Source organism: Streptomyces sp. NPDC056161, from assembly GCF_042268025.1.
Lineage (GTDB): Bacteria > Actinomycetota > Actinomycetes > Streptomycetales > Streptomycetaceae > Streptomyces.
In genome coordinates, this window is record NZ_JBHJUV010000010.1 from 1 (window position 1) to 215443 (window position 215443).

185 protein-coding genes, 1 tRNA gene, 1 other RNA gene, 5 pseudogenes and 2 riboswitches are annotated in these 215443 nt (G+C 72.3%); of the genes and pseudogenes, 86 read left to right on the forward strand and 106 right to left on the reverse strand.

Going from position 1 to position 215443, the window contains the following annotated elements:
* The first annotated feature begins 188 nt into the window (after window positions 1-188).
* From ACFC09_RS11420 to ACFC09_RS11440, 5 genes are all read left to right on the forward strand, one after another.
* Window positions 189-647, forward strand: a complete 459-nt coding sequence (locus ACFC09_RS11420) for a peroxiredoxin (RefSeq protein WP_376525978.1) — start codon at window positions 189-191, stop codon at window positions 645-647.
* A gap of 143 nt (window positions 648-790) precedes the next feature.
* Window positions 791-1366, forward strand: coding sequence for a TerD family protein (locus ACFC09_RS11425; RefSeq protein ID WP_376525980.1), 576 nt, complete (start codon window positions 791-793; stop codon window positions 1364-1366).
* 94 nt (window positions 1367-1460) lie between these two features.
* Window positions 1461-2036 (forward strand): TerD family protein, encoded by a 576-nt coding sequence (locus ACFC09_RS11430; RefSeq protein ID WP_376525982.1) that lies wholly within the window; start codon window positions 1461-1463, stop codon window positions 2034-2036.
* 77 nt (window positions 2037-2113) lie between these two features.
* Window positions 2114-3259 (forward strand): DUF475 domain-containing protein, encoded by a 1146-nt coding sequence (locus ACFC09_RS11435; RefSeq protein ID WP_376525983.1) that lies wholly within the window; start codon window positions 2114-2116, stop codon window positions 3257-3259.
* Window positions 3260-3347: 88 nt separating this feature from the next.
* The gene (locus tag ACFC09_RS11440; protein WP_376525985.1) at window positions 3348-4085 is read left to right on the forward strand and encodes a Tellurium resistance; all 738 of its coding nucleotides are present in this window, start codon (window positions 3348-3350) and stop codon (window positions 4083-4085) included.
* A 323-nt stretch (window positions 4086-4408) separates the two neighbouring features.
* Here ACFC09_RS11440 and ACFC09_RS11445 read toward each other — a convergent pair whose 3' ends face one another.
* Window positions 4409-5290 (reverse strand): TerD family protein, encoded by an 882-nt coding sequence (locus ACFC09_RS11445; protein WP_376525987.1) that lies wholly within the window; start codon window positions 5288-5290, stop codon window positions 4409-4411.
* A gap of 198 nt (window positions 5291-5488) precedes the next feature.
* Here ACFC09_RS11445 and ACFC09_RS11450 point away from each other — a divergent pair, with 198 nt between their 5' ends.
* Genes ACFC09_RS11450 through ACFC09_RS11460 form a run of 3 tightly spaced genes read left to right on the forward strand, consistent with a single transcriptional unit; the run spans window position 5489 to window position 10479 of the window.
* Window positions 5489-6655: an HpcH/HpaI aldolase/citrate lyase family protein gene (locus ACFC09_RS11450; protein WP_376525989.1), complete on the forward strand. Its 1167-nt coding sequence runs from the start codon at window positions 5489-5491 to the stop codon at window positions 6653-6655.
* A gap of 21 nt (window positions 6656-6676) precedes the next feature.
* Window positions 6677-9667, forward strand: a complete 2991-nt coding sequence (locus ACFC09_RS11455) for a phosphoribosyltransferase domain-containing protein (RefSeq protein ID WP_376525991.1) — start codon at window positions 6677-6679, stop codon at window positions 9665-9667.
* Window positions 9667-10479 carry an HAD family hydrolase gene (locus ACFC09_RS11460; protein WP_376525992.1) on the forward strand — a complete coding sequence of 271 codons (813 nt, stop codon included), beginning with the start codon at window positions 9667-9669 and terminating at the stop codon, window positions 10477-10479. The genes ACFC09_RS11455 and ACFC09_RS11460 overlap by 1 nt, the downstream gene beginning before the upstream one ends.
* Window positions 10480-10502: 23 nt before the next feature.
* On the opposite strand, the gene ACFC09_RS11465 is transcribed toward ACFC09_RS11460, so the two are convergent.
* The 4 genes from ACFC09_RS11465 to ACFC09_RS11480 all read right to left on the reverse strand — a co-directional run bounded on the left by ACFC09_RS11465 (window position 10503) and on the right by ACFC09_RS11480 (window position 13796).
* On the reverse strand, window positions 10503-10727 hold the full coding sequence (locus ACFC09_RS11465) for a zinc ribbon domain-containing protein (RefSeq protein WP_376525994.1): 225 nt from the start codon (window positions 10725-10727) through the stop codon (window positions 10503-10505).
* A gap of 133 nt (window positions 10728-10860) precedes the next feature.
* A complete protein-coding gene (locus tag ACFC09_RS11470) occupies window positions 10861-11478 on the reverse strand; it encodes a DUF4383 domain-containing protein (protein WP_376525996.1) in 618 nt (205 codons plus the stop codon).
* Between the two features lie 81 nt (window positions 11479-11559).
* Window positions 11560-12951, reverse strand: a complete 1392-nt coding sequence (locus ACFC09_RS11475) for a hypothetical protein (protein WP_376525998.1) — start codon at window positions 12949-12951, stop codon at window positions 11560-11562.
* Window positions 12952-13025: 74 nt separating this feature from the next.
* A complete protein-coding gene (locus ACFC09_RS11480; RefSeq protein WP_376526000.1) occupies window positions 13026-13796 on the reverse strand; it encodes a DUF4097 family beta strand repeat-containing protein in 771 nt (256 codons plus the stop codon).
* Between the two features lie 186 nt (window positions 13797-13982).
* On the opposite strand from ACFC09_RS11480, the gene ACFC09_RS11485 reads away from it, so the two are divergent.
* Window positions 13983-14054, forward strand: a tRNA-Val gene (locus ACFC09_RS11485).
* Window positions 14055-14171: 117 nt separating this feature from the next.
* Window positions 14172-14387, forward strand: a complete 216-nt coding sequence (locus ACFC09_RS11490) for a hypothetical protein (protein WP_376526002.1) — start codon at window positions 14172-14174, stop codon at window positions 14385-14387.
* A 195-nt stretch (window positions 14388-14582) separates the two neighbouring features.
* On the opposite strand, the gene ACFC09_RS11495 is transcribed toward ACFC09_RS11490, so the two are convergent.
* Window positions 14583-15212, reverse strand: a complete 630-nt coding sequence (locus ACFC09_RS11495; RefSeq protein ID WP_376526004.1) for a TetR/AcrR family transcriptional regulator — start codon at window positions 15210-15212, stop codon at window positions 14583-14585.
* A 70-nt stretch (window positions 15213-15282) separates the two neighbouring features.
* Between ACFC09_RS11495 and ACFC09_RS11500 the strand changes: the two genes are divergently transcribed.
* The gene (locus ACFC09_RS11500; protein WP_376526005.1) at window positions 15283-16155 is read left to right on the forward strand and encodes a ketopantoate reductase family protein; all 873 of its coding nucleotides are present in this window, start codon (window positions 15283-15285) and stop codon (window positions 16153-16155) included.
* Between the two features lie 76 nt (window positions 16156-16231).
* Here the strand turns inward: ACFC09_RS11500 and ACFC09_RS11505 are convergent, their stop codons facing one another.
* Both ACFC09_RS11505 and ACFC09_RS11510 read right to left on the reverse strand, forming a co-directional pair.
* Window positions 16232-16888 carry an HAD-IA family hydrolase gene (locus ACFC09_RS11505; protein ID WP_376526007.1) on the reverse strand — a complete coding sequence of 219 codons (657 nt, stop codon included), beginning with the start codon at window positions 16886-16888 and terminating at the stop codon, window positions 16232-16234.
* A gap of 353 nt (window positions 16889-17241) precedes the next feature.
* Window positions 17242-17820, reverse strand: coding sequence for a TMEM165/GDT1 family protein (locus ACFC09_RS11510; RefSeq protein WP_376526009.1), 579 nt, complete (start codon window positions 17818-17820; stop codon window positions 17242-17244).
* Window positions 17821-18202: 382 nt separating this feature from the next.
* On the opposite strand from ACFC09_RS11510, the gene ACFC09_RS11515 reads away from it, so the two are divergent.
* Both ACFC09_RS11515 and ACFC09_RS11520 read left to right on the forward strand, forming a co-directional pair.
* Entirely contained in the window at window positions 18203-18847 is a 645-nt protein-coding gene (locus tag ACFC09_RS11515) for an HNH endonuclease family protein (protein WP_376526010.1), read from the forward strand.
* Window positions 18848-18936: 89 nt separating this feature from the next.
* Window positions 18937-20565 carry an alkaline phosphatase D family protein gene (locus ACFC09_RS11520; RefSeq protein WP_376526012.1) on the forward strand — a complete coding sequence of 543 codons (1629 nt, stop codon included), beginning with the start codon at window positions 18937-18939 and terminating at the stop codon, window positions 20563-20565.
* On the opposite strand, the gene ACFC09_RS11525 is transcribed toward ACFC09_RS11520, so the two are convergent.
* Genes ACFC09_RS11525 through ACFC09_RS11540 form a run of 4 tightly spaced genes read right to left on the reverse strand, consistent with a single transcriptional unit; the run spans window position 20560 to window position 22197 of the window.
* Window positions 20560-20739, reverse strand: a complete 180-nt coding sequence (locus ACFC09_RS11525) for a hypothetical protein (RefSeq protein WP_376526014.1) — start codon at window positions 20737-20739, stop codon at window positions 20560-20562. The two genes, ACFC09_RS11520 and ACFC09_RS11525, sit on opposite strands and share 6 nt — an antisense overlap.
* On the reverse strand, window positions 20736-21170 hold the full coding sequence (locus ACFC09_RS11530) for a hypothetical protein (protein WP_376526016.1): 435 nt from the start codon (window positions 21168-21170) through the stop codon (window positions 20736-20738). The genes ACFC09_RS11525 and ACFC09_RS11530 overlap by 4 nt, the downstream gene beginning before the upstream one ends.
* On the reverse strand, window positions 21167-21946 hold the full coding sequence (locus tag ACFC09_RS11535; protein ID WP_376526018.1) for a hypothetical protein: 780 nt from the start codon (window positions 21944-21946) through the stop codon (window positions 21167-21169). The genes ACFC09_RS11530 and ACFC09_RS11535 overlap by 4 nt, the downstream gene beginning before the upstream one ends.
* Window positions 21943-22197 (reverse strand): hypothetical protein, encoded by a 255-nt coding sequence (locus tag ACFC09_RS11540; protein ID WP_376526020.1) that lies wholly within the window; start codon window positions 22195-22197, stop codon window positions 21943-21945. Before ACFC09_RS11540 ends, ACFC09_RS11535 begins: the two co-directional genes overlap by 4 nt.
* Window positions 22198-22302: 105 nt before the next feature.
* Here ACFC09_RS11540 and ACFC09_RS11545 point away from each other — a divergent pair, with 105 nt between their 5' ends.
* The 3 genes from ACFC09_RS11545 to ACFC09_RS11555 all read left to right on the forward strand — a co-directional run bounded on the left by ACFC09_RS11545 (window position 22303) and on the right by ACFC09_RS11555 (window position 27413).
* Complete coding sequence (locus ACFC09_RS11545) at window positions 22303-23130, forward strand: helix-turn-helix domain-containing protein (RefSeq protein ID WP_376526022.1); 828 nt, start codon at window positions 22303-22305, stop codon at window positions 23128-23130.
* Window positions 23127-23336 (forward strand): DUF397 domain-containing protein, encoded by a 210-nt coding sequence (locus tag ACFC09_RS11550; RefSeq protein WP_376526024.1) that lies wholly within the window; start codon window positions 23127-23129, stop codon window positions 23334-23336. Before ACFC09_RS11545 ends, ACFC09_RS11550 begins: the two co-directional genes overlap by 4 nt.
* 3174 nt (window positions 23337-26510) lie before the next feature.
* Entirely contained in the window at window positions 26511-27413 is a 903-nt protein-coding gene (locus tag ACFC09_RS11555; RefSeq protein ID WP_376526026.1) for a hypothetical protein, read from the forward strand.
* A 236-nt stretch (window positions 27414-27649) separates the two neighbouring features.
* Here ACFC09_RS11555 and ACFC09_RS11560 read toward each other — a convergent pair whose 3' ends face one another.
* A complete protein-coding gene (locus tag ACFC09_RS11560) occupies window positions 27650-28381 on the reverse strand; it encodes a DUF4232 domain-containing protein (RefSeq protein ID WP_376526028.1) in 732 nt (243 codons plus the stop codon).
* Window positions 28382-28590: 209 nt separating this feature from the next.
* Here ACFC09_RS11560 and ACFC09_RS11565 point away from each other — a divergent pair, with 209 nt between their 5' ends.
* The 3 genes from ACFC09_RS11565 (at window position 28591) to ACFC09_RS11575 (ending at window position 32607) form a co-directional block, all read left to right on the forward strand.
* Window positions 28591-29658, forward strand: coding sequence for a hypothetical protein (locus tag ACFC09_RS11565; RefSeq protein ID WP_376526029.1), 1068 nt, complete (start codon window positions 28591-28593; stop codon window positions 29656-29658).
* Between the two features lie 240 nt (window positions 29659-29898).
* Window positions 29899-31809, forward strand: coding sequence for an FAD/NAD(P)-binding protein (locus tag ACFC09_RS11570; RefSeq protein ID WP_376526030.1), 1911 nt, complete (start codon window positions 29899-29901; stop codon window positions 31807-31809).
* Between the two features lie 192 nt (window positions 31810-32001).
* Window positions 32002-32607, forward strand: coding sequence for a DedA family protein (locus ACFC09_RS11575; protein ID WP_376526032.1), 606 nt, complete (start codon window positions 32002-32004; stop codon window positions 32605-32607).
* A 146-nt stretch (window positions 32608-32753) separates the two neighbouring features.
* Here the strand turns inward: ACFC09_RS11575 and ACFC09_RS11580 are convergent, their stop codons facing one another.
* Window positions 32754-34148: an MFS transporter gene (locus ACFC09_RS11580; RefSeq protein ID WP_376526033.1), complete on the reverse strand. Its 1395-nt coding sequence runs from the start codon at window positions 34146-34148 to the stop codon at window positions 32754-32756.
* A gap of 127 nt (window positions 34149-34275) precedes the next feature.
* Window positions 34276-34506, reverse strand: coding sequence for a DUF2277 domain-containing protein (locus tag ACFC09_RS11585; RefSeq protein WP_376526034.1), 231 nt, complete (start codon window positions 34504-34506; stop codon window positions 34276-34278).
* Between the two features lie 249 nt (window positions 34507-34755).
* Between ACFC09_RS11585 and ACFC09_RS11590 the strand changes: the two genes are divergently transcribed.
* On the forward strand, window positions 34756-35106 hold the full coding sequence (locus tag ACFC09_RS11590; RefSeq protein ID WP_376526036.1) for a hypothetical protein: 351 nt from the start codon (window positions 34756-34758) through the stop codon (window positions 35104-35106).
* A gap of 123 nt (window positions 35107-35229) precedes the next feature.
* Here the strand turns inward: ACFC09_RS11590 and ACFC09_RS11595 are convergent, their stop codons facing one another.
* Window positions 35230-36540 (reverse strand): peptidoglycan-binding domain-containing protein, encoded by a 1311-nt coding sequence (locus ACFC09_RS11595; protein ID WP_376526038.1) that lies wholly within the window; start codon window positions 36538-36540, stop codon window positions 35230-35232.
* 338 nt (window positions 36541-36878) lie between these two features.
* Here ACFC09_RS11595 and ACFC09_RS11600 point away from each other — a divergent pair, with 338 nt between their 5' ends.
* Window positions 36879-38918, forward strand: a complete 2040-nt coding sequence (locus tag ACFC09_RS11600; protein ID WP_376526040.1) for a DHA2 family efflux MFS transporter permease subunit — start codon at window positions 36879-36881, stop codon at window positions 38916-38918.
* Between the two features lie 117 nt (window positions 38919-39035).
* Here ACFC09_RS11600 and ACFC09_RS11605 read toward each other — a convergent pair whose 3' ends face one another.
* Window positions 39036-39449, reverse strand: a complete 414-nt coding sequence (locus ACFC09_RS11605; RefSeq protein ID WP_376526042.1) for a DUF1992 domain-containing protein — start codon at window positions 39447-39449, stop codon at window positions 39036-39038.
* 108 nt (window positions 39450-39557) lie between these two features.
* Here ACFC09_RS11605 and ACFC09_RS11610 point away from each other — a divergent pair, with 108 nt between their 5' ends.
* Window positions 39558-39950, forward strand: a complete 393-nt coding sequence (locus ACFC09_RS11610; RefSeq protein ID WP_376526319.1) for a hypothetical protein — start codon at window positions 39558-39560, stop codon at window positions 39948-39950.
* 28 nt (window positions 39951-39978) lie between these two features.
* On the opposite strand, the gene ACFC09_RS11615 is transcribed toward ACFC09_RS11610, so the two are convergent.
* The 3 genes from ACFC09_RS11615 to ACFC09_RS11625 form a co-directional block, all read right to left on the reverse strand.
* Window positions 39979-40650 carry an O-methyltransferase gene (locus ACFC09_RS11615; protein ID WP_376526044.1) on the reverse strand — a complete coding sequence of 224 codons (672 nt, stop codon included), beginning with the start codon at window positions 40648-40650 and terminating at the stop codon, window positions 39979-39981.
* A gap of 300 nt (window positions 40651-40950) precedes the next feature.
* The gene (locus ACFC09_RS11620; protein ID WP_376526045.1) at window positions 40951-42303 is read right to left on the reverse strand and encodes a YcaO-like family protein; all 1353 of its coding nucleotides are present in this window, start codon (window positions 42301-42303) and stop codon (window positions 40951-40953) included.
* A gap of 255 nt (window positions 42304-42558) precedes the next feature.
* Window positions 42559-42711: a hypothetical protein gene (locus ACFC09_RS11625; RefSeq protein WP_376526047.1), complete on the reverse strand. Its 153-nt coding sequence runs from the start codon at window positions 42709-42711 to the stop codon at window positions 42559-42561.
* 766 nt (window positions 42712-43477) lie between these two features.
* On the opposite strand from ACFC09_RS11625, the gene ACFC09_RS11630 reads away from it, so the two are divergent.
* From ACFC09_RS11630 to ACFC09_RS11640, 3 genes are all read left to right on the forward strand, one after another.
* A complete protein-coding gene (locus ACFC09_RS11630; RefSeq protein ID WP_376526048.1) occupies window positions 43478-45529 on the forward strand; it encodes a bifunctional glycosyltransferase 87/phosphatase PAP2 family protein in 2052 nt (683 codons plus the stop codon).
* A 112-nt stretch (window positions 45530-45641) separates the two neighbouring features.
* On the forward strand, window positions 45642-46052 hold the full coding sequence (locus ACFC09_RS11635; protein WP_376526050.1) for a peptidase inhibitor family I36 protein: 411 nt from the start codon (window positions 45642-45644) through the stop codon (window positions 46050-46052).
* Window positions 46053-46183: 131 nt separating this feature from the next.
* Window positions 46184-47047, forward strand: a complete 864-nt coding sequence (locus ACFC09_RS11640) for a hypothetical protein (RefSeq protein ID WP_376526052.1) — start codon at window positions 46184-46186, stop codon at window positions 47045-47047.
* Between the two features lie 43 nt (window positions 47048-47090).
* On the opposite strand, the gene ACFC09_RS11645 is transcribed toward ACFC09_RS11640, so the two are convergent.
* The gene (locus ACFC09_RS11645; RefSeq protein ID WP_376526053.1) at window positions 47091-48740 is read right to left on the reverse strand and encodes a hypothetical protein; all 1650 of its coding nucleotides are present in this window, start codon (window positions 48738-48740) and stop codon (window positions 47091-47093) included.
* A 413-nt stretch (window positions 48741-49153) separates the two neighbouring features.
* Here ACFC09_RS11645 and ACFC09_RS11650 point away from each other — a divergent pair, with 413 nt between their 5' ends.
* The 3 genes from ACFC09_RS11650 (at window position 49154) to ACFC09_RS11660 (ending at window position 53609) form a co-directional block, all read left to right on the forward strand.
* The gene (locus ACFC09_RS11650; RefSeq protein WP_376526055.1) at window positions 49154-50527 is read left to right on the forward strand and encodes a glycosyltransferase family 39 protein; all 1374 of its coding nucleotides are present in this window, start codon (window positions 49154-49156) and stop codon (window positions 50525-50527) included.
* A 124-nt stretch (window positions 50528-50651) separates the two neighbouring features.
* On the forward strand, window positions 50652-52262 hold the full coding sequence (locus ACFC09_RS11655; protein WP_376526057.1) for a hypothetical protein: 1611 nt from the start codon (window positions 50652-50654) through the stop codon (window positions 52260-52262).
* Window positions 52263-52547: 285 nt separating this feature from the next.
* The gene (locus tag ACFC09_RS11660; protein WP_376526059.1) at window positions 52548-53609 is read left to right on the forward strand and encodes a winged helix-turn-helix domain-containing protein; all 1062 of its coding nucleotides are present in this window, start codon (window positions 52548-52550) and stop codon (window positions 53607-53609) included.
* A 1-nt stretch (window position 53610) separates the two neighbouring features.
* Here the strand turns inward: ACFC09_RS11660 and ACFC09_RS11665 are convergent, their stop codons facing one another.
* On the reverse strand, window positions 53611-53988 hold the full coding sequence (locus ACFC09_RS11665; protein WP_376526061.1) for an ATP-binding protein: 378 nt from the start codon (window positions 53986-53988) through the stop codon (window positions 53611-53613).
* 119 nt (window positions 53989-54107) lie between these two features.
* On the opposite strand from ACFC09_RS11665, the gene ACFC09_RS11670 reads away from it, so the two are divergent.
* Both ACFC09_RS11670 and ACFC09_RS11675 read left to right on the forward strand, forming a co-directional pair.
* Window positions 54108-54935, forward strand: a complete 828-nt coding sequence (locus tag ACFC09_RS11670; RefSeq protein WP_376526063.1) for a helix-turn-helix domain-containing protein — start codon at window positions 54108-54110, stop codon at window positions 54933-54935.
* On the forward strand, window positions 54916-55167 hold the full coding sequence (locus tag ACFC09_RS11675; RefSeq protein ID WP_376526065.1) for a DUF397 domain-containing protein: 252 nt from the start codon (window positions 54916-54918) through the stop codon (window positions 55165-55167). The genes ACFC09_RS11670 and ACFC09_RS11675 overlap by 20 nt, the downstream gene beginning before the upstream one ends.
* Here the strand turns inward: ACFC09_RS11675 and ACFC09_RS11680 are convergent.
* The gene (locus ACFC09_RS11680; protein ID WP_376526066.1) at window positions 55151-56320 is read right to left on the reverse strand and encodes a steroid 3-ketoacyl-CoA thiolase; all 1170 of its coding nucleotides are present in this window, start codon (window positions 56318-56320) and stop codon (window positions 55151-55153) included. The two genes, ACFC09_RS11675 and ACFC09_RS11680, sit on opposite strands and share 17 nt — an antisense overlap.
* A 243-nt stretch (window positions 56321-56563) precedes the next feature.
* On the opposite strand from ACFC09_RS11680, the gene ACFC09_RS11685 reads away from it, so the two are divergent.
* Both ACFC09_RS11685 and ACFC09_RS11690 read left to right on the forward strand, forming a co-directional pair.
* Window positions 56564-57799, forward strand: a complete 1236-nt coding sequence (locus ACFC09_RS11685; RefSeq protein ID WP_376526068.1) for a cytochrome P450 — start codon at window positions 56564-56566, stop codon at window positions 57797-57799.
* Between the two features lie 390 nt (window positions 57800-58189).
* Entirely contained in the window at window positions 58190-58978 is a 789-nt protein-coding gene (locus ACFC09_RS11690) for a hypothetical protein (RefSeq protein ID WP_376526069.1), read from the forward strand.
* Between the two features lie 161 nt (window positions 58979-59139).
* On the opposite strand, the gene ACFC09_RS11695 is transcribed toward ACFC09_RS11690, so the two are convergent.
* The 9 genes from ACFC09_RS11695 to ACFC09_RS11735 form a co-directional block, all read right to left on the reverse strand.
* The gene (locus ACFC09_RS11695; protein ID WP_376526071.1) at window positions 59140-59355 is read right to left on the reverse strand and encodes a hypothetical protein; all 216 of its coding nucleotides are present in this window, start codon (window positions 59353-59355) and stop codon (window positions 59140-59142) included.
* Between the two features lie 285 nt (window positions 59356-59640).
* Window positions 59641-62904 carry a GH92 family glycosyl hydrolase gene (locus ACFC09_RS11700; RefSeq protein WP_376526322.1) on the reverse strand — a complete coding sequence of 1088 codons (3264 nt, stop codon included), beginning with the start codon at window positions 62902-62904 and terminating at the stop codon, window positions 59641-59643.
* 449 nt (window positions 62905-63353) lie between these two features.
* On the reverse strand, window positions 63354-63767 hold the full coding sequence (locus ACFC09_RS11705; protein ID WP_376526073.1) for a transglycosylase SLT domain-containing protein: 414 nt from the start codon (window positions 63765-63767) through the stop codon (window positions 63354-63356).
* A 372-nt stretch (window positions 63768-64139) separates the two neighbouring features.
* Window positions 64140-65093: an ECF transporter S component gene (locus ACFC09_RS11710; protein WP_376526074.1), complete on the reverse strand. Its 954-nt coding sequence runs from the start codon at window positions 65091-65093 to the stop codon at window positions 64140-64142.
* On the reverse strand, window positions 65090-67009 hold the full coding sequence (locus tag ACFC09_RS11715) for an ABC transporter ATP-binding protein (protein ID WP_376526076.1): 1920 nt from the start codon (window positions 67007-67009) through the stop codon (window positions 65090-65092). Before ACFC09_RS11715 ends, ACFC09_RS11710 begins: the two co-directional genes overlap by 4 nt.
* Before the next feature lie 37 nt (window positions 67010-67046).
* A complete protein-coding gene (locus ACFC09_RS11720) occupies window positions 67047-68117 on the reverse strand; it encodes a CbiQ family ECF transporter T component (RefSeq protein ID WP_376526325.1) in 1071 nt (356 codons plus the stop codon).
* A 440-nt stretch (window positions 68118-68557) separates the two neighbouring features.
* The gene (locus ACFC09_RS11725) at window positions 68558-69214 is read right to left on the reverse strand and encodes an SCO2322 family protein (RefSeq protein ID WP_376526078.1); all 657 of its coding nucleotides are present in this window, start codon (window positions 69212-69214) and stop codon (window positions 68558-68560) included.
* Window positions 69211-70461 (reverse strand): prenyltransferase/squalene oxidase repeat-containing protein, encoded by a 1251-nt coding sequence (locus ACFC09_RS11730; RefSeq protein ID WP_376526079.1) that lies wholly within the window; start codon window positions 70459-70461, stop codon window positions 69211-69213. The genes ACFC09_RS11725 and ACFC09_RS11730 overlap by 4 nt, the downstream gene beginning before the upstream one ends.
* A 126-nt stretch (window positions 70462-70587) precedes the next feature.
* Window positions 70588-70719, reverse strand: a riboswitch (cobalamin riboswitch).
* A 239-nt stretch (window positions 70720-70958) separates the two neighbouring features.
* Window positions 70959-72020 (reverse strand): MBL fold metallo-hydrolase, encoded by a 1062-nt coding sequence (locus tag ACFC09_RS11735; RefSeq protein ID WP_376526081.1) that lies wholly within the window; start codon window positions 72018-72020, stop codon window positions 70959-70961.
* 237 nt (window positions 72021-72257) lie between these two features.
* On the opposite strand from ACFC09_RS11735, the gene ACFC09_RS11740 reads away from it, so the two are divergent.
* Together ACFC09_RS11740 and ACFC09_RS11745 are read left to right on the forward strand one after the other, a co-directional pair.
* Window positions 72258-73715 (forward strand): aldehyde dehydrogenase, encoded by a 1458-nt coding sequence (locus ACFC09_RS11740; RefSeq protein ID WP_376526082.1) that lies wholly within the window; start codon window positions 72258-72260, stop codon window positions 73713-73715.
* Window positions 73716-73718: 3 nt separating this feature from the next.
* Window positions 73719-73952 carry a ferredoxin gene (locus tag ACFC09_RS11745; RefSeq protein WP_376526083.1) on the forward strand — a complete coding sequence of 78 codons (234 nt, stop codon included), beginning with the start codon at window positions 73719-73721 and terminating at the stop codon, window positions 73950-73952.
* 59 nt (window positions 73953-74011) lie between these two features.
* Window positions 74012-74187, forward strand: a riboswitch (TPP riboswitch).
* Window positions 74188-74217: 30 nt separating this feature from the next.
* On the opposite strand, the gene ACFC09_RS11750 is transcribed toward ACFC09_RS11745, so the two are convergent.
* Window positions 74218-74880, reverse strand: a complete 663-nt coding sequence (locus ACFC09_RS11750; RefSeq protein WP_376526084.1) for a TetR family transcriptional regulator — start codon at window positions 74878-74880, stop codon at window positions 74218-74220.
* A gap of 208 nt (window positions 74881-75088) precedes the next feature.
* Between ACFC09_RS11750 and ACFC09_RS11755 the strand changes: the two genes are divergently transcribed.
* From ACFC09_RS11755 to ACFC09_RS11770, 4 genes are all read left to right on the forward strand, one after another.
* Window positions 75089-76693: a glycosyltransferase family 4 protein gene (locus tag ACFC09_RS11755; protein ID WP_376526086.1), complete on the forward strand. Its 1605-nt coding sequence runs from the start codon at window positions 75089-75091 to the stop codon at window positions 76691-76693.
* The gene (locus ACFC09_RS11760; RefSeq protein ID WP_376526088.1) at window positions 76687-77457 is read left to right on the forward strand and encodes a class I SAM-dependent methyltransferase; all 771 of its coding nucleotides are present in this window, start codon (window positions 76687-76689) and stop codon (window positions 77455-77457) included. Before ACFC09_RS11755 ends, ACFC09_RS11760 begins: the two co-directional genes overlap by 7 nt.
* Window positions 77454-78524 carry a prenyltransferase gene (locus ACFC09_RS11765; RefSeq protein WP_376526089.1) on the forward strand — a complete coding sequence of 357 codons (1071 nt, stop codon included), beginning with the start codon at window positions 77454-77456 and terminating at the stop codon, window positions 78522-78524. Before ACFC09_RS11760 ends, ACFC09_RS11765 begins: the two co-directional genes overlap by 4 nt.
* A 511-nt stretch (window positions 78525-79035) precedes the next feature.
* Window positions 79036-79620, forward strand: a complete 585-nt coding sequence (locus ACFC09_RS11770; protein ID WP_376526091.1) for a hypothetical protein — start codon at window positions 79036-79038, stop codon at window positions 79618-79620.
* Here ACFC09_RS11770 and ACFC09_RS11775 read toward each other — a convergent pair.
* The 5 genes from ACFC09_RS11775 to ACFC09_RS11795 form a co-directional block, all read right to left on the reverse strand.
* Window positions 79610-80620, reverse strand: a complete 1011-nt coding sequence (locus ACFC09_RS11775) for an LLM class F420-dependent oxidoreductase (protein ID WP_376526093.1) — start codon at window positions 80618-80620, stop codon at window positions 79610-79612. The genes ACFC09_RS11770 and ACFC09_RS11775 overlap by 11 nt on opposite strands.
* Window positions 80621-80733: 113 nt before the next feature.
* Complete coding sequence (locus ACFC09_RS11780) at window positions 80734-81582, reverse strand: hypothetical protein (protein ID WP_376526094.1); 849 nt, start codon at window positions 81580-81582, stop codon at window positions 80734-80736.
* Between the two features lie 157 nt (window positions 81583-81739).
* Window positions 81740-82741 (reverse strand): N-acetylmuramoyl-L-alanine amidase, encoded by a 1002-nt coding sequence (locus ACFC09_RS11785; protein ID WP_376526096.1) that lies wholly within the window; start codon window positions 82739-82741, stop codon window positions 81740-81742.
* 10 nt (window positions 82742-82751) lie between these two features.
* The gene (locus ACFC09_RS11790; RefSeq protein WP_376526097.1) at window positions 82752-83414 is read right to left on the reverse strand and encodes a class I SAM-dependent methyltransferase; all 663 of its coding nucleotides are present in this window, start codon (window positions 83412-83414) and stop codon (window positions 82752-82754) included.
* A 155-nt stretch (window positions 83415-83569) separates the two neighbouring features.
* Complete coding sequence (locus tag ACFC09_RS11795; protein ID WP_376526100.1) at window positions 83570-85300, reverse strand: MFS transporter; 1731 nt, start codon at window positions 85298-85300, stop codon at window positions 83570-83572.
* Between the two features lie 193 nt (window positions 85301-85493).
* Here ACFC09_RS11795 and ACFC09_RS11800 point away from each other — a divergent pair, with 193 nt between their 5' ends.
* From ACFC09_RS11800 to ACFC09_RS11810, 3 genes are all read left to right on the forward strand, one after another.
* Window positions 85494-86681, forward strand: a complete 1188-nt coding sequence (locus ACFC09_RS11800; protein WP_376526101.1) for a lipid-transfer protein — start codon at window positions 85494-85496, stop codon at window positions 86679-86681.
* A gap of 114 nt (window positions 86682-86795) precedes the next feature.
* Window positions 86796-88238 carry an MFS transporter gene (locus ACFC09_RS11805; protein WP_376526103.1) on the forward strand — a complete coding sequence of 481 codons (1443 nt, stop codon included), beginning with the start codon at window positions 86796-86798 and terminating at the stop codon, window positions 88236-88238.
* A 181-nt stretch (window positions 88239-88419) separates the two neighbouring features.
* Window positions 88420-88887 (forward strand): DUF1348 family protein, encoded by a 468-nt coding sequence (locus ACFC09_RS11810; RefSeq protein ID WP_376526105.1) that lies wholly within the window; start codon window positions 88420-88422, stop codon window positions 88885-88887.
* 9 nt (window positions 88888-88896) lie between these two features.
* Here ACFC09_RS11810 and ACFC09_RS11815 read toward each other — a convergent pair whose 3' ends face one another.
* The 4 genes and pseudogenes from ACFC09_RS11815 to ACFC09_RS11830 all read right to left on the reverse strand — a co-directional run.
* Window positions 88897-89538 carry a response regulator gene (locus tag ACFC09_RS11815; protein ID WP_376526107.1) on the reverse strand — a complete coding sequence of 214 codons (642 nt, stop codon included), beginning with the start codon at window positions 89536-89538 and terminating at the stop codon, window positions 88897-88899.
* Window positions 89539-89663: 125 nt separating this feature from the next.
* A complete protein-coding gene (locus ACFC09_RS11820) occupies window positions 89664-91220 on the reverse strand; it encodes a sensor histidine kinase (RefSeq protein WP_376526108.1) in 1557 nt (518 codons plus the stop codon).
* A gap of 45 nt (window positions 91221-91265) precedes the next feature.
* Window positions 91266-91985 carry an ABC transporter permease gene (locus tag ACFC09_RS11825; RefSeq protein WP_376526110.1) on the reverse strand — a complete coding sequence of 240 codons (720 nt, stop codon included), beginning with the start codon at window positions 91983-91985 and terminating at the stop codon, window positions 91266-91268.
* A 212-nt stretch (window positions 91986-92197) separates the two neighbouring features.
* Window positions 92198-93088: pseudogene (locus tag ACFC09_RS11830) on the reverse strand (ABC transporter ATP-binding protein); the annotation flags it as partial.
* A gap of 456 nt (window positions 93089-93544) precedes the next feature.
* Here ACFC09_RS11830 and ACFC09_RS11835 point away from each other — a divergent pair.
* The 3 genes from ACFC09_RS11835 to ACFC09_RS11845 are packed head-to-tail and all read left to right on the forward strand — an operon-like array spanning window position 93545 to window position 96469.
* Complete coding sequence (locus tag ACFC09_RS11835) at window positions 93545-94405, forward strand: MaoC/PaaZ C-terminal domain-containing protein (protein ID WP_376526112.1); 861 nt, start codon at window positions 93545-93547, stop codon at window positions 94403-94405.
* 29 nt (window positions 94406-94434) lie between these two features.
* Window positions 94435-95511, forward strand: coding sequence for a Zn-dependent alcohol dehydrogenase (locus ACFC09_RS11840; protein WP_376526114.1), 1077 nt, complete (start codon window positions 94435-94437; stop codon window positions 95509-95511).
* A 19-nt stretch (window positions 95512-95530) separates the two neighbouring features.
* A complete protein-coding gene (locus ACFC09_RS11845; RefSeq protein ID WP_376526116.1) occupies window positions 95531-96469 on the forward strand; it encodes a 3-oxoacyl-ACP reductase in 939 nt (312 codons plus the stop codon).
* Between the two features lie 87 nt (window positions 96470-96556).
* Here ACFC09_RS11845 and ACFC09_RS11850 read toward each other — a convergent pair whose 3' ends face one another.
* A complete protein-coding gene (locus ACFC09_RS11850) occupies window positions 96557-96709 on the reverse strand; it encodes a hypothetical protein (RefSeq protein WP_376526118.1) in 153 nt (50 codons plus the stop codon).
* A 95-nt stretch (window positions 96710-96804) separates the two neighbouring features.
* Window positions 96805-98133: a hypothetical protein gene (locus ACFC09_RS11855; RefSeq protein WP_376526120.1), complete on the reverse strand. Its 1329-nt coding sequence runs from the start codon at window positions 98131-98133 to the stop codon at window positions 96805-96807.
* A 186-nt stretch (window positions 98134-98319) separates the two neighbouring features.
* Here ACFC09_RS11855 and ACFC09_RS11860 point away from each other — a divergent pair, with 186 nt between their 5' ends.
* Genes ACFC09_RS11860 through ACFC09_RS11870 form a run of 3 tightly spaced genes read left to right on the forward strand, consistent with a single transcriptional unit; the run spans window position 98320 to window position 101224 of the window.
* Window positions 98320-99219, forward strand: a complete 900-nt coding sequence (locus ACFC09_RS11860; RefSeq protein ID WP_376526121.1) for a Nif3-like dinuclear metal center hexameric protein — start codon at window positions 98320-98322, stop codon at window positions 99217-99219.
* Window positions 99216-99959, forward strand: coding sequence for a zinc ribbon domain-containing protein (locus ACFC09_RS11865; RefSeq protein ID WP_376526327.1), 744 nt, complete (start codon window positions 99216-99218; stop codon window positions 99957-99959). The genes ACFC09_RS11860 and ACFC09_RS11865 overlap by 4 nt, the downstream gene beginning before the upstream one ends.
* An 11-nt stretch (window positions 99960-99970) precedes the next feature.
* Window positions 99971-101224 (forward strand): bifunctional RNase H/acid phosphatase, encoded by a 1254-nt coding sequence (locus ACFC09_RS11870; protein WP_376526123.1) that lies wholly within the window; start codon window positions 99971-99973, stop codon window positions 101222-101224.
* A gap of 88 nt (window positions 101225-101312) precedes the next feature.
* Here the strand turns inward: ACFC09_RS11870 and eda are convergent, their stop codons facing one another.
* Both eda and yaaA read right to left on the reverse strand, forming a co-directional pair.
* Window positions 101313-101939, reverse strand: coding sequence for a bifunctional 4-hydroxy-2-oxoglutarate aldolase/2-dehydro-3-deoxy-phosphogluconate aldolase (eda, locus tag ACFC09_RS11875; protein ID WP_376526125.1), 627 nt, complete (start codon window positions 101937-101939; stop codon window positions 101313-101315).
* A gap of 130 nt (window positions 101940-102069) precedes the next feature.
* Window positions 102070-102852, reverse strand: a complete 783-nt coding sequence (gene yaaA, locus ACFC09_RS11880) for a peroxide stress protein YaaA (protein WP_376526126.1) — start codon at window positions 102850-102852, stop codon at window positions 102070-102072.
* A 261-nt stretch (window positions 102853-103113) separates the two neighbouring features.
* Here yaaA and rnpB point away from each other — a divergent pair.
* Window positions 103114-103517, forward strand: an RNA gene (gene rnpB, locus ACFC09_RS11885) — RNase P RNA component class A.
* 31 nt (window positions 103518-103548) lie between these two features.
* Here the strand turns inward: rnpB and ACFC09_RS11890 are convergent.
* Entirely contained in the window at window positions 103549-104352 is an 804-nt protein-coding gene (locus tag ACFC09_RS11890; protein ID WP_376526128.1) for an SDR family NAD(P)-dependent oxidoreductase, read from the reverse strand.
* Window positions 104353-104439: 87 nt separating this feature from the next.
* Here ACFC09_RS11890 and ACFC09_RS11895 point away from each other — a divergent pair, with 87 nt between their 5' ends.
* Window positions 104440-105291 (forward strand): helix-turn-helix transcriptional regulator, encoded by an 852-nt coding sequence (locus ACFC09_RS11895; RefSeq protein WP_376526130.1) that lies wholly within the window; start codon window positions 104440-104442, stop codon window positions 105289-105291.
* Here ACFC09_RS11895 and ACFC09_RS11900 read toward each other — a convergent pair.
* Window positions 105281-105691 (reverse strand): MarR family winged helix-turn-helix transcriptional regulator, encoded by a 411-nt coding sequence (locus ACFC09_RS11900; RefSeq protein WP_376526132.1) that lies wholly within the window; start codon window positions 105689-105691, stop codon window positions 105281-105283. The genes ACFC09_RS11895 and ACFC09_RS11900 overlap by 11 nt on opposite strands.
* A gap of 162 nt (window positions 105692-105853) precedes the next feature.
* On the opposite strand from ACFC09_RS11900, the gene ACFC09_RS11905 reads away from it, so the two are divergent.
* Window positions 105854-106849 (forward strand): LLM class flavin-dependent oxidoreductase, encoded by a 996-nt coding sequence (locus tag ACFC09_RS11905; protein ID WP_376526133.1) that lies wholly within the window; start codon window positions 105854-105856, stop codon window positions 106847-106849.
* Here ACFC09_RS11905 and polX read toward each other — a convergent pair.
* The 5 genes from polX to ctaD form a co-directional block, all read right to left on the reverse strand.
* Entirely contained in the window at window positions 106842-108575 is a 1734-nt protein-coding gene (gene polX, locus ACFC09_RS11910; RefSeq protein WP_376526135.1) for a DNA polymerase/3'-5' exonuclease PolX, read from the reverse strand. The genes ACFC09_RS11905 and polX overlap by 8 nt on opposite strands.
* 437 nt (window positions 108576-109012) lie before the next feature.
* Complete coding sequence (locus tag ACFC09_RS11915) at window positions 109013-110959, reverse strand: glycoside hydrolase family 5 protein (RefSeq protein ID WP_376526136.1); 1947 nt, start codon at window positions 110957-110959, stop codon at window positions 109013-109015.
* A 309-nt stretch (window positions 110960-111268) separates the two neighbouring features.
* Window positions 111269-112741: an MFS transporter gene (locus ACFC09_RS11920; protein ID WP_376526137.1), complete on the reverse strand. Its 1473-nt coding sequence runs from the start codon at window positions 112739-112741 to the stop codon at window positions 111269-111271.
* Window positions 112742-112959: 218 nt separating this feature from the next.
* Complete coding sequence (locus ACFC09_RS11925; protein ID WP_376526139.1) at window positions 112960-113304, reverse strand: cytochrome C oxidase subunit I; 345 nt, start codon at window positions 113302-113304, stop codon at window positions 112960-112962.
* 15 nt (window positions 113305-113319) lie between these two features.
* Window positions 113320-115008 (reverse strand): cytochrome c oxidase subunit I, encoded by a 1689-nt coding sequence (ctaD, locus tag ACFC09_RS11930; RefSeq protein ID WP_376526141.1) that lies wholly within the window; start codon window positions 115006-115008, stop codon window positions 113320-113322.
* Between the two features lie 480 nt (window positions 115009-115488).
* Here ctaD and ACFC09_RS11935 point away from each other — a divergent pair, with 480 nt between their 5' ends.
* From ACFC09_RS11935 to ACFC09_RS11945, 3 genes are all read left to right on the forward strand, one after another.
* A complete protein-coding gene (locus ACFC09_RS11935) occupies window positions 115489-116463 on the forward strand; it encodes an RNA polymerase sigma factor (protein ID WP_376526143.1) in 975 nt (324 codons plus the stop codon).
* A gap of 84 nt (window positions 116464-116547) precedes the next feature.
* Window positions 116548-117492 carry an alpha/beta fold hydrolase gene (locus ACFC09_RS11940; RefSeq protein WP_376526145.1) on the forward strand — a complete coding sequence of 315 codons (945 nt, stop codon included), beginning with the start codon at window positions 116548-116550 and terminating at the stop codon, window positions 117490-117492.
* Between the two features lie 177 nt (window positions 117493-117669).
* Entirely contained in the window at window positions 117670-118371 is a 702-nt protein-coding gene (locus ACFC09_RS11945) for an alpha/beta hydrolase (protein ID WP_376526146.1), read from the forward strand.
* A 356-nt stretch (window positions 118372-118727) separates the two neighbouring features.
* Here ACFC09_RS11945 and ACFC09_RS11950 read toward each other — a convergent pair whose 3' ends face one another.
* The gene (locus ACFC09_RS11950; RefSeq protein WP_376526147.1) at window positions 118728-119141 is read right to left on the reverse strand and encodes a MazG-like family protein; all 414 of its coding nucleotides are present in this window, start codon (window positions 119139-119141) and stop codon (window positions 118728-118730) included.
* Window positions 119142-119167: 26 nt separating this feature from the next.
* Entirely contained in the window at window positions 119168-119722 is a 555-nt protein-coding gene (locus tag ACFC09_RS11955) for a DoxX family protein (protein ID WP_376526148.1), read from the reverse strand.
* Between the two features lie 143 nt (window positions 119723-119865).
* On the opposite strand from ACFC09_RS11955, the gene ACFC09_RS11960 reads away from it, so the two are divergent.
* The 3 genes from ACFC09_RS11960 to ACFC09_RS11970 all read left to right on the forward strand — a co-directional run bounded on the left by ACFC09_RS11960 (window position 119866) and on the right by ACFC09_RS11970 (window position 122983).
* On the forward strand, window positions 119866-120189 hold the full coding sequence (locus tag ACFC09_RS11960) for a nuclear transport factor 2 family protein (protein ID WP_376526150.1): 324 nt from the start codon (window positions 119866-119868) through the stop codon (window positions 120187-120189).
* Between the two features lie 57 nt (window positions 120190-120246).
* Complete coding sequence (locus tag ACFC09_RS11965; protein WP_376526152.1) at window positions 120247-121320, forward strand: aldo/keto reductase; 1074 nt, start codon at window positions 120247-120249, stop codon at window positions 121318-121320.
* Between the two features lie 403 nt (window positions 121321-121723).
* Complete coding sequence (locus ACFC09_RS11970; protein WP_376526154.1) at window positions 121724-122983, forward strand: D-alanyl-D-alanine carboxypeptidase family protein; 1260 nt, start codon at window positions 121724-121726, stop codon at window positions 122981-122983.
* Between the two features lie 306 nt (window positions 122984-123289).
* On the opposite strand, the gene ACFC09_RS11975 is transcribed toward ACFC09_RS11970, so the two are convergent.
* On the reverse strand, window positions 123290-124048 hold the full coding sequence (locus ACFC09_RS11975; RefSeq protein WP_376526156.1) for an SDR family oxidoreductase: 759 nt from the start codon (window positions 124046-124048) through the stop codon (window positions 123290-123292).
* Between the two features lie 139 nt (window positions 124049-124187).
* The gene (locus ACFC09_RS11980; protein ID WP_376526157.1) at window positions 124188-125195 is read right to left on the reverse strand and encodes a Gfo/Idh/MocA family protein; all 1008 of its coding nucleotides are present in this window, start codon (window positions 125193-125195) and stop codon (window positions 124188-124190) included.
* A 430-nt stretch (window positions 125196-125625) separates the two neighbouring features.
* On the opposite strand from ACFC09_RS11980, the gene ACFC09_RS11985 reads away from it, so the two are divergent.
* The 4 genes from ACFC09_RS11985 (at window position 125626) to ACFC09_RS12000 (ending at window position 129415) form a co-directional block, all read left to right on the forward strand.
* Window positions 125626-126639, forward strand: a complete 1014-nt coding sequence (locus ACFC09_RS11985) for a serine hydrolase domain-containing protein (RefSeq protein ID WP_376526158.1) — start codon at window positions 125626-125628, stop codon at window positions 126637-126639.
* A gap of 297 nt (window positions 126640-126936) precedes the next feature.
* The gene (locus ACFC09_RS11990; protein ID WP_376526159.1) at window positions 126937-127944 is read left to right on the forward strand and encodes a small ribosomal subunit Rsm22 family protein; all 1008 of its coding nucleotides are present in this window, start codon (window positions 126937-126939) and stop codon (window positions 127942-127944) included.
* Window positions 127945-127966: 22 nt separating this feature from the next.
* Entirely contained in the window at window positions 127967-128581 is a 615-nt protein-coding gene (locus ACFC09_RS11995; protein ID WP_376526161.1) for a TetR/AcrR family transcriptional regulator, read from the forward strand.
* 96 nt (window positions 128582-128677) lie between these two features.
* The gene (locus ACFC09_RS12000; RefSeq protein WP_376526163.1) at window positions 128678-129415 is read left to right on the forward strand and encodes a bifunctional DNA primase/polymerase; all 738 of its coding nucleotides are present in this window, start codon (window positions 128678-128680) and stop codon (window positions 129413-129415) included.
* Between the two features lie 93 nt (window positions 129416-129508).
* Here ACFC09_RS12000 and ACFC09_RS12005 read toward each other — a convergent pair whose 3' ends face one another.
* The 4 genes from ACFC09_RS12005 to efeO all read right to left on the reverse strand — a co-directional run bounded on the left by ACFC09_RS12005 (window position 129509) and on the right by efeO (window position 134297).
* Window positions 129509-130510 carry a hypothetical protein gene (locus tag ACFC09_RS12005; protein ID WP_376526164.1) on the reverse strand — a complete coding sequence of 334 codons (1002 nt, stop codon included), beginning with the start codon at window positions 130508-130510 and terminating at the stop codon, window positions 129509-129511.
* A 462-nt stretch (window positions 130511-130972) separates the two neighbouring features.
* The gene (gene efeU / locus ACFC09_RS12010) at window positions 130973-131830 is read right to left on the reverse strand and encodes an iron uptake transporter permease EfeU (RefSeq protein ID WP_376526166.1); all 858 of its coding nucleotides are present in this window, start codon (window positions 131828-131830) and stop codon (window positions 130973-130975) included.
* 3 nt (window positions 131831-131833) lie between these two features.
* Window positions 131834-133150, reverse strand: coding sequence for an iron uptake transporter deferrochelatase/peroxidase subunit (gene efeB, locus ACFC09_RS12015; protein ID WP_376526168.1), 1317 nt, complete (start codon window positions 133148-133150; stop codon window positions 131834-131836).
* 10 nt (window positions 133151-133160) lie between these two features.
* Window positions 133161-134297 carry an iron uptake system protein EfeO gene (efeO, locus tag ACFC09_RS12020; protein WP_376526170.1) on the reverse strand — a complete coding sequence of 379 codons (1137 nt, stop codon included), beginning with the start codon at window positions 134295-134297 and terminating at the stop codon, window positions 133161-133163.
* A gap of 304 nt (window positions 134298-134601) precedes the next feature.
* Here efeO and ACFC09_RS12025 point away from each other — a divergent pair, with 304 nt between their 5' ends.
* On the forward strand, window positions 134602-135336 hold the full coding sequence (locus ACFC09_RS12025) for a PhzF family phenazine biosynthesis protein (protein WP_376526172.1): 735 nt from the start codon (window positions 134602-134604) through the stop codon (window positions 135334-135336).
* 26 nt (window positions 135337-135362) lie between these two features.
* On the opposite strand, the gene ACFC09_RS12030 is transcribed toward ACFC09_RS12025, so the two are convergent.
* Both ACFC09_RS12030 and map read right to left on the reverse strand, forming a co-directional pair.
* Window positions 135363-136010 (reverse strand): heme oxygenase (biliverdin-producing), encoded by a 648-nt coding sequence (locus ACFC09_RS12030; RefSeq protein WP_376526330.1) that lies wholly within the window; start codon window positions 136008-136010, stop codon window positions 135363-135365.
* A 136-nt stretch (window positions 136011-136146) separates the two neighbouring features.
* Entirely contained in the window at window positions 136147-137004 is an 858-nt protein-coding gene (map, locus tag ACFC09_RS12035) for a type I methionyl aminopeptidase (protein WP_376526173.1), read from the reverse strand.
* A gap of 58 nt (window positions 137005-137062) precedes the next feature.
* Here map and ACFC09_RS12040 point away from each other — a divergent pair, with 58 nt between their 5' ends.
* On the forward strand, window positions 137063-137293 hold the full coding sequence (locus ACFC09_RS12040) for a hypothetical protein (RefSeq protein ID WP_376526175.1): 231 nt from the start codon (window positions 137063-137065) through the stop codon (window positions 137291-137293).
* Window positions 137294-137341: 48 nt separating this feature from the next.
* On the opposite strand, the pseudogene ACFC09_RS12045 reads toward ACFC09_RS12040, so the two are convergent.
* Both ACFC09_RS12045 and ACFC09_RS12050 read right to left on the reverse strand, forming a co-directional pair.
* Window positions 137342-138669: pseudogene (locus tag ACFC09_RS12045) on the reverse strand (MFS transporter).
* A 130-nt stretch (window positions 138670-138799) separates the two neighbouring features.
* On the reverse strand, window positions 138800-139399 hold the full coding sequence (locus tag ACFC09_RS12050; protein WP_376526177.1) for a hypothetical protein: 600 nt from the start codon (window positions 139397-139399) through the stop codon (window positions 138800-138802).
* Between the two features lie 105 nt (window positions 139400-139504).
* Between ACFC09_RS12050 and ACFC09_RS12055 the strand changes: the two are divergent.
* The 3 genes and pseudogenes from ACFC09_RS12055 to ACFC09_RS12065 form a co-directional block, all read left to right on the forward strand.
* A pseudogene (locus ACFC09_RS12055) lies at window positions 139505-139903 on the forward strand (exo-alpha-sialidase); the annotation flags it as partial.
* Window positions 139904-139993: 90 nt separating this feature from the next.
* Window positions 139994-140719 (forward strand): NADPH-dependent F420 reductase, encoded by a 726-nt coding sequence (npdG, locus tag ACFC09_RS12060; RefSeq protein ID WP_376526179.1) that lies wholly within the window; start codon window positions 139994-139996, stop codon window positions 140717-140719.
* Window positions 140720-140807: 88 nt separating this feature from the next.
* On the forward strand, window positions 140808-141020 hold the full coding sequence (locus ACFC09_RS12065; protein WP_376526180.1) for a hypothetical protein: 213 nt from the start codon (window positions 140808-140810) through the stop codon (window positions 141018-141020).
* Here ACFC09_RS12065 and ACFC09_RS12070 read toward each other — a convergent pair.
* Complete coding sequence (locus tag ACFC09_RS12070; protein WP_376526182.1) at window positions 141010-141810, reverse strand: site-2 protease family protein; 801 nt, start codon at window positions 141808-141810, stop codon at window positions 141010-141012. The two genes, ACFC09_RS12065 and ACFC09_RS12070, sit on opposite strands and share 11 nt — an antisense overlap.
* A 262-nt stretch (window positions 141811-142072) precedes the next feature.
* Between ACFC09_RS12070 and ACFC09_RS12075 the strand changes: the two genes are divergently transcribed.
* The gene (locus tag ACFC09_RS12075) at window positions 142073-145531 is read left to right on the forward strand and encodes a BTAD domain-containing putative transcriptional regulator (RefSeq protein WP_376526184.1); all 3459 of its coding nucleotides are present in this window, start codon (window positions 142073-142075) and stop codon (window positions 145529-145531) included.
* A 40-nt stretch (window positions 145532-145571) separates the two neighbouring features.
* Here ACFC09_RS12075 and ACFC09_RS12080 read toward each other — a convergent pair whose 3' ends face one another.
* The 3 genes from ACFC09_RS12080 to panB all read right to left on the reverse strand — a co-directional run bounded on the left by ACFC09_RS12080 (window position 145572) and on the right by panB (window position 148598).
* Window positions 145572-146393, reverse strand: a complete 822-nt coding sequence (locus ACFC09_RS12080) for an ABC transporter permease (protein WP_376526185.1) — start codon at window positions 146391-146393, stop codon at window positions 145572-145574.
* Window positions 146390-147415 (reverse strand): ATP-binding cassette domain-containing protein, encoded by a 1026-nt coding sequence (locus ACFC09_RS12085; protein WP_376526187.1) that lies wholly within the window; start codon window positions 147413-147415, stop codon window positions 146390-146392. Before ACFC09_RS12085 ends, ACFC09_RS12080 begins: the two co-directional genes overlap by 4 nt.
* 316 nt (window positions 147416-147731) lie before the next feature.
* Window positions 147732-148598 (reverse strand): 3-methyl-2-oxobutanoate hydroxymethyltransferase, encoded by an 867-nt coding sequence (gene panB, locus ACFC09_RS12090; protein WP_376526188.1) that lies wholly within the window; start codon window positions 148596-148598, stop codon window positions 147732-147734.
* A gap of 407 nt (window positions 148599-149005) precedes the next feature.
* On the opposite strand from panB, the gene ACFC09_RS12095 reads away from it, so the two are divergent.
* From ACFC09_RS12095 to ACFC09_RS12105, 3 genes are all read left to right on the forward strand, one after another.
* Window positions 149006-150595: an MFS transporter gene (locus ACFC09_RS12095; protein ID WP_376526189.1), complete on the forward strand. Its 1590-nt coding sequence runs from the start codon at window positions 149006-149008 to the stop codon at window positions 150593-150595.
* Window positions 150596-150679: 84 nt separating this feature from the next.
* A complete protein-coding gene (locus ACFC09_RS12100; RefSeq protein ID WP_376526190.1) occupies window positions 150680-151312 on the forward strand; it encodes a TetR/AcrR family transcriptional regulator in 633 nt (210 codons plus the stop codon).
* Between the two features lie 183 nt (window positions 151313-151495).
* Window positions 151496-152545: an endonuclease/exonuclease/phosphatase family protein gene (locus ACFC09_RS12105; protein WP_376526192.1), complete on the forward strand. Its 1050-nt coding sequence runs from the start codon at window positions 151496-151498 to the stop codon at window positions 152543-152545.
* 319 nt (window positions 152546-152864) lie between these two features.
* Here the strand turns inward: ACFC09_RS12105 and ACFC09_RS12110 are convergent, their stop codons facing one another.
* From ACFC09_RS12110 to ACFC09_RS12125, 4 genes are all read right to left on the reverse strand, one after another.
* Entirely contained in the window at window positions 152865-154619 is a 1755-nt protein-coding gene (locus ACFC09_RS12110) for an NAD+ synthase (RefSeq protein WP_376526194.1), read from the reverse strand.
* An 84-nt stretch (window positions 154620-154703) separates the two neighbouring features.
* Window positions 154704-156644 carry a protease pro-enzyme activation domain-containing protein gene (locus ACFC09_RS12115; RefSeq protein WP_376526196.1) on the reverse strand — a complete coding sequence of 647 codons (1941 nt, stop codon included), beginning with the start codon at window positions 156642-156644 and terminating at the stop codon, window positions 154704-154706.
* Window positions 156645-156854: 210 nt separating this feature from the next.
* Window positions 156855-157481 (reverse strand): DUF305 domain-containing protein, encoded by a 627-nt coding sequence (locus ACFC09_RS12120; protein ID WP_376526197.1) that lies wholly within the window; start codon window positions 157479-157481, stop codon window positions 156855-156857.
* 10 nt (window positions 157482-157491) lie between these two features.
* Window positions 157492-158166 (reverse strand): DUF3105 domain-containing protein, encoded by a 675-nt coding sequence (locus ACFC09_RS12125; RefSeq protein ID WP_376526198.1) that lies wholly within the window; start codon window positions 158164-158166, stop codon window positions 157492-157494.
* 401 nt (window positions 158167-158567) lie between these two features.
* On the opposite strand from ACFC09_RS12125, the gene ACFC09_RS12130 reads away from it, so the two are divergent.
* Complete coding sequence (locus ACFC09_RS12130; RefSeq protein WP_376526200.1) at window positions 158568-159929, forward strand: glutamine synthetase family protein; 1362 nt, start codon at window positions 158568-158570, stop codon at window positions 159927-159929.
* 74 nt (window positions 159930-160003) lie between these two features.
* Here ACFC09_RS12130 and ACFC09_RS12135 read toward each other — a convergent pair.
* Window positions 160004-160292, reverse strand: a pseudogene (locus ACFC09_RS12135) (integrase); the annotation flags it as partial.
* A 1022-nt stretch (window positions 160293-161314) separates the two neighbouring features.
* Between ACFC09_RS12135 and ACFC09_RS12140 the strand changes: the two are divergent.
* Window positions 161315-161404, forward strand: a pseudogene (locus ACFC09_RS12140) (glutamine synthetase); the annotation flags it as partial.
* A 109-nt stretch (window positions 161405-161513) separates the two neighbouring features.
* Here the strand turns inward: ACFC09_RS12140 and ACFC09_RS12145 are convergent.
* The 5 genes from ACFC09_RS12145 to ACFC09_RS12165 form a co-directional block, all read right to left on the reverse strand.
* Window positions 161514-162173, reverse strand: a complete 660-nt coding sequence (locus ACFC09_RS12145) for an NADPH-dependent FMN reductase (RefSeq protein WP_376526202.1) — start codon at window positions 162171-162173, stop codon at window positions 161514-161516.
* A gap of 125 nt (window positions 162174-162298) precedes the next feature.
* Window positions 162299-163318: a TolB family protein gene (locus ACFC09_RS12150; protein ID WP_376526204.1), complete on the reverse strand. Its 1020-nt coding sequence runs from the start codon at window positions 163316-163318 to the stop codon at window positions 162299-162301.
* A complete protein-coding gene (locus tag ACFC09_RS12155; RefSeq protein ID WP_376526207.1) occupies window positions 163315-164709 on the reverse strand; it encodes an MFS transporter in 1395 nt (464 codons plus the stop codon). The genes ACFC09_RS12150 and ACFC09_RS12155 overlap by 4 nt, the downstream gene beginning before the upstream one ends.
* A gap of 1 nt (window position 164710) precedes the next feature.
* Window positions 164711-165598, reverse strand: a complete 888-nt coding sequence (locus tag ACFC09_RS12160; protein ID WP_376526209.1) for an alkaline phosphatase family protein — start codon at window positions 165596-165598, stop codon at window positions 164711-164713.
* A gap of 460 nt (window positions 165599-166058) precedes the next feature.
* The gene (locus ACFC09_RS12165) at window positions 166059-166574 is read right to left on the reverse strand and encodes a pyridoxamine 5'-phosphate oxidase family protein (protein WP_376526212.1); all 516 of its coding nucleotides are present in this window, start codon (window positions 166572-166574) and stop codon (window positions 166059-166061) included.
* Window positions 166575-166769: 195 nt separating this feature from the next.
* On the opposite strand from ACFC09_RS12165, the gene ACFC09_RS12170 reads away from it, so the two are divergent.
* On the forward strand, window positions 166770-169763 hold the full coding sequence (locus ACFC09_RS12170) for a bifunctional [glutamine synthetase] adenylyltransferase/[glutamine synthetase]-adenylyl-L-tyrosine phosphorylase (RefSeq protein WP_376526215.1): 2994 nt from the start codon (window positions 166770-166772) through the stop codon (window positions 169761-169763).
* An 87-nt stretch (window positions 169764-169850) separates the two neighbouring features.
* Here the strand turns inward: ACFC09_RS12170 and ACFC09_RS12175 are convergent, their stop codons facing one another.
* On the reverse strand, window positions 169851-170720 hold the full coding sequence (locus tag ACFC09_RS12175) for a phosphatase PAP2 family protein (protein ID WP_376526217.1): 870 nt from the start codon (window positions 170718-170720) through the stop codon (window positions 169851-169853).
* Window positions 170721-170874: 154 nt separating this feature from the next.
* Window positions 170875-171909, reverse strand: coding sequence for a LacI family DNA-binding transcriptional regulator (locus ACFC09_RS12180; protein WP_376526219.1), 1035 nt, complete (start codon window positions 171907-171909; stop codon window positions 170875-170877).
* A 478-nt stretch (window positions 171910-172387) separates the two neighbouring features.
* Between ACFC09_RS12180 and ACFC09_RS12185 the strand changes: the two genes are divergently transcribed.
* The 4 genes from ACFC09_RS12185 (at window position 172388) to ACFC09_RS12200 (ending at window position 177516) form a co-directional block, all read left to right on the forward strand.
* Entirely contained in the window at window positions 172388-173662 is a 1275-nt protein-coding gene (locus ACFC09_RS12185; RefSeq protein ID WP_376526222.1) for an extracellular solute-binding protein, read from the forward strand.
* A gap of 56 nt (window positions 173663-173718) precedes the next feature.
* Window positions 173719-174723, forward strand: coding sequence for a carbohydrate ABC transporter permease (locus ACFC09_RS12190; protein ID WP_376526226.1), 1005 nt, complete (start codon window positions 173719-173721; stop codon window positions 174721-174723).
* Between the two features lie 13 nt (window positions 174724-174736).
* Window positions 174737-175657, forward strand: coding sequence for a sugar ABC transporter permease (locus ACFC09_RS12195; protein WP_376526234.1), 921 nt, complete (start codon window positions 174737-174739; stop codon window positions 175655-175657).
* A gap of 113 nt (window positions 175658-175770) precedes the next feature.
* Window positions 175771-177516, forward strand: a complete 1746-nt coding sequence (locus ACFC09_RS12200) for a glycoside hydrolase family 13 protein (RefSeq protein WP_376526237.1) — start codon at window positions 175771-175773, stop codon at window positions 177514-177516.
* A gap of 607 nt (window positions 177517-178123) precedes the next feature.
* On the opposite strand, the gene ACFC09_RS12205 is transcribed toward ACFC09_RS12200, so the two are convergent.
* On the reverse strand, window positions 178124-178801 hold the full coding sequence (locus ACFC09_RS12205; RefSeq protein WP_376526239.1) for a DUF6313 family protein: 678 nt from the start codon (window positions 178799-178801) through the stop codon (window positions 178124-178126).
* 179 nt (window positions 178802-178980) lie between these two features.
* On the reverse strand, window positions 178981-179814 hold the full coding sequence (locus ACFC09_RS12210; protein WP_376526242.1) for a hypothetical protein: 834 nt from the start codon (window positions 179812-179814) through the stop codon (window positions 178981-178983).
* A gap of 717 nt (window positions 179815-180531) precedes the next feature.
* Here ACFC09_RS12210 and ACFC09_RS12215 point away from each other — a divergent pair.
* Both ACFC09_RS12215 and ACFC09_RS12220 read left to right on the forward strand, forming a co-directional pair.
* Complete coding sequence (locus ACFC09_RS12215; protein ID WP_376526244.1) at window positions 180532-181905, forward strand: alpha-amylase family protein; 1374 nt, start codon at window positions 180532-180534, stop codon at window positions 181903-181905.
* Between the two features lie 88 nt (window positions 181906-181993).
* The gene (locus ACFC09_RS12220) at window positions 181994-182365 is read left to right on the forward strand and encodes a 5-carboxymethyl-2-hydroxymuconate Delta-isomerase (protein WP_376526246.1); all 372 of its coding nucleotides are present in this window, start codon (window positions 181994-181996) and stop codon (window positions 182363-182365) included.
* A gap of 12 nt (window positions 182366-182377) precedes the next feature.
* Here the strand turns inward: ACFC09_RS12220 and ACFC09_RS12225 are convergent, their stop codons facing one another.
* From ACFC09_RS12225 to glnII, 10 genes are all read right to left on the reverse strand, one after another.
* Entirely contained in the window at window positions 182378-183043 is a 666-nt protein-coding gene (locus ACFC09_RS12225; protein ID WP_376526333.1) for a TetR/AcrR family transcriptional regulator, read from the reverse strand.
* A gap of 92 nt (window positions 183044-183135) precedes the next feature.
* A complete protein-coding gene (locus ACFC09_RS12230; protein WP_376526337.1) occupies window positions 183136-184200 on the reverse strand; it encodes a PDR/VanB family oxidoreductase in 1065 nt (354 codons plus the stop codon).
* A 269-nt stretch (window positions 184201-184469) separates the two neighbouring features.
* Entirely contained in the window at window positions 184470-185366 is an 897-nt protein-coding gene (locus ACFC09_RS12235; protein WP_376526249.1) for a metal-dependent hydrolase, read from the reverse strand.
* 103 nt (window positions 185367-185469) lie between these two features.
* A complete protein-coding gene (locus ACFC09_RS12240; protein ID WP_376526252.1) occupies window positions 185470-187404 on the reverse strand; it encodes a hypothetical protein in 1935 nt (644 codons plus the stop codon).
* Between the two features lie 274 nt (window positions 187405-187678).
* Window positions 187679-188206 (reverse strand): tetratricopeptide repeat protein, encoded by a 528-nt coding sequence (locus ACFC09_RS12245; RefSeq protein ID WP_376526339.1) that lies wholly within the window; start codon window positions 188204-188206, stop codon window positions 187679-187681.
* Window positions 188207-188471: 265 nt separating this feature from the next.
* Window positions 188472-189119 (reverse strand): LuxR C-terminal-related transcriptional regulator, encoded by a 648-nt coding sequence (locus ACFC09_RS12250; RefSeq protein ID WP_376526255.1) that lies wholly within the window; start codon window positions 189117-189119, stop codon window positions 188472-188474.
* Window positions 189104-190393 carry a sensor histidine kinase gene (locus tag ACFC09_RS12255; RefSeq protein ID WP_376526258.1) on the reverse strand — a complete coding sequence of 430 codons (1290 nt, stop codon included), beginning with the start codon at window positions 190391-190393 and terminating at the stop codon, window positions 189104-189106. Before ACFC09_RS12255 ends, ACFC09_RS12250 begins: the two co-directional genes overlap by 16 nt.
* Window positions 190394-190445: 52 nt before the next feature.
* Window positions 190446-191501 (reverse strand): NAD-dependent epimerase/dehydratase family protein, encoded by a 1056-nt coding sequence (locus ACFC09_RS12260; RefSeq protein ID WP_376526260.1) that lies wholly within the window; start codon window positions 191499-191501, stop codon window positions 190446-190448.
* 75 nt (window positions 191502-191576) lie between these two features.
* Window positions 191577-192203: a winged helix-turn-helix domain-containing protein gene (locus ACFC09_RS12265; RefSeq protein WP_376526263.1), complete on the reverse strand. Its 627-nt coding sequence runs from the start codon at window positions 192201-192203 to the stop codon at window positions 191577-191579.
* A gap of 554 nt (window positions 192204-192757) precedes the next feature.
* Window positions 192758-193795, reverse strand: coding sequence for a glutamine synthetase (gene glnII, locus ACFC09_RS12270; RefSeq protein WP_376526266.1), 1038 nt, complete (start codon window positions 193793-193795; stop codon window positions 192758-192760).
* 472 nt (window positions 193796-194267) lie between these two features.
* On the opposite strand from glnII, the gene ACFC09_RS12275 reads away from it, so the two are divergent.
* The 3 genes from ACFC09_RS12275 (at window position 194268) to ACFC09_RS12285 (ending at window position 198181) form a co-directional block, all read left to right on the forward strand.
* Window positions 194268-196085: a right-handed parallel beta-helix repeat-containing protein gene (locus tag ACFC09_RS12275; RefSeq protein ID WP_376526269.1), complete on the forward strand. Its 1818-nt coding sequence runs from the start codon at window positions 194268-194270 to the stop codon at window positions 196083-196085.
* 264 nt (window positions 196086-196349) lie between these two features.
* The gene (locus ACFC09_RS12280; RefSeq protein WP_376526271.1) at window positions 196350-196664 is read left to right on the forward strand and encodes a hypothetical protein; all 315 of its coding nucleotides are present in this window, start codon (window positions 196350-196352) and stop codon (window positions 196662-196664) included.
* 176 nt (window positions 196665-196840) lie between these two features.
* Window positions 196841-198181, forward strand: a complete 1341-nt coding sequence (locus tag ACFC09_RS12285; RefSeq protein WP_376526274.1) for a DUF2252 domain-containing protein — start codon at window positions 196841-196843, stop codon at window positions 198179-198181.
* A 171-nt stretch (window positions 198182-198352) separates the two neighbouring features.
* Here ACFC09_RS12285 and ACFC09_RS12290 read toward each other — a convergent pair whose 3' ends face one another.
* The 4 genes from ACFC09_RS12290 to glnA form a co-directional block, all read right to left on the reverse strand.
* Window positions 198353-198985: a hypothetical protein gene (locus tag ACFC09_RS12290; RefSeq protein WP_376526276.1), complete on the reverse strand. Its 633-nt coding sequence runs from the start codon at window positions 198983-198985 to the stop codon at window positions 198353-198355.
* A gap of 2 nt (window positions 198986-198987) precedes the next feature.
* Window positions 198988-199905: a zinc metalloprotease HtpX gene (gene htpX / locus ACFC09_RS12295; RefSeq protein WP_376526279.1), complete on the reverse strand. Its 918-nt coding sequence runs from the start codon at window positions 199903-199905 to the stop codon at window positions 198988-198990.
* A 135-nt stretch (window positions 199906-200040) separates the two neighbouring features.
* Entirely contained in the window at window positions 200041-200298 is a 258-nt protein-coding gene (locus ACFC09_RS12300; RefSeq protein ID WP_376526282.1) for a hypothetical protein, read from the reverse strand.
* A 118-nt stretch (window positions 200299-200416) separates the two neighbouring features.
* A complete protein-coding gene (gene glnA / locus ACFC09_RS12305) occupies window positions 200417-201826 on the reverse strand; it encodes a type I glutamate--ammonia ligase (protein WP_376526284.1) in 1410 nt (469 codons plus the stop codon).
* Window positions 201827-202037: 211 nt separating this feature from the next.
* On the opposite strand from glnA, the gene ACFC09_RS12310 reads away from it, so the two are divergent.
* The gene (locus ACFC09_RS12310) at window positions 202038-202505 is read left to right on the forward strand and encodes an RDD family protein (protein ID WP_376526286.1); all 468 of its coding nucleotides are present in this window, start codon (window positions 202038-202040) and stop codon (window positions 202503-202505) included.
* 156 nt (window positions 202506-202661) lie between these two features.
* On the opposite strand, the gene ACFC09_RS12315 is transcribed toward ACFC09_RS12310, so the two are convergent.
* The 4 genes from ACFC09_RS12315 to lipB form a co-directional block, all read right to left on the reverse strand.
* Window positions 202662-203363 (reverse strand): DUF4191 domain-containing protein, encoded by a 702-nt coding sequence (locus ACFC09_RS12315; protein ID WP_376526288.1) that lies wholly within the window; start codon window positions 203361-203363, stop codon window positions 202662-202664.
* 129 nt (window positions 203364-203492) lie between these two features.
* The gene (locus ACFC09_RS12320) at window positions 203493-203690 is read right to left on the reverse strand and encodes a hypothetical protein (RefSeq protein WP_376526290.1); all 198 of its coding nucleotides are present in this window, start codon (window positions 203688-203690) and stop codon (window positions 203493-203495) included.
* A gap of 274 nt (window positions 203691-203964) precedes the next feature.
* Window positions 203965-204930, reverse strand: coding sequence for a lipoyl synthase (gene lipA, locus ACFC09_RS12325; RefSeq protein ID WP_376526293.1), 966 nt, complete (start codon window positions 204928-204930; stop codon window positions 203965-203967).
* Between the two features lie 166 nt (window positions 204931-205096).
* Window positions 205097-205909, reverse strand: a complete 813-nt coding sequence (gene lipB / locus ACFC09_RS12330) for a lipoyl(octanoyl) transferase LipB (protein ID WP_376526295.1) — start codon at window positions 205907-205909, stop codon at window positions 205097-205099.
* A 237-nt stretch (window positions 205910-206146) separates the two neighbouring features.
* On the opposite strand from lipB, the gene ACFC09_RS12335 reads away from it, so the two are divergent.
* Window positions 206147-207607, forward strand: coding sequence for a regulator (locus ACFC09_RS12335; protein WP_376526297.1), 1461 nt, complete (start codon window positions 206147-206149; stop codon window positions 207605-207607).
* 272 nt (window positions 207608-207879) lie between these two features.
* Here the strand turns inward: ACFC09_RS12335 and ACFC09_RS12340 are convergent, their stop codons facing one another.
* On the reverse strand, window positions 207880-209322 hold the full coding sequence (locus tag ACFC09_RS12340; protein ID WP_376526299.1) for an NAD(P)/FAD-dependent oxidoreductase: 1443 nt from the start codon (window positions 209320-209322) through the stop codon (window positions 207880-207882).
* A 161-nt stretch (window positions 209323-209483) separates the two neighbouring features.
* Window positions 209484-210377: a TIGR01777 family oxidoreductase gene (locus tag ACFC09_RS12345; RefSeq protein ID WP_376526301.1), complete on the reverse strand. Its 894-nt coding sequence runs from the start codon at window positions 210375-210377 to the stop codon at window positions 209484-209486.
* Between the two features lie 118 nt (window positions 210378-210495).
* On the opposite strand from ACFC09_RS12345, the gene ACFC09_RS12350 reads away from it, so the two are divergent.
* Window positions 210496-210984, forward strand: coding sequence for a GNAT family N-acetyltransferase (locus tag ACFC09_RS12350; protein WP_376526304.1), 489 nt, complete (start codon window positions 210496-210498; stop codon window positions 210982-210984).
* Between the two features lie 3 nt (window positions 210985-210987).
* Here the strand turns inward: ACFC09_RS12350 and ACFC09_RS12355 are convergent, their stop codons facing one another.
* Window positions 210988-212172, reverse strand: coding sequence for a MarP family serine protease (locus tag ACFC09_RS12355; protein ID WP_376526307.1), 1185 nt, complete (start codon window positions 212170-212172; stop codon window positions 210988-210990).
* Between the two features lie 191 nt (window positions 212173-212363).
* Here ACFC09_RS12355 and ACFC09_RS12360 point away from each other — a divergent pair, with 191 nt between their 5' ends.
* Complete coding sequence (locus ACFC09_RS12360) at window positions 212364-213185, forward strand: peptidoglycan recognition protein (protein WP_376526310.1); 822 nt, start codon at window positions 212364-212366, stop codon at window positions 213183-213185.
* A gap of 161 nt (window positions 213186-213346) precedes the next feature.
* Window positions 213347-213586 (forward strand): hypothetical protein, encoded by a 240-nt coding sequence (locus tag ACFC09_RS12365; protein ID WP_376526313.1) that lies wholly within the window; start codon window positions 213347-213349, stop codon window positions 213584-213586.
* Between the two features lie 48 nt (window positions 213587-213634).
* Here the strand turns inward: ACFC09_RS12365 and ACFC09_RS12370 are convergent, their stop codons facing one another.
* Complete coding sequence (locus ACFC09_RS12370; protein WP_376526341.1) at window positions 213635-214153, reverse strand: DUF4240 domain-containing protein; 519 nt, start codon at window positions 214151-214153, stop codon at window positions 213635-213637.
* Window positions 214154-214206: 53 nt separating this feature from the next.
* Window positions 214207-215190, reverse strand: a complete 984-nt coding sequence (locus ACFC09_RS12375; protein ID WP_376526316.1) for a helix-turn-helix transcriptional regulator — start codon at window positions 215188-215190, stop codon at window positions 214207-214209.
* Window positions 215191-215443: the final 253 nt, after the last annotated feature.

The window sequence follows — 215443 nt, forward strand, 5'->3', positions numbered from 1 at the left end:
GCAGCCCCCCGGGGGGGTCGACCCCCCTCCCCCCCGGTCCCGCGGGCACGGCGACGGGGCGACGCGCGCGGGCCCGGACGACCCCGGGCGCGGGGCTTGGGGCCCAGCCCGGCGGCCCGCATCGGCTCCGGTGATCGCTGCGTAGGGTGGTCTCACCCGAACAGCCCCCACCGAAGGGATGCAGGACGATGGCGATCCAGGTCGGCGACAAGGCCCCCGACTTCGAACTCAAGGACAACCACGGCCGCGCCGTGAAGCTCTCGGACTTCCGCGGCCAGAAGAACGTGGTGCTCCTCTTCTACCCCTTCGCCTTCACCGGTGTCTGCACCGGTGAGCTGTGCGAACTGCGCGACAACCTGCCCACGTTCGTCAACGACGACACGCAGCTGCTCGCCGTCTCCAACGACTCCATCCACACCCTGCGCGTCTTCGCCGAGCAGGAGGGCCTTGAGTACCCGCTGCTGAGCGACTTCTGGCCGCACGGCGAGACCTCGCGCGCGTACGGCGTCTTCGCCGAGGACAAGGGCTGCGCCGTGCGCGGCACCTTCATCATTGACAAGGAAGGCGTCGTGCGGTGGACCGTCGTCAACGACCTGCCGGACGCGCGTGACCTCGACGGCTACGTACAGGCGCTCGGCAGCCTGTGACGCGGTGCCCTGCGACCGACACGCGTTCGTTTCTTCGGTCCCAGGGCCTGCGGGGGGCGGGAACCCATTACTAGGATCGAGTCGTTGATCCGATATCCGACGACTCACGGGGCTCCCCGCCCCCGGACACACATGGAGGACTCGTGGGAGTCAGCCTCAGCAAGGGCGGCAACGTATCACTGACCAAGGAGGCCCCGGGCCTGACCGCGGTCCTCGTCGGTCTGGGCTGGGACGTCCGCACCACCACCGGCACCGATTTCGACCTCGACGCGAGCGCGCTGCTGCTGAACACGGCGGGCAAGGTCGGCAGCGACCAGAACTTCGTGTTCTTCAACAACCTCAAGAGCCCCGACGGCTCCGTCGAGCACACCGGCGACAACCTCACGGGTGAGGGCGAGGGCGACGACGAGGTCATCAAGGTCGACCTCGCGACGGTCCCGGCCGACGTCGACAAGATCGTCTTCCCGGTCTCGATCTACGACGCCGAGACCCGCCAGCAGTCCTTCGGCCAGGTGCGCAACGCCTTCATCCGCGTCGTCAACCAGGCCAACCAGCAGGAGATCGCCCGTTACGACCTCAGCGAGGACGCCTCCACGGAGACCGCCATGGTCTTCGGCGAGCTGTACCGCAATGGCGCGGAGTGGAAGTTCCGCGCCATCGGCCAGGGCTACGCCTCGGGCCTGCGCGGCATCGCACAGGACTTCGGCGTCAACGTCTGAGACGTGACCGCTGTGTCCGGTGCCGCTCCGTCCGGGGTCGGCGCCGGACCCGCAGGACAACCGGAGAAGCTCCACCCAGGGGAGGACCAGCAACATGGGCGTCACGCTCGCCAAGGGAGGCAATGTCTCCCTCTCCAAGGCCGCACCGAACCTCACCAACGTCATGATCGGGCTCGGCTGGGACGCGCGTTCCACCACCGGAGCCGATTTCGACCTGGACGCCAGCGCGCTGCTGTGCCAGGGCGGCCGGGTCCTCGGCGACGAGTGGTTCGTCTTCTACAACAACCTCAAGAGCCCGGACGCCTCGGTGGAGCACACCGGTGACAACCTCACCGGTGAGGGCGAGGGCGACGACGAGAGCATCCTGGTGGACCTGCCGAAGGTCCCGGCCGGCTGCGACAAGATCGTCTTCCCGGTCTCGATCCACATGGCGGACGAGCGCGGCCAGACCTTCGGGCAGGTCTCCAACGCCTTCATCCGGGTCGTCAACCAGGCGGACGGGCAGGAACTCGCCCGTTACGACCTCAGCGAGGACGCCTCCACCGAGACCGCGATGATCTTCGGTGAGTTGTATCGCTACCAGGGGGAATGGAAGTTCCGCGCGGTAGGACAGGGGTACGCGTCGGGGCTCCGGGGTATCGCTCTAGACTTCGGAGTCAACGTTTCGTAAAGCCGAGTACGGCGCGGGGGAAAATCCCCCTCAGACTGCGTCTGGGTGGGGACCCCCAACACACGATGGGGTAGCCAGTGCTTCTCAAAACCTTCGGCTGGTCGTTCGCGGTCACCGCGCTCGGCCTGGTCGCCGCGGTCCTGTACGGGGGGTGGACCGCATTCGGCATCGTGGCGATCCTGTCCATCCTCGAAATCTCGCTGTCGTTCGACAACGCGGTGGTCAACGCCGGGGTCCTGAAGAAGATGAATGCCTTCTGGCAGAAGATCTTCCTCACGGTCGGCGTGCTCATCGCGGTGTTCGGCATGCGGCTGGTCTTCCCGGTCGTGATCGTCGCGATCACCGCGAAGATGGGCCCCATCGAGGCCGTCGACCTCGCGCTCAACAACAAGGACCACTACCAGCAACTGGTGACCGACGCCCACCCGGCGATCGCCGCCTTCGGTGGCATGTTCCTGTTGATGATCTTCCTTGACTTCATCTTCGAGGAGCGGGACATCCAGTGGCTGCGCTGGATCGAGCGGCCGCTGGCCAAGCTCGGCAAGGTCGACATGCTGTCGGTCTGCATCGCGCTCGCCGTCCTGCTCATCACCGCCTTCACCTTCGCCGCCCACGCCCACCAGCACGGCGGCGCACACGCCGACAAGGCGCAGACCGTCCTGATCTCCGGCATCGCCGGTCTGATCACGTACATGGTCGTCGGCGGCCTGTCCGGCTTCTTCGAGGACCGGCTGGAGGACGAGGAGGAACGGGAGCAGGAGGAGGAAGAGGAGGCCGCCCGCACCGGCAAGAAGCGTTCGGCGGTCGTCCTGGCCGGCAAGGCCGCGTTCTTCATGTTCCTCTACCTGGAGGTCCTGGACGCGTCCTTCTCCTTCGACGGTGTGATCGGCGCGTTCGCCATCACGAACGACATCGTCCTGATGGCGCTGGGCCTGGGCATCGGCGCGATGTACGTCCGGTCGCTGACCGTCTACCTGGTGCGCCAGGGCACCCTGGACGACTACGTCTATCTGGAACACGGCGCCCACTACGCGATCGGCGCCCTGGCCGTGCTCCTCCTGGTCACCATCCAGTTCCAGATCAACGAGGTCATCACCGGCCTGGTCGGTGTCATCCTGATCGCTGCCTCCTTCTGGTCCTCCGTCCGCCGCAACCGCGCACTGGCCGCGGCCGAGGGCACCACGGACTCGGACGAGAAGGCCGAGGTCGCGTCCGGGGTGTGACACCCCGGGCGGTGAGGAACGCTCTGTGCGGGGCCGTCGACGCGTTCGGCCGCCCCGCACACGTCGGGCATGAGTACTGGGGGCGGGAATGGGCTTCTTCGACGGACTGCTGGGCGGGCGGGCGGCCGAGTTCGACTCGGGCAGCGCCGCCACCAACTCCATCCAGCTCACCAAACGGCACCAGCAGGTGTCCCTGAGCAAGCAGGACGCGGCCACGGGGCATCTGCGCGTCAACCTGACCTGGCGGATGCGCGAGGCCGACATGGGCGACGCGCTGCGCACCAGCCTGTTCCGGCACCCCTTCAAGGCGCTCAAGCCCCCGGAGGTCCTCGGACACGGGCAGAGCATGGTCAACGTCGACCTCGACCTGGGCTGCCTGTACGAACTGAGCGACGGCACGAAGGGCGTCGTACAGCCGCTCGGCGGCTACCTGGGGGACGTCAACGCACCGCCGTACGTCAAGCTGAGCGGCGACGACCGGTTCGGTTCGGCGTCCGGCGAGACGATGTACATCAACCTGGACCACCGGGACAACATCAAACGGCTCCTGGTCTTCGTGTACATCTACGACCAGACGCCGGCCTTCGACCGCACCCACGCGATCGTCACGCTCTACCCGAGCAACGGCCCCCGCATCGAGATAGGCCTGGACGAACGCCACCCACAGGCACGCTCCTGCGCCGTGGTGCTGATAGAGAACGTCAAGGGGGAACTACTGGTCCGCCGCGAGGTGCAGTTCGTGTACGGCTTCCAGGGCGAACTGGACCGCCTCTACGGCTGGGGCCTCCAATGGGGCAGAGGCTACAAAACCCAAACAGGCCGCTGACCCCCCCGGAACACCCCGCGCCCCAACAGGGGCACGAGGAACTAGGCAACCAGCCACAACGCACCCGCACCGACTGGATGACGGCCCCTTGGCCAGGGGCGCGGGGAACTGCGCAACGACCCCCGACGCACCCGCACTGACCTGACGGCCGGTCCCCTCATGGGGGCGCGGGGAACTGCGCGACCAGCCACGACGCACCCGCACCGACCCGACGACGGATCCCCTTATAGGGGCGCGGGGAACTGCGCGACCAGCCACAACGCACCCGCACCCACCCGACCACGCCCGCCCCCGGCCCTCGCCCCCGCCGGGCCCACCGCACCCTACCGGCTGATGAACTGCGGCCCCTGCGGCGGCAGCCGCACATCCGGCCCCGGCCCCGCCGCCACCACCGGCGGCGGATACCCGTACGCCGGCTGCGACGACTCCGCCTGCGGATACCCGTACGCAGACTGCGCAGACGTCGACTGCGGATACCCGTACACGGCCTGGGCCGGCACCGCACCAGCCGGCTGGGCCGGAACCGCGGCCGTGGCCGGAGCCGGAACCCCAGCCCCAGTCGCAGCCGCAGGCGGAACCGCCGCAGCCGGCACCGTCGGCTGCTCCGGAGGCAACGGCCGGGAGATCTCCGGCGCCCGTGAACCGGAATCCTGGCCCGCCTCCGACTCGTCCACCGAGATGCCGAAGTCCACGGCCAGGCCCTTGAGACCGTTCGAGTAGCCCTCGCCCAGGGCACGGAACTTCCAGCCCTCGCCGCGCCGGTACAACTCGCCGCAGATCAGGGCCGTCTCCGCACCGGTCTCCGGCTTGACGTCGAAGTGCGCCAGTGCCTCACCGTCGCCGGCCGTCGCGTCGTACAGCAGAATGCGCAGCGACTGTACGCGGTCGAAGGTGGCGCCGTCCGCCGAAGCGACCAGGAGAATCCGGCTCACAGCGGGGTCGACACCCGACAGATCTGTCTGGATCGTGTCGGTGAGGCCCTCGGCGACCCGTTTCTTGCCGAGCCGCCACACCTTCCCGGAGGGGTGCCGGGGCTGGTTGTAGAAGACGAAGTCCTCGTCGGAACGCACACGACCGTCGGGGCCGAGGAGCAGCGCCGAGGCGTCGACGTCGGGGATTCCCTGCCCGGACGACCAGCGCAGCACGGCGCGTACCGTCGTGGCCCCCAGCGGGACGTTCGACCCTTTCAGCATCGCGTGCGTCATGCGGTCATCCTGCCCTCTCGGACCTGGTCACGACAATGCGGGGGTCGGTCACGAGAATGCGGGAGGTGGCGGTGGCCGACACGGTCGGGTTACCTGAAATTCATGCCCGACGGGAACCTCAGGCATGAGTCCCTACGTACTATTACCGGCCACCCTTACAAGCAATCGACAGGATCACCTTGCGCCACGGGGGAGTTTATGCGTCATTTCGGGCACATCGCCCCTGAGGTGCGGCAGCGCCTCTTTCATCAGGAGCCGTGCGAGTTCACCGCCGACTCCTCGGCCCGGCTGCTCTCCGCGGCCCTGGGCGCCACGCTGTACAGCCCGGCCACCAGGCCGCGGCTCGCCGACGACATCGTCAAGCAGGCCGGACTCGGCGTGGTCTCGATGGTGCTGTGCCTGGAGGACTCGATCGACGACGCGGACGTCGTGGCCGGCGAGGAGAACCTCGTCCGGCAGTTCGCCGACCTGGCTTCCCGGCCGGAGGCGCAACTGCCGTTGCTGTTCATCCGGGTCCGCGTCCCCGACCAGATCCCCGACCTCGCGCGGCGGCTCGGCGCGAGCATCCGCCTGCTGTCCGGCTTCGTCCTGCCGAAGTTCACCGGGGAGCGCGGGCTCCTCTTCCTGGAGGCGCTGGCGAGCGCCGAGACGGCCAGCGGCAGACGGCTGTTCGCGATGCCGGTCCTGGAGTCGCCGGAGCTGCTGTACCGGGAGTCCCGGGTGCAGGCCCTGGAGGGGATCTTCCGCGCGATCGACAAGTACCGCGACCGGGTGCTCGCCCTGCGCCTCGGCGTGACCGACTTCTGCTCCTCGTACGGGCTGCGCCGGGCGCCCGACATGACGGCGTACGACGTCCAGATCGTGGCCTCCGTGATCGCCGACGTGGTCAACATGCTCGGGCGCGCGGACGGCACCGGCTTCACGGTCACCGGCCCGGTGTGGGAGTACTTCCGGGTCCCGGAGCGCATGTTCAAGCCGATGCTGCGCAGCAGTCCGTTCCTGGAGGGGCAGGCCGTCGAACTGCGTGAGAGGCTCATCGAGCACGCGATGGACGGGCTGCTGCGGGAGATCTCCCTGGACCAGGCCAACGGTCTGCTCGGCAAGACCTGCATCCACCCCTCCCATGTGCTTCCCGTGCACGCGCTGTCCGTGGTCAGTCACGAGGAGTTCAGCGACGCGCAGGACATCCTGCGGCCGGAACGCGGCGGCGGAGGTGTACTCCGGTCGGCCTACACGAACAAGATGAACGAGGTGAAGCCGCACCGCGCCTGGGCCGAGCGCACCCTGCTGCGTGCCGAGGTGTTCGGCGTCGCCAACGAGGACGTCGGCTTCGTGGAGCTGCTCGCCGCCGGCATACCCGGCTGAGCGCCCGCCACAAGGAACCCCATGGACCCCATGAACCCCACCACCCCAACGCCCACGGCCCCCCCTGGCCCCACGGGCCCCACCGGCCCCCCTGGACCTCCGGGGCCCCCGCACTCCCAACATCCCCCGCACTCCCAGCACCCCGAGCGCTCCGCGGCGAGCGCCGGGGCGTGGTCCGGCAGCTGGGTCACCGAGCGGCTCGGTGTCGAGCTGACGGGTGACGGCGCGCTGCACGGCCTGCTCGGGCTCGCCCTGCGCCGCAATCCCAAGCGGGCGCACCTGCTCGTCTCCAACGTCCTGGGCAAGCACGTGCCGCAGTCGCCGGCCGTGGTGTACGGCCACGGGGTCGCCCTCGGCCGCCGGGTGCGGGAACTGCTGGGCGAGGAGGAGGCCGCCGCCGCGGTCGTCGTCGGCTACGCGGAGACCGCCACCGGGCTCGGCCACTCGGTCGCCGACGGCCTGGGGCTCGCCCCCTACCTGCACTCCACCCGCCGCCCGGTGCCGGGGGTGGCGCGGGCCGGCGGTTTCGAGGAGACCCACTCGCACGCCACCACGCACCTGCTGCTGCCGGAGGATCCGGGGCTGCTGGTCGGTGACGGCCCGCTGGTGCTCGTCGACGACGAGTTCTCCACCGGTAACACGGTCCTGAACACCCTTCGTGACCTGCACGAACGCTATCCGCGCCGACGTTATGTGGTGGTCGCCCTGGTCGACATGCGCGGCCCGGCCGACCGCGCGCGGCTGGCGGACTTCGCCCGGGAGGCGGACACCCGCGTGGACCTGGTCGCCACCGCCTCGGGCGCGCTGCGCCTCCCGGCCGGGGTCCTGGAAAAGGGCCGCGAACTGGTCGCCCGCCACGACCCGCCCGCAGCGACCCGCTCCGCGCCGGACGGAACTCCTTCGGATGCGGATGCGGATGTCGACGCCGGTGCCGGTGCCGGTGCCGTCACCGATCAAGGCGCCACCACTGCCGACGCCGCTCGCACCCCCGTCCCCGATGCCACTCCCGCTGCCACCCCCGGCCCCGTAACCCCCTCCGTCACCCCCGGCCCCGTAACCGCCGGCCCCGCCCCCGGCGTTACCAGCCCCGTAACCGCCCCCGTCACCGCCGCCCCCGGCGTTACCAGCCCCGTAACCGCCCCCGTCACCGCCGGCCCCGTCGTCGCCAGCCCAGTAGCCGCCCCCGCCGCCCCCGCCGCTTTCGTGCCCGCCGGGCTCACGGTCCCCTTCAGCGTCGCCGCCGTGTCCGAGTGGGTGGGGCGGGGTCAGGCGGGGCGGGTCGAGTTGCGTTGGCCGCACGGGCTGCCCGACGGCGGACGGCACGGATTCACGCCCGCGCACCGCGCCCGCCTGGAGCGGGCCCTGCCCGCCATGGCCGCCCGGGTCGCCGAGGCCCTGCCCACGGGCGCCCGGCGCGTCCTGGTCCTCGGCTTCGAGGAGCTGATGTACGCGCCGCTGCGGCTCGCCCGCGAACTGGAGCAGGTCGTCGCCGCCGAGGTGCGCTACTCCACCACCACCCGCTCGCCCGTCCTCGCGGTCGACGACCCCGGCTACGCGATACGCAGCCGCCTCGTCTTCCCCGCCCACGACGGCCCGGCCGACGGCCCCGGCGAGCGCTACGCCTACAACGTGGCGGGCGGCGGCTTCGACACCGTGGTGGCCGTCGTCGACTCGGTGGCCGACACCCCCGAACTGCACGCCCCGGACGGCCTGTTGGCCCGGCTGGGCGCGCACGCCCCGCACGTCCTGCTCGCCGTCGTCCCCTCGTACGTTCCCGAGCCCCTGTACGTCCCCGCCTCCTGCGAGGAGAGATCCGCCATGCTGTCCGAGCCGCTGCGCGGCCCCGCCTTCTCCTCGTACGCACCCGACGAGGTCGGCTGGCTGCTCCAGGACCTCTCGGACGTGACGCTGGAGGCGCCGACCGAGGAGCGCGAGGAGGCCATCCAGAGCGGCGGCGCGCACTACGCCGAGTCGCTGCCGGTCGAGTACCAGCCGAGCGAGCAGTACCAGGAGCTGTTCCAGGCGGCCCTCGACGCCACCGCCGGCCGGCTGGCGCGTGCCGTCGGCGTGGTCACCGAGACGGTCCTCGCCGAACTCCCCCACTCCCGGCCTCGCTCGAACGGGGGGACCCCCGTCCCCCGCCCGGTCCTGGTCTCCCTGGCCCGCGCGGGCACCCCGGTCGGCGTGCTGATGCGCCGCTGGGCGCGCTTCCGGCACGGGGTCGACCTGCCGCACTACGCCGTGTCGATCGTGCGCGGCCGGGGCATCGACGCCAACGCGCTGCGCTGGCTCGCCGCCCACCACGACCCGCGGGACGTCGTCTTCGTCGACGGCTGGACCGGCAAGGGCGCCATCACCCGTGAACTGGCCGCGGCGGTCCGGGAGTTCGAGGAGTCCGACGGCATCACCGGCTTCGACCCGGAGATCGCGGTACTGGCCGACCCGGGCTCCTGCGTACGGACCTACGGCACCCGCGAGGACTTCCTCATCCCGTCCGCCTGCCTCAACTCCACGGTGTCCGGGCTGATCTCGCGTACGGTCCTGCGCGCCGACCTGGTCGGGCCGCACGACTTCCACGGTGCGAAGTTCTACCGTGAACTCGCCGGCTCGGACGTCTCGGTGGCCTTCCTGGACGCGGTCTCCGGATGCTTCCCCGAGGTCACGGACGCGGTGGCGGCGGCGGTGAAGGAACTGGCCGCCACCGACCGCACCCCGAGCTGGGCGGGCTGGGCCGCGGTCGAGCGGATCAGCGAGGAGTACGGCATCCACGACGTGAACCTGGTCAAGCCGGGCGTGGGCGAGACCACCCGGGTGCTGCTGCGCCGGGTGCCGTGGAAGATCCTCGCCCGGTCCGGCGCGGGCGCCGACCTGGACCATGTGCGGCTGCTGGCCGAGCAGCGCGGCGTACCGGTCGAGGAGGTCGACGGACTCCCGTACACCTGCGTGGGGTTGATCCACCCCAAGTTCACGCGGGGCGCCACCGGTGCCGACGGCAAGGCGGTGACGGTCTGATGCCGGTGCTCGTGGCCAGCGACCTCGATCGCACCCTGATCTACTCCGCGGCGGCCCTCGCGCTGACCATGCCGGACGCCCGCGCGCCCCGGCTGCTGTGCGTGGAGGTGCACGAGAGCAAGCCGTTGTCCTATCTGACGGAGACCGCGGCCCGGCTGCTCGCCGAGTTGGGGGACGCGGCCGTGTTCGTGCCGACCACCACCCGCACGCGCAAGCAGTATCTGCGCATCAACCTGCCGGGCCCGGCGCCGACGTACGCGATCTGCGCCAACGGCGGGCACCTGCTGGTGGACGGCGTGTCCGACCCCGACTGGCACGCACGGGTGACGGCGCGGCTCGCCGACGAGTGCGCCCCGCTGGACGAGGTACGGGCGTACCTCGCGAAGACCGCGGACCCGGCGTGGGCGCGCAAGCACCGGGTCGCCGACGACCTGTTCGCCTATCTGGTCGTCGAGCGCGAGCTGCTGCCCGAGGACTGGGTGAAGGAACTCGCCGTGTGGGCCGAGAGCCGGGGCTGGACGGTCTCCCTCCAGGGGCGCAAGATCTACGCCGTGCCGAAGCCGCTGACCAAGAGCGCGGCCGTGCGCGAGATCGCCCGCCGTACCGGTGCCGAGCTGACGCTGGCCGCCGGTGACTCGCTGCTCGACGCCGATCTGCTGCTCGCGGCGGACCGCGGCTGGCGGCCCGGACACGGGGAACTGGCCGATTCCGGCTGGACGGCGCCCGCGGTCAGCGCCCTGCCGGACCGCGGGGTACTGGCCGGGGAGCGCATCCTGCGCGAGTTCCTGCGGGCGGCTCGGCAGGGCTCGTAGCCCTGCCGGCCCGTTCGGGGGCGTCAGCCGCAGCAACCCCCGCCGCAGCAGCCACCGCCGCCCCCGGCACCGGCCCGGGGCGCGGCGGACGGCGCGGACGCCGAGCCGCCCACGGCCACGGTCGACAGCAGCTTCACCGTGTCGTCGTGGCCCGCGGGGCAGACGGCGGGGGCGGCCGACTGGGCCATCGGACGGTTCAGTTCGAAGGTGTCGCCGCAGCTCCGGCAGCGGTACTCGTAGCGAGGCATGCGCCCAGGCTAACCGGCGCGGCCACCGGCGGCCGAGACCTCCGCCGGTTCTTTGCGCCGCCGGGCCGAACGCGCCGCCGCCTGCGGTCGCGTCCGTCTCCTTCGACGGCGCCCGCCGTCTTCTTCGGCCGGGTCACATCCGGCGTGTCGTGCCGGGCCCTGCCGGGCCCGGACCCGGTCCGCTCCGCTGTTCCAGTTCCGGCGCGTCGTCCGCTCCGTGCGTCGGGCCGGCCCTGCGGGCCTCCAGCTCGGCCTCCTCGGGGTGGCGGGCCCGCCAGTACGGGCTGTCGTGCGGCAGCGTCGAGCCGACCCTGCCGTACATCCCGAACACCATCAGCAGGATGCCGACCACGAAGCTGAACAGAACGTTCTGGATCTTGAAGGCGAGGTAGTTGTAGTCCGTCTCCAGCAGCGCGAGGTGCACGAAGCCGCTGAGCAGGAACAGGATTCCGAACGCCATGTTCAGCGTGGACGCGAAGTTCCCGCCGATCACCATGCCGACGAACAGCAGCACCCCGACGCAGATCGACAGGACGCTGAGCGAGCCGTTGGTGTTCAGGCCCAGCGTGGTGCCGCCGCCGGTGTCGAAGAAGCCGATGTGGTTGGCGAGGCCGAGGATGCCGAAGGCCACCAGGAACAGACCCATCAGGCCCGCGCCGATCCGGTAGACCTGGTTCAGCCGGTGGTCGAGTGGCAACTGTTCGTCGAAGTGGATCCGGCGCCGCTCCGGGGGCGGTGAATGTGTGGCCATGTCCGCCTCCCTGGGCGTGTGCGACGGGCCTACATATCACCCAATATCCGCCCAGCCGGCCCCACCGGCAAACGCCTCGTCTCAGTGGCCGGGCGTGCCGCGTTCCTCGCGGATGCGGGAGACCACGCGCGCCACCGTCTGCCGCACCGCCTCGGTCTCGGTCAGGAAGTGCCAGTAGTCGGGGTGGCGCCCCTCCAGGGCGCCGATCGCCCGCTCCAGCCGCGCCACCGAGTCGTCCAGCGGCCGGGCGTCCCGCGGATCCGGGGTCGACCGGCCCGTCATGGCCAGCCGCTGCGCGTCCCGGATCGCGAACCGGGTCCGCTCGATCTCCTGCTGCGGGTCCTTCTGCACGGCGTTCAGCCGGGTCAGCCGGTCACCGGCCGCCGACACCGCCTCGTCCGTGCTGTTCAGCAGCGCCCGTACGGTCGACAGCAGCGACCCGGCGTCCGACCAGCGCTGCGCGTCCCGGGCGGCCCGCGCCTCCCGCAGCTTCTGCTCGGCCTGCCGTACGTTCTCGACGGCCTGCGCGGGCACCTGCTGGAGGTCCTGCCAGCAGGCCGCCACGAAACGGCGGCGCAGCTCGCTCAGGATCGGGTCGACCTGTCCGGCCCGGGTGGTCAGGGCCTGTGCGCGGGTCCGCAGACTCACCAGCCGGTGGTCGATCTCGGCGGCCTTCTCCGGCAGCCGCTCCGCCTCGGCCCGGATCGCCTCGGCCTCCCGCGCCACCCGCTCGGCCCGCTCCAGCGTCGGCTGCACCCCGTGCTGCCCGGCGCCCTGGTTCAGCTTGGTCAGCTCGGGGGAGAGGGCGGCGAGCCGGGCGGCGAGGTCGTCCGCCGTCAGCCCGGTCCCGCGGACGGCGTCCAGCGCGTTCGAGGCGGCGAGCAGCGCCTGCCGGGCCCGCTCCACGGCGGGTGCGATCCGGGCCAGTTGGGTCTCGGCCTTGCCGAGCAGTGGCCCGAGGCCCTCGCCGAACCGGTCCAGCTCCTGCTTGACGCGGACCAGTTCCTCCTTGGCGGCGGTCAGCTCGCCGCGCGCCCGGGAGGCCGCGGACGCCTCCAGATCGTCCCGGTCGAGGTCGTGGGCGTCGACGGCCTCGATGTAGCGGTGGCTCGCCTCGTCGATGCGCCGGCTGATCGCCTCGAAGTCGGTGACGGCGCGCCGGGCCGCGGGGGAGTTGTCCACGGCCGTGATCGTCTCGATGGAGATCCTGAGGTCACGCTGGGCCGTGTCGAGTTCGTAGAACGCGGCCGCCGCGGCGTCCTTCGCGGCCTGCGCCTGGGCCCGCTGGCCGTCCGCCCGCCCGCCGAACCAGCGCCGGGTGCCGCCGCCGGCGTACGCCGCGGGCACCGCGAGGACGGCGAACAGCGGCAGACCCACCAGGGTGAGGACGTCCCGGAGGGCCGAGGGGCCGCGCCGGGGCCCGGCGAACGGCGGGTACGGCTGCGATGGTGTCGTCGCCGGTGTCGCCGTCACATCCCTCTCCCGTGCTGCGCCGCGTCCTCGGTGGTGTCATTCTCCCACCCGTGAAGGACGAACACACGGGCCGGTCAGTTCGCGGTTCGCACCGTGATCTTTCCGTCGTGGGTGCGGGCGGTGACCGAGTGGGCGCTGGAGTCGTCGCGCGGCACGGACACGTCGACCGAGCCGTCGTCAGCGCCGGTCGTCACCCGGTACGCGGCGTGCGGCAGCCCAATGGTGACGGAGCCGTCGTCGGTGCGGGTGTCCACCAGGTCGGGCACGGCGCCCAGCCGGAGGTCGACCGAGCCGTCGTGGGAGGTCGCCCGCACCCGGGGCGAGGACACCTCCGCGTGCACCGAGCCGTCGTCCGTACGCAGCTCCAGCGGGCCGGTGGTGTCGGTGACGTGCACGGAGCCGTCGTGCGTACGGATGTCCAGCGCGTCCTTGAAGCCCTGCGCCCGCACGCTGCCGTCGCCGTCCGTCACCTTGACGGCGATCCCGGGCGGCACCTCGACGCGGTGCTTGGCCGAGCAGTCGGCGACGATGCCGGAGCACTTCATCCGCAGCACCAGCCGGTCGTCCTTCATCGACCAGGTCACCCGCGGGTCGCTGCCGATCAGGACCGACCCGTGGAACCAGCGCGTGACCTTCACCGTGCCGGCCTCGGCCGGGTCCGCGGCGACGATCTCCAGCGACGAGTCGTCGGAGTCGACGGTGAGGGTGCGTCCGTGCAGCGCGAAGGAGCGGTGCTCGGGATTCTTGTCGTCCGCGGCGGAGCCGCCGCAGGCGGTGGCGGTGGCGACGAGCACCACGACGCCGCCGACGGCGGCGGCCACACGGGCGGGAACGGTACGGGTCATGACTGGGACTCCCCCTGAGCCGGACGCTGTGGATGCCACGACCGTACGCACCCCCGCGCACCATCACGATCCAGCCCACTACCGCATCGGAGGTGGGGCCAGCCCCCGTCCGGCGCGCGCGCACGACCTCGCCGGATACGGGTTTGCGGCGCAGCCCCTCGGGCAATGTAGGCTGTCGACCCGTCCGGGTGCGTAGCTCAGGGGTAGAGCGCCTGCCTTACAAGCAGGATGTCGGCGGTTCGAAACCGTCCGCGCCCACCGGTAGAGAAGGCCCTGGTCAGCCAGGGTTTCGCGGCCCCTCGGAGTGATCTTCGGGGGGCCGTTTCCATGACGCCTGCTGTGCGTCGCTCCGGGCGGCGGGAGAAGGTGGTGGGTATGGCCGGGACGAGACCTGTGGTGATCTATCCGCCCGACGAGGACGGCGGGCGGCGGGTGCGGGTGGACGGGGAGATCCTGGGACGGGCGTTCAGCGTGCAGGACATCGCCCGGTTCATGCAGCAGGCCGGACTCCAGGGCTGGGACGAGATGGATGTGGTCCGGTCCGAGCTGATCGAGTGGCGGGGCGGCGGCCCCGACACGTGGACGCGCTGACACGGGCGGCGCTGCGGTCCGCCCTCAGCGACGAGATCCTGGACGGGATCGACGCCATCGTGCCCCCGGGTACCGACGTTGCGCGGCTCGACATGGCCTACGCCCGCCCGCCGTCCGGCAGGCCGCGCTCCGCCGCCGCCCGCCCGCGGAACGCACCGCCGCCCGACCCGCGCCGTCGGCGTCCGCCTCGGGTCGTCAGGTCCGGGTCGGTGGCGCACTCATCGCTGCCGTCAGGAACGTGATCGCCCATCGCCGGGCCGCCTCGCCCGCTACCGGGGACGCGCAGCCGGGGGAGGGCTGCTGGTGGGCCTCAAGGCGGTCCACGACCGTCACGGCAAGGATCCCGCGCATCCGGAACCACAGCTCCTCCGGGGACAGGCCGGGCAGTACGCGCGCGAAGGCTTCGAGGTAGCGCTCGCGGAGCGAGTTCTCGGCCGGGCCGGTCCAGCTGCGTGCCTCCTCGGCCGGGTCGCTGAGGATCGTCACGATCAGCCGGGACCTCCGGGCGCCGCCCGCGTCGTCGGCCGGCATCTCGTCGAACAGCGGCCCCGCGAATGCCTCCACCAGTTCGCCGACCGATGGGTCGGGGGTCCGGGCGAGCAGTTCGTCGAGCCCGGCGCACTGGGCGGCGTTGACGGGCTCGCTCACGCGGCGGGCGACTGCGGCCATCAGCTCCGCCTTCGAGCCGAAGTGGTAGCCGACGGCGGCCAGGTTCGCTCCGGCGAGTGTGGTGATCGCGCGGACCGAGGTGCCGCGGTATCCGTGCTCGGCGAAGAGGTGCTCGGCCGCGTCGAGGATCTGGGTGCGGGTGTCTGGGGTCGCCACACAAGGGACTCTACATATGTTTGAATGAAACGAACGTATGAGTCAAACGAACGTGTGAAAGAGGGCTGTCATGAAACTGCTCGTGTACGGCGCCGGGGTCTGCGGCAGCCTGTTCGCCGCCCGCATGCACGAGGCCGGCCACGACGTCTCGCTCCTCGCCCGGGGCGAGCGCCTGACCGCCCTGCGCCGGCACGGGGTGCAGCTCGCCGAGGAAGGCGGCCCGGCTGTCAGGCGGGTGCCGGTACCGGTGATCGGGCACCCGGTCGGCGCGTACGACCTGATCACCGTCTTCGTCCGCACCCACCAGGTGGACGCGGTGCTGGAATCACTCGCCGGTGTCCGAGGTGACGTACTGTTCCTGCTCAACTGGGCAGCCGGCCCGGAGACGCTGGGTGCGGTGATCGGCCACGAGCGGGTGCTGCTCGGCTTCCCCGCGGCCGGCGGCACGATGGACGGCGACGTGGTCCGCTACCGCAAGACCAATGTCATCACCCGCCGGGTCGCGATGCCGATCGGCGAGCCCGACGGCCGTACCACCCCGCGACTGGAGCGGATCGTGGAGACGTTCCGTACCGCCGGGATCAACGCCAAGGCCGAGCCGCAGATGGATGCCTGGCTCAGGACGCACGCCGCGTTCGAGGTCCCGCTCGGTCAGGCGGTACACGCGGCGGGCGGCCCGGTGGCGCTGGCCGACGCTCCGGACGCGGTCCGCGGCATGCTCCACCTCATACGGCAGAACCTCGCCGCGCTGGAGGCGCCGCCGGTACCGCGCGCGTTCGCCGCGTTGCGGGCTCTGCCGCGAGGGCTCCTCGTGGCCGTGCTCCGGCGCTTCCTCAAGAGCCCGACGGCCGTGCACAGCGGACTCAGCGACCTCTCGCCCGCCACGGCGGCCGAACTTGAGCGGCTGGCCGAACAGCTCCGTGCCCCTGCGGGAGCCCGCTGAGCGTCCCGGCTCCGTACCTTGCGGGAGCCCGCTGAGCGTCCAGGGGCGCGGCGAAAACCTGCGGCCCCCGCCCGGGTCAGCCGATGTGCACCCGGATCGTGCCGTCCGCCGCCCGCTCCGGGCGGACCCCGGTCAGGTCGTTCACGACGACGTCCGGCCCGTGCGCCTCGGCGCGCGGTCCCACGCCCACGACCCGCATGCCCGCGGCGCGGCCCGCGGCGATGCCGGCGCCGGAGTCCTCGAAGACCAGGCAGTCGGCGGGCGCGACACCGAGTTCCGCGGCACCCTTCAGGAAGCCCTCCGGGTCGGGCTTGCTCGCGCCGACCGATTCGGCGGTGATCCTGAGCTCCGGCAGGTCCAGCCCCGCCGCGGCCATCCGCACCGTGGACAGGGCGACGTCGGCCGAGGTCACGAGGGCGTGCGGCAGCCCGCGCAGGGCCCGCAGGAAGGCGCCCGCGCCGGGGACCTCGATGACACCCGCCACGTCGGCGGTCTCCTCCGCCAGCATGCGGGCGTTGTCGGTGAGGTTCTGCTCGACGGACCGGTCGGGCAGCAGCAGGGCCATCGAGGCGTGCCCCTGCCGCCCGTGCGCGACCTTCATCACCTCGTCGCCGTCCAGGCCGTTCCGCTCGGCCCAGCGGCGCCAGATGCGTTCGACGACGGCGTTGGAGTTGACCAGCGTGCCGTCCATGTCGAGCAGCAGGGCGCGGGCGGTGAGGACGGTGGACGGCATCGACGGCTCCAAGCGGGACGGAAGGTCGGGACGGAAGGTCGGGACGGAAGATCGAGGGGGACGGGCCCCGGAACGGACGAGGTTCCGTGAGGTCGCCCCGGAGGTTCCGGAGGACACCCCGGACGACCCCGGACGACCCCGGACGATCGGACCCCCGGTGGCACAAGGCGGCCCCGCCCGCCGGTCAGGGGAAGCGGACGGGAGCCACTTTGTTTGTCTACGGTACAAAACCGATCCGGTGTCTCGCCAGCACCCCCCGCGAGCGTTCACCGGACGTTCAGTTCGTCCGACGTCATCGCGCCCGCGTCGGCGGCCCGGCGGCAGCGGGCCCGCCGCCCCGGGATCCGCCGTCGTCAGGCCACCGCCTCCCACAGGCTCCACACGCCCAGCGCCAGCATCAGCACGGCCGCGATCCGTGTGATCAGCGTCAGCGGCACCCGCTTCATCAGCGCCTTTCCGCCGACGATGCCGAGCCCGGCCACGGCCCACAGCGCCAGCACCGCGCCCAGGCCGACGGAGAGCGGGTTGTCGTAACGGGCCGCGAGGTTCGCGGTCATGATCTGGGTGAGGTCGCCGAACTCGGCGACCAGGATGAGCATGAAGCCCGTCCCGGCGACCTTCCAGAAGGACTGGTTCTCCGGCTGCCGGATGTCCTCCTCGCCGTCGTCCTTCTTCAGCAGCAGTACCGCCGCGCCGCCGAGGAAGAGGACACCGGTCAGCGCCTGGACGATCTGGTGCGGCAGCAGGGTGAGCACGCTGCCCGCCGCGACGGCCAGCACGACGTGCAGGGTGAAGGCGGCGGCGACGCCCGCGAAGACGTACGAGGCACGGTAGCGGGTGCCGAGGACGAGGCCGGCCAGCGCGGTCTTGTCCGGTAGCTCGGCGAGGAAGATGACGCCGAAGACGAGCGCCGTCACGGTGATGCTGATCAAGGTTCCTCAATCGGTCGGGGGCCGCCCCGCCGAGAGTGTTCCTGCTTCGCGATCACGACACCCCGGCACGGCAGTCCACGTGGTACCCGTGCCGTCGGGCACGGGCGTGCACTGCTTGCCGAAGGTCTCGCTGGCCGGCCCCGTCTCCGAGGTCCGCCTCCGGGCGCCGGCTCGGACGAGCTGAGCAGTGTGTCGACGACCCCGGCGTAGAGCTACTCCCCTTCGCGCCAGTCATCGTACGCGAGGAAAAGTTCGACCGTAAACCTTGTCGTGTCATGTACGCGTCACTAACTTCTTACCGGGCGCACACCCGAGCGCAACGCCGGGCCGCGAGCATTCCTTCGCTCGCGCTCCAACATCCCCACCCCTCAAGGGAGTTCGCATGCCCAGGTTCTACGCGCGTCGACAGATCAGCATACTCGGCGCACTCACCGCTCTCATAGCCTCCGTCGCGCTTTTCAACTCCCCGGCCGCCTCCGCCGCGCTCCCCACCCCGGTCAGCGGCGCCACCGCCCGCAGCTACCTCGCCCAGCTCACCGTGGCCACCGAGAACCGCACCGGCTACGACCGCGACCTCTTCCCCCACTGGATCACCATCAGCGGCGCCTGCAACACCCGCGAGACGGTCCTCAAGCGCGACGGCTCGAACGTCGTCACCGACTCCTCCTGCGCCGCCACCAGCGGCAGCTGGTACTCCCAGTACGACGGCGCCACCTGGACCGCCGCCTCCGACCTCGACATCGACCACCTCGTCCCGCTCGCCGAGGCATGGGACTCCGGCGCGAGCAAGTGGACCACCGCCCAGCGCCAGGCGTTCGCCAACGACCTGACCCGTCCGCAGCTCATCGCCGTCACCGACAACGTGAACCAGGCGAAGGGCGACCAGGACCCGGCCACCTGGGTGCCGTCCCGTACCGCCTACCGCTGCACGTACGTCCGTGCCTGGGTCCAGGTGAAGTACTACTACAACCTCTCCGTGGACTCCGCCGAGAAGAGCGCGCTCACCAACTACCTCAGCGGCTGCTGATCTCCGCCCCGGCGGCTGCCGATCACCGGAACCGCTCCGCACCGGCCTCCGTCGTTCCGTACCGTACGGGACGACGGAGGAGGGTGATCGTGACCGAACTGCGCCTGGGACCACTGCTGAGGTACGCCGACGGCTCGTCGGCGACCGTCTGGGTGGAGGCGAGCCGCCCGTGCACGGCCGAGGTGCGCTGCCCCGACGGCGCGGGCGGCACGGCCCGCACCTTCCAGGTCGCGGGCCACCACTACGCCTTGGTCCCGGTGACCGGCCTGACCCCGGGCACGGCACCGGAGTACGAGGTGTTCCTGGACGACACCCGCGTGTGGCCGCTGCCCGACTCGCCCTTCCCGCCCTCGGTCATCCGCACGCCCGCCGCCGACGACACCGTGCGCATGGCGTTCGGTTCCTGCCGCTGGGCCGCGCCCCCCGCCGACGGGCACGACCGGGTCGGCCCCGACGCCCTGAACTCGCTCGCCCTCCGACTGGCCGCCGCCCCCGACGCCGAGCGGCCCGACGTCCTGCTGCTGCTCGGCGACCAGGTGTACGCCGACGAGACCTCCGGCGCGATCCGCCGCCGCATCGCCGCCCGCCGCGGCCTGGACGATCCCCCGGGCAGCGAGGTCGCCGACTACGAGGAGTACACCTGGCTCTACTACGAGTCCTGGCTCGACCCCGAGGTGCGCTGGCTGCTGTCCACCGTGCCCAGTTGCATGATCTTCGACGACCACGACGTGATCGACGACTGGAACACCTCGGCCGCCTGGCTCGCCGACATGCGGGCCACCGACTGGTGGCGCGAGCGGCTGCTGAGCGGCCTGATGTCGTACTGGGTGCACCAGCACCTCGGCAACCTGTCCCCGGCCGAACTCGCCGCCGACCCGCTGTACGCCGCCGTGCGCGAGACCCCCGACGGCACCGACCTGCTGCGCGCCTTCGCCGCCGAGGCGGACGCCGATCCCGCGTCGGTGCGCTGGAGTTACCGCCGTGACTTCGGCCGGGTCCGGCTGCTGATGGTGGACACCCGGGCCGCCCGGGTGCTCGACGAGAACGGCCGCGCGATGCTGGACCCCGGCGAGGCGGCCTGGCTGCGCGACCAGGCGCTGGCCGACCGGGGCTCCTGCGACCACCTGTTGATCGGCAGCTCGCTGCCCTGGCTGCTGCCGCACCTGGTGCACGACGCCGAGACCTGGGACGCGGCGCTGTGCCGGGGCGAACGCGGGCCGCGCTGGGCGCGGTTCGGCGAGGACCTGCGCCGCCGGGCCGACCTGGAGCACTGGGCGGCCTTCCCGGACTCCTTCGCCGCCCTGGCCGCGCTGCTCGCCGAGGCCGGTTCCGGACCCGGGGCACCGGCGACGGCCCTCGTCCTGTCCGGGGACGTCCACCACGCGTACGTCGCCGAGCCGTCCTGGCCCGCCGGCCCGCCCGACGCCCGGGTCCTCCAGCTCACCTGCTCCCCGGTGCACAACTCCATCCCGCTCTCGATCCGGCTCGGTTTCCGTTTCGGCTGGAGCGCGGCGGCGCGTGTCCTGGGCCGCCGGTTCGCCCGGCACGGCCGCTGTCCCAGGCCGCCGGTGGACTGGCGCAGGACGGGCGGCCCGTGGTTCGGCAACCAGCTCATGACGCTGACGCTGACCGGGCGTTCGGCCCGGCTGCGGCTGGAGCGGGCCCGCCGGGACGGGAAGCTGACGACCGTGCAGGAGTCCGCCCTCACGGGGTCATGAGGGGTGGCCGGGGGCATAGCCCTTCACATGGGCCGGACAGGTCCATACCTCGACACCGGGTCCGCTTCCGGTGTCGATCCACTCGACGAGTACGGCTTCGGTGGTCTCGCGCAGGCAGCGTGCGCAGACCCGGACCCGGGCCGGGGTCCTGTTCTCGGGTGCCTGGTGGGTCATGCGGTCGCCTCCGCGGCGGTGCGGGTGGGGGTGAACGCGGAGAGGGGGAAAGGGGCGCCTTCGTAGGTGTAGGGGTAGTCGACGCCGAGCGCGGCGAGGGCTGCGGCGCGTCGTCGTTCCCGGGTGACGGCCGAGTGGCGGGGCGTCGTTTCGGTGCGGACGTAGGGGCGTACGAGGCGTGTTTCCTCACCGCGCAGGGGGGCGCGGCGGGCGCGGACGTGGTCGGGGACGGGTGTGGACCAGGCGTACGCCCTGGGACTCTGGTCGGGGGGTTGCGGAGGGGCGGGGGGCGGTACGGCGGTGAGGAGGTAGCGGGCGCTGTGGCGGCCGGGCCGACGGCGGCGGGGGCGGCGGGGGGTGAGGACGGAGAGCGTCCGGGAGAAGGCGCGGGCGACGGTGTCGCGGATGGTCGTGGCGGTGCTGTGGGTCATCGGCGGGGTACGCCCCAGTCGGCCAGGCGTTCCGCGACCCAGGTGTGGTTGACCTGGAAGGAGCGGGCGAGGGAGGTGATGGACTCGCCGTCCTGGTAGCGGGTGGTCACGTCGGTGCGGTGGTCGGTGAACTCGGCTTGTGCGGCCTGTACTTCGGTTGTCGTGCGGCGGGGCGTGCGACCGCGGAAGAGGCGGTGGGCGGGGCGGCGGTGCAGGTGGGCCTCGTAGCGCTGGCGGCGCGGGACGCCCCATTCGTCGAGGCGGAGGGCGAGCCAGTGGGGGGTGACGCCGTACGCTTCGGCGATCCGGGCCAGCGGCTCACGGGCCCGGTAGCGTTCGACGATGGTGTCCTTGTCGTCCCGGGCGGCCTGGCGTGCGGCGGCTCTCCTGGCGGGGGCCGGGGTGTCGGCGGGCCGGACGGAGAGGGTGAAGGTGCAGCCCGCGTCGGGGATCCGGACGGCCAGCGCGCGCCCGGCCCTGATCTGCTCGTGTGCGGCGCGCTGCTCGGTGGGGTCGGTGGCCCAGGCGCGGAGTTCGGCGGGGCAGTCGGGCACGGGTACGGGCGCCGTGCGCATCGCCGGCCGCACCCACGCCGAGTGCTGCGGATCGGGATCGAGCCGGTCCGCGATCCGCAGGGCTTCGCCGCGCAGCCAGCGCAGCGCGAGTTCCGGGGAGGCGGTCAGGGAGGTGCCGAGGCTGTACTGCGTGGTCCCGGCAGCACCGAACACCGGGCCCGTGGCCCGCACCTCCGCCTGGTAACGGGCCGCAGCGGTCACAGCACCTCACCCCGGCTGCGGGCGTTGGCGCGGGCGGTCTCGGCGCGCAGCCGCTGCGCGGGGCTGGCCGGGTGCGCATCGGCCGGGGCAACGGTCCACTCCCGCCCGCCTGTTACGGCGCGCAGATACCAGAGCCCACCCAACTCACCTCGAAATTCGCCGACTTGTTCGTCCGCGTCCACCATGAGAGTGCCAGTGGGGGGTGCGTGTGGGGGGATTTGTGGCTGGTTGGGGTCGTTCTTGACGGACACGACAACTCCTCTCCGTAGCGAATCCACTACCAAGGGAAATCAGCGTGACCTACAGTGTGGACGTCTTCAACTTGCGTCATCTGCACGGAGGGTGGGCCGCAGTCGTTGAACAGGAAAGAATTGGACCCCGAAAGGTCGCCCAAGGCTGCTTTCGGTCAGCTCTTACGCGCGTTACGAGACGAGCGCGGCTGGACCCAGGACGAACTGGGGGAACACTCGGGCTACTCCGGGACGCATATTTCTGCCGTCGAAACCGGTCGCCGCTCTCCAACTCCCCACTTCGCGCGTAGCGCGGACAAGGCACTGGGTACGGGTACTCGGCTGGAACGACAGTGCGGCGCGGTCCGGCAGACTGCACTGCTGGAGGGCTTCCCGCAGTTCGTCGAGTACGAGGGGCGTGCGGCGGAGATCCGGGTGTACGAGGTCGGTGTCGTCCCCGGTCTGCTCCAGACTCCGGAGTACGCGGCCGTGCTCGCCCAGGGCGATGTAAAGCGGGGGACCATCACCAGTGAGCAGGCGGAGAAGCGGTTGGCGCTCGTCGCGTCGCGGCAAGCCTCGCTCGTCCGGACGCGTCCACCTCTGATCTTCGTGGTGCTGGACGAAAGCTGCATCCGTCGCACTGTCGGCGAACCGGCCGTCATGAAGGCTCAGTTCGAGCGCCTGCTTGAGTTCGCCGATCAGCCGAACACGGTGCTCCAGGTTGCCCCGTTCAGCATGGGCGCACGCCGTCCGGTCAGCCTGCCGCTCTACATCCTGACGCTGCCAGACCGCTCGCTCGTGTCGTACGCCGAGTCCGCCCATCGGGGTCATCTCGAACGGGATAGCACGTTCGTACTACCGATACTGACGACATACCATCAACTACAGGCCGAAGCCCGCTCGCAGGCTGAATCTGTGGCCATGATCAGTCAGTCAGGAAGGGACACCTCGTGACGACCGAAAACCCGCGTTGGTTCACGTCCTCGTACAGTGAAAACGGCGGCGCCTGCATAGAGGTCGCCGCCAACCTCGTCGCCGCTCGCGGCCTGGTCCCCGTCCGCGACTCCAAGAACCAGGACGGTCCGGTGCTGAGCCTCCCCGCTGCCGCGTTCGCCTCCTTCGTGGTGGGTGTCAAGGCCGGAGACTTCGGCACCGTCTGACCCAGCCGCCACCACGGAAGCCCCGCCGCGCCCGAAGTCGGGCGTCGGTGGGGCTTTTCGGGTTGCTGCGGTTCCCTGGTCCCGCTGTCTCCTCGGCGCGGTCGCGTGCCAAGTCGGCTGCGTTCCGGGCCGAGTTGAACCAGCCCCCTCGCCAGGGCGTTGTCCCCTGTACAAGATTCACGCGGAGTCGGCGGACCCGAGTTGCGGGTGGCATACGCGGCACTTCCCCGGTGTCCGTCGGCGTCAACAAAAAGGAGAGCCAGCAGAAATGGGCTCTGGCGGCCGAAGCTTCCATGATTCCAACGACTCCGGGAGAATATATTACACCCCGGACCAGTTGACTGGGCTAGCCAAACTCGACGAGCTGTGGGGATATAATAAAGGGCATCAATACTGGCCTTACCTTCGCGATAATATGTCTCCCCACATCGCAAGCATGCGCGAAGATTCAAGGCGGGCGATGGAGAATTTCAGGTCGACCGAACAGGAAATCAAGGAAGCCTTCAAGGCATGGAATAAGGATAAGCGGTCGCGGAATTTGGAGCGGGGTTACCAAGCAGTAGTGAGTCGGCATAAGAGAAATACTGACGCGTGGGTGAGTCTCGGGACGCGGTACCAGCAAGCAGTGAAGGGCACTCTGAATTATTGGGATCGGCAGGAAGCTGCACGCGCTGCGGCCGAATACAATCAGTGGCAACCCGCCCAGCTTGCCGCCTACCAGAATTACATGGAGTCCAACACGCAACGGATAGAGCAGTGGCAGTGGGGAGTGGCGCGAAGTCTGGCGGCTCAAGATTCCGTTGCCAGCGGATCGCGATCTCCGTCGCACCAGTCGCATGGCGCCCACGATCGGCCTTATCACCGCCGCCATGGATCGCAGCAGAACAGGCCGAGCGGCCCGAGCATGTGAAAGAGCCTTCCTGGACAGGGGCTTCGGCACCTGCTTGAGCCGGTACCGCGACCGCGAAAGCCCCACCGAGCGCGGAGCGGGGCATCGGTGGGGCTTTCGCGGTGCTGCGGCTCCCTGGCCCCGCCCACTCCATGACACGGTCGCACGCCGGGACGGCTGCCCCGCCGGGCCGGTTGAACCAGCCCCCTCGCCGAGACGTTGTCCCCAGAGCAAGGTCCATACGGAGTTGGCAGGCCCGAGCTGCGGAGCGGCACGCGCGACACATCCCCGGTTTCGCCATCATCCCGAATTCGGATAATTGATGAACCAGAGAATCGGAAGGAGAGCGATGACCATGCCTCACAGGGTTGAATCTGACGGGATGATGGATGGATTTCCGGCCGGGAACAGCAGGCAAGCGAATGCGAGTGGGCAAGTAAATGCGCATGGTCTGCCCGGACTCAGTGAGGCCCTAGAGCTTTACTTGGAAAATCAAAGTAACTACGTCGAAATTCGCGGAGACCGCGATAGATTTCCTCGGCGTACCTACTATGCAGTGCCCGCACATCATACGGAGACGCTGGACAACGGTGAAGAGTACCCTCTGGGCATAAGAATCTCTCACTTCCAGTCTTGGGGCGTGCGAGATGTTCCGCAGGAGATCAGGAACCGACTGCACGTAAATGGCCTGGCGTTGGACGTAGACAGCAACCTTCCCTTTGGGCGAACGTTTCCACCACGTCCCGTAACTGGCCGTCAGCAACGTACGGGGGCGCAAAACGGCATGCTGGCCGTGAACGCCGCCGTGGCCAGGAACGCCGGTCAGGGCCGACCCGCGGCTGACCGGTTGCCCCGGCAGAATGGCGCCCCCGGCCGGCCCTACAGTCCCCCCGGCAACGGTGGATTCGCGCGGAACGCACCGAACGGATATTCCGCAAACAGGTGAAGACAGTCATGGGCCCGGCGGGGTAGCGGCCTTGGCGTCGACCGCGCGCCAACGCCGTCGGCGTCATGAATAAGGAGAGCCAGGGAAAATGGATTACGACGACAGTTCCACTGATTTCATCAGTTCCGGGCAGTCAGAAACTGGTAGTCCGCGGCGGATGAGAACTCTCCAGCGGCACTACGAGGGTCACCTCCGCGACAATTGGTCTCGCGAATTGGAGCGACTGTGCGAAGCCGCAAAAGAGGCGGAAAGAACTTACAAGTCGACCGAACGGCAACTCCGTGGTGCCGAGGTGGCATGGCGTGATGATCCGGAGTGGCACGGGGAATACGAAAACGCTGTGCATCGGCATAAGGAAGCCCGCGACAAGTGGGTGTCTCATGCGACAGCGTTCCACGAAGCGATGCAAAAGACTCTGGATCTTCGGGACGCGGCCCAGCCGGCGGCAGGAGTACAAGCCGCGGCCGCACGACCCCGGCAGCGTCCCGCGCAGCAAGCACCGAATGCGGAGCAAGCAGCGCAGACTTGGCTCCTAATGGGGGAGGCGCTGGACAGGTACCTGAATAATGAAGGGAACTATGATTCTTCGGGGCGTCTCTATGGACCGCTTGAGAATCATTTCGTTTCGCTTGACGGTAACACGGCATACAATCTGGGTCAAGTAATCCATAACTTGGCGGAAAACGGCATGCGAGGGGTTCCGCGGGCGATCAGGGACCGGTTGCACCGAACTGGTCTGGTACGGGACCCAGGCAGTAATTTCCCCCACCTGGCTTCAGTACCCAGACCTATATTTATACCAACCACGTTCGGTGCGAACGTCGATGTGGCCAGGCATGCACGTCAGGATCCGCAATCCGGCCCACGTGGTGGGGATGGGCAACCGTCCCCGGGTGAGTTGGGTGCGGGTCAAGGTAATGCGCGGCGTGCAGGACCTCAAGGACCGGGATCTCCGAGGTACTCGCCGAATGGCGCCCAGAGTAGATCCTCGCGGAACGGACCGAGCAGGTGAAGATGAAGTGGTGCGGGGTCCGCGTTTTCTTCTCTTCACGGGCGTCCGCCCGACCGTCTGACGGATCCATGCCATCGACTCGGCAGCGCACGGACCCGCCCGTGAAACGGTCGCGCATCAAGACGGCTGCCCCGCCGGCCGGTTGAACCGGTCCCCTCGCCGAGACGTTGTCCCCTGTGCGAGGTTCACACGGGGTCGGCGGGCCCGAGCTGCGGGTGGTAGGCGCGGCACTTCTCTGGTCTCCGCCGACGGCAATACATAGGAGACCCAGCGAAAATGGTTTCTGACTGGAGATCCGATGCACCAGATCTCTTCGATGATTGGAGGATGGCAGCTGAGAATAATTTCACAAGGCTGTTTGAAAGTCGCGAGCAGCGTGCCCGGGATTACAATTCCGGAAATGTGTCTCGTGATGTGATGGGACTTGGTGAAGAAGCGCGGCGGGCGTATGAGAATTACCTGACTTCCCTGCATGCCTTCTATTCCGCTACGGGTTCTGTGAGAATAGATCCGCAGAAGGGCGGCAGGCTTGAGGCTTTCAATGAGACGTTTTCTGCGGCTCACCATGCTTTCGGTGAGTGGATGGAGGTTGATAAACGGTTCTATCAAGAGTACGACGCGGCTGCACGGGGCGCAGTCGAGCGATCGGCAGTAGCGCAGACCGCGACCCCACAGTCCGGGATGCCGGCGAAAACGGTGCCCGACGGGAGACTCGATGCATCAGACCTCTGTGCTGATTGGGGGGAGGCGGCTGAGAAGAACTTCAAAAGGCTGCTGGCAAGTAACGGGCATAGTGGCCAGGATCGGCAGACGTATGAGAATTACCTCAGTGCCCTGCCTGTCTTCAAATTCACCGCGGATCGTGTGCTCGCGCACCCGCAGGACAAAAGCAGGCTTGAGGATTTCAATGGGGCGTTTTCTGCGGTTCGCATTGCTCTCGGCGAGTGGACGAAGGTTGAGAGACGGTTTGCCGGCGCGGCTGCACGAGGCGCAGTCGAACAGTCGGCAGTAGCGCAGACCGCTGCCCCGCAGTCCGAGAGGCAGTCCACATCGCAAGTAAGGAATCCCCGGCCCACCGGCCAGAATTCAAACTCAAGAGTGGCGCGAGCGCTGGCGTCTCTGAATATCGGGTCTCGCGGATCGCAATCTCGGCCGTCCCAGTCGAATGTCGTCCCCGGCCAATCCCATCGCCACGGCATTGGACCCTCGCGGGGCGGCCTGAGCAAGTGAAGGTGCACGGGGCCCGTGTTGTCTTTCCCGCACGGGCGTCCGTCTGGCGTGTCCATGCGATCTACCCGCGTCACGCAGGCGAAAGCCCCGCCCGCATCCGCCGATGAAGGAAGTGCGGCGGGGCTCTCGGCTGTGGCCGGGTCGGCAGTGGCGGGCGTCCGACCGCCCGCGCCGTCTGCAACGGGTGCGCGGCGGTACGAATCCCGGAGTGCGGAGTGTCCGCGTGCAAAACTGCCTCAGTTCGTGAAGATGGCGTACGACTCGGCGGCGGACGTGTGCCAGCTGCTGACGACCGGCTTGTCCGCGACGAAGGAGCCGACGTTCAGGGACTCCGGGTTCGGGTCGTCCTGCGCGACGCTGACGATGAGGTCCTGGTACTCCACGCCGTTGTTGTTGTGGGTGGTCTTCGGGTTCACGGCGGCGTAGGCGGCGGCCCCTGCCTTCAGCGTGATCGGCCGGCCCGCGGACTGCTCGGCGGGTTCGGCCCGCGTACCGTCCGAGCCGAAGGCCACGACCGGCAACCGGGCGGGGATGACGCAGGTGATACCGGGCTTGGCCATGGCCTTGATCAGGAAGTAGCCACCGGCCTGGGTCTCGGTGGTCGCGCTCCAGGAGATGTCGTTCGTACCGCACTCCTGCCCGTAGCCGGTCTTGTCCCCGGCGGTGTCGACGCCGTCCGTACCGGAACTGTCCGTACCGGAACTGTCCGTACCGGAACTGTCCGACGAGCCGCTTCCCGCGGTCTTGCCGCCGGAGGACGCCGAACCGCCGGAACCGCTGTTTCCGGCGCTGCCGGGCGCCGAGGTGCCGGCCTGGCCCGAGGTCGCGGAGGATCCCGAGGCGGCGGCCACGCCGGACGACGAACCGGTCGGCGCCGACGATGTGTTACCGCCCTCACACGCGGTCATCAGCAGGCTCGCGCCGAGCGCGACGGTCGCGGCGAGGGCGGTGCGCTGACGATGGTTCATCACGGCGGTTTCCTTCCGGGGCGACGGACGCGGGCAGCCCGGTGCTCGGTGCCGCGTTCTTGCAGTCCTCTTGATGACCGCTCCGGCCCGCGAGTTCGTGCCGTCTCGCGTCCATGACGCCGCTGTCACACGCCTATGACACGACGAGAGCCGGGCGGACCGGTGAACCGGACGGTGGTGCCGGCGAGTTGTAGTGGTGTTGGGAACACATGGAGATCGAAGGGATGCGGACCCATATGCCATCGGACGACGACCGACCTCGAACCAGACGCGAGAGATGGAATCAAAAGCGGCGCGACCTGCGGGCGAAGGATCCGGAGCACCGCGAACGGGAGCAGGAGGAGGCGCGGGCGCGGTATGCGGAGAATCCGGGGTACCGCGAACAGCAGAAGGCGCGGGTGAAGCAGCGACGGGAGACGGATCCGGGGTACCGCGAACGGCAGAGGGCGGGGGTGCGGAACCGGCGGGAGGATCGGGACAACCGCGAACGGGAGCAGCAACGGCAGCGGGAGTCGCGGGCAACTCCGCATTACCGCAAGCAGGAGAACGAGAGGCGTGCTGAGGAGAGGACGCGTCGGCTGGATGTGGCGAAGCGTGTGTATGAGGATTATCGGCGGTGGTTCACGTGGCCCGAGGTGCCGCCGCGGGGGTTGAAGGTGGCGGTGAGTCTCGGTCAGGGTCGGAAGCCGGTCGTGGTGCGGCTGAAGGAGCCGCAGCCGGAGAGTGGCCCGTCGGGTGTGTCTGTGCCGTCGTTCATCGCCGAACTTGCGCTTGACCTGACGAATCGCGAGGTGAGGGACAAAGTGTTGCGTGAGGGGGTGAGCGAGGAAGCCTGCAAGGCGGCGGAGAAGGTGCAGGACGATCTGAAGTCCTTGCTCAGTCTTGAGGAGTTCGGGGAGCACGCCGTGCCCCGGTCGCCGCATGCGGACGCGGTGATGCAGAGCGGGCTCGACGGCTCCTTCTACGGTGTCGGTGCCGGTGTGGCGTTCGCGGCGCCCGACTCCTGGTCCGGGCCGGTGTCCGGGCCGGTGAACGCGGTCGCGCCCTACGCGGGCGGATACGGCGGATACGTGTATCCCGAGGAGGGGTGGCAGGCCCCGCCTCCTGGGGTGGACGCGTTGTCGCAGGGGATGCAGGGGATGACGATCGCAGCGCCCGCTTCTGCTCAGCCGGGATACCAGGTGGCGTACTCGTCCTGGAACAGCCCTTACGGTCCGTCGGCCGGAGCGCCGGGGCAGCCAGGGGCGACGAGCCTGGGGCCCGGCAGACGCCGGTGAACGGCACGCGGCAGTCCCGGGTCCGGTAGCGGCCCGGACTCCTTCGATGCCGTGTTGCTTCACTGCCGTACCGCAACCTCGTCATGCGGAGAACTCCGCCCTCACCGGTACACGAGGGACAACAGTGACCTCTGGGGTCCGCGTTGGCTTCCGTGACGGGCGGCGGCATGATGAGGCGGACCGTCCGCTCGCCGCGGGCGTCCCGCCGCCTTGCGCCCCACCTGTCCGGGAGTCCCACCCTTGTCTGCACCGACCTCCGCACCGGCCGAGGAAACTTCCGCGGTCTCCGTCGCCCTGGTCGGCGCCGGCCCCCGCGGCACCAGTGTCCTGGAACGCCTCTGCGCCTCCGCGTCCGAGCTGCTGCCCGCGGGCGTCCGCCTGACGGTCCATGTGATCGACCCGGCGCCGCCCGGACCGGGCCGCGTCTGGCGCACCGCCCAGCCGTCGGAACTGCTGATGAACACCGTCGCCTGCCAGGTGACGCTGTTCACCGACGAGAGCGTCGACTGCTCGGGACCGATCCGGACCGGCCCCAGCCTGTTCGAGTGGGCGGACGGCGAGCTGGGCCCGGACGAGTACCCGACCCGCGCCCACTACGGCCGCTATCTGGAGTGGGTGTTCGCCCGGGTCGTGCGCCACGCACCGGACGGCGTCCACGTGCGGACGCACCAGGCGCGCGCCGTACGGCTCGACGACGCCCCCGACGGCCGCCAGACCCTGACCCTGGACGACGGCCGGACCCTGGCAGGACTGTCGGCGGTGGTCCTCGCGCAGGGCCACCTCCCGGAGGCCGAGGACGGGACGCGACGACAACTCGCGGCCCACGCCGAACGCCACGGCCTGCGCCACATACCGCCCGCCAACCCCGCCGACGTCGACCTCGCCCCGCTCGCCCCCGGCGAACCGGTGCTGCTGCGCGGCCTCGGCCTCAACTTCTTCGACCACCTGGCCCTGCTGACCACCGGCCGCGGCGGCCGTTTCACCCGCACCGCCGACGGCACCCTGCGCTACACCCCCTCCGGCGACGAACCACGCCTGTACGCCGGCTCCCGGCGCGGCATCCCCTACCAGGCGCGCGGCGACAACGCGAAGGGCCCGTACGGCAGACACACCCCGCGCGTGCTGACCCCGGAGGCGATCGCGGGCTTCCGCAAACGCGCGGACTCCGGGGAGGCGCCGGACTTCCTGGCGGAGATATGGCCGCTGGTCGCCAAGGAGGTGGAGGCGGTCTACTACGGCGCGCTGACCCGCCGCCCCGACCTCGCCGAGCGGTTCCTCGCCGTGCCGCACGGCGACCCGGCGGAGGCCCTGCTGCTCGACGAGTTCGGGGTGCCGGCCGCCGACCGCTGGTCCTGGGAGCGGATCGCCCGGCCGCACACGGGGCGGGAGTTCGCCGACCGGGAGGAGTGGCGGACCTGGCTGCGGGCGTATCTGCGCGAGGACGCCGCGCAGGCCGCCCTCGGCAATGTCGCCGGACCGCTGAAGGCGGCCCTGGACGTGCTCCGCGACCTGCGCAACGAGATACGGCTCGTGGTCGACCACGGCGGCCTCGCCGGTGCCTCCCGCCGGGACCACCTGGACCGCTGGTACACCCCGCTCAACGCCTTCCTCTCCATCGGCCCGCCCCGCCGGCGCATCGAGGAACTGGCCGCACTGCTCGACGCGGGGGTGGTGGACGTGCTCGGGCCGCGGCTGGAGGTGCACGGTACGGACGGGGCGTGGACCGCGCACTCACCGGACGTGCCGGGCTCGACGGTGCGGGTGACGACGCTCATAGAGGCCCGCCTTCCGGAACCCGATCTGCGCCGCACCGCCGACGAGTTGCTGGCCCGGCTGCTGCGGACCGGCGACTGCCGCCCGCACACCGTCGACGGCTACCAGACCGGAGGTCTGGATGTGACGGGCCGCCCGTACCGCCTGAGGGACCGTCGCGGCACGCCGCACCCGCGGCGGTTCGCCTTCGGGGTGCCCACCGAAGGGGTGCACTGGGTCACCGCGGCGGGCGCCCGGCCCGGGGTGGACTCGGTCACCCTGTCCGACGCGGACGCGGTGGCACGAGCGGTGCTGCGCACGGCGGCGGACTCGGAAGGGAAACCGTGGCCGAGCGTGGAGCCAGGTCCGTCTCCGGTGGGCCCGGCGCGGTGGGCCTGACCGTCTTGTCCGGTTCCCTGCCCTCCGGTTCGGGGACGTCCGGTTCCCTGCCCTTCTGTTCGGGGACGTCCGGTTCGCGCGGGGAGGGGCGCCGTCGCGTGCCCATGACCTCTTCGGTACCCCGTGTCCCTGCTGTCACATCCGCCGCGTACGCTGTGTGGCTGTCGTCCGGGGGAGCATCGGGGAGTCGTCGTGCAGGAGAGTCTGGGGTCACTGACCGCCGGTCCATGGATCTATGCCATGGTGGCCCTCTCGGTGCTGCTCGACGTCTTCCTGCCGGTGCTGCCCAGCGGCGTGCTGGTGATCACGGCGGCCACCACGACGGCGGCCGGCGCGGCGACCGGGCACTTCCTGCACGTCATGCCCGACATGCTCGCCCTGATCCTCTCCGCGGCCACCGCGTCCGTCCTCGGTGACCTGGTGGCGTACCGCCTGGCCTGGCGCGGCGGAGAACGCCTGGACCGTGCCATCGCCCGCTCCCGCCGGCTGACCGCGGCGCAGGAACGTCTCGGCGCGGCCCTCTCCCGTGGCGGCGGCGCCCTGGTGATACTGGCCCGCTTCGCCCCGGCCGGCCGCTCGGTCGTCTCCTTCTGCGCGGGCGCCGCCCACCGCCGCGCCCGCGACTTCCTGCCCTGGTCGGCCCTGGCGGGCCTGTCCTGGGCCGCGTACAGCGTCGCGCTCGGCTACTTCGGCGCCCAGTGGCTGGGCGCCACCTGGCTGGCCACGGGCGTCTCGCTCGCCGCGCTGTTCGGGGCCGGTGCGGGCGCGGCGTATCTGATGCGCCGGCGGCCCGCGTAGACCTGGGGCCCGCGTGGAGGTGCGGCCCCTGTGGGCCTGGGGCCCGCGTGGACCTGGGGCCCGCGTGGAGCTGCGGCCCGCGTAGGCAGGCGGCCCGTGCAGGACGGCCGGCGGCGGGGGCCGGTTCCCGTGCCGCTTCGGGTGGATCAGTGCTGCCGCTGCGGGACCAGCGCGGTCTTCGCCCACCAGCCCTTGCCGTCCGCCTGGCGGTGGCCGGACTGCGTCAGTTGCACGTTGTTCGTCTCCGGCGCCCACATCAGGGACGTGACGCCGCCGATCAGCGACACGACGCCCATGAACACCATCGACCAGCTCAGACCCAGGTGGTCGAGCGAGATCGGCAGCAGGAACGTGCCGAGCGCGGCACCGATCCGGCTGGCCGCGGACGACAGGCCCACGCCCGAGGTACGGATGGACGTCGGGAAGAGTTCGTCGGGGTAGATGCCCGGCAGGATGCTCATGATCCCGTACGAGAGCAGGTAGCCGAAGAAGCACACCGTGGCGAGCCACACCGGCAGGAACGAGTCGAGGGCCACCAGGAACAGCGCGAGCGCGCAGCCGAACATGGGCCAGATCAGGATGGCCCGCCGGCCGACCCGGTCGACCAGGAACCAGCCGGTCGCGGCACCGATCAGCGCGACGACGGTCCCGATCAGCGCGCCCACGAGCGCGTTGCCGCCGAGGCCGATCGCCCTGAGGACGGTCGGCTGGAAGAACGTCAGCGCGAAGTACGGGAGGACGATGCAGATCCAGAAGACGCAGGTGAACACCGTGCGCCGGAGGTAGTCGGGGGAGAACAGCTCCCGGTAGCGGGTCTCCTCGGCCCGCTCGGCGCGCCAGTCCTCGGTCTCCATCGACACCCCGAGGTCCTGCTCGACGATGGCGGCGGCCTCCTTGTGGCGGCCCTTGGAGATCAGCCAGCGGGGCGATTCGGGCAGGCCGTGCCTGATCAGCAGGCAGATGACGGCCGGGACGGCGCTGGCGGCCAGCGTGTAGTGCCAGGCGCCCGGCCAGTTGGTGTTGACCAGGTAGCCGATGAGGTAGGCGACGACGTACCCGACGTTCCACAGGATTTCGAGGAGGCCGAGGTAGTTGCCGCGTTTCTTGGTGGGCGCGAACTCGGCGAGCAGTGGTGACCCGATGGAGTAGTCGGCACCGACCGCGAGTCCCATGACCAGGCCGAGGACGAACACCTGCCAGGCCGACGTCACGAAGAACATCAGCACGGAAGCGCCGAGGAAGACCGACAGGTCGATGGTGAACATGGGCCGGCGGCCGAGCCGGTCGGTGACGTACCCGAGGCACAGCCCGCCGAAGAACGTGCCGATGAGCGTCGACGACGAGATCAGCGAATTCCACGTGGAGGTGACACCGATGTCACGGGCCATCGCCGTGCCGGCCAGGGCCGAGGCCACCGAGGCGAAGACGAACCCGTCGATGAACATGCCGCCGCCGGTGGCGACGGTGAGGCGCCGCAGGAAGCGGCGTGTTCCGGGGTTCGGCACCGCTGTGTCACGTGGATCGTCTGTAGTCGTCGTCACAAGAGCGCCTTCCCGTAGGTGACTGTGCGCCTGTCCCGCATCCGGAAAACGATTCCTGTGACGCTCGTAACAAAGGGTGAACGGGCCTCCCGGCAGCGGTGTGCCTCTCGGTCCGGTGGGGGCGCGCTCAGCCCGCTCGACGGGCGGCTGCGCCGCGGACCTCCAGGCCGGCGAGGAGTTCGGCGGTCGCCCGCGCGATCGTGTCGACCGCCTGGTCGAACGCCTCCTGGTTGTGCGCGGCGGGCGCGCGGAACCCGGAGACCTTCCGCACGTACTGCAACGCCGCGGCGCGGATCTCCTCCTCCGTGGCTTCCTCGGGCAGTACGGGCGGACGCAGGGTCTTGATACTCCGGCACATGCGCCCAGTCTCCCGCACCCGCCCGCGTCCGCCCGCGTCCGCGCCGTCCTGGGCGGGGCCGCCGGCCCGGCCCGCGGCCCGTGATCACCGGCACCTCGCCCGCGAATCACCGGCACTTCGCCCGCGAATCACCCGTACCTCGCCCGCGGCCACTGGCACCTTTCCTGCGGATCACTGGCGTTTCGCCGGACGGCCCGAAGTGGCTGAAGCGGCTCGCATCCCAAAATCGAACAGGCGTAGCATTGCCGCGTGGCTACGACCTATGACTTTCCGAGTGACCTGCTCGCCGGTCAGGAGGAGCTGCATCAGGTCCGGGCCGAGCTGTCGGCCCTGCTGAAGCGGCTGCCCTGGTCGGTCGAGCCGCTGGACGGTTTCCGTGACGAGCAGAGCTGGCGCAGGGTCGAGCGGCCCGCCTCCCCGGGCTGGACGGACGACGAGCAGGCCGAGGTGGAGAAGCTGCGGCAGCGGGAGCACGAGCTGGCGGTCTTCGTCAGCACGCACCGCTTCTGGGCGGAGATCGCGGCGGCCGAGCGAGTGGACGCGCGGATGGGGCTCAAGCACGCGCACGAGCAGCCGCCGGTGTCCCCGGGGACCGGGTGAGACCGGGTGAGACCCGATGAGACCCGATGAGACCGTGTGAGAACGGGTGAGAACGGGTGAGACCTGCCGTGCGGAGTGGGTGAGCGCGGCTCCGGGGGCGGGACCGGGCCGGTGGCGCGGGGCTCAGGGCTGTGAGGTCTCCGATTCCAGGCTCGCCCGGGTGGCCGGGCCGTAGACCCCGGACTCGTCCGAGCGGACGCCACGGGCCCACTGGTAATTGCGTACGGAGTCTTCCACCCGCTTGTCGAAGTGGCCGTTCGTGTCGCCCCAGTAGAGGTTCAACTGCTTGAGGCGGAGCTGGAGTTCGGTGACCCCGGGTCCCTGGTCGCCGCGCCGCAGGACCGGGCCCGGGGCGGGCGGCGTGGCCACCGCGGTGGGCGTGGCCGTCGTCGTGCCGGTCGCCTCGGGCGAGCGGGACGGAGCGGCCGAGGGGGCCGGGTTCGACTGTGTCGCCGAGGCGCTGGAGGAGGCGGTCGGCGAGGTGGTGGGGGACGGCGCGGAGGGGGTGGTGCCGGGCGGGGGCGCGGTGGTGGGGGCCGTGGCCGCCTTCGTGGTGGCCGGGTCGGTCGTCGGCTCCGGCACGCCCGCCCGTACGTCCTCGGGCGCCGCCCCGTCCCGTGTCGGTGTGTCGTAGGAGAACAGCCCGCTCGCGAAGCCGGCCACCGCGACGGTGGCGACCGCCGCCGAGGCGACCGAGAGGAGGACGGTGCGGCGGTAGCGGAGGCGCGGTGCCGTTCCCTCAGCCGTCGAGGTGTCGTCGTATCCCTCGGCCGTCGAGGTGTCGTCGTACGGCGCGTGCTGCCCCGGTGCGAACAGGTGCAGGTCGGCCGCGCTCGGCTCGGTGGCCGAGGTGGCAAGCGGGGTGGGCAGCGGGGTGGCCGGCGGGGTGGGCGGCGTCGTGTTCGGGGCGGCCTCGGCCCGGCGCAGTTCCATGGTGGCGTCGGCACCCCGGGGTGCGGTGGCATCCCCGGCGCCGCCGGCCTGCCGCAACTCCGCGGTGGCCGCACCCGCACCCTCACCATCCGCGCCAGGACCCGTACCGGTACCCGTACGCGTACCGGTACCCGCCTCCGCCCCCGCGCCCGCCTCCGCCCCCGCGCCCGCCTGCGTCCCCGCGCCCGCCTCCGCGCTCGCGCCGGTGCCCGCGCCGGTGCCCGCGCCCGCGTCGGCACTCGGACCCGCTCCGGCATCCGGCCCCTCGGTCGGCGCCGCCCCCGTGGCCGTACCCGCCCCCGTGGCGGCGTTGGCGGTGCCCTCCAGGTCGACGTACGGCCGTATCCGCAAGGGATTGAAGTCCTCCGCCGCCGCGGCTTCGGCGGTGCGGGTGGCGAGCAGGGCGTCGGCGGCCCGGGGGCCACAGGGGCACGCGGGCGTGTTGTCGGCCTTCCGCGGCGTCCCGCACTCCGGGCACGGGCTGCCCTCCGGATCCGTCATGTGCGCGTCCCCTCCCTTCGCTTCCCCGTGCGATCTCCAGAGATTATGCAGACCTCCCACACAACTGCCGCACGGAAGCCCCCTCGCAGCCCCCCTCGCAGGCCCCTCGCAGGCCCCCCGCGGGCGCCCCGTGGGTCCCGCCGGCAGTCCCCAGGCTCCAGTGCGCGCCGCGTAGGCACCTCGTGGACCCCGAAGGACCCGGCCGTCCCCTCGTGGCCCGAGAATCCCAGGATCCTCGCGGAGCGTCACATTCAGTAGCCGTTCGTCAGGATCCACAACAGGCCATACCGGGTGAAAACGTTCACGATGGAAGGTGTCACGAGAGCCCGGGAGGTCCCATGGCGCTGGACACACATGGCTCCACGCAGGACGCCAGGGACGCGGCGGGCACCGTCGGCAACGTCCTCGTCCCGATCGGCGCCCTGCTCCTCGGACTGATGCTCGCCTCGCTCGACCAGACCATCGTGTCGACCGCGCTGCCCACCATCGTCAGCGACCTCGGCGGCCTCGAACACCTGTCCTGGGTGGTCACCGCCTACCTCCTGGCCTCGACCGCCGCGACCCCGCTGTGGGGCAAGCTCGGCGACCAGTACGGCCGCAAGAGACTCTTCCAGCTCGCGATAGTGATCTTCCTGGCCGGCTCCGCGCTGTGCGGCGTGGCCCAGAACATGCCGCAGCTGATCATCTTCCGGGCCGTCCAGGGCCTCGGCGGCGGCGGTCTGATCGTGCTGTCGATGGCGATCGTCGGGGACCTCGTCCCGCCCCGCGACCGCGGCCGTTACCAGGGGTTGTTCGGCGCGGTCTTCGGCACCACCAGCGTGCTCGGACCGCTGCTCGGCGGCCTGTTCACCCAGCACCTGAGCTGGCGCTGGGTCTTCTACGTCAACCTGCCCCTCGGCATCGTCGCCCTCGCCGTGATCGCCACCTCCCTGCACATCCCGCGCCTGAGGGCCCATCACGTCATCGACTACCTCGGCACCTTCCTGATCGCCGCGGTCGCCACCTGCCTGGTGCTGGTCGCCTCGCTCGGCGGCACCACCTGGGCCTGGAACTCGCCCCAGATCATCGCCCTCGCCGTGCTCGGCGTCGCCCTGACCGGGGTGTTCGTCCAGGTGGAACGCAGAGCCGCCGAACCCGTCCTGCCGCTGAAACTCTTCCGCATCCGCACCTTCACGCTCGCCGCCCTCATCAGCTTCATCGTCGGCTTCGCGATGTTCGGCGCGATGACCTACCTGCCCACGTTCCTCCAGGTCGTGCACGGCATCTCGCCGACCCTGTCGGGTGTGCACATGCTGCCGATGGTGGCGGGCCTGCTGCTGTCCTCGACCGTCTCCGGCCAGATCGTCAGCCGTACGGGCCGTTGGAAGGTGTTCCCGATCGCGGGCACCGGGGTCACCACGATCGCGCTGCTCCTGCTGCACCGCCTCGACGAGCACAGCTCCACGGCCGTGATGAGCACGTACTTCTTCGTCCTCGGCCTGGGCCTCGGCCTGGTCATGCAGGTTCTCGTGCTCATCGTGCAGAACGCGGTCTCCTACGAGGACCTCGGCGTCGCCACCTCCGGCGCGACCTTCTTCCGTTCCATCGGCGCCTCGTTCGGCGTCGCCGTCTTCGGCACGGTCTTCGCGAGCCGCCTCGCCGTCGAACTGGGCGCCGCCTTCCGGGGCGTGCACCTCCCGCCCGGCATCACGGTGAACTCGCTCCAGGCCGACCCGCGTGACATCGGCGGCCTGCCGCCGCCGCTGCGCCCGGCGGCCCTGCACGCGTTCTCGACCTCCATCACGGACGTCTTCCTGTACGCGGCGCCGGTCGCGCTCCTCGGCTTCGCGCTGGCGTGGTTCCTCAAGGAGGACCGGCTGCGCGCCTCGGTGACGGCGCCGGAAGGGACGCAGACGCTCGCCTCCAACCCGGTCCAGCGGTCGTCGTACGACGAGGTGTGCCGCGCGCTGTCGTTGCTCGGCACCCGCGAGGGGCGGCGGGAGACGTATCGGAAGATCACCGAGCGGGCCGGGTACGACCTGCTGCCCGGGGCGAGCTGGCTGCTGCTGCGGATACGGAAGCACGGGTCGGTGGAGCCCGGCGTGCTCGCCGAGAGCGGGCTCGTGACGCTGCGCGTGGTCATGGACGCAGCCCGCCAGATCGAGGAGCGGCGCCTCGCGGTGCGTGACGGACTCGGCCTGTACCTGACCGACCGGGGCCGCCAGGTCGCCGAACGGCTGGCCCGAGCCCGTGAGGACTCGCTGGCCGAGCTGTTGGGCGACTGGTGGGGACCGGACCGGCCCACCGACCTGGACCGGCTGGTGAAGGTGCTCACCGACGAGATGTGCGGGTCGCGGCGGGAGCAGCCGTCGAGCGGGCCCGCGCCGAAGTTCACCTGACGCCGCGGCCGATGCCGAGGCCCGCATGATCGGTTGCGTCGGTTGCGTCGGTTGCGTCGGTTGCGTCGGTTGCGCCGGTCGCGCTGGGTCCGGCCTGCGCCCCGCGCCGTTTCCGGCCTACGTCTGCGGCGTCGTCCTGCGCCGGTGCCACTCCCGTACGACCTCCTCGACGTCGTACGGCTTCTTGCCGAGCGGCGGACCCGGCGGCGGCTTGAACATCATGTCGCGGATCTTGACGTTGACCTCGGTGATGATCTTCCGCGCGATCCGCTCCGAGGGGGCGGCGAGGGCCGCCGCGAGCGCGTCCTCCGCCTCCTTGCGCAGGGCCAGGGCCGGTGGCAGCAGCGCCAGGCCCTCGCGCACCATCTTGCGCTTGACCCACCACAGCTCGTCGTAGGTGGCGTAGACGTCCTGCGGCAACGGCTTGCCGGCACCCGTGAGCCCGTCGAACTCGCCGCGCCCCTGCGCGTCGTGAATCTGTTTGTCGACCCAGGACTCGAACGGGACGCCCGGTGGCTTTCGTTCGGTCATGCGTCCATTGTGCCGGACGGCGCACGCGGCACGGCCGGGGGATTTATCATTCGGCCGCTGCCACCGGCGCACTTCGGAACGAAGATGATCACCTCAGGGGGAACGCACGTGCTCGAACTCACCATGGCCACCGTCTCCGGGACCGAAGCGGGCGCCACGGCCGGGATGGCCCTGGCCGACGCGCCGAGCGAGCCGGGCGCGGTGCTGCGGGTGGGGCGCGACCGGGCCGTGTGCCGGCTCGCCACGCCCGACGACTGGCTGTTCGTCTCCCGGGTGCACCTGGAGTTCCTGTGCGGGCCGGACGGCGGCTGGCAGGTGACCTGGCTGCGCGGCTCGCAGCCCGATCCGTCCTCCGTGGTGCGGCTGACCATCGGGGAGTACGCCCAGACCATCGCGTACGGCGCGAGCGTGGCGCTGCCGCGGGGCGGCGCCGGCGAGGTCGTCATCCAGGACCGCACCGGCCCGCGCACGGTCAATGTGGGCTTCTACCACGAGGCGTGATGTCCGGGCGGTCGGCTCCGCCCGGCGGTCACGGCAGTACGCGGGCGAGCGCGAAGCCGTCGTAGCCCTTGCTGCCCACGGTCTGGAGCGCCGTGCCGGTGAGCCTCGGGTGGGTGGCGATGAGTTCGATGGCGGCGCGGGTGCCCAGGACGTCCGGCTCGTGGCTCTCCGCGTCGAGCACGCGCCCACCGCGGACGACGTTGTCGAGGACGATCAGGCTGCCGGCCCGGGTGAGGCGCAGCGCCCACTCCACGTAGTGCGGGTTGTTGACCTTGTCGGCGTCGATGAAGACCAGGTCGAAGGGGGCCGGGTTCTCGTCGGCGAGCTTGGGCAGCGACTCAAGCGCCGGTCCCACCCGCACCTCGACGACCCGGTCCAGACCGGCGCGGGCGATGTTGCGGGTGGCGACCTCGGCGTGCTTGGCGCTGTACTCCAGGGAGATCAGCCGGCCGTCGGCGGGCAGGGCGCGGCCGAGCCAGATGGTGCTGTAGCCGCCGAGCGTGCCGATCTCCAGGATGTTCCGGGCGTCCTGGATCTGCGCGAGGAGTTGCAGGAACTTGCCCTGGCTCGCGGTGACGCCGATGTGCGGGAGGGCGGCGGCGTCGCTCTCGCGCAGGGCCGCCTGCAACGCCTCGTCGTCGGGTGAGAGATGGCTGGAGAAGTAGAAGTCGACGTCGTCCCAGAGCTGCGACCCGCTCATGCGTGGCATGCCTTTCCGTGTCCGGTACGGCGGTACGGGTGAGTACCCCGCCTCCGGCCTCAGCGGAAGCCGGATGCGGTCAGTCTGCCTCGCGGCACGGGTGATGTGGCGGTGTTTCCCCGCGGGTCAGCCGCGGGTCAGCCGCCCGCGCGGCGGAGCCGCATTTCGGGGAGCGGTATAGCCGTATGGCATATGACATATGGCGGCACGGCGGCACGGCGGTATGACGGTACCGCGGTACGGCGCTATGGAGGGGATCCGTATATCGGGGGTGGCCCGCGTCCTGGGCGCGGGCGGTCCTCAGGTGCGGGCCGCCAGGCCGCGGGGGCCGGGCAGGACGAGGTGGCCGTCGGTGACGGCCATGAAGCGCTCCATGCCGGGGACGAAGACGTTGGTCACGGCCAGGTGGTCGCCGGTGTACCGGTCCCACGCGTAGGCGGAGAACCCGCGGGCCGAGAGCCGGGCCAGGAGGGCGTCAAGGTGGTCCGCCGGGGTCCGCAGGGTGCTGGCGTCCACGGCGTCCACGGCGTCCACGGCGTCCGCGGCGCTCGCGGCGGGCACGCAGGGCACTGCATCGTCACCGCCGTCGGCGCCGTCGGCGGTGAAGGGTACGTGGTGCGCGTCCTTGAGCCGGGCCGAGAAGTCGGCCGTGTAGCAGCGGCGCAGGGCCGGGTGGCGGCTCCCGAAGTGGGGCGCCGCCGGCTGTGGCTCGGCGCCGGACCCGGTCACGCCCGTGTGGATCTGGACCAGTTCGTGCAGCGCCCGCTCGACGGCGTACGTCCGCGACAGGGACGCGCCGCAGCCGCGCACCCGGGCCGCGACGCCCGGTGCGGCCGGCAGGTACGCCCAGTAGGCCGGCACGCCCAGGTCGGTCGTCATCTCCAGCAGCCACACCCGCGCCCCGACGCGGTCCTCGGCGGCCCGGTGCAGCGCGGCCAGCGGTCCGGGCAGGGCGGCCGGGTCCAGCACCCGCAGCGGCGGCGGGGTGCGGGAGAGGAACTGCCGGACCAGCAGCAGCGACATCGCGTCCCGCTCGATGATCTCGTTGAGGGCGTGCACCACGGCCTCGGTCCGGGTGACACCGGCCGCCCAGCCGTTGTTGAGCGCGTAGCGGCCCAGTACGCGGTAGTCGTAGCCGTCGCCCCCGGCGGTGCGTGCCGCGGCCGGCTGGTCGACGTAGCCGGGCATGGAGAGGAAGACGGGTACGTCGGCGCCGCCCGGACCGGTCAGGGACCGGTAGGGCAGACAGGCCAGCGGCCGGTCGGGGCCCTCGGACAGCCGGGCCAGTACGGCCTCCTGCCGTCCGAGGGCGGCGGCCACCTGGTGGGCGCCGCGCAGGACCGCCCGTCCCGGCGGCGGCAGTTCGCCGAGGTGGTGTTCGAGGGCTTCGAAGACGGCGCCGACGCGTGCGGTCGGCCCAGGGCCCTTGCCGAAGCCGACGCCGCCGGGGACCGGAACGCCGCCGCGGAACAGATCGCAGCGCCAGGCGCCGGGCTCGGTCCCGTCGACGGGCAGCGGGGTCAGCGACGCGGTCAGGCCCAGGTCGGCCACGGCCCGGCGGGCGTGCCGCGCGGCCTGTTCGACGGGCGTCGCCCGCTCGCCGTGTTGCGGGGCTTCGGCGGCGGTGGGGGCGGAGGCGGCTGACGCGGTCACGGGTGCGGTGCTCTCCCTTTTTGTCGCGGGTACGGGCTTCTCGTGGGCGTGGGCGTGGGCATGGGCCCACGCGTGGCGTGGGTGTGGACGTGGATGAGAGCGCGGGCGCGGGCTCGTCGCGCGGGTGCGGGGATCGGGTCGAGGCCACTTCTCACGGGTGCGGCGACCGGACAGGGCCGAGGTCGCGTCTCTCGCGGCCCCGGCCCGGCCCGGCTCGTCCCCGCCCGGCGCGTCCCGGCCCGGTCCCGGACCCCGCTACGCGCCGCCGGTCGCCCCGGCCGTCCCGGCCGCGTCGGCCGCCTCGTTCTCCGACTCCAAGACCTCCAGCACGTGTAACTCGCTGTCGGACAGTTCGGGGTTCGTCTGGTGCTTGATGCCCTGCATGTCGAACTGGACGCCGATGCCCATGGCCATCTCCTTCTTGGGGTGTGCTTTGCTGTGTCTTGGTAATTACTTTGCCTTTTGCAGTCTGCGGTGGGTCACAGGCGCCACAACAGTTCTGACCCGGCCATAAAGCGGGCCGCGAAAGCCCCGACCAGGCCATAAAGATGGCTCAGAAGTGACTTGTGAAGGGCGGGTGTCGGCCGGGTCGGCGGCGTGATCGTGGTACGTCGGGCCGGTCGCGAAGGGTGGTGACCCTGATGGTCGGCGGAACCGTGCGCGTCCGCCCCTGCGGCGGGGGCGGGGTGCGGTCCGCCCTTCAGGCCGAAAAGTGATAAGGCGGAATTCGCCCCTTACGTTACATACGAGCCTCGATGTACAGCGCAGCGAAATAGCGCGGCGAAGTAGCGCGGCGAAGTAGCGCGGCCAAGTAGCGCGGCCAAATAGCCCGGGGGCGGCCCGAGTCCGCCGAGTCGCCCCGGGATCCCCGGCCCACACCCCCTCGTCGCCACCGATCTCCCGCCCCGTGGACGCAGCCGATCCCGCCCCCGTGGACGTAGCCGATTCCGCCCTCCGTGGTCGCGGTCGCTCCCGCTCCACGGACGCAGCCGATCCCGCCCCCGCGGACGCAGCCGTGCCCCTCTCGGACTATCGTCTTCCGGACAAAAGGCGGGCGGACGTCAGGTGAAGCAGGGGTTTCCCGCGTCCCCCCAGGGGGCGATGCCGCCTCACGGGGGGCTCAGGGAACCCGCGCGGGGCGTGCGGGACGGATGCGGCGGGAGGCCGACGAGGCGTGGCGAACGTGGAGCACGGCGGGCGAGGGGGGGAAGCCTTCGCGCAGGCGCCGGACCAGGCGCGGCTGAAGGCGGCCAGGCTGGGCTTGTGGGCGGTGGTCGCGATCCTCGCGGTACGGCAGTTGGCCACCGTCCTCGGCACACCCCGGGGGAAGCGGCTGACGGACCTGGAGACCTGGGTCGGCCCGGGTGGCGTCCTGCACGTCAACGGGTCCCTGTACGACTCGACCCAGTTCACCGGCACCCCCTTCGGCGGGCTGGTCCTCAAACCGCTCACCCGCGCCGCCCAGCAGGCGCTCGGCTGGGGCTGGACCTTCGGAACCCTGCTGCTGGTCGTCGCCCTCGGCCTGGTCGCCGCCCGTGCCCTGCCCCAGCCCGTCAGCCGCCGCACCTCCCTGCTGGCCACGCCGGTCGCCATCAGCCTGCTCATGCTGTCGCTGCCGGTCCGCAACACCCTCTGGCTCGGCCAGACCAGCATCATTCCGGTGCTGCTCGTCCTCCTCGGCTGCTTCGCCGTGCGCGGGCAGCGCGCCGGCGGCCTGTGCATAGGCATCGGGGCCGCCCTCCAGCCGACCGTGCTGCTGTTCGCGCCCCTGCTGTGGTTCACCGGCCGCAGGCGAGCCGCGGCCTGGGCCACCGGTACGTTCACCGCGGCCACCGCGCTCGCCTGGGCCGCGATGCCGCACGACTCGTACACCTACTGGGTCCACCACATGGCCGGCGTCGGTCTCGGCGGCAAGGCCGACGCCCTCGCGAACCAGTCCCTGCACGGCGCCCTGCTCCGCCTCGACCTGACCGGTCCGCTGGAGATCGCGCTGTTCCTGCTGCTCGGCGCGGTCGTCGCGACCCTCGCCCTGCGCCGCGCCGTGCGCTACGCCCACGACGGCCAACTGCTGCTCGCCGTCGCGATCACCGGCTGCGCGGCCATAGCCGTCTCGCCGACCACCTGGCAGCACCAACTGCTGTGGGTGCTGCTCGCGGTCGTCGGCCGGGTCGGCAGCCGCGCCTCCGACCGCTACGTCTGGCCGGTGGCCGTGGTCCTGGTGACCACGCTGCCCGCCAAGATGATGCTGCCGAACACGCCCGCGGTGTACCCGCTGCGGGACAACATCGTGCTGCTCGCCGCACTGGCCGCCGCCACCGCCGTACCCTTCCTGCCCCGCACCTCGCCGTACTACCGCTCACCGGTCCCGACGCGATACGCCCCCGCCCCGGCCCGCTTCCGCCGCGTGCCCTTCCTGCCCTTCTTCCGCCGGGTCCTGACCCGCCCCAACCTGCTCCTCGAACTGCTCCTCATACGCGTCACCTACGCCGCCTACCAGCAGGTCCGGCTCGCGGCGACCGGCGGCAGCAACGCGGCGGGCCGGGCCACCGCCGAGCACCACGGCCGTCTCATCCTCGACGCCGAACGGTTCCTGCACATCGACATCGAGCACGCCGTCAACCACGCCGTCGTGAAGATCGGCTGGCTGCGGGACTTCTTCGACTTCTACTACGAGTCCTTCCACTTCGTGGTCCCGCTGAGCGTGCTCGCCGTCCTGTACTGGCGCCGCCCGGTCGACTACCGCTGGGCCCGTACCTCCCTCGGCTTCGCCACCCTGCTCGCCCTGGTCGGCTTCTGGCTGTTCCCGCTGGCCCCGCCCCGCCTGATGCCGAACCTCGGCATCATCGACACCGTGCACGGCGTCCAGGACTTCTCCAAGCCGGACTACGGCACCCTCACCGCCCTCACCAACCAGTACGCGGCGATGCCGTCCCTGCACTTCGGCTGGTCGCTGTGGTGCGGGGTGGTCATCGCGGTCCTCGCCCCGAAGTGGTGGATGAAGGCGCTCGGTCTGCTGCACCCGCTGTTCACGGTGTCGGCGATCGTGGCCACCGGCAACCACTGGGTGCTGGACGCGGTGGGCGGCGCGGCGGTGGTGGCCGCCGGGTTCGGGCTGGCCTACGCCCTGACCGGGCCGCGCCCGGCCGCCGCGGGCGCGGACGGCAGCCCGCCCGACCGGACGCCGGACGGACGCGACCGGGAGCACCTGCACGCGAACGGCGTCTGACGGGGCATGCACCTTCCGCCTCAGCGGCAACATTCGAAGGTTTTCTAAACATCTGTACCTGTGGCCCCGGTTCGCGTGGACTGTCGGTGGCGGACGGAGATCCGCCACCACCATGACCACCCGAACGGGAGGACAGCAGATGAAGCACAAGCTGGGCGTGGCTCTCGGTGCTCTGGCCCTGTGCGCCGTCGGCGCGATCGCGACGGCGCCCACGGCGTCCGCGGCCGAGGCGGGCACGCAGGCCACCTACTTCGTGCTCTACCAGCACGACAACTACGGCGGGAACTACGCCAACTTCTCCGGCTCCGACGTCGAGCTGAACAACAAGTACTGGGGCGGCACCACCCAGGTCATGAACAACGGTGCCAGCTCGATGCGGAACTTCACCAGTTCCTACGTCGGCCTGTGGGACAAGGGCACCGCGTGCAGCGGTGCCTCTTACACCGCCAAGCCGAACAGCGTGGACAGCGACTTCAGCAACAACAGCTTCGACAACAAGGCGAGCTGCGTCGTCTTCCTGTGACCCACCCCGGGGCGGCGCCGGCTCGACCGGCGCCGCTCCGGTCCGTTCCTGTTCGTTCCTGTTCGTTCCAGTTCGTTCCGATCAGTTCCGATCAGTTCCGATCGGTTCCGAAGCAGTGGGGTGGTGGCCGAATGACCAGGCACCGTGTGGTGGGGACCGTGGCCCTCGTCCTGCTCGCCGTGGGCTGCGGCAGCACCTCCGGACGGCAGGAGGTCCCGGCGACCGTGCTCGCCGCGGCCCCCGAGCCGACCGCGGAGGTACGCGACCTCGTCCTCCCGCTGGACGGCTACCAGCTGTCCGTGAACGAGATCTACCTGATCGAGACCGCCAAGGACGTCCTGACCCGCGACTGCATGAAGCGGCAGGGACACGACTGGGAGGTCATCGACGACCGCGGGCAGTACCCCGATCTGCGCAACCGCCGCCGCTACGGCCTCATTGAGACGGCGGTCGCCAAGGAGATGGGCTACCGGACCAACCCCCGGCTGATGGGCTCCACCGACGTCACCGCCCGCAAGGCGGACCGGGAGAACCGCCTCGGCGCGGCGGAGCGGGCCGCCGCGCTGGCTCCCGGCGACGGCTGCTACCCGCAGGCGGGCGACCGACTCGCGCGCGGAAACCAGCCGGACGAGAACCTCGTGGGCCGGCTGAACTCCGGCAGCCTCGACGAGGCGCTGAAGAGTCCGGAGGGCGTACGCGTCACGCGTGCCTGGGCGCGCTGCATGGCGGAGCAGGGACACACGTACAAGGACTTCTACGCCGCCGCCGAGGACCCGCGCTGGGCCCGCTCGAAGACCCCGTCCGCCGCGGAGAAGCAGACCGCGCAGGCCGACGTGGCCTGCAAGCAGCGGGTCGGGCTGGTGAAGGCGCTGAGCGAGGAGGAGCGCGGCATCCAGGAGCGGGACATCCGCGCGCACCAGGCGTACTTCACGGCACTGAAGTCGGCCAAGGACCGCCAGCTCGCCGCCGCCCGTGCCGTACTCGACCGGCGCTGACCGGTCCGTCGTCCACGTGGTCTGCTTCTGCGCGACGGCACGGTCACGGGTGGTCGCGGTTGAGGAACCACACCGTCCACAGTACGACCGCGCACAGCGCCGCCAGCCGGAACACCAGCCACCAGCGGCTGCGCACGAAACGCCGGAGCCGGACCAGCGCCGGCTGGACGAACCGCCCGGTGCGCACGCTCACCGTCAGGAACTCCCGCTCCAGCGGGGTCAGATCGGGCGCCGGCCCGTCCGCGGTCAGGAACGCGTCCCGCGCGGCCAGCAGCCGGGCACCCCGGTACAGGGCACCGGGATCCCGTCCCAGCTCCTCCCATTCCTCGGCGGACCGGGTCAACCGCCGCTGGAGTCGCAGCCGTTCGCGGTCGCTCTCCACCCAGTCGCGCAGCCGTGGCCAGGCGGTGATCAGCGCTTCGTGCGTGAGGTCCACGCCGGTGCCGTCGACGGTCAGCAGCCGGGCCCGGACGAGGGCTTCGAGCACCTGCTCCGCCTCCTCGGACCCGGCCAGCTCGGCCCGCGCGGCCGGCCGCCGGGTGTCCGGGGTGCCCTCGCCCGGAGTGATCAGCCGCAGCAGCAACCCCCGTGCGAGTGCGGTCCGTCGGGCCGTGAAACCCGCGAACACCTCCTCGGCGGTGTGGGCCACGGCGCCCTGGACGCCGCCGATCGCCTCGTACGCCTCCAGGGTCAGGGTGCGGGACCGCCGCCGTCGCCAGAGTTCCAGCAGGGCGTGCGACATGAGCGGCAACGCCCCCGGCTCCTGGGCCACGTCGGCGACGATCCGGGCGGTCAGCGCCCGTTCCACGACCAGCCGTCCGGCCGCGGCCGGCTTCACCACCGCCTCCCGGACCTGCTCGGGGGAGAGCGGACCGACCAGCAGGGTCGCCGCGTTGAGCGCGTCGACGAGACCGTGGTGGTCGGTGCACCGGCCGTAGAAGTCGGCGCGGACGGCGATGACCACGCGCAGCCCGGGCCCGGCGGCGGCCCGCGCGTCGGCGGGCGCCCGCGCGGGCAGCAGCCGGCCGATGAACTCCGCGCGTTCCGCCGCGTCCCGGCAGAGCGTGAAGACCTCCTCGAACTGGTCGACCACCAGCACGGTGTCCGCGTCGCCGGGCACCGGCTCCAGCAGCGCGGCATGGGTCCGCAGGGGCGTCGGGCCGGGCGTGCAGATCCGGAGGGCGGCCGGCCGCCCGTCCCGCTCGCCGAGGCCGCGCAGTTCCCGGACGAGCCCCGCGCGCAGCAGCGAGGACTTGCCGCTGCCCGAGGCACCGACGACCGCGACGAAGCGGTGCTCGCGGACCAGCGCGACGAGGTCCGCCACCAGTTGGTCGCGCCCGAAGAACAGGGCGCCGTCCTCCGTGCCGTACCGGGCGAGCCCCCGGTAGGGCGCCGGTTCGTCCTCGGCCGCCGCGACCGGCCGGGCGGAGAGTTCGTCGGCGAGGGCGTGCCAGCGCCGTTCCCACTCCTCGCGCGGGCCGCCGCAGACCTCGACGTAGGCCAGCGTCACCGGCAGCGACGGCAGCCGCTCGCCGGTGGCGGCGCCGGACAGGGTGGGGGCGGAGTACCCGGCGCGGGCGGCCATGTCCCGGTAGGTGGGGCTCCCGGCGATCCGGCGCAACTCGCGCAGCCCATGGGCGAACCGGGGCAGCGGACCGGCATCCGGATCCAGCGGCTTCTCCGCACGGCCCACGGTGACTCCCCCTGCGTTCCCCGTTCCTGCGATCAGCGGTTCACGGTACGCGACGCGGGATTGATAGGCGGGCCCCATGGCGGCTGACCATCAATTCCCCGGCCCGTTGACTGCTGTTGAACCGCCCGCCGACGGCTCACCGCACCGCACCTGTCCGCCGCACCGCACCCGCCCGCCGGGGGCTCGCCTCGCCCCAGCGCACCCGCCCGTCGGGGGCTCGCCCCACCGCACCCGCCCGCCGGTGGTCCACCGCACCGCACCCGTCCGCCGACGGCTCACCCCACCGCACCCGAGAGGAGCCGGCCATCGCCACCGCAACCCGCCCACTGCCCGTCCGCCCGGCCGCGCCGTCCTCGCCGCGATCCGGCCGGCCCCGCCGCGCGGACCGTCTCGCCGTCCTGGCCCCCGGCGCGTTGAGCCTCGCCCTGGGACTGTGGGGCATCCGCCGGCAGGGCACGCTGTGGCAGGACGAGGCCGTCACCTACGACATGGCCCACCGCGGCCTGCCCGACCTGTGGGCGACGCTCGGCGGGACCGACGCGGTGCACGGCCTGTACTACCTGCTGATGCACGCGGTGTTCGGGTTCTGGGACGGCGGCCTCGTCGCGCTGCGGCTGCCGTCGGTGCTGGCCATGGCGGGCGCCGCGGTGGGGGTCGCCGCGGTGGGCCGACGGCTGGCCGGGCCCCGGGCCGGACCGGCCGCGGGCGTGGTGTTCGCGCTGCTGCCCGTCGTCCAGCGCTACGCGCAGGAGGGCCGTTCCTACGCCCTGGTCACCGCCCTCGTCGTGGCCGCGACCCGGGTGCTGCTGAACGCGGCGGACGGCGGGCGCCGCCGCGGCTGGTGGGCCGGGTACGCGGCGCTGGCCGCCCTGGCCGGTCTGCTGCACGAGTTCGCGCTGCCGGTGCTCGCCGCGCACGGCGTCGCCCTGCTCGCGGCGCGGGCGCCGCGACCGGTCCTGTCGGCGTGGGCGGTGGCAGCCGCCGGAGCGTCGGCGGTGGTCTCGCCCCTGGTGCTGCTGAGCCTGCGCCAGTCGGGCCAGGTCGCCTGGATCGAGGTGTCCGTGGGCACGGACGTGCTGGGCTTCCTGCTGACCGCGGCCATCGGGACGGCCTGCGCGGCGGTGCTCCGGCACGCCCGCGCCCCCCGGGCGCTCGGCACGCTGGCCCTCCCGCTGCTCCTGCTGCCCCCGGCGTCACTGCTGCTGGCCTCGGCGGTCGAACCCCTCTACGTCGACCGGTACGTGCTCTACGCCCAGGCCGGTCTCGCCCTCCTGGTGGGCGCCGCCCTGGACGCGCTGTGGCGGTCCGTCCGCCCGCGCGCGGTCCTGGCCTGCGCGGCGGCCGTCGCCGTACTGGTCGCCGTGGGGCCCGTGGGGACACACCTGCGCGGCCCGGCCAGCCGGACCGACGACGTGGCGGCCATCGCCCGCGCGGTGCGGGAGACGGTGGCCCCCGGCGACGGCGTGCTGTTCCTGCCGGGCAGCCGCCGGGTGTGGACGCTCGGCCGGGAGCCCGCCGCGTACGGTGCGGACGACCTAGCGCTGGCCGCCGCGCCGCACCCGTCGCACACGCTCTACGGCACCGAACTTCCGCCCGCAGGCATCCGGAAGCGGATCCTGGGCGTCTCACGGATCGTCGTGGTGCGGGAACCCGCACGTGAGCGTCAGGAGGCGAACGGGCGGGAGGAGGCGAAGGAGACGGCACTGCGCGACCACTTCACCCGGTGCGCGGGCAGCACCGTCAGTACCGCACGGATCGAGGTGTACGAACGCGGCGACCACTGCTGACCCGGAAAACACCGTCCCACCGACCACCACCCGACCGACCGTCACTCGACCGACCGTCACTCGACGGACCGTCACTCGACCGATCACCACTCGACCGACCGCCACCCGACCGACCACCACGACAGTGAGCACCACCCGACCGCACAAGGAGAAGACCATCATTCGGCAAGACGACGCCGGGCTCGTCGCCCCGGTCGACGCCCCACCGGCCGACGCCCCGCAGGCCGCGACGCGGCGGACCGCCGGGCGCGACCGGGCGGTGACGGTGTCCGTCCCGGCCACGACCGCGCTGGCCCTCGGCCTGTGGGGGATCGACCGGCAGGACAGCATGTGGCGCGACGAGTCGGTCACGTACCAGGTGGCCCATCGCTCGCTCGGCGACCTGTGGGGCCTGCTGGGCCACATCGACGCCGTGCACGGCCTGTACTACCTCGTCATGCACGCCGTGTTCGCCGCGTGGGACGGCGGTCTCGTCGTCCTGCGGCTGCCCTCGGTGGCGGCGACCGCGCTGGCGGCGGCCGGGGTCGCGGCGATCGGCGGGCGGCTGTCCGGCCGGTTCGCGGGCCTGCTCGCCGGGCTCGTCTTCGCGCTGCTGCCGGTGACACAGCAGTACGCGCAGGAGGGCCGCTCCTACGCCCTGGTCACCGCGGGTGTCACCTGGGCGACGTACTTCTTTCTGCGCGGCATCGAGGGCGGCACGGAAGGCACGGTCGACCGCGGCCCCGAAGACGGGCCAAGAGTCTCCCGGGCCCGCTGGTGGGTGGCGTACGCGCTCACGCTCGGCCTCGCGAGCTGGCTGCACGAGTTCGCCGTCCTGGCGCTCGTGGCCCATGCGCTGACGCTGTGGCGGCTGCGCGTGCCCCGGCGGACCTGGCGCCGCTGGGCCCTCGCGGCGGCCTGCGTGGTGCTGAGCCTGCTCCCGCTGGCGGCGGTGAGCGCGGGGCAGGCGGACCAGCAACTGGGCTGGCTGGGACGGCCGAGCCTGAACGCGTGGCTCCAGTTCGCCGCGTTCGCCGTCGTGGGCCTGCTGCTGTGCCGGTTCCTCGGGCGCGGTTCCGGCGCCGTCGGCTCCGGCGCCCTGCCCGCCCTCGCCCTCCCGTTGCTGATCGCCCCGGCCGGACTGCTCATGGCGGTCTCCCTCGTCAAGCCGTGGTACGTCGACCGGTACGTCCTGTACTGCATGGCCGGTCTCGCGCTGCCCGCCGGTGCCGCCCTGGCCCGCGCCGTCCGGCGCCGCCACCGGCTGGCCCCGGTGGCACGCGCGCTGACCGCCGGTGCGGTGGCCGCCCTCGCCGTCGCGGTGCTGCTGCCGTGGTCGCTGCTGGTCCGTTCCCCGGAGAGCCGCAAGGACGACGTGGTCGCCGTCGCCCATGCCGTCGAGCGGACCGCGCACGACGGCGACGGCGTCCTGTTCATGCCCGCCCGGCGCCGCGAGTGGCTGCTGTCGTACCCGTCCGTCCGCAACCGCCTGGACGACCTGGCGCTCGCCGGGTCCCCGGCCGCCTCGCGCACCCTGCAAGGCACCGAACTGCCCGCCGCGACCATCCGGCAGCGCATCCTGTCGGCGGACCGCGTCATCGCGCTGGCCGATCCCGCCGGGCAGCCGCTCGACCCCTTCCCGCAGGAGGAGGTCAAACGGCAGACCCTGCGGTCGTCTTTCGAGGTGTGCGAGCGGATTCGCGTGCGCGGCGCGCAGGTTCTGGTCTACGCCCGCCCCGGGCACTGCGTTCGCTGATGCGCACGAGTCTTTTGAACAGGCTCGAATGTCCCGTATCTGGCGATTCTTTTTGACGGGTGAAAAGCGCTTCCGTCCCGTTTTCTCCTCACTCGACATGTGCGGGTGTCCGAAACGATATGGAGGAAATCCCGCCGTCGTGTGAGGATCCGAACGGACGGTGACGGGGGCCTTCCGAGACCGCCGCACGCGTCCCTTCCGCTGGTCGCCGACCCGACCGGCGGTGTGTGGCAGTCAACAATGGGGGATTGTGTGATTTCCGCTTATCTGACCTCTGACGCTCTGATGTCCACCACGTTCGTGGTCTCCCCGCTGGAGCAGCTCGGCTCCCTGCTCGGTTTCGGCCTCACCGCCGTCGGCGGGCTCAAGCTGGAACGAGCCGTACGGGAGACCTCCCTGCGCCACGACGGGGGTCTGCTCATGGCGTTGCGGCGGGCGAAACAGAGCTATGTGCCGGGTTTCCTGTTCGCGGGCGCGGCGGACCACGGCTCACTCGACGAGGAACTGCACGCGGTGGCCACGGCGCCGAGCCGGGTCGTCGCACGCCAGATGGGGAGGTTCCTGGAGTCCGTACGGGCCGTCCGGGGGCCGGAACCGGCCGAACTGCGGAAGATCACCACCGCCCTGGAGGCCGGGGAGCGGGCGTTCGCCCAGCGGATCGCCCGGGAACTGGGCCGGTTCTGGTCGGCGAGCGTGTCGGCCCGCTGGAACTCCGTGCGCCAGGCGGCCGAGGGCGACATCCGGCACCGTGCCGCCGCCATCGCCGAACACGGGCTGGCCGCCACCCTCAACTCCCTGCACCCGGCCCTCACCTACGACTCCGGCACCCTCCGCATCCAGGACCCGCGCACGCTCCAGGTCCGCGAGACCAGCCGGATCACCCTGTGTCCCGCGCCACTGGCGACGACATGGCTCCTGCGCACCGACCCGTGGGGCGAGGACGGAACACACCTCACCTACCCGGTGAGTTCCGGCCGGAGCGGCATCCGGCCGGCGGCGGATCCCGCGGTGTCGGACTCGCTGGGCCAGGTCATCGGGCAGGCCCGCTTCCTCCTCCTGTCGGACCTGGACAGACCCCGGATCACCATCGAACTCGCCGAGCGGCACCACATGACCGCCTCGACCGTCTCGTACCACCTGACCCGGCTGCACCGGGTCGGCCTGCTGAACCGGATACGCGAGGGCAACCGCGTGTACTACCAGCGCACGTCCGAGGGGGACCGGCTCGTCGTCCGCCAGGGCCGCGCCCGCGCCGCGCAGCGCCCGGACCGCGGGCTGCGGCCTGTTACGGGCGCCAAGTGGGCCGCGGGCACGATCGAGATCGCCCCGCACGTGTCCATGTGCTGAATCACGGGGCCGACGGGCCCGTACCGCACTCGAACCACACGGTCTTCCCGCCACCGGGCCGCGGCTCGACGCCCCACTTGTCGGCCACCGCGTCCACCAGGACGAGCCCGCGCCCGCCCTCCCGGTCCAGCGCCGGCCCGAACGAGACGAGCGGCAACTCGGGCGACCTGTCGGTCACCTCCACCCGTACGACCGCCCGCCGCCGCTGCACCAGCAGGACGCAGCGGCGGTCGGGCACATGCCGGACGACGTTGGTGACCAACTCGGTCACGCCCAGCTCCACGGCGTCCGTCAGCTCGGCCCGCCCCCAGTCGTGCAGCAGCGAACGGACGATGTTGCGGATGTGCCGTACGGAGTGCTCTCCGACCGTGAGGCTCATGCGGTAATGGGGAATATTGAAGTTCACGCAACGAGGCTGACCTGCCGCGACTACGCTCGGCTATGGAACAGACACAACGGGTCCCGCTGTGGACCGAGTTGCGCGAGAGGGGATCACACGTGACCCACATCAACGTCCTCGACCCGGGCGCCTCGCCGCTCGACTACTTCGGCTTCGAACTGCGCCGCCACCGAGAGGCCGCGGGACTGACACAGCGGCAGCTCGGCGACATCCTCAACTACACGGGGTCGCTGGTCGGCCAGATCGAAACCGCGCGGAAGTTGCCGACGCAGGAGTTCAGCGAACGGGCGGACGCGGCCCTGGAGACGGGCGGCCTGCTGTCACGACTGGTCGAGCTGGTGATGCGGTCGCAACTTCCGGCTTGGTTTCGGCAGGTGGCGGAGCTGGAAGTACGGGCGACCGAGATCAACTCCTTCCAGACGCACATGATCCTCGGCCTGCTCCAGACTCCGGCGTACGCTCGCGCGGTTCTGGGAGCGGTGAACCGCAGTGACCTTGAAGACCGCACCGCCGTTCGGCTGGCTCGTCAGAAACTCTTCGAGAAGGAGGAACATCCGGTCTTCTGGGCGATTCTCAGCGAGGCTGCGTTGATTTTGGAGATCGGTGACCGGGAGATCATGCACGGCCAGTTGGCTCACCTACTGACCTTTCGGGACAACCCACGGATCAACATCCAGGTGCTGCCGTTCTCCGCTGGGTCGCACGCGGGCCTCACCGGCTCGTTCGACCTCTATCGCTTTGCTGGTGACCCAACCATCCTCTATACCGAAAGCTACGGAAGTGGGCATCCGACCGCCAATCCGGACACGGTCAAAGACTGCTCGCTCCGTTACGATCATCTTCAAGCCGCCGCTCTATCCCTCAAGGACTCGGCGGATTTGATCCGGCGCGTGATGGAGGACCGCTATGGAGAGCAACTGGCATAAGTCCAGCTACAGCGGAGATCAGGGGGGCTCCTGCGTCGAGTGCGCCACCCTCGGCAATCTGGCCTGGCGGAAGTCGACGTACAGCAGCGATCAGGGTGGCCAGTGCCTGGAAGTCGCCGAACTTCCTGCCACCGTAGCCGTCCGCGACTCCAAGAACCCCGCGGGCCCGCACCTGGCGTTCGAGCCCGCGGTGTTCACGGAGTTCCTGGGGTGGGCTACAGCCGCTGAATGATCGTCCCGGTGGCCAGTCCACCGCCCGCGCACATCGTGATCAGCGCGAACTCCTTGTCGGCGCGCTCCAGTTCATGGAGCGCCGTGGTGATGAGGCGGGCCCCGGTCGCTCCGACCGGGTGCCCGAGCGCGATCGCACCGCCGTTCACGTTGACCTTCGCCAGGTCCTGGTCGAAGACCCGGGCCCAGCTCAGCACCACCGACGCGAACGCCTCGTTGATCTCGACCAGGTCGATGTCCTTCAGGGACATCCCGGCCTTGCCGAGCACGGCGTTGGTCGCGTCGATCGGGCCGTCCAGGTGGTAGTGCGGGTCCGCGCCCACCAGCGCCTGCGCGACGATCCGGGCCCGCGGGCGCAGCTTCAGCGCCCGCGCCATCCGCTTGGACGCCCACATGAGGGCCGCCGCGCCGTCCGAGATCTGTGACGCGTTGCCCGCCGTGTGGATGGCCTTCGGCATGACCGGTTTCAGCCCGGCCAGCGCCTCCATGGACGTGTCGCGCAGCCCCTCGTCCTTGTCGACGAGCCGCCACATGCCCTGCCCGGCGTGCTGCTCCTCCTCGGTGGTGGGCACCTGCACGGCGAACGTCTCCCGCTTGAAGCGCTCCTCGGCCCAGGCGTTCGCGGCCCGCTCCTGCGAGCGCAGCCCCAGCCGGTCGACGTCCTCGCGGGTCAGACCGCGGTTGCGGGCGATGCGTTCGGCCGCCTCGAACTGATTGGGCAGGTCCACGTTCCACTCGTCGGGAAACGGCTTGCCCGGACCGTGCTTCGAGCCGGAGCCGAGCGGCACCCGCGACATGGCCTCGACGCCGCAGCTGATCCCGACGTCGATGACGCCGCCCGCGACCATGTTCGCCACCAGGTGCGCGGCCTGCTGCGAGGAACCGCACTGGCAGTCCACGGTGGTCGCCGCCGTCTCGTACGGCAGGCCCGCGGTCAGCCAGGCCGTACGCGCGGGGTTCATGGACTGCTCGCCGGCGTGGGTCACCGTGCCGCCGACGATCTGCTCCACGCAGTCGGCGGGGATGCCGGTGCGGCCCAGGAGTTCTCGGTAGGTCTCGCCCAGGAGGTAGGCGGGATGGAGGTTGGCGAGCGCGCCGCCGCGCCTGCCGATGGGGGTCCGTACGGCCTCGACGATCACGGGTTCCGCGGCCATGGGGGAAACGTCCTCTCCTCGGTCACCCGCGCGGCGCGGAGGCGTCCCGGCCCGGCCCCGCCACGCATAACTAGAACGCGTATCAGTTCTGTGGTGCAGTTTGCTGACAGACCGTCCGTAACCGCAAGGGGGCTGCGGGCAATTGGGGTCCTCGTGGGCCTTGCTAGTTCTAGAACCCGTTACTACCGTCGCGGCGACCGGGTTTTCCTGATGGTTCGTCAGAATGGTGGGAGTGAGCCGCTCATGCCCTGTCCCGCACTGCCCGACGGGTTCGACCTCACCGACCCCGATCTGCTGCACAGCCGCGTGCCCCTGCCGGAGTTCGCCGAGCTGCGCCGGGCCGAGCCGGTGCGCTGGATCCCGCAACCGCACGGCCTGGCCGGATTCGCCGACGACGGCTACTGGGCGGTGACCCGCCACGAGGACGTCAAGTACGTCTCCACCCACCCGGAGATCTTCTCCTCCACCCTCAACACCGCGATCATCCGCTTCGGCGAGCACATCGAACGGGACGCCATCGACGTCCAGCGGCTGATCCTGCTCAACATGGACCCACCCGAGCACACCAGGGTCCGGCAGATCGTGCAGCGCGGTTTCACGCCACGTGCCATCCGCGCGCTGGAGGACCGGCTGCGGGCCAGGGCGCAGGCGATAGTCCAGGGTGCGCTGGCGCGCTCCGGGCCCTTCGACTTCGTCACCGAGGTCGCCTGCGAACTGCCCCTCCAGGCCATCGCGGAACTGATCGGCGTACCCCAGGAGGACCGCACCAAGATCTTCGACTGGTCCAACAAGATGATCGCGTACGACGACCCGGAGTACGCGATCACCGAGGAGATCGGCGCGGAGTCGGCCACCGAGATCATCGCGTACGCGATGAACATGGCCGCCGACCGCAAGCAGTGCCCGGCCAAGGACATCGTCACCACGCTGGTCGCCGCGGAGGGCGAGGGCAACCTCAGCATGGACGAGTTCGGCTTCTTCGTCCTCATGCTGGCGGTCGCGGGCAACGAGACCACCCGCAACGCCATCACCCACGGCATGCACGCCTTCCTCACCCACCCCGACCAGTGGGACCTCTACAAGCGCGAGCGGCCCGCCACCACGGCGGAGGAGATCGTCCGCTGGGCCACCCCCGTCAACTCCTTCCAGCGGACCGCCACCCAGGACACCGAACTGGGCGGGCGGCGGATCAGGAAGGGCGACCGGGTCGGCCTGTTCTACGCCTCCGCCAACCACGACCCCGACGTCTTCGCCGACCCGGACTCCTTCGACATCACCCGCGACCCGAACCCGCACCTCGGGTTCGGCGGCGGCGGGCCGCACTTCTGCCTCGGCAAGTCCCTGGCGGTGCTGGAGATCGACCTGATCTTCCAGGCGATCGCGGACGCCATGCCCGACCTGCGCCTCGTCGGTGACCCGCGCCGGCTGCGCTCGGCCTGGATCAACGGGGTCAAGGAGCTTCAGGTCAGCGCGGGTTGACCGGCTCTGGCACGGTCACCCACGCCGCGTCGGCAGACCGCCGCACCGGCGCGTACGGCCGACGTGGCCGCTTCCCGCGTCAAGAAACGACGCTCGCGCTGAATGCCACGTCCTCACGTCAGGTGCAGCAGAGACCGGTAGACACCGTGGTGAACCGGATGCTGGTGCGGCGCGTTGCAGGGGCGTCGGAAACACCTGGAGAACGAAGGGGCGCGGAGCGCAATGCCACGGAGCGATTTGCCGCAAGCCGAAGAAGACAGCAGGAGCCGAATCGCGAAGCTACGGAACTGGGAGCAGCAGAAGCGGGCTCAGGCGGCGGAGGAGGCGGGCGCCACAAGGAAGGCATGGAACCGAGTCGCCGCGCAGCTCGTCCGGGCACGGAGAAGCGTTATGAAGGACGAGAATCTGCTGCAGAGTGTGGCAAAGGACGTGTACAAGAATTATCAGCTGTCGTTGGGGTGGCCCGAGAAGCCGCCGGCGGGGTTGCGGGTGGCGTTGGCTTGGCCGAGTCTCGGTTTGTCGGGTTGGAAGCCGGTCGTGGTGGATGTGCTGCAGCCGGAGAGTGGCCCGTCGGATGCGTCGGTGCCGTCGCTCATCGCCGATCCTTCGCTTGACCTGCGCGACTTCAAAGTGTCGAGTAAATTGCTGAATGTGGAGGGGGTGGACGAGCAGGTCTGCAGGACGGCGTCGCGCGTGCAAAATCATCTGAAGTCCCGGCTCGGTGACGAGGCGTTCGGGGAGGACGCGCAGCCCGGCTACTCGGCGCCGATGTTCGACGGTTTGAACGTGGACGACATCTGGGCCGGCTTGACAGCAGGCGGGCTCGGCGGCGTGCACCACGGCGCTGGCGCGGCGTCTCTGGCGCCCGGTTATTGGTCTGGGCCGGACGGTGCGGTCGCGGCCGACGTGAGTGGATACGGCGGGTACGCGCCTGCCGAGGGGGCGGCCCAGCCTTCCTGGGGGGATCCGGTGGCGTACTCGCCTTGGGGCAACCCGTACGGCGAGGGTGCCAGCCGGAGTGCGGCGTACCCGCCGGATAACGCCTCACTGATTCCGCAGGGCATGGCGTACCTGCGGTCTGCGCCGCCCGCCGACTGGAGCGTCGGGACACAGGGGAACGCCGAGCCGGTGGCACCGTGGCCGCCGGCGCACCGCTCAGGGCGCAGCCAGGGACGGTAAGAAGCCGCTTTGAACCGGGTGGTGGCCCGGCAAGGTGCACGCGGACGCCCGGGGGGCAGCCATGGACTGTAAGAGGCCGCAAAACTTTTGATCCTGAGCCGTGGTGCTCGCTCGAACGCGGGTTCCCGGTCGGGTCGCTCACTCCGACCCCACGGGTACGGTCACGTGCCGCCCTTCGGCAGGGCCGCGGCGCTGGACGGCGAGCCGATGCGTGAGGACACGGCGCCCTTGACGACGGCGAGGCCGGCCGGGATCGCGGCGACCGCGGCGGCCTTGGCGGCGGACAGGTCGATGACGCTGGACGCCAGGAGCAGACCGAGGAACGCCTCCAGGTAGGTGGCGATGGTGCGTTCGGCGAGATCCGTGAGGAGCTTCATGGTTTTCCTCCGGGGAGGCAGGTGGGTGCCTGGGGGCCGGGAGCCTTGCCCTGGGTGGTGGGACCGGGGGCCGTTGACGGCGACGAGCCGCTTGATCAGTGCGGTGAGGACTGGGGACGGATGCCCTGCCGAGCGCGAACTTCCGGTTCTACTTGAAGGATGCCTCGCCGGGGGACTGCTCGAACGTCGGGTTCGGGCCCAAACGACGAGGGCCCGCCCAACCCCGTACGGGGCCGAGCGGGCCTCGGCGTGACCGGGACCGGCGTCAACCGGTCGCGCCGGTCGTCAGGCGGTCGCCGCCGCGAAGACGTGCAGGATGCCGCCGTTCGTCGTGGCCGGCAGGGTCACGCTCGCGAGCGTCTTGCCCGCCTGGAGCGCGATGGGCGCGGTGGCGAAGACCTCCGTACCCACCGGGTCCTTGCCGCCGCCCTGCACATCACGGTAAGCGGTGTGCACCGCGATCGTGTTGCCGTACGACGGCGACTGCGAACCGCCGCCGAGCGTCCAGTCACTGAAGCCGAGTTGGGCCTGCTGCGTCGTGCCGTCGGTGTACGTGAGCGTCACCGTGCCGCTCGCCGCGCCCTCCGCCGCGCTGCCCAGGAAGCTCAGCTTCGTGGCACCGGCGGCCGACGGCACCGCGAGCACCTGGTTGCCCCCGACGACCTCGATGTTGTCGGGATCGCCGGCGGCGGCGCTCGGCCAGGTGAAGTCGAACCCGCCGGAGGAGACGGTGCCGCCCAGGGTCGCACCGGCCGCGGCCAGCGCGGCGGCCGAGTAGCTCCAGCCCTCACCGTCGAAGTTGGCCTGCGGGTTGGCGTCGTCCTCGGAGATGCCGTTGCTGTTGACGTTCCACAGCATGCTGTTCTTCGCGGCGACGGTCACCGACGCGGACGTCTTCGGCAGCGCCGCACCGGACGACGACGCGAGCGTCACCGGGATGGTGTAGAAGCCCTCCTTGGTCCCGGCGGACGCCGAGACGGAGACCTTCGCGCTGACCGAACCACCCGCGGGCACCATGAAGTCGCCCTCGGACGGCGTCACCGTGAGACCGGCCGGCGGGTTCGCCGTCCAGTGGACCTTGGTGTCCTGGTCCTGGAGCGTCTGCACCTTGACGCTGGTGCCGACGGCGTCACCACCGGGCTCCGCCTTGAGCTGCGCCGGGGTCACCCCGGTGAAGAACTTCACTCCGCCGCCCGGGAACGACGGCGGGGCGTCGGCCTTGGCGCTGCCCCACGAGGTGTCGGACTTGGCGCCGAGGGTGTAGTCCAGGGTGCCGCCACGGGTGACGAACGAGGCGGGGACCCACGGCTTGTCGGACTTCTTGCCGTCGGTCCTCAGACCCTGGACGTAGATGTTGTCCGCAGACGCCGCGGGGGCGTTGACCGTGATCGTCTTGTGGTTCCCGGTGTGGATCACGGCGTGCGGGAACAGCGGCGCCGAGAGCACCATGTCGGCGCGGCCCGGAACCTGCGGGTACATGCCGAGCGCCGAGAAGACGTACCAGGACGACATGGTCCCGGCGTCGTCGTTGCCGGGGATACCGCCCGGGGTGTTGGTCCACAGCTGGTCCATCTCCGCGCGGACCGTCTCCTGGGTCTTGTACGGCGTGCCCAGGTAGTCGTACAGGTACGGCGCGTTGATGTCGGGCTCGTTGGTCGGGTCGTAGCGCGTGTCGTCCTTCGCGGAGAAGTCGAAGGCGCCGTCCGGGGTGCGGAAGAACGAGTCGAGCCGGGACACGGCCGCGTCGTTGCCGCCCATCGCGCTCGCCAGGCCCGCCACGTCGGAGTAGACCATCCAGGTGTAGCGGGCGCTGGTGCCCTCGACGAACCCGGCGCCGGTGCCCGGCGTGAACGTACCCGCCCAGGTGCCGTCGGACTTCCGGTCCCGGATGTAGCCGCCCTGCGGCGTGGCATTGGGGTCGAAGACGTTGGTCCAGTTGCCGGACCGGTCGAGGAACGTCTTCTCGTTCGCGCGGTCGCCGACCTGGCCGGACAGCGCGGACAGCGCGTAGTCGGCCGCCGCGTCCTCCAGCGTCTCGGCGGCACCGCCCCAGCAGTGGCAGCCGTCGGCCGGTACGTAGCCGAGCTTCAGGTACTTGTCCAGGGCCGGGCGCTGGCCCACGCACTCGACGTTGCAGCCCGCGCTGTCGGAGTCGTTCGCCGTCGGCACGGTCGCCGCGGTGACCAGCGACTTCAGGGCGCCCTTGACGTCGAAGTCATGGCCGCCGAAGGCGTAGACGGAGGCGACCGCCGGGGCCGACGGGTCGCCGGACATCACGCTCGTCTTGCCGTTCTCCAGCAGCCAGCGGTCCCACTCGCCGTCCCGCTGGTTCGCGTAGTTGAACAGGGACTGCGCGTAGTCGCTGCCCGCCTTCGGGTTCAGCAGCGTCATCAACTGCACCTGGGCGCGGTACTGGTCCCAGCCGGAGAAGGTGCCGTACTGCGCCTGCTGCCCCTTGGCCAGCTTGTGCGGCTTGCGGTCGGCGCCCAGGTAGCGGCCGTCGACGTCGCTGGTGAGGGTCGGCTCCAGCATCGAGTGGTAGAGCGCGGTGTAGAAGGTGGAGCGCTGGTCGTCGCTGCCGCCGCTCACCTCGATCTTGCCCAGCTCCCGCTGCCAGGCCGCCGCCGCCTGCGACTTGACGGAGTCGAAGGACTTGGCCGGCGGGTTCTCCGCGCGGAGGTTGGCCTCCGCGTTCTGCGCGCTGACGTAGGAGATGGCCACCTTCGCCCCGACGCCGGTGGTGCCCGCCGGGAAGGTGACGTACGCGCCCGAGCCCTTGCCGGCCACCGGGTTGCCGGACGAGCTGAAGCCCGTACCGCCCTTCGCGGAGGTGGAGTCCGGCTGGAGGGTTCCGTCCGTCCAGGTGCCCACCTTGGCGAACGGCTTGTCGAAGTGCGCCGTGAAGTACAGCGTGTAGAGGTCCTTGCGGTTGTTCGCGCTCTGCGGACCGCAGAAGTTGCCCGCGCTGACCGAACCGGTCACGGTCCGCTCGGCGGCGTTCACCTGGACGTCGGCGGCGGTGCTGCCGCTCTCCGAGTTGGACGTGCGGAACAGCATGCTGGCGGACTTGTCCGCGGGGAAGCCGAACTGACCCGTGCCGGTACGCGGGGTGGCCGTCAGCTCGGCGGAGGCGCCGCTGTCCAGCTTCACCTTGTAGTAGCCCGCCGACGCCGTCTCGTTCGCGTGCGAGAAGGTGCTGGCGTACTTGGCGTCGGTGGTGTCGGCCGTGGGGGAGGAGTCGACGTCGCCCACGTACGGCATGATCGGGATGTCGCCGTTGGCCCCGGAGCAGCCGACGCCGTTGAGGTGCGTCAGGCTGAAGCCGCGGATCTTCGTCGCGTCGTACTGGTAACCGCCCGGCGCGGGCGTCGAGACCTGGTTGCCGCGGGAGTTCTGTGGGCTCCAGGCCAGCATGCCGAACGGCTGGACGGCGCCCGGGTAGGTGTTGCCCGCGTTGGCCGAGCCGATCAACGGGTTGACGTAGGGGACCGGATCCTTGACCGCGCCCCGGCCCGCCGCGGCCGAGGCGGGTGTGGCGGTCGCGGCCATCGCCAGGGCCGCGACGGCGGCCGCAGCTACGGAGGCGAGGGCTCGCCGTCTGGGACGAGCCCGGCCCTCCACTTGAGTCTGACGCACCAGTGAGCCTGACACCGCTCCTGCCCTTCGTGTCTGATGGAAGCTCAGGGCACGCCGATGACGGGCGTGCTCGCTCTCCCACGCGGAAGTGTGCTGACATCGTTGTCAGTTATCGGTTCTGCTACAGACAACGTTGTCAAGGAACGCGAGGATGCTCCCCCTGTATGCGGGCGGTGTCAAGAGTCGGGGAATGTCGGGGAATTCGGCGCCGCCGGTGGTGGGGTGACGGGAGGGTCGCCAAGTGGGGTTCCGCGCGGGTGGTGTGAAGGGGTGTCGGTTGGGCCGGTGGGGGCGCGGGGGCGGCAGCGCGACACCCCCGCCCGGGACGGGCGGGGGTGCGATGGCGAAGGGGGTGGTGCTGCTCAGTACCAGCCGTGGGACTGCCAGAACTTCCAGGCTCCGACCGGGCTGCCGTAGCGGGAGTTCATGTAGTTCAGGCCCCACTTGATCTGAGTGGCCGCGTTGGTCTTCCAGTCGGAGCCCGCGGACGACATCTTGGAACCCGGCAGCGCCTGGACCAGGCCGTAGGCGCCGGACGACCGGTTGGTGGCGGAGATGTTCCAGCCGCTCTCACGCGAGACGATCTTGTTGAACGCGTCCCACTGCGCGGCGTCCGGGATCATCTTCTTCGCGATCGCCTGAGCGGGAAGGCCCGACGTGGTGGCGGCCTGCGCGGGCGTCGAGGCCAGCGCCATGCTGGTGGTGGCGGCGGCCACGGCGGCGACCATGATGGCCTTCTTGGGGGTGGCGATGCGGCGGATGAGGGAGACGGACACGTGGAACCTCTTGCGTCGGGGACAGGGGTCGCTCCGTACGGCGCGGGCCCGGCCGTTTCCGGCGGTGGGGCGTACGTCGGCGCCGCGACCCGGGAGGGTGCGTCGGCGCCTGGCGACGGACCCAGAGAAGCAGGCCCGGATTGGGTAGGCAATGACCCCTTTTACTAGTTGTGGCCGAATTGGCGGGAATGGCGGGATGTGTGAGCTGGCTCGCACCGTGCAGGTCAGCGGGGGTGCGCTGGTGAACAAATCGGACGGATGGGGCTACTATTCGGCTTCGTAGGTGATCCACGTCATGTGGGGTGCCTCACGCGCCGCCCATGCCTCGCCCGCCCGTCGCGCACGAACCGTGTACCGGCGGTCACCCGGAGGTCATCGATCCGGGGCGTCGAAGGTGACCGGGGTCTCGAAGGCGGCCCGCCGGGTGGCCCGGCGCAGCGCGCGCAGCAGCGCCGGGCCGAGGGCGAGGGTCAGCACCACCGTGCAGACGGCCCGGCCCAGGTCCCAGCCCAGCGAGGTCGCCAGGCAGTAGGCGACGAACCGGGCCAGGTTGGCGGGGACCGCGGCCAGCGGGTCGAAGGCGATGTTCGAGGCGAGGGCGCCCATGAAGGGCCAGCCCGCGAGGTTCATGACCGTCCCGTAGGCGAACGCGGCGAGGAAGCCGTAACCGGCGAGCATGACGAGTTCACCGCGCCCGCGCAGCCGGTCCGGGCCCGGCAGCAGGCCCGCGCCCATGGCGAACCAGCCCATCGCCAGCATCTGGAACGGCATCCACGGCCCCACCCCGCCGGTGAGCAGCGCGGACGCGAACATCGTGAGCGAGCCCAGGACGAAGCCGAAGCCGGGGCCGAGGACGCGTCCGCTGAGCACCATCAGGAAGAACATGGGCTCGATCCCGGCCGTGCCCGCGCCGATCGGCCGCAGCGCCGCCCCGCTCGCGGCCAGCACGCCCAGCATGGCCACCGCCTTCGGCCCGAGACCCGACTCGGAGATCGCCGCGGCGACCACCGCGAGCAGCAGCACCAGCAGCCCCGCGAACAGCCACGGCGCGTCCTGCGCGTGCGCGCTGATCCGGGAGGCGGGCGGCGCGAGGAAGGGCCAGCCGAAGGCGACCACGCCGACCGCGCCGACCAGGACGAGCGCGGCGGCGGAACGGGGTCCGAGCCGGACGGCACGGGCCTGGGGGGTCGCCGGAGCCGACGGTGACGGTGACGGTGACGGCGATGGCGTTGATGACGGCGTTGATGACGGCGATGGCGACGGTGACGGTGGCCGGGGCGTGGCGGCGTTCGGCCGCGGTGGCCGGTCCGTGGGGTGGTCGGTCATGTCAGGGCCTCCCGTATCTGGGCGACCGTGAGCCATTCCTGCGGCGCGAGGATCTTGGTGACCTGCGGGGCGAAGGACGGCGAGGAGACCACGATGCCGGCGGTCGGGCCGTCGGCGATCACCTCCCCGTCGGCGAGCAGTACCACCCGGTGCGCCAGCTCGGCGGCCAGCTCCACGTCGTGCGTGGCCAGGACGACGGCGTGCCCCTCGGCGGCGAGTCCGCGCACCAGCACGACCAGGCGGGCCTTGGCCGCGTAGTCGAGGCCGCGGGTCGGCTCGTCCAGCAGGAGCAGCGGCGGGCGGGCGGCCAGCACCACGGCCAGCGCGAGCGCCAGCCGCTGGCCCTCGGAGAGGTCGCGCGGATGGGTGTCGTCGGTGATGCCCGGCAGCAGTTCGGACACCAGCGCACGGCAGGTTCCGGGTGCGGCGCCCGCGTCCTGGTCGGCGGCCGCGCACTCGGCGCCGACCGTGTCCGCGTACAGCAGGTCGCGTGGTTCCTGCGGGACCAGGCCGACCCGGCGGACCAGCTCCCGGGGCGGGGTGCGGTGCGGGACGGCACCGCCGACCCGGACGCTGCCCGCGGTCGGCGCGACCAGTCCGACCAGCGAGCCGAGCAGCGTGGACTTCCCGGCGCCGTTGCGGCCCATCAGGGCGACGATCTCCCCGGGCCGGACGTCGAGGTCGACCTGCCGCAACGCGTCGATCCGCCCGCGCCGCACCGCCAGCGCCCGTACCTCGGCGACGGGTACCGGGGCGGTGCCGTCGGCGTTCTGAAGGGGTGCGGGGAACCGTCCGGCCGACCAGGAGGGCGCCGCGGCCGGGCGACGGCGCAAAAAGGCCCTGCCGACCGAGCGCCGCACCCGACCCGGCGTCCGCGTACGCCCGCCGGTACGCGCGCCGGACCCGGGAGCGGGCGGACCCGCCGGGGTGGCGTCGGCGTCAGGGGCAGGTACGGGGGCGGCAAGGGCAGGGACCTGGGCGTCAGGGGCAGGGACCTGGGCGTCAGGGGCAGGCGTCGGTGTCGGGCCTGGGGGCGAGTCCCGGCCCGGGTCCGGACCGGGGTCCGGGGCCGGGGACGGGTGGGAATGGGAAGGGGCGTGACCGGCTAGGCGGGTGCGCAGGGGAGCCGCCCTGCGGCGGGCGTCCCGCACCGTCAGGGGGAGCGGGCTCCAGTCGGCCAGCCGGCCCAGGTCCACCACCGGCGGGTACACCGGCGAGACGGCCATCACCTCGGCCGGGGCGCCGAGCACGGGCGCGGCGCCCGGCGCGGGCAGCAGCAGCACCTGGTCGGCGTACTGGATCACCCGCTCCAGCCGGTGCTCGGCCAGCAGGACCGTTGTGCCCAGATCGTGGACCAGCCGCTGGAGCACCGCGAGGACCTCCTCCGCGGCGGCCGGGTCCAGCGCCGACGTCGGCTCGTCGAGGACCAGTATCCGGGGGTGCGGGGTGAGCACCGAGCCGATCGCGACCCGCTGGCGCTGGCCACCGGAGAGGGTGGCGATGGGCCTCTCCCGCAGATCGGCCAGCCCGAGCAGGTCCAGGGTCTCCTCCACCCGCCGCCGCATCACGGCCGGGGCGAGCCCCAACGACTCCATCCCGTAGGCGAGTTCGTCCTCCACCGTGTCCGTCACGAAGTGCGCGAGCGGATCCTGGCCCACCGTGCCGACGACGTCGGCGAGTTCGCGCGGCTTGTGGGTACGGGTGTCCCGGCCCGCGACCGTGACCCGGCCGCGCAGGGTGCCGCCGGTGAAGTGCGGGACGAGGCCGCCCACCGCGCCCAGCACCGTCGACTTGCCGACGCCGGACGGGCCGACGAGCAGCACCAGCTCACCCTCCGGCACCTCGAAGTCCACGCCTCGGACGGCCGGTTCGACGGCACCGGCGTACGTCACGCTGACGTCCTCGAAGCGGATCACGAGGGCTCCTTGGGGATCACGGCGGCTCCTGCGGGGATCACGACGGCTCCTTGGGGACCACCAGGGCGGGCAGCAGGGCGAGGAGTACGGCCGCCGCCGGCCACAGGGGCAGCGCGGGCGCGGTGAGCGGGACGACCCCCGGATCGAGGGCGGCCGGGTCGCGGGCCGCGGCGAGGGCGAGCAGCGCGGCGACGGCGGCACCGGACCCGGTGACCAGCCAGGCACGGGCGTTCCACGGGTCGGGCCGGTACCGGGTGCGCGGCGAGCGTCGGCCGCCCAGCCGCAGCCCCGCGAGGGCGGCGACGACCCCGGCGAGCAGCACCGGCAGCCCGTAGCCGCCGCCCGCGGCGGTCAGCAGCCCGTACGTTCCCGCGCACACGCCGAGCAGACCGCCCAGGGTCAGCCCGGCGGTGGTACGGCGGACGGCGACGGGCACGTCGGCGGTACGGCCGTAACCACGCGCGTCCATCGCGGCGGCCAGCGCGACGGAACGCTCCAGGGCGCCCTCCAGGACCGGCAGACCCACCTGGAGCAGCCCCCGTACACCGCGGTCCGGGCGGCCCCGCAGCCGGCGGGCGGCCCGCAGCCGCTGTACGTCGCTGATCAGGTTCGGCGCGAAGGTCAGCGCGACGACCACGGCCACGCCGATCTCGTACAGGGCGCCCGGCAGGGACTTGAGCAGCCGGGCCGGGTTGGCGAGGGCGTTGGCCGCGCCCACGCAGATCAGCAGCGTGGCCAGTTTCAGGCCGTCGTAGAACGCGTAGACCAGCGACTCGGCGGTGACCCGGCCGCCCAGCCGGATGCCCTGCGCCCAGTGCGGGAGCGGGACTTCGGGGAGGGTGAGGAGGACGTGCGTGCCGGGGATCGGGGAGCCGAGGACCACCGCGAAGACCAGGCGGACGACCAGCACGGCGAGCGCGAGCTTGGCGAACGCCGTGTAGGAGCGGGCCCAGGGGGCGGTGCTGCGATGGGTGGCCACCACATAGCCCGCCGCCGCGACGAGCAGCCCGAGCAGCAGCGGATTGCCGGTCCGGCTGGCCCCGACCCCGAGCCCGATCGCCCAGCCCCACCAGGCCCCGGGGTGCACGACCGTACGGGGCCGCCGCACCGTGCCGCCCGCGCGGGCCGCGGCCACCCGGCCGCCGCGGGCCGGCCCCTCGGCGGCCGAGGGGCGCCCGTTGCCGTCGCCGTGCGGGGTGCCGCGTGTGTTGCGGTGTCTGTGGGTGCTCGCGTGGTCGGCGCGGGGTGCGGGCCGGCGGGGGGTGTCGTTTCCGGTGTCGTCCGGGCCGTCGGCACCGTCCGGGTGGTCGTCGGCGGGCGGGCCACTGGTGTCGGCCGCGCGGGGTGCGGGCCCGCGACCGGTGGCGTCGGGCGCGTCCGTGCCGCCGGTGCCGTCCGTCCCGTTCCCGGAGCCCGTCCCGTTCCCGGAGCCCGTCCCGTCGGCGGCGTTCGTCCCGTTCATCCCGTTCGGACCGTTCGGATCGTTCGGACCGGCTGGGGCTGCGGGCGGCGACGGCTCGTGGTCGTGGCCCTCACGCATGGCGGTGCCTACGCATCCCGGCGCCGTCGGGCCTGCCAGAGTGCCGCCGCGCCCAGCAGGACGACCGCCGCCCCGCCCGCCCACGGGCCGAGCGACGGCCCGTTGCCGCCGTCCTCGCCCGCCGTCGGCCGCTTCGCGGCGCTCGTCGGCTTGTCGTCCGTGGCCGCCACCTGCTCGCCGCAGCCCTTCTCCGGGTAGCCGGCGATGGCGCACAGCAGGGCGTTGGAGTCGTAGCGCAGCGGTCCGGCGACCGCCGCCAGGCCCTCGGCCGTCGTCGCGTCGGGTGCCAGTACCGCGCAGGCGGTCCGCGCCTTCGGCGGTGTCTCGGCGCCGGGCGCGTCCGCCGCCGTACCGAAGTCGATGACCAGTGCCACCCGCTTGTGGCCCGCCCGAGCGGGCGTGTGCGCGCAGATCTCGGCGAAGCGGGCCGTGCCGCGCGGATACGTCGCGTCGGCGGAGTCCTCGCTCACCGCGAACCGGAAGCCCTGGACGGCGCCGTCGGCGGGGCGGGCCAGCGACGGACCCTCGGTGGCGTACGTCCACCGGTCGCCCGCGCGGTCCCAGAAGGACCAGTAGCGGTAGCCGACGGCCTGCGCCTGGCCCGCGCCGCCCCAGAACAGGAGCGCGGCCAGCAGCAGGAGCACACCGCGGCGCGGCCCGGTCACAGGTGCTGCCGCTTCCTGCGGCCGCTGAGCAGGAAGCCGATGCCGACGCCCGCGACCAGGCCGGTGCCGATGATCCACCAGACGCCGGTGCCCGAGCCGCCGTCGTCCTTCCGGTCCGCCGCCTCCGGGCCGTCGCCCGATTGCGCCTGCCCGGCCGCCTGCGGTGCCGGGCCGGTCGCGCCCAGCGCCCGCACCAGGTCCGTACCGCCGAAGTCGCGCGGGTCGGTGCCGGTCGCGTGCGCCGCGAAGATCAGCTGAGCGTACGCGGCCGGTCCGTTCTGCTTCGCCCAGGCCGCCGCGTTCTTCTCCAGCCACGCCAGCGGCTTCGCGGCCCGGTCCGCCCCGCCCTGCGCGGCGAGCGCGACCACCGCGTCGGCGGTGTTGCCGTAGTCGGGCTGTTCGGGGGCGCCCGCGAGGGCGGAGGTGAGGTGGCCGTCCTTGGCGACCGCACGGGCGAGGTAGGCAGCGCCGTCGGCCGCGGCCTGCTCGGGGGTGGGCTTTCCGGTGGCGGCGCAGCCCGTGCCGGGCGCCCCGCTCGAAGCGTCGCCCGCTCCGGCCGCCTTCGCGGCGAGGCCCGCGCCCAGCACGCCCACCACGGCCGCCGCGGTGGCGTCCGCGTTGGCCGTCAACGCGCCCTTTTTGTCCGGCTGGTAGGCGAAGGCGCCTCCGTCGTCGCCGGAGCAGGGCAGGGCCAGTCCCAGCAGCGCGTCGTACGGCGAGCGGCCGTCCTTGACCACTGCCGCGGGCCGTTCGCCGGCCGCCACGAGCGCGCCGACGACGACGCCCGTGGAGTTCGCGTCGCTCGCGCCGCCCGGCGTGTACCCCCAGCCGCCGTCCTTGTTCTGCACCGACTTCAGCCAGGTCACGGCCTTGCCGACGGCGCTGTCGTGGCCGCCGGTCGCGGTGAGGGCCTGGACGGCGGCGGCCGTGCTGTTGGTGTCGACCGGCACCTTGGCGTCACAGGCCCGCCCCGGATCGGCGCGGAACGCGGCGAACGCCCCGTCCGCGCACTGCTGTCCGGCCAGCCAGTCCACGGCCTTGGCGGCGGGCGTCACGGACACGGTGCGCTGGGCGAGCAGCGCCAGCGACTGGCGCCAGACGCCGTCGAACTTCGGGTCGGTGGCGCCGTACAGGCCGGACGGGAGCACCGTCGACGGGGACGGCGAAGGGCTCGCGGCCAGGGCGGGTGACGCGGCGGCGAGCACGCCGACGGCGGCCAGGACCGCTGCGCTGCGGCGGACGTTCATGCTCGGCGGGTGCCTCTCTTCGCGGGTCGGTTCGCGAGGAAGCCGGGCAGCACGGGACACCCCGGGCGGCTCGGCCCCGTAAACCTCGACGGTGCCGTGCGCGGGCGGATGCCGACGCACCTGAGCCGGTCACGTTCCGTCCGGGGCAGTCCGGCTCACCGGGCCTCGACGGCCGGTTCACGGTTGCGGGTCAGCGCCGGAATTGCACCGGCTTCCCCCCGTACGGGTGTGATGACGACCCAGTCACTCTACCGGCCCACCTCCGGACCCCCGAGGGGTGGCCGCGACAGAGGGCCGGGCGATGGGGCGAAGGGGGGTGCGGGGTGCGGGAACACGGTCCGGGGAAGCGGCTCGGTCGCGTCGTCCGGAAGCGGTCGGGGAATGCGGTCAGGTCACGCGGTCCGGGGTAGCGGTCCGGGGTAGCGGTCCCGGCACGCGGTCCGGGGAAGGCGCTCCCGTCACATGGCCCGGTCACGCCGTCCGGTCGTACCGTCCGCTCACGCCGTCCGGACGTACCTCAGCGGGTCGGTGCCCGGCACCGGTTCGGCTCGGCCCTGCTTCACCAGGCGGCGCAGATGGGCCTCTGCCTCCGCGGCGGCGATGTTCCGGGAGGGGTGCGGGATCTGGGGCCAGGGCCGGTTCCACTCCATCCGCTCGGCCAACTGCCAGGGCGTGAGCGGTTCGACGAGTTGGGTCAGCAGGCCGGCCAGCCGCTCCTCGTGGTGCGCGAGCAGTTCCCGTACCCGGGCGGGCCCGTCGGTGAAGGCGTACTGATGGGCCGGTAGCACCTCGGCGGGGGCCAGCCGGCCGACGCGTTCCAGGGAGTCGAGGTAGTCGCCGAGCGGATCGATGGCCTCCGCCAGGTTCTCGGCTCCGTGCGGCCCGGCCCCGCCCCCTTGGGCGGAGGGGTCCTCGTACAGGCCGATGTGCGGCGTGATCTTCGGGAGCAGGTGGTCGCCGGAGAACAGCCGGCCGTGTCCCGGCAGCCCGGCGGGGTGCGCCTCCTCCAGGTGCAGACAGACGTGACCGGGTGTGTGCCCCGGCGTCCAGACGGCGCGCAGTCGGCGGCCGGGCAGGTCCAGGAGGTCGCCGGGGACGATCTCGCGGTCCGGGAGGGCGGGCGGCCGCCGTTGCAGGGCGCCCGGTGTGCGCAGGGCGGCCAGGTGTTCCTCCGGGGCGCCGGTCGCGGTGAGTTTGGCGCGCATGTAGTCGAGCCAGCGCTCGGGGCGGGCCTTGCGGTTGCGCCGTACCACCGCGGTGTCGGCCGCGTGCATCGCCACCCACGCGCCGGACGCCTCGCGCACCTGGCCGGACAGCCCGTGGTGGTCGGGGTGGTGGTGGGTGATGACGACCCCGTGGATCTCCGCCACCGAGGTGCCGCAGGCCGACAGGCCGGACGCCAGCGTGTCCCACGACGCCGGGTCGTCCCAGCCGGTGTCGACCAGTACCGGGCCCCGGTCGGTGTCCACGACGTACACCAGTGTGCGGCCGAGCGGGTTGTCCGGTATGGGCACCGCCACGGACCGCACACCGCCACCGTGATCGAACGTCTCCGCCATCATGGCCTCCCCGGCCCACTATAACTAGAACCGGTTTCATCGGTTGCCCCGGGCGCCCGCCGATTCCGGAAGCCGGTGGCCGCGCGCCGGGCGCGGTGTGGACGGGGGCCGGTCGAGCCGGTGGTGCGGGCGGGGTTCCGGCCGGGCCGGTGGTGTCCTGCCGTGGACTAGTTCGAGGAGACCTGGTATCCGTTTCTGATACAGCGTCAGAAATCGTGCCGCAGGAGGCAGTCGGCCATGACCGAGCTCGTGGAACACGGACAGCTGTTCATCGGCGGGGAGTTGACCGATCCCCTGGGCGGGGACGTCATCGAGGTGATCTCCCCGCACACCGAAGAGGTCATCGGCCGCGTCCCGCACGCCTCGCCGGCCGATGTGGACCGGGCCGTCGCCGTCGCCCGGACCGCGTTCGACCAGGGCCCCTGGCCGCGGACGAGCCTCGACGAGCGGATCGCGGTCGTCACCCGCATCAAGGACGGCATCGCCGTCCGGCACGAGGAGATCGCCCGGGTGATCTCCTCCGAGAACGGGTCGCCGTACTCGTGGAGCGTCCTCGCGCAGGCGCTCGGCGCGATGATGGTCTGGGACTCGGCGATCACCGTCGCCCGCGGCCACACGTACGAGGAGACGCGCGACGGGGCGCTGGGGAAGATCATGGTGCGGCGCGAGCCGGTCGGGGTGGTCGCCGCCGTGGTCCCCTGGAACGTGCCGCAGTTCGTCGCCGCCGCCAAGCTCGCGCCCGCCCTGCTCGCCGGCTGCACGGTGATCCTCAAGCCGTCCCCCGAGTCGCCGCTGGACGCCTACCTCCTCGGCGAGATCGCCCGCGAGGCCGGGCTGCCCGACGGCGTGCTGTCGATCCTGCCCGCCGACCGCGAGGTCAGCGAGTACCTGGTCGGCCACCCCGGCGTCGACAAGGTCTCCTTCACCGGCTCGGTGGCGGCGGGCAAGCGGGTCATGGAGGTGGCCGCGCGCCACCTCACCCGGGTCACCCTGGAACTGGGCGGCAAGTCGGCGGCGGTCGTGCTGCCGGACGCGGACGTCGAGACCGCGGTCGCGGGCATCGTCCCGGCGGCCTGGATGAACAACGGCCAGGCGTGCGTGGCCCAGACCCGCATCCTGCTGCCCCGGTCCCGCTACGACGAGTTCGCGGACGCCTTCGCGCAGGCGGCGAGCGCGCTCACGGTCGGCGACCCGCTGGACGCGGCCACCCAGGTCGGCCCGCTGGTCGCCCGGCGCCAGCAGCAGCGCAACCTCGACTACATCCGCATCGGCCAGGAGGAGGGCGCCAAGATCCTCACCGGTGGCGGCCGGCCGGCGGGCCTGGAGCGCGGCTGGTACGTCGAGCCCACCCTCTTCGGCGACGTCGACAACTCGATGCGGATCGCCCGGGAGGAGATCTTCGGACCGGTGATCTGCCTGCTGCCGTACGGCGACGAGTCCGAGGCGCTGAAGATCGCCAACGACTCCGACTACGGGCTGTCCGGCAGCGTGTGGACGGCCGACGCCGGGCACGGCGTCGAGATCGCCCGGCAGGTGCGCACCGGCACGTACTCGGTGAACACCTTCAGCCTGGACATGCTCGGCCCGTTCGGCGGCTACAAGAACTCCGGTCTGGGGCGGGAGTTCGGGCCCGAGGGCTACGACGCGTACCTGGAGCACAAGATGATCCACCTGCCGGCGGGCTGGGAGGCGTAGGCGATGGGCGACCGCTGGCACATCGAGGTCGACCGCTCCGTCTGCATCGGCTCGGCCCAGTGCGTCCACCACGCCCCCGACGGCTTCCGCCTCGACCCCGGGCGCCAGTCCCGGCCCGTCGAGGCGGACACCGACACCAATGAGCAGGTGCTGGCGGCGGCGGAGAGCTGCCCCGTGGAGGCCATCGTGATCACGCTGGCGGCGGGCGGGGAGCAGGTATTCCCACCAGAAGAGTAAAATCTCCGCTTCTGGGGTTTTATGTCCCGCTTCAGGAGTCTTATCCTGGTGGTGGCCTACGAGGCGAGTGAGGGAGTTCGACCGGAGTAGCCGACTCGGGCGAGACGCGCAAGCATCCGCCGGGGCCGACGTCGACGGTAGGGCTGAGAGGCCGGAAGGCAGTGGTTGGGCCGGAAGGCGACCTCCAATACCTGATCCGGGCAATACCGGCGAAGGGAACCCGTCTCGTAGGTTTTCGTCTGCTCCGGCCGTCTCCGGCCCGGTGTCACTTCCGCCCCCGGGGGGCCTGCTGCTGGGCCTCCGGGGCCGTCAGGTCGATCAGCCGGCACACCGTCTCGATGTCGATCTTGACCTGGGCGATGGAGGCGCGGCCCGAGAGCCAGGTGATCAGGGCCGAGTGCCAGGTGTGCTCGATGACACGGACCGCGGACAGCTGCTCCAAGGTCGGGTTCTCCAGGCCCATCGCGTCCAGCACGAGCGCCGTGGTCTGCCGGGAGACCTGGTCGACCTCCGGGCTCACGCTGCGGTCCGCGAAGGTCAGGGCGCGCACCATGGCGTCGGCCAGGTGCGGCTCGCGCTGGAGGGCGCGGAAGGCCCGCATCAGCGTCTCGGCGACCCGCTCGGCCGCCGTCTCGCCCAGCGGGGGCTTGCGGCCCAGCGTGCCGTGCAGGTGCTCCAGCTGGTCCTGCATGGTGGCGACCAGCAGGTGCACCTTGGACGGGAAGTACCGGTACAGCGTGCCGAGCGCCACCTGGGAGGACTCGGCCACCTCCCGCATCTGCACCGCGTCGAAGCCGCCCCGGCTGGCCAGCTGCGCGCTCGCGTGCAGGATCCGGCGGCGGCGGGCCTCCTGCCGCTCCGTGAGGGGCGACGAGGCCGGCTGCCTCGATGGGGCGGCGCTGGCGTCCGCCTTGGCTTGCGCTGGCATGGGTCCCGCTCCGTGACGGTCGGTGAAGGCTGGTGATCGCACAGCATGGTAGGGGCGGGTCGTGGCGTGAATCACCCGATCCAGCGCTCACGGCACCCCTACTTGCCGGTAGATTCAGAGCCTCTTGAACGATCAAGTCTGGAACTTGTTCTAGATTAGCGTCCCGGCGTAATCTCGCGGGACAGCGCAGGGAGAGGGGGGGCCCGGAGTGACCGCTGAGGCCAGGGGTGAGGGGGCGGAAGACGGTCCCGCAGCCGGTGCGGAGCCCGCCCCGACCGAGCGGGGCCGAGGAGCCGGGGGCGGGGCGGAGGGGCCGTTGCGCATCGCGCTGCTCACCTACAAAGGGAACCCGTTCTGCGGCGGACAGGGCGTCTACGTCCGCCACCTCTCCCGCGAACTGGCCCGCCTCGGCCACCGGGTCGAGGTCATCGGCTCCCAGCCCTACCCCGTCCTCGACGAGGGCCACCCCGGACTCACCCTGACCGAGCTGCCCAGCCTTGACCTCTACCGCCAGCCGGACCCCTTCCGCACCCCCCGGCGGGACGAGTACCGGGACTGGATCGACGCCCTCGAAGTCGGCACGATGTGGACCGGCGGCTTCCCCGAACCGCTCACCTTCTCGCTCCGCGCCCGCCGCCACCTGCGCGCCCGCCGGGGCGAGTTCGACGTCGTGCACGACAACCAGACGCTCGGCTACGGACTGCTGGGCGATCTCGGCGCCCCCCTGGTCACCACCGTCCACCACCCCATCACCGTGGACCGGCGGTTGGAGCTGGACGCCGCCGACGGATGGCGCCGCCGCGCCTCGGTGCGCCGCTGGTACGGCTTCACCCGCATGCAGAAGCGGGTCGCCCGCCGCCTGCCGTCGATCCTCACCGTCTCCGGCACCTCCCGGCAGGAGATCGTCGACCACCTCGGGGTGCGCGACGACCGCCTCCACGTCGTCCACATCGGCGCCGACACCGACCTGTTCGCGCCGGATCCGGCCGTGCCCGTTCTGCCGGGCCGGATCGTGACCACGTCCAGCGCCGACGTGCCGCTCAAGGGCCTCGTCTTCCTCGTCGAGGCGCTGGCGAAGGTACGGACCGAGCACCCCGGCGCGCACCTCGTCGTCGTCGGCAGACGGGCCGAGGCCGGACCGGTCGCCCAGGCCGTCGAGCGGTACGGCCTTGAGGGCGCCGTCGAGTTCGTGAAGGGCGTCACGGACGCCGAACTCGTCGACCTGATCCGCTCCGCCGAGGTGGCCTGCGTGCCGTCGCTGTACGAGGGCTTCTCGCTGCCCGCCGCCGAGGCCATGGCCACCGGCACCCCGCTGCTCGCCACGACCGGCGGTGCGATCCCCGAGGTGGCCGGCCGGGACGGGGAGACCTGCCTGGCCGTGCCGCCCGGCGACGCGGGGGCGCTGGCCGCCGGACTGAACAGGCTCCTCGGCGACCCGGAGCTGCGCACCCGCCTCGGCCGCGCGGGCCGCGAACGGGTCCTGCGCCACTTCACCTGGGCCCGAGCCGCTGAAGGAACGGTTGCCCACTACCGCGAGTCCATCGCCCGCGCCGGCGGCACACCGGCCACCCGTGCGGGCTCGCGGCGCGGTCGCCCGGAGCTAACACCGGCCGCCGAGGCCCCGCCCGGCGCCGAACCGGCGGACGGGGCCGCCGCGGGTGTCACGGACGGGCCCGTCCGCCTGGCGGCCGGTCGGGCCGGGGCCGAGCCGGGGGCGGCCGGCCGGGTCGTGGTGTCCGGCGCCGCCGTCGTATCCGGTACCACCGCAGGCACCGACGCCGACCCCAACCGTGAAAGCAGGGCCACGTGCTGACCGTCGACTTCACCCGGTTCCCGCTCGCCCCGGGCGACCGCGTCCTGGACCTCGGCTGCGGAGCCGGCCGGCATGCCTTCGAGTGCTACCGGCGGGGCGCGCGGGTCGTGGCGCTGGACCGCGACGGCGAGGAGATCCGCGAGGTCGCCAAGTGGTTCGCGGCCATGCGGGAGGCGGGCGAGGCGCCCGCGGGCGCCACCGCCACGGCGATGGAGGGCGACGCCCTCGCGCTGCCCTTCCCCGACGAGTCCTTCGACGTCGTCATCATCTCCGAGGTGATGGAGCACATCCCCGACGACAAGGGCGTACTCGCCGAGATGACGCGGGTGCTCAAGCCCGGCGGCCGCATCGCGGTCACCGTGCCGCGCCACGGGCCCGAGAAGGTCTGCTGGGCACTGTCCGACGCCTACCACGAGGTCGAGGGCGGCCACATCCGCATCTACCGCGCCGACGAACTGCTCGCGAAGATCCGCGGCGCGGGCCTCACCCCGTACGGCACCCACCACGCCCACGCCCTGCACTCCCCGTACTGGTGGCTGAAGTGCGCCTTCGGCGTCGACAACGACAAGGCGCTGCCGGTGCGGGCGTACCACAAGCTGCTGGTCTGGGACATCATGAAGAAGCCGCTCGCCACCCGGGTCGCGGAACGGGCGCTGAACCCGGTGCTCGGCAAGAGCTTCGTGGCGTACGCGACCAAGCCCCACCTCCCCGGCGTGCCCGAGGCGCCCGAGGACGCCGAGGTCACCGAGGCGGCCACCCGGTGACCACGCCCCGGACAGAACACCTCGTCCTGCCCGGGGTCCTCACCGCCGAGCAGGCCGCCGCGACCGTAGGCGGGCTGCTCGCCGTGCAACGGGAGGACGGCGCGATCCCCTGGTTCCGCGGCCACCACCTCGACCCGTGGGACCACACCGAGACCGCCATGGCGCTCGACGCGGCGGGCGAGCACGCGGCGGCGGAGCGCGCGTACGCCTGGCTGGCACGCCACCAGAACGACGACGGTTCCTGGTACGCGGCCTACTCGGACGGCGCGCACGACGACGTCACGGACCGCGGGCGCGAGTCCAACTTCGTGGCCTACATAGCCGTCGGCGTCTGGCACCACTACCTCGCCACCGGCGACGACACCTTCCTCGACCGCATGTGGCCGTCCGTGTACGCGGCGGTGGAGTGGGTGCTGCGGCTGCAACGGCCCGGCGGGCAGATCGGCTGGCGGCGCGCGGACGACGGCACCGCCACCACCGACGCGCTGCTCACCGGCAGTTCCTCCGTCCACCACGCGCTGCGCTGCGCGCTCGCCATCGCCGAGCAGCGCGAGGAGTCCCAACCCGACTGGGAGTTGGCCCTCGGCGCGCTGCGCCACGCGATACGCCGCCACCCGGAGCGGTTCCTCGACAAGAGCCGCTACTCGATGGACTGGTACTACCCGGTCCTCGGCGGCGCGCTGCCGACGGCGGAGGCCGAGTCCCGCATGGCGGAGGGCTGGGACCGCTTCGTCGTGCCCGGCCTCGGTGTCCGCTGTGTGGTGCCCAACCCCTGGGTCACCGGCGGCGAGTCCGCCGAACTCGCGCTGACCCTGTGGGCGATGGGCGAGTCCGACCGAGCCCTGGAGATCCTCCGCTCCATCCAGCACCTGCGCGACACGGCCTCCGGCCTGTACTGGACCGGCTACGTCTTCGACGACGACACCGTCTGGCCCCGCGAACTCACCACCTGGACGGCGGGCTCCCTGCTGCTCGCCGTGGCCGCGCTCGGCGGCCACGAGGCCACCTGCGCGGTGTTCGGCGGCGCCCGCCTGCCGCACGGCCTCGACCCCGACTGCTGCGCGTAGCCCCGCGCGGCCCGGACCGCGCGGGGCACTCGTCCGGCGCCCGCCGCTTCCGGCCGTGCGGCACCGGCACCGTGACCGGCGCCGCCGTGCCGTACCCGTACGCCGTGCCGTACCCGTGCGCCGTGCCGTACCCGTGCGCCGTGACCGCGCGGGCCGACCGCCGCGCTCCTGAGGACCCTTGAGCCGCGGCACGGGCGCACCGCAGCGCGGAGCCGGCGTTCGTGGCGAGCGGGCGCGCGAACTTCGTCACCGCCGGTTGCGGTGGAGGCGGGCCGCGGATATGGCGTGGCTCGTCGCCCGGTTCCCCGGGGCCCGGCGGGGCGCGGCGTGTGGCCGGCGGAAGGTGAAAATTGAACGGCCATCCCCCGAGTGGCGTAGTCGGCGCCGTGGCGAGACGCTGCCGGAAGAGGTCTTTTCCGGCCGGGGCGGGAGCCGGGGGGAAGGCCGGGGAGGGAGAAGGGGGACGGGGAGGACTCTGTCTGCTCGGGGAAAAGATCCCGGAGGGAATCCCGTGACTGTACCGATGCGGCGCCTCGTCGTCGCGCTCGTCGTGTGCTGCGCCCTGCTGGCCGGCGCCACCGCCTGCGGGAGCAGCAGCACCACCAGCCGGGAGGAGACACCGGCGGCAGCGGTGCACCTCGCTGCCACGCCCAGTCCCAGCACGTCCGCACAGCGGCAGAAGTTCGCCAAGACCCGGTTCGTGCTGAACGCCGGCCTCGCGGCCGGGGCGACGTACAAGTGGATCGTCAAGCCCGCCAGGGAAGGCAAGTTCAAGAGGGGCGCGAAGCACCGCAGGACCGCTCTGGTCAAGGCCGCGCTCGCGGGTGCCTTCTCGTACAACCGGCTGAAGGCCGCGGTGCGCAACGCCCAGGGCGATCCGGCGCTGGCCAGGGCACTCGCCCCGTTGGAGCGGGGCATCGAGGGGCTCAAGAACCTGCCGGCCAGTCTGCGCAGGGGCGGCAACTCCGGCAACCAGGCGGCCGACTCCTTCAACAACGTCATCAACCAGGTGAAGGACGCCGGACGGAGTCAGGGCGCGGTCGTGCACAACCAGGTGCCGACGACCTCGCAACTGACCAGCGGCGCTAGGAGTTGAGTTCCGCCAGCACGCGGAGCGTGTGCGGGTCCGGCGCGAGGGCCAGCAGGTCCGTCACCGGGCCCGCGCGCCACGCCGTGAGCCGTTCGGCGATCCGCTCCCGCGGGCCGACCAGCGAGATCTCGTCGGCGAACGCGTCCGGCACGGCCCGCACGGCCTCCTCCCGGCGCCCGGACAGGAACAACTCCTGGATCTTCCGCGCCTCGTCGGCGTATCCCATGCGGGCCATCAGATCGGCGTGGAAGTTGCGGGCCGCGTGCCCCATGCCGCCGATGTAGAAGCCGAGCATGGCCTTGACCGGGAGCAGCCCCTCGGCGACGTCGGCGCAGACCCTGACCTGGGCCATGGGGGCGACGAGGAAGCCCTCGGGCAGGTCGCGGAGGGCGGGGCCGTACACCTCGGGCCGGTTCGGGGACCAGTACAGCGGCAGCCAGCCGTCCGCGATCCGGGTGGTCTGGGCGACGTTCCTCGGGCCCTCGGCGCCGAGCAGGACCGGGAGGCCGGCCCGTAGCGGGTGGGTGATCGACTTGAGCGGCTTGCCCAGGCCGGTGGCGTCCGGGCCGCGGTAGGGCAGCGGGTGGAAGGCGCCGTCCACCGTCACCGGCGCGGCCCGGCGCAGCACCTGCCGTACGACGTCGACGTACTCCCGGGTCGCGGTCAGCGGCGACTTCGGGAACGGGCGGCCGTACCAGCCCTCCACCACCTGCGGCCCGGACAGCCCGAGGCCCAGCAGCATCCGTCCGCCCGAGAGGTGGTCCAGGGTGAGGGCGTGCATCGCGGTGGTGGTGGGGGAGCGGGCCGCCATCTGGGCGACCGCCGTCCCCAGCAGGATCCTTGAGGTGCGCGCCGCGATCCAGGTCAGCGGGGTGAACGCGTCCGAACCCCAGGACTCCGCCGTCCACACCGAGTGGTAGCCGAGCCGCTCGGCCTCCCGGGCCAGCGGCACGTGGTCCGCGGCCGGGCCGCGCCCCCAGTAGCCGAGTGCGAGACCGAGCCGCATCACTGCCTCCTGACGATCCGTCAGACAATGCGGTGACTGTACGGCACCGGCCCCCCGCCCGGAAGGGCGAGGGGCCGGTGGCCGTCGGTCGTCGGTCGCGGACCGGTGGCGGCTCAGCCGCGCTGGATGCCGGAGGTGTCCTGGAGCACACCGCGGCGGCCGTCCTGGGTCTGCGCGACGAGCTGCGTCCCGCGCTGCTCGACCGCCAGGTACCAGGTGCCCGGTGCCAGTTCGGCGATCGGGGCCGGCGAGCCGTCCTCGGCGAACAGCGGGCGCGGCACCGGCACGGCGAACCAGAACGGCGAGAACTCCGCCGCGGCCGGGGCCGGCGGCTGGGGCTGCTGCGGAGCCGACTGCGGCTGGCCGAACGGCTGGGCCTGCTGCTGGCCCGGCTGGGGCTGACCCGGCTGGGGCTGGCCGCCGTACGGCTGCTGCGCGGCACCGGGGTAGCCGTAGCCGCTCTGGGGCTGGGCGCCGTACGGCTGTGGGGCGGCGGGCCTGGGCGCCGGGACCAGCTTGGCCTGGAGGGCGGGCAGCAGCGGGGTGGCGATGGCCGCCGCCGCCATGACCAGGGTGGCGACGAGGGCGAGGACCAGACCGGTGCCGGCGCCGGGGCCCTCGGCGGAGCCGCCCAGGTTGTTCGCGGAGCCGGCCGGGTCGATGACGTTGCCGAGCGCGCTCCACGCGGCGAAGACGGAGAAGGCCACGCCGAACGGGCCGAGGTCGAGACCGGCCACCTTGCGGGGCTGCGGCTGCAACCGGGAGACGACGACGAGCGCGGCGCCGATGATCCCGGCGAGGACGACGCCGAACATGACCGGAGCGCTGGACCACAGGCTCGGCAGGTCGATGTTGCTCGGAACCCCGTTGTACGAGTAGTTGTCGAGGAACGACGCGATCAACAGCAACACCGCTGCTCCGATCACCACGCCGTCGCCCCTAGTGAGGGAGCGGATGTTCACTTCAGGTCCTTCGTAGGTCTTCTCGTCGTCGGTGGAGGCGTCGCTTGCGCCGTGTCGCCCTCGGGGCCCGGTGTGCAGCAGCGGGGGGCGGCCCCTCGTGGTAGGGACCATATCGTCCGTGCGATCACGCTGTCCGCCCGGTGTGGCGCGCGGAACCCTACCTGCGCAGGAAACTCATGATTCCCTCAGAGATGCCCTCCGCCGCCTTCTGCCGCCAGGCGCCGCTGGTCAACTCCGCCGCGTCCTTGCTGTCGCGCATGTTGCCGCACTCGATGAAGACCTTCGGAACCGTTGACAGATTGAGACCGCCCAGGTCCTCGCGGGTGACGAGGCCCGTGCCGCCGCCGACGTAGTTGGCGGGCGCGCTGCCCGTCGCGCGGACGAAGTTGCCCGCGATCCGCTCGCCGAGGTCGCGGGAGGGGCCGACGATCGGGCGGGTGTCGGCACCGCCCGCGTGCACGGCGCCGGGCAGGATGACGTGGAATCCGCGGTTGCCGGTGGCCGAGCCGTCCGCGTGGATCGAGATCGCCGCGTCCGCGTGCGCGGTGTTGCCGATCCGGGCGCGCTCGTCCACGCACGGCCCCCACGGCGGGTCGTCGTGGTCATGGGTCAGCTTCACCGTGGCGCCCTGCTGCTCCAGCAGCGTGCGCAGCCGGTGCGAGACGTCCAGGGTGAACTGCGCCTCCGGGTAGCCGTCGTTGGTGGACGTGCCCGTGGTGTCGCATTCCTTGGCGTTATTGCCGATATTTACCTTGCGGTTGATTTCGGCCGTGTGTTGGAAGTTGCCCGGATTGTGCCCCGGGTCGATGACGACCACCTTCCCCGCGAGCGGCTCGGAGCCGGTGGCGGCCGGTGCCGCGGGCGTCGGTTTGGCGTCGTCGCGCGGGGAGCCCGAGGAGCCCGAGGAGCCCGAGGAGTCCGGCGCGCCGGATGACGCCGACGAGCGCCCGGAGGCGGCGGACGCCGCGGAGGAGGCCGAGGACGCCGGTGGCGTGGCCGCGCCGCCCGCGGCGGCGGAGCCGTGCGAGCCGCCCACCGCCTCGTACACGAGCCAGCCGGCCAGCGCGCCCGGTACCAGGGCGGCCAGCGCGACCGTGAGCGGTGCGCGCCGTGAGCGGCGCGGTTGCTGGGGTTCGAAGTCGGGGCCTAGGTAGGACACGGGTGCGACTCTAACGTGGGGCTCGGATCCCCGCCCCCGTTCGCCGCAGCACGCGCAGCGAGCCGTGGCCCGCGCTCTCGGTGAACGCGCCGGATTCCAGCGCCCGGAGGTAGACCCGGTAGGGGGCCTGGCCGGTGAACTCGTCCGCCGGGTCGGGGAAGACGTCGTGGATGACGAGCAGTCCGCCCTGGGCCAGCCGGGGGGCCCAGCCCTCGTAGTCGGCGCCGGCGTGCTCGTCGGTGTGCCCGCCGTCGATGAAGACGAGGCCGAGCGGGGAGGTCCACAGGGCGGCGATCCGCGGCGAGCGGCCGACCAGGGCGACCACGTGCTCCTCAAGACCCGCCCGGTGCAGGGTCCGGCGGAACGCGGGCAGCGTGTCCATCAGACCGACCTCGAAGTCGACCGTCTCCGGGTCGTGGTACTCCCAGCCCGGCTGCTGCTCCTCGCTGCCGCGGTGGTGGTCCACGGTGAGCGCCTGCACACCGTGGAGCCGGGCGGCGTCCGCGAGCAGGATCGTCGAACGCCCGCAGTAGGTGCCGACCTCCAGCAGCGGCAGCCCCAGCCGTCCCGCCTCCACGGCCGCCGCGTACAGCGCGAGCCCCTCGTCCCGGGGCATGAACCCCTTCGCCGCCTCGAACGCGGCCAGGATCTCGGGCTTCGGCACGGCGGGCATGGCGGTCCTCTCGGTCGGTCGGCCACCCGGTCCGGGTGCGCAGGTGCGGGCCGGTGTGCGGGTCCGTACGGGCGCTCATGCTGCCGCACCCCCCGGCGCGGGGCGACGGGGGGTGCGGCGGTGCCGGCTTCGGGCGGTGCCGCCCGGCGGCGGACTCAGGCGGGGACGGTCTCGCCGGGGAGGGCGAGGTCCAGGTCGACCGGGCGGTCCTCGCCCGTGTGGGTCGCGGAGGAGGCGTGCGGGCCGTGGCCCGCGGCCCGCGCCGCCAGGACGTAGGGGCCCTCGGCGGGCACGGCGAGCGCGTAGCTGCCGTCCTCCGCGGAGACGGTGGCGCCCGCCTGCCGGCCCCGGCGGTCTATCAGGGTGACCTTGGCGCGGGCCACCGGGGCGCCGTCGGCGCCCACGACCCGGCCGCGGAAGCCGCGCAGCACCTGCTCGGCGTGCTTGAGGTTGGCCTCCTCCTCGCTGCTGGCGCGCAGTTGCGAGGTGCGGTGGGGCTTCGGCAGGAACACCGCCAGGACGAGCCCCACCGCCACCGCGGCCGTCGCGATCAGGAAGGAGACACGGAAGCCGTGCAGGGTCGGGACCGCGACGCCGCCCACGTTGTTCGCCGTGTTGGCCAGCACCATGCCGATGACGGCGCTCGACACGGACGTACCGATGGACCGCATCAGGGTGTTGAGCCCGTTGGCCGCGCCGGTCTCCGCGGCCGGGACCGCGCCGACGATCAGCGCGGGCAGCGAGGAGTAGGCGAGGCCGATGCCCGCGCCGATGATCACCGAGATGACGGCGCTCTGCCAGGCGGCGCTCATCAGGCCGAGGCCGGCGCCGTAGCCGACCCCGATGATCAGCATGCCGAGGATCAGGGTGGTCTTGGGGCCGTACTTCGCGGAGAGCCGGGCGTAGACGGGTGCCGTGAACATCATCGTCAGGCCGAGCGGCGCCACCAGCAGGCCCGCGACGACCATCGACTGGCCGAGGCCGTACCCGGTGGACTTCGGCAGCTGGAGCAGCTGGGGCAGGACCAGCGAGATGACGAAGAAGGAGACCCCGACCATGATCGAGGCGAGGTTGGTGAGCAGGACCTCGCGGCGGGCGGTGGTGCGCAGGTCGACGAGGGGTGCCTTGACGCGCAGTTCCATCAGGCCCCACAGCAGCAGCACCACGACGGCCGCGCCGAACAGGCCGAGCGTTTTGCCGGACGACCAGCCCCAGTCGCTGCCCTTGGTGACCGGCAGGAGCAGCAGGACCATGCCCGCGGACAGGCCGAGCGCGCCCGGCAGGTCGAAGGTGCCGGACGCCCGCATCGGGGACTCGGGCACGGCGAGGAGGGTGAGCAGGATGGCGAGGACGCCGAGGCCGGCGGCACCGTAGAACAGGGCGTGCCAGTCGGTGTGCTGGGCGACCAGGGCCGCGGCGGGCAGCGCGAGGCCGCCGCCGACGCCGATGGACGAACTCATCAGGGCCATCGCCGAGCCGAGCCGTTCGCGCGGCAGCATGTCGCGCATCAGGCCGATGCCGAGCGGGATCGCACCCATCGCGAAGCCCTGGAGCGTACGGCCCACGATCACCGTGATCAGCTGGCTGGTGACCGCGCTGATCAGCGCGCCGATCACCATCACCGCGAGGCTGGATATCAGCATCCGCCGCTTGCCGTACAGGTCGCCGAGGCGGCCCATGATCGGCGTGGCCACGGCGCCGGACAGAAGGGTCGAGGTCAGTACCCAGGTGGCGTTGCTCGGCGAGGTGCTCAGCAGCTGCGGCAGGTCCTTGACGACCGGGACGAGCAGGGTCTGCATCACCGCGACCACGATGCCGGCGAAGGCGAGGACGGGGACCACGGCCCCGCTCGCTCTCCGGGGGTGCTGGTCGTTCGTGTGCGTCATGAAGTATGGCCTCCGGGCCGGAAGAGAGAAGTCGGTCGATGAACCGCGCGGGATGGGTGCTCGGTGAACCTCGTATGCGCGGGCAACTATTCCGTCGCTTCGAGCCCTGACGGATCCTTGACCTTCCCATGGGGATCTGATTCTTCGTCAGGGGGATGGTCTCCGAGTGGAACACGTTCTAGTCTGACGCGTCATGAAGGTCTATGTGGCCGGGGTCGGGATGACCAGGTTCGAGAAACCCGAGACCCGTGACTGGCAGTACTGGGACATGGCGCGGGAAGCGGGCGGCGCCGCGCTCGCCGACGCCGGAATCTCCTACTCCGAAGTAGAACAGGTTGCTGTCGGCTACTGCTTCCAGCCCTCGACGGCCGGTCAGCGCGCCGCCTACGAACTCGGACTGACCGGCGTACCCGTCTACAACCTGAACAACAACTGCGCCACCGGCTCCACCGCGCTGATGCTGGCCCGCCAACTCGTCGAGGGCGGCGTCTGCGACTGCGTCCTCGCGCTCGGCTTCGAGAAGATGAAACGCGGCGCGCTCGGCTCAGGCGCCGACGGCGGGGACTTCGCCACCTCACCGGTCGCCCGTCACTACGGCGTGATGGCCGCCCGGCACGGCTTCGAACAGACCCCGCCGACCGCCCAGATCTTCGGCGACGCGGCCCGCGAACACATGGAGCGGTACGGCACCACCGAGGCACAGCTCGCCGCCGTGGCCGCCAAGAACCACCGGCACTCCGCGCACAACCCGAACGCCCAGTTCCAGGACGTGTACGAGGTCGCCGACGTGCTCGCCGCCCGCACCGTGCACCGGCCGCTGACCAAGCTCCAGTGCTCGCCGACCTCGGACGGCGCGGCGGCGGCCGTGGTGGTCTCCGAACGGTTCGCCGAGCGGCACGGGCCGGCCGGACTCGTCGAGATCGCCGGGCAGGCCATGACCACGGACACCGAGGAGTCCTTCGCGTCCGGCTCCTGCATCGACGTGGTCGGCCTGCCGATGTCCCGCACGGCGGCCCGGCAGGCGTACGAGAGGGCCGGACTCGGCATCGACGACGTGGACGTGGTGGAACTCCACGACTGCTTTTCCGTCAACGAACTGCTGACGTACGAGGCACTGGGCATGTGCGCGACCGGGGAGTCCGGCGGACTCGTCGAGTCCGGCGCCACCACCTACGGCGGCCGATGGGTGGTGAACCCGTCGGGCGGCCTGATCTCCAAGGGGCACCCGCTCGGCGCCACCGGCCTCGCCCAGGTCGCCGAACTGGCCTGGCAGTTGCGCGGCGAGGCGGGGGAACGGCAGGTGCCCGGGGCGCGGGTCGGCCTGGCGCACAACATCGGACTGGGCGGCGCCGCGGTGGTGACCCTGGTGCGGGCGGTGTGAGCGGTGCGACCCGGTGCGAGCGGGGCCGAGGACGTAGGCCGCACGGCCTAGGTCCGGCCCCGGACACACGTGGTCCGAAATTCCGATGGAAAGGACCGTAACCGGCTTGAGAACATGACACCCATGCTCGAAGCCGCTGACCCCACCCGAATACGCACCCGGACCGCACCCGCCACCTGGCTGGTCGTGGCACTCGCCTGCGCCGGACAGTTCCTCGTCGTGCTGGACGTGTCCGTGGTCAACGTGGCGCTGCCGTCGATGCGCACCGACCTGGGGCTGAGCGGTCCGGGACTCCAGTGGGTCGTGAACGCGTACGCCATCGCCTTCGCCGGGTTCATGCTGCTCGGCGGACGCGCCGGCGACCTGTACGGACGCAAGCGGATGTTCCTCGTGGGGCTCGGGCTGTTCACCCTGGCCTCGCTGGGCGGCGGGATCGCCCAGGACGGCTGGCAGTTGCTGCTCGCGCGCGCCGCGCAAGGACTGGGCGCCGCCGTGCTCGCGCCCGCGACGCTGACCCTGCTGACCGCGGCGGTGCCTCAGGGCCCGGCCCGCGCGCGGGCCGTGGCCACCTGGACCGCGGTGGGCGCGGGCGGCGGGGCCGCCGGCGGACTGGTCGGCGGGGTGCTGGTGGACGTGCTGTCCTGGCGGTGGGTGCTGCTCATCAACGTGCCCGTCGGCGCGCTGGTGCTGGCCGGCTCCCTGGTCTGGCTGGTGGAGAGCCGGGCGGGGGACCGGCACCGGCTGGACCTGCCGGGCGCGCTGCTGGTCACGGCGGGCCTCGCGACGCTCGCGTACGGCATCGTGCAGACCGAGTCCGAGGGCTGGACGGCCGCGGCCACCCTGGTGCCGCTGCTCGCCGGGCTGCTGCTGCTCGGGCTGTTCCTGCTGGCCGAGGCGCGGGCGAGCGTGCCGCTCATGCCGCTGCGGCTGCTGCGGCAGCGGCCGGTGGCCTCCGCGAACGCGGCGATGCTCGTATCCGGTTCGGCCATGTTCTCCATGTGGTACTTCATGACCCTGTACGCGCAGAACGTGCTCGGCTATTCGCCGCTGGAGGCCGGGTTCGCGCTGGTGCCCAGCTCGCTGGCCGTGGTGATCGGCTCGAAGCTGGCGCCGCGCCTCATGCCCGTGCTCGGATCGCGGAACGTGGCGGTGCTCGGGACCGTGGTGGCCATGGCCGGGTTCGGCTGGCAGTCGGCGATGAGCCCGCACGGGGCGTACGCCACGGAGATCATGCTGCCCGGCGTGCTCATGATGCTCGGGGCGGGCCTCGCCGCCACCCCGCTCGCCTCGCTGGCCACCTCGGGGGCGGCGCCCGGCGACGCCGGTCTGGTCTCCGGCCTGATCAACACCTCGCGCACGATGGGCGGTTCGCTGGGACTCGCCGTCCTGTCGACCGTCGCCGCCGGCCGCTCCGCGGGCGCCTCGACCCCGCAGGCGCTGACCGACGGCTACGCCCTCGCCTTCCGTACGAGCGCGGTCATGCTGCTGGGCGCGGCGGTGCTGATCCTGCTGTGGCTGCCGCGCAGGACGCCGGCGCCGGCGCCGTCCCTGGGCTGAAGGGGCGGACCCGGCCACCGGTTCTGGCGCGGGCCGTTGCCACGGCCGGCCGGCCGGTATGGAATGAACCGCCGAACACACCCGGCCGGTGCCGGGTGCCGCACCCGAGCCAACCGAGCCACCCGAGCCACCCGAGCCACCCGAGCCACCCGAGCCACCCGAGCCACCCGAGGAGACGACCATGGTCGCGAGGCCCCCTGTGCCCCCGTTCACCCGGGAGACCGCCGCCGAGAAGGTCCGCCTGGCCGAGGACGCGTGGAACACCCGGGACCCCGAGCGGGTGGCCCTCGCCTACACGGTCGACAGCCGCTGGCGCAACCGCGGCGAGTTCCTCGACGGCCGTGCGGAGATCGTCGCCTTCCTCACCCGGAAGTGGACCAGGGAGCAGGACTACCGGCTCATCAAGGAGCTGTGGGCGTTCGACGGGAACCGCATCGCCGTGCGCTTCGCCTACGAGTGCCACGACGACACGGGCAACTGGTTCCGCTCCTACGGGAACGAGAACTGGGAGTTCGACGAGGAGGGCCTGATGCGGGTCCGCCTGGCGAGCATCAACGACCTCCCGATCAGCGAAACGGAACGCAAGTACCACTGGCCCCTCGGCCGACGGCCCGACGACCACCCGGGCCTGAGCGACCTGGGCCTGTGACGCCGCCGGTCACAGCCAGCCCTGCTGACGGGCCTCCCGTACCGCCTCCATGCGGTTGCGGGTGCCCGTCTTGCCGATGGCCGCGGAAAGGTAGTTGCGGACCGTCGACTCCGACAGGTGGAGCTTCGCCGCGATGTCCGCGACGGTCGCGCCGTCCACCGACGCCTTCAGCACCTCGCACTCCCGGCCGGTCAGCGGACTCGGCCCCGCGCTCAGCGCGGCGGCGGCCAGCGCCGGGTCGACCACCGTCTCCCCGGCGAGCACCCGCCGGATCGCCACCGCCAGGTCCTCCACCGGCCCGTCCTTGACCAGGAACCCGGCCGCCCCGGCCTCCATGGCCCGGCGCAGATAGCCGGGTCGGCCGAACGTCGTCAGGATCAGCACCCGGCAGTCGGGCACCTGCTCGCGCAGCTCGGCCGCCGCGTCCAGCCCGCTCATGCCCGGCAGTTCGATGTCGAGGAGGGCGACGTCGGGCCGGTGGCCGAGCGCGGCGTCCACGATCGCGTCGCCCGCGGAGACCTGGGCCACCACCTCCAGATCGCCCTCCATGCCGAGCAGCAGGGCCAGCGCGCCGCGCATCATGCCCTGGTCCTCGGCGAGGAGAACTCTGGTACGCCTGGCCGGGCGGCGCTCCTGCGGCATCTCGTTCATGAAGGACAGGCTAGGCGGGGCGGTCGCCGGCACGCGCCGGGCGGGGCGGGGGCGCGCAGCTCGGCACGCGGCACGCGGTACTCGTCCGGTGTGCGCGGCACGCCGTCCGGCGCCCGGCCCGGCGGTCAGCGCGCGCCGGGCACCGCGACCGTTCCTACGCTCGACAACTCGGCCGGTTCCACCGGGAGTTCGGCGGTGACCGCGAAGCCGCCGCGCGGCGCGGGGCCGGCCCGCAACGAACCGCCCGCCGTGGCGAGCCGCTCGGTCAGCCCCGTCAGCCCGGTACCGCCGATGCCCGGCCGACCGACGCCCTGCCGGACCCGGTCACCGCCACCGGCCCCTTTGCGCGCCACCCCGGCCCCCTGCCACGCCACACCGGCCGACCCACCCGCGTCCCTGCCGTCGCCCGCGTCCGTCCTCGTGCCGCGGCCCGTGCCCGCGTCCGTATCGTCGCCCGCGTCCGCCCTCGTGCCGCGGCCCGTGCCCGCGTCCGCATCGTCGTCCGCGTCCGCGTCCGCGCCCGTGCCGTTGTCCGTGACCGTGCCGTAGTCCGCGCCCGTGCCGTTGTCCGTGACCGTGCCGTAGTCCGCGCCCGTGCCGTTGTCCGTGACCGTGAGCCGGACCCGCTCCGCGGCGGAGTCGACCGCGATCTCGCAGCGGCTCGCGTCGCTGTGCCGTACGACGTTGGTGACCGCCTCGCGGACCACCCAGCCCAGCAGCGCCTCCGCCTGCGGGGCGAGCGGGGTGCCGGACTGCCGGACCACCGGCTCCACGCCCGCCGCGGACAGCGCCGAGCGGGCCCGGTCCAGCTCGGTGGCGAGGCTGCCCTCCCGGTAGCCGGTCACCGCCTCGCGGATCTCGGTCAGCGCCTGCCTGCCGACCGACTCGATGTCGCCGATCTGGGTCAGCGCGGCGTCCATGTCGCGCGGCGCCAGCCTGCGGGCCGCCTCCGACTTCACCACGATCACCGACAGGGTGTGCCCGAGGAGATCGTGCAGGTCACGGGAGAAACGCAGCCGCTCCTTCTCCACGGCGCGGCGGGCCAGCTCCTCACGGGCGGCGCGCAGCTCCCGCACGGCCTCGGCGAGGGAGAGTATCGCCGCCGTCACCATCGTCGACAGGAACGTGCCGTAGGCGATGGTCACCCCGTCCGAGCCGTCCCGCAGCCAGGACACCACGCCCGCGTACCCGGCCAGCAGCAGCCCCGCCCGGCCCAGCCACGGACCGCGCAGGGTCGCCCCCGTCGCCAGGCCGAGCAGCGGGAAGAACATCAGCCAGCTGCCGCCGTACCCGATGGCCAGGACGCTGGTCACCAGGGCCATCAGCCCCAGCGCGACCCGGGTGGCCGGCTCCGCGCGCCGCGCCTTGTCGAAGGAGCGGAAGGTCACGTAGATGTAGAGGGAATTGAAGGCGAGCAGGCCCAGCGCGCCCACCCACGGGTCGGAGGTCTGCCCCTGGAGGAGGTTGGAGAGGGCACCCATCCCCATCAGCAGCCAGGGCAGCAGGGCGAACCCGGTGGGCGGCGGGCCCGGATGCTCGGGCACCCGCCCGGTCCCGCGGGCCGCCCTCCGCTCGGCCTTGAAGCGCGCCATCTCCGCCTTCCACCTGGCCCGTTCCACCCGCCAGTCGCCGACCTGGCAGGCCACGCCGCGCCACCACTTCATACCCCTGCCCCAGCTCATGGTCCTGCCCCCGTTCCTGGTCCTGCCCCGTGTTGGAAGGTCCGCTCAGAAGGTCCGCGCCCCACGGCGGTACGAGAACACGGCGTACGCGCCGAACGCCATGACCCAGGCCACCAGCACGAGAAGGGCATCGAGGGCCGGGGCGTGTCCGTCCGCGACCGAGACGCCGAGCCCGGCGAAGCGGTTCGAGGGTGTCCAGGCGGACACGGACCGCAGCCAGCCGGGGAAGAGGGTGACGGGGAACCACAGGCCGCCCAGCACCGCCAGACCCAGGTTGCACACCATGTTCGCCACGCCCGTGGCCGGTCCGGTCAGCCGGTAGCCGTTGCCGAGGCCGAGCAGCGTGAAGGGGATCGAGCCGAGCCACAGCAGAAGCGCGATCGCCGCCCACTGCCACGGCCGCAGCCGTACCCCGTTGACCAGGCCGCCCGCCGCGAGCACCGCGACGATCGCGGGCAGCACGGTCACCGCACCGGTCAGCGCCCGCCCGGTCACCACCTCGCGCGGGGTCATCGGGGTCACCCGCAACTGGCGCAGCCAGCCGACCGCCCGGTCCTCGGCGACCGCGCCGCCGGTGTTCAGCGCCGAGCCGACCGCGCCGTACGCGGCCATGCCGACCATGCCGGTGGTCCGCCAGCCGGTGTCGTCGCCCCCGCCGAGGTTGGTGAACAGCAGGTACATCATCACCGGCATGACGATCCCGCCGATCACGAACCCGGTGTCGCGCAGCGTCCGGCGCACCTCAAGACGCAGGTAGTGGCCCATCACACGGCCTCCGTCGCGGGGCCGGCCGCTGCTGCCGCTGCCGCCGCCGACGACGACACGGATTCCCCCGTCGGCAGGGGCGCCGCCGTCCAGCCGGTCTCCGCTGTCGGCACGGGTTCTGTTATCGCCCCGGTTTCCGTCGCCGCCCCGGTTTCCGTCGGCGGCCCGGTTTCCGCCGTCCCCGTCCGCACGGCCGCCGCGTCGCCGGGCGCCGACCGCGCGGTGAGGGCCAGGAACGCGTCGTCCAGTGAGGCCGGGGCCACCTCAAGGCCGCGGATCGCGCCGAGCCCGGCCAGGGCGATCACAGTCGCGTCGGAGTCGTCCGTGCGCAGCCGCGCCCGGCTCCCGCGCACCTCCACCGACCGCACCCCGGGCAGCAGGGCCAACTCGTCCGGCGAGAGCCCGGCCGAATCGATGCCGACCAGGCTGCCGCCCGCCGCCCGGCGCAGTTCGTCGCCGGTGCCGTCCGCGACGATCCGGCCGCGGTCCACGACCACGATCCGGTCGGCGTGCGCGTCCGCCTCCTGAAGGTAGTGGGTGGAGAACAGCACGGTGTGGCCCTGGCGCGCGTACGCCCGCATCGACTCCCAGAAGGACTGCCGCGCCGCCACGTCCAGGGCGGCGGTCGGCTCGTCCAGGACCAGCAGCGCGGGATCGCCGCACACCGCGACCGCGAACCGCACCCGCTGCGCCTGCCCGCCGGACAGCCGGTCCACCCGCCGCCCGGCCAGCGCACCGATCCCGGCCAGCTCCAGCGCCCGCGCCACCGGCATCGGGGCCGGATAGCGGGAGGCGACGAAGGAGACCAGTTCCCCGACGGTCACCCGGGGCACCGCCCGGCCCTCCTGGAGCATGGCGCCCACCCGGCCCGTGCGTACGGAGCGCTCCGGTGCCGCCCCGAAAAGCCGGACGGTACCCGCGTCCGGCTCGTGCAGGCCGAGCAGCAGCCCGATCGCGGTGGACTTCCCGGCGCCGTTGCGGCCCAGCAGCGCCACGCTCTCGCCGCGTCGGATCTCCAGATCGACACCGTCGACGGCGCGGACCTCGCCGTACTTCTTGACCGCCCCCGTGAAGGACACGGCGGTGTGTTCCGTCTGTGTCATGCCTACGACGGTACGGATCCGCGCGCGGGCCCGGCAGAGGCGCTTGTACGGACCGGGGCAGGACAAATGTCATGGCCCGACCGGCGCGGGACGGTCCGGCCCGCCCGAGGAGGACGGCGGTCCGCCCGCGGAGGACGGCGAGGTCCGCCCGCGGAGGACGGTGCGGTCCACCCGACGCGAACGGCCCCGGCGTACCGGTGTGAATACCGCGGCCCGCGGCTCCGACAGATCTGACGATGCGTCAGCCTTCACAAGTGTCGTGTGCTGGGCTATACAGGGGGCGCCGAGCTGGAACGCGTTCTGGACCGGCCCGTGACGACCTCGGTGCGGTCGACGGTGCGGACGGCCGCGCCGGGGTCTTGCAACCGCGGCCGACCGCGGTCCACCACCGTCCCGGCCATTCGGGCCGGCCACCCGGCCCGGCCACCCGTGCCGGCCGCCAGTGTCAGGAGCCGTATGCCCATCGACGCAGCCAAGGCCCTCGCCGCCGAACCACGCTCCGGGCAGATCACCTGGGACCACAAGGACATCCAGCTCTACCACCTCGGCATCGGGGCAGGACGCCCCGCCACCGACCCCGACGAGCTGCGGTACACCCTGGAGTCCCGGCTGCACGTCCTGCCCAGCTTCGCCACCGTCGCGGGCAGCGGCGCACCCGGCGTGATCAGCGGCCTGTCCATGCCCGGCATCGAGGTCGACCTCGCCCGTGTGCTGCACGGCGGCCAGGTGCTCACCGTGCACCGGCCCATCCCGGTCGAGGGCACCGCCACCGCCACGAACCGGATCGCCGCCGTCTACGACAAGGTCAAGGCCGCCATCCTCGTCCTGCGGACCGAGGTCGCCGACGCCGACGGACCGCTGTGGACCAACGACGCGCAGATCTTCCTGCGCGGCGAGGGCGGCTGGGGCGGCGACCGCGGCCCCTCCACCCGGCTCGAACCACCCGTCGGCGAGCCCGACCGCACCGTCGAGCGCGCCGTCCGCGAGGACCAGGCGCTGCTCTACCGGCTCTCCGGCGACTGGAACCCGCTGCACGCCGACCCCGAGTTCGCCAAGCTCGCCGGGTTCGACCGGCCCATCCTGCACGGGCTGTGCACCTACGGCATGACGCTCAAGGCGGTCGTCGACACCCTGCTCGACGGCGACGTGACCCGGGTCCGCAGCTATGTCACGCGCTTCGCCGGAGTGGTGTACCCCGGCGAGACACTGCGCATCCGCATGTGGCGCCTGCCGGGCGCGATCCGGGTCGCCGTGAGCGCCGTCAGGGGGACGGACGACGCCCCCGTCCTCGCCGACACCGTCGTCGAACACCGCTGAGCCAGACCGTAGGAGAGGGGAGCCGCACCATGCGCGCAGCCGTACTGCACGAGATCGGCCAGGAGAAGCTGGAGGTCCTCGACGACGTCGAGGCGGTGGGCTTCGGCCCCGGCAAGGTGAGGGTGCGGGTGCGCGCCACGGGGCTGTGCCACTCCGACCTGTCCGCCATGAGCGGGGTGCTGCCGCAGCCGGGACCGTTCGTACCCGGGCACGAGGGCTCGGGCGAGATCCTCGAAGTCGGCGAGAACGTCACCACCCTGAAGCCCGGCGACCGGGTGGTGATCTGCTGGCTGCCCGCCTGCGGAGCCTGCCCCGCCTGCCGACGCGGCCAGACCCAGCTGTGCCTGGCCGGGTTCATGAACGCGGGCACCCCCAACTTCAAGCGTTCCGGCGCCGACGTCTTCGGCTTCGCGGGCACCGGCACCTTCGCCGAGGAGGTCGTGGTCGACGCGGGCTGCGCGGTACCGATCCCGGACGACGTGCCCTTCGACATCGCCGCGCTCATCGGCTGCGGGGTGACCACCGGCCTCGGCGCCGCGCTCAACACCGCGGACGTGGCGGCCGGTTCGTCGGTCGCCGTGATCGGCTGCGGCGGCGTCGGCATCTCGGCGATCCAGGGGGCCCGGCTGAAGGGCGCCGCGGAGATCGTCGCCGTCGACCCGGTCGACGCGCGCCGCGAATCGGCGCTGCGCTTCGGCGCCACCCGGGCCGTACCGCCCGAGGGGCTGACCGACGCCAAGCAGGACGTCACCGGCGGCGAGGGGTTCGACTACGTCTTCGAGGTCGTCGGCCGCTCGGCCACCGCCCGCACCGCGTACGAGAACACCCGGCGCGGCGGCACGCTCGTCGTGGTCGGCGCGGGCGCCATGGACGACTTCCTCCAGCTCAACATGTTCGAGCTGTTCTTCGACGAGAAGCGCATCCTGCCCTCCATGTACGGCGGCGGCGACGTGCTGCGCTCCTACACCCGCGCCATAGCGCTGTGGCGGGCGGGCCGGATCGACCTGGAGGGCCTGATCACCCACCGGGTGCCGCTGGCCGGGATCAACGAGGCCCTGGACCAGATGCGCACGGGGACGGCCCTGCGCACCTGCATCGAAATCTGACCTGGGGAGCCGTAGCCGTATGTCACTGCCACTCGAAGGCCGGTCCGCCGTCGTCACCGGCGCCGGACGCGGCCTTGGCCGGGCCGAGGCGCTGGAACTCGCCCGGCTCGGCGCCGCCGTCGTCGTCAACGACTACGGGCAGCCGGGCCGCGAAGGACTCGGCGCCGCCTCCGCCGCGCCCGCCGAGCAGGTCGCCGCCGAGATCCGCGCGGCGGGTGGCCGGGCGGTCGCCCACACCGGCGACGTCGCCGACTTCGCGCAGGCCCAGGAGCTGACCGGGCTGGCGATCGACACGTTCGGGACCCTGGACATCCTGGTCAACAACGCGGGGATCCTACGGGACCGCATGGTCTTCTCCATGTCCGAGGACGAGTGGGACTCGGTGATCCGGGTCCACCTCAAGGGCCACTTCAACACCACCCATTTCGCGGCCGCGCACTGGCGGGAACGGTCCAAGGCGGCCGGCGGGCCGGTCTACGGGCGGATCGTGAACACCTCGTCGGAGGCGTTCCTGGCCGGTTCGGCGGGCCAGCCCAACTACGCCGCGGCCAAGGGCGGGATCGTCGGCCTGACCACCTCCACGGCGCTGGCCCTCGCCAAGTACGGCGTGACGGCCAACGTGATCTGCCCGCGGGCCCGGACCCGGATGACCGAGGACGTCTTCGCCGGCTTCGCCGTGCCCGAGGCGGGCCTGGACCCGCTGGCGCCCGAGCACGTCGCCCCGCTCGTCGGCTATCTGGCCTCGCCCGCGGCCGGCCGGGTCAACGGACAACTGCTCGTGGTGCACGGCGGCATGGTCGCGGTGGTCGAACGGCCGCGGGTCCAGGCGAAGTTCGACAGCAAGCAGGACACCTTCAGCTACGACGAACTCGACGCGCTGCTCACACCGCACTACGCGGACCGGCCGGCCGGGGAGACGTTCGCGGCGGCGGAGGTGCTGGGGCTCAAACGCGGGTGACGACACGTGTGACCCGGCAGCGCGGGCGACACACAGGAAAGGGGGCCTGCCGTCGTCCGACAGCAGGCCCCCTCCTCGCGTACCCCGTCAGGCCGCCGATTCGGCCGGCTCCGGCTTGCGGTGACGGCCGCTCGGGGCCGACTCGCCGTCCTTCGACGCGCCCGGACCCCGGTGCTTGCCGTGTCCGTCGGTCTCCTGAGAGTCAGCCGACAGCGGCTGCGTGGTGCTGGTGTCGCTCATCGGAAGAATTCACCCCGTCAACATCATTTTCGTACAACCGGGCGAGTTTAACCGGCACACCTCGGGGCGGATCCAGGCGGGCACACCAACCGGCACTACTTCGTTACAAGACGCGCCAACGGAGCCTGCTGAAGGGGGATGGGGCGGGGCGCAACCGGTTGTTGAGGCTCCGGTTCCGCCGTAGGCGGGGCCGAGGCAGGGCCCTGGGACGCCACCGAGTCCATGGAGCCCGCATAGTCCATGGAGCCCGCATAGTCCATGGAGTCCGTCGAGTCCGTGGAGCCCGCCGAGTCCCTGGAGCCTGTCGGGTCCGCCGTCGTCAGGGCGCCCGCAGAACGCGCGCGGCCCGCGGAACCCGGGGAGCCGAGGGAACCCGAAGAGGTGAGCGGGTCCTTCACTCCTGCGGGCACGGTCAGCCGCGCCAGCCCGCACGGCACCTCCGCCGTCGCGTACGGCAGCAGCAGCACCCCGTCCTCGGTCCACCGCCCGGCGCCCGCCAACCAGCCGGCGGGCGCCGGGAGATGGCACACCTGGCGCAGCGCGGGCCGCCACACCCCGACCCACCTGCCCAGCGGGCCGTCGACGCGCAGCGCCACCGCGCAGCGCTCCGGCGTCAGCACCTGCCCCGGCTGGATCGCGAACGGCGTCACCACGCAGTCCGGCATCCGCAGGCTCTCCGGGAAGCGCACCGGCAGCGTGCTGCCCAACACGCCCCAGCCCAGCCGTTCCCGGCCCGGTGAGGGCGCGTCCGACGCGATGATCAGCAGCCCGCTGTCCGGATCGGCGAGCAGCAGCCGGTCGTCGCTGTCGGCTGCGATCTGTAGCAGCGGCGACACCTCGCCGCCGCGCTCCAGGTCCACCACGACCGCCTTGGTGGACCCGCCCGCCTCCCGGTCCAGTGCCAGCAGCCGCCCCGCGCCGTCCAGCCAGACCCCGCCCGAACAGCGCCCCGGCACCTCGGCCAGACGCTCGGGCCCGAAGGCGCCGCCCGCCACCAGCCACACCGCCGTGGACCGCGGGCCGACCGCGAGGGCGTAGGCGCGCGTGCCGCCCGGGGCCGGCGGCAGCAGCCGCAGCCGGGTGCCCGCCACCGGGCACTCCACGGCGCCGAGCGGCAGTTCGCCGGTGTCCGGCCCGGTCGGGTACAGCAGCGAGAACAGATGCCGCCCGGCCGCCGTCCGGTGGATGAGGACCCGCCCGTCACCCATCGGCTGCACCTCGGTGCCGGGCTCCTCCGGCTGATGGCCGGGCAGCGGCACGGCGTACGGCTCGGGGCCGTCCAGCGTCCAGCGCTCCGGGAACCAGGAGCCGTCGTCCAGCGCGAGCCGGGCGGCGTAGGCGCCGTCCGCCGTGATGGTGCAGCCCGCCGCCGGCTCGCCGTCGTACGCGTCGGCTGCCGAGGGTTCGATCGCACACGCCGTCATCGTTCGGTCACCTCCGGCGACGAACGTAGTTTTCGCACGCACAGGCGTGGCACCGACGAGCGGCCTCTTCACACATAAGGGTGGCCGCGCAGCGGTTCGCCTGAGGAAACGAAGACGCCTGTGCTGCCGGGCCCGCGCCGCCGGAGCCGATAGGTCCCCGCAGAACAGGCAGGTAGCCTTTCCCCCGTGCCCCGTCTGTCTGAAGTCATCGCCGCGCTGGAGAACCTGTGGCCGGCCGAGCGTGCCGAGTCCTGGGACGCGGTCGGCACCGTCGTGGGCGATCCCGACCAGGAGGTCGGCCGGGTCCTGTTCGCCGTGGACCCGGTGCGGGACGTCGTGGCCGAGGCGGTGCGGCTCGGCGCCGACCTGCTCGTCACCCACCACCCGCTCTATCTGCGCGGTACGACGACGGTCGCGGCCGGCACCGTCAAGGGCCGGGTCGTGCACACGCTGATCAAGAACGACATCGCGCTGCACGTCGCCCACACCAACGCCGACACCGCCGACCCGGGCGTCTCCGACGCGCTGGCCGGGGCACTGGACCTGCGGGTCGTACGCCCCCTCGTGCCGGACCCCACCGACCCGGCGGGCCGCCGGGGCCTCGGCCGGATCTGCGAACTCGACCACCCCGTCACCGTGCGCGAACTGGCCGCCCGCGCCGCCGAGCGGCTGCCCGCCACCGCGCAGGGCATCCGGGTGGCCGGCGACCCCGAGGCCCTCGTCCGCACGGTCGCGGTCAGCGGCGGCTCCGGCGACAGCCTCTTCGACCAGGTGCGGGCGGCCGGCGTCGACGCCTTCCTCACCGCCGACCTGCGTCACCACCCGGCCTCCGAGGCCGTCGCCGAGACTCCGCTCGCGCTGCTCGACGCGGCGCACTGGGCCACCGAGTGGCCCTGGTGCGAGCTGGCCGCGGCCCAGCTCGACGAGATTTCCGACCAGCACGGATGGGACCTGCGCGTGCACGTCTCGAAGACGGTCACCGACCCCTGGACCGCTCACGCGGCGTCCCACCCGTCGCCCACCACCGCCCGTCCACCGAGCGCCCCGCGCGCCTCCTCCTCTCACTCACCGGGAGCCCCCAACTGAACGCAGCGCCCGCCGATCAGATCCGACTCCTCGACGTCCAGGGCCTCGACGTCCGCCTCCAGCAGCTGGCACACCGGCGGAAGTCGCTGCCCGAGCACGCCGAGATCGAGTCGCTGACCAAGGACCTCACCCAGCTTCGCGACCTGCTCGTAGCCGCGCAGACCGAGGAGAGCGACTGCGCCCGCGAGCAGACCAAGGCCGAGCAGGACGTCGACCAGGTGCGCCAGCGCGCCGCCCGCGACCAGCAGCGCCTCGACTCCGGCGCGGTCACCTCCCCGAAGGACCTGGAGAACCTCCAGAAGGAGATCGTCTCCCTCGCCAAGCGCCAGGGCGACCTGGAGGACGTCGTCCTGGAGGTGATGGAACGGCGCGAGGGCGCGCAGGAGCGCGTGCAGGAGCTGACCGGACGGGTGACCTCCGCACAGGCGAGGATCGACGACGCGAACGGCCGCCGGGGCGCCGCGTTCGAGGAGATCGACGGCGAGGTGGCGACGGTGACCAAGGAACGCGAGGTCATCGCCGGCTCCGTCCCCGCCGACCTGCTGAAGCTGTACGACAGGCTGCGCGAGCAGCAGGGCGGCATCGGCGCGGCCAAGCTGTACCAGCGCACCTGCCAGGGCTGCCGCCAGGAGCTGGCCATCACCGAGCTGAGCGAGATCCGTTCCGCCGCGCCGGACACGGTGGTGCGCTGCGAGAACTGCCGCCGCATCCTGGTGCGTACGGGCGAGTCGGGTCTGTAGGGGCCCCGGGCATGCGGGAGTTCATCGTCGAGGCGGACGGCGGGTCGCGCGGCAATCCGGGACCCGCGGGCTACGGCGCCGTGGTGCTCGACGCGGCGACCGGCGAGGCGCTGGTGGAGGCCGCCGAGTACATCGGCGTCGCCACCAACAACGTCGCCGAGTACCGGGGACTGCTGGCCGGTCTGCGGGCCGCGCGCGACCTCGACCCCGGCGCCGCCGTCCACGTCCGGATGGACTCCAAGCTCGTCGTCGAGCAGATGTCGGGCCGCTGGAAGATCAAGCACCCCGACCTGAAGCCGCTGGCCGTGCAGGCGGCCGGAGTCCTGCCGGCCGACCGGGTCGACTACGAGTGGATCCCCCGGGAGCGCAACAAGCACGCCGACCGGCTGGCCAACGAGGCGATGGACGCGGGCCGTCGCGGCGAACAGTGGTCGCCGTCGCGGTCGACGGCCGCACTGGACGCGGGTCCGGCCCCGGGCGCGGGATCGACTCCGGGCGCGGGATCGACTCCGGGCGCGGGGCCGACTCCGGACGCCGGAACCGTCGTACGCGGACCCGGCGTCGCCGCCGCGGCGGGAGCCGATCTGCGGGCCGCGCGGGCCGTGGCCACGCCGAGCACCGGGTGGGCGCCCGCCGACCTCGGCGCGCCGTCCACCTTCGTTCTGCTGCGGCACGGTGAGACCCCGTTGACCCCGCAGAAGCGGTTCTCCGGGAGCGGCGGCAGCGATCCGTCGCTGTCCGAGACCGGCCGGGAGCAGGCACGGCGGGCCGCCGCGGCCCTGGCCCGGCGCGGCACCGTCGAGGCGGTCGTGTCGTCACCGCTGGCCCGGACCCGGGAGACCGCCGGGATCGTCGCCGCCCGGCTGGGCCTGGAGGTGGCGGTCGAGGACGGGCTGCGCGAGACGGACTTCGGCGCCTGGGAGGGGCTGACCTTCGGCGAGGTGCGCGAGCGCCACCCGGACGACCTGAACGCCTGGCTGACCGACCCCGCGGCGCGGCCGACCGGCGGCGGCGAGAGCTTCACGGCGACCGCCGAGCGCATCGCCGCCACCCGCGACGGACTGGTCGCCGCGTACCCCCGGCGCACCGTCCTGCTCGTCACCCACGTGACCCCGATCAAGACCCTCGTACGCCTGGCCCTGGGCGCCCCGCCCGAGTCCCTGTTCCGGATGGAGCTGTCGGCGGCGTCGCTGTCGGCGGTGGCGTACTACGCGGACGGGAACGCGAGCGTACGGCTGTTCAACGACACGTCCCACCTGAGCTGAGCACCCCGCGCCCGGCCGGAGCCCGGCCGGGCGGCACACGGTGGGCCGGAGCCCGGCCGAGGGGCAAGCGCGGGGCCGGTCTCCCGCCTCACCCGGCCGTCCGCAGCCCCGCCGCCTCCCGGGCCAGTGCCTCGATCCGCCGCCAGTCCCGGGCCGCCACCGCGTCCTCCGGCACCATCCAAGTGCCGCCCACACAGCCGACGTTGGGCAGGGCCAGGTACTCCGGGGCGTTGGCCGGGCCGATCCCGCCGGTGGGGCAGAAGCGGGCCTGCGGCAGCGGACCGGCCAGCGCCTTCAGATACGCCGTGCCGCCCGCCGCCTGCGCCGGGAAGAACTTCATCTCCCGCACCCCGCGCTCCAGCAGCGCCACCACCTCCGACGTGGTCGACACCCCCGGCAGGAACGGCACCCCGGAACCGGCCATCGCGTCCAGGAGCGCCTCCGTCCAGCCGGGGCTGACGAGGAACCCCGCCCCCGCCGCGCACGCCTGTGCCGCCTGGGTGCGGGAGAGGACCGTTCCGGCGCCGACCACCGCCTCGGGAACCTCGGCGGTGACGGCCCGGATCGCGTCGAGCGCGGCGGGCGTCCGCAGCGTCACCTCGATCGCGGGCAGCCCGCCCGCGACCAGCGCCCGCGCGAGCGGTACGGCGTCGGCGGCGTCCGGCAGCACGACCACGGGCAGGACGGGCGCGAGATCCAGCGGTGATGAGGGCATGCCGCTCATCCTGCCCGTGGCACGCATCATGCACAATGGCCGTTGCGCATGATGCAACGCATCCGCGCACCGGGCGCCCGCAGCGCGCTCCGATCACGGTCCGCGCGCCGACAGCGCGCCCAGCGCGCCCTCAATGCACCTCGGTGACCAGCACGTCCAGCGCCCAGGCCCGGTCCGCCCGCGCGGGTGGCCGCGCCTCCACCACGTACCCGAGATCCCGCAGCGCCTCCACCAGCTCACCCGGACCCTTGGGCGCCGCCCCGGACGACAGCAGACTGCGGACGATCCGCCCCTTCGTCGCCTTGTTGAAGTGGCTGACGACCTTCCGGGTCGGCGCGTGCAGCACCCGTACGGTCGCGGTCCGGCCCGCGACCTCGCCCTGCGGCTTCCAGGCGGCGGCGTACGCGGTGGACCGCAGATCCAGCACCAGCCCGGCCCCGGCCGCCGCGGGCAGCGCGTCGGCCAGCGGACCGCGCCAGTGCGCGCCCAGCGCACCGAGGCCCGGCAGCCGCACACCCATCGAGCAGCGGTAGGACGGGATCCGGTCCGTCACCCGCAGCGCACCCCACAGTCCGGAGAAGACCAGCAGCGAACGCGCCGCGCGCCGTTTCGCGGCGGCGTCCAGGGAGGCGAGGCCGAGGGCGTCGTACAGCACACCCGTGTAGATCTCCCCGGCGGGCCGCGCGCCCGCGGTGCGCAGCCCGGCGTTCTTCGCGACCTCGCCGCGCAGCCCCTCGCTCAGCCCGAGCACCTCGCACGCCTTGGCCTCGTCACCCGCGCACAGCTCGACCAACTCGTCGAGGACGGCGGCCCGTGCGGCGGACAGCCCCGGCAGGGACAGCGACTCCGGCTTCAGCGGGGCGCCACGGCCGGACGCGGCCTTGCCTTCGGACGGCGGCAGCAGGACAAGCAACGCGTACTCCTTCTCTCGCTCTCCGCGCCAGCGTACGGGCACGGCGCGGGCAGACCCACGCCCACCGCGCCCCACTTCCACCGCGCCCCGCGCACCGACGGGCGCCGCGCACCGACCGGCGTCGTGCGCCGCGCCGGTTCGGGCGGCACCCCGGGTGGTCCGGGTGGCACCCCGGGGTGGTCCGGGCGGCATCCCGGGATCCCGGGGTACGGGCCGGTCCGTGCCGCTCCGCACGGCCGGTACCATGGTCGACACGGCAGACGAGCCGGGCGGACGGCCGCGTGGAGCCCCTGACGGGGCTTCCCGAGGAACGTCCGGACTCCACAGGGCAGGGTGGTGGCTAACGGCCACCCGGGGCGACCCGCGGGACAGTGCCACAGAGAACAGACCGCCCAGTGCTCAGGCGCTGGGTAAGGGTGAAACGGTGGTGTAAGAGACCACCAGTGCCCAGGGTGACCTGGGCAGCTAGGTAAACCCCACCTGGAGCAAGGTCAAAAGGAGTGCCGTGAAAAGCGCTCTGCGCGGACGTTCGAGGGCTGCCCGCCCGAGTCCGCGGGTGGACCGCACGAGGCCGGCGGCAACGTCGGCCCTAGATGGATGGCCGTCTCCCGGCCGGCCGCGAGGCCGGCCGGTGACAAAATCCGGCGTACAGCCCGACTCGTCTGCCTGCTGCTCCTTCCGCCCCGTCGGTGTCGCTCAGGCCCCGCTGCCGCCGTCGACCGACAGGATCGTGCCGGTCACGTAGGAGGCCCGGTCGCTGAGCAGCCAGGCGGCGGCCTCGGCGATCTCGGCGGGGTCGGCCGCGCGGCGCAGCGGGGTCCGTGCCGTGAGCCGCTCGACCAGGCCCGGCGATTCCGCCTCCCAGGCACGGATCATCTCGGTGAGCGTGCCGCCGGGGGCGATGGCGTTGACGCGGATGCCTTCCGGGCCGTACGTGACGGCGGCCGACTCGGTGAGGCTGTTGACCGCCCGCTTCATCGCGCCGTAGACGGGCAGTTCGGGGTTGCCGCGCAGGCTGCCGACGGACGAGTTGTTCACGATGGCGCCGGTCCTGGCGGTGGCCCGGATGGCGGCCACCTCGGCGGCCATGGCCAGCCAGACGCCCTTGAGGTTCACGCGGTAGACGTGGTCGAAGTCGGCCTCCGGGAGCTGGTCGAGCGGGCCGGGCTGCTGGATCGTCGCGCCGTTGTTGAAGGCGATGTCGAGCCTGCCGTACAGGTCCACGGCGCGGTCCACGGCGGCCCGTACGGAGGCCGGGTCGGCCAGGTCGCACACCACGTGGTCCGCGGTGCCACCGGCCGCACGGATCTCCTCCGTCACCGCCTTGAGCTGGGACTCCGTGCGGGCCGCCAGGAGCACGCGGGCTCCCTCGCGGGCGAACAGCCGGGCCGCGGCGGCGCCGATGCCGCGGCCCGCGCCGGTGATGAAGGCGACCTTGCCGGCGAGCAGGCCCTCCGCGGTGAGGGCGGTGGAAGTGCTGGTGAGAGCTGTGTTGTCCATGGCAGCGAGCCTGTGCCCGGCCGCGGAGCCGGTCCAGGCACAGGCGGTACCTGGATCCGCCGGACGCCGTGTGTCCACACTGGGGGCGTGGACCGACGAGAACTGGCGACCTTTCTGCGCAGCAGGCGCGAGCGGATCAGCCCCGCCGACGTGGGGCTGCCCGCGGGGCCGCGGCGCCGCACCCCGGGGCTGCGACGCGAGGAGGTGGCGCAGCTGGCGTACATCTCGACCGAGTACTACGCGCGGCTGGAGCAGGCCCGTGCCCCGCGCCCGTCGCGCGAGGTGCTGGCCGGGCTGGCGCGGGCGCTGCGGCTGTCGGACGTCGAGCGCGCCCACCTCCACCACCTCGCCGGTGTGCCGCCGCTCCCGCCGACCGGTCCCTCGCGCGAGGTACGGCGCAGCATCCTCGACCTGCTGCACCGGCTGCCGCAGGCCGCGGCGACCGTGATGTCGGCCTCCTTGGAGGTGCTGGCCTGGAACGATCTGGCGGCAGCCCTCATGGAGGACTTCTCCGCGCTGCCGCGACGCGACCGCAACCTCGTGCGCCGGGTCTTCCTCGGCCCGCACCCGCCGGGGCACCGGCTGTACGGGGTGTCGGACGCGGACGGGTTCGCCCGCATGTCGGCACGGCACCTGCGCGCGGCGGCCGGCCGGTACCCGGACGATCCGGAGGTGGCCGAGCTGGTGGGTGAACTCCTCGCGGGCAGCGCGGAGTTCACCCGGCTGTGGGAGTCCCACGACGTGTCCGAGGCGCCCGCCCTGATCAAGACCTTCCAGCACCCGCTGGTCGGCCCGGTCACCGTCAACTGCGACGTCCTCGACATCGCCGACCGCGACCAGCAGGTCGTGATCTACACCGCGACCCCCGGCTCGCGCTCCGAGGAGGCGCTGCGGCTGCTGTCGGTCATCGGCACCCAGCGCATGGACGTCACTCGGTGACCAGGCGCCGGAGCAGGTCGGACAGGGCCGCGCGCTCGGCGTCCGACAGCGGGGCGAACCAGGCGGCGAGCACTTCGTCGGCGGCCTCGTCGCCCGCGGCCAGCACCTGTTCGCCCAGGGGCGTCAGCCGGTGCTCGTTGCGCCGGCCGTGGCCCGGCCGCCGTTCGACCAGGCCCTGGGCCAGCAGACGGCCCACGAGCGTGCCGAACGCCTGCTCGCTCTGGAAGCAGGCCGTGGCCAGCGTGCGGGCCGAAGCCCCGGGGGCACGGCTGATCGCGCGCAGCGCCTCCCACTGGGCGAGCGTCGTGCCCACCGCAGCCAGCTTGGTGTCGAGCGCCCGCTGCTGACGGTACTGGGCCTGTTTGACCGCCCTGCCGAGGGCCTGCGGATCACCGTGCATGGGCGCGATTCTACGACATTGACTAAACTGTCTTATATAAAGATGCTGAGTTTATGTTCCGCCCACAGTCCGACTCGGTGTCCGACGCGGACCCCGGCATGCGGTTCGGGGCGGCTCGGGGCGCGACTCGATTTCACAGGCTCGACCGAACGAGGACGGCTCATGAGGATTTCCTGCCAGTTCGCGACCTCTCTGGACTCGCCCGAGCACATCGCCGTCGGCGAGCGACTGGGCTACGACCGTGCGTGGCTGTTCGACACGCCGCAGCAGGGTCCGGACGTGTGGATGGCGCTGGCGCTGGCCGCGGAGCGCACCGAGCGCATCGGCCTGGGCCCGGGTGTACTGGTGCCCGGACTGCGCCATCCGATGGTGAACGCCTCGGGTGCCGCCGCGCTGTCCGCGCTGGCACCGGGGCGGGTCGCCGTCGCCTTCGGCACCGGATTCACCGGCGCTCGGGCCATGGGCGCCAAGTCCACGACCTGGGCCGATCTCGCCGAGTACGTCCGTGTCTTCCGGGCTCTGCTGCGCGGCGAGACCACCGACTGGAAGGGCGCCCGGCTGCGCATGCTGCACCCGGCGGGCGCCGCCCCGGCGCGCCCGATCGAGGTGCCCGTGCTGATCTCGGCGGTCGGCCCCAAGGGCATCGCCGTCGCGAAGGAGCTGGCCGACGGGCTGTTCAGCATCGACGAGGAGACCAAGCACGCCAAGGAGTTCGACTGGGCGGCGCTCGGTCTGCACGGCACCGTGCTGGCGGAGGGCGAGGCCCTGGACTCGCCCCGGGTCCGTGACGCCGTCGGCCCCGGCAACGCGCTCGCCTACCACCTCGCCTACGAGTTCGGCGGCGACGTGACCGCCCTGCCCGGCGGACGGCAATGGCTGGACGTGATCAGCCAGGTGCCCGAGCGGGAGAGGCACCTCGCGGTCCACGACCACCACCTGGTCGCCCTCAACACCGCCGACCGGGCCGCCTGGGCGGCCGGCAGCTGGGCCGCCATCCCGACCACCACGGTCACCGGCTCGGCCGCACAGGTGGCGGACCGCCTGGCCGCGTACGGCGAGCAGGGCATCACCGAGATCCTCTACCAGCCCATGGGCCCGGACATCCCCCGCGAACTGGAGGCGTTCATCACCGCGGCCCGCACGGGCACCGTCAGCTGAGCCCCTTGCGCAGGAAACGCCGCAGACGGGTCAGCGGCCAGGTGTTGATCACATCGTCCTTGGTGAGCCAGCCGCGCTGCGCGGTGCCGATGCCGTAGCGCATGTTGGCCAGGTCGGGGACGGAATGCGCGTCGCTGTCCACGGCGAACCTCACTCCGTGGCGGTGGGCCCGCACGATGTCCTCGTCGCGCAGGTCCAGCCGGGCGGGGTGGGCGTTGATCTCCAGGGCCGTGCCCGTGCGCGCGCACGCGGCGAAGATCTCGTCGAGGTCGACGTCGACGGGTGGCCGCCTGCCGAGGACGCGGGTGGTGGGGTGGCCGATGACATGGACGTACGGGTTCTCGCAGGCACGCACGAGCCGCCGGGTCAGTGCCCGGCGCGGCTGGTTGAAGTGCGAGTGCACCGAGGCCACGCACACGTCGAAGGCGGCCAGGAACTCCCCGGGCCAGTCGACGTCGCCGTCCGGACCGATGTTCAGCTCCACGCCGTGCAGCAGCCGCATGCCGCGCCCCTTGCCATGGGCGCCGTCCAGCTCCCGCACCCGCTCGCGCTGGGCGAGGATCCGCTCCTCGGTCATCCGCTGCATGGACAGGTCCGGCCCGTGGTCGGTGATCGCGTAATAGGCGTAGCCGCGGGCGGCGGCGGCCCGCACCATCTCCTCCAGGGGCGCGAGCCCGTCGGTGAGGTCGGTGTGCGTGTGCAGGTCTCCCCGGAGGTCCGGCTCCACCACCAGCTCCGGCAGCTCGCCGCGCAGGCCCGCCTCGATCTCCCCCCGGTCCTCGCGCAGGGTCGGCGGGATCCAGGGCAGCCCGAGCCGGGCGTAGACCTCCTCCTCGGTCTCGGAGACGACCCTCTCCCCGCTCTCGACGTCGAAGAGGCCGTACTCGGACAGCTTCAGCCCCTGGTGCACGGCCAGCTCCCGGGTGCGTATGTTGTGCGCCTTGGAGCCGGTGAAGTACTGCAACGCCGCGCCCCAGGAGTCCGGCGGCACCACCCGCAGGTCGACGGCCGGCCCCCTGGCGGTGCGTACCGAGGTCTTGGCCCGGCCGTGCGCGATGACCTCGGTGACGTACGGCAGCTCGGTGAACGCCTGCATCAGCGGGCCCGACTCCGCGGCCGCGACGAGGACGTCGATGTCGCCGATGGTCTCCCGCATCCGGCGCAGGGACCCCGCGTAGGTGCAGCGGTCGCAGCCGGTCACCCGGGACAGCGCCCCGGTGATGTCGTCGGCGAGGCCCATGGCCACGTCGAGCAGGACGCGGTCGCCGGAGGACCTGAGGAGGTCGACGCCGTGGAGGATGTTCTCCTCCGTCCTGGGGCCGAAGCCCTTCAGACCGCGCAGTTTCTCGGCGCGGATCGCCTCGACCAGCTCGTCGACCGAGGCGATGCCCTGCTCTTCGTAGAGGGCCAGGGCCTTCTTCGGGCCGAGCGTGGGGATGGCGGTGAGCTGCCGGACGCCGGCCGGGATCCTCGCGCGCAGTTCGTCCACCGCGGCCACCCCGCCGGTGCGGAAGTACTCGGTGACCTTCTCCGCGATCGACTTGCCGACCCCAGGGATCTGCTGGAGCCCCTTGGCGTCGAGTGTGGACACATCGGCGTGGTACCCGCCGATCGCACGCGCGGCCTTCTCGTAGACGCGCGCCTTGAAGGCGTCTTTGCCGGTGATCGAGATGAGGTCCGCGTACTCCTGGAACAGCGCCGCGACCTCGTCGTTGGATCGAGCCATGTCTTCGGAGTAGGCAGAAACGGCCGGTTCATTCCTGCGACTGCCCCGGACCGGGGCACGGGCCGCCGTGGGCTGCGCGGGAGGGGCTGCGCGGGCAGGCGGCCACGCTCCGGCAGACCGCCGGGTGGGCGGGCGGTGCCGGGCGTGCCGAGCGGGCCGCCGCGGCCCGCGCCGACGGTGGCGCCGTGTGGGGGCGGGTCCCGTACGGAGGCGGGTACGTGCGGAGGCGGGTGCCTACGGAAGCGGGTGCCTACGGAAGCGGGTGCCGGTGCCGGCGCACAGCAGTCGCACGCCGGCCGACCCGCACGCGCCGACGGCGACGCCGTACACCGACCTGCCGCCTGCCGCCTGCCGCCTGCCGCCTGCCGCCTGCCGCCCGGCGCCGGTCGACGGCCGACCGGCGCGGCTCCCGCGCGCCGGCGCGGTGCGGGTGCGGTTCAGGTGAGCTTCCGGCACAGCAGGGCGTCGGGGCCCTGGCCGGCGCCCAGCCGGGTGGTGTAGGCGATGCCGGCGGCGTACTCGTCGGCGGCGCACTGGCCCTTGTAGTCGCCGTGGGCGAAGTCGCCGCCCGCCGGGTTCGCGGGACGGTTGTCGGACCGGTCGAACCACACGGTGCGTCCGGTGGTGCCGAGCGGGACGCGGGCGGGCACGCACAGGGCGGCCGACGTCCGGCCGCCACGGTGGCTGTACCCGATGAGGAAGTTCCCGTCCGGGCACTGGAGTTTGGTGTAGCCCGAGGCCCAGTCGCCGCCCGCCGGGACGTGCCGCTCGTCGGTGACGGTGGTCTGCGCGGTGCCCGCGGCGCGCAGGTCGCCCACGCCGACGTCCGTGCACAGCCCACGACCACTGCTGTGGCCGATGCCGATCAGCCGCTGGCCGTCGGGGCAGACGGCCTTGGAGGCGCCCACGTCCCAGTCGCCGCCCGCGCGCACCCGCAGCGACTGCACCTGGTCGCCGTGGTCGGTGCTGAGCATGTTCCAGCCCGCTACCGGGGCGACGGATCCGGTGCGGCTCGGGGCGGTCATCAGCCGGTTCCAACCGGCGTTGCGCCAGTCGGACCCGTCGAGGATGCCGTGCCGGCCGCCCGCGGTGTCGTAGCGCAGCAGGGCCCAGTCGTCGTGGCCCTCCCACCCGACGAGCGGCCAGTACGCGAAGTCGGCGTCGTGGTCGGCGAAGTAGTCGGTGATGTTGCCGAACCAGGTACGGGCGGCGGCACCCGTCTCGTTCGCTCCCGCGCCGAACTCGCTGACCCACACGGGCGCGGTGAAGTGCTGGTCCGCCTCCTCGGAGACGAAGAACGCCTCGTCGTACAGGGCCTGGGCGAGCTGGTCGCGGGTGAGGTCCTGGTAGCGCGGGTCGTGGGTCTCGCCGATGCCGGTGGCGCCGCTGTGGTGGGGGCCGGTGTACCCGTAGAAGTGGGCGGAGTACACCAGTTTGTGGCTGGTGACGAGGGTGTGCGAGAGGGTGCGGGCCGGGGTGAGCATGGGCCGGCCGTGCGGCAGTCCGTCGACGGGCAGGCCGGTCCAGTTGATCCCCTCGATGACGATGAGGAGCCGGGGGTTGGCCTCGGTGAGGATGCGGTCGGCCGCCAGCTGAGCGGCGGCGTACCAGTCGTGGGCGTCGCCCAGGCCCCAGTTGGGGTCGTCCAGGACGTCCCGGCGTACTTCGTTGTACAGGTCGGCGCCCACCACCCTGGGGTCGTCGGCGTAACGGCGGGCCATGAGGACCCAGTCGTCGGCCCACTGCTGGATGGACTGGCTGCTGTTCCAGCGCTCGTTGCCGTCGAGTCCGCAGCACCAGCGGGACGTGTTGGTGTGGTTGTTGAGGATGACCGCGAACCCGTCCTCGGTGAGGGCCGCCACGACGGCGTCGAAGACCTGGAGCGGTGTCCTGCCGCGCAGCTGCGGGTTGGCCGCGACGGCGGCGTCCGGCACGGGCGTCGTCGCGTGGATCATCTCGTTGGAGAAGGGCAGCCGGACGCTGTTGATGCCGAGCTGGTGGAAGTCGGCGAGCAGCCGGGGGAGCGGGGTGCGGTCCAGGCCGAGGGGGATGTTGTGGGAATTCTGGCCGGCGTGGTGGTCGGCGGGGTCGTCGGCGTTTCCGCTGCCGGTCCAGGAGCCTTGTGCGCCGTCCCAGTTGGCGGACTTCAGCCGGAAGCGGTTGCCCTCGGCGTCGACCACGTACCGGCCGCGGGTGGACAGGGGCGGCTGCCAGGTCGCGGCCGCGGGGGCGGGGGCCGAGGCGGTCGGGCCGCCGGGGGGCCGTGCGGGGGCGGCGGTCGCCCCTGGTGCCGTGGTCAGCAGCAGGAGGAACGCCGCCACTGACGACAGTGATGTCAATAATGTTGGTAATGTCAGGTACGGGTCAAATCGACGGGTCGGCATGGGGCCTCTGTGGAGGGGAGAGGGGCAGGGGAGAGGCGGTGCGGGTGCCCGCCGGGGCGAAGGCGCGGTCCCGGCCGGCGGTGTGGCGCGGTGCGGTCTGGACGCGAGCGTAGCGGGAGGGCGGGGCCCGCGGGGATGGTCCGGGCGGGACCTGATGCGCGTCCGCCCGTCCGCCCGTCCGTCCGCCCGTCCGTCTGCCGGTCTGTCCGTCGGCCCGCTCGTCCGTCCGTCTGCCGGTCTGTCCGTCCGCCGCCCGGCGAGGGCGGCGCACCCCCGCGCCGGGCGGCGGACGGCCGGGCGACCGGGCCGTCAGGGCGGGGTGACGCGGGGCGTGATGGCCGTCACCTCGGCGCCGGAGAGTTCGTTCAGGGGACGGCCGCGGGTCTCGACGCGGAAGGCGAGGGTGACGACGAAGCCGAGCGCGCAGGCGACGGCCACCCCGTACAACAGGGCGCTCTCCCCGACGGAGGACAGCAGCACGGGGAAGAGGAAGGTCCCCAGGGCGGCGCCCAGCTTTCCGCAGCCGGCCGCGAAACCATGGCCCGCGGTGCGCATCTCGGACGGGAACACCTCGGCGGGCAGTGCGAAGGTGGTGGCGTTGGGCCCGAGGTTCATGAAGGTGTTGAAGACTCCGAAGCCGGCGAAGACCAGGAGGAGATGGGCCTCGGCACCGCCGGTGAGCCGGCCCGCGAAGGCCAGGGCGCACAGCGCCAGCGCCATCACCACGAATCCCGTGAGCTGGAGCGGGATCCGGCCGACCCGGTCCACCAGCACGATCGCCAGACCGAACCCGACGGCCAGGAAGACGTCCAGCACGGCCGTGCCGGTGGTGGAGACGATGTCCTCGTCGATGAACGTGGCGTGCGGCCCGGCCACGGAGAACGAGGCCAGCAGGGTGGGCGTGAAGATGCCCACGCCGTAGGTGGCGATGTCCATCAGGAACCAGGGGACCGAGGCGAAGATCGTGCGCCTGCGCCAGCGGGCGGAGAACAGCCGCGGCTGGATGAACGCCCGCAGTCCCTCGGGCGGTGCCTCCTGCCGCAGCCGGTCGGCGTCGGTCACTCGCACCGGGACACCCGCCAGCCGCCTGCCGACCTCGCGCGCCTCCCGCTCCCGCCCGTTCTGCGCCAGCCAGCGCGGGCTTTCCGGCGCCTTGCGGCGCAGCCAGATGATGAACAGGGCAGGCAGCGCCCCGAACCCCAGCAGGATCCGCCAGGAGTCGGGTTCCGGCCGCAGCTGGAGGATCACCACGCCCGCCACCGCCCCCAGCAGGATGCCCGCGGCTTGCAGGCTGAACGCGGCCACCAGCCACTTGCCGCGGTTCTTCGAGGGCAGGATCTCCGCCAGGTAGCTCGCCGCGATCGGGTAGTCCAGGCCGACCGCCAGACCGAGCGCGAAGCGGAACGCCGTCAGCGACCAGACGTCCCACGCCACCGCACACAGCAGCGAGAAGACGACGAACATCCACAGGTCGACGCGGAAGATACGGCTCCGCCCGATCCGGTCGCCCAGCGGTCCCAGCAGCGCGGCACCGAAGATCGAGCCCACGATGGCGGCCGCCGAGATCAGCCCCTTCTGCGCGGCGCTCACCTGGAAGTCGTGCGAGATCAGCGGGTTGGCGACCCCGATCACGAAGAAGTCGAACCCGTCGAGCATGATGCCGAGACCGGCCAGCAGCCAGAACAGGACGTGCAGGCGAGTGGTGGCCGCGTCGTCGAGCGCTTCGCCCAGCGGCAGGGCCCGGTCGGAGGAGTCGGTCGTCGGCGTGGTCTCGGTGGTCATGGTCCTCACCAGGCCAAGGAGCGCGTCGGGGCGGACGGGAGTCCGGGGCAGAGGGATGTCGTCGTGGTGCGGTGTGCGGGCCGCCGCCTGCGGGCGGCGGGCGGGACGACGGGCCGGGCGTACGCCGACGGATCGGTGGGCGGTGCCGGACGCCCGCCGACGGAGCTACGGACGGACTTACGGACGGACCTACGAGGGACGGGGCGAGGGGCGCGGTGTCAGAGGGCCGACAGCAGGGCGGCCAGCGTGGCGAGCGCGGCGCACACGGTCAGGGTCAGGCCCAGGCAGCGCCGCCGCAGCCGCCGGTACCGGCTCTCGTACTCGGCGCGCAGGGACGCGCACCGGGCCGCTACGCGTTCCAGGTCCTGCCGGGCCCGTTGCAGGCTGTCCGAGACGTGGCGCTGCTCGATCTGCGCGCGCTGCGCGGTCGTCAGCCAGTCCAGCGGGCGGGCGAACTCCTGCGCCCGCCGCTCCGCCTCCGCGATCCTGGCCTGCCACAGCAGGTAACCCTCCACCTGGTTCGCGAGTTCGCCGTCCGTGCCCTGCGGTGCCAGTTCGCCCACTTGGTCCTCAATCGGTCACAGCACGCCGTGCATCCGCGCCTCGTCCGTCGCGATCTCGGGGTGGTGCAGGTCGAACGCCGGGGACTCGCTGCGGATCCGCGGCAGGGTGAGGAAGTTGTGCCGCGGCGGCGGGCAGGAGGTGGCCCACTCCAGCGAACGGCCGTAGCCCCACGGGTCGTCCGTGCCGACCTGCCTGCCGTACCTGGACGTGTGCCACACGTTGTAGAGGAACGGCAGCATCGACAGACCGAGCAGGAACGAACCGATCGTCGAGACGGTGTTCAGTGCGGTGAAGCCGTCGGTCGCCAGATAGTCGGCGTACCGGCGCGGCATGCCCCCGGCGCCCAGCCAGTGCTGGACCAGGAAGGTCCCGTGGAAGCCGACGAACAGCGTCCAGAAGGTGATCTTGCCGAGGCGTTCGTCCAGCATCTTGCCGGTGAACTTCGGCCACCAGAAGTGGAATCCGGCGAACATCGCGAAGACCACGGTGCCGAAGACCACGTAGTGGAAGTGGGCCACCACGAAGTACGAGTCGGAGACGTGGAAGTCCATCGGCGGCGACGCGAGGATGACCCCGGTCAGACCGCCGAACAGGAAGGTCACGAGAAAGCCCGCCGACCAGAGCATGGGCGTCTCGAAGGAGAGCGAGCCCTTCCACATGGTGCCGATCCAGTTGAAGAACTTCACCCCGGTCGGCACCGAGATCAGGAAGCTCATGAAGGAGAAGAACGGCAGCAGCACGGCGCCGGTGACGTACATGTGGTGCGCCCACACGGTCAGCGACAGCCCGGCGATCGCGATGGTCGCGCCGATCAGACCCATGTACCCGAACATCGGCTTGCGGGCGAAGACCGGGATGATCTCGGAGATGACGCCGAAGAACGGCAGCGCGATGATGTACACCTCGGGGTGGCCGAAGAACCAGAAGAGGTGCTGCCACAGCAGTGGCCCGCCGTTGGCCGCCTCGAAGACGTGGGCGCCGAACTTGCGGTCGGCCTCCAGCACCAGCAGCGCGCCCGCCAGGACCGGGAAGGCGAGCAGCACCAGGAAGGCGGTCAGCAGCACGTTCCAGCAGAAGATCGGCATGCGGAACATGGTCATGCCGGGGGCGCGCATGCAGACGATGGTGGTGATGAAGTTGACCGAGCCGAGGATGGTGCCGAAACCGGACAGCGCCAGACCCATGATCCACAGGTCGGCGCCGACGCTCGGTGAGCGGATCACGTCCGAGAGCGGGGAGTACGCGAACCAACCGAAGTCCGCCGCGCCCTGCGGGGTGAGGAAGCCGGCGACCGCGATCAGCCCGCCGAACAGGTAGAGCCAGTAGGCGAACGCGTTCAGCCGGGGGAAGGCCACGTCCGGCGCGCCGATCTGCAACGGCATGATCCAGTTCGCGAAACCGGCGAACAGCGGCGTCGCGAACAGCAGCAGCATGATCGTGCCGTGCATGGTGAACGCCTGGTTGAACTGCTCCTTGGAGACGATCTGTAGTCCCGGCCTTGCCAGTTCGGCGCGCATCACCAGCGCCATCACACCGGCGGACAGGAAGAACGCGAACGACGTCAGCAGATACAGCGTGCCGATCGTCTTGTGGTCGGTGGTCGTCAGCCACTTCACCACGACGCTGCCGGGGCTGCTGCGCCGGACCGGCAGTTCACTGCCGTAGACGCTGACCGGTCCGCTCGGTTGGTTCAGAATGCTCAAGGCTCTGTGCTCCTGGCACGGGATCCGCGCCCGCTCCGCGACGTCGTCTGTCACCGGGCATCCTGGTGGAACGGAGACAGGGCTGATACGCCGAGCGGCCGACATACGGCCGTTCGCGTGACACTCGTACGCGAATGGAGCAGTCCCGGCGTCCGGCCGACCCCGCGCCGCGGACGCCTGTCGCCCGCCGATGCCCGCTCGACACGGCCGGGCCGTGCGCCGGTCGGGGGCAGCCGGGCGCGGGCCGGGGGCAGCGGGCCGCCCGTCGGGGTCAACGGGTCGCGGCCGGGCGGCCCCCGGGCACCGACGTCCTGGGTCGGACCGGCCGGGTCCGGGACGGCGGTCGCCTCCGTCGTCGCCCGCCCGTCCGGGCCGGTTGTCCGTCCGACCGGTCGTCCGTCCGGGGCGGCCGTGGCGTCCGCGGGCCGCGCACAGTACGGTCACCGGGCACGACGCGAGACGCTGGGAGGGGCACATCCCATGAGCCGGAATCCGGACGAGGCCGCACGCATCGAGGACGCGGCGCTCACCCGCGCCGCACAGGCGGGTGACGTCACGGCCCTGGGACTGCTGCTGGAGCGGCACAGGGCGGGCATGCGCGCGGTGGCGCTGAGCATCCTGGGACCGGGACCCGACGTCGACGACGTGGTCCAGGACGCGGCCGTGACCGCGCTGCGGCGCGTGGGCGACGTCCGGGAGCCCGGCGCGGTCGGCGCCTGGCTGCGGATGATCGTGCGCAACGCCGCCCGCTCCCTGCTGCGCGGCTCCGCCTCCCTCGCCGTCCGGCCGCTCGACGCGCTGGACCTGCCCGCCACGGACGCCGGTCCGGAGCGGCTGCTGGAGCGGCACACGATGCGCGACTGGATCTGGGAGGCCATCGAGGAACTGACCCCCGCCCTGCGCCTGCCACTGGTGCTGCGCCACTTCAGCACCATCGTCACGTCCTACGAGCAGATAGCCGAGGTCTGCGGGGTACCGGTCGGCACCGTCCGCAGCCGGCTCAGCCAGGGGCGGGCCAAGCTCGCCACGGCCCTCGCCGCCACGGCGGACGCCCCGCACGGCGACACCGCGAAGCGCACCCGGGCCACCCGGGCCGAGGCGCACGAGACGCTGGCCGCCGCCGAACGCGGAACCTTCGGCACCCTGCTCGCCGAGCGCTGGTCCCCCGAGGTCGCCCTGGTACGGGGGAACGACCCGGTGGGCGGCCACGGCCTGCTGGTGCGATCCATGGACAGCGACGTCGAGGCCGGGGTGCGCCAGCGGCTCGTGCACGCCGTCGCCGGCCGGTCGCTGGTGGTCTGGGAGATGGACATCAGCAACCCCGCCGACCGGCCCGAGCACTGTCCGCCCGCGGTGGCCTGGCTGATGACCCTGGACCCCGCCGGCCGCGTGCACCGGTTGCGCCTGTTCCACCCCAAGCCCTACCGGGCCACCAGCCCACTCCTTCCGGTGTGACCGCCCTCACACGATCCGCGTCGAACTTCGTCGTGACGCCCGCGTCCTGTCGGTGTTTCGCACACCTGTGGATACGGAGATCCCATGGTCATCTCGCCGACCCCGCCCGCCCCCGCACCGGGCGCCTCCCCCTCGCCGGCCCGTCCACCGGCCGTCGGTACGCACACCGTCGAGATCGACGGAGTCGAACAGCGGTATCACGTGCACGGCACCGGACCGGTGTGCGTCGCGCACCCCGGCGGACCGGGCATCTTCTGGGAGTACCTGCGGATGCCCGCACTGGAGCGGCACCTGACCATGGTCTACCCGGAGCCGATCGGCAGCGGTGACTCCGGCCGGCTCGCCTCCCACCCGCACGGCTACACCCGGGCCCGCTACAGCCGGTACCTCGGTGCGCTGATCGAGCACCTGGGCGTCGCGAAGGTGCATCTGATGGGTCACTCGCACGGCGGCTTCGTCGCCCAATACCACGCACTGCACCGCCCCGAGCAGTTGGCCGGGATGGTCCTCTACGACAGCGCGCCGGTCACCGGTGCCGAACACGACGCCGAGACCGTGCGCCAACTGGAGTCGTTCGCCGCGCGACACGGGAGCAATCCCGAACTCCCCGAGATCCTGGCGACTTTCCAAGCCCTTCCCGGCATCTCCGACGACGCGCGGATGACGGCCGTCCTCAAGGCGCTGTTCCCCGTGTACTTCGCCGACTACTGGGAGCGGCAGGAAGAGTTCGGCCCGCTGCGGGCCGGCCTCCGGGGCACGTACGTCTCCGGGCTGGACGAGAACCTTTCCCCGAAGGCCGTCGACGACCGTGCGGACCTGGGCGCACTCACCCTGCCGACCCTCGTCGTCGTCGGCCGGTACGACTTCATCTGCGGGGTGCGCTGGGGGGAGGAACTGCACCGGCTGATCCCCGGATCCGACCTGCTGATCCTGGAGAACAGCGGGCACTTCGCCCACATCGAGGAACCGGAAGCCTTCGCGCGGGCGGTCGTCCCCTTCGTGACGGGCACGGCCGGCGGCACGGCGTGACCACCCGGCCTCGCCCGTGCCGCCCGCGGCCCGGACCCCGAACACCCCCCCCGCCTGCACCACAGCGCCTGAACACCCCTGACAACCAGGCCATTTGAATGAAGCCCGGGGGAACGGCGCGAACTAGCCCGGTCCCCGGAAGATTTCCGGCAAACCCGACAAACAAGGAGCAATCACATGAGTACCGTGAAGAACGTCGTTCTCGTGCACGGCGGGTTCGTCGACGGTTCCGGCTGGCAGGGGGTGTACCGGCTGCTCACCCGCGACGGCTTCAAGGTCAGCGTCGTACAGAACCCGACCCACTCCCTCGAAGGCGACGTGGAGGTCACCCACCGGGTCCTCGACGCCCAGGACGGGCCGGCCGTGCTGGTCGGCCACTCCTACGGGGGAGCCGTGATCACCGAGGCCGGTCGGCACCGGGCGGTGGCCGGGCTCGTCTACGTCACGGCCTTCGCGCCGGACAAGGGCGAGTCCGTGGCCAGTCTGATAGCCCACCCGGCCCCGGGCGCGCCGGTCCCGCCGATCCTGCCGCCCCAGGACGGTTTCCTGTTCCTGGACCGGGAGAAGTTCCCGGCGTCCTTCGCGGCCGACGTGCCGCCCGAGGACGCACGGTTCATGGCCGACTCGCAGGTCCCCTGGGGTGTGGCGGCACTCGAAGGGGCGGTCACGGAGCCCGCCTGGCGGGCCAGGCCGAGCTGGTACCTCGTCGCGACCGACGACCGGATGATCCCGCCGCCGGCCCAGCGCACGATGGCCGGGCGGGCCGGAGCGAAGGTGCGTGAGACCGCCGGCAGCCACGCCGTCTACGTCTCCCGGCCGGAAACCGTGGTGGAGCTGATCAAGCTGGCCGCCGCCCACGGGCCGGCCCACCAGGCGTAGCCCGGACGCCGCGACAGCCCGCCCCGCTGGACGGGCTGTCCGCTTCGCCCTCCGCGAACCGACGCGCACCCGCCGACGGCGCCCCCGGCCCCCCGGGACCACCACCCCGGGACACTCCCGGGACCATCACTCCCAGGACCGACGCCCCGGTCCACGCTGTGCGACATCGACCGGGTCTTTCGCGCCGGCGCACAGCATTTTCGCCCGGACGCGCCACTCGCGCGCCGCGATCGTTCCGGCTGCCGGTCGCCGTGCCTGAACGGGTGGCCGGCACGATCGTACGACCGTGCCCGGGGGCGGCTCGCACGAGACGTACCAACGGGCGGCGGCCCCCCGTCGCCCGCGGCGGCCCGGGACTACGCGTCCGGCCGCCGCGGGGCGGGGGCGGCCCGGGTGTCGGCGGGGGCCGCCTGCGCCGGGCCGAGCGAACGTTCGGTGACCCGGGCGAGGTGGCGGGTGAACTCCTCGCGGGCGTCCGGGGTCAGGGTGCGCAGGGCGACCAGGGCGGTGATGACGACATCGCAGAGTTCGGCCTGTACGTCCTCCCAGGTGTGGGTGACGCCCTTGCGCGGGTTCTGCCCGGTCGCGCCGATCACCGCCTGGGCGACCTCGCCGACCTCCTCCGACAGTTTCAGCAGGCGCAGCAGGAGGGTCTGCGAGCCGTCGTGCGGGCCGTCGTGCGGGCCGTGCGCGTCCAGCCAGGCCCACAGCCCGTCGATGGCGGTCCAGAGGTCCGCGGACGCGGGTGCGGAGGTGTCCCGATCGGTCATGCACCGCAGCCTGCCACGGCCGGCGGCTACTGCTCGAACAGGGCCTCCTGTTCTCCCGCCGCCTCCTCCGCCGTCCGCCGCACCCGGCAGTTCCGGGCACCCACCACCGCCGCCGTGACCGCCGCGGTCACCCCGAGCGCCACCGGGACCATCCAGCCGCGGTTGAAGACGTCACCGAAGGCGCGGTCGAGGGAGAGCCGGCCGGGGCCCGCGACGGCGAGGCCGGCCGAGGCCAGGCCCAGGCTCGCCGCGAACTCGTAGCCGCCCTCCTGGGCGAAGAAGCCGTTGGGCGCGTGGACCGCCGACGCCCCCGCCATCGCGCCGGCCGCCGCCGCGCCCGCGGCCGGCGTGGCCAGGCCGAGCGCCAGCAGCGCACCGCCGCCCGCCTCCGCGAGGCCCGCCGCCGTCGCGCTCGCCCGGCCCGGTGCGTAGCCCATGGACTCCATGGCCTGGCCGGTGCCCGCGATGCCCGGCCCGCCGAACCAGCCGAACAGCTTCTGCGTCCCGTGCGCGGCCAGCACGCCGCCGGTACCCAGTCGGAGCAGCAGCAGGCCCAGATCACGTCGGTCGAAACAGGTCACGGTGACTCCCCGGTGCGGACAGGTCGACGGCCGGGACAGGGCTCCTGCCCCGGTGTCCACCGTCGCATTCGCGGGCGTCGGACAGCCCGTCCGGGCGGCCGTTCGGGTGGCGGGGCCCGGGGAGCGATGTGAATGTGGCTCGCATGGCGATCCAGACATCGAAACTCAGCGATCCGGCGGTCCGCGCCTTCGTCACCGCCGTCAACGCCCATGACCGCCGGGCCTTCATGGACATCCTCGCCCCGGACGCCACCATGTCCGACGACGGCGCCGACCGGGACCTCGACGAGTGGACCGACCGGGAGATCTTCTCCTCCAACGGCCACATGGAGATCGACAAGGAGTGCCGGGGCGGCCGCTCCCTCGTCACCCGGTACCGCAACGACGCGTGGGGCGAGATGCGGACCAGGTGGTCCTTCACCGTCGAGAACGGCAGGATCTCCCGCTTCGAGACGGGACAGGCATGACGTAGGCGGCGCGAGGGCTTGTGCTCGGGTGCGCTCCAACTCCTAGCGTCGTCCGGCATGGAGACCACGGGAACCACGAGGACGTCGGGGACCACAACGGCGTCGGGCACCACGAGGGCGTCGGGAACGTCGGGCACCACGAGGGCACCGGGGACCCTCACCAGGACACTGGGGCGCAGCGGCATCGAGGTGAGCGCCCTCGGCTTCGGCTGCTGGGCGATCGGCGGCGAGTGGACCGACGCCGCGGGGCAGCCGCTCGGCTGGGGCAAGGTCGACGACGACGAGTCCGTTCGGGCGATCCGGCGCGCCCTCGATCTCGGCGTCACCTTCTTCGACACCGCCGATGTCTACGGGGCCGGGCACAGCGAGCGGACACTCGGCCGTGCGCTCGGCAACCGCAGGGACGACGTCGTCATCGCCACCAAGTGGGGGAATGTCTTCGACGAACGCACCCGCACCCTCACCGGCAGCGACGACTCCCCGGCGCACGCCCGCCGCGCGCTCACCGCCTCACTGCGCCGCCTCGGCACCGACCACGTCGACCTCTACCAACTGCACCTGTCCGACGCCGACCCGGGCCGGGCGGCCGAACTGCGGGACCTGTGCGAGGAGTTCGTGGCCCAGGGACTCGTCCGCGCCTACGCCTGGAGCACCGACGACCCGGCCCGCGCCGCCCTCTTCGCCCAGGGCCCGCACTGCACGGCCGTCCAGCACACGCTCAATGTCTTCCACGACGCACCCGCACTCCTGACGCTGTGCGCGGAGTCGGACCTGGCGAGCGTCAACCGCAGCCCGCTGGCCATGGGGCTGCTGACCGGGAAGCGGCACGGACCGCCGGCCGCCGGGGACATCCGCAGCAGGCCGCCCGCCTGGCTGCCGGGCTTCGGCGACGGCTCAGGCGCCGACCCGCGGTGGCTCGCCCGCGTGGACGCGCTGCGCTCCGTCCTCACCAGCGACGGCCGTACGCCCGCCCAGGGTGCCCTCGCCTGGCTGTGGGCGCGCAGCCCGCGCACCGTGCCGATCCCCGGTTTCCGGACGGTCGCCCAGGCGGAGGAGAACGCCGGCGCCATCGTGAAGGGGCCGCTCACCGCCGGGCAACTGGCCGAGGTCGACCGGATCCTCGGCAGGTGAGCGTCCCGGCCGGGTCACCGCGTCCCGGCCGGGCCGTGACGGAGCGCCGCCGCGCCTGCGGCCACCCCGTGTCCGTGGCCGACCGCCGACTGTCGCCCGCCGACCGGCTGCCGTGTCCGTGCCCGCCCGCCGACCGCCGACCGGCTGTCGTGTCCGTGGCCGCCCGCCGAGCCGCCGCCGCGCCTGCGGCCGACCCCCCTGTGCCGCTGCCCGTGCCTGCGACCGGCCCCGTGCCGCCGCCGTGCCCGCGGCCGAACCCAGGGAGGAGCCTCCCTGGGCGGAGGATGTGTGAGGGCTGAGAAAGCACGGTGCCGGACTGGGATTTTCATAAAACAGCAAATTCCTGGCTCGATGCGGCTCCTCGGCCGCGGACGCCCCGTGGACTGCGTGTACGGTCCCTGGGATGCGCGAAAGTTCCCGGCTCACGCGGCGTGCCGCCCTCGGCCTCACGGCCGCCGCCCTTCCCCTGTCCGCCGCCGCCCCCGCGACCGCCGCGAGTCCGGCCGTGATCGGCGGTGAGCTGCTGGCCCGCTCCGGGGTGCAGGTCCGCGGGGCCTCTGGACTGCCCGCGAAGCTCACGGCACGTTCATGGCTGATCGCCGACCGTGAGAGCGGGGAGGTGCTCGCCGCGCACGACGCACACCGGCGGCTGGCGCCGGCGTCCACGCTGAAGATGCTGTTCGCGGACACCGTGCTGGGCAAGTTCGACCGCACCGACAGGCACAAGGTGACCGACGAGGACCTGGCCGGGATCCCGTCCGGTTCCAGCCTCGTCGGGATCAAGCCAGGGATCACCTACACCGTCGAGGAACTGTGGCAGGGCGTGTTCCTGCGCTCGGGCAACGACGCGGTGCACGTGCTGGCCCACATGAACGGCGGGGTGGCCAAGACGGTCGCCGAGATGCAGGCCAAGGCGCGGGACCTGCAAGCCCTGGACACCCGGGTGGTCAGCCCCGACGGCTTCGACCACGAGGGGCAGCTGTCGTCGGCGTACGATCTGACGGTCTTCGCCCGGCACGGGCTGAAGGACGCCGACTTCCGCGGCTACTGCGCCACCCGGACCGCCGACTTCCCGGCGGGCGGCAAGGAGACGTTCCAGATCCAGAACACCGACCGACTGCTCACGGGCGCGTGGGGTCTGGACCGGTACGAGGGTCTGATCGGGGTGAAGAACGGCTACACCAGCAACGCCGGCAACACCTTCACGGGCGCCGCGACCCGGGACGGGCGCACCCTGCTGGTCACCGTGATGCACCCGGCGGCCGGCAGCAACGCCGTGTACGAGGAGACGGCGGCACTCCTCGACTGGGGTTTCGGGAAGGGCGCCGCGGCGCAGCCGGTGGGCGTGCTGGTCGACCCGCTCAGCGAGGGCGGCGCGAAGGCGAGCCCGCAGCCGGCGCCGGGCGCCGCGGGCGCCGCGGGCGCGTCGGCGGCCGCGGCGACGTCGAAGGGCACCTCGTCCTGGCGTCTGCTGGAGGGCGCGGCCGGCACGGTCGCGCTGCTCGGCGCGGGCGTCTGGGCGCTGCGCCGCCGCAGGTCGGCGGCGTCCGCGCCCGCGGTTCAGGCGGCGGGGGCGGCGGGGGCCGAAGCGAACTCCGAGCCCGGGACCGGAACCGGAGCCGACCGGCGTCGTCCCCGGGCTCGGGCCCGGCACCGCAACTGAGCCGACCGGCGTCGTCCCCGGGCCAGGGCCCGGCACCGCAACCGAGTCGAGCGGTGCCGGGCGGCCGACGTCCGCGGCAGCCGTTCCACCCCCGGTGCGCACCTCGCGCCTGCGCGAGGTCCACCCCCACCCGGGCCCGGTGGAACGGCTGCCGCCCCTCCCCCCTCGATGTGGTCCGCGGAACTGCGTTGCCCCAAGTGTGAAGCTTCGATGGAGGAAAGTTGAGCACAGGTCCACTACCGGCCGCAATGGGCCGGAGAATCAAACTCCGTTCGCCCGCGCAGAGTTGACGGGGCGCGGGGCCGCTCAGCCCCGGCCCACGTACGGCATCGCCGTCGCCAGCACCGTCGCGAACTGCACGTTCGCCTCCAGCGGAAGCTCGGCCATGTGCCGCACGGTGCGGGCCACGTCGGCGGCGTCCATCACGGGTTCCGGGGCCACTTCCCCGTTCGCCTGCAACGCGCCCGTCTCCATCCGGAGCGTCATGTCGGTGGCCGCGTTGCCGATGTCGATCTGCCCGACCGCGATGCCGTGGGCCCGGCCGTCCAGGGACAGCGACTTGGTCAGGCCGGTCAGCGCGTGCTTGGTCGCGGTGTACGCGGCCGACTGCGGCCGGGGCGTGTGCGCCGAGATCGAGCCGTTGTTGATGATCCGGCCGCCACGGGGGTCCTGCCCCTTCATCTGCCGGTACGCCGCCTGCGCGCACAGGAACGCCCCGTTGAGGTTGGTGTCCACCACGTGCCGCCAGGCGTCGTAGGGCAGGTCCTCGACCGGGACGCCGCCGGGGCCGAAGGTGCCCGCGTTGTTGAACAGCAGGTCGACCCGCCCGAAGCGGTCCACCGTGGTCGCGAACAGCGCGGCCACGTCGTCCGGCCGGGACACGTCCGTGCGCACGGTGAGCGAGTCCTGCCCCGGCACCAGCGCCGCCGTCCCGGCGAGCCGCTCGGCCCGCCGCCCGGCGAGCACCACCGACCAGCCCGCGCGCAGCAGTTCCACGGCGACCGCCCGCCCGATGCCGGACCCGGCGCCGGTCACCACCGCGATCTTCGGATCCCTGTCAGTCATGGCTGAGCAGCGTAGGCGGCGGATCCGCTCCGCGGAATCCGGTGTCCGCCGGACGGCGGTCCCGGCCACGGGTTGCCCGACGGCCATGCGCTCGGACGGCCATGCGCTCGGACGGCCGCGGTCCCGGACGGCCGCGGGCTCAGACGGCGACGGCCTCCCCCGGATACCGCACGCCGACCCGCTCCCGGATCGTGTCCAGCGTGCGCATCACGGCGAGCGTGCCGGAGAGCGGGACCAGCGGGGACTCCCGCTCACCCGCCCGCAGCGCCCGCATCACCTCCGCCGCCTCGTGCCGCAACGTGTTCCGGGGGCCGTCGGCCGCGTCGAGGACGAACTCCTCGGGGTCGCGCCCGGCCCGGTGCAGCACGAACCGCTCCGGGTTGAAGAAGCCGTCCGGGATGTCGATCCGGCCCTGCGACCCGGTCACCGACGCCGCCACCGCCGTACCGCCGACGATCGAGCAGTGCACCGAGGCCAGCGCCCCGCCGTCCCAGGACAGCAGCGCGCCCGTCTGGAGGTCGACGCCCTCGGGGGACAGGACCGCGCGGGCGTCGAGCCCGGTCGGCTCGCCGAGCAGCAGGTGGGCGAACGAGACCGGGTAGACCCCGAGGTCCAGCAGCGCGCCGCCGCCCTGCGCCGGGTCACGCAGCCGGTGCGCGGGCGGGAAGGGACCCGAGAGGCCGAAGTCGGCCTGCACGGTGCGCACGTCGCCGATCGCCCCGTCGTCGACCAGCGCCTTGAGCCGCCGGACCAGCGGATTGCAGTACATCCACATCGCCTCCATCAGGAAGCGCCCGTGCTCGCGCGCCAGCGCGAGAAGTTCCCCGGCCTCGTGCGCGTTCAGGGTGAACGCCTTCTCGCACAGCACGTTCCGCCCGGCCGCCAGGCACAGGCCGGCCGCCGCCCGGTGCGCCGCGTGCGGGGTGGCGACATACACGACATCGATGTCCTCGTCCCGGGCCAGCGACTCCCAGTCGCCGTACGCCCGCGGGATCCCGAACCGCTCCGCGAACGCCCGCGCCGACTCCTCGGTCCGCGAGGCCACCGCCACGATCTCGGCGTCCGGCAGATCCACCAGGGCGGCCGCGAACGAGGCCGCGATACCGCCCGTGGCCAGGATGCCCCACCGTACGCTCCGCTCCGCCATTCGAGCCCGCCTCGCTCATGAGTACCTCGACAGTGTGTACGACCTGAGAGCATAGGTGCCGCTCGGCCGCGCGGACCGCGTGCACCGGCCGGCGGGGGAGAGCGTTGCCCGGACCGGGGACCGCTCGCCGATGCCGCAGGACAGCGCACCGGCACCCCGACCGCCGTCGTCCAACCGGCGGAAACGCGCTGGTGCCAGGGCCTGTTTCATGGGAACGTGCCCTCCCTGGAACGCACGCGCGAGTGCGGAGCACGGGGGCCGTCGTCCGCTCCGGCACGGCCGCGATCATGGGGGAGGACGACTGAACACGCCGAGACTGCGTGTCGGCACACCGGAACGGGCCGGGCTCGACCGCGCGGAACTCCAGCGTCTCGTCCAGGAGGCGCACGATCTCACCCGAGGGGCGCGGCCCTGGGCGGCGGGTGTCGTCGTGGTCGCCGGACGCGGGCCGGTGATCGCCGTACAGGAGGCGGCGGGCTGGGCGGTCCGCTACAGCGGGTACGACTCCGGGACGGACAGCGGTGTCGAACTGCCGCCCGGGGCCCGGGTGCCGATGACCGTCGACACCCCCTTCGACCTGGCCTCCCTCACCAAGCTGTTCACGTCCGTCGCGGTCGTGCAGCAGATCGAGCGGGGCACCCTCGACCTCGACGCACCGGTCTGCGTCCAACTGCCGGAGTTCCGGGCCGTGGCCCGGCACGGCGTCACGGTACGCCAACTGCTCACCCACACCTCCGGGCTGCGCCCCGAACTCCCGCTGTACGACTGCCCGGACGACCCGGCCCGGCTGGCGATGCTGCGCGCGGAGGCACCGACGGGACCGGCCGGGCAGTACCGCTACTCCGACCTGAACATGCTGCTGCTCCAGCTCCTGCTGGAGCGGATCACCGGGCGCCCCCTGGACGTTCTGGTCCACGAGGGCATCACCCGGCCGCTGGGGATGCGGGCCACTCGCTTCGGACCCTGCCCGGGCGCCGCGGCCACCGAGGACCAGCGCCGGCCCTGGGCCAAGGCGGACCGGGGGATGCTGCGGGGCGTGGTGCACGACGAGAACGCGTGGGCGCTGGGCGGGGTCGCGGGCCACGCGGGACTGTTCTCCACGGGCCGGGACCTGGCGGTCTTCTGCCGGGCGCTGCTGGCGGGCGGACAGTACGGTCCCGCGCGCATCCTCGGCCCGGACCTCACGCAACTGCTGCTGACCCCGCCGGGCCTGGGCTTCGCCGTCGACCAGCGGTGGTTCATGGGGGAGCTGGCGGGGCGCGGCGCGGCCGGGCACACCGGCTTCACGGGGACCTCACTGGTCCTGGACCCGGCCACCGACACCTTCCTGGTGCTGCTGGCGAACACCGTGCACCCGCGCCGGCGTGAACCGGACAGCACCCCACGGGCCCGCGCCGCGACCCATCTGGGCCGGGCGATACGCCGTATCCCCGCCGCGGACTGAGCCCCGCGGGGCGGGGGGCCGCCTGTCCCGCGGGGCGGGCGCGGTCCGGCCGGGGACCGCCTGCCCCGCGGGACCGGGGAAGGCGCGGTCCGGCCGGGCGGCCGAGTGGTCCGTGCGGCCCGGCCCACGTCCAGGTCACGGGGACGACGGAGGCCCCACCGCGTGGCGCGAGACGACGCGCGTACGACAGCGGCTCCCGGTCCGCCGTGCCGGAGCGGCCCCCCGGGCCTCCGGCCCCCCGGCCCCTTTCGGGCTCACGCGGCTCGGACCCCGGGACCGGGTTCGTACAATCGGCGGGTGACACAGCCCGCGCAGCCCGTGCAACCCGTACGTCCCGCCGAACGGCTCCGGGCCGCGCTCGCCGGTCTGCTCGACGGACTGCCGCCGTCGCAGGCCGGACCGGCCGTGGAGCGGCTGATCGCCCACTATCGCGGGGCCACCCCGACCCACGCGCCGATCCTGCGGGACCGCGCCGACGTCGCCGCGTACGCCGCGTACCGGATGCCCGCGACCTTCGCGGCGGCGCGGGCCGCGCTCGGCGCGTTCGCGGACGCCGTGCCCGGCTGGGCGCCGGACGGCCACACCGACCTCGGCGGCGGCACCGGCGCCGCGACCTGGGCGGTCGGCGCCACCTGGGCGGGCACCCGGCCGGTGACCGTGCTGGACTGGGCCCAGCCCGCGCTCGACCTCGGCCGGGAGATCGCCGCGGCCGACCCGGCGCTGCACGGCGCCCGGTGGCTGCGGGCCCGGATCGGCGCGGCCCTCACCCTCGACCCCGTCGACCTCGTCACCGTCTCCTACGTCCTCAACGAACTGTCCGTGCCCGACCGCGCCGCCCTCGTCGACGCCGCCGCGGCCGCCGCGCAGAACGTCGTGATCATCGAGGCCGGCACCCCCGACGGCTACGCCCGCGTCATCGAGGCCCGGGACCGGCTCATCGGCGCCGGGTTCCGTGTCGCCGCGCCCTGCCCGCACAGCGCCGCCTGCCCCATCGTGCCCGGCACGGACTGGTGCCACTTCTCGGCCCGGGTCAGCCGTTCCTCCCTGCACCGGCAGGTCAAGGGCGGCTCGCTGCCGTACGAGGACGAGAAGTTCAGCTACGTCGCCGCCACCCGCCGCCCGGCCGGACCGGCGCCCGCCCGCGTGGTCCGGCGTCCGCAGATCCGCAAGGGACAGGTCCTGCTCGACCTGTGCGAGAGCGGTGAGCGGCTGGTCCGTACGACGGTCACCAAACGCCACGGCGAGCTGTACAAGGCGGCCAGGGACGCCGACTGGGGAGACCCCTGGCCGCCGTCCGGGCCGTGAGGCCATGGGCTAGCTTCACCCCATGCCCAACAAGCCCGTCCCCGACACCACCCGCCGCAGCGAGCGGTCGCGCCGCGCGATCTACGCCGCCGCCCTCGCGCTCGTCGCCGAGGTCGGGTACCCGAAGACCACCGTCGAGGCGATCGCCGCCCGTGCCGGGGTCGGCAAGCAGACCATCTACCGGTGGTGGCCGGCCAAGGCGGACGTACTCCTTGAGGCATTCCTCGACCTGGCCGAGCAGTCCGCCCGGGAGCTGGGCCAGGCGCCGTACACCATCCCGGACAGCGGAGACCTCGCCGCCGACCTCAGGGCGGTGCTGCGGGCCACCGTCGACGAACTGCTCGACCCCCGGTTCGAGGCCCCCTCCCGCGCCCTCGCCGCCGAGGGCGTGGTCAACGAGCAACTGGGCCGCGAATTCGTCGCCAAACTGCTCGAACCACAGCTCCAGCTGTACGTCGACCGGCTGCGCTCCGCCCAGGACGCGGGGGCGGTACGGGCCGACGTGGACCCGCGCGTCGCCCTGGAACTGTTCGTGTCGCCGCTGGCCCAGCGCTGGCTTCAGCACACCGGACCGATCTCCCACGCGTACACCGACACCCTGGTCGACTACGCCCTGAACGGGCTCGCCCCGCGCTGACCGGGACCGCCCGGACGGGGGCCGCGGTCCCCCGCGGCGCGGGATGGTGGGACGATGAGGGGAGTTGTCCGCACACCAGCGAGGGCGAGGCGATAGATGAGCGGGACGTTCGGCGGCCGGACCGGCCGGCAGGGCAAACTCTCCCAGTGGCTGCGGGGCCGCCGCCCGCCACAGACCGCCGGCGAAGGCGGCCGTGAGGAACTGCTGCTGGCCGCCGCCCAAGCCGGACTGCCCCTCGCGCCCGCCGCGCACCCCGCCCCCGGCTACCGCTGTTCCTGCGACCGGGTCGGCTGTCCCACCCCCGCCCGGCACCCGGTGTCGTTCGCCTGGCAGACGCAGTCCACCACCGACCGCGCCCAGATCGAGCGCTGGGTGCGCAACCAGCCGCAGGCCAACTTCATCACCGCGACCGGCATGGTGCACGACGTCCTCGACGTGCCGCTGGCGGCCGGGCGGTACGCGCTGCGGCGGCTGCTCGACTCCGGCGTCGAGACCGGCCCGGTCGCCGAGAGCGACGACGGCCGCATGCTGTTCTTCACCCTCACCCGCGGCACCCCCGAGGACGAGGACGAGTGGTGGCCGTGCGAGCTGGACTGCCACCCCGAGACCATGGACGAGCACCCCGGCCTGCGCTGGCACTGCCGCGGCTCGTACGTGCTGGTGCCGCCCGCCCGGCTGCCCGGCGACGACGACCAGCGGGTGCGCTGGGTACGCGGCCCGGAGCATCCGCTGCCCGACCCGCTCAGCCTCCTGGAAGCCCTCACCGACGCCTGCGCCCGCCACGCGGGCGAGGAGAACGACCACGCGGCGACGGCCTGGCCGCTGCGCCGCTGAGCCGCCACGCCGCCCGACCCGTCGTGACCGGCGGCCGTCGTGACCGGCGGCCGACGTGGTCCGGTGGCGCCGGGGTCCGGTGGCGCCGTGGGCCTACTCCCCGAGGGCCGAGGTCAGCCCCTGGACCCGGCCCACCACCTCGACCTTCGCGCTCCCGGAGCCCCGCTTCGGGTCGAGTACGGCCTCGTTGGAGACGAACTCCAGCGTCAGCGACTGCTTGACCTCGCCCTTCGTCAGGGCCTGCACGTCCGCGTTCTGGGTCGGCACCGAGGTGCCCGTGGCGGCGGTCTGCTTCTCGTAGTGCCGGGTGCTGAAGAACACCAGCGCGCCGCCGTCGGCCGTGCGCAGCGCGAGCGGCGCGTAGTCGCCGCCGGTCAGCGGCTTGTCGATGTACTGCCGGACCAGGCCCGGACGGCTGGCCTCCTTGGTGCGGGCCGCCCGCCAGCCACTGGTGTACACACCGTCCGCGAAGCCGGAGCCGCCGCCCTTCAGGTACGTCGTGTACTTCTCGCTCAGCTCCGTGGGCGGGACCGACAGGTCCGCCGAACCGGCCGGGACGGCCTCGGCCCAGCCGTCCGCGTCCAGCTTGAACTCGGGCACGTCGTCGGGGGCGACCAGCGTCAGATACGCCACCTGGAACGGCTCGCCCACATCGCTCCGGGTGAAGACGAACAGCCAGCGGCTGCTGCCGCCCTTGTTCGCGGCGGTGTCCGCGACGAACCAGCGGGGCCAGCCCGCCTTCTTCGGGATGGTGAACCTGGCGTCCGACAGCTTCAGCGGCGCGTGCGCGGGGTTGCCGTCCGGGCTGTTGATGTGCCCGGCCTTGAGCCGGGCCCCGTCGATGTCGGCGAGCGCGCCGGTCACGTGGCCGGCGTCCAGGGAGCGGTCGAACGCCTTGTCGGCCGCGTTGTACGCGGCCGTGAACTCCTCCAGCGCCGTCGCCGCCTCCGCCTTGGTGGTGGCGGGCAGCACCTCGCGTTCGCCGTGCACCACCACGCAGCCGCTCGCCGTCAGCGACAGAGCGGTCAGCGAGGCCGCTATGAGTGCGTTCCGGCCACGTCGGCGAAGCCCGCGCGGGCCGCGTTTCCTGGTCATGAGGTGCCGTCACCTTCCCCTTCCCGGAGCCGAACCCTACCGGGACCGGAAGGCGGCCGGGTGCCGGGTGCCGTCGCCGCGCCCGCACCGTGACCTCGGAGCCGACGGCCGCGGCACAGCCGGGTGTACGGGCTCGTTCGCGGGCCGGGGACCCGGGCCGGGAATCCGGGCCGAGGACCGGGCTGAGGACCAGCTCGGACACCCGGCATGTCGCCGCTCGGGTTCCGGGCCCGCCGTCGCTCGGGTTCCGGGCCTGCCGTCGCTCGGGTTCCGGGCCTGCCGTCGCTCGGGTTCCGGGCCCGCCGTCGCTCGGGTTCCGGGCCCGCCGTCGCTCGGGTTCCCGGCCTGCCATCTCTCGGGTTCCCGGCCCGCCGTCGCTCGGGTTCCCCGCCCGTCGGGAGCCGGGTTCTCGCCCGTCGGGACGCCTGCCGGAAGCCGGGGTCGCGTCGGCGTCCCGCGCCGTCAGACCTTGTCGCGCACCGTCGTCGAAGCGGGCTGCGCGCGGCTCCCCCGGGCACGGAGGCCGGACGGCGCGAAGAACAGGGCGAGCGTCGGGACCAGGTACACCAGCCACACCGTGACCTGCACGACGGTCGGGTCGGGCTGGAAGTTGAGGACGCCCTTGAGCAGCGTGCCGTACCAGCTGTCCGGCGGGATCGTGTCGCTGATGTCGAAGGCCAGGTTCCCGATGCCCGGGACCCAGTTGGCCTCCTGGAGGTCGTGGACGCCGTACGCGAGCACGCCCGCCGCGACCACCACGAGCATGCCGCCGGTCCAGGTGAAGAACCGGGCCAGGTTGATCTTCAGGGCGCCCCGGTAGAACAGCCAGCCCAGCAGGACCGCGGTGGCCAGGCCCAGGGCGACGCCGATCAGCGGGCGCGGGGTGCCGTCGCTCGCCGCGTGCACCGACGCCCACACGAACAGCGCGGTCTCCAGGCCCTCGCGGCCCACCGCGAGGAAAGCCGTGGCGACCAGCGCGCCGGTGCCCACGGCCAGCGCCGTGTCCAGCCGGCCGTGCAGTTCGGACCTCAGGTTCCGGGCGGTGCGCCGCATCCAGAAGACCATCCAGGTCACCAGGCCCACCGCGACGACCGACAGCGAACCGCCGAGCGCCTCCTGCGCCTCGAACGTCAGCTCCTGCGAGCCGAATTCGAGCGCGCAGCCGAAGCCCATGGCGATGGCGACCGCGATGCCGATGCCGGTCCAGATCGGCTTCAGCGCGTCCCGGCGGCCGGTCTTGACCAGATAGGCGATCAGGATGCAGACGACGAGGCTGGCCTCCAGCCCCTCCCGCAGACCGATCAGATAGTTGGAGAACACGGGCTACGCCTCCTCGGTCAGCAGCGTCCGGCCCCACCAGTCGTCCGCGTCCCGGACGCCGGGCGGGATCGCGAACACGGCCGAACCCACGTGCTGGATGTACTCGTTGAGTGCGTCCGACGCCGCCAGTCGGCGCTGGAGCGGAATGAACCCCGTACGGGGATCGCGCTGGTACGCGAGGAAGAACAGGCCCGCGTCCAGCCGGCCGAGCCCGTCCGTGCCGTCCGTGAAGGAGTAGCCCCGGCGCAGGACGGTGATCCCGTCGTTGGAGTCGGGGTGGGCCAGCCGGACGTGCGCGGTGGGCTTCATCGCCTTCAGGAACGGCTCGTCGTGCTCCTTCGGCTTGCCGACCGGCGCGCCCTCGCCCTTGTCCCGGCCGAAGACGTCCTCCTGTTCCTGCAAGGCCGTGCGGTCCCAGATCTCGATGTTCATGCGGATGCGCCGGGCGACGAGGTACGACCCGCCGGTCATCCACGCCGGCCCGTCGCCGTCCCCGACCCAGACGAACCGGTCGAGGCGGTCCGTCTCGGTGCCCGCGATGTTGCGGGTGCCGTCCTTGAACCCGAAGAGGTTGCGCGGGGTCTGGGCGCCCGGAGTCGTCGACGACGTCTTGCCGAAACCGAGCTGGGACCAGCGCACGGCGACCTTGCCGAAGCCGATGCGGGCCAGGTTGCGGATGGCGTGCACGGCGACCTGCGGATCGTCGGCGCACGCCTGGACGCACAGGTCGCCGCCGGTACGGGCCGCGTCGAGGTTGTCGCCGGGGAACTTCGGCAGGTCGACGAGGGCCGCGGGCCGCCGGCCGGCCAGCCCGAACCGTTCGAAGAAGGACGGCCCGAAGCCGACGGTCAGCGTCAGCCGGGACGGTTTCAGGCCCAGCGCCTCTCCGGTGTCGTCCGGCGGCGCCTCGGCCGGCCCGCCGTACGCGCCCTCGCCGATCGCCTTGCCCTCGGTCATCCGGCGGGCGGCGGCCGTCCAGTCCTTGAGGAGCTGGACCAACGCGGCCCGGTCGTCGGTCTTCACGTCGAACGCGGCGAAGTGCAGCCGGTCCTGCACTGGCGTGGCGATGCCCGCCTGGTGGGCGCCGTGGAAGCCGACCGCGGTGCCCGCGTCGGCGGCGGGGTCCGTGTCCTCGCCGGTACGGGCCGCCGCGACCGCGCCACCGGCCGCGGCGGCGCCGAGGGCGAGCCCGGCACCGCCCCAGCCGATCAGCGCGCGCCGCGAGGGGCTGCCGCCCGGCCGGCCCTCGGCGTGCGTGGGGCCGCCGTCGGGCCGGCCCTCGGAGTGTGCGGGAGCGTCGGCCCGCCCGGTCTCGGTCATGCCCGCACCCCTACTTCACGACCGCGGCGGCGAGCTTGGACAGCGGCTCGGCGAGCGCGTTCACCGCGTCCGACAGCTCCTTGCGCTGCTCCTCGGTGACCTTGTCGTAGGAGACGAAGTCGTACGAGGTCTTGTCCGCGCGGTACTTGTCGAGCAGCGTGCCGAGCGCCGCGAACTGCTTGTCCAGCTCCCCGGTCAGCGCCGCGTCGTTCTTCGCGGCGACCGGCTTGAGCAACTCGTACGCCTTCTGCGCGCCCTCCACGTTGCCCTTGAAGTCGACGAGGTCGGTGTGCGCGTAGCGGTCCTCCTCGCCGGTGACCTTGCCGGTGGCCACCTCGTCGAGGAGTTCCTTGGCGCCGTTGGCCATGGAGGTCGGGGTGATCTCGGCGGTGCCGACCCGCTTCTGCCAGACCGTCAGATCGGTCACCAACTGGTCGGCGAGTGCCTTCTCCTCGGCGCCGATCTTCTTGTCCTGCCAGAGGGCCTTCTCCAGCCGGTGCCAGCCGGTCCACTTCTGGCCCTCCTCAAGGCCGTCCTCGCGGACGTCGACCTTGGGGTCGATGGTGCCGAAGGACTCGGCTACCGGCTCCGTGCGCTCCCAGCCGAGGCGGGAGAGCGCGTAGGCGTCCTTGGCGGCCGCGAGGTCGCCGGCCTTGACCGCCTGTGTGAAGGTCCTGACCCGCGGCAGCGTCTCGTCGGCCTGGTCCTGGGCGTACTGGCGGTACTCCGCGACGGCCTTGTCCAGCGCGGGGTCCCGCTCGGCACTCGCGCCTGCGCCGGTCACCGTGAGCTTCTGCCGGACGCCGTGGCCCTTCATGCCGGGCCGGCAGGCGATCTCGTACGAGCCCGCCTTCACCTCGGCGGTCAGCGTGTACTTGGTGCCCGGCCCGATGTTCTCCTTCTCGGAGACGATCCGGTCGTCCGGGAAGAGGATCTCGACCTCGGTGGCCTTGGAGCCCTTGTTCTCGATCTTCAGGGTGACCTGCCCGGCCGGAACCGACGTGGCCGAGGTGTCGCAGGTGGAGTCGGCGGCGGTCACCTGGATCGCGTCGCCGTCCTTCGCGTCGCTCTTTGCGGTGCAGGCCGTGAGGGCGGTCAGGGCGGCCACGGCTGTGGCAGCGGTGACGGTGAGGCGGACGGCACGCATGCGGGCTCCAAGCGGGAAGCGGTGTGGTGAGGCTGACCTAACTTACCTGAGCCTTACCTCACTCATACCCGGCCGGGTGGTGATTCGGCTCTCACGGAAACATCACAGACACGGCTTGATCTCACCGACTCAAAGTGGATCCCAAGGAATGGCAAAGAGGAAGTCAAGTGGGGGGAAGCGGTGCGGGTGGGGCGCCGCGGAGCCGGATCCGTGGGCGGTCGGCGTCCACGGCCGGGGCGGGGCCGTGGCGGGCGGCGGGCGCGACCGGGGCGGACCCGCCCGCCCGCGATGCTTCAATTCCCCCGTGACTTCCCCCGGGACCACCTCCGCGACCACCTCCGCGACCACCCCCGCGACTTCCCCCGTTGCTTCCCCGGCTTCCCCCGGGACCGAGTACGACGTACTCCGCGTCTTCTGCGGGCCGAACGGCGGTTACGGCCAGGAGGTCGGCGTCGTCCGCGACGGCTCGGTGCAGCCCGGCCGCGCCGACCGGCAGGCACTGGCCGCGCAACTCGGCTTCGGCGCGACCGTGTTCGTGGACGACCCCGAGCGCGGAGCGGTCGACCTCTACGCGCCCACCCTGCGCCTGCCCTTCGCCGGTCACCCCTGCGTCGGTGCGGCCTGGCTGCTGGACGTGCCCGAACTGGTCACGCCCGCCGGGGTGGTGGGGGCCCGGCTCGACGGCGAGTTCAGCTGGATCGAGGCGCGGGCGGAGTGGGCGCCGCCGCACACCCTGCGCCAGTACGCCACGGCGGCCGAGGTCGACGCGCTGCCGGTCCCACCGCCGGGGGCGCGGGCACCCGAGGCGCCTTCGGCGAGGACCTACGCCTGGGCCTGGGCCGACGAGGCGGCCGGCCGCGTCCGCGCCCGCGCCTGGGGCGTCGACGAGGACGAGGCGACCGGCACGGCGGCGCTGCTCCTCACCGAACGGCTGGGCCGCGCGCTCAACATCTCCCAGGGCGCGGGCTCCCAGATCCTGACCGCGCCGCAGCCCCACGGGTGGGTGGAGATCGGCGGACGCGTGCTGCTGGAACGCTGACGGCCGGCACTCCGCCGCGGCGGAGGTCAGGCGCTCAGCGGGAACTCCTCGCCCAGGGCGCCGAACACCGCGGCGTTCAGGGCGAACGCCGCCTTGCACTCGGCCACGATCCGCTGCCGCTCCAGGTCGTCCACGGCCAGCGCGTCCAGCGTCTCCCGGTAACCCCGCTTGAACGCCGCGGGGTTGGGGATCCGCTCGAACACATAGAACCGGACCCCGTCGCCCCGCTTCGCGAACCCCCAGGTCCGCTCCGCCCTGTCCCGGATGAGCTGCCCGCCGGAGAGGTCGCCGAGGTAGCGGGTGTAGTGGTGGGCGACGTACCCGCCGGGCCAGCGCGCCGCGCACTCCCGCACCCGGTCCGCGTACGCCCGCGTCGCCGGCAGCGCGGTCAGCGTCGACCGCCACTCGGGGCCGCGCAGGTGCTTGAGGTCCCGCTCCAGTGAGGCCAGCCGGAACAGCTCCGGCCGGACGAAGGGGCCGGCCACCGGATCCGACGCCAGCCGTCCGGCACCGGCCTCCAGCGCCTCGTACAGGAACCACAGCTGCTCCGTGTACCGCGCGAAGGCGGCCACGCCGAGGCCGCCGCCGAGCAGGTCGCCCAGGAACGTCGATGCCTCCGCCGCCCGGTGCTGCTCGTGGGACGCGGTGCGGATGAGTGCCGAGAAGGACTCCATGCCCATGCACCCCACTCTCTGAGGTAAGCCTTACCTAAGTCAAGTGTTTTGCCGACATGATGTCGGTAAAACACTACAAGAGAAAGCCCGCCCTCCCCAGTCCGGGGAGAGCGGGCCCGGCCGCCGCGGGCGGCCCTCACGGCAGGGTCAGGATCTCCGCCCCGGTGTCCGTCACCACCAGCGTGTGCTCGAACTGCGCGGTCCGCCTGCGGTCCTTCGTGACCACCGTCCAGCCGTCGTCCCACATGTCGTACTCGTGCGTGCCCAGCGTCAGCATCGGCTCGATGGTGAACGTCATCCCCGGCCGCATGACCGTCGTCGCCTGCGGACTGTCGTAGTGCGGGATGATCAGCCCCGAGTGGAAGGACGAGTTGATGCCGTGGCCGGTGAAGTCACGGACCACGCCGTAACCGAAGCGCCGCGCGTACGACTCGATGACCCGGCCGATGACATTGATCTGCCGCCCCGGCCGGACTGCCTTGATCGCCCGGTCGAGCGCCTCCCGGGTCCGCTCCACCAGCAGCCGCGACTCCTCGTCGACGTCGCCGACCAGGTACGTCGCGTTGTTGTCGCCGTGCACCCCGCCGAAGTACGCCGTCACGTCCAGGTTGACGATGTCCCCGTCGCGCAGCGCCGTCGAGTCCGGGATGCCGTGGCAGATCACCTCGTTGACGCTGGTGCACAGCGACTTGGGGAAGCCGCGGTAACCGAGCGTGGACGGGTAGGCGCCGTGGTCGCACATGTACGCGTGCGCCACCGCGTCCAGCTCGTCCGTGGTCACCCCGGGCGCGATGAGCTTCGCGGCCTCCGCCATCGCCCGAGCGGCGATCCGCCCCGCGACCCGCATCGCCTCGACGGTCTCGGGGGTCTGCACCTCCGGCCCGGTGTACGGCGTCGGCGCGGGCTTGCCGACGTACGCGGGCCGGCGGATGTTTCCGGGTACCGAACGGGTGGGAGACAGCTCCCCTGGTACGAGCAGCGACTGGCCAGACATGCCAGCGAGTCTAACCAGCGGGCATGGGGGACCATGTCCCTGGCGAAAGGAGCCGGTCATGGCCCTGTTCAAGAAGCGCACGGTCGGAAAGCCGGGCGAGTGGTACTACTGCCTCGAACACAAGAAGGTCGAAGAGGGTCCGGAGTGCCCGGCCAAGGACCGCTTCGGGCCGTACGCGACCCGTACGGAGGCCGAGCACGCGATGGCGACCGCCCGCGAGCGCAACCTGGAGTGGGAGACCGACCCGCGCTGGCACGACGCGGCGGGCCGGTCCACCGACGACGACTGACCGGCCCGTGGCGTCCCGGCCCGCCCGTCCCGCACCGGCTCGCCCGGCTCAGCCCGTCCGGGTCGGCTCCGGCTCGCCGCCGGGCGCGCTCGCGCGCTGTGCGCGCAGCCGCACCGCGTGCTCGTTCGTCCGCGCGTCGTACGTCATCAGCCCCGGCAGGCACAGCACCAGCAGCCCCACCGCGCCCGCGCACAGCGCCCCGCCGGACCAGACCGAGGCCCGCACGCCCCACCAGGCGGCGAAGCCACCCGACCGGACCTGGCCGAGCTGCGGCCCCACCGAGTACGACAACAGCTCGATCCCGGCGAGCCGCCCGCGCAGCTCGTCCGGGATCGTCTGGTTCCAGATGGCCGCCCGGAAGATCCCGCTGACCATGTCGAAGCCGCCGCCCAGGGTCAGGAACAGCAGGACGAGCCAGACGTTGCCGCAGATCCCGGCGGCGGCCACGGAAAGCCCCCACAGCACCGCCGCGCCCGCCACCAGCAGCCCGTGCCGGTGGATCCGCGAGGTCCAGCCACTGGTCAGGCTCACCAGCAGGGAACCGGCCGGCAAAGCGGCGTACTCCCCCATAGCCTTAAGGGCATGGGGGGACCCCCATGCCCCAGTGACCATGCGGCGTGCAGTTCGTCCGCGAGGAACGGCAGCACGGCCAGCGGCATCGCGAGGAACATCGCCGCGAGGTCGACGACGTACGTACCGAGGAGTTCCTTGCGGCTCCAGGCGTACCGGGCGCCTTCGAGGATCGCGGCGAGCGAGGGCCGCACCGCCTCGCGGGCCGCGGGGGAGGGGGCTGTGCGCACCACGAACAGCAGCGAGACCGCGAAGGTCAGCGCGTCGACGGCGTACGCCCAGCCGAGCCCCGCGTAGGCCACCACGACCCCGGCGAGCGCCGGGCCCGCCACCCCGCCCACCGTCCAGCGCAGCGAGTTGAGCGCCGCCGCGGCCGGCAACTGCTCGTGCGCCACGATCCGCGGCCACAGCGAGTCCAGCGCGGGCCGCTGGACCGCGCCGACGGCGGAGGTGAGGGCGGCCACCATGTACAGCGGCCACACCGGTGGGCTCGGCAGCAGGGCGTTCAGCAGCAGCACCGCGCTCAGCAGGCCCTGGCCGGCCTCCGTCCACAGGATCAGCTTCCGCTTGTCCAGCGCGTCCGCGAGCGCCCCGCCGTACAGCCCGAAGACCACCAGCGGCACCAGCTCCACGGCACCGATCGCGCCCACCGCGGCGGCGGACCCGGTCAGCTCCTTCACCTGCACCGGCAGCGCCACGAAGGTGAGGAAGCTGCCGAAGTTGCTGACCAGCCCCGACACCCAGAGCCTGCGGAAGTCGACGGAGGCGCGCCAGGGGGCGAGATCCGGGAGGAGGGCACGAGTCACGAGGTGCCATGATCGGCCGCCCGCCCCGGGCGCGGCAACCGCTTTTCCCGCCGCTCCCACCGCCGAAGGGCCAGGGCCCCGGTACCGGTCCGGCCGGGGACCGGCGGTCAGCCGGCGGCCGACGGTCCCGTCACCAGGACGCCGGCGGCGGGGCCGTCAGGTTCTCCGCCAGCCTCGACAGCCGGTCGCGGAACGTCCGGCGCCCCCGCGGGGACGGCACCGCGTTCTCGCCGGCCGCCGCGCTCACCAGGTGCTGCACGGTGTCCAGGTCCAGTTCGCCGCCCTCCGGCACCGCCAGCGCCTCGTGGGCCATCGCGGCCAGTTCGCCCCCACCGGAGCCGAGGGCCAGCACCGTCACCCCGGCCCGCCGCGCGTCGTGCACCCGGTCCAGCAGCGGCGCGTGCTCGTCGGGCGCCACGACGAGCAGGGTCTCGCCCCGCCGCGCCGCCGTGATCCGCCCCGGTCCGACGGCCAGATGCGCCGGGTCGGTGGGGCGCGCGGCGTGCCGTACCAGCGTCGGGGCCAGTTCGGGCGTGCCCGACCAGGCCGCCTCGTCCACCAGGTGTGCCGCCAGGTGCCACGGCTCGTACTCCGGCGTGCCCACCAGCAGCAGACCGCCGCCGTGCGCCACCACCGACCCGCGCAGCACCCCCGCGAACCGCCGCGTGGCCCCCAACCACTCGGTCCCGGCGAGCACTTCGCGCAACAACGCCACCCGTACCGCGTCCATGCCCCCGCATCCTGCCGTAAAAGGCCACTCGCGATGCGGTGTTCACCCCGAATTCGCCCGACCCGGGGAGGGTGCCCAGCCCCGATACCGATGAGGAGCCGGCCCATGACCGACGTCAGTGTCCCCTTCCGCGCGGGCACGGAAGGGTACGCCGGCTACCGGATCCCGGCCGTCGTCGTCACCGGCTCCGGCGCCGTACTGGCCTTCTGCGAGGGCCGGGTCGACTCCGCCGCGGACCACGGGCGGGTCGACATCGTGCTGAAGCGCTCCACCGACGGCGGCCGTACCTGGGGGCCACTGCGGATCGCCGCGCCGGGCGGCGCGGACCTCGCCGGAAACCCCGCCCCGGTCGTCCTCGGCACCGGTCGGATCCTGCTCGTGCACGTCCGCGCCGCCGCGCTCGCCACCGAGGACGCCGTACGGCGCGGCACGGTCGAGGACGCGGACGGCCGCCGGGTCTGGGTGCGGCACAGCGACGACGAGGGCACGACCTGGTCGGAGCCCGCGCCTACGAAACCATCACATTTCGCCGGGTGGGCGTGACGGCACTCACCTGACCGGATGGGCGGGTGGCCACGGACGTAGAGTCGCCGCATGACCTCTACGGACAGCGCACAGCAGCCCACTGGGACACCCGTCGGGACCCCGGCCAAGGACCCCTGGGACCTGCCCGACGTCTCCGGGCTCGTCGTCGGCGTGCTCGGCGGCACCGGGCCGCAGGGCAAGGGCCTTGCCTACCGGCTCGCACGGGCCGGCCAGAAGGTGATCATCGGTTCCCGGGCCGCCGAGCGCGCCCGCGCCGCCGCCGAGGAACTGGGCCACGGCGTCGAGGGCTTCGACAACGCCGAGACCGCCCGCCGCAGCGACGTGGTGATCGTCGCCGTGCCCTGGGACGGCCACGGCAAGACGCTTGAGGCGCTGCGCGCGGACCTGGCGGGCAAGCTCGTCGTGGACTGCGTCAACCCGCTCGGCTTCGACAAGAAGGGCGCCTTCGCGCTCCGGCCGGAGGAGGGCAGCGCCGCCGAGCAGGCCGCCGCCCTGCTGCCGGACTCCCGGGTCGCCGCCGCCTTCCACCACCTCTCCGCGGTGCTGCTCCAGGACCCGGAGATCGCCGAGATCGACACCGACGTGATGGTCCTCGGCGAGGAGCGGGCCGATGTGGAGACCGTGCAGGCGCTGGCCGGGCGGATCCCGGGCATGCGCGGGATCTTCGCCGGTCGGCTGCGCAACGCCCACCAGGTGGAGTCGCTGGTCGCCAACCTGATCTCGGTCAACCGCCGGTACAAGGCGCACGCGGGGCTCCGCCTCACCGACGTGTGAGCCGCACCGGACCGGACGTGTGAGCCGCACCGGACCATGGGGGACACTGGTGGCCGTCCAGCAGTGCCCCCCGACAGGAGTCCGTCCCATGCCCCCCTTGCTCCCACCCGGCCCGACCCGGCGACTGGCCGTCTACGCCCTGGCCGTCTGCGTCCTCGCCGTCGCCGCCGCCGTCGTCTCGTTCGTCCAGGGCAGCTGGCTGGGCGTCGTCTGGGTACTGCTGGCGGGGCTGTCCAGCAACATGTGCTGGTACTACGCGAAGCGCGCCAGGACCGGGCGCGGGCCGTCCGTCACGGGCTGAACGAGCAGTACGGGTTGGCGCCCAGCCAGAAGCGGTACAACTCGTGACCGCAGTACTGGTCGAAGGGGTCGATCCCGAGGCCGCGCAGGATCGTGTCGATCAGGTCGAAGAACGCGTTGTTGACCGACGGGATCCACAGCAGCGCGAACACGAACAGCAGCCCGAACGCCGCGAACGGCTCCACCTGGCGCTTGACGCCGTACGGCAGCCACGGCTCGATCACGCCGTACCCGTCCAGGCCCGGCACCGGCAGGAAGTTCAGGATCGCCGCCGTGACCTGGAGCAGGGCCAGGAACGCCAGCGCGTACCGGAAGTCCCGGGGGACCCCGTCCAGGGCGTGCAGCCAGAACGGCGCCGTGCACACCGCGGCGAACAGCACGTTCGTCAGCGGGCCCGCCGCCGAGATCAGGCTGTGCCGCCAGCGGCCCCGGATCCGGCCGCGCTCGATGAACACCGCGCCGCCCGGCAGCCCGATCCCGCCCATGATCAGGAAGAGCACCGGCAGCACGATGCTCAGCAGCGCGTGCGTGTACTTCAGCGGGTTGAGCGTCAGATAGCCCTTGGCGCCCACCGTGATGTCGCCGCTGTGCAGCGCGGTGCGCGCGTGCGCGTACTCGTGCAGGCACAGGGAGACGATCCAGGCCGCGGTCACGAACAGGAACACGGCGATGCCCGGCTGCTCGGCGAAGCCCGTCCAGGTGGCCCAGCCGGTGACCGCGGTGACGGCCAGCAGCCCGAGGAAGACCGGGCTGATCCGCCGGTCGCTGTGGCGGACGGTGGCGGTGGTCATGGGGCGGGCTCCTGGTGGGGACGTGTCGGACGGTGCGCGGGGTCGACCGTACCGGTGATGTGGGGGGAACGTCCTGCGGGCCGGTGCGGGTTCCTGGTAGCCGTTGCGTCGTAAGCCGAGTCGGCTGAGGAGGTGGCCATGACGATCGCCGACTGGGTCGAGTCCGTGCGGCGCGTGTGACACCCGCGTCCCCGCGCCCGCCGGGGCCCGCCTCGGCACCCGCCTGAAACCCGGAGGCGGTGTTCCTGCGTCACCAGGGACAATGGACCCCGTGCGCTACCGCATCCTAGGCACCACCCAGGCCCTGCGCCCCGACGGAACCCCCGTCCCGGTCGGCGGGGCCCGCCTGCGTGCCCTGCTGGCCGTACTGGCGCTGCGACCGGGCCGTACGGTGCCCGTCAGTGTGCTGGTCGACGAGGTGTGGGACGGACAGCCGCCCGCCGACGCGACGGGCGCGCTCCAGGCACTGGTCGGCCGGCTGCGCCGCGCGCTGGGCGCGGACGCGGTCGCCTCGGCGGACGGCGGCTACCGGCTCGCCGCCGCGCCCGACGACATCGACCTGCACCGTTTCGAGCGGCTGACCGGCGACGGCCTGCGCGCGCTGGCCGACGGCGACCCCGCGAAGGCGGCCGGCGTCCTCGACGACGCGCTCGCCCTGTGGCAGGGGCCGGCCCTCGCCGACCTGCCCGACCGCACCGCCGAGGCGGCCCGGCTCGACGCCCGGCGGCTGGACGCGCTGCGCGCCCGGCACACCGCCGCCCTCGCGCTCGGCCACGCCGAACAGACGCTGCCCGAGCTGACCGCCCTGTGCGACGGCCACCCCCTGGACGAGCCCTTGCAGGCGCTGCGGCTGCGCGCCCTGCGCGACGCGGGCCGCACGGCCGAGGCGCTGGCCGCCTACGAGGAGATACGGCAACTGCTCGCGGACCGGCTCGGCACCGACCCGGGAAGCGAACTGCGGGCGTTGCACGCGGAGTTGCTGCGTCCGCAGGATCCGGGGGAGCACCGGGCCGACGGGGAGCGGGGAGCCCCCCGTGCAAGCGCGTCCAGCGACGGCACTCCGGCCGGCCCCGGGGCGGTGGGCGGCGGCGCCCCGTCCGGTCACGGCCGCTCCGCCCCGGCACCGGGCACGCCCGTCGCGTCCGGCGCCCCGCTCACCGCCGCCGGTGCCCCCGCCCTGGCCGCCGTCGGCTCCGGCGGCCCCGCCGCGCCCCCGCCGCCCGGCAACCTGCGCGCCCGGCTCACCTCCTTCGTCGGCCGGGAAGGCGACATCGAGGCGATCCGCGGCGACCTCGGATCGGCGCGGCTCGTCACCCTCCTCGGGCCCGGCGGCGCGGGCAAGACCCGGCTGTCCCAGGAGGCCGCCGAGACCGTGCGGCACGCGGCCCGGGACGGGGTGTGGCTGGCCGAACTGGCACCCGTCGACGACCCCGCCGCCGTACCCGAGGCCGTGCTCACCGCCCTCGGGGCCCGCGAGACCGTGCTGTACGGCGCCGGCGCCGAGGCCATGCGGGCCGGTGCCGACCGGCACGACGACCCCGTCGAGCGCCTGGCCGAACACTGCGGCAGGCGCCGGATGCTGATCGTCCTCGACAACTGCGAGCACGTCGTGGACGCGGCGGCCCGGCTGGTCGAGCAGCTGCTGGAGCGCTGCCCGGAGCTGACGGTGCTGGCCACCAGCCGCGAACCCCTCGGCGTACCGGGCGAGTTGCTGCGACCGGTGGAGCCGCTGCCGGAACCGGTCGCGCTGCGACTGCTCGCCGACCGGGGCGCCACGGCGAGACCCGGATTCCGCATCGACGAGGACCCCGCGGCCTGCGCCGAGATCTGTCTGCGCCTCGACGGACTGCCCCTCGCCATCGAGCTGGCGGCCGCCCGGCTACGCATGCTGACACCGCGCCAGATCGCCGACCGGCTCGACGACCGCTTCCGGCTGCTCACCTCCGGCAGTCGCACGGTGCTGCCCCGCCAGCAGACCCTGCGGGCCGTCGTCGACTGGTCCTGGGAACTGCTCGACGAGGACGAACGGAACGTGCTGCGCGGGCTGTCGGTCTTCGCGGGCGGCTGCGACCTCGCCGCGGCCGAGGCCGTCTGCGGCCCCGTCGCGCTTCAGGCGCTGGGCTCGCTCGTCGACAAGTCGCTGGTGGTGGCGGAGCCCGCGGGGACGGGGGAGATGCGCTACCGGCTCCTGGAGACCGTCGCCGAGTACGCGGGCGAACGGCTCGACGAGGCGGGCGGGCGGGCCGAGGTCTCGCGCGCGCACCTGACGTACTACCGCGAACTGGCCCGCACCACCGACCCGCTGCTGCGCGGCGCCGGCCAGCTCGCCGCCATCGAACGGCTGGAGCGCGAGTACGAGAACCTGCGCACGGCGCTGCGGCACGCGGTCACCGAGCGGGACGAGCAGGAGGCGCTCTGCCTGGTCCTGTCGCTGGCCTGGTACTGGCAGATGCGCGACCTGCGCATCGAGGCCGGCAACTGGTCCCGCGAGGTCCAGCCGCTCGGCCCCGACCCGTTCACCGAGCCCGTCACCCCGGCCGGCCCGCTGTGGGAGCGCTGCACGGACACCCCGCCCCCGTGGAGCGGAGAGGTCCTCGCCGAGGCCAGACGCGGTGTGCACCTCGTCCATCTCGCCTGCATGGACACCGAGCTGGAGGTCTGGCAGACCCCGCAGTCACAGGCCAAGCTGCGCACCATCGCCGCGACCTACGAGCCGGGGCTGCCGCAGACCTGCCGCAGTCCCGGCTCCCTCTGGTTCTTCGCCGTCATGCTCTCCGGCGCCATGGAACGGGTGCGTACGGTCGTCGACGCCACCGTCGACACCTGCCGCTCGACCCCCGGGTACGACTGGGAGCTGGCCGCCAGTCTCCAGATGCGGGCCAACCTGCTCGCCAACCGCAGCGACTGGGCGGGCGACGCCGCCCACGACGCCGACGAGTCGCTGGAGATCTACCGCCGGCTCGGCGACCGGTGGGGCACCGCCGAGGCCCTCTCCGCACGCGGCGAGGCCCATGAGCGCAAGGGCGCGTACCGGCAGGCGGCGGACGACTACGAGGCGGCGTCCGAGCAGGCCGCCCGGCTCGGCGCCCGCCACCACGTGGCGGTGCTGGACGCCCGGCTCGGCAGCGCGCTGGTGGAGGCGGGTGAGACCGAGGCCGGGGAGCGCCTGCTGCGCGACGTGATCGCCCGGAAGGACGGCTCGGGCAACGAGGCGATGCCCGCCGCCCGGCTGTTCCTCGCGGGACGGCTCGGCGTGACCGGCCGGATCACCGAGGCGCGCGAGCAACTGCGGTTGCTGCGCGAGGAGTTCAAGATCGCGCACTTCGTTGTCTTCGACTCCTTCATCCTGGGTCAGGAGGCTTGGCTGGACGCGGCCGACGGCCGGCACGAGGAGTCCCTGGACAAGATCCGGCGGGCGCTCGAACAGGCGCGGGACCCGCTCGCCGAGGCCATCGCCCCGTCCATGCGGTCCGCTTACCTGATCACCGCGGCGACCGCCCTCACCGGCTCGGACGGCGGCCGTCGCGCCCGCGACGCCGCCCGCTGCATCGGGACCGCCGACGGGATACTGCCGCGCGGCCACGTCCGGTCGCAGTTGGAGCGCGAGGTGCGCGCCCGAGCCGTGGAAGGGGCCCGCGCCGCGCTCGGCGACGCGGCCTACCGGGCCGCGTACGCGGAGGGCGGCGGGCTCTCCCCGGAGGAGGCCGCCGCCCTGATCTGACCCGGACCCGGCCGTGAACACGGCGGAGGCCGGGGCCGCGTCAGCTCTTGGTGCGGAACTTGTGGATCGCGACGGGCGCCATCACCACCGTGATCGCCGCGGACCAGGCCAGCGTGATCCACAGGTCGTGGGCGACCGGGCCGCCCACCATCAGTCCGCGGGCCGCGTCCGCCAGCGTGGACAGCGGGTTGTAGTCGGTGAACGCCTGGAGCCAGCCCGGCATCGACTGGGTCGGTGCGAAGATCGACGAGCCGAACTGAAGCGGGAACAGCACCAGGAAGCCCATCGCCTGCACGGACTGCGCGTTCTTCAGGACCACGCCCAGGGTGAGGAACACCCACATGATCGACGAGGCGAAGGCCGCGGACAGCCCCACGGCGGCGAACAGGCCGCCCCAGTGGTGGATGTGGAAACCGACCAGGACGGACACGATCATCAGCACGGCCGTCGCGAACAGCATCCGCGCCAGTTCCACCGAGATCTTCGCGAACAGCACCGAGCCGCGCCCGATGGGCAGCGACCGGAAGCGGTCCATGACCCCGGAGTTGAAGTCCTGGCTGAAGCCGGTACCGACGCCCTGGGACAGCGTCATGCTCATCATCGCGATCATGCCGGGGATGACGTACTGCACGTACCCCTCCTGGCCGCCGCCCAGGGCCTGTCCGATCGAGCCGCCGAAGACGTACACGAACAGCAGGGTGAAGACGATCGGCATCAGCAGCGCGTCGAACATCGACTCCGGGTCCTGCCGGATCCACAGCAGATTGCGGCGGATCAGCGCCCCGGTGTGGCGCAGATGGCCACGCAGCGGGATCCGGGCGTCGGGCACGGAAGCGGCGGCGGTGGCGGTGGCGGTTGTCATACGGCGACCTCCTGGCGGGTGTCGGCGGGCGCGGGGTCCTGCGGGGCACTGGCGCGGTGGCCGGTGAGCGACAGGAACACCTCGTCCAGGCTGGGCAGTTCGGTGGTGATCGAGGAGATGGTGATGCCGCGCGCGGTGACCGCGCCGACCACCGCGGTCAGCTGCTCGTCGCTGAGGATGGGCACCAGCAGGGTGCCGGCGTCGGTGTCCACGGTCGTCGCGGCGAGACCGGTGATGCCCAGTTCGTCCAGCATTCCGGCGAGCGGGCGCAGCTCCAGCGGATCGGCCGGCCGTACCCGCAGCGTGCGCCCGCCGACCTTCGCCTTCAGCTCCTCGATGCGGCCGTTCGCGATGACCTTCCCACGGTCCACCACGGTCAGTTCGGAGGCGAGCTGTTCGGCCTCCTCCATGTACTGGGTGGTCAGCAGGACGGTGACCCCTTCCCCGACCATGGCCTTGACCTCGTCCCACACCTCGTTGCGGGTCCGCGGGTCGAGACCGGTCGTCGGCTCGTCCAGGTAGAGCACCTCGGGCCGCCCGATCATCGAGGCGGCCAGGTCGAGCCGGCGCCGCATGCCGCCGGAGTAGGTGGCCGCGGGCCGCTTGGCGGCGTCCGTCAGCGAGAACCGCTCCAGCAGTTCGTCGGCGCGGGTACGGGCCTCCCTGCGCGGCAGGTCGAGCAGCCGCCCGATCATGTACAGGTTCTCCCAGCCCGGAAGCTTCTCGTCCACCGAGGCGTACTGCCCGGTGAGTCCGATCACCCGGCGCAGTTGCCGGGGCTGCCGGACGACGTCGTAGCCGGCGACGGTCGCCCGGCCGGCGTCGGGAGCGAGCAGGGTGGACAGGATGCGTACGAGGGTGGTCTTGCCGGCGCCGTTCGGCCCGAGCACACCCATCACGGTGCCCTCGCGCACGTCCAGGTCCACGCCGTCCAGCGCTTTGGTCTCGCCGTAGTGCTTGACCAGCCCCCGCACGGTCACGGCGTCGCCGCGGCCGCTGGGCTCGTTGTCGATTCGCGTCATGGCATGAACGGTGCCAGCCCGCACCGACAAACGGCCTACAGGACACCGACAGCGGAGGAACACCGGCCGACAACGGCGGACGGCCCGCCGACGGGGGACGATCGGCGGGCCGTCCTGGGTGTTTCCACGGTGGCAACTGGCGCGCGGCGCACCGGTACGGCGACGCCGCCCAGGGCACTGAGCACTGCTCTGAAGGGGCGTGGGGAACCGGGGTCCCCCTGTTGGAGCGAAGCCGGGAACTCGGGGAGCGGCCGGCCACGGCGGCGCCGCAGACGAACGACGGCCCGTGCGTGTCGCGCCACTCCCGGCGGAGCGGCTAGTGGACGGAGTGCTCCTCCTGCGGGAACGTTCCGCCGACGACCTCCTCGGCGAAGGACTTGGCCGCGTCGCCCATGACCGCGCGCAGATCGGCGTACTGCTTCACGAACTTCGGGACCCGCCCGCCGGTCAGCCCCATCATGTCGGTCCACACCAGGACCTGCGCGTCCGTGTTCGGACCTGCGCCGATGCCGACGGTCGGGATGTGCAGCACCCGGGTCACCTCGGCCGCCAGCTCCGCCGGGACCAGTTCGAGCACCACCGCGAAGGCGCCCGCGTCCTGCACGGCCTTCGCGTCGCGCAGCAGTTGCTGGGCCGCCTCCTCGCCGCGCCCCTGCACCCGGTAGCCCATGGCGTGCACGGACTGCGGGGTGAGGCCGATGTGCGCCATGACCGGGATGCCGGACTGCACCAGCAACTCGATCTGGCCGTGCGAGCGCTCGCCGCCCTCCAGCTTCACGGCGCCGACCCCGGCCTCCTTCACCAGCCGGGTCGCCGAGCGCAGCGCCTGCACCGGCCCCTCCTGGTAGGACCCGAAGGGCAGGTCGCCCACGATCAGGGCGCGCTGCGTGCCGCGCACGACCGCGGCCGACAGCATGGTCATCTCGTCGAGGGTGACGGGTACGGTCGTCTCGTACCCGAGGTGGCAGTTGCCCGCCGAGTCGCCGACCAGCATCACCGGGATGCCGGCCTCGTCGAAGACGGAGGCGGTCATGGCGTCGTAGGCCGTGAGCATGGGCCACTTCTCGCCCCGCTCCTTGGCGAGGCCGATGTCGCGGACGGTGATGCGGCGGGTGCCCTTGCCCCCGTACAGCGCTTTGCTGCCGTCGGAGGACCTGGTCCGGGCAGCCGGAAGCTGCGTCATTGCAACGGCTCCTTCAGTCGTCTCGAAGCGCCCTCACGGCGTCTCCGGATCCCCTCCATGGTGGCACCTCGTGCCAGGGAGGGCCAGGGGACCTCCGTGTGTTCCGGGCGTGTTCGGGTGTGATCCCCTTCGCATCCCTCCTCGCACCCGCGGTCTCCGGGTGCGCCGCCGCGGGCCGTTCGGCGGTTGCCGGTTGCCGGTCGCTGGTCGCTGGTGGTCGGTGGTCGGTGGTCCGTTGGGCGGTTGGGCGGTTGGGTGATTGCCGGTCGGTGTGTTGGGCGGTGGCCGGTGGGGTGTGTCCGGTCGGCCGCACCCGGGTACTCGCCGCTTTCTCTCTGTGTAAGGTCTGGGTAAAAGAAATAAGATACGAGACGGTTCCGTATCGGAATTGTTCTAGGGTCATTCCCATGACAACTCCCGCTGTACCCGCCTCCCGGATACCCGAAGAGGTGCACAGACGCCGGTGGGTCATCCTCGGCGTCCTCATACTGAGCCTGCTGATCGTGGTGCTCGACAACTCGATCCTGAACGTCGCGGTCAAGACGATCTCCACCCCCGCACCCACCGGTCTTGGCGCCACCCAGAGCGAGATCGAGTGGGCGATCAACTCCTACACGCTCGTCTTCGCCGGGCTGCTGTTCACCTCGGGTCTCGTCGGCGACCGGCTGGGCCGCAAGAAGGTCCTGCTCGGTGGCCTCGTCGTGTTCGGTATCGGCTCGGCCCTGGCGGCCGAGTCCGGGTCCCCGGGTCAGCTCATCGCCTACCGCGCGCTCATGGCGCTCGGCGCCGCCTTCGTCATGCCCGCCACCCTCGCCGTGCTCATGAACGTCTTCGAACGCGCGGAGCAGCCCAAGGCCATCGGCATCTGGGCGGGCGGCGTCGGACTCGGCATCGCCATCGGCCCGATCACCGGCGGCGCGCTCCTCGACCACTTCTGGTGGGGCTCCGTCTTCCTCGTCAACGTGCCGATCGTGATCGTCGCGGTGGCGCTGATGATCTGGCTCGTGCCCGACTCGCGCGACCCGAACCCCGGCCGGCTCGACCCGGTCGGCGTCGTGCTCTCCGTGGTCGGCCTGGTCCTGCTCGTCTACGGCATCATCAAGGGCGGCGAACTGGCCGACTTCACCGACCCGAAGGTGCTCCTCACCATCGTCGCCGGCCTTGCCGTCCTCGTCGGCTTCGTCGTTTACGAGAAGCGCAGCGACCACCCGTCCCTGGACGTGACCTACTTCAAGAGCAAGACCTTCTCGGCCGCCATGGCCGCCATCGCGCTGGTCTTCTTCGCGCTGATGGGCGTCACGTTCTTCAGCGTCTTCTACACCCAGAGCGTGCTCGGCTACTCGCCGTTGGAGGCCGGTGCGCTGATGCTGCCGCTGGCCGTCGCCCAGATGGTCTTCGCGCCGCGCGCCCGGCTCGTCGTCGACCGGTTCGGCAACCGGGTCACCACCGCGGCGGGCCTGGTCCTGATCGCCGTGACCCTGGCCGTCTTCGCCCTGCTCAAGGCGGACACGCCGATCTGGATCCTGGAGGTGGACGTCTTCCTGATGGGTACCGCCATGGCGCACATCATGACGCCGACCTCCGTCGTCATCATGCAGGCCCTGCCGCGCGAGAAGGCCGGCTCCGCCTCCGCGCTGAGCAACACCTTCCGCCAGGTCGGCGGCGCCCTCGGCATCGCCGTACTCGGCTCGGTCCTGTCCACCGCGTACCACGACGGCATCGAGGGCAAGCTGGGGGCGGTCCCGGCCGGCCTGCGGGACGCCGCGGGGGACTCCATCGAGGCCACCCTGGGTGTCGCCGCGAAGCTCGGCCCGCAGGGCAGGGCGCTGGCCGGCGCGGCCGACGACGCGTTCCTGCACGCCATGCACGTCACCGCGCTGTGCGGGGCCGGCGTCGCACTGCTCGGCGCGCTGGTGGTGGCGCTGTTCCTGCCCGGCAGGCCGCCGGCGGCGCAGGAGGGCGAGAAGGACCGGGAACTGGTCGTGGCCGCGGAGTAGCCGACGCGTGCCCGCAGGGGGCGGCACGGCGGAAGGGGGGCGCTGCGGGAGAATTCCCGCAGCACAGCGAAAGGACGGAGTGACGTGAGCTCTGCCGGAAGCCACCCCAAGCCGTGCGGTCCCGCCCGGGGCCGACCCCGCAGCGAGGCCGTGGAACGCGCCATCCTGGAAGGTGTGATGAAGCTCCTGGAGGACGGCGTGCCGCTCGCCGAGCTGTCCATCGAGCGGGTCGCCCGCACGGCCGGTGTCGGCAAGGCCACCATCTACCGGCGCTGGGCGGGCAAGGAGGACCTGTTCGCCGACGTGATGCGCGCCGCCGAACTCCCCGAACCCGAACTCCCCGGCACCTCCATGCGCGACGACCTGATCGTCCTGCTCGAATCGGTGCGCCTGCGCGGCGTGGCCAGCCGCTCGTCGTTGATCCTGTACAACGCCCACGCGCAGATGAAGAACAGCCCGAAGGTCTGGGCCGCCTACCACGCCAACGTGATAGCGCCCCGGCGCAAGCTGAGCCTGGAGGTGCTGCGCCGGGGACAGCGCACCGGCGAACTCCGCACGGACGTCGACCTCGAACTGGCCAACGACCTGCTCGTCGGACCGATGCTCCTGCGCTCCGTCCTGCGCCCCGAGCTCGAACTCCCCGAGGACCTGGCTCAGCAGATTGTCGACACCGCGCTGGCGGGCCTCCGGCCGCCCGCCGGACCGTCCGGCACATAGTCCGAATATTCGCGTTTCGTCACAGTCCTCACCCGTCCCGGGGATGCCCGGAACTTCCGGCACCCGCCCGTTCGTCGTCGACTTCCGTAGGGCCGCCACGGGAGGCGGGAACGGGGCCGATCATCCCCTAGGGTCGTAACCCGGGGGAACGACGGTGTGCACAGCGGGTAGTGAGGCGACGGTATGGCACAACAGGCATACGTGACGGAAACGGAAGACAGCGGCTCCGGACCCGAGCAGCGGCGCTCCCGGCTCCGGCGCCTGGTGTCCCGTCCGCTCCGCGGCTGGCGGGGCGACCGCGGCATCTGGCGCCGCGGCATCATCCTCGCCGTCATCGCCGTCCTGCTCGCCCTGGTGATGATGCTGCACTCGCGCATCCCCAACACCGTGGGCAATCTCGGCAGTCTCACCGAGACCTTCCTGCCCTGGCTCGGCCTGCTGATCCCGGTGCTGCTGATCCTCGGCCTCGTCCGCCGGTCGGTCACCGCGCTGATCGCGACGGTGCTGCCGCTCATCGGGTGGCTGAACCTCTTCGGCGGGCTGGTCATCGACCGCACGGCGACCGGTGGCGACCTCATGGTCGCCACCCACAACGTCAACGCCGACAACCCGGACCCGTCCCGCACCGCCCGCGACCTGACCGGCTCCGGCGCGGACGTGCTGGCGCTGGAGGAGCTGACGGCCCCCGTGGTCCCGGTGTACGAGAAGGCGCTGGCCTCAACGTACAAGTACCACGAGGTCGTCGGCACGGTCGGGCTGTGGAGCAAGTACCCGATGACCGCGGTCCGGTCCGTGGACATCAAGCTGGGCTGGGAACGCGCGATGCGCGCCACGGTCTCGACCCCCGCGGGTCAGGTCGCGGTGTACGTCGCCCATCTGCCCTCGGTGCGGGTGAAGGCCGCCACCGGCTTCACCGCACGGCAGCGGGACAAGAGCGCCGACGCGCTGGGCACGGCGATCTCCCACGAGACGCTCCAGCGGGTGGTGCTGCTCGGCGATCTGAACGGCACGATGAACGACCGCTCCCTGACCGCGATCACCTCCCAGCTGCGCTCCACCCAGGGCGCGGCGGGCAGCGGGTTCGGGTTCAGCTGGCCGGCGTCGTTCCCGATGGCGCGGATCGACCAGGTCATGGTCAAGGGGGTCAAGCCGGAGAGTTCCTGGACCCTCCCGCGCACCGGCAGCGACCACCTCCCGGTGGCGGCCCGGGTCCAGGTCAGCACCCCTGACTGAGCGGTCGGAGCCATCCGCGCCGGTCCGGGCCGCCGGACCCCACCGCGGCGCCGCCGCACGGGAACGGCGGCCCGTCACGGTCCTTCCGGCGGCACGGCCCGCCACGGTCCTTCCGGCGGCGCGGCCCGTCAGGGTTCTCCCGGCGGCGCGGCCCGCCACGGTCCTTCCGGCGGCGCGGCCCGCCACGGTCCTTCCGGCGGCGCGGCCCGCCACGGTCCTTCCGGCGGCGTGGGCCGTCACGGTCCTCCCGCGTGGCCCGTCACGGTCCTGCTGGCGGCGCGGCCTCAGGGTCCTCCCGGCGGCGCGGCCCGCGCCGACGTCAGGCCGATTCGCGCCACCCATTGGTGATCGGAAGCCGGCGGTCCTTGCCGAAGCCCTTGGCCGAGATCTTCGTGCCCGGCGGGTACTGGCGGCGCTTGTACTCCGCGGTGTCCACCATGCGCAGGGTCTTCGTGACCAGCGCCGGGTCGAAGCCGGCCGCGACGATCGCGTCCGCGCCCTTGTCGTGGTCGACGTAGAGGTCGAGGATCGCGTCCAGGACCGGGTAGTCCGGCAGCGAGTCCGTGTCGACCTGGCCGGGGCGCAGCTCCGCGCTCGGCGGCTTGTCGATGGAGTTCTCGGGGATCGGCGGGGTCTGGCCGCGCTCGGCCGCCGCCCGGTTGCGCCACCGGGCCAACTCGAAGACCGACGTCTTGTACAGGTCCTTGATCGGGCCGTACGCGCCCACCGAGTCGCCGTACAGCGTCGAGTATCCGACGGCCAGCTCGGACTTGTTGCCGGGGGCGAGGACGATGTGGCCCTCCTGGTTGGAGATGGCCATCAGCAGCGTGCCGCGCAGCCGCGACTGGAGGTTCTCCTCGGCGAGGCCGGTCAGTTCGGTCGACGCCAGGTACGCGTCGAACATGGGGGCGATCGGCACGGTCCGGAAGTTGAGCCCGGTGCGGTGGGCCAGCTGAGCCGCGTCGTCCCTGGAGTGGTCCGAGGAGTACTTCGACGGCATCGACACGCCGTACACGTTCTCCGCGCCCACCGCGTCGCAGGCGAGCGCCGCCACCAGCGCCGAGTCGATGCCGCCGGACAGCCCGATCAGGACGGACCGGAAGCCGTTCTTGCGCACATAGGCGCGCAGGCCGACCACCAGGGCCGAGTAGACCTCCTCGTCGTCGTCGAGGCGGTCCGCGTAGCCGCCCGTCCGCTCCGGCGGGTAGGCGGGCAGCGGGTCCTCGGAGAGGATCACCCGGTCGATGCGCAGCCCGTCGTCCACCACACCGGTGGGCGGTTGCGCCGAGGCCGCGGGCAGCTCCAGGTCGAGGACCACGCAGCCCTCGGTGAACTGCGGCGCCCGCGCGAGAACCGCGCCGTCGGCGTCGACGACGATCGAGTCGCCGTCGAAGACCAGCTCGTCCTGCCCGCCGGTCATGGCGAGGTAGGCCGTCGTGCAGCCCGCCTCCTGGGCCCGCTTGCGCACCAGCTCAAGCCGGGTGTCGTCCTTGTCGCGCTCGTACGGCGAGGCGTTGACGGACAGCAGCAGGCCCGCCCCCGCCGACCGGGCCGCCGGCACCCGGCCGCCGTCCTGCCACAGGTCCTCGCAGATGGCCAGGGCGACGTCGACGCCGTGCACGCGCACCACCGGCATGGTGTCGCCGGGCACGAAGTAGCGGAACTCGTCGAAGACGCCGTAGTTCGGCAGGTGGTGCTTGGCGAAGGTGAGGACCGGCTCGCCGCGGTACAGCACCGCCGCCGCGTTCCGCGGGGCGCCGGCCGGCTGGCCGTACTTCGGCTGGGCGCTGTCGCTGCGGTCCAGGTAGCCGACGATCACCGGCAGCTCCCCGAAGCCCTCCGCCGCGAGCCGGGCGGCGAGCGCGCCCAGCGCGTCCCGGGACGCCTGGACGAAGGACGACCGGAGGGCGAGGTCCTCGACGGGATACCCGGTCAGCACCATCTCCGGGAACGCCACGAGATGCGCTCCCTGCTCGGCCGAGTGCCGGGTCCAGCGGAGGATCGTCTCGGTGTTGCCGGCGAGGTCGCCGACGCGCGAGTCGATCTGGTTCAGGGCGAGACGAAGTTGAGGCACACGCCCAGTGTAATCGTCAGAGCGACGCGATGGGGGTGGCGCGGAGTGTGGTGCACCCCACGCCACCCCCTGGCGGCAGCTTGATCAGTGGCGCCGGTACGACTGGACGTAGCCGTTCGCGGGCGAGCCCACGCCGGTCACGTCGTCGTAGCCCTTCACGGCCTTGAGCGAGCTGTCCTGGCCGAGGACGCGGACCGAGGTCAGCAGGCCGTCGGTGGCGTCGACGCTGTTGGCGTAGTCGACGCGGGCGACCGCCAGGCCGGAGCCGGTCGGGTCGTCCGTGACGTCGTGGTACGCCTTCGAGCCGGCCTTGGCGTAGATCGCCGGGTTGGCGAAGCCGATCGCGTGGCCGCCGCGCGCCTCCTGGGACAGCGCCTGCACGGCCGCGATCACCGGCGCGGCCAGCGAGGTGCCGCCGATGCGGTACTCGCTGTACTGCTGGGACCCGTCCGGGAAGGTCTGCGTCTGGCCGACGAGGAAGCCGGTGTTCGGGTCGGCGATCGCCGAGATGTCCGGGACGACGCGGTTGCCGGCGGCGCTGTTGGCCTTGGCGAGCGAGTTCGGGACGACACCCTTCTGGTAGAAGGGCTCGGCCACGGTCCTGCTGGTGCCGCCGCCCGCGCCGGAGGTGAACGCGCCGGGGAAGCCGGTCCAGCTCTTGCCGTCCGCCGACAGGTTCGCCTTCTCGGTGCCCCAGCCGGTCTCCCACAGGTACGTGTCGCCCTTGCCGACGGCCAGCGAGGTGCCGCCGACCGCGGTCACCCAGGCCGAGTTGGCGGGGGTGTCGACCTGCTTCGTACCGGTGTTGGCGACCTCGTCGCCGTTGTCGCCGGAGGAGAAGTAGAAGCCGATGCCCTGGACGGCGCCGAGCTGGAAGACCTGGTCGTAGGCGGCCTGGATGTCCGGCGTCTCGTTGGCCTCGATGTCGCCCCAGGAGTTGGAGACGATGTCCGCCAGGTGGTTGTCGACGACCTTGGCGAGCGAGTCCAGCAGGTCGTTGTCGTAGCAGGACGCGGCGCCCACGTAGGTGACGTCGGCGGCGGGCGCGACCGCGTGCACGGCCTCGACGTCCAGGGTCTCCTCGCCGTACCAGCCGGCCGCCCCGCACTCCTCGGTGTTCGTGTAGGCGTCGGGCAGTGCCTGCTTCAGCTGGCCGTGCTTCCAGCCCGCGTCGCCGTTCTTCTTCGCGTAGGCGGCGGCGTCGGCGGCGATGGTCGGCGAGGCGTAGGCGTCGGTGATGGCGACGCGGACGCCCTTGCCGGTGTACTTGCCGGCGCCGTAGGCGGACCGCAGCTGCTTGCCGGTGTAGCCCTTGACGGCGTACGGGATCTTCTGGCCGAACGCGCTCGGCAGCGAACCGGCGGTGTTCGAGCCGTAGTACGAGGAGAACGGCCCGGCGTTCTTGAACACGGCGTCCGGCGGCGGGAGTTCGTCCTGGTGGGTCGCCGTGTGCGGGGCGTTGTCCAGGCCCGTCACGGTGAGCACGGCGCCGTCGAGAGCGGCGGGCACGGAGGCGGTGGCGTTGGGCGCCCGGTAGGTCTTGGCGCCCTTGGCGTAGTTGTGCAGCTGGGTGCCGAACGCCTTCTCGGCGGCCGACACGTCACCGGAGACGGCGACGTAGTGCTGGGTGACCTCCGTGACCGTCAGGCCGGCCGAGGTCAGCCACGACTTCACGGCGTCCACCTGGCCCTTGGTCGCGCCGTAGCGCGCCTGCACCTGGGCGGCGCTGAGGTACTTGCCGTACTGCGGCGAGGACGGGTCGGAGACCGCCTTCGCGTACGCGGCGAGGCCGGAGGCGTCCCGGCCCGCCAGATACACCCGGGCGGCGACCCGGGAGCTGTTCGCGGTGGCGCCCTTGTCCGCTGTGGCGGTGGCCCAGGCGGGCCTGGTGCCCGCGAGAGTGTCCCGGGCCGGACCGTCCGCGGCGTGGGCCGCGGGTATGCCGAGAGCGAGCGCGCCGGCGAGCATGGGCAGTGTCGCCGCCATGCTCACTCCGGCACGCGCCATGGCGCGGTTGGATCTCATTGAACCCCCTGCGATGCGGTTCGCAAGCACGAAGTGGTAGGAGTTCGCCGATCCACACGGGGGGTCCGTCATGGTCAGAGGCCCACGAATGGATCACACGACGGGGGTCACTCTGACGGATGAAACGTTCATGCCAGGGGAACGCGGGGGTCAAGAGAAGCTCAAGGACGGTTCATCCGGGGTGAATTGAGGTTTTCGTCCGCGCGCACATCAGGAACGGGGTGCCGCGCCGCGGTCCTTGAGCATGCCGGCCATCAACTCGATCTCGGACTGCTGCGAGGCGACCATGCCCTCGGCGAGCCGCTTCTCCACGCCGACCGTGCACCGGGCGACACACCCCTCGGCCATGTGCACGCCGCCCTTGTGATGGTCCGTCATGAGCTGGAGGTAGAAGATTTCCGCCCGCTTGCCGGACAGGGTGCCCAGCTTCTTCAGGTCGGTGTTGGTCGCCATGCCCGGCATCAGCGCGCCGTCCTGGCCGGGCGGCATGTCGCCCATGCCCATCCAGGTCATCGGCGGCTTCGCGGACACCTTCGGCAGCCCCCACAGGTCCAGCCAGCCGAGCAGCATGCCCCGCTGGTTGGCCTGGGTCTGGGCGATGTCGTAGGCGAGCCGCCGCACCTCCTCGTCGTCGGTGCGGTCGCGCACGATGTACGACATCTCGACCGCCTGCTGGTGGTGGACCGCCATGTCCCGGGCGAACCCGGCGTCCGCGGACTCGGCGGCCGGTACCGCCGTGCCCGAGCCGCCGTCCTCGGCGACCGCGTAGGTGATCGCGCCGGCCGCGACCAGCGCCGCCACCGCGGTCCCCGCGACCCAGCCGATGTGCCGCTTCATCGCGCCGCCCTCACTTCGACGTCCCGCCGGTGCACGAGGCACCCGGCTCGGGCGTCTGGTCGCCCTGCACGTAGGTGGAGAAGAACTTGGCCACCATCGGGTCGTCCGCGCTCTTGACCGTCACCTGGTGGCCCCAGGCCGACAGCATCAGCGGCGCCGCCTGGTCCTCGAACGGACTCATCAGCGAGTACGGGGTCTGCTTCACCTTCGCCGCGAGCGCGTCCACGTCCGCCTTCTGCGCCGCCGTGGTGTACGTCACCCAGACGGCGCCGTGCTCCAGCGCGTGCACCGCGTTCTCGTTCTTCACCGGCGCGGTGTAGACGTCGCCGTTGCAGTTGAGCCAGACCGGGTTGTGGTTGCCGCCCACCGGCGGCTGCATCGGGTACTTCACGCTGGTCGTGACGTGGGTCCGTGACAGCTCGCCCTGCCAGGTGCGCACCCCGTCCTTGCCGGTGGTGAAGTGTCCCGAGTCGCCGGAGCCCTTGCCGTCGCTCGACGCGCTGTCCTTCCCGTCGGACTGCGAGTTCACGAGGACGACACCGCCGACGACGAGACCGGCGACGACCACCACGCTCGCGGCGACGGTGAGCAGTCGGTTGCGGCGCTCGCGGGCGCGCTCCGCGCGCTGCATCTCCGCGATACGGGCCTTGCGTGCCGCGCTGCTGCTGTTCTTGGCGGAACCCATGAGGCGTGTCCTTCTGGGGGGAAGAAGAGGAAAGGGCAAAAAGTGTCGGGGAAGCGGTGCGGAAGTGGCGCTCGCTGATCGTAATGGGGCAAGGGCCGTCTTCGTAGGGAGGGCACAGGATTCCGGGCAAGCGAAACGCGCGGGGCCGCCGTACCGGTGGCCCCGGCCACGGCGGACAGGAACGATCGGTATCGGCCATTACGGATGAGGGTCCGAGCAGGCAAGATGGGCGGCAGGGCAGTGCACCCGCCGGGCCCCTCGCGCTCAGTCCGGGGTCGGCCGGGCGATCAAGGTCCGCAACGCGCACGAAATGGTGTTGTGGTGGGATGCTCAGGTGCCCGACCGCCTCCGCCCGGCAGCGGGGGAAGGCGGCCTGACCAGCAAGGATGGGGAATCGGAAGATGGACAAGCAGCAGGAGTTCGTGCTCCGGACCTTGGAGGAACGCGACATCCGGTTCGTACGCCTGTGGTTCACGGACGTACTGGGCTTCCTGAAGTCCGTCGCCGTGGCCCCCGCCGAGCTGGAACAGGCATTCGACGAGGGCATCGGCTTCGACGGCTCCGCCATCGAGGGCTTCGCCCGGGTCTACGAGTCCGACATGATCGCCAAGCCGGACCCGTCCACCTTCCAGGTCCTGCCCTGGCGCGCGGAGACCCCCGGCACGGCCCGCATGTTCTGCGACATCCTCATGCCCGACGGCTCACCGTCCTTCGCCGACCCGCGCTACGTCCTCAAGCGCGCCCTCGCCCGCACCTCCGACCTGGGCTTCACCTTCTACACCCACCCCGAGATCGAGTTCTTCCTGCTGAAGGACCGCCCGCTCGACGGCACCCGCCCCACCCCGGCCGACAACTCCGGCTACTTCGACCACACCCCGACCAACGTCGGCATGGACTTCCGCCGCCAGGCGATCACCATGCTGGAGTCGATGGGCATCTCCGTCGAGTTCTCGCACCACGAGGGCGCCCCGGGCCAGCAGGAGATCGACCTGCGCTACGCCGACGCGCTCTCCACGGCCGACAACGTCATGACCTTCCGCCTGGTCATGAAGCAGGTCGCGCTGGAGCAGGGGGTGCACGCGACGTTCATGCCCAAGCCGTTCAGCGAGCACCCCGGCTCCGGTATGCACACCCACCTCTCCCTCTTCGAGGGCGACCGGAACGCGTTCTACGAGTCCGGCGCGGAGTACCAGCTCTCCAAGGTCGGCCGCTCCTTCATCGCGGGCCTGCTGCGGCACGCGGCGGAGATCTCGGCGGTCACCAACCAGTGGGTGAACTCCTACAAGCGCATCTGGGGCGGCTCCGAGCGCACGGCTGGCGCCGGCGGCGAGGCGCCCTCGTACATCTGCTGGGGCCACAACAACCGCTCGGCCCTGGTCCGGGTCCCGATGTACAAGCCGGGCAAGACCGGCTCGGCCCGGGTGGAGGTGCGCTCCCTGGACTCGGGCGCCAACCCCTACCTCTCGTACGCCGTACTGCTGGCCGCGGGCCTCAAGGGCATCGAGGAGGGCTACGAGCTGCCGCCGGGCGCCGAGGACGACGTCTGGGCGCTCTCCGACGCCGAACGCCGGGCGATGGGCATCGAGCCGCTGCCGCAGAACCTCGGCGAGGCACTGACCCTGATGGAGCGCAGCGACCTGGTCGCCGACACCCTCGGCGAGCACGTCTTCGACTTCTTCCTGCGCAACAAGCGCGCCGAGTGGCACGAGTACCGCAGCGAGGTCACGGCGTTCGAGCTGCGGAAGAACCTGCCGGTGCTGTAGGGGCAGGTCAGGGCGGTTTTCTTCGCCGATACGGTGGACGGGGCGACGGCTGGTGACCGTCGCCCCGAGGCGTTTTAGGCGTTTTGCCGCCGCTGGGCCGTCTCTGGGCCGTCAGACCCTGGATCGGCGCCCGCACAGAGGCTGTCCACGGCCTTCCGGGTCCGGGCGTCGCTGCTCGGCATCAGGTGGGTGTACACCCGGAGCGTGAAACCCGGATCGTTGTGTCCGAGGTAGTTTGCTCAGCGCCTTGATGTTCTCCCCGGCGTTCAGCAGAACCGAGACGTAGAAGCGCCTGAGGGCGTGCATGCCGTGCTCTCGGGCGGCCTCGCGTGTCCGGGCGCTGAGGACGCCAGCGGACGCTAAACATTTTGTTTAGCGTCCGCAGGAACAGTGCAGGTCAGAGGGGGTGGGCAGTGCCCGGCGGACGCTGTCTTCCCTCAACTCTCTGGTTAAGTCATGAGGTCAGGCCAATCACCGGCGGCCGCCTGGCCGCCTCTGTTCCCTGCTCGTATGGTGGTCGCCCCTGAGGCGAGAGGAGGCAGAGTCTCTCTGTTGGTTATCGCCCTGCTGAGAATTCGACGAGGAAGAAGTGGAAGCGCCCGAAGGCTGCATCTGCGCCCACGAGGCTACAGGATTTCCGTAGTCGGTCGTTGTGTCCGTCTGCTGGGACACGGCGTCAGCCTGCTGAGTCCACCCGCCCGCCTGGCTCGACCCTCTTTGTTGCCGTGCCATTCCATGGTGTTCTTGCATGGTTACTGGACTGATCTGGTCAGCTCCCGGACGCGGGTACGGGAGCGTATTTGTGGCGGAGCGGCGGGCTGGGTCACTCACTAGACCGGTAACGTGCAGCGTTTCCCTGAGGTCCTCCGGAAACCCTTGCCTGAAGCCCCTCTGGCGCAATTGATGGATTTCTTGGCCTAGAGGGAATCTCTCGCTGTTCTCGCTGTTCTCGTCGGTACCCAGATTTATGAACAGGTTACGCGGGGGGTTATAGTATCGCCCGGAAGCAGGATCCGTGCTACGAGGATCCGCCAAGTAAATATCGACAGCCTGGTGGAGCCTATCCATTCGCGTTGGTCGCGTACTGGTCTCGCTGGTCTCGTCTGAAAATCCATCCATTGTTCCGCTAGTGTTCTCAAAATGTGGCATCGTCACCGCTTCCCTTCTGACTTTCTCACCAGTTCGGTCAACTGTCCGGATTCCGGATGTTAGCGAATTCCATCAGCGGCGTAGTACGGTGACGGCCCGCCTGTGACCACGCCCTCCACTAACGTGTCCCGCGCCTGCGCGGTTCACTTCGATCAGCTGACGACAGTCAACGACTGCCAAATCCTCGGCGTGAGCGGCGTTTCCGGTGACTGCCCGAGGCCGCTGGAGGGGAGCGTTACCTCCTGCGCAACAAGCGCGCCGAGTGGCACGAGTACCGGAGCGAGGTCACGGCGTTCGAGCTGCGGAAGAATCTTCCGGTGCTCTAGGGGCGGGGCGGGGGCCGCCGGGGGCGGGGCGCGTTCCGTGCTCCCGGCGGGGCCGTGTCACGCGCCGCACGGGTCCGGCAGCATGGTCACGCGCCGCACGGGTCCAGCATCACGCCTCGGCCCGCTGCGTGATGGCCGCCTCGGTGCGGTCCCCCAGGAACTCGTACCAGCGGCGTTCCAGGCAGACGTAGCGCACGTCCGCCTCGACGAGGCTGAGGAAACCCGACACGGTCTCGCTCAGCCGGTGCTGCAAGCCCGTGTCGGCCAGCGTGCCGTCCTCGGTGAACGCCTGGTAGCTGTTGGGCAGGCTGAACATGTCCGGGTAGACGCGGGTGCCCAGGTGTTCCAGGGGAACCCGCAGGGCCCACAGCCCGCGGTTGCCGCCGACCAGGGACGGCGAGGCCGAGACGAGCAGCGCGTGCTTCGTCTTGAAGGGCTGCGGCCGGACCCGCGAGACCCAGTCGATCGCGTTCTTCAGCACGCCCGGCACGGAGGCGTTGTACTCCGGCGAGGAGATGACGAAGGCGTCGTTCCGGTCGATCCGGTCGCGCAGGGCGAGGGCGCCCGGCGGGAGCCCTTCGGCGGCCTCCACGTCGCCGTCGTACAAGGGCATGCCGAACTCGCGCATCCCCGCGAGGTCGACGGTCGCACCGGTGTCGGAGACGAGCCGGGCCACGAGGGCGGCGAGGCGGGAGTTGGCCGAGTCGGCGCGCAGGGCGCCGCCGAAGACCAGGACCCGCAGCGGGCCGGGAACGGTGTCCGTGGGCATGGGTCCGTCCTTCCGTCAGGGGCGCGCGCCCTCCGCGGGGCCCTCCACTGACCAGTGTGGTTCCGGGAGGGCCGCCGTGCGACAGGGCGGGGGGCGAGCCGGGCCGGCGGGCGCCCGCGCGGCGGTCAGCCCAGGTAGGCCGGGGACACCGCGGCCGAACTGATCCGCCGTGCCGTGCCCGTGCCGTCCGCCGGGACCTGGTACAGGTCGGCTCCGTAGTCGCCGGGCAGCGCGTACACGATGGTGTGCGCGTCCCGCCACACCACCTGGTCGTCGACGCTGCGCCGCTCCGCGAGCGGGGTCTCGCGCATCGTGCGCAGATCGAGGACGTACAGGTGCCAGGGGGCGTCCGCGGGCAGGCCGGGCACCCGCTTCTTGTACGCGATCCGGGTGCCGTCGGGGGACAGCGAGGGGCACTCCACGTTCTCGTGCAGGGTCGTCACGGTGTCCGTCGTCAGGTCGCCGCGGACCAGGTACGTCTTCCCCTTCGTGGCCAGGGTCGCGTAGAAGGTGCGGTCGTCCGCGGCGAACGTCACGCCCCAGAAGTTGACGTCGGGGGAGGTGTGGGCGCGGCCGTCCTTGACGACGTGGAACTCCTCAAGGGACGGGATCAGCCGGCCCGTCGCCGTGTCCACGATGGTGGCGCGGGTGGAGAAGTTCGTGCCCGCGTAGGAGTCGCCGCCCACGAACGCCGTCCAGGCGGCGAACCGGCCGCTGGGGGAGACCCGGGCGCGGGAGGGGATGCCGGGGACGTCGTAGCGGGCCGTCGGGTGCAGCCGGGCGTCGAGGACCAGGGCGCGGTAGGAGTCCGAGACCGGGCCGTGCACCGCCTGGAGGCACACGCCGGTGCCGGACGCGGCGTAGAAGCGCAGGCACTTGACGCCCGAGGCGGTGCGCGGCGCGTCCGGGGCGCTCGCCGGGACCTCGGTGAGTTCGTCGCGGTGCGGGCCCCAGGCCATGTTGCGGAACACCAGGCGGCCGGGGTCCGTCAGCGCGACCCGGCCCGAGGCGACCGGCGGGCCGCCCGCCTGGGTGTGGTCGCGGCGCTCGGCCCGCGCCGACGCGTGCAGGACGGCCGCCAGCGCGACCGCCGCCAGGACGACGACGGCCGACGATAGGACCAGGATGCGGGACCGCAGGGTCATGAGGTGTGCTCCCGGTCGGGGTGGAGGGTGTCCTCCGGGCTCGGGTGGAGGGTGTCCTCCGGGCTCGGGCGGGGGGCGTTCGGACGCAGGGTGTACGAGACGGCCGCGCAGGCCGCGAGCGCCACCGTCGCCGCCGCCAGCGCCGCGCGGTCGCCCCACAGCGTCCACGCCGCGCCGAACAGCAGCGAGCAGGCGAACCGGGTCAGGGCCTGTCCGGTCTGCACGACGGCGAGACCGGAGGAGCGCAGCGCCTCGGGCACGCCGTCCGAGGCCGCCGCCATGAGGACGCCGTCGGTGGCCGCGTAGAAGCCGCCGTGCAGGGCGAGGACCGCGTACGGCAGGGCGGTGCCGTGCCAGGAGGTGAGCAGCAGGCCGTACGCCGCCAGCAGGGCGCCGTGGCCGGCCAGGAAGACCCGCCAGCGGCCCACCCGGTCGGCGAGCCGGCCCAGCCCCACCGCGAGCAGCAGGAAGGCGGCGGCCGTGCCCAGCGGCAGCAGCGCGAACCAGCGGTCGGGGACGCCAAGACGGCGTTGCAGCAGCAGGTACACGAAGGAGTCGCTGACCGTGGCCAGGCCCAGCAGCAGCGCGCAGACCGTGATCCGGCGCAGGTCGCGGCGGCGCAGCAGGGCGAGGGCGGCGCGCAGCGTGGGCCGTGCGTCGCCGTCGGCGGCCGGCCGGGAGACGCCCGGCGCGTTCGGGCGGCGGTCCGGCCGGTTCGTGCGGCGGTCCGGCAGGTACGTGCCGCCCGCCCCGCCCGGTACGAACAGGACCAGGACCAGCACCCCGGTGGCGGCCACGCAGAAGCTCACCGTGAACACGGCGTCGTAGCCGTCCACCGTGGCCCGCAGGATCAGGAAGGCGACGAGCGGACCGAGCAGGGCGCCCGCCGTGTCCATGGCGCGGTGCACGCCGAACGCCCGGCCGCGGGTCTCGGGCGTGCTGGAGAGCGAGATCAGGGCGTCGCGCGGGGCCGTGCGCAGGCCCTTGCCGGTGCGGTCGGCGGCCAGGATCACCCCGATCGGGGTCAGGGTGTGCGCGACGAGCAGCAGGGGCTTGCACAGCGCCGAGACGCCGTAGCCGAGCCCGGCCACCCACTTGTGCCGGCCGCCGCCGCGGTCGGCGAGGTGGCCGCCGACGAGCCGGACGAGCGCGGAGAAACCGTTGTAGATGCCGTCGAGCAGTCCGAAGCCCAGCGGCGACAGCCCGAGCCCCGCGACCAGGTACAGCGGCAGCACCGCCGTGACCATCTCCGAGGAGACGTCGGTGACCAGGCTGACCGTGCCGAGCGCGAGGACGGTGGGCGCGACCGCGTGGCGGCGCCGCCCGGCGGGTTCCGGCCGGACGGCGCCTTCCGCGGACGGCGTGCTCGCGCGGCTGTCCGCTACGTACACGTCAGGACGTCCAGATGCCGGTGATGTCCTTGGCGGAGGCCGCGTTGCCCGCGTGGCTCGTGAGGCCCTGCGAGTCCTCCAGGGTGCGCAGCAGGTCGTAGTGGTTGTACTTGGTCGAGGAGCTGGCGCCCGCGGTGACCTGCTGGCCGTAGAACACCGTCGGGATGCGGTTGCCGCTGAGGCTGTTGTCCTCGTCGAAGGTGACGACGAGGAGGCTGTTGTGGGTCTTGGCCCAGGTGGCGTAGGCGCCCAGGTTGTTCTTCAGCCAGGTGTCGCCGCTGGACACCGAGCAGTCGTGCATGTCGCTGCACAGGTTCGGGACCACGAAGGACAGCTGCGGCAGCGTGGCGTAGTCGGTCGGGAACTGCGCGAACGTCTTCGCGGACGAGGTCGGCACGTTGCTGAAGCCGAACCACGGGTTGTGCTTGCGGGCGTACTTCCCGCTGCTGCACGTGGTGGAGCCCTGGCTGGGCAGGGTCTCGTTGTAGCTGGCCCAGGTGCGGCCGGCGGCGAGCTGCTCGGAGGCCAGGTTGGCGGCCGTGGAGAAGCCGGGGGTGTAGCAGCTGTCGTCCGTGATGCCCTGGGTGGAGCCGGAGAACAGCGCGAAGTAGTTGGGCTGGCTCGGGTGGGTCTCGGCGTACGACTGGGTCAGGTTGGCGCCGCCCGTGACCAGCGAATTGATGTACGGGGCGCTGGAGGAGCCGATGACCTGGCTGTACGCGTGGTTCTCGAAGACCACGACGACCACGTGGTCCGGGGTCGGTACGGCGCCCGCGGCGTGCGCGGACTCGCTGCCGAGGCCGGTCCACACCCCGAAGCCGGCCGCGGCGAGGGCCACCGCGGACGCCACGACGGTACGGGCTCGGCGGAACACGGAACTGCCGGACACATCTACCTCCGGTGAGGGGAGAAGGCGGAGTGACGGTGCCTGTAAACCATGTACACGACAATAATCCGTGGTGCCACACCCTGCGTCCCGGCGGATGAAAACCGCGTGAACTACAGCCCCGCGCGGCCCGGCCGCGTTGGGCCCCGCGTGGCCGGGCCGAGCGGGCCCCGCGTGGCCGGGCCGCGCGACGGGCCGACCGGCCTGGTTTCCCGGCCGGGCCGGGCGGGTCCTGCCAGGGCCGGCCGGGTCCCATCAGCGCGACGGGATCCCGGCGGTCCGGCCGGTTCCCTGTGGTCCAGCAGGTCTTGCCCGGCTCCTGCCCGGGTCCTGCCCGGGTCCTGACCGGGTCCTGACCGGGTCCTGTCCAGGTCCTGCCCTTGTCCAGGTCCTGTCCAGTTCCTGTCCAGTTCCTGTCCAGTTCCTGTCCAGTTCCTGTCCGGTCCGGCCCGCCGGACCCCGGTCAGCCGAACCGCCACCTCGTCTGGCCCAACGGCTCCCCCTCGGCGAACCTGCCGAAACCCAGGACGACCCGCGGCGCCACCGCGAACACCGTCGCCCGTCCAGGACCGTGCTCGAAGCAGCCGTCCCCTACGCCGAAGCGCCACTCGGAGCCGTACTTCGCCGCCCAGGCGGCGGCCAGCCCGCGCAGCCGCCCGTCCTCGGTGACGCGCACCGCCGTGCCCTCCACCGCCAGGTTGTAGCCCTCGTCCCAGGCGCCCGCGCCGGTGGTCAGCACCACCTCCGGGTTGCGGTCGAGGTTGCGCGCCTTGCGTTCCCCGGCGCCGGTCGCGAAGTGCAGCGCCCCGCCGTCCCAGACCGCGAGCAGCGGGGTCGCATGCGGACGCCCGTCGGGCCGTACGGTCGAGATCCAGAACAGTTCGGCCGTACGCAGCAGCGCCTCGGCCGCGGACCAGGCGGGCGCGGTGGCGCCCGCCCCGGAGTACCGGCGGTCCAGCTCGCCCATGGGTTCCGGCATCGTGCCTCCCTGCGCAACGACGGTGTTCTCAAGGGACAGACCGGGCGGACGCGCGCAACTCATCGCGGACCGTCCCGGCGCTTCACCCGGGCTCTGCGGTTAGGCTCTGGCCAGGACGGCTTGATCCTGACCTGATTCGATACCTGATCCGACCCGCTTAGACCCGATTCCACCCGATCCGAGGGGAGGCCGCGGATGACGCCGGGGCGCAGGAGCAGTACCTTCACGCGACTGCTGCGGCACGGCTTCACCGACCCCTCCGGCGCCGAGCGCCTGCTCGACGGCGCCGAGCTGGCACCCGTCCGCGACGACCCGGTGCTCCTGGAGGCGCTGGGCGCGACCGCCGACCCGGACCTCGCGCTGCACGGCCTGGTACGGCTGCTGGAGGCCCAGCCCGACCCCACCGCCCGCCGTGAACTGCTCGACACGCTGATAGCGGCCAAGCCGCTGCGCGACCGCCTGCTCGGCGTGCTCGGCGCCTCCGAGGCCCTCGCCGACCACCTGGCCCGGCACCCGCGGGACTGGGCGGAGCTGGTCACCTACGAGCCGCGCGACCTGCACCCCGGGGTGGAGGAGTTCGAACGGGGCCTGGCCGAGGCCATCGACCCCGTCTCGCTGCGCGTCGCCTACCGCCGCTGTCTGCTGTCCATCGCCGCCCGCGACGTGTGCGGCACCACCGACGTCGCCCAGACCGCCGCCGAACTCGCCGACCTCGCCACCGCCACCCTGCGCGCGGCGCTCGCCATCGCCCGCGCCGCCGCGCCCGACGACGCCGCGCTGTGCCGGCTCGCGGTGATCGCGATGGGCAAGTGCGGCGGCCACGAGCTGAACTACGTCTCCGACGTGGACGTGATCTTCGTCGGGGAGGCCGTGGACGGCGCCGACGAGGACAAGGGCCTCAGGGCCGCCACGAAACTCGCCTCGCACATGATGCGGATCTGCTCCGAGATCACCGTCGAGGGCACCATCTGGCCGGTCGACGCCAACCTCCGTCCCGAGGGCCGCAACGGCCCGCTGGTGCGCACCCTCAGCAGCCATCTCGCCTACTACCAGCGCTGGGCGAAGACCTGGGAGTTCCAGGCGCTGCTCAAGGCCCGCCCGGTGGCCGGGGACATCGAACTGGGCGAGGAGTACGTCGACGCGGTCGAACCCCTGGTCTGGCAGGCCGCCGAACGCGAGAACTTCGTCCCCGACGTGCAGCAGATGCGCCGGCGCGTCGTCGAGAACATCCCCGCCGCCGAGGTCGACCGCGAGCTGAAGCTGGGCCCCGGCGGCCTCAGGGACGTCGAATTCGCCGTCCAGCTTTTGCAGTTGGTGCACGGCCGGTCCGACCCCGCGCTGCGCAGCGGCACCACCCTGGACGCGCTCGCCGCCCTCGCCGCCGGCGGCTACGTCGGCCGCGCCGACGCCGCCCGGCTCGACGAGGCGTACCGCTTCCTGCGCTCCATGGAACACCGCATCCAGCTCCACCGGCTGCGCCGCACCCACCTCGTCCCCGAGGACGAGGCCGACCTGCGCCGCATCGGCCGCTCCCTCGGCCTGCGCACCGACCCGGTGACCGGCCTGATCCGCGCGTGGCGGCAGCACACCGGCGTGGTGCGCCGCCTGCACGAGAAGCTGTTCTACCGCCCGCTGCTCGCCGCGGTCGCCCAACTCGCCCCCGGCGAGGCCCGGCTGAGCGCCGAGGCGGCCCGCGAGCGCATGGTCGCCCTCGGCTACGCCGACCCCGCCGCCGCGCTGCGCCACCTGGAGGCGCTGGCCGCGGGCGTCACCCGCAAGGCGGCCATCCAACGCACCCTGCTGCCCGTCCTGTTGGGCTGGTTCGCGGACTCGGCCGACCCGGACGCGGGCCTGCTCAACTTCCGCAAGGTCTCCGACGCGCTCGGCAAGACCCCCTGGTACCTGCGGCTGCTGCGGGACGAGGGCGCGGCGGCCGAGAACCTGGCCCGGGTCCTGTCGGCCGGCCGGCTCGCCCCCGACCTGCTGATGCGCGCCCCCGAGGCGGTGGCCCTGCTCGGCGACGGCGACGCGGGCGGCCTCGAACCCCGCGGACGCGCCCCCCTGGAGCAGGAGATCCTGGCCGCGGTGGGCCGCGCGGAGAACGCCGAGCAGGGCGTCACCGCGGCCCGCGGCGTCCGCCGCCGGGAGCTGTTCCGCACGGCCGCCGCCGACATCGTCGACTCCTACGGCACCGAGGCCAACCCGGTGGAGCCCGACCAGGGCGCGCTGGTGGACCGGGTCGGCGGCGCGGTGTCGGACCTGACCGCGGCGACCCTCGCGGGCACGCTGCGCGCGGTGGTCCGGGCCGGCTGGGGCGACACCCTGCCGACCCGCTTCGCGATCATCGGCATGGGCCGCTTCGGCGGCCACGAGCTGGGCTACGGCTCCGACGCCGACGTGATCTTCGTGCACGAACCGCAGGACGGCGTCAGCGACCGGGAGGCCGCCGAGGCGGCGAACAAGGTCGTGTCCGAGATGCGCCGGCTCCTCCAGATCCCGAGCGCCGACCCTCCGCTGCTGATCGACGCCGATCTGCGCCCCGAGGGCAAGTCGGGTCCGCTGGTGCGCACCCTGAGGTCGTACGAGGCGTACTACCGCAGATGGTCCCTGGTCTGGGAGTCCCAGGCGCTGCTGCGGGCGGAGCCGGTCGCCGGGGACGCCGACCTGGGCCGCCGCTTCATCGAGCTGGTCGATCCGCTGCGCTACCCGTCCCAGGGCCTGGACGACGACGCGGTGCGTGAGATCCGGCGGCTGAAGGCCCGCATGGAGTCCGAGCGCCTGCCGCGCGGCGCCGATCCGAAACTGCACACCAAGCTGGGCCCCGGCGGGCTCTCCGACGTCGAGTGGACCGTGCAGCTGCTCCAGCTGCGGCACGCCTGGGCCGAGCCGGGCCTGCGCACCACCCGTACCCGCGAGGCCCTGGCCACCGCCCGCGCGGCCGGACTGCTGTCCGACGAGGCGGCCGCGACCCTGGACGAGTCCTGGATCCTGGCCACCCGGGTCCGCAACGCCGTCATGCTGGTCCGCGGCCGGGCCGGCGACACCTTCCCCACCGACTCCCGCGAACTCGCCGCCGTGGGCCGCTACCTCGGCTACACCTCGGGCCACGCGGGCGACATGCTGGACGCCTACCGCCGTACGACCCGCCGCGCCCGCACGGTCGCGGAGGAACTCTTCTACGACGCCTGAGCCCTTGACGTCCTACGACGCCCGAGCCCACGACGCCCGGTGCCGTTCGGCGGGATCGGGCGGAGTCCGCCGCGGTGCGGCGGCGCCCTACGACGCCTGGGCCCAGGACGGCGACCGGCGTCCCCGCGGGCAGGCCGGCACCAGGCGGGGCAGGGCGTACGGCAGGGCGCCGCACCACAGCCGGGCCAGGGAGAAACCGAAGGCCAGACACATCACGCCGCCGACCGCGTCGAGCCAGAAGTGGTTGGCGGTCGCGACGATGACCACCAGGGTCGCCGCCGGGTACAGCAGGCCGATCATCCGCACCCAGGGCACCTTGGCCAGCGCGAAGATCGTCAGCCCGCACCACAGGGACCAGCCGATGTGCATCGACGGCATCGCGGCGTACTGGTTCGACATGTGCTTCAGATCGCCCGAGGCCATCGAGCCCCACGTGTGGTGGATCAGCACCGTGTCGACGAAGTGCCCGCCGTTCATCAGCCGGGGCGGGGCCAGCGGAAACAGGTAGTAGCCGACCAGGGCCACGCCCGTCGTCGCGAACAGCGCGAGCCGCGCCGCCGCGTAGCGCCCGGGATGACTGTGGTACAGCCACACCAGTACCCCGAGCGTCACCACGAAGTGCAGTGTCGCGTAGTAGTAGTTCATCCCCACGATCAGCCAAGTGACCGAGTTCACGGCGTGGTTGACGAACCCCTCGACGGCGATGCCCAGCCCGTGCTCGGTCCGCCAGATCCAGTCGGCGTTGCGCAGCGCCATGCCGCGTTGCTCCGGAACGGCGTTGCGGATCAGCGAGTACGTCCAGTAACTCACCGCGACGAGCAGGATCTCGAACCACAGGCGGGGCCGTCGCGGGGTGCGCAGCCGCACCACGAAACGCCGCACGCGCTCGCCCGTGACCGCCTGCGGAGCGGCCTCCTCCACACGACCTTCCGGCGGTGTCACGGTCGAGTCACTCATAGGCACAGAGTCTGCCAGAAAAGCTATCTCCGACAGATCATCCCAAGGTCGGGTCCACAACGCATGTTCTACGACACCGGGATACCCCCGGTGCCCACCGGCACCCGGCCCGCCCGCCGTGTCCCGCGCCCTCCCGGACGGGGCCCGCGCCGGGTCAGGGACGGCCGCGGTCCCCGGGCGCCGACGCCGTCGAACCGCGCACCACCAGCTCCGGCATGAACACGAACTCGCTGTGCGGCGCGGGGGTTCCGCCGATCTCCTCCAGCAGGGTGCGCACCGCCGCCTGCCCCATCGCCGGCACCGGCTTGCGGATCGTGGTCAACGGCGGATCGGTGAAGGCGATCAGCGGGGAGTCGTCGAAGCCGACCACCGAGACGTCCCGGGGGACGTCCAGGCCGCGCTGCCGTACCGCCCGTATCGCGCCGAGCGCCATCATGTCGCTGGCGCAGACCACGGCCGTGCAGTCCCGTTCGATCAGCGCCGCGGCCGCCGCCTGCCCGCCCTCCAGCGTGTACAGGGAGTGCTGGATCAGCTCCGCCTCGACCGTCCGAGCGGCCAGCCCCAACTGGTCCCGCATCGCCCGCACGAAACCCTCGATCTTGCGCACCACCGGCACGAACCGCTTCGGCCCCAGGGCCAGCCCGATCCGGGTGTGCCCGAGCGACACCAGGTGCGTCACCGCCAGCGTCATCGCCGCCCGGTCGTCCGGCGAGATGAACGGCGCCTGCACCTTCGGCGAGAAGCCGTCGACGAGGACGAACGGCACGCCCCGGGCGCGCAGCCGTTCGTAGCGCTGCGTGTCGGCGGTGGTGTCCGCGTGCAGCCCGGAGACGTAGATGATCCCGTCCACCCCGCGGTCCACCAGCATCTCGGTCAGCTCGTCCTCCGTCGACCCGCCCGGGGTCTGGGTGGCGAGCACCGGGGTGTAGCCCTGGCGGGTCAGCGCCTGGCCGATGACCTGTGCCAGGGCCGGGAAGATCGGGTTCTCCAGCTCCGGCGTGATCAGCCCCACCAGGCCCTCGCTGCGCTGCCGCAGCCGTACCGGCCGTTCGTAGCCGAGCACGTCCAGCGCGGCCAGCACGGACTGGCGGGTGGTGGCGGCGACACCCGGCTTGCCGTTCAGGACACGGCTGACCGTCGCTTCGCTCACCCCCGCCTGCGCGGCGATGTCCGCGAGCCGTGTGGTCACGCCACCGGACTGTACCGGTCGTGTCCTTCGCTGCCCACCGGCCGGACGCCGGGCGCGGGAGGCCAGCGGGCTGCGGTTGACGCTCGCGGCCGCACGGTCGGCGGCGGGGTGCTGCGTCATCGCGGTCCCTCGTCCTTCCGGTCGCGCCGGGGGATGGCAAGACCTTGCAGAGTCTTGCACGGCCACTCGGGTCCCGCCGATCAGCGGGGCCGCCAGACTGTGCGCGGCCCGGTGGGCGGGTCCGGCGCTCCGGGCGGACCGGAGCGCCGGGCCGCGGCACGAAGTACGGCGGCACCGCTTGCACTATTTTTCTGCAAGGTCTTTCGCGCGGGTTGCAACGCTGTTACCTTCACGTCGCCCGGCGGCCTCCCCGCCCCCGGCCTACGGAGCGGGGACCCACCGGCGCGTCGGCAGGCCCCGGGGCGGCGGACGGGCCCGCCCCCTGCACCACTCGGGCATCTCACCTTACGGAGGACTCATGCGGCGTGGCATAGCGGCCCTGGCGCTGGTGGCGTCCCTCGCCCCGGCGGCGACGGCGTGCGGCGCGGGCGACAGCGGCGGCGACCGGGCGGCCGGCCCGGTCACCCTCACCTGGTGGGACACCTCCAACGCCACCAACGAGGCACCGACGTACCGGGCCCTGGTCGAGGAGTTCGAGGCCGCCCACCAGGACATCCGGGTCAAGTACGTCAACGTCCCCTTCGACCAGGCGCGGAACAAGTTCGACACCGCCGCGGGCGCCGCGGGCGCCCCGGACGTGCTGCGCTCCGAGGTCGGCTGGACCCCGGCCTTCGCCAAGAAGGGCTACTTCCTGCCGCTGGACGGCACCGCCGCCCTCGCCGACCGCGACGCGTTCCGGCCCAGCCTGATCACCCAGGCCCAGTACGACGGCAGGACCTACGGCGTGCCGCTGGTCACCGACACCCTCGCGCTCGTCTGCAACAGGGCCCTGTTCCGGCAGGCCGGCCTCACCGCGGCGCCCAGGACCTGGGACGAACTGAAGTCCGCCGCCGCCAGGATCAAGGAGAGGACGGGCGCCGACGGCTACTGGGGCTCCACCGCGGGCTACTACGCCCAGCCCTTCCTCCACGGCGAGGGCACCGACACCGTCGACACCGCGGCCAAGAAGATCACGGTGGACTCGCCCGCCGCCGAGAAGGGCTACGGCACCTGGCTGAGCCTGTTCTCCGGCAAGGGCCTGCACAGGGCCGACACCACCGCCGACGCCTACGCCCACATCCAGGACGCGTTCGTCAACGGCAAGGTCGCCGCGATCGTCCAGGGCCCGTGGGAGATCACCAACTTCTACCGGGGCACGGCCTTCAAGAACAAGGCCGACCTGGGCATCGCGCCCGTCCCGGCCGGCTCCACCGGCGAGGCGGGCGCCCCGACCGGCGGCCACAACCTCTCCGTCTACGCCGGCTCCGACCGGGCCCACCAGGAAGCCGCCCTGAAGTTCGTCGACTTCATGACCTCCGCGAAGTCCCAGGAGACCGTCGCGCTGAAGAACTCCACCCTGCCGACGCGCGCCGACGCCTACACCGCCCAGGTCAGGGCCGACCCCGGCATCGCCGGCTTCCAGAGCGTGCTCGCCGCCGCCCGGCCGCGCCCGGCGCTGCCCGAGTACGGCTCCCTGTGGGCCCCGCTGGACACCGAACTGCCCAAGGTCGCAAGCGGCAAGGAGTCCCTGGACGAGGGGTTGGCCAACGCCCGACTGGCGATCGCGAAGCTGGTACCGGACTTCGGCGAGTGAGCGCCCCGCGACCGCCCCAGCCCTGATCCGCAGACCTTCCAGAAGGTGGCCGAACCATGACCGTCGCCATCGACCGCGCGACCGGCGAGCGCCACGGTGACCGCGCGCCCCGGACCGGGCCGGGGCAGCGCCTCAGGCGCGGCTACCGGAAGCACTGGTACGCCTACGCCATGATCGCCCCCGTGGCCGTGGTGCTGGGCGTCCTCGTGCTCTACCCCCTGGCGTACGGGCTCCACCTCACCCTGACCGACGCCGACAGCCTCAACACGGCCCGCACCATCGGCGTCCACCACATCGACGCCACCTACCGGTTCATCGGCCTGGACAACTACCGGGACGTACTGTTCGGCCCGACGGCCTACGACCGGTTCTGGTCGCACTTCCTCTGGACGATCGGGTGGACCGCGGCGTGCGTCGCGCTCCACTACGGCATCGGCCTCGGCCTCGCCCTGCTGCTGAACCAGCGGCTGCGCGGCCGCACGGTGTACCGGCTGATCCTGATCCTGCCGTGGGCCGTGCCCACCTTCGTCACCGTCTTCGGCTGGCGCTTCATGCTCGCCGACTCGGGCATTGTCGACTCGGCCCTGCACGCCCTGCGCCTGCCGGCGCCGCTGTGGCTGGAGGACACCTTCTGGCAGCGGTTCGCCGCCGTCATGGTCAACACCTGGTGCGGGGTGCCCTTCATGATGGTCTCGCTCCTCGGCGGCCTCCAGTCCATCGACCCCACCCTCTACGAGGCCGCCGAGATGGACGGCGCGGGCGCCTGGCAGCGGTTCAGGTACGTCACCCTGCCCGGCCTGACGGCCGTCAGCTCCACCGTCGTACTCCTGGGCGTCATCTGGACCTTCAACCAGTTCGCCGTGATCTTCCTGCTGTTCGGCACCACCGCCCCGGACGCACAGATCCTGGTGACCTGGGCCTACTACCTGGGCTTCGGACAGCAGCCGCGTGACTTCGCGCAGTCGGCCACCTACGGCATCCTGCTGCTGGCCGTCCTGATCGTCTTCACCTCGTTCTACCGCCGCTGGCTGAACCGCACCGAGCAGCAGCTCGCGATCTGAGGCAGGAGTTCCCATGACCACGACCACCGTCGAGACCTCCGCCGAGACCTCCGCCGCGACCGCCGGCGCCCGGCGCCCGGCGGGCACCGCCGGCCGGGCCCGCCGCGGCGGACCCGGCCGCCTCGCCTCGCTCGCCTCGCACGCCGCGCTGGTCGTCGCGAGCCTGATCGCGGTCTTCCCGATCGCCTGGCTGGTCTTCCTCTCCCTCGGCCCGGACAAGGACGACTACCTGCACCCCGGCGGCATCTGGGCCAGGATGACGTTCGACAACTACGCCTTCGTCCTCGGACACACGGCGTTCTTCGACTGGCTGAAGAGTTCGCTGATCGTCTCCCTGGGCACCACGGTCATCGGCGTCCTGGCCGCCGCGACCACCGGCTACGCGGTCTCCCGGATGCGCTTTCCCGGCTACCGCAAACTGATGTGGACGCTGCTGGTCACCCAGATGTTCCCGATCGCCGTACTCATCGTGCCGATGTACCAGATCCTGTCGGACCTGCGGCTCGTCGACAGCTACACCGGGCTGATCCTCGTCTACTGCTCGACCGCCGTGCCCTACAGCGCCTGGCTGCTCAAGGGCTACTTCGACACCATCCCGTTCGAGATCGACGAGGCGGGGCGCGTCGACGGACTCACCCCCTTCGGCACCTTCACCCGGCTGATCCTGCCGCTGGCCAGGCCCGGACTCGCGGTCGCCGCCTTCTACACCTTCATCACCGCCTTCGGCGAGGTCGCCTTCGCCTCGACCTTCCTGCTCGACGACGGCAAGTACACCTTCGCCGTCGGCCTGCAGAGCTTCGTCAGCGAGCACGACGCCCAGCGCAATCTGATGGCGGCCACCGCCGTGCTGGTCGCGATACCCGTGTCCGCGTTCTTCTACCTCGTACAGAAGAACCTGGTGACCGGCCTGACCACCGGCGGCACCAAGGGCTGACGCCCCGATCCGGCAAGGCCCCCGCACCCACGCGCCGTACCCGTCCGACGAACCGACATCCGCCCCGCGCCCGGCCGTCCCGGAGCGCGGGAACCCATCGCAGCAAGGACGCCATGAGCCGACAGCACCCTGCCGCCCCGTCCGCACCCCCCTCCCCCCACGCAGCCTCCCCCCACGCAGCCGCCCCCGGCGCTGCGCACCGCGACTGGTGGCGCGACGCGGTCATCTACCAGGTCTATCCGCGCAGCTTCGCCGACTCCGACGGCGACGGCATGGGCGACCTGGCAGGAGTCCGCTCCCGCCTTCCCTACCTGCGCGCCCTCGGCGTGGACGCCGTGTGGCTCAGCCCGTTCTACGCCTCGCCGCAGGCCGACGCGGGCTACGACGTCGCCGACTACCGGGCCGTGGACCCCATGTTCGGCACCCTCACGGACGCCGACGGGCTGATCCGCGACGCCCACGCGCAGGGCCTGCGGATCATCGTCGACCTGGTCCCCAACCACTCCTCCGACCAGCACGAATGGTTCAAGCGGGCGCTCGCCGAGGGCCCCGGCTCGCCGCTGCGGGACCGTTACCACTTCCGGCCCGGCAAGGGCGCCCGCGGTGAACTCCCGCCCAACGACTGGGAGTCCGTCTTCGGCGGCCCGGCCTGGACCCGGGTGCCGGACGGCGCGTGGTACCTGCATCTGTTCGCCCCCGAACAGCCCGACTTCAACTGGGAACACCCGGCCGTCGGCGACGAGTTCCGTACGATCCTGCGGTTCTGGCTGGACCTCGGGGTGGACGGCTTCCGTGTCGACGTGGCCCACGGCCTGGTGAAGGCCGAGGGCCTGCCGGACATCGGCACGCGCGACCAGGTACGGCTGCTGGGCAACGGTGTCATGCCGTTCTTCGACCAGGACGGCGTGCACGCCGTGTACCGCGAGTGGCGCACCGTCCTCGACGAGTACGCGGGCGACGAGGAGCCCGCGGCCGCGTCGGCACCAGGGCGGCCGCGGCGGACGGGCGGGCGGATGTTCGTCGCCGAGGCATGGACCCCGACGGTCGAACGCACCGCGCGCTACGTCCGCCCGGACGAACTGCACCAGGCGTTCAACTTCCAGTACCTGAGCACCGACTGGGACGCCGGGGAACTGCGTCGGATCATCGACCGCACCCTGGACGCCATGCGCCCGGTCGGCGCCCCCGCCACCTGGGTGCTCTCCAACCACGACGTCACCCGGCACGCCACCCGCTTCGCCAACCCGCCGGGCCTGGGCACCCAGATCCGCACCGCGGGCGACCGCGAGCAGGGCCTGCGCCGGGCCCGCGCCGCCACCCTGCTGATGCTGGCGCTGCCCGGGTCGGCCTACCTCTACCAGGGCGAGGAGCTGGGCCTGCCCGACGTCGTCGACCTGCCGGACGAGGTACGCCAGGACCCGGCGTACTTCCGCGGCGCCGGACAGGACGGCTTCCGCGACGGCTGCCGGGTGCCCATCCCCTGGACGCGTACGGGACCCTCGTACGGCTTCGGCAGCGGCGGCAGCTGGCTGCCGCAGCCGTCGACCTGGGGTGAGCTGAGTGTGCAGGCACAGCAGGGCACGCCCGGTTCGACGCTGGAGCTGTACCGCCGCGCGCTGCGGCTCCGCCGCGCCGAGCCGGGCCTCGGCGCGGGCGACGCGGTGGAGTGGCTGCGCGCCCCCGAAGGCGTCCTGGCCTTCCGGCGCGGGGAGTTCGTGTGCGTGGCGAACACGACGGGGGAGTCGGTGACCACCCGCTCCCACGGCCGGGTCCTGCTGAGCAGCGGCGACGAGGTGACCGAGGCCGACGGCGAGGCGAAGGTGCCGGCCGACACCACGGTGTGGTGGGCCATGACCTGACGGCCAGTCAGAAACGTCGGGACTGCCGCCCACCGCCCCTCACGGACCTCGGGCGGCACTCCTGTGCCGGTACGCCGACGCCCAGCCTGTTCTCCACCAGCGAGTCGCCACTCGCTGATCACGCACCCCCGGGTCTCCGGAACCGGGACTCACCCATGCCCTTGGCGCAGGCTCCTGTCCCCGCCCGGGCGAAGCCCCCTTGTGGGTCGGCCACGCTTTCCCAGCGGCCTGTCAGCGAGATCCCGTCCTCATTGTCAGGCAGTAGGGAAAGGGCCGGGCTCAGGTGGCGGCTGAGGAGGGCGTCCGCCTGGCCGGAATGGAAATTCGTCCTCGGCCTGTTCAGGTCTCGACCACGTGCGGAAGCGGGCCGGCGGGCTTCCGCGTCTCCATTCTGGATCTGCCCTTTCGAATTCGAACGCGCCCGTGACTTGGACGAGATCTTCAAGCATCCGGCGCGTGAGGGCTTGGTCCAAGTGCTCGGCGACGCCCTCTGATCCCCAACGGACGATGAGTTCTGCCGCCTTGGTGAGCCCTTCGACCGTGGCACCGGGGAAAGCGAGAGCGAGGGAGGCACGCACGATCTCGACTGCGTCCTCGGAACGCATGATCACCTCCTTCTCTCACACACGATGCAGATGCCTGCCTGGGCGGTGATCACGAGTACAAGGTGCGCGGTTTCCTGTACTTGCTTGAGGCACTCGTGTCGGTCCAGGTGGGCGTACTGCTGTGTCGACAGCATGTCCCGGATGAAGACTTCCCAGTGGTCTTGGGATCGATCCCAATCGTTGCGGTGGGCAACGCGTACCCAGGCGTCGACGAAGTTCTGTTGAGCGTAGCTGCCGTGGAAGTAGGTATGAAGATTTGGGATAAGTCGTGGCGGCTTGAATCGCTGGCCCCAGGTGCGCTGCCGGAACAGCTTCTCCGTAGAGATGGCTTTCGCGCTGCTGATGCGTTGGGCGATGACGTGGCCCGCCACGCCACCGATGATGGCAGGGACGAGAAGCCAGCCGAGTATGGACGCCGTCCACAGGGCGAGCGTGTCCGGCGGATCGATGAGCGTGAACGCCTTGTAGACGTGGCTCGGCGAGGTGGAACTGGCAGCGTAGACGTACAGAGCCGCAGCACCGATGATGAGCGGGATCCCCCAGTCAATGATCCATTGGGTGACCCCTTTGAGTGCCTTCCGGGATCGCCACGTCCTACGGAGCCGCCTCCCGAGCGTTCTGTTGGTGGGCGCCAGTTTGAGGTCTGGCGGAATCGGTAGGGGTCCCCCTGGCACCTGCATCCCCCGTTCGTTCGATGCGAGGCGCTGGTCGTGTTACGCACTCCCTCGCGGCGGTGCCAGGGGATTCTGCACTACTGGATTGTCGTATGCCAAATGGGCACGAGCTTCGTCGCGCACCGCCATGAAACGCCGCTCAGGGCCCGGTGCAGAACATGCTGTGCGGGGATGTCGTCGCGCTCCTACTCGTCGTCGCTGCGAGGGTCGTCGTGGGTTTTGCGCCGGTCGTCGATGCGGATGATCACGGGGTCGCTCTGGATGCTGTTGCTCGGGTTGTCGGCGATGTCCTTGACGATGCGGCCGATGCGCTGGTGGATGTGGTGGGCGATGGCCTGGGTGCCGATGCTCGCGGCCGGGTTGTTCCTGACTTGGTCAAGGCTGGTGAGGATGGCGACGAGGCTGGGCCCGGAGAGGTGGACGCTGATGATGCCGGCGGTTTCGGTGACGGCGCCGGGGACGTGAAAGTGCTGGTCGGCGCCCGCGTGTTTGACGAGGAATTCCCAAGTGTCGCGGTGGGCGTGGAGGGCGGCGGCAGAGATGCCGGCGGCGGCTCGGAGCGTGTCGAGATCGGGGGCTTGGTCGTCGTCCCGCTGCTCTGGCTGGGGTTCGGCGATCGGTTCCGGCTCGGGCTGGGACGGGCCGGCTGCCGACTCGTCGGCTGACGCGGGCGCCGCGGCCGTCTTCTCCGGCTCGGGCTCCCGGGACTGAGCGGCACGGAGTTGCGCGTCGACGAGGTCGAGGCCGTTGCGGATGGCGGCGAGTTCGCCGCCGATCTGGGCGAGTGGCCCGGTGGTGATGTCCTGGGCGCGGGTCATGGCGTCTGTGGTGCGGTTCATGGCGTCGCGTGCGACGGTCAGGATCTCCGAGAGGCCGGTGTTGGCGTCTTGCTGGATCCGGTCGATGGTGTGCTGCTGGTCGGTGACCTGCTGCTTGAGTGCGGCGAGCGTCGCTGTGAGGTCAGTGAGCTGTTTGGTGATCCCGTCGAGTTTGCACCTGTCGCCACTGCCGAATGCCACATTGCCCCCTTGAGTCCGGTGTCGACCTTGAACAGGTTGGGGTTGTGGCTACTTGTCGGCAAGGTCACGAATTGGCCAGGGGCATAGACCGACCGTGGCTGCTGTGGCAGAGAGTCCGTCCGGCAACGGAAGATCACACTCAGCTCTCCGCGGCCTGTGCAGCGTGCCTACGATCGCTGGGCGGCTTCGGGACCTAACCGAGCTGCCATCGGTGAGGGGGGATTCTGTCCAGATTCTCATGGGTCCCTGCTCGGATTCTCCGGGACAACCTCCGCCGGTGGGATACCCGGTGGGGTGTACCGGTGGACGTGCGGGCAGCTCGGGCGGGGTTGATGCTGGGTGCTGGGTGGGCGGAAGTCGCCGGTGGTGAAGGAAACCGCCTTAGGCGGACACGTGTGAAGGAACCGCCCGGGGATCCGACGCTGTTGGAGGGATCGGGCGGGGCTTCTACCGTAGGGCGTGGGGTGGGCGATCGGGTGAGGGCGTCGAGGAGGCAGACGGTATGTAGCCGGACCGGTGGCCGACCGGCACGCCGGGGTTTCCGACGGGCTCGGTCTCCCGTTGGCCCGCTCTCCCGACCGCCCGCCACCGGGAGAGATAGTGCGGAGACTTCGTCCGGCCCGCTGCCCGGGGCGGTGGCGGGCCTCTACCATCTGCGCCACCGCAAGTCGTCCGGAATGTTTCTGCAAGAACCTTCAACGGTGAAGGAACCCCCACATGGCACGCAGATCCCTCTCCGGGGCGCTCGCCCTCACGGCCGCCGCACTTGTCATGAACCCGACTGTCGCGCAGGCGTCCCCGCCCGGCACCAAGGACGTCACCGCCGTCCTCTTCGAGTGGAAGTACGCCTCGGTGGCCCGCGAGTGCACGAACACCCTCGGCCCCGCCGGATACGGCTACGTCCAGGTCTCCCCGCCCGCCGAGCACATACAGGGCGCGCAGTGGTGGACCTCGTACCAGCCGGTCAGCTACCGGATCGCCGGCCGCCTGGGCGACCGTACGGCCTTCCAGAACATGGTGAACACCTGCCACGCGGCGGGCGTCAAGGTGGTCGTCGACGCGGTGGTCAACCACATGTCGGCCGGATCGGGCACCGGCACCGGCGGCTCGTCCTACACGAAGTACGACTACCCCGGCCTGTACTCGGTCCACGACTTCGACGACTGCACCGCCCCGGTCTCCGACTACCGCGACCGCTGGAACGTCCAGCACTGCGAACTGGTCGGCCTCGCCGACCTCGACACCGGCGAGGACCACGTCCGAGGAGCCATCGCCGGGTACCTCAACGACCTGCTGGGCCTCGGCGTGGACGGCTTCCGCATCGACGCCGCCAAGCACATCCCGGCGGAGGACCTGGCCGCCGTCAAGTCCCGGCTGACCGATCCCCACGTCCACTGGAAGCAGGAGGTCATCTACGGCGCGGGCGAGGCCGTCCAGCCCACCGAGTACACCGGCACCGGCGACGTCCAGGAATTCCGCTACGCCTACGACCTCAAACGCGTCTTCACCAGCGAGAAGCTCGCCTACCTGAAGAACTACGGCGAGGGCTGGGGCTACCTGAACAGCTCGGTCGCCGCGGTCTTCGTCGACAACCACGACACGGAACGGGGCGGCAGCACCCTCAGCTACAAGAACGGCGCCGACTACACCCTGGCCAACGTCTTCATGCTCGCCCTCCCCTACGGCGCCCCCGACATCAACTCCGGCTACGAGTGGACGGACCCGGACGCCGGACCGCCCGGCGGGGGCACGGTCGACGCCTGCTGGCAGAACGGCTGGAAGTGCCAGCACGCCTGGCCGGAGATCAAGTCGATGGTCGCCTTCCGCAACGCCACCCGGGGCCAGGCGATGACGGACTGGTGGGACAACGGCAACGACGCGATCGGCTTCGGCCGGGGCGCCAAGGGCTACGTCGCCGTCAACCACGAGTCCTCGGCCCTGACCCGCACCTACCAGACGTCCCTGCCCGCGGGCACGTACTGCGACGTCCAGAGCAACACGACGGTCGCGGTCGACTCCTCGGGACGGTTCACCGCCACCCTGGGCGGCAACACGGCCCTGGCGCTCCACGCGGGCAAGCCGTCCTGCTGAGCCGCCGCCACCGACCGGCGCGTACGGTGGTGGCGGCCACCCCGGCCGCGGGCCGGGGCGAGGCCGTCGCCGTGGAACAGGAGCGCAGATGCCGCAGATCACCGTCGACTACTCCCGCACCCTGGAGCCCGCGTTCGACCGCGGGGGCTTCGCGCGGGCGCTGCACGAGGCGGTAGTCGAGATCGCGGCGGCCAGGCCGGACGCGTGCACGACGCAGTTCCGGCCCAGCACGCTCACCGCGTCCGGCTACGCCGACCCGGCCGAAGGGGAACACGCCGCCGTGCACGTGAGCATCGGACTGCTCGCCGGGCGCGCCGACGAGACGAAGGCCAGGCTGACCGAGGCCGTGCTCGACCTGCTCCGCGAGCACCTCGCGGAGCAGGACGCCACCGTGCACGCCTCCGCCGAGATCCGCGACCTCGACCCGTCGTACCGCAAGTCCGACCGCCGGAGCCCCTGATCGCGGACAGGTTCAGGACGCCAGGGACACCAGCAGGCCGATCAGTTCCGCCAAGGGACCGTCGGCCGGTTCGTCCTTGACCAGCCCGCGCAGCAGGTCGGCCATCTCCGCGTCGTGGGTGGCGCTCACCACGACCAGCGCGGCGAAGTCCTGCACGAGCTGAACCTCCAGTTCGGCGCGCGGGATGCGCCGCCCGTCCAGCCAGATCAACGCGGTCGACTCGGCCAGCGAAATCCAGGAGCGGACGATCAGTTCCAGCCGCGCCGGGGCGTGCGCCACCCCGAGATGCGAAAGGATCTGGTCGTACGCGGCCTGCCGTACGGAGTCGACGAGCGCGTTCGTCGTGGAGGAACCGACCGCCGGACCGCCGCGCATCAGCGCCGAGAAACCGGGCCCGTGCTCGTCCACGAAGTCGAAGAACCGGCGCATCACCCGCAGCAGCCGCGGACCGAGCGGGCCTTCCGCGGGCTCCGCGAACCGACCGGCCAACTCCTCCGCGGCCCGCTTCAACGCGGCCTCGTACAGGCTGAGTTTGCCCGGGAAGTAGTGGTAGACGAGCGGGCGTGAGATACCCGCCGCCGACGCTATCTCGTCGATGGAGACCTCGTCGGGGGAGCGGCGGCTGAACAGTTCGAGGGCGACGCCGATCAACTGCTGCCGCCGCTCCTCGACTCCCATTCTGCGGCGAACCCCGGTACTCATACGAACACCTTACCGATCGAATCCGGCCCATCAGGGGCCGGAGTCGTCCCGGTGTCCGTCGAGATCCGTCACATGTCCAGCACCAGCCGGTCGCCGAGGGCCCGCGAGACACAGATCCGCATCGTCCCGGCCCGCTCCGCGCCGTCCACCGCCGCGTCGAGGGCCCGGAAGGTGTCCCCGGCCTCGTCCCGGTGGTCCACCTCGCCCGCCAGCACCCGCTGTTGGCAGGTCCCGCAGAACCCCTGCATGCAGGAGTACGGGGTGTCCGGCAGTTCGGCCCGTACGGCGGCCAGCACGGAGGTGCCGGCCGGCACCGTCACGGTGCGCCCGCTGCGCCGGAGTTCGACCTCGAAGGCGTGGCCGCCGTCGGACGGCGCCCGCGGGGTGAACCGCTCCATGTGCAGCGCGGCTCCCTCCGGCACCCGCTCCGCCACCGCCGCCAGCAGCCCTTCCGGACCGCAGCAGTACACGGCCGTCCCCTCGGCCAGGTCCGCGAACAGCCCGTCCAGCTCGGGCCGTCCCTCCTCGCCCGTCACCACGACACCGACCCGTCCGCCCGTCCCCGCCAGTTGCTCCACCTCCGCGAGGAACGGCATCGACGCCCGGCTCCGCCCGCAGTACAGCAGCCGCCACCGGGCGCCCGCGGGCAGCGCCCGCAGCATCGGCAGGATCGGCGTGATGCCGATGCCTCCGGCGACGAAGACGTACGCGGGCGCCGCGACGAGCGGAAAGCGGTTGCGCGGCCCGCGCACCTCCAGCTCCGTGCCCGCCGCCACCCGCTCGTGCACCTCGCGCGAACCGCCCCGCCCGTCCGCGACCAGCCGCGCGGCGATCGTGTACGAGGTGGTGTCCGCCGGGTCCCCGCACAGCGAGTACTGCCGCACCAGCCCCGACGGCAGCACCACGTCGAGATGCGCCCCCGGCTCCCACGCCGGCAACCGCCGCCCCACCAGACGCAGTCGTACGACCCCGTCGGCCACCCGCTCGTACGCGGCGACCCGCAGCCGGAGCGACCGCGCCCGCGGTCGCCCGGACAGCGGCGGGTCCAGCGCGGGCAGCGGCCACAACGGCGAGACACCCACCCGCCCCCGCAACACCCGCCGGACGACCAGCAGACCCCCCACGACCACCAGAACACCGCCCCCCGCCCACCGCAGCACGCCGGCCCTTGACGGGGGCGCGGGGAACCGCGCGAAAGGCCCCGACGCACCCGCACCCGCCGACGGCCGACCAACCCCCTTCCGCCCGAGCCGTCCGACCGCCCGGCCGGCGGACACCCGCGGCGGCCCAGCCCCCCGCAGGGGCGCGGGGAACCGCGTGACAAGCCCCGACGCACCCGCACCCGCCCACCGTCGAGCCACGCCCCGCATACCCCACCCACCCCCCGAAGCGGAGCGCCCCATCAGGCAGCCCTCTTCTCCGCGGCCAACGCCGCGGGCGACACGGCCAGATAGGCGGCGGCCTGCTCGGTGGAGCCCTCCTGCGAAGGATGGTAGGTACGGCTCAGATACCGGGGTATGGACCTGAGCATGGCGCCGGTCGCGGGCAGCGTGCCCCGGCGGCCCGCCAGATAGAAGTCCTTGAGGCTCGCCCTGCCGTCCGCCAGCGTGGGGTCGTGCGTCATGAAGAAACGGGTCCCGCGCTGCCACATGAACACCAGCGCCGTGAAGGCCGTCGCCCAGGTGCGCACCCGGCGCCGGTAGCTGCCGTCGACGTGCGTGAACAGGTCGAAGGCGACGGACCGGTGCTCGACCTCCTCCGCACCGTGCCAGCGCAGCAGATCCAGCATGGTCGCGTCGGCGCCGCGCCGGTCCAGCTCACCGGCGTTCAGCACCCAGTCGCCGAGGAAGGCGGTGTAGTGCTCGATGGCCGCGATGAGCGCCACCCGCTCCAGCAGCCACCATGTGCGGGCCCGCCCCGGCGGCAGGGTGCGGTCGCCGAGCAGCTTCTCGAAGAACCAGTCGACCTGCGCGGTGTAGGGGGTCGGGTCGAGGCCGAGGTCCCGCAGGTGCGGCAGCACTTCGTCATGGGCCTGGGAGTGCGTCGCCTCCTGCCCGATGAACCCTGTGACGTCCTCGCGCAGCCGGTCGTCCCGGATCAGCGGCAGCGCCTGCTTGTACACGTGCACGAACCACCGCTCACCGGCGGGCAGCAGCAGGTGCAGCACGTTGAGGGTGTGTGTGGTGAACGGGTCGTCGGGCACCCAGTGCAGGGGGGTGTCCTCCCACGAGAAGGACACCTTGCGGGGCTTGAGCGGTATCCGCTCCGACTCCACCGGCCGGGCCTGCTTATTAGACATAACGTCAAGATACTGATGGGTAGCTAGGAGTGGAACCCTCGTGCACGGACTGGGCGGCGCCGACGACGAGCGACGGCACCGCACGGCCCCGCCGGCCGAGCGCTCAGCGCAGCGCGGCGAGCGGGGCCCCGCCGTCGAGGGTGCCCGCCAACTCCGCGCGCGCCCCCTTCTTCGTCCGCGCGGTGAGCAGCCGCCCGTGGACGGACGCGCTGATCCCGCCGGTCGCCCGGATCGACTCGGTGTCCCGGCTGCCCGCGGCCAGCAGGTACCAGGACCCGGCCTCGGACTTCCACAGCACCCCGGCCAGCACGTGCGGATCGCGCGGACCGCACGCGGCGACGTCCTTGGCCTTGGCGGCGACCGCCCCGTACCGGCCGCCCGGCGTGTGGAACTGGGCGAGCACCGACGTGCCGTCGCCCCGCCAGGTCTCGGCCCGTGTGCACACCCACTCGGCGGTCCCGGTCGCCTCGGGCAGCGCCTGGTCGGCGTAGGCCCAGGCGTTCACGCTCCGCACCCCCGCGGAGCGCTGCGCGGCCAGCGAGCAGGCGAACGGCGCCCAGGTGGCCAGCGTCTCGGCCCCGCTCCTGCTGGGCGCCTCGCCGACGCCCGGCCGGCCGGTGGTGAGCTGGGCCGGAACCAGTTCGCCGAGATCGGTGGCGATCCGGGTGCCCGAGGCGTCGGTCAACTCCAGCGCGTTCCACGACGTGCAGGCGGCGGACCGCAGTGGCGGGCCGGCCAGCGGCGCCGTGATCCCGTCGGTCAGGTCGAGGTCCATCGCGCCCGCACTCGGCTTCGTCAGGTCGCGTTCGGCGGCCTTCGTCACCCAAGGGGCGGTCAGATAGCGGACGTTGTCGTCGGAGCGGGCCACCACGATCGCGCTCGCCTCGGCGTCGGTCGCGCCGTCCACGCGGGCCAGGTCGAGGACCGCGATCTTCGCGTCGTCGGTCTTCGGTTCGGCGTACCGGGCGATGCGCAGACCGTCGTAGAGGATCACCACGCGCGCGTTGTCGACCTCGCCCGCGTACAGCAGCCGCGGCGGTCCGGCCGGGCCGCCGGTCTGGGTGCCCGGGGTCGCCGAGACGTGCACCGACTCGCCGGGCCGGGCCCAGACCGCGAGCGCGCGGCGCAGCAGGTCCAGGTCGTGGACGAGGGGGCCGCGGGCGGGCCACACCGAGAAGTCGGTGCGGGAGGAGGACTTCCACGCCGTCGGGGCGCCCCGGACGAGCTTTCCCGGGTCCAGCGCGGCCTCGGCCGCCGGGTTCTTGGCGTACGCGGGCGCCGCTGCGCCGTCCGGGCCCCAGCCGCCGCGCGGCAGCGCGACGAGGACGCCGCACACCGCGAGGGCGACCGCGGCGGCGAGCGCCGCCTTGGTGTGCTGCCTGCGCCGCATCAGATCGGTGGGCCGGGCCTGTAGCGAGCAGGGGTCGAACTCCGGGGAGTCCAGTAGCGCGTACTGCGCGGGGACGCCGTTCGCCTCCGTGAGCGCGGCGTCCGGGTCGGCCGCTCCGGCGGCAGCCAGCACCCGGCGCACGTCGGGGTCCGCGAGCCGCTCGGGACCGCGCAGCACGTACGCGGCGCGGGCCGGGCCGGAGAGGGCCGCGAGGCGCTGGTCGAGGGCGAGTTCGTCGGCGCCGCCCGAGCGCGGGAACAGTCGCAGGCCCCAGACCTGGGGGAGCAGCGGTGGCAACTGGGAGCGCTTGGGCCACGCCCGGCGTTTCAGCGGGAGTCCCGCCTCCAGCGCCGTACGCACCACTTGGAGCCGTACGAAGGAGTACCCGGGGTCGCTGTCGCGTCCGGTCGACTGGGACGGGATCACCGAGGCCGACGTCCGGCCCCGGGGCAGGGCCCGCTGGACCAGGGCGTGCGCGGTCAGGACGCGCCGGCTGCGGCCGAGTCCCGGTGGCAGCACCAGATAGGCGATCCGGACCAGCCGCGGGTAGTGCTCGACGAGCGCGGCCTCGGCCTGCTCGACATCGATGACCGGGCCGGAGGCTTTGGCGGAGGGTGCGTGACGCTGGGCTACATCCTGTGACTGCACGTCCGGGAGAACGAGCGGGACGGCGGTTGGTCACCGTCGGTGCGCCCGGTCGCCGCCGGGCCGCGACGCCAGTGGTGGGCGGGGCCCGCGGTGCGGTCCGACCGCCCGGTCCCGCGACCCCGGCCCGGTCCCGTGACCCGCGTCCCCGGGCCGTCACCCGTACGGCACGGGGCACCTGGCACGCCGCGGCCGGGCCGGGGGTGGGGCAGCGGTGCCGGGAGGGCGCGCGGGGCGGCTGCCCGGCTCGGGCGGTTCGGTGCCGACGGTCGGCCGGTCAGCCTTCCGGCCCGGTCAGGGCGCGGGCGTACGCGGCCATCGAGCGCTGGTAGCGGGGCAGATGCGGGGCCAGGGCGCCGAGCGCCAGCGACAGGGCCTCGCGGTCGCGGCCGAGGCTGGACAGGCACAGCGCCAGACAGGCCCGCACGGCGTCGTCCAACTCGTCCGAGGGCGCGTCCAGCTCGGGGATCAGCAGTTCGGCGCCCTGGTCCGCGCGGCCGATGTTCCGCAGCGAACTGGCCAACTGGATCCGGGTCCGGCGGCCCTTGTAGCGGCTGGCCTCGTCGAGCCCGCGGGCCAGCGCCTCCCGGTACAGCGGCACCGCCCGGTCCGAGTGCCCGGTCGAGTCCCAGGCACAGGCCCGCTCGAAGGAGCCCAGCGGGCTGCCCGCGGGCAGCTCGGCCACCAGCGCGTCGATCACCGCCCGGAAGTCGGCGGCGGCGTCCTCGGGACAGTCGTCGAAGGCCGCCCAGGCGGCGGTCACCCGGTCTTCCCAGTCCTGGTCCACCGGGCCACCCTCGCACAGGTCCAGCCGCCCGGGACAGCGGATTCGAGCGGGCGGCAGCCGTCCGGGACAGCGGATTCGAGCGGGCGGCGGGTGCCCTTCGAGCGGCTTGCGCACGGGACGGCGTCGAGGCGCCCGACAGGAGCGGCGGCGGCGCGCCCTCTCGCACGGAGCCGGTCCCAGGGGTGGTCGGCAGGCGCACGGGTCCATCGGGGGCACCTCGGACCGCTCGGTCCCCAACACACCCTTGAGCAGCGGGAGTTGCGATGTCGACAGCCTCGGGTGGTCAGTGGTCGAGGTAGGCGAGGACGGCCAGGACGCGCCGGTTGTCGTCGTCCGACACCTCAAGTCCCAGCTTGGCGAAGATGTTGGAGGTGTGCTTCGCGATGGCCCGTTCGGTGACGACGAGCTGCCCGGCGATCGCCGCGTTCGACCGGCCCTGCGCCATCAGCTCCAGCACTTCCAGCTCGCGGGGCGTCAGGCCGCCCAGCGGCCGGTCGGCGGCCACCCGCCGGGACAGCAACTGCTGGATCACCTGCGGGTCCATCGCGGTACCGCCCGCCGCCACCCGGCGTACGGCGTCCACGAACTGCTCGGCGTCGAACACCCGGTCCTTCAGCAGATACCCCACCCCGCCGTCGCCGTCGGCGAGCAGTTCGCGCGCGTACAACTGCTCCACGTGCTGCGAGAGGACCAGCACCGGCAGCCCCGGCCGGTCCCGGCGGGCCGCGAGCGCGCACTGCAGGCCCTCGTCGGTGTGCGTCGGCGGCAGCCGTACGTCGACCACCGCCACGTCCGGCCGCAGCTCGGCGAGCGCCCGGGTCAGCTCGGGGCCCGACTCGACGGCCGCGGCGATCTCGAAGTCGTAGGCCGCCAACAGCCGGACCAGCCCGTCCCGCAGCAGGAACAGGTCTTCGGCTAGGACAACACGCACGGAATCTCCATGGTCACCATGGTGGGACCGCCCGCGGGGCTGCTGACGGCCAGGATGCCGTCGAATGTACCCAGTCGCCGTTCGATTCCGGAGAGCCCGGAACCGGCTCCGAGCGCCGCGCCGCCCCTGCCGTTGTCGGTGACCGCGACCCGCAGTGCCCCGCCGTCCTGCGCCACATGGTGCAGATCGACCCAGATCCGGTCCGCGCCGGAGTGCTTGACCGCGTTGGTGAGCACCTCGCTGATCGCGAAGTAGGCGGCCGACTCGACCGGCGCGTCCGCCCGCCCGTCCAGTTCCACGTTCACCTCGGTGGCCACCGGCAGCCGCAGCGCCAGTGCCCGTACGGCGTCCCCGAGCCCGCGTTCGGCGAGCACCGGCGGATGGATGCCCCGGACCAGGTCACGCAGTTCGCCCAGGGCCTCGGCGGAGCTGCGGCGGGCCTGCGCGAGCAGCTTCCGCGCCTGCGCCGGGTCCTTGTCGAGCAGCGCCTCGACGGTCCCCAGGTCCATGCCCATCGCGACGAGCCGGGCCTGCGCGCCGTCGTGCAGGTCCCGTTCGATGCGGCGCAGCTCGGCGGCGGAGCTGTCCACCGCGTCCCGCCGGGTCTCGGTCAGCACCCGCACCCGCTCGGCGAGCCCGCCCCGACCGGCCCCGAGCACCGAACGGGTGAGCAGGAAGTGGACGCGCAGCAGCGCCGGGACGAGGGCGTACGCGGCGCCGGCCAGCACCAGGCCGAGCAGCCCGGCGAGCAGCGCGCTGCCCTGCCCGGAGACCGGCACGAAGCCGTACCAGTAGAAGACCTGGCCGCCGTCCGTGTAGGGCCGCCACACCCCGGCCGCCAGCGCGAAGCCCTCCAGCGGATAGCACAGCAGGGCCGCGGGCAGCAGCGCGGTGGCGAACCCGGCCGTCATGTCCGTCATGAGCCAGCCGAGGTCCCGCCAGGTCGCCGGGTCGCCGAGCATGCCGAAGGTGCGCGCCCACGGGTTGGCGCCCGCGGGCAGCGGTCGGTACCCGGGCGGTATCCGCACTCCGCACCACTGCGCGGCCACCAGCCGCCGCCAGTTCGCGAACGCCCGCACCCCGGTCAGCACCCAGGGCGTCGTGACGATCCCGATGCCCAGTACGACGAGCACGATCGACAGCACCGACAGCACGAACAGGGTGATCGAACCGGCGAGCGCGACGACCGAGAGGGCGAGCCCCCGCGCGCCGGCGAGCACGACGGCAAAGGCCCGGCCGCCGGAGGTCCTGGGGTGTCCGCTCCTCGTGTCCATGCCCGCCAGTCTCGCCGAACCGGCAGCCCCGGTCACGGGGCGGAACCCCCGGTCAGGGGGTGGTGTCAGCTACACCCCCGGCCACCTCCGGCACCTCCCCGGCCACCCCGGAGGCGGCGGCGAGCACCCGCGCCTCCACCTCCGGGTCGAGGCCCTTGAAGGTACGGTCCGGTCGCTGCGGTGCCCGGCCGCCGATCTCCCGCAGCCACGCCCAGGTGTCGGCGACGGTCTCCCGGACCGGACGGCACACCAGCCCCGTGGCCAGCGCCCGCGAGACGTCCGCGCGGTGCAGGGCCTCGTACAGGTCGCCGTCCGGCGGCACCCACACCGGCAGCTCCACCCACGGTTCGATGCCGGCGTCCAGCACCGCCCGCGGATCGGTCCAACGCAGTCGCGCCTCCGCGCCGGTCGCCTCGGCGCACGCCGCGAGGAGGCCGCCCATCGTGGTGTGTCCGGGCGGGCTCACCAGGTTGTACGGGCCGCCGAGCCCTCGCTCCACCGCCCCGAGCGTCCACTCGGCCAGATCGCGCACGTCGACGTACTGCACGGGCAGATCGCGCGGGCCGGGTGCCAGGACCGGTCCGCCGCGGGCGATCCGGGTCAGCCACCAGGGCAGCCGGCCGACGTTCTCGTACGGACCGAGGATCAGCCCGGCCCGCACCAGCAGCGCGTCGTCCGCGCCGAACGCCGCCACGGCGGCCAGCTCCCCGCCCCGCTTGTCCCGCGCGTAGTCGGTCTGCCCGGCACCGGCCTGCGCGCCCTCGACCAGTGGCGCGTCCTCGCCGCGCCCGCCCGCCGGGGGATACGCGTACACCGAACGGCTGGAGACGTACACATAGCGGCCGGTGCGGCCCCGCAGCAGCCGCGCCGCGTCCCGCACGGCGCGCGGCGCCGCCGACCAGGTGTCGACGACGGCGTCCCACGGGCCGCCCGCGGCGAGCGCGGCGAGCCCGTCGGCGGCGGTGCGGTCGCCGTACAGCGACCGCACGCCGGGCGGCGCCGCGTGCCGTCCGCGGTGGAAGACGGTCACCTCCCAGCCACGCCGGAGCGCCGACTCCACGACGGCCCGCCCCACGAACTCCGTACCGCCCAGCACCAGAAGTCTCATGCCGGTCACTGTGCCCGGTGCGGTCGCGGGGCGGAACCGGATCTGCCGTCGGCAGAGCGCGCGGTCCGGGCCTGGTCAGCGTCCGGTCGGCGGCGTGTACTTGTAGCCGACGCGGCGCACCGTCTGGATCGTCCGGCGGTGCTCGGCGCCCAGCTTGCGGCGCAGCCGGGCGATGTGGACGTCCACGGTGCGTCCGTCGCCGACGTGGCCGTAGCCCCACACCGTGGTGACCAGCTGGTCACGGGTGTGCACCCGGCCCGGATGCGCCACGAGGTGGGCGAGCAGTTCGAACTCCAGGTAGGTGAGGTCGAGGTCGCGGCCGTCCACCTGGGCGGTGCGCTGGGCGGTGTCGATGCGTACCAGCGGGTCGCCCGCGGGCGCGGGGTCCGCGGCGGGCGCGGTCGCCGCCTCGTCGGGCACCACGACCGGCGGGAAGGGCAGTTGCCGGTCGGCCGGGACCAGTACCAGGTAGCCGACCATCGGCGGCTGTCCGGGCAGGGTGGGCACGGTGTGCTGCGGCGCCGGCAGCCAGGTGGTGCCCGGCGGCAGCAGGTCCGCGACGTTGTTCAGACCCTCGACCGGGGCCGGGCGGGGCGGGACCCATTCCTCGTCCCGGTCGACGGCGCGCAGCCGGTGCCGGGTGCCGGGCGGCTGGGGCGCGGAGGGGAGGGTGGCGGTGTTGAGAGGACGCGTGGTCGCCATGAGAGGTCAGCTCTTTCGCGCGAGAGGTTCGTCGGGCGGGTCGACGGCCGATTCGTGGTCGGGCACGCCGGGGACGTTCGTCGTTTCGCGCTGGCCGAAGGCCGGGATGTACGGCTTTAGAGGGCCCGCGCGTTCCGCGCGCGGCAACACACCCGGTCGAAGTCGTGGTGCTGACGGGAAGGCCAGAACGGCTCAAGGTCGTAACGACCCGTCGCGGTGTGTTCCTGGAAGCTGGCCATGGGCCCATTGAAGCAGACACCGGCCCGCAACAGGACCCTCCTCTCACTGCTCGGACGCTTCCTTGGCGGGAAGTTGACGCAGCCCGATGCCGGTTGCCCGGCCTTTGCCCGAGGCCAGGGACGTGATCCCGGACGTGCTGTCCCGACCGCCGTCCCACATGGCGGACAGCCCTGCTCCGCCCGGTGCTGTTCGGCGCCGCTCGGTACCGGCCGGCGTCGCGCCGCGGCTGAGCGCGGTGCGCGGGCGCCCACGCGAAAGGGCGCCCACCGGCTGTCTCCAGCGGTGGGCGCCCCTGTGCGCGGCCTTGGCGCGGATCAGACCTGGCCGGCCTTCTCCAGCGCGGCGCAGCAGGTGTCGACCAGGAGACGGGTCACCACGTACGGGTCGACGTTGGCGTTGGGGCGGCGGTCCTCGATGTAGCCCTTGCCGTCCTTCTCGACCTGCCACGGGATGCGGACCGAGGCACCGCGGTCGGAGACGCCGTAGGAGTACTTGTCCCACGGGGCGGTCTCGTGCAGCCCGGTCAGGCGCTCGTCGATGCCGGCGCCGTAGTGCTTGACGTGGTCGAGCGGCTTGGAGCCCTCGCCGAGCGACTCGCAGGCGGTGATGATCGCGGCGTAGCCCTCGGGTCCTTCGCGCATCGCCCTGGTGGAGAAGTTGGTGTGCGCGCCCGCGCCGTTCCAGTCGCCCTTGACCGGCTTCGGGTCGAGGGTGGCGGACACGCCGAAGTCCTCGGCGGTGCGGTAGAGCAGCCAGCGGGCCACCCACAGCTCGTCGGCGACCTGGAGCGGGGACAGCGGACCGACCTGGAACTCCCACTGGCCGGGCATGACCTCGGCGTTGATGCCGGAGAGGCCGAGTCCGGCCTTCAGGCAGTTGTCGAGGTGGGCCTCGACGATCTCGCGGCCGAAGATCTCGTCGGCGCCGACGCCGCAGTAGTAGCCGCCCTGCGGGGCCGGGAAGCCGCCCTCGGGGAAGCCGAGCGGGCGGGAGCCGTCGAAGAAGGTGTACTCCTGCTCGATGCCGAACACCGGCTCCTGCGCGGCGAACCGCTCCGCCACCTCGGCCAGCGCGGCCCGTGTGTTGGAGGTGTGCGGGGTGAGGTCGGTGTTCAGGACCTCGCACAGCACCAGGATGTCGTCGCCGCCGCGGATCGGGTCGGGACAGCTGAGGACCGGCTTGAGCACGCAGTCCGAGGCGTGCCCCTCGGCCTGGTTGGTGGAGGACCCGTCGAAGCCCCAGATCGGCAGCTCGGCGCCCTTCGCGGCGTCACCAAGGATCTTCGTCTTGGAACGCAGCTTGGCCGTCGGCGCGGTGCCGTCGATCCAGATGTACTCAGCCTTGAAGCTCACGGGCCACATCCTTCGAGGTGGGTCTGGGCGCACTTGCGGGTGCCGCGGCGCTACGGCACTGGGGCGCCGCGTGTCTTGCCCGGCAGCCTGTCAACGGGCGATTTCCCGGCCGTTGCCCGACTGTGAACCCCGTGTTACCCGGCGGCCCTGTGGTGCGGCTCACGTTCCGTGAGCGGTCCGCAAGGGTAGGGCGGCCGATCCGCCCGGCGCACAAGTCGCCCACTCCTTCTCGTCAACCCCTTTGCGCACAGCAGAATTTACTTGTCGAACACATTGACGTAAGTCAATCGGATGGATTTTCATGGCGATGCAATGGTGGCCAACCGGACGCCATCGCCGTCCTCCCCGTCAGGTGCCCCATCACGCCCCGGCGATTTACGGTGGCGATCCCGTCAACGCGGCCCATTTAATCACTTCGATGGATTTATTTGCTTCTCTGTGCTCCGCCCCCACGTCATAAGAGAGGTGTCACATGCGCCGAAGTATCCGGCGTTCCCCGATCTGGCTCTGCGGTGTCGCGGCAGTCGCCGTCGGCACTCTGCCCGCATTGCCCGGTACCGAGAGCCGTGCGGCCGTCGCGGCCGAAGCCGCACCCGTGGCCGCCGCGGCGGGCGCCGCCACGCCCTTCGCCACGGTCGAAGCCGAATCCGGGACGCTGGGCGGCGGCGCCCGCGTCCGCTCCGTCAAGCCGGGAGATCCGGCCCCCACCGCGGCCTCCCTGGAGAGCGAGGCATCCGGCTACGGTCTGGTCGAACTGAAAAGCACCGGCGACTCGGTGGAGCTCCGGAACGCCACGGGAAAGCCGGCCAACACCCTCGTGGTGCGCGCGTCGATCCCGGACTCGGCGACCGGCGGGGGTATCGACGCGACACTGAACCTGTACGTCAACGGCGTGTACCGGCAGGCCGTCCCGCTGAGTTCCAAGCAGGAGTGGAACTACCTCAACGCGACGACCAACCCGGACGACCCCAACGCGGGCGGAAAGCCCTATCACTTCTACAACGAGTTCCCGCTCTGGATCACGGGTGATCCCGTCCCGGCCGGCGCCACCATCACGTTGAAGAAGGACGCCGCCAACACGGCCGCCGCCTACGACGTCGACTCGGTCGACCTGGAGAACGTCGCAGCGGCGCGGACCCAGCCGGCCAATTCGCTCTCCGTCGTCAGCTACGGCGCGGACCCGACCTTCACCACCGACTCCACGGCCGCCATCCAGAACACGGTGAACGCCGCCAAGTCGCAGGGCAGGACGGTGTGGATACCGCCGGGCAAGTACCTGACCAACAGCCTGAACGGTACGACGCTGAACTTCACCGGGGCGACGGTGGAGGGCGCCGGCATGTGGTATACGACGATCTACCGCAAACCGACCCTGCCGGCCACCTACCGGTCGCAGATCCTGGTGGGCTCGGGCACCACGCTGCGGGACGTCCAGATCGACGCGAACGCCGTATACCGAGGTGTCGGCGGTCAGGGCGGCGCGGACTACGGCATCAACGCCAGCGGCGCCGGCGGCTGGCTGGTGGAGCGGATCTGGACCCGGCACACCGACGCCAACTGGCTCTCGGGCAGCAACGCCACCGTCCGCGACAGCCGCACCGCGGACAGCTACGGCGACGGGTTCAACATCAACAACAGCAACACGCCCAACGCGGACAAACTGGGTCTGAACATTACGGTCCAGAACAACTTCGCCCGGGGTACCGGAGACGACTCCTTCGCGGTGTACTCCGACGGTGGCGCCAGCAGCACCAACGGCCAGATCAGCGGCGCGAAGGTGCTCAACAACACCGCGATCGCACCGTGGTGGGCCAACGGCCTGAGGATCGCCGGTGGCAAGGACATCGAAATGAAGAACAACCTGGTGAACAGCGTGTCGTCGAACAGCGCCCTGGACATCGGCGTGTTCGGTGACACGGGCCGGCCGCTGGAGTCCGCCACGGTCAGCGGGAACGTACTGCTCGGCGGCGGTGGCTGGAACGGGACCCGGCACGGTGTGCGGATCAGCTCCCCGACCAGCACCTCGAAATTCCCCACCGCGTACTCCAACGTCACCCTGAGCGACAACACCCTGCGGGGAGCCCTCCGCGCCGGCCTCTACATCGACCGCACACGGGTCAATGTGACGCTGACCGGCAACACCATCGACGGCCCGGCCGACCAGGGCATCTGGATCACGTCGGGTGTCACCGGCACGGGCACGTTCACGAACAACGTGATCCAGAACCTGCGCACCGGTCAGGCCGCCACCCAGAACGACTCGTCGGCCACCTTCACCGTCACCGGCTGAAAGCACTCGGTCCGGCGCCGGTTCGTCTCCGCGGTCGAGTCCGTGCCCCGCGTTCGCCGGGCGCGGACTCTCCGTCGTACACCGACGGGGCACCCGGTGTCTGTTCGAATTTCCTGGCTCCCCTCCGGCCCCACCCAGAACTGCCGTGACATGCTGTCAATGTCCGTTCCCACCAGCGACTTTGGTGGATCTGCGGGCTCCTCGAATGTCAGTGGCAGGCAGTAGAATGGAGGCAGTGTTCGAGAACGCGACAGGAGGATGTCCGTGCCCGCTGCCGCACTGAAGCCGAAACCGTTGCCGACCCAATCCACCGCGAAGCGCCCCGTCCAACTCGAACTGCCGTACGCACCGGTGATGAAACGCCCACTGCCGCCCGGCCGCCCGCGTGAGTGGTACGTGACGCACAACCGCCGCCTCAAGGCGATGCGGCTCGCCATAGCCCTGCTCGACTCGGGCGTCCACGTTCCCCGCCAGGCCCCCAACGAGACGATCCGCAGCACGGCGGAACAGATCGGCGTCCACCCGCCGTCGGACATGACGTGCCACATGGTGCGGGCGTTCATGCGCTACAGCCGCTGAGGCCGGTGCCGGGCACCCCCGCCCACGGGGTGCCCGCCGCCGTCCGGCCGACGGTGCGCGCGCCGGCCGCCGGGCAGACCCGTCACCCGTTCGCCGGGCTGGACATGCGGCGGCCCGGCATGCCGACTTCACTTCGATCAGATCAGGAGGTGACGGGAGCCAGGGAGGCGAGTCGCATGCCCACAGCCGTGGACCGCACAGACAGCGGCAAGGCCGCCCGCAAACGGGTGTCCCGCTCCGCGCACGCCGGATGGCTGCCGCCCGTGGACCGGCCCGACCCGGTCGCGCTGCTGGAGCGGCAGGGCCGGGACCGGCTGCCGGAGCTGCTGCCGGTCCGGTACGGGCGGATGGCCGCCTCGCCGTTCGCCTTCCTGCGCGGCGGCGCCGCCGTCATGGCCGCCGATCTGGCCGCGCGGCCGCACACCGGGCTCACCGTGCAGTTGTGCGGCGACGCCCACCTGCTCAACTTCGGCGTGTACGCCTCCCCGGAGCGGTCCCTGCTGTTCGACCTCAACAACTTCGACGAAACCTTCCGCGGCCCCTTCGAATGGGACGTCAAACGGCTCGCCGCCTCCGTGGCCGTCGCCGCCCGCGAGAACGGGCACTCCGACCCGCGGGCCCACCGGGCGGTGCGCGAGACCGTCGCCGCCTACCGCACCTCCATGCGGCGGCTGGCCCGCCTCGGTGAACTGGCCGTCTGGTACGAGCGCATCGACGCCGACAGCCTGCTGCCCCTGGTCCGCGCGGCCCACTGCTCCAGGCGCCCGGGGCCCAGTCTCACCCGGGCCCGCCGCCGCACCAGTCTCCAGGCCCTCCACAAGCTCACGGAGGTGGTGGACGGGGAGCGGCGCATCATCCACGACCCGCCGCTGCTGGAACCCGCCGGGCCGGGCGATGCGGCCTCCCTGCGCAAGATCTTCAGCGACTACCGTTCCACCCTGTCCGAGGAACGCCGCCTCCTCCTCGACCGCTACCGCTTCGCCGACGCCGCGCGGGAGGTCGTCGGCGTCGGCAGTGTCGGCATCCGCTGCTTCGTCGTGCTGCTGGCCGGGCGGGGTGCCGACGATCCGCTGCTGCTGCGGATCAAGGAGGCCCGCAAAGCCATCCTGGAGGAGCACCTGCCGAGCGGCCCCTACGTCCACCCCGGACACCGGGTGGTCGCCGGGCAGCGACTGCTCCAGGCCGCCGGGGACATCTTCCTCGGCTGGATGACGGGGCCGCAGGGCCGCGCCTTCTACTGGCGCCAGCTGCGCGACGTGAAGGGCGTCGCCGAGGTGGCCGGAATGAACCCGAACCGCCTCCTGGGCTACGGCCGGCTGTGCGGCACCGCGCTGGCCCGCGCCCACGCCCGCTCGGGCGACCGCATCGCCATCGCCTCCTACCTGGGCACCGCCGAGACCTTCGACCACGCGGTCGCCGACTTCGCGCTCCGCTACGCCGACCAGACCGACGCCGACCACGCGGCCCTCGGCGCCGCCGTCGCCGCCGGGGTGGTACGGGCGGCCCCCGGGCTCTGACCGATCCGGGTCGCCGGGGCCGGACCCTGCGACCCGGGGCTCACGGGTGGATCACGGGTGGATCGTGGCTGTGGCTGTGGCTGTGGCTGTGGCCGTGGGCCTGCGGGTGGGCCTGCAACCCCGGGCTCACGGGGATTCCGGGATTCCGGGGGTCCCCGGTCGGGTCCCCGGTCACAGCCCGGGGGCGCCCCACACCGGGAACCAGCGGCTCAGGTCCTCCTCGATCCGCAGATCGTCCGCGAGGGCCGACTTCACCTGGAGCTCCAGCGCGTTGTCGCGCCGCTCGGCGGCGCCGGGCAGCGGCGCGAACGGGTAGAAGGTGCCCCGTTTGTAGAGGTAGACCAGGGCGAGCCGGCGCCGGCCGCCCGCCGCGTCCTTGTTCTCGAACCCGGCCAGGGAACACAGCAGCTGCGGGCCGAAGCCGTTGACCTCCATCGAGCTGTTCACCGCGTGCAGGTCGTTGACCAGCTCGGGGAGCTGGCCCGGCGTGCGCTGCGACACCAGCCAGGAGTAGCCGTAGTCGTCCTGCCGCAGCTCCACCGGCGGGGCCCCGGGCGCCGCGCCCCGCTCGTGCAGCGGCGACCCCTCGCGCTCGGCGTCCGCGTCCAGCAGGGCCCGTACCTCGCGCTGCGTCTGCTCGAAGGCCGCGCCCTCGACCGACGCGAAGCACACCGCGCCGCCGCCGGTCGGGGTGAACCCGGCCGCGGCCTCCAGCGTCACGGCCGCCGAGGGCAGCGCGAACAACTGGTCGAGGTCGGGCGCGACGGGCTTCGTACGCCCGAGGAGGATGTCCAGGAACCCCATGCTCAGCCCGCCTTGCCCGGCATGGCCGCCTCACCCAGCTCGGCGGAGATCCGGCTCAGCTGCTCCAGCCGCTTCTCCAGGCTGGGGTGGGTGGAGAACAGCCGCGACAGGCCCGGCTCGGCACCCAGCGCCGGGCTGAAGTAGAAGGCGTTGAACGCCTGCGCCGTGCGCAGGTCCTTGGTCGGGATCCGGGCGATGTCCCCGTCGACCTTGGTCAGCGCGGACGCGAGGGCCGAGGGGCGGCCCGTCAGGAAGGCGGCGGCGCGGTCGGCGGCCAGCTCGCGATACCGGGACAGCGCCCTGATCAGCATGAAGCTGATCGCGTACACGGCCGCGGAGACGCCCATGATGACGGCGAAGACCGCCAGGGTGTTCTGGTCCCGGCGTCCGCGGAACAGCTCCGAGTAGAAGGCGAACCGCACCATCAGACCGGCCAGGACGCCGAGGAAGGACGCGACGGTGATCACGGCGACGTCCCGGTGCGCCACGTGCGACAGCTCGTGCGCCAGTACGCCCTCCAGTTCCGCGGGCTCCAGGCGGCGCAGCAGGCCGGTGGTCACGCAGATCACCGCGTGATCGGCGTTGCGGCCGGTCGCGAACGCGTTCGGCATGTCGATGTCCGACACGGCGACCACGGGTTTGGGCATGTCCGCCTGCGCGCACAGGCGGTCGATCACGCCGTGCAGGTCCGGATACTCCTCGCGTTCCACGATCCGGCCGTGCATGGCGTACAGCGCGACCCGGTCGGAGAACCAGTACTGGGCAAGGAGGACCCCGGCCGCGATCACCACGACCAGCAGCCACGACTTCAACACTGTGATCAGCACGGCCACGAAGGCCACGTACAGCAGCCCGAGCAGGAACAGTGTGGTCACCATTCGCACGGTCAGCCGTCGGTCGCTCCTAAAGCGGCTCTGCATCTGCATCACCCCGCAGTCACGCACTCGTCCCGCTGTCCAGTGTGCACCTGGCGGGTGTGAAGGTGGCGTCGGGATCGGCCCTGGGACGGGCAAAGATTCGGTGCCGGCGGCGTCGGCGGTGCCGGCAGGGCGACGTCAGTAGGGAGACCGGGTCTGGGCCCAGCCCAGCAGCAGGATCACCACGGCGACGCAGCCGAGCACGATCGCCGTCGATGCCCAGGAGGAGCGGCGCGGGGCGCTCCGCTCCGGGGCGGCACGGAACGGGGCGGGGTCGGGCGGGTTCTCCTTCCAGCGGGCGGCGAGCATCCTGGCCCGGGCGGAGGGCTCTTTGCGCTCGGCCTCGTCGGCCCACTTGACGTCGAACTCACGTTCGAGATCATCCCGCTCGGACATCCCGGCGCCCCCTGCGTCCCGATGATTCCTGTCGAACAACTGTGCAGCACACCATACGACGGCGCCCCCGCCCTGCAAAACAGGGACGGGGGCGCCGGAGCCTCGCGTGCGCGTCAGGTCACACGTCGAAGTACAGCTCGAACTCGTGCGGGTGCGGACGCAGCTGGAGCGGAGCGATCTCGTTCGTGCGCTTGTAGTCGATCCACGTCTCGATCAGGTCCGGGGTGAAGACGTCGCCCTGGAGCAGGAACTCGTGGTCGGCTTCGAGCGAGGCGAGGACGTCCGGCAGCGAGGTCGGGACCTGCGGGACGCCCGCGTGCTCCTCGGGGGCCAGCTCGTACAGGTCCTTGTCGATCGGCTCGGCCGGCTCGATCTTGTTCTTGATGCCGTCCAGGCCCGCGAGGAGCAGCGCCGAGAAGGCGAGGTACGGGTTGCCGGAGGAGTCGGGCGCGCGGAACTCGACGCGCTTGGCCTTCGGGTTGGAACCCGTGATCGGGATGCGCATGGCCGCGGAGCGGTTGCGCTGCGAGTAGACCAGGTTGACCGGGGCCTCGAAACCGGGCACCAGGCGGTGGTACGAGTTCACCGTCGGGTTGGTGAAGGCCAGCAGCGACGGAGCGTGCTTGAGGATGCCGCCGATGTAGTAGCGGGCGGTGTCCGACAGGCCCGCGTAACCCTGCTCGTCGTAGAACAGCGGCTCACCGCCGGTCCACAGCGACTGGTGGACGTGCATGCCCGAGCCGTTGTCGCCGAAGATCGGCTTCGGCATGAAGGTCGCGGTCTTGCCGTTGCGCCAGGCGACGTTCTTCACGATGTACTTGAAGAGCTGGAGGTCGTCGGCGGCGGCGAGCAGCGTGTTGAACTTGTAGTTGATCTCCGCCTGGCCGGCGGTGCCCACCTCGTGGTGCTGGCGCTCGACCTTCAGGCCGTTCTTCTCCAGCTCCAGGGAGATCTCGGCGCGCAGGTCGGCGAAGTGGTCGACCGGCGGGACCGGGAAGTAGCCGCCCTTGTAACGGACCTTGTAACCGCGGTTCTCCTCCAGCGCGCCGGTGTTCCAGGCGCCGGCCTCGGAGTCGATCTCGTAGAAGGAGCCGTTGGCCCGGGTCTCGAAGCGGGCCGAGTCGAAGACGTAGAACTCGGCCTCGGGGCCGAAGTACGCGGTGTCCGCGATCCCGGTGGAGGCGAGGTAGGTCTCCGCCTTCTTCGCCACGTTGCGCGGGTCACGGGAGTACTGCTCGCCCGTGATCGGGTCGTGGATGAAGAAGTTGATGTTGAGGGTCTTGTCGCGGCGGAACGGGTCGACCCGGGAGGTCGACAGGTCCGCGCGCAGCGCCATGTCGGATTCGTGAATGGCCTGGAAACCACGGATCGAGGATCCGTCGAAAGCCAGCTCCTCGTCCGGGTCGAACGCATCGACGGGCACCGTGAAGTGCTGCATCATGCCCGGCAGGTCGCAGAAGCGGACGTCGATGAACTTGACGTCCTCGTCCGCGATGAACTTCTTGGCCTCGTCGGCGTTCTGGAACATCCAGCTCCTCCTACTCCCGACCGTCCTGTCGCCGGGGTGGTAGATCGTTCGTGCGGCCAGTGCGGTGGCACACGCTGGGTCGACCCTAGGGACGGGTGATTTCTCGGGCGTGACCCATTTGTTTCGCTGAAGTTAACCGGCCCAGGTTCCACCGTAGCCCCGGCGGACCCCGCCGTCTCCCGGTCGATCGCGGGCGCAGTACCGTGGACGGGTGGACAACAGGCAAGCAATGGGATCGTGGCTCTCCGGGCCCCGCGCGGCCCTGGAAGAGGCGGGTGCCGACTTCGGACACCGGGGTGAACGGCTCGGTCTGCCGCAGACGGGTCCCGGCTCGATCGCCGGTCCGGGCCGACGGCTGGGCGCGCTGGCCGTGGACTGGGGACTGTGCCTCTTGATCGCATACGGCCTGATCACGGACAGCTACAACCGGGCGGCCCAGGTCTGGGCCCCGCTCATCCTGTTCGTCCTGATCCTGCTCACCGTCGGTACGATCGGTTTCACGCCGGGCAAGCGGATCTTCGGCCTCCGCGTGGTCGCCCTGGACACCGGCCGGGTCAACCCGCTGCGCGTCCTGCTGCGCACGGTCCTGCTGTTCCTCGCCCTCCCCGCGCTGATCTGGGACCGCGACGGCCGCGGACTGCACGACCGCCTGGCCCGCACGGTGGAAGTCCGCAGCTGACGCATCCGACGGTCCGCGGCCGACGGTGGCACCGACGGTCCGCGGCCGACGGTCCCGTACGACGACGGGGGCGGCCGGAGTGATCCGGCCGCCCCCATCGCTCTCGCTCGCAGTCGTCGTCCGGTCGCCGTGCCGGGACCGGTTTCGCCGTACGGGTCAGCGGGGCTTCTGTCCGCCCTTCGGCATCCGCATGCCCTTGGGCATCGGGCCCTTCGGCAGCGGCATGTTGCTCATCAGGTCGCCCATGGCGCGCAGCCGGTCGTTGGTCGCCGTCACCTGCGGGCCGGTCAGGACGCGCGGGAACTTCAGCATGGTCGTGCGCAGCTTCTTCAGCGCGATCTGGTGCTCGCCGGTGCCGACCATCACGTCGTGCACCGGCACGTCCGCCACGATGCGGTTCATCTTCTTCTTCTCGGCGGCCAGCAACGTCTTGACCCGGTTCGGGTTGCCCTCCGCGACCAGCACGATGCCGGCCTTGCCGACGGCCCGGTGCACGACGTCCTGGCTGCGGTTCATCGCCACCGCGGGGGTCGTCGTCCAGCCCCGGCCGATGTTGTCGAGCACGGCCGCGGCGGCGCCCGGCTGGCCCTCCATCTGCCCGAAGGCGGCCCGCTCGGCGCGGCGGCCGAAGACGATCGCCGCCGCGAGGAAGCCGAGCAGCAGGCCCAGGATGCCGAGATAGACCGGGTGGCCGATCAGAAAGCCGATCGCGAGGAGGACACCGAAGGTGACGATGCCGACAGCCGCGAGTACAAGACCGATCGTCTTGTCGACCTTGCGGGTCATCTTGTACGTCAGGGCGATCTGTTTCAGTCGCCCGGGGTTCGCAGCGTCCGCTGCGGATTCCTTCCTCGCCATGCCACGAAGTCTACGTGCCTCCGGAAGCGCCTTCGACGGCAGTGCTTTTGGCGGCTTTGGCGAACTTGGTGGACCTGGCGGCTTCGGTGGCTTTGACGGCTTTGACGGCCGGTTCCGGGCGGCCGGGCGTCAGGAGCGGGTGGCGGCCCGCTCCAGGACGCGCTCCGCCTCGACCCGGTCCTGGGCACGGCGCCGGTCCTCCAGGACCGAGGTCCAGGCGTTGCGGCGGGCGGTGCGCTGACCGGCGCTCATGAGCAGAGACTCGACGGCGCGGAGCGCGCCGGTGAAGCTCGGGATGGCGGTGGCGCGAACGGGCGCGGCCTGCATGGTGGAGGTCCCCCCTCGAAACGGCTCCGGGAACGGGTGCACGTGGTGTGAATCCAAGGTCACTGTTCGGTGTTACCAGGGCGTGACCAACCGGTCAAACACCGATGAAGGCTGGATACGGGGGCCGAAACGGTGACGCGGCCCCGGCGCGCGCACTCCCATCTGGGAGGACGGCCGGGGCCGCGGTTCATCCTGACTCTACTGGCGGGTAACGAGGTGTGTGCGAACTCATACGAGTCCTCGGCCCTTACCGCGCAAGCGAAGTGACGGCCGGTCAGACGGCCTGGGCGGCGACGAACGCGCCGCGCTTCTCGACGGCCATCCGGTACAGCCGCCCGGCACGGTAGGAGGACCGTACCAGCGGTCCGGACATCACGCCCGAGAAGCCGATCTGCTCGGCCTCCTCCTTCAGCTCGACGAACTCCTGCGGCTTGACCCAGCGCTCCACGGGGTGGTGGCGCACGGACGGGCGCAGGTACTGGGTGATGGTGACCAGCTCGCAGCCCGCGTCGTGCAGCTGCCGCAGCGCCTCGCCGACCTCCTCGCGGGTCTCGCCCATGCCGAGGATCAGGTTCGACTTGGTGACCAGGCCGAAGTCGCGGGCCTCTGTGATGACCTTCAGGGAGCGCTCGTAGCGGAAGCCGGGGCGGATCCGCTTGAAGATCCGCGGCACCGTCTCGACGTTGTGCGCGAAGACCTCGGGCCGGGCCGAGAAGACCTCCGCCAGCTGCTCGGGGACGGCGTTGAAGTCGGGGGCCAGCAGCTCCACCTTGGTCCGGCCGCCCTCGCGGTCCGCGGTCTGCCGGTGGATCTCGCGCACGGTCTCCGCGTAGAGCCAGGCGCCGCCGTCGGCCAGGTCGTCGCGGGCCACACCGGTGATGGTGGCGTAGTTCAGGTCCATCGTGACCACGGACTCGCCCACCCGGCGCGGCTCGTCGCGGTCCAGCGCCTCGGGCCTGCCGGTGTCGATCTGGCAGAAGTCGCAGCGCCGGGTGCACTGGTCGCCGCCGATGAGGAAGGTCGCCTCGCGGTCCTCCCAGCACTCGTAGATGTTCGGGCAGCCGGCTTCCTGGCAGACCGTGTGCAGACCCTCGCTCTTGACCAGGTTCTGCATCTTCGTGTACTCGGGGCCCATTTTCGCGCGGGTCTTGATCCACTCGGGCTTGCGCTCGATGGGGGTCTGGCTGTTGCGGACCTCCAGGCGCAGCATCTTGCGTCCGTCTGGTGCGACTGCGGACACGACCGGCTCCTAGCGATTGATTCTTCGGCGACTTTCAGGGTACGCCCGTTGATTTGAATGCCCGGCGGTGGTGCTGACCCGCCGGCGGCTGCCGCCCGCCGGGTCCTTCCCCGGCCGGAACCGCCCCTGTGGTCAAGCGTCGGGCGGGGGGTTTTATGCCGACGCGTCACGCCGCCGGCTGTGCCGCCGGATTCCGCTCGATCTCCCGCGGCTTCAACTCCGCGTTCTCCAGGACGTCCCGCAGGTGCCGTTCCACCGTGGGCAGCACGTCCTCGACCGTGATGTCGCGGCCCACCTCGGCGGCGAGGGAGGTGACGCCCGCGTCCCGGATGCCGCACGGGATGATCCGGTCGAACCAGGTGGTGTCGGGGTTCACGTTGAAGGAGAAGCCGTGCATCGTGACGCCCTTGGCGACCCGGATCCCGATCTGCGCGAGCTTGCGGTCCTCGTGGCGCTGGCCGGCGTTGGACGGCGCGTACTCCGGGCCGCCCAGGCGCGGGTCGAACTCGTCGTCGCCCAGGCGCGGGTCGAGGTCGAGGGTGAGCCCGCCGATCGCCGGGCGCCGCTCGACCGGGTCGCCGAGCACCCACACCCCGCTGCGGCCCTCGACCCGGGTGGTCTCCAGGCCGTACTCCGCACAGGTGCGGATCAGCGCCTCCTCCAGGCGCCGCACGTGCGCGACGACGTCCACCGGGCGCGGGAGCTGCTGGATCGGGTAGCCGACGAGCTGGCCCGGACCGTGCCAGGTGATCTTGCCGCCGCGGTCCACGTCGATGACCGGGGTGCCGTCGAGCGGGCGTTCGCTGTCCTCGGTGCGGCGGCCCGCCGTGTAGACGGGGGGGTGCTCAAGGAGCAGGACGGTGTCCGGGACCTCGCCGGCGAACCGCGCCGCGTGCACCCGGCGCTGCTCGTCCCATGCCTCCTGGTACTCGACCGCGTCCGCGCCGAATCCCATGCGGACGAACCGCAACTCACTCACGGCAAGCGCCTCCCTAGGGCGTTGGCAATGTCAGGCGCGTAACGCGCCCAAGTCACTGTACGTCCGGCCGCCACGCGTCAGCCCTGCGGCCAATCCTCACACGATCGGATGAATGAGTGCCGAGATCTGCGACCGCTTGCTCACTCTCCGCTACATTCGCGCCGTCCATGAGGCCATAAGGGCTGCTCACAGGCAATCCGGGCAAGTCGGCCCGGGAGGCAGGAGACCGTACCGCACATGACGGAACGACCCGCGCAGCGCACTCCCAACCGCCAGCTCGCCGCGCTCATCGCGGAAGCGGGGTTCTCCAACGCGGGTCTGGCCCGTCGTGTGGACCAGCTCGGTCTGGAACACGGACTGGACCTCAGATACGACAAGACCTCCGTGACCAGATGGCTCCGGGGGCAGCAGCCGCGGGGCACCACGCCCGCGCTGATCGCCGAGGTCTTCACCCGCCGGCTCGGGCGCCGGCTCACCGCCCAGGACCTCGGCCTCGACGCCTGCGCGCCCGTGTACGCCGGGCTGGAGTTCGCGGCAGGCCCCGAGGAGGCCGTCGACATCGTCAGCGGGCTGTGGCGCAAGGACTCCGGCAGCCATGCCGAGCTGCGCAAGATCGCGTTCACCGCGGCGGGCCTCGTGGTGCCCAGCCGGGACTGGCTGATCGGCCGGGCCGACGACAAGGTGGCCCGCGGCGGGCCCGTCGCCCGGGTGCCCGCGCAGGGCCGTCCCGGGGCCGCCACGCGGGCGCTGCCCCTGCCGCCGCGGCTGTGTGGCCAGGCCGACCGCGGACCCGCCCACAAGGTCACCGGCGGTGACATCGCCGCCCTGCGGTCGGTCGGCGAACTGTTCCGCGTCCTCGACGACCAGTACGGCGGCGGCCATGCCCGGCAGGCGCTCGTGCGCTACCTGGAGCACGAGTGCGAGCCGATGCTGCGCGGCGTGTACGGCGAGCAGACCGGCCGTCGGCTGTTCGCCGCGGCCGCCGACCTCACCCGGCTCGTCGGCTGGACGTCGTACGACATCGCCGCACACGGACTCGCCCAGCGCTACTTCGTGCAGGCGCTGCGGCTCGCCCAGGCGGCCGGGGACCGTGCCTACGGCTCCTACGTCCTGGTCACCATGAGCCGGCAGGCCGTCTACCTCGGGCACGGCCGGGAGGCCGTCCAGCTGGCGCGGGTGGCGCAGCAGGGGGTCGGGAGCGGCGCCCCGCCCGTCGTGCAGGCCCTGCTGCACTCCGTTGAGGCGCGTGCGCACGGACTGCTGGGCGAGGTGCGGGCGTGCACCGGCGCACTGGTGCGGGCCGAGCGCGCCCTGGAGGCGTCCCGGCCGGGTGACGACGTACCGCACTGGGCGCGCTTCTTCGACGAGGCGCAGCTCGCCGACGAGTTCGGGCACTGCCACCGGGACCTTCAGCAGTACCGGGCCGCCGCCCAGCACGCCGAGCGCTCCCTGCAACTGCGCGCCCCGGCGTACGCCCGCAGCCGGCTGTTCTGCCGGGTCGTCCTCGCCACCGCCCGCCTCGGCCTCGGCGAACTCGACCAGGCGTGTGCGCTGGGTGCGGAGGCCGCGGGGCAGGCGACGGAGATGCGGTCCGTGCGGGCGCTGGAGTACGTCAGGGACTTCGAGCGGCGGCTTGAGCCGTACCGGGATGCTGCGCCGGTGCGGGGGTATCGCGACAAGGTCGCTGCGCTTGGCTGAGCGGTGGGGGTGGTGGGGGCGGGGCGGGGTGGGGGGTCGGCCCCCGTTCCGGCCCCACCGCCCACCGGGCCCCCGTTTCGGCCCGGCGGCGGTGGTTCGGGGGTGGGTGGGGGTGGGGTGGGGGCTCGTGGGGGATCGGTGGGTGGTTGGGTGCGGGTGGGTGGGGGGTGTTGCGCAGTTCCCCGCGCCCCTATGGGGGGGGATCGGTGGGTGGTTGGGTGCGGGTTGGGTGTGGGGGGTGTGTAGGTTTTCGTGGCTCTGTCGGGGGTGGGTCAGGCTGCTTTTCGTGTGGTTGGTAGGGGTTCTGCGCGGTTCATCGAGCCTGTGCCCAGGTCTGTCAGGATCGCTGAGGCGGCGCGGTGGGCCGAGTGCAGGGCGCCCTGGACGGTGCTGGTGTCGCGGTGGTCGCCGCACACGTACAGGCCCGCCAGCAGCCGGACCGGGCGGCGCAGGTCGTGCGGGGGGCGCATCGCGGGCACCGCCTCGGGGGTGTGGTGCACGGCAAGGGTCTCCCAGCGGTGGGTCGAGGTCCCGTAGAGCCGGGACAGGTGCATGCGTACGGCGGTGTCGACGCCCTCCGGGGGAGTGCCCAGGACCGTCGAGGAGATCAGCGCGCGGCCCGCCGGCGCGCGGCTCGGGTCGACGCGGCTGACCACCGCGGTGTGCGCGACCGGGCCGCCGCGGTCGGCGTCCAGCAGCAGTGCGGCGCCGGTCGCCGGGGGCTCGTCCGTGGTGTGGTGGACGACGGTCACCGGGTGGAAGTCCGGCACCCGCAGGCCGGGCAGCAACTCGGCGGCGGCGCGCGCGTCGGTGGCCAGCAGCACGGCCCGGCAGCGGATCTCGCCGTGCTCCGCGGTGGTCACCGAGGTCGTCGAGACGGACGTGACCCGCACCCCGGTGTGCACCGTGCCCGGTGGCAGCGCGGCGGCCAGCAGCTCCGGCAGCGCCTCGGCCCCGCCCTCCGGCACACACATCCGGCCGCCCGCGAACGAGCGCAGCGCGAGGTCGGCGCACCGGCTGGACGTGGTCAGCTCCGGGTCGCACAGCAGGGCGGCCAGCAGCGGACGCAGAAAGCCGTCGACCGTACGCGCGGGAGTCCCGCGGGCGGTGAGGGCCTGGTCGGCGGGGAGTTCGGGGCGGGCCAGCAGGCGCTCCACGGGGGTCGTGGCCAACCGGCCGAGCAGGGCGCGCAGCCGGAGCGGCGCGCCGATGTCGAGGACACGGGCCCCGGGCCGGGTGGCGGGCCCGCCCGTGCCCCTGGGTATGCCCGTGCTCCGGGGCACCGCGGTGGTCCTGGGCGTCCCCGTGGCCCTGGGCATGCCCGTGGTCCTGGGCATGCCTGTGACCCTGGGGGCGGCCGCCAGGGCGCGTACCGCGTTGAGTGCGCCCCTTGCGCTCCCCGCGCCCGCCGGTGCGCCCACGCGGTGCAGGCGCCCGTCGTGGTGCAGCACCACGCCCGGCGCGAAGGTGCGCAGGACGAGGGCGTCGAGCCCCGGAGTCAGCCGCAGTTCGGGATACGAGGTGAACAGGAGCTGTCCGATCCGGTCGAGCCGGAAGCCGTCGACCTTCTCCGTCGACATGCGGCCGCCGACGCAAGGGGCGGCCTCCAGGACCGCGGTCCTCACACCTGCGCTGGTGAGGCGATGGGCCGCCGACAGTCCGGCGATCCCGGCTCCCACGACGACTACGTCCGCCTGGTTCACGGGCTCAAGCACGAGGCCCCTCCTCGACATTGCGCGGCCGGTGGGGCCCGATGCCCCGACAGGCTGCAGGGATACCCGAGTTCGGGTCGAGGGTAGGGCGGTGATCGGTCAAGGACAGTCGCGCATCAACAGGGCACGGTCGCACGACGGTCGCATACGGTCACACGAGTCCGTCACGCAGCACGGACGGCGTCCTCGGCCCCGGGGAACGCAAAGGTGAAACCCGACTCCAGCAGCCGCTTGGGCACCACCCGTTGACTGCCGAGCACATCCCCGGCCAGCTCGCCCAGCGCCGTCCGCAGCACGGGCTCGGGCACCGCGAACAGTGTCGGCCGGTGCAGCACCCGGCCCAGCGCCGCGGTGATCTCACGGTTCGTCACCGGTTCCGGAGCGGTCAGATTGACCGGGCCCGACAGCTCCTCGGTGTCGAGGAGGTGACGCAGCGCGGCGACCACGTCGTGCAGCGCGATGAACGACCAGTACTGCCGCCCGTCCCCGAGCCGTCCGCCGAGCCCGGCCCGGAACAGCGGGAACAGCCGCCCGAAGGCACCGCCCCGGCGGGCCACCACCAGTCCGGTGCGGCCGTACACGGTCCGGATCCCGGCCTCCTGGGCGGGCGCCGTCGCCTCCTCCCACTCCACGCACAGGGACGGCAGGAAACCGTCCCCCGGCGGCGCCGCCTCGTCCACCGCCCGGTCCCCGGTGTCGCCGTAGTAGCCGATCGCGCTGCCGTTCACGAACACCCGAGGTGGCTCCTCCAGTGTCGTGAGGGCCTCCGCGAGCGCCGCCGTGCCCAGCACCCGGCTGTCCCGGATCGTCCGCTTGTAGGCGTCCGTCCAGCGGTGGTCGCCGATCCCGGCGCCCGCCAGGTTGACCACGGCGGTACAGCCGGCCAGCCCGGCCGCGTCCACCTGCTGCCGCTGCGGGTCCCAGCGGACCTCCCCCGGGCCGTCGGGCGCCCGGCGGACCAGCCGCACCACCTCGTGTCCGTCCGCGGTCAGGGACCGCACCAGAGCGCTGCCGATGAGGCCGGACGCCCCGGCCACCGCGATTCGCGAACGTTCCATGGCTTCATCCTGCCCGGCGAGCCGGCGGATCTCCGGACGACTCCCCGGATCCCCGGGCCCGCCGCGCTCGCGGACCCCGTCCCGCCGGGCTCCCCGCGTCCGTCCTAGAGTTGCCGCCATGCCCGACCCGTACATACGCCTCGCCAGGCCCGAGGACGAGGCGGCCCTGAGCCTGCTCGACCGGGAGACCTGGTCGCCGCTGCACGCGGTGCAGCCCCGGCCGCAGCCGCCCTACCGGCCCTTCTTCTCCGAGCGCTGCGGGCCCGGGGACCACCTCGTTGCGGAGGTCGACGGCGTCGTCGTCGGCTACATCAGGCTCGCCCTCCCCACCGAACTGGCCTGCAACGCGCACGTCCGCCAGATCCAGGGGCTCGCCGTCGCCGACTCGGCACGCGGCGCCGGGGTCGGCCGGGCGCTGCTGCGGGCGGTGCAGGACGAGGCGCGGCGGCGCGGTGCCCGGCGCATCACCCTGCGCGTCCTCGGGCACAACGCCCCGGCCCGGGCGCTGTACGAGTCCGAGGGGTTCGCGGTCGAAGGGGTGCTGCCCGGGGAGTTCCTCCTCGACGGGGCGTACGTCGACGACGTGCTCATGGGGCGCTCCCTGTGAGCCTCACGACGTGACCAGGCTCCCCGTGTCCACCGCCGCCGTCGCCGTGGCGGCGCGCGCGGCGTCGCCCGCCACCTCGTCCGCCGTCAGGACGTAGCCCGTCTCGTTGTCGGAGGTCGAGCGGGCGAACACCACACCGAACACCCGGCCGTCGGTGGTCAGCAGCGGGCCGCCGGAGTTGCCGGGACGCACCGTCGAACGGATCGAGTAGATCTCGCGGGTGACCGTGGCGTCGTTGTAGATGTTCTGGCCCGTCGCCGCCACCCGGTTCGCCACCGTGGCCGCCTGGAGGTTCAGACCGCCGTCCTGCGGATAGCCCGCGACCACCGCCGAGTCCCCGCGCGCCGCGCTGTCGTCGAAGCGCAGCGTGGGCGCGTGCAGTCCCGGCACGTACAGCACCGCCACGTCCCGCTGCGGGTCGAACAGCACCACCCGGGACGCGTACGCCGACCCGACGCCGCCGATCCGCACGCTGGGGCCGTCGATGCCCGCCACCACGTGCGCGTTGGTCATCACGTGCTGCGGCGCGAACACGAACCCGCTGCCCTCGCGGCCCTCCGTGCCCGCGGAGCCCTCGATCTTCACCGTGCTCAGCCGCGCGGCGTTCGTGGCGGCGGCCGTCACGTTGTCGCCGGACGGGCGGGCGACATTGGCCGTCGAGTCGCTCTCGAACGGGTTGAACACCTGTGGGAAGCCCGCCTCCGTGAGCGCGGACGTGGCGCGCGAGAACCAGGCGGGGGTGGTGTCCGGCATCGCGTTCTGCACCGCGCCCAGCAGCGCGGAGTTCCGGATCGCGGACGTCACCACCGGCGACGACGAGGCGCCCAGCACGCTCGCCGCGACCCAGGCCACGATCAGCACCGCGACCGTGTTCGCCGCGGCCCCGCCCAGCCCGTCGGCCACCCGCAACGGCCCCCGGTCCAACTCCCGGCGCAGCCGCAACGCCAGCCGCCCGGCCAGTTCGTGTCCCACCGCCGCCGGGATCAGCACCGTCAGCACGGCGGTCACCGTCGCCGCGGTCGTCCCCCGGGTGACCAGGTTCATCACCCACGGCAGGATCCACACGCCGACGACCGCGCCGCCCACGAAACCGGCCAGCGAGACGCATCCGGCGACCAGACCCCGCCGGTACCCCGATCCGGCGTACGCGAGGGTCACCAGTACGAGCAGCACATCGAGCAGGTCCACGGAGCCGCCTTTCTCTCGTACCCCTGATTACGGGCGGGACGGTCCCGGTGATCGGCCGCGCGCGGGACGTCCCGGTCCGGACCTCGCCACGCGCGCGTTACCCACAAAAACGCCCCGGACCGGGATGATGGTTCCACCGGGTGGCACACCACACATCGCGGGCGTGCCGGGAGACACCCAGAGTGGGACCCATGTGGGCCTTCAGAAGATCGCGAAGACAACGGCGGAGACGGCCACGGGGCAGGCGCCGCCTGCTCGGACCGGCTCTGCTGCTCATCGGTAGCCTGTCGGGTGCCGCCGCCACCGGAGCACTGCTGCTGTGGGTCCGGGGCGTGCACAGCCACCCGGCCCCACCCCGGCACGCCCAGCCGCCGGCGCCGCGCAGCGCGCCGCTGTACCGGGCGGCCCAGCCCCGCATCCTGCCGCGCTCCACCTGGCTGAACGCCACCGTGCGCAGGACACAGCCGCCCCCGCGCTACGACGACGCGGTGGTCGCGGTGTTCGTCCACCACACTGACTCGCCCAACACCTACCGCTGCGCCGACACGCCGGAAGTCATCCGCCGGGTGTACGCGGGCCAGACCACCGCCCGCAAATGGGACGACATCGGATACAACTTCCTCGTCGACCGTTGCGGCACCATCTACGAGGGCCGCGCGGGCGGCGTCGAACGCGCCGTCATCGGCGCCCACTCCCAGGGCTTCAACCACCGCACCGCCGGCATCGCGGCCATCGGCACCTTCACCCGGGGCACCGTCGTGCCCCGCGCGATGACCGACGCCATCGCCGCCCTGATCGCCTGGAAGCTGGGCCTGTCCGGCGTGGATCCGCGCTCCGCCGCCCGCCTCGTCTCCAGCAACGCCCTCAGCCGTTACCCGGTCGGCGCCGCCGCCACGCTGCCCGCCGTCTCCGGCCACGACGCCGGCTACCGCACCAGTTGCCCCGGCGCCGCCCTGACCGCCCGGCTCCCCGAGATCAGGAAGGTCGCGGCACGTCTCCAGGGGCGGCGGTGACCACCGCTCACAGCGGCGCCACAGCAGCCGCGCAGCCCCCGCCAAGCCGCCCGCCCTACGGTCGGGACCACAGCAGCCGACCGGAGGTGGGGAGCATGCACAGCAGCCGCACGGAGACGGCGGAGACAGCAGGGACGGCAGGGACGGCAGGGACGGCTGAGGTGAGGGTGGGAGGTCGGGAGCGGGAGGCGGCAAGGGGTACGGTCGTCGGAGGCCGGCGCTTCGACCGCGCGTCCTGGACGGTCCTGTGTGCCGTCGCCGCCGTGCTCCTCGGTCCGGCCGCCGCCACCGCGTCCGCTCTCGACCGGGCCAACAAGGCGCCGCTGCACCACGCGGTACGGGCCCAGCAGCCCCAGGGCCACCTGCCCGCGAACGCCGGCCGCGGGCGCGGCACCGCCTGACGCCCTGACGTCCGCGCCGCACCCCGGCATCGCGCCGTCGGCGTGGCCTCACCCCCGGAACCGCTCCCACAGCTTGGGATAGCGTTCGGCGAGGGCCCGCTCGCTCTCGAAGTCGACCGGCTCGCCCTCCGGTTCGGCGGGCGCGGGGGCCAGGCCGAGGTCCGGGGCGACGGTGCCGGTGAGCTGCTCGTACGCCTCGTCCGCCGCGTAGCCCAGCTCCTCGCCGTCGCCGTCGATCTCCTCGTCGAAGTCGTCCAGCAGGTCGGCCAGCGAGTCCGGGTCGTGCAGGGCGCCCTCGAAGACGTCCCGGCCCTGACCGATCAGCCAGCACCGGAAGAAGTCGAAGGCGTCGTCGCTGGCCCCGTCCAGCAGCACCCAGGCGGCGCCCCACAGGTCCCAGCGGTAGGCGCGGTTGTAGCGGGCCTCGAAGTGACGGGCGAAGTCCAGCACCGCGTCCGGGTCGAGCTGGGCGAGGCGCTCCACGAGCAGGTCCGCCTGCTCCTCGGGGTCGCCCTCGGCGGTCTCGCGGGCGGCGTCCACCAGGTCCCAGAACTCCGTCTCGTCCATCACGGGTCAAGCATCGGGCCTGTCCGGGCGCCACGCACGCGGAGTGCGGGCCGTCAACCGCTGTACAGCCGGGCGAGCCGGGCGGCGTCCCGCGCGAACCGGTTCCGCAGGGTGTCGGGCGCCAGCACCTCGGCCTCCGGGCCGAGCGCGGTGAGCTGCGTGTACGCCACCTCCTCCGACTCGACCGGCAGCGTCGCGGTCACCCAGCCGTCCGGGTCCGCGGCCTCCGCCCCGCCCGCCGTGCGCAGTGCCTCGCGCGCGGCGAGCGGATCGACGACGTACCCGAGCCGCCTGACGCCCTCGGCGGACAGTCGTACGACGACCTCGGCGCGCAGGATCGACCGGGCGAACCGCTCGGCCTGCGCCGCCCAGAAACCGGGCAGGTCGAAGTCCTCGTCGCGGAAGAAGCGGGGGCCGGCGGCGCGGGCGGCCGTGAACCGGTCCACCCGGTAGGTCCGGAACACCCCCGCGTCCGGGACCCGCGCGCACAGGTACCAGGCGCCGGCCTTCAGCACCAGCCCGTACGGCTCCAGGGCGCGCTCCACCTCGGTCTCGCCGCGGCGGTAGCCGGCCGTGAGACAGCGGTCGTCCCAGACCGCCTCCGCGACCGCGGGCAGCAGCGCGGGCGTCTCCGGCTCCCGGAACCAGCCCGGCGCGTCGAGGTGGAACCGCTGCGCGGCGGTCTGCGGGGCGTCCCGCAGGGTGGGCAGCAGCGCGGCGGACACCTTCAGCCGCGCCGCCGAGGCCGTGTCCGCGAGCCCCATGTCCCGCAGCGCCCCCGGCACCCCGCTCAGGAACAGCGCCTCGGCCTCGCCGCGCGCCAGCCCCGTCAACCGGGTCCGGTACCCGCCGATCAGCCGGTACCCCCCGGCCCGCCCCCGGTCCGCGTACACCGGGACGCCCGCCTCCGAGAGGGCCTGCGCGTCGCGGGTGATGGTCCGCTCCGACACCTCCAGCTCCTGCGCCAGCTCGGCGGCGGTCATGGAGGGACGGGACTGGAGCAGAAGCACCATCTTGATCAGCCGGGCAGCACGCATCCCCTCATGATGCCGCCCGCCTCTGACAACGGGCGGCCACCGGTCCTTTGGTGCGGCGGCCCCGCGACGGCCCCCGGTGCGGTGGGGTCGTCACGGGGGTACGGGGACGGGGCGGGGTGCGGGGCCGCGGTGTTCGAACGGGGTGCGCGGGGCGGGGCCGGATCCCCCCCCCGCCCCCCCCCCCCCCACCCCCCGCCCGGCCCCACCCCCGAGCCCACGCCGGGCGCCATCAACCCCCCCCCCCGCACCACCC

Excerpts from the sequence above, each read along its gene's own strand:
- ACFC09_RS11420 (WP_376525978.1), top strand. The coding sequence starts at position 189 with ATGGCGATCCAGGTCGGCGACAAGGCCCCCGACTTCGAACTCAAGGAC.
- ACFC09_RS12115 (WP_376526196.1), bottom strand. The coding sequence starts at position 156,644 with ATGAGATCCAACCGCGCCATGGCGCGTGCCGGAGTGAGCATGGCGGCG.
- ACFC09_RS12150 (WP_376526204.1), bottom strand. The coding sequence starts at position 163,318 with ATGACCCTGCGGTCCCGCATCCTGGTCCTATCGTCGGCCGTCGTCGTC.
- ACFC09_RS12265 (WP_376526263.1), bottom strand. The coding sequence starts at position 192,203 with ATGGCGACCACGCGTCCTCTCAACACCGCCACCCTCCCCTCCGCGCCC.
- ACFC09_RS12070 (WP_376526182.1), bottom strand. The coding sequence starts at position 141,810 with ATGACCACCGCCACCGTCCGCCACAGCGACCGGCGGATCAGCCCGGTC.
- ACFC09_RS11820 (WP_376526108.1), bottom strand. The coding sequence starts at position 91,220 with ATGAGCTGGGGCAGGGGTATGAAGTGGTGGCGCGGCGTGGCCTGCCAG.
- efeB (WP_376526168.1), bottom strand. The coding sequence starts at position 133,150 with ATGACCGAGACCGGGCGGGCCGACGCTCCCGCACACTCCGAGGGCCGG.
- ACFC09_RS11530 (WP_376526016.1), bottom strand. The coding sequence starts at position 21,170 with ATGACCCACAGCACCGCCACGACCATCCGCGACACCGTCGCCCGCGCC.
- ACFC09_RS12185 (WP_376526222.1), top strand. The coding sequence starts at position 172,388 with ATGCGGCGTGGCATAGCGGCCCTGGCGCTGGTGGCGTCCCTCGCCCCG.
- ACFC09_RS11805 (WP_376526103.1), top strand. The coding sequence starts at position 86,796 with ATGACACCCATGCTCGAAGCCGCTGACCCCACCCGAATACGCACCCGG.
- ACFC09_RS12105 (WP_376526192.1), top strand. The coding sequence starts at position 151,496 with ATGGCACAACAGGCATACGTGACGGAAACGGAAGACAGCGGCTCCGGA.
- ACFC09_RS12275 (WP_376526269.1), top strand. The coding sequence starts at position 194,268 with ATGCGCCGAAGTATCCGGCGTTCCCCGATCTGGCTCTGCGGTGTCGCG.
- ACFC09_RS11825 (WP_376526110.1), bottom strand. The coding sequence starts at position 91,985 with ATGGGCCACTACCTGCGTCTTGAGGTGCGCCGGACGCTGCGCGACACC.
- ACFC09_RS11560 (WP_376526028.1), bottom strand. The coding sequence starts at position 28,381 with ATGAACCATCGTCAGCGCACCGCCCTCGCCGCGACCGTCGCGCTCGGC.
- ACFC09_RS11595 (WP_376526038.1), bottom strand. The coding sequence starts at position 36,540 with ATGACGGATCCGGAGGGCAGCCCGTGCCCGGAGTGCGGGACGCCGCGG.
- ACFC09_RS11810 (WP_376526105.1), top strand. The coding sequence starts at position 88,420 with ATGGTCGCGAGGCCCCCTGTGCCCCCGTTCACCCGGGAGACCGCCGCC.
- ACFC09_RS11490 (WP_376526002.1), top strand. The coding sequence starts at position 14,172 with ATGGCCGGGACGAGACCTGTGGTGATCTATCCGCCCGACGAGGACGGC.
- ACFC09_RS11730 (WP_376526079.1), bottom strand. The coding sequence starts at position 70,461 with ATGAACGTCCGCCGCAGCGCAGCGGTCCTGGCCGCCGTCGGCGTGCTC.
- ACFC09_RS12085 (WP_376526187.1), bottom strand. The coding sequence starts at position 147,415 with ATGACGCGAATCGACAACGAGCCCAGCGGCCGCGGCGACGCCGTGACC.
- ACFC09_RS11685 (WP_376526068.1), top strand. The coding sequence starts at position 56,564 with ATGCCCTGTCCCGCACTGCCCGACGGGTTCGACCTCACCGACCCCGAT.
- ACFC09_RS12040 (WP_376526175.1), top strand. The coding sequence starts at position 137,063 with ATGGCCCTGTTCAAGAAGCGCACGGTCGGAAAGCCGGGCGAGTGGTAC.
- ACFC09_RS12175 (WP_376526217.1), bottom strand. The coding sequence starts at position 170,720 with ATGAGTGACTCGACCGTGACACCGCCGGAAGGTCGTGTGGAGGAGGCC.
- ACFC09_RS11775 (WP_376526093.1), bottom strand. The coding sequence starts at position 80,620 with ATGCGGCTCGGTCTCGCACTCGGCTACTGGGGGCGCGGCCCGGCCGCG.
- ACFC09_RS11695 (WP_376526071.1), bottom strand. The coding sequence starts at position 59,355 with ATGAAGCTCCTCACGGATCTCGCCGAACGCACCATCGCCACCTACCTG.
- ACFC09_RS11455 (WP_376525991.1), top strand. The coding sequence starts at position 6,677 with ATGGACCCCATGAACCCCACCACCCCAACGCCCACGGCCCCCCCTGGC.
- ACFC09_RS11870 (WP_376526123.1), top strand. The coding sequence starts at position 99,971 with ATGCGGGAGTTCATCGTCGAGGCGGACGGCGGGTCGCGCGGCAATCCG.
- ACFC09_RS12170 (WP_376526215.1), top strand. The coding sequence starts at position 166,770 with ATGACGCCGGGGCGCAGGAGCAGTACCTTCACGCGACTGCTGCGGCAC.
- ACFC09_RS12260 (WP_376526260.1), bottom strand. The coding sequence starts at position 191,501 with ATGAGACTTCTGGTGCTGGGCGGTACGGAGTTCGTGGGGCGGGCCGTC.
- htpX (WP_376526279.1), bottom strand. The coding sequence starts at position 199,905 with ATGCAGAGCCGCTTTAGGAGCGACCGACGGCTGACCGTGCGAATGGTG.
- ACFC09_RS11555 (WP_376526026.1), top strand. The coding sequence starts at position 26,511 with ATGGCAGCTGAGAATAATTTCACAAGGCTGTTTGAAAGTCGCGAGCAG.
- ACFC09_RS11970 (WP_376526154.1), top strand. The coding sequence starts at position 121,724 with ATGCGCGAAAGTTCCCGGCTCACGCGGCGTGCCGCCCTCGGCCTCACG.
- ACFC09_RS11965 (WP_376526152.1), top strand. The coding sequence starts at position 120,247 with ATGGAGACCACGGGAACCACGAGGACGTCGGGGACCACAACGGCGTCG.
- ACFC09_RS11615 (WP_376526044.1), bottom strand. The coding sequence starts at position 40,650 with ATGAGCGGGTCGCAGCTCTGGGACGACGTCGACTTCTACTTCTCCAGC.
- glnA (WP_376526284.1), bottom strand. The coding sequence starts at position 201,826 with ATGTTCCAGAACGCCGACGAGGCCAAGAAGTTCATCGCGGACGAGGAC.
- ACFC09_RS12300 (WP_376526282.1), bottom strand. The coding sequence starts at position 200,298 with ATGTCCGAGCGGGATGATCTCGAACGTGAGTTCGACGTCAAGTGGGCC.
- ACFC09_RS11950 (WP_376526147.1), bottom strand. The coding sequence starts at position 119,141 with ATGACCGATCGGGACACCTCCGCACCCGCGTCCGCGGACCTCTGGACC.
- ACFC09_RS11690 (WP_376526069.1), top strand. The coding sequence starts at position 58,190 with ATGAAGGACGAGAATCTGCTGCAGAGTGTGGCAAAGGACGTGTACAAG.
- ACFC09_RS11740 (WP_376526082.1), top strand. The coding sequence starts at position 72,258 with ATGACCGAGCTCGTGGAACACGGACAGCTGTTCATCGGCGGGGAGTTG.
- ACFC09_RS11710 (WP_376526074.1), bottom strand. The coding sequence starts at position 65,093 with ATGACCGACCACCCCACGGACCGGCCACCGCGGCCGAACGCCGCCACG.
- ACFC09_RS11980 (WP_376526157.1), bottom strand. The coding sequence starts at position 125,195 with ATGGCGGAGCGGAGCGTACGGTGGGGCATCCTGGCCACGGGCGGTATC.
- ACFC09_RS11500 (WP_376526005.1), top strand. The coding sequence starts at position 15,283 with ATGAAACTGCTCGTGTACGGCGCCGGGGTCTGCGGCAGCCTGTTCGCC.
- ACFC09_RS12335 (WP_376526297.1), top strand. The coding sequence starts at position 206,147 with ATGACGGAACGACCCGCGCAGCGCACTCCCAACCGCCAGCTCGCCGCG.
- ACFC09_RS12285 (WP_376526274.1), top strand. The coding sequence starts at position 196,841 with ATGCCCACAGCCGTGGACCGCACAGACAGCGGCAAGGCCGCCCGCAAA.
- ACFC09_RS12195 (WP_376526234.1), top strand. The coding sequence starts at position 174,737 with ATGACCACGACCACCGTCGAGACCTCCGCCGAGACCTCCGCCGCGACC.
- ACFC09_RS11460 (WP_376525992.1), top strand. The coding sequence starts at position 9,667 with ATGCCGGTGCTCGTGGCCAGCGACCTCGATCGCACCCTGATCTACTCC.
- ACFC09_RS12375 (WP_376526316.1), bottom strand. The coding sequence starts at position 215,190 with ATGCGTGCTGCCCGGCTGATCAAGATGGTGCTTCTGCTCCAGTCCCGT.
- polX (WP_376526135.1), bottom strand. The coding sequence starts at position 108,575 with ATGGCTCGATCCAACGACGAGGTCGCGGCGCTGTTCCAGGAGTACGCG.
- ACFC09_RS11905 (WP_376526133.1), top strand. The coding sequence starts at position 105,854 with ATGAGGATTTCCTGCCAGTTCGCGACCTCTCTGGACTCGCCCGAGCAC.
- ACFC09_RS12005 (WP_376526164.1), bottom strand. The coding sequence starts at position 130,510 with ATGACCAGGAAACGCGGCCCGCGCGGGCTTCGCCGACGTGGCCGGAAC.
- ACFC09_RS11915 (WP_376526136.1), bottom strand. The coding sequence starts at position 110,959 with ATGCCGACCCGTCGATTTGACCCGTACCTGACATTACCAACATTATTG.
- ACFC09_RS11625 (WP_376526047.1), bottom strand. The coding sequence starts at position 42,711 with ATGGGCATCGGCGTCCAGTTCGACATGCAGGGCATCAAGCACCAGACG.
- ACFC09_RS12190 (WP_376526226.1), top strand. The coding sequence starts at position 173,719 with ATGACCGTCGCCATCGACCGCGCGACCGGCGAGCGCCACGGTGACCGC.
- ACFC09_RS12120 (WP_376526197.1), bottom strand. The coding sequence starts at position 157,481 with ATGAAGCGGCACATCGGCTGGGTCGCGGGGACCGCGGTGGCGGCGCTG.
- ACFC09_RS11665 (WP_376526061.1), bottom strand. The coding sequence starts at position 53,988 with ATGAGCCTCACGGTCGGAGAGCACTCCGTACGGCACATCCGCAACATC.
- ACFC09_RS12165 (WP_376526212.1), bottom strand. The coding sequence starts at position 166,574 with ATGCCGGAACCCATGGGCGAGCTGGACCGCCGGTACTCCGGGGCGGGC.
- ACFC09_RS11440 (WP_376525985.1), top strand. The coding sequence starts at position 3,348 with ATGGGCTTCTTCGACGGACTGCTGGGCGGGCGGGCGGCCGAGTTCGAC.
- ACFC09_RS11920 (WP_376526137.1), bottom strand. The coding sequence starts at position 112,741 with ATGACCACCGAGACCACGCCGACGACCGACTCCTCCGACCGGGCCCTG.
- ACFC09_RS11840 (WP_376526114.1), top strand. The coding sequence starts at position 94,435 with ATGCGCGCAGCCGTACTGCACGAGATCGGCCAGGAGAAGCTGGAGGTC.
- ACFC09_RS11995 (WP_376526161.1), top strand. The coding sequence starts at position 127,967 with ATGCCCAACAAGCCCGTCCCCGACACCACCCGCCGCAGCGAGCGGTCG.
- ACFC09_RS12145 (WP_376526202.1), bottom strand. The coding sequence starts at position 162,173 with ATGCCCACGGACACCGTTCCCGGCCCGCTGCGGGTCCTGGTCTTCGGC.
- ACFC09_RS11700 (WP_376526322.1), bottom strand. The coding sequence starts at position 62,904 with ATGGCCGCGACCGCCACACCCGCCTCGGCCGCGGCGGGCCGGGGCGCG.
- ACFC09_RS11745 (WP_376526083.1), top strand. The coding sequence starts at position 73,719 with ATGGGCGACCGCTGGCACATCGAGGTCGACCGCTCCGTCTGCATCGGC.
- ACFC09_RS12130 (WP_376526200.1), top strand. The coding sequence starts at position 158,568 with ATGGACAAGCAGCAGGAGTTCGTGCTCCGGACCTTGGAGGAACGCGAC.
- ACFC09_RS11795 (WP_376526100.1), bottom strand. The coding sequence starts at position 85,300 with ATGACGCACACGAACGACCAGCACCCCCGGAGAGCGAGCGGGGCCGTG.
- ACFC09_RS11660 (WP_376526059.1), top strand. The coding sequence starts at position 52,548 with ATGTCCACCACGTTCGTGGTCTCCCCGCTGGAGCAGCTCGGCTCCCTG.
- ACFC09_RS12290 (WP_376526276.1), bottom strand. The coding sequence starts at position 198,985 with ATGGGGTTCCTGGACATCCTCCTCGGGCGTACGAAGCCCGTCGCGCCC.
- ACFC09_RS11470 (WP_376525996.1), bottom strand. The coding sequence starts at position 11,478 with ATGGCCACACATTCACCGCCCCCGGAGCGGCGCCGGATCCACTTCGAC.
- ACFC09_RS11940 (WP_376526145.1), top strand. The coding sequence starts at position 116,548 with ATGGTCATCTCGCCGACCCCGCCCGCCCCCGCACCGGGCGCCTCCCCC.
- eda (WP_376526125.1), bottom strand. The coding sequence starts at position 101,939 with ATGCCCTCATCACCGCTGGATCTCGCGCCCGTCCTGCCCGTGGTCGTG.
- ACFC09_RS11600 (WP_376526040.1), top strand. The coding sequence starts at position 36,879 with ATGGCGCTGGACACACATGGCTCCACGCAGGACGCCAGGGACGCGGCG.
- ACFC09_RS11850 (WP_376526118.1), bottom strand. The coding sequence starts at position 96,709 with ATGAGCGACACCAGCACCACGCAGCCGCTGTCGGCTGACTCTCAGGAG.
- ACFC09_RS11465 (WP_376525994.1), bottom strand. The coding sequence starts at position 10,727 with ATGCCTCGCTACGAGTACCGCTGCCGGAGCTGCGGCGACACCTTCGAA.
- ACFC09_RS11680 (WP_376526066.1), bottom strand. The coding sequence starts at position 56,320 with ATGGCCGCGGAACCCGTGATCGTCGAGGCCGTACGGACCCCCATCGGC.
- ACFC09_RS11855 (WP_376526120.1), bottom strand. The coding sequence starts at position 98,133 with ATGACGGCGTGTGCGATCGAACCCTCGGCAGCCGACGCGTACGACGGC.
- ACFC09_RS12000 (WP_376526163.1), top strand. The coding sequence starts at position 128,678 with ATGAGCGGGACGTTCGGCGGCCGGACCGGCCGGCAGGGCAAACTCTCC.
- panB (WP_376526188.1), bottom strand. The coding sequence starts at position 148,598 with ATGACGCAGCTTCCGGCTGCCCGGACCAGGTCCTCCGACGGCAGCAAA.
- ACFC09_RS12255 (WP_376526258.1), bottom strand. The coding sequence starts at position 190,393 with ATGGACACGAGGAGCGGACACCCCAGGACCTCCGGCGGCCGGGCCTTT.
- npdG (WP_376526179.1), top strand. The coding sequence starts at position 139,994 with ATGACCTCTACGGACAGCGCACAGCAGCCCACTGGGACACCCGTCGGG.
- ACFC09_RS11640 (WP_376526052.1), top strand. The coding sequence starts at position 46,184 with ATGACCAGGCACCGTGTGGTGGGGACCGTGGCCCTCGTCCTGCTCGCC.
- ACFC09_RS11845 (WP_376526116.1), top strand. The coding sequence starts at position 95,531 with ATGTCACTGCCACTCGAAGGCCGGTCCGCCGTCGTCACCGGCGCCGGA.
- ACFC09_RS11945 (WP_376526146.1), top strand. The coding sequence starts at position 117,670 with ATGAGTACCGTGAAGAACGTCGTTCTCGTGCACGGCGGGTTCGTCGAC.
- ACFC09_RS11960 (WP_376526150.1), top strand. The coding sequence starts at position 119,866 with ATGGCGATCCAGACATCGAAACTCAGCGATCCGGCGGTCCGCGCCTTC.
- ACFC09_RS12320 (WP_376526290.1), bottom strand. The coding sequence starts at position 203,690 with ATGCAGGCCGCGCCCGTTCGCGCCACCGCCATCCCGAGCTTCACCGGC.
- ACFC09_RS11505 (WP_376526007.1), bottom strand. The coding sequence starts at position 16,888 with ATGCCGTCCACCGTCCTCACCGCCCGCGCCCTGCTGCTCGACATGGAC.
- ACFC09_RS11735 (WP_376526081.1), bottom strand. The coding sequence starts at position 72,020 with ATGGCGGAGACGTTCGATCACGGTGGCGGTGTGCGGTCCGTGGCGGTG.
- ACFC09_RS11585 (WP_376526034.1), bottom strand. The coding sequence starts at position 34,506 with ATGTGCCGGAGTATCAAGACCCTGCGTCCGCCCGTACTGCCCGAGGAA.
- ACFC09_RS11480 (WP_376526000.1), bottom strand. The coding sequence starts at position 13,796 with ATGACCCGTACCGTTCCCGCCCGTGTGGCCGCCGCCGTCGGCGGCGTC.
- ACFC09_RS12350 (WP_376526304.1), top strand. The coding sequence starts at position 210,496 with ATGCCCGACCCGTACATACGCCTCGCCAGGCCCGAGGACGAGGCGGCC.
- ACFC09_RS11445 (WP_376525987.1), bottom strand. The coding sequence starts at position 5,290 with ATGACGCACGCGATGCTGAAAGGGTCGAACGTCCCGCTGGGGGCCACG.
- ACFC09_RS12315 (WP_376526288.1), bottom strand. The coding sequence starts at position 203,363 with ATGGCGAGGAAGGAATCCGCAGCGGACGCTGCGAACCCCGGGCGACTG.
- ACFC09_RS11565 (WP_376526029.1), top strand. The coding sequence starts at position 28,591 with ATGGAGATCGAAGGGATGCGGACCCATATGCCATCGGACGACGACCGA.
- ACFC09_RS11790 (WP_376526097.1), bottom strand. The coding sequence starts at position 83,414 with ATGCCCGCCGTGCCGAAGCCCGAGATCCTGGCCGCGTTCGAGGCGGCG.
- ACFC09_RS12200 (WP_376526237.1), top strand. The coding sequence starts at position 175,771 with ATGAGCCGACAGCACCCTGCCGCCCCGTCCGCACCCCCCTCCCCCCAC.
- ACFC09_RS12345 (WP_376526301.1), bottom strand. The coding sequence starts at position 210,377 with ATGGAACGTTCGCGAATCGCGGTGGCCGGGGCGTCCGGCCTCATCGGC.
- ACFC09_RS12235 (WP_376526249.1), bottom strand. The coding sequence starts at position 185,366 with ATGTCTAATAAGCAGGCCCGGCCGGTGGAGTCGGAGCGGATACCGCTC.
- map (WP_376526173.1), bottom strand. The coding sequence starts at position 137,004 with ATGTCTGGCCAGTCGCTGCTCGTACCAGGGGAGCTGTCTCCCACCCGT.
- ACFC09_RS11815 (WP_376526107.1), bottom strand. The coding sequence starts at position 89,538 with ATGAACGAGATGCCGCAGGAGCGCCGCCCGGCCAGGCGTACCAGAGTT.
- ACFC09_RS11750 (WP_376526084.1), bottom strand. The coding sequence starts at position 74,880 with ATGCCAGCGCAAGCCAAGGCGGACGCCAGCGCCGCCCCATCGAGGCAG.
- ACFC09_RS11975 (WP_376526156.1), bottom strand. The coding sequence starts at position 124,048 with ATGACTGACAGGGATCCGAAGATCGCGGTGGTGACCGGCGCCGGGTCC.
- ACFC09_RS11450 (WP_376525989.1), top strand. The coding sequence starts at position 5,489 with ATGCGTCATTTCGGGCACATCGCCCCTGAGGTGCGGCAGCGCCTCTTT.
- ACFC09_RS12080 (WP_376526185.1), bottom strand. The coding sequence starts at position 146,393 with ATGACAACCGCCACCGCCACCGCCGCCGCTTCCGTGCCCGACGCCCGG.
- ACFC09_RS11525 (WP_376526014.1), bottom strand. The coding sequence starts at position 20,739 with ATGACCCACCAGGCACCCGAGAACAGGACCCCGGCCCGGGTCCGGGTC.
- ACFC09_RS11890 (WP_376526128.1), bottom strand. The coding sequence starts at position 104,352 with ATGGACAACACAGCTCTCACCAGCACTTCCACCGCCCTCACCGCGGAG.
- ACFC09_RS12050 (WP_376526177.1), bottom strand. The coding sequence starts at position 139,399 with ATGGACGCGGTACGGGTGGCGTTGTTGCGCGAAGTGCTCGCCGGGACC.
- ACFC09_RS12065 (WP_376526180.1), top strand. The coding sequence starts at position 140,808 with ATGCCCCCCTTGCTCCCACCCGGCCCGACCCGGCGACTGGCCGTCTAC.
- ACFC09_RS11515 (WP_376526010.1), top strand. The coding sequence starts at position 18,203 with ATGCCCAGGTTCTACGCGCGTCGACAGATCAGCATACTCGGCGCACTC.
- ACFC09_RS11635 (WP_376526050.1), top strand. The coding sequence starts at position 45,642 with ATGACCACCCGAACGGGAGGACAGCAGATGAAGCACAAGCTGGGCGTG.
- ACFC09_RS11430 (WP_376525982.1), top strand. The coding sequence starts at position 1,461 with ATGGGCGTCACGCTCGCCAAGGGAGGCAATGTCTCCCTCTCCAAGGCC.
- ACFC09_RS12220 (WP_376526246.1), top strand. The coding sequence starts at position 181,994 with ATGCCGCAGATCACCGTCGACTACTCCCGCACCCTGGAGCCCGCGTTC.
- ACFC09_RS11605 (WP_376526042.1), bottom strand. The coding sequence starts at position 39,449 with ATGACCGAACGAAAGCCACCGGGCGTCCCGTTCGAGTCCTGGGTCGAC.
- ACFC09_RS11935 (WP_376526143.1), top strand. The coding sequence starts at position 115,489 with ATGAGCCGGAATCCGGACGAGGCCGCACGCATCGAGGACGCGGCGCTC.
- ACFC09_RS11835 (WP_376526112.1), top strand. The coding sequence starts at position 93,545 with ATGCCCATCGACGCAGCCAAGGCCCTCGCCGCCGAACCACGCTCCGGG.
- ACFC09_RS11800 (WP_376526101.1), top strand. The coding sequence starts at position 85,494 with ATGAAGGTCTATGTGGCCGGGGTCGGGATGACCAGGTTCGAGAAACCC.
- ACFC09_RS12075 (WP_376526184.1), top strand. The coding sequence starts at position 142,073 with ATGGACCCCGTGCGCTACCGCATCCTAGGCACCACCCAGGCCCTGCGC.
- ACFC09_RS12125 (WP_376526198.1), bottom strand. The coding sequence starts at position 158,166 with ATGGGTTCCGCCAAGAACAGCAGCAGCGCGGCACGCAAGGCCCGTATC.
- ACFC09_RS12225 (WP_376526333.1), bottom strand. The coding sequence starts at position 183,043 with ATGGGAGTCGAGGAGCGGCGGCAGCAGTTGATCGGCGTCGCCCTCGAA.
- ACFC09_RS12360 (WP_376526310.1), top strand. The coding sequence starts at position 212,364 with ATGTGGGCCTTCAGAAGATCGCGAAGACAACGGCGGAGACGGCCACGG.
- ACFC09_RS11900 (WP_376526132.1), bottom strand. The coding sequence starts at position 105,691 with ATGCACGGTGATCCGCAGGCCCTCGGCAGGGCGGTCAAACAGGCCCAG.
- ACFC09_RS11675 (WP_376526065.1), top strand. The coding sequence starts at position 54,916 with ATGGAGAGCAACTGGCATAAGTCCAGCTACAGCGGAGATCAGGGGGGC.
- ACFC09_RS12370 (WP_376526341.1), bottom strand. The coding sequence starts at position 214,153 with ATGGACGAGACGGAGTTCTGGGACCTGGTGGACGCCGCCCGCGAGACC.
- efeO (WP_376526170.1), bottom strand. The coding sequence starts at position 134,297 with ATGCGTGCCGTCCGCCTCACCGTCACCGCTGCCACAGCCGTGGCCGCC.
- ACFC09_RS12215 (WP_376526244.1), top strand. The coding sequence starts at position 180,532 with ATGGCACGCAGATCCCTCTCCGGGGCGCTCGCCCTCACGGCCGCCGCA.
- ACFC09_RS12030 (WP_376526330.1), bottom strand. The coding sequence starts at position 136,010 with ATGGAGTCCTTCTCGGCACTCATCCGCACCGCGTCCCACGAGCAGCAC.
- ACFC09_RS12205 (WP_376526239.1), bottom strand. The coding sequence starts at position 178,801 with ATGCAGGTGCCAGGGGGACCCCTACCGATTCCGCCAGACCTCAAACTG.
- ACFC09_RS12095 (WP_376526189.1), top strand. The coding sequence starts at position 149,006 with ATGACAACTCCCGCTGTACCCGCCTCCCGGATACCCGAAGAGGTGCAC.